Source organism: Anaerosalibacter massiliensis, from assembly GCF_024623155.1.
Taxonomy (GTDB): Bacteria; Bacillota; Clostridia; order Tissierellales; family Sporanaerobacteraceae; genus Anaerosalibacter; species Anaerosalibacter massiliensis.
Genome location: NZ_JANJZL010000002.1, coordinates 170,893 through 401,578, shown reverse-complemented (window position 1 = coordinate 401,578; position 230,686 = coordinate 170,893). Strand labels below are relative to the sequence as shown.

The 230,686-nt window shown below is 29.4% G+C and carries 235 protein-coding genes, 2 tRNA genes, 2 pseudogenes, 3 riboswitches and 1 other annotated feature (2 of these 243 running past the window's edge); of the genes and pseudogenes, 208 read left to right on the top strand and 31 right to left on the bottom strand.

Annotation, left to right across the window (positions count from 1 at the left end; genetic code table 11):
• The 5 genes from iolD to NSA23_RS04985 form a co-directional block, all read left to right on the top strand.
• Nucleotides 1–382 carry the 3' end of a 3D-(3,5/4)-trihydroxycyclohexane-1,2-dione acylhydrolase (decyclizing) gene (iolD, locus tag NSA23_RS05005; protein WP_042679453.1) on the top strand. It extends 1,553 nt beyond the left edge of the window, so the window shows 382 of its 1,935 coding nt (coding positions 1,554–1,935); the start codon falls outside the window, past its left edge; its stop codon occupies nucleotides 380–382.
• A 61-nt stretch (nucleotides 383–443) separates the two neighbouring features.
• Nucleotides 444–1,457 (top strand): inositol 2-dehydrogenase, encoded by a 1,014-nt coding sequence (iolG, locus tag NSA23_RS05000; protein ID WP_042679451.1) that lies wholly within the window; start codon nucleotides 444–446, stop codon nucleotides 1,455–1,457.
• A gap of 35 nt (nucleotides 1,458–1,492) precedes the next feature.
• Nucleotides 1,493–2,389 (top strand): myo-inosose-2 dehydratase, encoded by an 897-nt coding sequence (iolE, locus tag NSA23_RS04995; protein WP_042679449.1) that lies wholly within the window; start codon nucleotides 1,493–1,495, stop codon nucleotides 2,387–2,389.
• Nucleotides 2,390–2,415: 26 nt separating this feature from the next.
• Entirely contained in the window at nucleotides 2,416–3,438 is a 1,023-nt protein-coding gene (locus NSA23_RS04990) for a Gfo/Idh/MocA family oxidoreductase (protein ID WP_042679447.1), read from the top strand.
• 190 nt (nucleotides 3,439–3,628) lie between these two features.
• Entirely contained in the window at nucleotides 3,629–5,209 is a 1,581-nt protein-coding gene (locus NSA23_RS04985) for a solute:sodium symporter family transporter (RefSeq protein ID WP_042679578.1), read from the top strand.
• A gap of 117 nt (nucleotides 5,210–5,326) precedes the next feature.
• Here NSA23_RS04985 and NSA23_RS04980 read toward each other — a convergent pair whose 3' ends face one another.
• The 6 genes from NSA23_RS04980 to yedE form a co-directional block, all read right to left on the bottom strand.
• Entirely contained in the window at nucleotides 5,327–7,144 is a 1,818-nt protein-coding gene (locus tag NSA23_RS04980) for an ABC transporter ATP-binding protein (RefSeq protein WP_042679445.1), read from the bottom strand.
• Between the two features lie 16 nt (nucleotides 7,145–7,160).
• On the bottom strand, nucleotides 7,161–8,960 hold the full coding sequence (locus tag NSA23_RS04975; protein WP_042679443.1) for an ABC transporter ATP-binding protein: 1,800 nt from the start codon (nucleotides 8,958–8,960) through the stop codon (nucleotides 7,161–7,163).
• Between the two features lie 523 nt (nucleotides 8,961–9,483).
• Nucleotides 9,484–10,863 (bottom strand): NAD(P)/FAD-dependent oxidoreductase, encoded by a 1,380-nt coding sequence (locus tag NSA23_RS04970; protein WP_187116633.1) that lies wholly within the window; start codon nucleotides 10,861–10,863, stop codon nucleotides 9,484–9,486.
• Between the two features lie 68 nt (nucleotides 10,864–10,931).
• Complete coding sequence (locus NSA23_RS04965; RefSeq protein WP_222704719.1) at nucleotides 10,932–11,222, bottom strand: putative Se/S carrier protein; 291 nt, start codon at nucleotides 11,220–11,222, stop codon at nucleotides 10,932–10,934.
• 5 nt (nucleotides 11,223–11,227) lie between these two features.
• On the bottom strand, nucleotides 11,228–11,440 hold the full coding sequence (locus tag NSA23_RS04960; RefSeq protein WP_042679436.1) for a sulfurtransferase TusA family protein: 213 nt from the start codon (nucleotides 11,438–11,440) through the stop codon (nucleotides 11,228–11,230).
• Nucleotides 11,441–12,526, bottom strand: coding sequence for a YedE family putative selenium transporter (gene yedE / locus NSA23_RS04955; protein WP_042679434.1), 1,086 nt, complete (start codon nucleotides 12,524–12,526; stop codon nucleotides 11,441–11,443).
• 175 nt (nucleotides 12,527–12,701) lie between these two features.
• Between yedE and NSA23_RS04950 the strand changes: the two genes are divergently transcribed.
• The gene (locus tag NSA23_RS04950; RefSeq protein WP_042679431.1) at nucleotides 12,702–14,045 is read left to right on the top strand and encodes a [Fe-Fe] hydrogenase large subunit C-terminal domain-containing protein; all 1,344 of its coding nucleotides are present in this window, start codon (nucleotides 12,702–12,704) and stop codon (nucleotides 14,043–14,045) included.
• 16 nt (nucleotides 14,046–14,061) lie between these two features.
• Nucleotides 14,062–14,718, top strand: a complete 657-nt coding sequence (locus NSA23_RS04945) for a DUF421 domain-containing protein (RefSeq protein ID WP_042679430.1) — start codon at nucleotides 14,062–14,064, stop codon at nucleotides 14,716–14,718.
• Here NSA23_RS04945 and NSA23_RS04940 read toward each other — a convergent pair.
• Complete coding sequence (locus NSA23_RS04940) at nucleotides 14,715–15,395, bottom strand: Crp/Fnr family transcriptional regulator (protein ID WP_042679427.1); 681 nt, start codon at nucleotides 15,393–15,395, stop codon at nucleotides 14,715–14,717. The genes NSA23_RS04945 and NSA23_RS04940 overlap by 4 nt on opposite strands.
• 230 nt (nucleotides 15,396–15,625) lie before the next feature.
• On the opposite strand from NSA23_RS04940, the gene NSA23_RS04935 reads away from it, so the two are divergent.
• The 7 genes from NSA23_RS04935 (at nucleotide 15,626) to NSA23_RS04905 (ending at nucleotide 19,906) form a co-directional block, all read left to right on the top strand.
• Nucleotides 15,626–16,219 carry a DUF4230 domain-containing protein gene (locus tag NSA23_RS04935; RefSeq protein ID WP_042679425.1) on the top strand — a complete coding sequence of 198 codons (594 nt, stop codon included), beginning with the start codon at nucleotides 15,626–15,628 and terminating at the stop codon, nucleotides 16,217–16,219.
• Nucleotides 16,220–16,280: 61 nt separating this feature from the next.
• On the top strand, nucleotides 16,281–16,706 hold the full coding sequence (locus tag NSA23_RS04930; RefSeq protein WP_042679423.1) for an NUDIX hydrolase: 426 nt from the start codon (nucleotides 16,281–16,283) through the stop codon (nucleotides 16,704–16,706).
• A 59-nt stretch (nucleotides 16,707–16,765) separates the two neighbouring features.
• Nucleotides 16,766–17,254 carry a methylated-DNA--[protein]-cysteine S-methyltransferase gene (locus NSA23_RS04925; RefSeq protein ID WP_042679421.1) on the top strand — a complete coding sequence of 163 codons (489 nt, stop codon included), beginning with the start codon at nucleotides 16,766–16,768 and terminating at the stop codon, nucleotides 17,252–17,254.
• 112 nt (nucleotides 17,255–17,366) lie between these two features.
• Entirely contained in the window at nucleotides 17,367–18,062 is a 696-nt protein-coding gene (locus NSA23_RS04920) for a DNA alkylation repair protein (RefSeq protein WP_042679420.1), read from the top strand.
• A gap of 518 nt (nucleotides 18,063–18,580) precedes the next feature.
• Nucleotides 18,581–19,117 carry a GNAT family N-acetyltransferase gene (locus tag NSA23_RS04915; RefSeq protein ID WP_042679576.1) on the top strand — a complete coding sequence of 179 codons (537 nt, stop codon included), beginning with the start codon at nucleotides 18,581–18,583 and terminating at the stop codon, nucleotides 19,115–19,117.
• 104 nt (nucleotides 19,118–19,221) lie between these two features.
• Complete coding sequence (locus NSA23_RS04910; protein ID WP_042679418.1) at nucleotides 19,222–19,731, top strand: DUF1648 domain-containing protein; 510 nt, start codon at nucleotides 19,222–19,224, stop codon at nucleotides 19,729–19,731.
• Between the two features lie 25 nt (nucleotides 19,732–19,756).
• Nucleotides 19,757–19,906 (top strand): hypothetical protein, encoded by a 150-nt coding sequence (locus NSA23_RS04905; protein ID WP_187116632.1) that lies wholly within the window; start codon nucleotides 19,757–19,759, stop codon nucleotides 19,904–19,906.
• 85 nt (nucleotides 19,907–19,991) lie between these two features.
• Here the strand turns inward: NSA23_RS04905 and NSA23_RS04900 are convergent, their stop codons facing one another.
• Nucleotides 19,992–20,498 (bottom strand): flavin reductase family protein, encoded by a 507-nt coding sequence (locus NSA23_RS04900; RefSeq protein ID WP_042679417.1) that lies wholly within the window; start codon nucleotides 20,496–20,498, stop codon nucleotides 19,992–19,994.
• 205 nt (nucleotides 20,499–20,703) lie between these two features.
• Here NSA23_RS04900 and NSA23_RS04895 point away from each other — a divergent pair, with 205 nt between their 5' ends.
• The 8 genes from NSA23_RS04895 to NSA23_RS04860 all read left to right on the top strand — a co-directional run bounded on the left by NSA23_RS04895 (nucleotide 20,704) and on the right by NSA23_RS04860 (nucleotide 30,401).
• Nucleotides 20,704–20,814, top strand: a complete 111-nt coding sequence (locus NSA23_RS04895; RefSeq protein WP_075052101.1) for a putative holin-like toxin — start codon at nucleotides 20,704–20,706, stop codon at nucleotides 20,812–20,814.
• Between the two features lie 398 nt (nucleotides 20,815–21,212).
• Nucleotides 21,213–21,271, top strand: a riboswitch (Fluoride riboswitch).
• A 57-nt stretch (nucleotides 21,272–21,328) separates the two neighbouring features.
• Nucleotides 21,329–22,513, top strand: a complete 1,185-nt coding sequence (locus tag NSA23_RS04890) for a cation:proton antiporter (protein WP_042679415.1) — start codon at nucleotides 21,329–21,331, stop codon at nucleotides 22,511–22,513.
• Between the two features lie 937 nt (nucleotides 22,514–23,450).
• Complete coding sequence (locus tag NSA23_RS04885; RefSeq protein WP_042679413.1) at nucleotides 23,451–25,793, top strand: ATP-dependent DNA helicase; 2,343 nt, start codon at nucleotides 23,451–23,453, stop codon at nucleotides 25,791–25,793.
• A 410-nt stretch (nucleotides 25,794–26,203) separates the two neighbouring features.
• Complete coding sequence (locus tag NSA23_RS04880) at nucleotides 26,204–26,911, top strand: response regulator transcription factor (protein WP_042679411.1); 708 nt, start codon at nucleotides 26,204–26,206, stop codon at nucleotides 26,909–26,911.
• Entirely contained in the window at nucleotides 26,908–27,816 is a 909-nt protein-coding gene (locus NSA23_RS04875; RefSeq protein WP_050069722.1) for a sensor histidine kinase, read from the top strand. Before NSA23_RS04880 ends, NSA23_RS04875 begins: the two co-directional genes overlap by 4 nt.
• A gap of 108 nt (nucleotides 27,817–27,924) precedes the next feature.
• Nucleotides 27,925–28,848 (top strand): ABC transporter ATP-binding protein, encoded by a 924-nt coding sequence (locus NSA23_RS04870; RefSeq protein ID WP_042679409.1) that lies wholly within the window; start codon nucleotides 27,925–27,927, stop codon nucleotides 28,846–28,848.
• Nucleotides 28,841–29,578, top strand: a complete 738-nt coding sequence (locus NSA23_RS04865; RefSeq protein WP_042679407.1) for an ABC transporter permease — start codon at nucleotides 28,841–28,843, stop codon at nucleotides 29,576–29,578. The genes NSA23_RS04870 and NSA23_RS04865 overlap by 8 nt, the downstream gene beginning before the upstream one ends.
• Before the next feature lie 10 nt (nucleotides 29,579–29,588).
• Entirely contained in the window at nucleotides 29,589–30,401 is an 813-nt protein-coding gene (locus NSA23_RS04860) for an undecaprenyl-diphosphate phosphatase (protein ID WP_042679404.1), read from the top strand.
• Nucleotides 30,402–30,770: 369 nt separating this feature from the next.
• Here the strand turns inward: NSA23_RS04860 and splB are convergent, their stop codons facing one another.
• Complete coding sequence (gene splB, locus NSA23_RS04855) at nucleotides 30,771–31,811, bottom strand: spore photoproduct lyase (RefSeq protein WP_246119173.1); 1,041 nt, start codon at nucleotides 31,809–31,811, stop codon at nucleotides 30,771–30,773.
• 329 nt (nucleotides 31,812–32,140) lie between these two features.
• Here splB and NSA23_RS04850 point away from each other — a divergent pair, with 329 nt between their 5' ends.
• The 50 genes and pseudogenes from NSA23_RS04850 (at nucleotide 32,141) to NSA23_RS04605 (ending at nucleotide 81,683) form a co-directional block, all read left to right on the top strand.
• On the top strand, nucleotides 32,141–32,269 hold the full coding sequence (locus tag NSA23_RS04850; RefSeq protein WP_257490290.1) for a hypothetical protein: 129 nt from the start codon (nucleotides 32,141–32,143) through the stop codon (nucleotides 32,267–32,269).
• 979 nt (nucleotides 32,270–33,248) lie between these two features.
• A complete protein-coding gene (erm, locus tag NSA23_RS04845) occupies nucleotides 33,249–34,148 on the top strand; it encodes a 23S ribosomal RNA methyltransferase Erm (RefSeq protein ID WP_042679402.1) in 900 nt (299 codons plus the stop codon).
• A gap of 93 nt (nucleotides 34,149–34,241) precedes the next feature.
• Nucleotides 34,242–34,568: a PadR family transcriptional regulator gene (locus NSA23_RS04840; protein ID WP_042679401.1), complete on the top strand. Its 327-nt coding sequence runs from the start codon at nucleotides 34,242–34,244 to the stop codon at nucleotides 34,566–34,568.
• A gap of 17 nt (nucleotides 34,569–34,585) precedes the next feature.
• The gene (locus NSA23_RS04835) at nucleotides 34,586–35,149 is read left to right on the top strand and encodes a permease prefix domain 1-containing protein (RefSeq protein ID WP_257490289.1); all 564 of its coding nucleotides are present in this window, start codon (nucleotides 34,586–34,588) and stop codon (nucleotides 35,147–35,149) included.
• Between the two features lie 92 nt (nucleotides 35,150–35,241).
• Nucleotides 35,242–36,798 carry an IS21 family transposase gene (gene istA, locus NSA23_RS04830; RefSeq protein ID WP_222704824.1) on the top strand — a complete coding sequence of 519 codons (1,557 nt, stop codon included), beginning with the start codon at nucleotides 35,242–35,244 and terminating at the stop codon, nucleotides 36,796–36,798.
• A 1-nt stretch (nucleotide 36,799) separates the two neighbouring features.
• Nucleotides 36,800–37,552 (top strand): IS21-like element helper ATPase IstB, encoded by a 753-nt coding sequence (istB, locus tag NSA23_RS04825; RefSeq protein ID WP_042683166.1) that lies wholly within the window; start codon nucleotides 36,800–36,802, stop codon nucleotides 37,550–37,552.
• A 51-nt stretch (nucleotides 37,553–37,603) separates the two neighbouring features.
• Entirely contained in the window at nucleotides 37,604–37,933 is a 330-nt protein-coding gene (locus NSA23_RS04820; RefSeq protein ID WP_257490288.1) for a hypothetical protein, read from the top strand.
• A 14-nt stretch (nucleotides 37,934–37,947) separates the two neighbouring features.
• Nucleotides 37,948–38,178, top strand: coding sequence for an ATP-binding cassette domain-containing protein (locus NSA23_RS04815; RefSeq protein ID WP_042679397.1), 231 nt, complete (start codon nucleotides 37,948–37,950; stop codon nucleotides 38,176–38,178).
• 81 nt (nucleotides 38,179–38,259) lie between these two features.
• The gene (locus NSA23_RS04810) at nucleotides 38,260–39,084 is read left to right on the top strand and encodes a nucleotidyltransferase domain-containing protein (protein ID WP_042679395.1); all 825 of its coding nucleotides are present in this window, start codon (nucleotides 38,260–38,262) and stop codon (nucleotides 39,082–39,084) included.
• Between the two features lie 51 nt (nucleotides 39,085–39,135).
• Complete coding sequence (locus tag NSA23_RS04805; protein WP_042679393.1) at nucleotides 39,136–39,654, top strand: GNAT family N-acetyltransferase; 519 nt, start codon at nucleotides 39,136–39,138, stop codon at nucleotides 39,652–39,654.
• Nucleotides 39,655–39,948: 294 nt separating this feature from the next.
• Nucleotides 39,949–40,392 (top strand): GNAT family N-acetyltransferase, encoded by a 444-nt coding sequence (locus NSA23_RS04800; protein ID WP_042679391.1) that lies wholly within the window; start codon nucleotides 39,949–39,951, stop codon nucleotides 40,390–40,392.
• A gap of 102 nt (nucleotides 40,393–40,494) precedes the next feature.
• A complete protein-coding gene (locus tag NSA23_RS04795) occupies nucleotides 40,495–40,887 on the top strand; it encodes an aminoglycoside 6-adenylyltransferase (protein ID WP_050069721.1) in 393 nt (130 codons plus the stop codon).
• A 37-nt stretch (nucleotides 40,888–40,924) separates the two neighbouring features.
• Entirely contained in the window at nucleotides 40,925–41,431 is a 507-nt protein-coding gene (locus NSA23_RS04790) for a ClbS/DfsB family four-helix bundle protein (RefSeq protein ID WP_042679388.1), read from the top strand.
• Between the two features lie 43 nt (nucleotides 41,432–41,474).
• Nucleotides 41,475–42,056, top strand: coding sequence for a DNA-3-methyladenine glycosylase I (locus NSA23_RS04785; RefSeq protein WP_276537024.1), 582 nt, complete (start codon nucleotides 41,475–41,477; stop codon nucleotides 42,054–42,056).
• 813 nt (nucleotides 42,057–42,869) lie between these two features.
• Complete coding sequence (locus tag NSA23_RS04780; RefSeq protein ID WP_042679387.1) at nucleotides 42,870–44,036, top strand: bis-aminopropyl spermidine synthase family protein; 1,167 nt, start codon at nucleotides 42,870–42,872, stop codon at nucleotides 44,034–44,036.
• A 59-nt stretch (nucleotides 44,037–44,095) separates the two neighbouring features.
• Nucleotides 44,096–44,491 (top strand): adenosylmethionine decarboxylase, encoded by a 396-nt coding sequence (speD, locus tag NSA23_RS04775; RefSeq protein WP_081915165.1) that lies wholly within the window; start codon nucleotides 44,096–44,098, stop codon nucleotides 44,489–44,491.
• Between the two features lie 1,089 nt (nucleotides 44,492–45,580).
• Nucleotides 45,581–46,645 (top strand): helix-turn-helix domain-containing protein, encoded by a 1,065-nt coding sequence (locus NSA23_RS04770; protein ID WP_042679384.1) that lies wholly within the window; start codon nucleotides 45,581–45,583, stop codon nucleotides 46,643–46,645.
• Entirely contained in the window at nucleotides 46,638–47,891 is a 1,254-nt protein-coding gene (locus tag NSA23_RS04765) for an FAD-dependent oxidoreductase (RefSeq protein ID WP_042679382.1), read from the top strand. Before NSA23_RS04770 ends, NSA23_RS04765 begins: the two co-directional genes overlap by 8 nt.
• 430 nt (nucleotides 47,892–48,321) lie before the next feature.
• Nucleotides 48,322–48,855: an FmdE family protein gene (locus tag NSA23_RS04760; protein WP_042679380.1), complete on the top strand. Its 534-nt coding sequence runs from the start codon at nucleotides 48,322–48,324 to the stop codon at nucleotides 48,853–48,855.
• A 118-nt stretch (nucleotides 48,856–48,973) separates the two neighbouring features.
• Complete coding sequence (locus NSA23_RS04755) at nucleotides 48,974–50,050, top strand: FecCD family ABC transporter permease (RefSeq protein WP_222704718.1); 1,077 nt, start codon at nucleotides 48,974–48,976, stop codon at nucleotides 50,048–50,050.
• A 4-nt stretch (nucleotides 50,051–50,054) separates the two neighbouring features.
• The gene (locus tag NSA23_RS04750) at nucleotides 50,055–50,807 is read left to right on the top strand and encodes an ABC transporter ATP-binding protein (protein WP_042679377.1); all 753 of its coding nucleotides are present in this window, start codon (nucleotides 50,055–50,057) and stop codon (nucleotides 50,805–50,807) included.
• A 62-nt stretch (nucleotides 50,808–50,869) separates the two neighbouring features.
• A complete protein-coding gene (locus tag NSA23_RS04745; protein ID WP_042679376.1) occupies nucleotides 50,870–51,994 on the top strand; it encodes an iron ABC transporter substrate-binding protein in 1,125 nt (374 codons plus the stop codon).
• Between the two features lie 500 nt (nucleotides 51,995–52,494).
• Nucleotides 52,495–53,166, top strand: coding sequence for a hydrogenase nickel incorporation protein HypB (gene hypB / locus NSA23_RS04740; protein ID WP_042679374.1), 672 nt, complete (start codon nucleotides 52,495–52,497; stop codon nucleotides 53,164–53,166).
• 34 nt (nucleotides 53,167–53,200) lie between these two features.
• Nucleotides 53,201–55,879, top strand: a complete 2,679-nt coding sequence (locus NSA23_RS04735; protein WP_042679372.1) for an FAD-dependent oxidoreductase — start codon at nucleotides 53,201–53,203, stop codon at nucleotides 55,877–55,879.
• A 99-nt stretch (nucleotides 55,880–55,978) separates the two neighbouring features.
• A complete protein-coding gene (locus NSA23_RS04730) occupies nucleotides 55,979–56,320 on the top strand; it encodes a hydrogenase maturation nickel metallochaperone HypA/HybF (protein WP_042679370.1) in 342 nt (113 codons plus the stop codon).
• Between the two features lie 13 nt (nucleotides 56,321–56,333).
• Complete coding sequence (locus NSA23_RS04725; protein WP_042679368.1) at nucleotides 56,334–56,873, top strand: ECF transporter S component; 540 nt, start codon at nucleotides 56,334–56,336, stop codon at nucleotides 56,871–56,873.
• Nucleotides 56,874–56,883: 10 nt separating this feature from the next.
• Nucleotides 56,884–57,480, top strand: coding sequence for a class I SAM-dependent methyltransferase (locus NSA23_RS04720; protein ID WP_257490287.1), 597 nt, complete (start codon nucleotides 56,884–56,886; stop codon nucleotides 57,478–57,480).
• A gap of 822 nt (nucleotides 57,481–58,302) precedes the next feature.
• The gene (locus NSA23_RS04715) at nucleotides 58,303–59,700 is read left to right on the top strand and encodes a sigma-54-dependent transcriptional regulator (protein WP_222704717.1); all 1,398 of its coding nucleotides are present in this window, start codon (nucleotides 58,303–58,305) and stop codon (nucleotides 59,698–59,700) included.
• A 50-nt stretch (nucleotides 59,701–59,750) separates the two neighbouring features.
• Nucleotides 59,751–59,867, top strand: a pseudogene (locus tag NSA23_RS04710) (PRD domain-containing protein); the annotation flags it as partial.
• Nucleotides 59,844–61,019, top strand: a complete 1,176-nt coding sequence (locus NSA23_RS04705; protein ID WP_306419568.1) for a PRD domain-containing protein — start codon at nucleotides 59,844–59,846, stop codon at nucleotides 61,017–61,019. The pseudogene NSA23_RS04710 and the gene NSA23_RS04705, both read left to right, overlap by 24 nt.
• 220 nt (nucleotides 61,020–61,239) lie before the next feature.
• Complete coding sequence (locus NSA23_RS04700) at nucleotides 61,240–61,551, top strand: PTS sugar transporter subunit IIB (RefSeq protein ID WP_042679364.1); 312 nt, start codon at nucleotides 61,240–61,242, stop codon at nucleotides 61,549–61,551.
• Between the two features lie 23 nt (nucleotides 61,552–61,574).
• Nucleotides 61,575–62,843, top strand: a complete 1,269-nt coding sequence (locus NSA23_RS04695; RefSeq protein WP_042679362.1) for a PTS sugar transporter subunit IIC — start codon at nucleotides 61,575–61,577, stop codon at nucleotides 62,841–62,843.
• A gap of 292 nt (nucleotides 62,844–63,135) precedes the next feature.
• Nucleotides 63,136–65,151 carry a glycosyltransferase gene (locus NSA23_RS04690; RefSeq protein WP_050069720.1) on the top strand — a complete coding sequence of 672 codons (2,016 nt, stop codon included), beginning with the start codon at nucleotides 63,136–63,138 and terminating at the stop codon, nucleotides 65,149–65,151.
• Nucleotides 65,152–65,300: 149 nt separating this feature from the next.
• Nucleotides 65,301–65,630 carry a PTS sugar transporter subunit IIA gene (locus NSA23_RS04685; RefSeq protein ID WP_042679357.1) on the top strand — a complete coding sequence of 110 codons (330 nt, stop codon included), beginning with the start codon at nucleotides 65,301–65,303 and terminating at the stop codon, nucleotides 65,628–65,630.
• A complete protein-coding gene (locus tag NSA23_RS04680; protein ID WP_042679355.1) occupies nucleotides 65,623–66,705 on the top strand; it encodes a DUF871 domain-containing protein in 1,083 nt (360 codons plus the stop codon). Before NSA23_RS04685 ends, NSA23_RS04680 begins: the two co-directional genes overlap by 8 nt.
• Before the next feature lie 592 nt (nucleotides 66,706–67,297).
• A complete protein-coding gene (locus tag NSA23_RS04675; protein WP_042679353.1) occupies nucleotides 67,298–67,747 on the top strand; it encodes a MarR family transcriptional regulator in 450 nt (149 codons plus the stop codon).
• Between the two features lie 637 nt (nucleotides 67,748–68,384).
• Nucleotides 68,385–69,809, top strand: coding sequence for a sigma-54 interaction domain-containing protein (locus NSA23_RS04670; protein ID WP_042679351.1), 1,425 nt, complete (start codon nucleotides 68,385–68,387; stop codon nucleotides 69,807–69,809).
• 290 nt (nucleotides 69,810–70,099) lie between these two features.
• Nucleotides 70,100–71,563 (top strand): 4-hydroxyphenylacetate 3-hydroxylase family protein, encoded by a 1,464-nt coding sequence (locus NSA23_RS04665; protein WP_187116630.1) that lies wholly within the window; start codon nucleotides 70,100–70,102, stop codon nucleotides 71,561–71,563.
• Between the two features lie 46 nt (nucleotides 71,564–71,609).
• On the top strand, nucleotides 71,610–71,894 hold the full coding sequence (locus NSA23_RS04660) for a NifU family protein (RefSeq protein WP_042679348.1): 285 nt from the start codon (nucleotides 71,610–71,612) through the stop codon (nucleotides 71,892–71,894).
• A gap of 24 nt (nucleotides 71,895–71,918) precedes the next feature.
• Entirely contained in the window at nucleotides 71,919–73,217 is a 1,299-nt protein-coding gene (locus tag NSA23_RS04655) for an acetyl-CoA hydrolase/transferase family protein (protein WP_257490286.1), read from the top strand.
• A gap of 11 nt (nucleotides 73,218–73,228) precedes the next feature.
• On the top strand, nucleotides 73,229–74,182 hold the full coding sequence (locus NSA23_RS04650) for a thiamine pyrophosphate-dependent dehydrogenase E1 component subunit alpha (RefSeq protein ID WP_257490285.1): 954 nt from the start codon (nucleotides 73,229–73,231) through the stop codon (nucleotides 74,180–74,182).
• A 43-nt stretch (nucleotides 74,183–74,225) separates the two neighbouring features.
• Entirely contained in the window at nucleotides 74,226–75,200 is a 975-nt protein-coding gene (locus NSA23_RS04645; RefSeq protein WP_257490284.1) for an alpha-ketoacid dehydrogenase subunit beta, read from the top strand.
• Nucleotides 75,201–75,221: 21 nt separating this feature from the next.
• On the top strand, nucleotides 75,222–76,538 hold the full coding sequence (locus tag NSA23_RS04640) for a dihydrolipoamide acetyltransferase family protein (protein WP_257490283.1): 1,317 nt from the start codon (nucleotides 75,222–75,224) through the stop codon (nucleotides 76,536–76,538).
• Nucleotides 76,539–76,552: 14 nt separating this feature from the next.
• Nucleotides 76,553–77,923, top strand: coding sequence for a dihydrolipoyl dehydrogenase (gene lpdA / locus NSA23_RS04635; RefSeq protein ID WP_257490282.1), 1,371 nt, complete (start codon nucleotides 76,553–76,555; stop codon nucleotides 77,921–77,923).
• A gap of 14 nt (nucleotides 77,924–77,937) precedes the next feature.
• Nucleotides 77,938–79,053 carry a 4-hydroxybutyrate dehydrogenase gene (locus NSA23_RS04630; RefSeq protein WP_257490280.1) on the top strand — a complete coding sequence of 372 codons (1,116 nt, stop codon included), beginning with the start codon at nucleotides 77,938–77,940 and terminating at the stop codon, nucleotides 79,051–79,053.
• Nucleotides 79,054–79,081: 28 nt separating this feature from the next.
• Nucleotides 79,082–79,468 (top strand): cupin domain-containing protein, encoded by a 387-nt coding sequence (locus NSA23_RS04625; RefSeq protein WP_042678390.1) that lies wholly within the window; start codon nucleotides 79,082–79,084, stop codon nucleotides 79,466–79,468.
• A 21-nt stretch (nucleotides 79,469–79,489) separates the two neighbouring features.
• Nucleotides 79,490–79,843, top strand: a complete 354-nt coding sequence (locus tag NSA23_RS04620; RefSeq protein ID WP_257490279.1) for a dimethylsulfonioproprionate lyase family protein — start codon at nucleotides 79,490–79,492, stop codon at nucleotides 79,841–79,843.
• Nucleotides 79,844–79,870: 27 nt separating this feature from the next.
• Nucleotides 79,871–80,560, top strand: a complete 690-nt coding sequence (locus tag NSA23_RS04615) for a DUF5058 family protein (protein ID WP_257490278.1) — start codon at nucleotides 79,871–79,873, stop codon at nucleotides 80,558–80,560.
• A gap of 30 nt (nucleotides 80,561–80,590) precedes the next feature.
• The gene (locus tag NSA23_RS04610) at nucleotides 80,591–81,271 is read left to right on the top strand and encodes a hypothetical protein (RefSeq protein ID WP_257490277.1); all 681 of its coding nucleotides are present in this window, start codon (nucleotides 80,591–80,593) and stop codon (nucleotides 81,269–81,271) included.
• Between the two features lie 265 nt (nucleotides 81,272–81,536).
• Entirely contained in the window at nucleotides 81,537–81,683 is a 147-nt protein-coding gene (locus tag NSA23_RS04605) for an NUDIX hydrolase (RefSeq protein ID WP_147524957.1), read from the top strand.
• Between the two features lie 128 nt (nucleotides 81,684–81,811).
• On the opposite strand, the gene NSA23_RS04600 is transcribed toward NSA23_RS04605, so the two are convergent.
• Both NSA23_RS04600 and NSA23_RS04595 read right to left on the bottom strand, forming a co-directional pair.
• A complete protein-coding gene (locus tag NSA23_RS04600; RefSeq protein WP_257490276.1) occupies nucleotides 81,812–83,203 on the bottom strand; it encodes a sensor histidine kinase in 1,392 nt (463 codons plus the stop codon).
• Nucleotide 83,204: 1 nt separating this feature from the next.
• Nucleotides 83,205–83,936, bottom strand: coding sequence for a response regulator transcription factor (locus NSA23_RS04595; RefSeq protein WP_257490275.1), 732 nt, complete (start codon nucleotides 83,934–83,936; stop codon nucleotides 83,205–83,207).
• Nucleotides 83,937–84,076: 140 nt separating this feature from the next.
• Between NSA23_RS04595 and NSA23_RS04590 the strand changes: the two genes are divergently transcribed.
• From NSA23_RS04590 to NSA23_RS04405, 39 genes and pseudogenes are all read left to right on the top strand, one after another.
• Nucleotides 84,077–84,832, top strand: a complete 756-nt coding sequence (locus NSA23_RS04590; RefSeq protein WP_042678394.1) for an ABC transporter ATP-binding protein — start codon at nucleotides 84,077–84,079, stop codon at nucleotides 84,830–84,832.
• A complete protein-coding gene (locus NSA23_RS04585; protein WP_042678395.1) occupies nucleotides 84,829–85,551 on the top strand; it encodes an ABC transporter permease in 723 nt (240 codons plus the stop codon). The genes NSA23_RS04590 and NSA23_RS04585 overlap by 4 nt, the downstream gene beginning before the upstream one ends.
• Complete coding sequence (locus NSA23_RS04580; RefSeq protein WP_257490274.1) at nucleotides 85,548–86,318, top strand: ABC transporter permease; 771 nt, start codon at nucleotides 85,548–85,550, stop codon at nucleotides 86,316–86,318. Before NSA23_RS04585 ends, NSA23_RS04580 begins: the two co-directional genes overlap by 4 nt.
• Nucleotides 86,319–86,322: 4 nt before the next feature.
• A complete protein-coding gene (locus tag NSA23_RS04575) occupies nucleotides 86,323–86,607 on the top strand; it encodes a hypothetical protein (protein ID WP_042678398.1) in 285 nt (94 codons plus the stop codon).
• 110 nt (nucleotides 86,608–86,717) lie between these two features.
• Nucleotides 86,718–88,079 carry an MATE family efflux transporter gene (locus tag NSA23_RS04570; RefSeq protein WP_042678399.1) on the top strand — a complete coding sequence of 454 codons (1,362 nt, stop codon included), beginning with the start codon at nucleotides 86,718–86,720 and terminating at the stop codon, nucleotides 88,077–88,079.
• A 153-nt stretch (nucleotides 88,080–88,232) separates the two neighbouring features.
• Nucleotides 88,233–88,880: a TetR/AcrR family transcriptional regulator gene (locus NSA23_RS04565; protein ID WP_257490273.1), complete on the top strand. Its 648-nt coding sequence runs from the start codon at nucleotides 88,233–88,235 to the stop codon at nucleotides 88,878–88,880.
• Nucleotides 88,881–88,994: 114 nt separating this feature from the next.
• A pseudogene (locus NSA23_RS04560) lies at nucleotides 88,995–90,164 on the top strand (MFS transporter).
• A 329-nt stretch (nucleotides 90,165–90,493) separates the two neighbouring features.
• On the top strand, nucleotides 90,494–93,259 hold the full coding sequence (locus NSA23_RS04555; RefSeq protein WP_257490272.1) for a type I restriction endonuclease subunit R: 2,766 nt from the start codon (nucleotides 90,494–90,496) through the stop codon (nucleotides 93,257–93,259).
• 10 nt (nucleotides 93,260–93,269) lie between these two features.
• Nucleotides 93,270–93,827: a restriction endonuclease subunit S domain-containing protein gene (locus NSA23_RS04550; protein ID WP_042678403.1), complete on the top strand. Its 558-nt coding sequence runs from the start codon at nucleotides 93,270–93,272 to the stop codon at nucleotides 93,825–93,827.
• Complete coding sequence (locus tag NSA23_RS04545; protein ID WP_257490271.1) at nucleotides 93,820–95,364, top strand: type I restriction-modification system subunit M; 1,545 nt, start codon at nucleotides 93,820–93,822, stop codon at nucleotides 95,362–95,364. The genes NSA23_RS04550 and NSA23_RS04545 overlap by 8 nt, the downstream gene beginning before the upstream one ends.
• A 15-nt stretch (nucleotides 95,365–95,379) precedes the next feature.
• Nucleotides 95,380–96,600: a restriction endonuclease subunit S gene (locus tag NSA23_RS04540; RefSeq protein WP_257490270.1), complete on the top strand. Its 1,221-nt coding sequence runs from the start codon at nucleotides 95,380–95,382 to the stop codon at nucleotides 96,598–96,600.
• Between the two features lie 83 nt (nucleotides 96,601–96,683).
• Entirely contained in the window at nucleotides 96,684–96,809 is a 126-nt protein-coding gene (locus tag NSA23_RS04535) for a hypothetical protein (RefSeq protein ID WP_257490267.1), read from the top strand.
• A 146-nt stretch (nucleotides 96,810–96,955) separates the two neighbouring features.
• The gene (locus NSA23_RS04530) at nucleotides 96,956–97,816 is read left to right on the top strand and encodes an AraC family transcriptional regulator (RefSeq protein WP_257490266.1); all 861 of its coding nucleotides are present in this window, start codon (nucleotides 96,956–96,958) and stop codon (nucleotides 97,814–97,816) included.
• A gap of 211 nt (nucleotides 97,817–98,027) precedes the next feature.
• Nucleotides 98,028–98,702 (top strand): class I SAM-dependent methyltransferase, encoded by a 675-nt coding sequence (locus NSA23_RS04525; protein ID WP_257490265.1) that lies wholly within the window; start codon nucleotides 98,028–98,030, stop codon nucleotides 98,700–98,702.
• The gene (locus NSA23_RS04520; protein WP_257490264.1) at nucleotides 98,681–98,941 is read left to right on the top strand and encodes a YkoF family thiamine/hydroxymethylpyrimidine-binding protein; all 261 of its coding nucleotides are present in this window, start codon (nucleotides 98,681–98,683) and stop codon (nucleotides 98,939–98,941) included. Before NSA23_RS04525 ends, NSA23_RS04520 begins: the two co-directional genes overlap by 22 nt.
• A gap of 160 nt (nucleotides 98,942–99,101) precedes the next feature.
• On the top strand, nucleotides 99,102–99,968 hold the full coding sequence (locus tag NSA23_RS04515) for a MerR family transcriptional regulator (RefSeq protein ID WP_257490263.1): 867 nt from the start codon (nucleotides 99,102–99,104) through the stop codon (nucleotides 99,966–99,968).
• Nucleotides 99,969–100,071: 103 nt separating this feature from the next.
• The gene (locus NSA23_RS04510; protein ID WP_075052086.1) at nucleotides 100,072–100,311 is read left to right on the top strand and encodes a YjdF family protein; all 240 of its coding nucleotides are present in this window, start codon (nucleotides 100,072–100,074) and stop codon (nucleotides 100,309–100,311) included.
• Nucleotides 100,312–100,724: 413 nt separating this feature from the next.
• Nucleotides 100,725–100,910, top strand: a complete 186-nt coding sequence (gene tnpA, locus NSA23_RS04505) for an IS66 family insertion sequence element accessory protein TnpA (RefSeq protein ID WP_042678410.1) — start codon at nucleotides 100,725–100,727, stop codon at nucleotides 100,908–100,910.
• Between the two features lie 291 nt (nucleotides 100,911–101,201).
• Nucleotides 101,202–102,203 carry a phosphotransferase enzyme family protein gene (locus NSA23_RS04500; RefSeq protein ID WP_042678411.1) on the top strand — a complete coding sequence of 334 codons (1,002 nt, stop codon included), beginning with the start codon at nucleotides 101,202–101,204 and terminating at the stop codon, nucleotides 102,201–102,203.
• 692 nt (nucleotides 102,204–102,895) lie between these two features.
• Nucleotides 102,896–103,015, top strand: coding sequence for a replication initiator protein A (locus NSA23_RS16710; RefSeq protein ID WP_246119150.1), 120 nt, complete (start codon nucleotides 102,896–102,898; stop codon nucleotides 103,013–103,015).
• A gap of 197 nt (nucleotides 103,016–103,212) precedes the next feature.
• The gene (locus NSA23_RS04495; protein WP_050069655.1) at nucleotides 103,213–103,752 is read left to right on the top strand and encodes a nucleoside/nucleotide kinase family protein; all 540 of its coding nucleotides are present in this window, start codon (nucleotides 103,213–103,215) and stop codon (nucleotides 103,750–103,752) included.
• 579 nt (nucleotides 103,753–104,331) lie between these two features.
• On the top strand, nucleotides 104,332–106,377 hold the full coding sequence (locus tag NSA23_RS04490; RefSeq protein WP_257490262.1) for a DUF1430 domain-containing protein: 2,046 nt from the start codon (nucleotides 104,332–104,334) through the stop codon (nucleotides 106,375–106,377).
• Between the two features lies 1 nt (nucleotide 106,378).
• Entirely contained in the window at nucleotides 106,379–107,008 is a 630-nt protein-coding gene (locus NSA23_RS04485) for an ATP-binding cassette domain-containing protein (RefSeq protein WP_246119151.1), read from the top strand.
• 17 nt (nucleotides 107,009–107,025) lie between these two features.
• Nucleotides 107,026–107,700: a response regulator transcription factor gene (locus NSA23_RS04480; protein WP_042678414.1), complete on the top strand. Its 675-nt coding sequence runs from the start codon at nucleotides 107,026–107,028 to the stop codon at nucleotides 107,698–107,700.
• Nucleotides 107,688–108,860, top strand: coding sequence for a sensor histidine kinase (locus NSA23_RS04475; RefSeq protein ID WP_042678415.1), 1,173 nt, complete (start codon nucleotides 107,688–107,690; stop codon nucleotides 108,858–108,860). Before NSA23_RS04480 ends, NSA23_RS04475 begins: the two co-directional genes overlap by 13 nt.
• Nucleotides 108,861–109,377: 517 nt before the next feature.
• Nucleotides 109,378–109,803 carry an N-acetyltransferase gene (locus tag NSA23_RS04470; RefSeq protein WP_042678416.1) on the top strand — a complete coding sequence of 142 codons (426 nt, stop codon included), beginning with the start codon at nucleotides 109,378–109,380 and terminating at the stop codon, nucleotides 109,801–109,803.
• A 590-nt stretch (nucleotides 109,804–110,393) separates the two neighbouring features.
• Nucleotides 110,394–111,794: a VanZ family protein gene (locus tag NSA23_RS04465; RefSeq protein WP_257490261.1), complete on the top strand. Its 1,401-nt coding sequence runs from the start codon at nucleotides 110,394–110,396 to the stop codon at nucleotides 111,792–111,794.
• 761 nt (nucleotides 111,795–112,555) lie between these two features.
• Nucleotides 112,556–112,810: a binding site (T-box leader), on the top strand.
• Between the two features lie 58 nt (nucleotides 112,811–112,868).
• Complete coding sequence (gene metG, locus NSA23_RS04460) at nucleotides 112,869–114,497, top strand: methionine--tRNA ligase (protein ID WP_257490260.1); 1,629 nt, start codon at nucleotides 112,869–112,871, stop codon at nucleotides 114,495–114,497.
• A gap of 683 nt (nucleotides 114,498–115,180) precedes the next feature.
• Nucleotides 115,181–115,468 (top strand): hypothetical protein, encoded by a 288-nt coding sequence (locus NSA23_RS04455; protein WP_257490259.1) that lies wholly within the window; start codon nucleotides 115,181–115,183, stop codon nucleotides 115,466–115,468.
• A 54-nt stretch (nucleotides 115,469–115,522) separates the two neighbouring features.
• Nucleotides 115,523–115,852 carry a hypothetical protein gene (locus tag NSA23_RS04450; RefSeq protein ID WP_257490258.1) on the top strand — a complete coding sequence of 110 codons (330 nt, stop codon included), beginning with the start codon at nucleotides 115,523–115,525 and terminating at the stop codon, nucleotides 115,850–115,852.
• 126 nt (nucleotides 115,853–115,978) lie between these two features.
• Nucleotides 115,979–116,794, top strand: coding sequence for a GNAT family N-acetyltransferase (locus NSA23_RS04445; protein ID WP_187116600.1), 816 nt, complete (start codon nucleotides 115,979–115,981; stop codon nucleotides 116,792–116,794).
• Between the two features lie 220 nt (nucleotides 116,795–117,014).
• The gene (locus tag NSA23_RS04440) at nucleotides 117,015–117,500 is read left to right on the top strand and encodes a replication initiator protein A (protein WP_338080871.1); all 486 of its coding nucleotides are present in this window, start codon (nucleotides 117,015–117,017) and stop codon (nucleotides 117,498–117,500) included.
• On the top strand, nucleotides 117,434–117,892 hold the full coding sequence (locus NSA23_RS04435; protein WP_222704687.1) for a DUF6017 domain-containing protein: 459 nt from the start codon (nucleotides 117,434–117,436) through the stop codon (nucleotides 117,890–117,892). The genes NSA23_RS04440 and NSA23_RS04435 overlap by 67 nt, the downstream gene beginning before the upstream one ends.
• A 61-nt stretch (nucleotides 117,893–117,953) precedes the next feature.
• Nucleotides 117,954–118,436: a PcfB family protein gene (locus NSA23_RS04430; protein WP_042678422.1), complete on the top strand. Its 483-nt coding sequence runs from the start codon at nucleotides 117,954–117,956 to the stop codon at nucleotides 118,434–118,436.
• Complete coding sequence (locus tag NSA23_RS04425; protein ID WP_222704684.1) at nucleotides 118,433–118,594, top strand: hypothetical protein; 162 nt, start codon at nucleotides 118,433–118,435, stop codon at nucleotides 118,592–118,594. Before NSA23_RS04430 ends, NSA23_RS04425 begins: the two co-directional genes overlap by 4 nt.
• Nucleotides 118,594–118,896, top strand: a complete 303-nt coding sequence (locus NSA23_RS04420; protein WP_042678423.1) for a hypothetical protein — start codon at nucleotides 118,594–118,596, stop codon at nucleotides 118,894–118,896. The genes NSA23_RS04425 and NSA23_RS04420 overlap by 1 nt, the downstream gene beginning before the upstream one ends.
• Nucleotides 118,897–119,216: 320 nt before the next feature.
• Complete coding sequence (locus NSA23_RS04415; protein ID WP_257490257.1) at nucleotides 119,217–119,342, top strand: hypothetical protein; 126 nt, start codon at nucleotides 119,217–119,219, stop codon at nucleotides 119,340–119,342.
• Between the two features lie 63 nt (nucleotides 119,343–119,405).
• A complete protein-coding gene (locus NSA23_RS04410) occupies nucleotides 119,406–120,131 on the top strand; it encodes a L,D-transpeptidase family protein (RefSeq protein WP_050069657.1) in 726 nt (241 codons plus the stop codon).
• Nucleotides 120,132–120,562: 431 nt separating this feature from the next.
• Nucleotides 120,563–121,078 carry a ferritin gene (locus NSA23_RS04405; protein ID WP_042678424.1) on the top strand — a complete coding sequence of 172 codons (516 nt, stop codon included), beginning with the start codon at nucleotides 120,563–120,565 and terminating at the stop codon, nucleotides 121,076–121,078.
• A 47-nt stretch (nucleotides 121,079–121,125) separates the two neighbouring features.
• Here NSA23_RS04405 and NSA23_RS04400 read toward each other — a convergent pair whose 3' ends face one another.
• Complete coding sequence (locus NSA23_RS04400; protein WP_042678425.1) at nucleotides 121,126–121,359, bottom strand: alpha/beta-type small acid-soluble spore protein; 234 nt, start codon at nucleotides 121,357–121,359, stop codon at nucleotides 121,126–121,128.
• 370 nt (nucleotides 121,360–121,729) lie between these two features.
• On the opposite strand from NSA23_RS04400, the gene lysA reads away from it, so the two are divergent.
• From lysA to NSA23_RS04385, 3 genes are read left to right on the top strand one after another with little or no spacing between them, the layout of a single operon-like run.
• Entirely contained in the window at nucleotides 121,730–122,992 is a 1,263-nt protein-coding gene (gene lysA, locus NSA23_RS04395; RefSeq protein ID WP_042678426.1) for a diaminopimelate decarboxylase, read from the top strand.
• Nucleotides 122,989–123,852, top strand: coding sequence for a diaminopimelate epimerase (gene dapF, locus NSA23_RS04390; protein ID WP_257490256.1), 864 nt, complete (start codon nucleotides 122,989–122,991; stop codon nucleotides 123,850–123,852). The genes lysA and dapF overlap by 4 nt, the downstream gene beginning before the upstream one ends.
• Nucleotides 123,853–123,884: 32 nt before the next feature.
• The gene (locus tag NSA23_RS04385) at nucleotides 123,885–125,138 is read left to right on the top strand and encodes a dicarboxylate/amino acid:cation symporter (protein WP_042678429.1); all 1,254 of its coding nucleotides are present in this window, start codon (nucleotides 123,885–123,887) and stop codon (nucleotides 125,136–125,138) included.
• A 31-nt stretch (nucleotides 125,139–125,169) separates the two neighbouring features.
• Here the strand turns inward: NSA23_RS04385 and feoB are convergent, their stop codons facing one another.
• Together feoB and NSA23_RS04375 are read right to left on the bottom strand one after the other, a co-directional pair.
• Nucleotides 125,170–127,287, bottom strand: a complete 2,118-nt coding sequence (gene feoB, locus NSA23_RS04380) for a ferrous iron transport protein B (protein WP_042678430.1) — start codon at nucleotides 127,285–127,287, stop codon at nucleotides 125,170–125,172.
• Nucleotides 127,288–127,303: 16 nt separating this feature from the next.
• The gene (locus tag NSA23_RS04375; RefSeq protein WP_042678431.1) at nucleotides 127,304–127,549 is read right to left on the bottom strand and encodes a FeoA family protein; all 246 of its coding nucleotides are present in this window, start codon (nucleotides 127,547–127,549) and stop codon (nucleotides 127,304–127,306) included.
• 160 nt (nucleotides 127,550–127,709) lie between these two features.
• Here NSA23_RS04375 and NSA23_RS04370 point away from each other — a divergent pair, with 160 nt between their 5' ends.
• Genes NSA23_RS04370 through NSA23_RS04360 form a run of 3 tightly spaced genes read left to right on the top strand, consistent with a single transcriptional unit; the run spans nucleotide 127,710 to nucleotide 128,729 of the window.
• A complete protein-coding gene (locus NSA23_RS04370; RefSeq protein WP_075052087.1) occupies nucleotides 127,710–127,868 on the top strand; it encodes a spore coat associated protein CotJA in 159 nt (52 codons plus the stop codon).
• 13 nt (nucleotides 127,869–127,881) lie between these two features.
• Complete coding sequence (locus NSA23_RS04365; protein ID WP_042678432.1) at nucleotides 127,882–128,142, top strand: spore coat protein CotJB; 261 nt, start codon at nucleotides 127,882–127,884, stop codon at nucleotides 128,140–128,142.
• A gap of 14 nt (nucleotides 128,143–128,156) precedes the next feature.
• Nucleotides 128,157–128,729 carry a manganese catalase family protein gene (locus tag NSA23_RS04360; RefSeq protein WP_042678434.1) on the top strand — a complete coding sequence of 191 codons (573 nt, stop codon included), beginning with the start codon at nucleotides 128,157–128,159 and terminating at the stop codon, nucleotides 128,727–128,729.
• Nucleotides 128,730–129,254: 525 nt separating this feature from the next.
• Here the strand turns inward: NSA23_RS04360 and NSA23_RS04355 are convergent.
• Nucleotides 129,255–129,452 (bottom strand): alpha/beta-type small acid-soluble spore protein, encoded by a 198-nt coding sequence (locus tag NSA23_RS04355; protein ID WP_042678435.1) that lies wholly within the window; start codon nucleotides 129,450–129,452, stop codon nucleotides 129,255–129,257.
• 161 nt (nucleotides 129,453–129,613) lie between these two features.
• On the opposite strand from NSA23_RS04355, the gene NSA23_RS04350 reads away from it, so the two are divergent.
• From NSA23_RS04350 to NSA23_RS04340, 3 genes are all read left to right on the top strand, one after another.
• On the top strand, nucleotides 129,614–129,889 hold the full coding sequence (locus tag NSA23_RS04350; protein WP_042678436.1) for an ArsR/SmtB family transcription factor: 276 nt from the start codon (nucleotides 129,614–129,616) through the stop codon (nucleotides 129,887–129,889).
• A gap of 137 nt (nucleotides 129,890–130,026) precedes the next feature.
• Nucleotides 130,027–132,012: an FAD-dependent oxidoreductase gene (locus tag NSA23_RS04345; RefSeq protein WP_050069658.1), complete on the top strand. Its 1,986-nt coding sequence runs from the start codon at nucleotides 130,027–130,029 to the stop codon at nucleotides 132,010–132,012.
• A gap of 118 nt (nucleotides 132,013–132,130) precedes the next feature.
• Nucleotides 132,131–132,679, top strand: coding sequence for a rubrerythrin family protein (locus NSA23_RS04340; RefSeq protein WP_042678437.1), 549 nt, complete (start codon nucleotides 132,131–132,133; stop codon nucleotides 132,677–132,679).
• Between the two features lie 67 nt (nucleotides 132,680–132,746).
• Here NSA23_RS04340 and NSA23_RS04335 read toward each other — a convergent pair whose 3' ends face one another.
• A complete protein-coding gene (locus NSA23_RS04335) occupies nucleotides 132,747–133,433 on the bottom strand; it encodes a hypothetical protein (protein WP_257490255.1) in 687 nt (228 codons plus the stop codon).
• A 252-nt stretch (nucleotides 133,434–133,685) separates the two neighbouring features.
• Here NSA23_RS04335 and NSA23_RS04330 point away from each other — a divergent pair, with 252 nt between their 5' ends.
• From NSA23_RS04330 to fabF (NSA23_RS04190), 29 genes are all read left to right on the top strand, one after another.
• Nucleotides 133,686–134,291: a DUF5317 domain-containing protein gene (locus NSA23_RS04330; protein WP_042678439.1), complete on the top strand. Its 606-nt coding sequence runs from the start codon at nucleotides 133,686–133,688 to the stop codon at nucleotides 134,289–134,291.
• 210 nt (nucleotides 134,292–134,501) lie between these two features.
• Entirely contained in the window at nucleotides 134,502–136,466 is a 1,965-nt protein-coding gene (locus tag NSA23_RS04325) for a BglG family transcription antiterminator (protein ID WP_042678440.1), read from the top strand.
• A gap of 1 nt (nucleotide 136,467) precedes the next feature.
• Nucleotides 136,468–136,782 (top strand): PTS fructose transporter subunit IIB, encoded by a 315-nt coding sequence (locus tag NSA23_RS04320; RefSeq protein WP_042678442.1) that lies wholly within the window; start codon nucleotides 136,468–136,470, stop codon nucleotides 136,780–136,782.
• A gap of 17 nt (nucleotides 136,783–136,799) precedes the next feature.
• On the top strand, nucleotides 136,800–137,063 hold the full coding sequence (locus NSA23_RS04315; protein WP_042678443.1) for an HPr family phosphocarrier protein: 264 nt from the start codon (nucleotides 136,800–136,802) through the stop codon (nucleotides 137,061–137,063).
• A 12-nt stretch (nucleotides 137,064–137,075) separates the two neighbouring features.
• Entirely contained in the window at nucleotides 137,076–138,788 is a 1,713-nt protein-coding gene (gene ptsP / locus NSA23_RS04310; RefSeq protein ID WP_042678444.1) for a phosphoenolpyruvate--protein phosphotransferase, read from the top strand.
• Nucleotides 138,789–138,894: 106 nt separating this feature from the next.
• Nucleotides 138,895–139,602, top strand: coding sequence for a PrsW family intramembrane metalloprotease (locus tag NSA23_RS04305; RefSeq protein ID WP_042678481.1), 708 nt, complete (start codon nucleotides 138,895–138,897; stop codon nucleotides 139,600–139,602).
• A gap of 134 nt (nucleotides 139,603–139,736) precedes the next feature.
• The gene (locus NSA23_RS04300; RefSeq protein ID WP_042678445.1) at nucleotides 139,737–140,918 is read left to right on the top strand and encodes a CapA family protein; all 1,182 of its coding nucleotides are present in this window, start codon (nucleotides 139,737–139,739) and stop codon (nucleotides 140,916–140,918) included.
• Between the two features lie 161 nt (nucleotides 140,919–141,079).
• Nucleotides 141,080–141,916, top strand: a complete 837-nt coding sequence (gene cdaA / locus NSA23_RS04295) for a diadenylate cyclase CdaA (protein ID WP_042678446.1) — start codon at nucleotides 141,080–141,082, stop codon at nucleotides 141,914–141,916.
• Between the two features lie 55 nt (nucleotides 141,917–141,971).
• Nucleotides 141,972–143,204 (top strand): CdaR family protein, encoded by a 1,233-nt coding sequence (locus tag NSA23_RS04290; RefSeq protein WP_187116602.1) that lies wholly within the window; start codon nucleotides 141,972–141,974, stop codon nucleotides 143,202–143,204.
• 4 nt (nucleotides 143,205–143,208) lie between these two features.
• A complete protein-coding gene (gene buk, locus NSA23_RS04285; RefSeq protein WP_042678448.1) occupies nucleotides 143,209–144,300 on the top strand; it encodes a butyrate kinase in 1,092 nt (363 codons plus the stop codon).
• Nucleotides 144,294–145,199, top strand: a complete 906-nt coding sequence (locus NSA23_RS04280; protein WP_257490254.1) for a phosphate butyryltransferase — start codon at nucleotides 144,294–144,296, stop codon at nucleotides 145,197–145,199. The genes buk (NSA23_RS04285) and NSA23_RS04280 overlap by 7 nt, the downstream gene beginning before the upstream one ends.
• A gap of 27 nt (nucleotides 145,200–145,226) precedes the next feature.
• Complete coding sequence (gene buk / locus NSA23_RS04275) at nucleotides 145,227–146,300, top strand: butyrate kinase (RefSeq protein WP_042678450.1); 1,074 nt, start codon at nucleotides 145,227–145,229, stop codon at nucleotides 146,298–146,300.
• Between the two features lie 14 nt (nucleotides 146,301–146,314).
• A complete protein-coding gene (locus NSA23_RS04270) occupies nucleotides 146,315–146,989 on the top strand; it encodes a nucleotide-binding protein (RefSeq protein WP_042678451.1) in 675 nt (224 codons plus the stop codon).
• A 27-nt stretch (nucleotides 146,990–147,016) separates the two neighbouring features.
• On the top strand, nucleotides 147,017–147,244 hold the full coding sequence (locus tag NSA23_RS04265; protein WP_042678452.1) for a 4Fe-4S binding protein: 228 nt from the start codon (nucleotides 147,017–147,019) through the stop codon (nucleotides 147,242–147,244).
• A gap of 20 nt (nucleotides 147,245–147,264) precedes the next feature.
• A complete protein-coding gene (locus NSA23_RS04260; RefSeq protein WP_042678453.1) occupies nucleotides 147,265–148,326 on the top strand; it encodes a 3-methyl-2-oxobutanoate dehydrogenase subunit VorB in 1,062 nt (353 codons plus the stop codon).
• Nucleotides 148,326–149,072 carry a thiamine pyrophosphate-dependent enzyme gene (locus NSA23_RS04255; protein WP_042678454.1) on the top strand — a complete coding sequence of 249 codons (747 nt, stop codon included), beginning with the start codon at nucleotides 148,326–148,328 and terminating at the stop codon, nucleotides 149,070–149,072. Before NSA23_RS04260 ends, NSA23_RS04255 begins: the two co-directional genes overlap by 1 nt.
• A gap of 1 nt (nucleotide 149,073) precedes the next feature.
• Entirely contained in the window at nucleotides 149,074–149,631 is a 558-nt protein-coding gene (locus NSA23_RS04250) for a 2-oxoacid:acceptor oxidoreductase family protein (RefSeq protein ID WP_257490253.1), read from the top strand.
• 163 nt (nucleotides 149,632–149,794) lie between these two features.
• Complete coding sequence (locus tag NSA23_RS04245) at nucleotides 149,795–150,142, top strand: GAF domain-containing protein (protein ID WP_042678456.1); 348 nt, start codon at nucleotides 149,795–149,797, stop codon at nucleotides 150,140–150,142.
• 435 nt (nucleotides 150,143–150,577) lie between these two features.
• Nucleotides 150,578–151,579: a D-alanine--D-alanine ligase family protein gene (locus NSA23_RS04240; protein WP_042678458.1), complete on the top strand. Its 1,002-nt coding sequence runs from the start codon at nucleotides 150,578–150,580 to the stop codon at nucleotides 151,577–151,579.
• A 29-nt stretch (nucleotides 151,580–151,608) separates the two neighbouring features.
• Nucleotides 151,609–151,744, top strand: a riboswitch (cyclic di-AMP (ydaO/yuaA leader).
• Between the two features lie 74 nt (nucleotides 151,745–151,818).
• Nucleotides 151,819–152,934 carry an NAD/NADP octopine/nopaline dehydrogenase family protein gene (locus tag NSA23_RS04235; RefSeq protein WP_257490252.1) on the top strand — a complete coding sequence of 372 codons (1,116 nt, stop codon included), beginning with the start codon at nucleotides 151,819–151,821 and terminating at the stop codon, nucleotides 152,932–152,934.
• On the top strand, nucleotides 152,934–154,586 hold the full coding sequence (locus NSA23_RS04230; protein ID WP_042678460.1) for a cobalamin B12-binding domain-containing protein: 1,653 nt from the start codon (nucleotides 152,934–152,936) through the stop codon (nucleotides 154,584–154,586). The genes NSA23_RS04235 and NSA23_RS04230 overlap by 1 nt, the downstream gene beginning before the upstream one ends.
• Nucleotides 154,587–154,712: 126 nt before the next feature.
• Nucleotides 154,713–155,402, top strand: coding sequence for a copper homeostasis protein CutC (locus tag NSA23_RS04225; RefSeq protein WP_042678461.1), 690 nt, complete (start codon nucleotides 154,713–154,715; stop codon nucleotides 155,400–155,402).
• A gap of 11 nt (nucleotides 155,403–155,413) precedes the next feature.
• Nucleotides 155,414–155,830 (top strand): secondary thiamine-phosphate synthase enzyme YjbQ, encoded by a 417-nt coding sequence (locus NSA23_RS04220; RefSeq protein ID WP_042678462.1) that lies wholly within the window; start codon nucleotides 155,414–155,416, stop codon nucleotides 155,828–155,830.
• Between the two features lie 107 nt (nucleotides 155,831–155,937).
• Entirely contained in the window at nucleotides 155,938–156,942 is a 1,005-nt protein-coding gene (locus NSA23_RS04215; RefSeq protein WP_276505146.1) for a beta-ketoacyl-ACP synthase III, read from the top strand.
• A 12-nt stretch (nucleotides 156,943–156,954) separates the two neighbouring features.
• Nucleotides 156,955–157,905 carry an enoyl-[acyl-carrier-protein] reductase FabK gene (gene fabK, locus NSA23_RS04210; protein WP_042678464.1) on the top strand — a complete coding sequence of 317 codons (951 nt, stop codon included), beginning with the start codon at nucleotides 156,955–156,957 and terminating at the stop codon, nucleotides 157,903–157,905.
• A 1-nt stretch (nucleotide 157,906) separates the two neighbouring features.
• Nucleotides 157,907–158,860, top strand: a complete 954-nt coding sequence (fabD, locus tag NSA23_RS04205; protein WP_042678465.1) for an ACP S-malonyltransferase — start codon at nucleotides 157,907–157,909, stop codon at nucleotides 158,858–158,860.
• A gap of 2 nt (nucleotides 158,861–158,862) precedes the next feature.
• Complete coding sequence (gene fabG, locus NSA23_RS04200; protein ID WP_042678466.1) at nucleotides 158,863–159,606, top strand: 3-oxoacyl-[acyl-carrier-protein] reductase; 744 nt, start codon at nucleotides 158,863–158,865, stop codon at nucleotides 159,604–159,606.
• A 23-nt stretch (nucleotides 159,607–159,629) separates the two neighbouring features.
• The gene (gene acpP / locus NSA23_RS04195) at nucleotides 159,630–159,866 is read left to right on the top strand and encodes an acyl carrier protein (RefSeq protein ID WP_222704685.1); all 237 of its coding nucleotides are present in this window, start codon (nucleotides 159,630–159,632) and stop codon (nucleotides 159,864–159,866) included.
• Between the two features lie 18 nt (nucleotides 159,867–159,884).
• Nucleotides 159,885–161,123 carry a beta-ketoacyl-ACP synthase II gene (gene fabF / locus NSA23_RS04190; RefSeq protein WP_257490251.1) on the top strand — a complete coding sequence of 413 codons (1,239 nt, stop codon included), beginning with the start codon at nucleotides 159,885–159,887 and terminating at the stop codon, nucleotides 161,121–161,123.
• 32 nt (nucleotides 161,124–161,155) lie between these two features.
• Here fabF (NSA23_RS04190) and fabZ read toward each other — a convergent pair whose 3' ends face one another.
• The gene (gene fabZ, locus NSA23_RS04185) at nucleotides 161,156–161,587 is read right to left on the bottom strand and encodes a 3-hydroxyacyl-ACP dehydratase FabZ (protein ID WP_042678468.1); all 432 of its coding nucleotides are present in this window, start codon (nucleotides 161,585–161,587) and stop codon (nucleotides 161,156–161,158) included.
• A 205-nt stretch (nucleotides 161,588–161,792) separates the two neighbouring features.
• Between fabZ and fabF (NSA23_RS04180) the strand changes: the two genes are divergently transcribed.
• The 12 genes from fabF (NSA23_RS04180) (at nucleotide 161,793) to NSA23_RS04125 (ending at nucleotide 171,993) form a co-directional block, all read left to right on the top strand.
• On the top strand, nucleotides 161,793–163,034 hold the full coding sequence (gene fabF, locus NSA23_RS04180; RefSeq protein WP_257490250.1) for a beta-ketoacyl-ACP synthase II: 1,242 nt from the start codon (nucleotides 161,793–161,795) through the stop codon (nucleotides 163,032–163,034).
• 119 nt (nucleotides 163,035–163,153) lie between these two features.
• A complete protein-coding gene (locus tag NSA23_RS04175) occupies nucleotides 163,154–164,503 on the top strand; it encodes a CCA tRNA nucleotidyltransferase (RefSeq protein WP_257490249.1) in 1,350 nt (449 codons plus the stop codon).
• 78 nt (nucleotides 164,504–164,581) lie between these two features.
• A complete protein-coding gene (glmM, locus tag NSA23_RS04170; RefSeq protein WP_257490248.1) occupies nucleotides 164,582–165,946 on the top strand; it encodes a phosphoglucosamine mutase in 1,365 nt (454 codons plus the stop codon).
• 179 nt (nucleotides 165,947–166,125) lie between these two features.
• On the top strand, nucleotides 166,126–166,335 hold the full coding sequence (locus NSA23_RS04165) for a DUF5320 domain-containing protein (protein ID WP_257490247.1): 210 nt from the start codon (nucleotides 166,126–166,128) through the stop codon (nucleotides 166,333–166,335).
• 70 nt (nucleotides 166,336–166,405) lie between these two features.
• A complete protein-coding gene (locus tag NSA23_RS04160) occupies nucleotides 166,406–166,882 on the top strand; it encodes a Fur family transcriptional regulator (protein ID WP_257490246.1) in 477 nt (158 codons plus the stop codon).
• A 4-nt stretch (nucleotides 166,883–166,886) separates the two neighbouring features.
• Nucleotides 166,887–167,249, top strand: coding sequence for a DUF134 domain-containing protein (locus tag NSA23_RS04155; protein WP_257490245.1), 363 nt, complete (start codon nucleotides 166,887–166,889; stop codon nucleotides 167,247–167,249).
• 68 nt (nucleotides 167,250–167,317) lie between these two features.
• Nucleotides 167,318–168,448: a YibE/F family protein gene (locus tag NSA23_RS04150; protein WP_042678474.1), complete on the top strand. Its 1,131-nt coding sequence runs from the start codon at nucleotides 167,318–167,320 to the stop codon at nucleotides 168,446–168,448.
• A gap of 147 nt (nucleotides 168,449–168,595) precedes the next feature.
• Nucleotides 168,596–168,955, top strand: a complete 360-nt coding sequence (locus tag NSA23_RS04145) for a NifB/NifX family molybdenum-iron cluster-binding protein (protein ID WP_042679940.1) — start codon at nucleotides 168,596–168,598, stop codon at nucleotides 168,953–168,955.
• Nucleotides 168,956–168,975: 20 nt separating this feature from the next.
• Nucleotides 168,976–169,806: an ATP-binding protein gene (locus tag NSA23_RS04140; protein ID WP_257490244.1), complete on the top strand. Its 831-nt coding sequence runs from the start codon at nucleotides 168,976–168,978 to the stop codon at nucleotides 169,804–169,806.
• Nucleotides 169,797–170,654: an ATP-binding protein gene (locus tag NSA23_RS04135; RefSeq protein ID WP_257490243.1), complete on the top strand. Its 858-nt coding sequence runs from the start codon at nucleotides 169,797–169,799 to the stop codon at nucleotides 170,652–170,654. The genes NSA23_RS04140 and NSA23_RS04135 overlap by 10 nt, the downstream gene beginning before the upstream one ends.
• A gap of 12 nt (nucleotides 170,655–170,666) precedes the next feature.
• Complete coding sequence (locus NSA23_RS04130) at nucleotides 170,667–171,023, top strand: NifB/NifX family molybdenum-iron cluster-binding protein (protein WP_042679946.1); 357 nt, start codon at nucleotides 170,667–170,669, stop codon at nucleotides 171,021–171,023.
• Nucleotides 171,024–171,183: 160 nt separating this feature from the next.
• Nucleotides 171,184–171,993 (top strand): L,D-transpeptidase family protein, encoded by an 810-nt coding sequence (locus NSA23_RS04125; protein WP_257490242.1) that lies wholly within the window; start codon nucleotides 171,184–171,186, stop codon nucleotides 171,991–171,993.
• A 43-nt stretch (nucleotides 171,994–172,036) separates the two neighbouring features.
• Here the strand turns inward: NSA23_RS04125 and NSA23_RS04120 are convergent, their stop codons facing one another.
• Entirely contained in the window at nucleotides 172,037–172,582 is a 546-nt protein-coding gene (locus tag NSA23_RS04120; RefSeq protein WP_042679948.1) for a glutathione peroxidase, read from the bottom strand.
• Nucleotides 172,583–172,656: 74 nt separating this feature from the next.
• Nucleotides 172,657–173,325 carry an RluA family pseudouridine synthase gene (locus NSA23_RS04115; RefSeq protein ID WP_042679950.1) on the bottom strand — a complete coding sequence of 223 codons (669 nt, stop codon included), beginning with the start codon at nucleotides 173,323–173,325 and terminating at the stop codon, nucleotides 172,657–172,659.
• 403 nt (nucleotides 173,326–173,728) lie between these two features.
• Between NSA23_RS04115 and NSA23_RS04110 the strand changes: the two genes are divergently transcribed.
• The 10 genes from NSA23_RS04110 to NSA23_RS04065 all read left to right on the top strand — a co-directional run bounded on the left by NSA23_RS04110 (nucleotide 173,729) and on the right by NSA23_RS04065 (nucleotide 181,690).
• On the top strand, nucleotides 173,729–174,511 hold the full coding sequence (locus NSA23_RS04110) for an EFR1 family ferrodoxin (RefSeq protein ID WP_257490241.1): 783 nt from the start codon (nucleotides 173,729–173,731) through the stop codon (nucleotides 174,509–174,511).
• 137 nt (nucleotides 174,512–174,648) lie between these two features.
• Nucleotides 174,649–175,575, top strand: coding sequence for a DMT family transporter (locus tag NSA23_RS04105; RefSeq protein ID WP_257490240.1), 927 nt, complete (start codon nucleotides 174,649–174,651; stop codon nucleotides 175,573–175,575).
• Between the two features lie 137 nt (nucleotides 175,576–175,712).
• A complete protein-coding gene (locus tag NSA23_RS04100) occupies nucleotides 175,713–176,564 on the top strand; it encodes an HDOD domain-containing protein (RefSeq protein ID WP_257490239.1) in 852 nt (283 codons plus the stop codon).
• 72 nt (nucleotides 176,565–176,636) lie between these two features.
• A complete protein-coding gene (locus tag NSA23_RS04095; RefSeq protein ID WP_257490238.1) occupies nucleotides 176,637–177,326 on the top strand; it encodes a Crp/Fnr family transcriptional regulator in 690 nt (229 codons plus the stop codon).
• A gap of 103 nt (nucleotides 177,327–177,429) precedes the next feature.
• A complete protein-coding gene (locus tag NSA23_RS04090) occupies nucleotides 177,430–178,239 on the top strand; it encodes a formate/nitrite transporter family protein (protein ID WP_257490237.1) in 810 nt (269 codons plus the stop codon).
• Nucleotides 178,220–179,221 carry an anaerobic sulfite reductase subunit AsrA gene (asrA, locus tag NSA23_RS04085; RefSeq protein ID WP_257490236.1) on the top strand — a complete coding sequence of 334 codons (1,002 nt, stop codon included), beginning with the start codon at nucleotides 178,220–178,222 and terminating at the stop codon, nucleotides 179,219–179,221. The genes NSA23_RS04090 and asrA overlap by 20 nt, the downstream gene beginning before the upstream one ends.
• Nucleotides 179,222–180,016, top strand: coding sequence for an anaerobic sulfite reductase subunit AsrB (asrB, locus tag NSA23_RS04080; protein ID WP_257490235.1), 795 nt, complete (start codon nucleotides 179,222–179,224; stop codon nucleotides 180,014–180,016).
• A 13-nt stretch (nucleotides 180,017–180,029) separates the two neighbouring features.
• Nucleotides 180,030–180,980, top strand: a complete 951-nt coding sequence (gene asrC, locus NSA23_RS04075) for a sulfite reductase subunit C (RefSeq protein WP_257490234.1) — start codon at nucleotides 180,030–180,032, stop codon at nucleotides 180,978–180,980.
• Nucleotides 180,981–181,049: 69 nt separating this feature from the next.
• A complete protein-coding gene (locus tag NSA23_RS04070; protein WP_187116641.1) occupies nucleotides 181,050–181,187 on the top strand; it encodes a hypothetical protein in 138 nt (45 codons plus the stop codon).
• A 161-nt stretch (nucleotides 181,188–181,348) separates the two neighbouring features.
• Nucleotides 181,349–181,690 (top strand): cupin domain-containing protein, encoded by a 342-nt coding sequence (locus NSA23_RS04065; protein ID WP_042679966.1) that lies wholly within the window; start codon nucleotides 181,349–181,351, stop codon nucleotides 181,688–181,690.
• A 121-nt stretch (nucleotides 181,691–181,811) separates the two neighbouring features.
• Here the strand turns inward: NSA23_RS04065 and NSA23_RS04060 are convergent, their stop codons facing one another.
• The 3 genes from NSA23_RS04060 to NSA23_RS04050 all read right to left on the bottom strand — a co-directional run bounded on the left by NSA23_RS04060 (nucleotide 181,812) and on the right by NSA23_RS04050 (nucleotide 185,074).
• Nucleotides 181,812–183,443 (bottom strand): ABC transporter ATP-binding protein, encoded by a 1,632-nt coding sequence (locus NSA23_RS04060; protein WP_257490295.1) that lies wholly within the window; start codon nucleotides 183,441–183,443, stop codon nucleotides 181,812–181,814.
• 102 nt (nucleotides 183,444–183,545) lie between these two features.
• Nucleotides 183,546–184,799, bottom strand: coding sequence for a radical SAM protein (locus tag NSA23_RS04055; protein ID WP_257490233.1), 1,254 nt, complete (start codon nucleotides 184,797–184,799; stop codon nucleotides 183,546–183,548).
• Nucleotides 184,800–184,948: 149 nt separating this feature from the next.
• Nucleotides 184,949–185,074 carry a hypothetical protein gene (locus NSA23_RS04050; RefSeq protein ID WP_257490232.1) on the bottom strand — a complete coding sequence of 42 codons (126 nt, stop codon included), beginning with the start codon at nucleotides 185,072–185,074 and terminating at the stop codon, nucleotides 184,949–184,951.
• A gap of 448 nt (nucleotides 185,075–185,522) precedes the next feature.
• Here NSA23_RS04050 and mnmA point away from each other — a divergent pair, with 448 nt between their 5' ends.
• Entirely contained in the window at nucleotides 185,523–186,602 is a 1,080-nt protein-coding gene (mnmA, locus tag NSA23_RS04045) for a tRNA 2-thiouridine(34) synthase MnmA (RefSeq protein ID WP_042679971.1), read from the top strand.
• Nucleotides 186,603–186,619: 17 nt separating this feature from the next.
• On the opposite strand, the gene NSA23_RS04040 is transcribed toward mnmA, so the two are convergent.
• Nucleotides 186,620–186,778 carry a hypothetical protein gene (locus tag NSA23_RS04040; RefSeq protein WP_187116642.1) on the bottom strand — a complete coding sequence of 53 codons (159 nt, stop codon included), beginning with the start codon at nucleotides 186,776–186,778 and terminating at the stop codon, nucleotides 186,620–186,622.
• A 705-nt stretch (nucleotides 186,779–187,483) separates the two neighbouring features.
• Between NSA23_RS04040 and NSA23_RS04035 the strand changes: the two genes are divergently transcribed.
• The 13 genes from NSA23_RS04035 (at nucleotide 187,484) to yihA (ending at nucleotide 201,482) form a co-directional block, all read left to right on the top strand.
• Nucleotides 187,484–189,187 carry a peptide-binding protein gene (locus NSA23_RS04035; protein ID WP_257490231.1) on the top strand — a complete coding sequence of 568 codons (1,704 nt, stop codon included), beginning with the start codon at nucleotides 187,484–187,486 and terminating at the stop codon, nucleotides 189,185–189,187.
• A 126-nt stretch (nucleotides 189,188–189,313) separates the two neighbouring features.
• On the top strand, nucleotides 189,314–190,276 hold the full coding sequence (locus NSA23_RS04030; RefSeq protein ID WP_257490230.1) for an ABC transporter permease: 963 nt from the start codon (nucleotides 189,314–189,316) through the stop codon (nucleotides 190,274–190,276).
• Nucleotides 190,277–190,293: 17 nt separating this feature from the next.
• On the top strand, nucleotides 190,294–191,226 hold the full coding sequence (opp4C, locus tag NSA23_RS04025; RefSeq protein WP_222704738.1) for an oligopeptide ABC transporter permease: 933 nt from the start codon (nucleotides 190,294–190,296) through the stop codon (nucleotides 191,224–191,226).
• A gap of 15 nt (nucleotides 191,227–191,241) precedes the next feature.
• Nucleotides 191,242–192,219: an ABC transporter ATP-binding protein gene (locus tag NSA23_RS04020; RefSeq protein WP_042679978.1), complete on the top strand. Its 978-nt coding sequence runs from the start codon at nucleotides 191,242–191,244 to the stop codon at nucleotides 192,217–192,219.
• On the top strand, nucleotides 192,219–193,190 hold the full coding sequence (locus tag NSA23_RS04015) for an ABC transporter ATP-binding protein (protein ID WP_042679980.1): 972 nt from the start codon (nucleotides 192,219–192,221) through the stop codon (nucleotides 193,188–193,190). The genes NSA23_RS04020 and NSA23_RS04015 overlap by 1 nt, the downstream gene beginning before the upstream one ends.
• Nucleotides 193,165–193,389 (top strand): hypothetical protein, encoded by a 225-nt coding sequence (locus NSA23_RS04010; RefSeq protein WP_257490229.1) that lies wholly within the window; start codon nucleotides 193,165–193,167, stop codon nucleotides 193,387–193,389. The genes NSA23_RS04015 and NSA23_RS04010 overlap by 26 nt, the downstream gene beginning before the upstream one ends.
• Nucleotides 193,390–193,500: 111 nt before the next feature.
• Nucleotides 193,501–194,847: an MATE family efflux transporter gene (locus NSA23_RS04005; RefSeq protein ID WP_257490228.1), complete on the top strand. Its 1,347-nt coding sequence runs from the start codon at nucleotides 193,501–193,503 to the stop codon at nucleotides 194,845–194,847.
• Nucleotides 194,848–194,922: 75 nt separating this feature from the next.
• A tRNA-Leu gene (locus NSA23_RS04000) sits at nucleotides 194,923–195,006 on the top strand.
• A 180-nt stretch (nucleotides 195,007–195,186) separates the two neighbouring features.
• Nucleotides 195,187–196,476, top strand: a complete 1,290-nt coding sequence (tig, locus tag NSA23_RS03995; RefSeq protein WP_257490227.1) for a trigger factor — start codon at nucleotides 195,187–195,189, stop codon at nucleotides 196,474–196,476.
• Nucleotides 196,477–196,498: 22 nt separating this feature from the next.
• Nucleotides 196,499–197,071, top strand: coding sequence for an ATP-dependent Clp endopeptidase proteolytic subunit ClpP (gene clpP, locus NSA23_RS03990; protein ID WP_042679988.1), 573 nt, complete (start codon nucleotides 196,499–196,501; stop codon nucleotides 197,069–197,071).
• A gap of 31 nt (nucleotides 197,072–197,102) precedes the next feature.
• Nucleotides 197,103–198,383 (top strand): ATP-dependent Clp protease ATP-binding subunit ClpX, encoded by a 1,281-nt coding sequence (gene clpX, locus NSA23_RS03985; RefSeq protein WP_042679990.1) that lies wholly within the window; start codon nucleotides 197,103–197,105, stop codon nucleotides 198,381–198,383.
• A gap of 146 nt (nucleotides 198,384–198,529) precedes the next feature.
• Nucleotides 198,530–200,890: an endopeptidase La gene (lon, locus tag NSA23_RS03980; RefSeq protein ID WP_042679992.1), complete on the top strand. Its 2,361-nt coding sequence runs from the start codon at nucleotides 198,530–198,532 to the stop codon at nucleotides 200,888–200,890.
• On the top strand, nucleotides 200,877–201,482 hold the full coding sequence (gene yihA, locus NSA23_RS03975) for a ribosome biogenesis GTP-binding protein YihA/YsxC (RefSeq protein ID WP_042679994.1): 606 nt from the start codon (nucleotides 200,877–200,879) through the stop codon (nucleotides 201,480–201,482). The genes lon and yihA overlap by 14 nt, the downstream gene beginning before the upstream one ends.
• Nucleotides 201,483–201,503: 21 nt before the next feature.
• On the opposite strand, the gene rd is transcribed toward yihA, so the two are convergent.
• Nucleotides 201,504–201,665, bottom strand: coding sequence for a rubredoxin (gene rd, locus NSA23_RS03970; protein ID WP_257490226.1), 162 nt, complete (start codon nucleotides 201,663–201,665; stop codon nucleotides 201,504–201,506).
• Between the two features lie 193 nt (nucleotides 201,666–201,858).
• Here rd and NSA23_RS03965 point away from each other — a divergent pair, with 193 nt between their 5' ends.
• From NSA23_RS03965 to NSA23_RS03935, 7 genes are all read left to right on the top strand, one after another.
• Nucleotides 201,859–202,245, top strand: a complete 387-nt coding sequence (locus NSA23_RS03965; RefSeq protein WP_042679997.1) for an ATP-binding protein — start codon at nucleotides 201,859–201,861, stop codon at nucleotides 202,243–202,245.
• 282 nt (nucleotides 202,246–202,527) lie between these two features.
• On the top strand, nucleotides 202,528–204,354 hold the full coding sequence (typA, locus tag NSA23_RS03960; protein WP_257490225.1) for a translational GTPase TypA: 1,827 nt from the start codon (nucleotides 202,528–202,530) through the stop codon (nucleotides 204,352–204,354).
• 75 nt (nucleotides 204,355–204,429) lie between these two features.
• Nucleotides 204,430–205,887, top strand: coding sequence for a cardiolipin synthase (gene cls / locus NSA23_RS03955; RefSeq protein ID WP_042680001.1), 1,458 nt, complete (start codon nucleotides 204,430–204,432; stop codon nucleotides 205,885–205,887).
• Between the two features lie 45 nt (nucleotides 205,888–205,932).
• Nucleotides 205,933–206,748 (top strand): hypothetical protein, encoded by an 816-nt coding sequence (locus NSA23_RS03950; RefSeq protein WP_042680003.1) that lies wholly within the window; start codon nucleotides 205,933–205,935, stop codon nucleotides 206,746–206,748.
• 193 nt (nucleotides 206,749–206,941) lie between these two features.
• Nucleotides 206,942–207,964 carry a lysylphosphatidylglycerol synthase transmembrane domain-containing protein gene (locus NSA23_RS03945; protein WP_257490224.1) on the top strand — a complete coding sequence of 341 codons (1,023 nt, stop codon included), beginning with the start codon at nucleotides 206,942–206,944 and terminating at the stop codon, nucleotides 207,962–207,964.
• A 301-nt stretch (nucleotides 207,965–208,265) separates the two neighbouring features.
• The gene (locus tag NSA23_RS03940) at nucleotides 208,266–208,451 is read left to right on the top strand and encodes an aspartyl-phosphate phosphatase Spo0E family protein (RefSeq protein WP_042680009.1); all 186 of its coding nucleotides are present in this window, start codon (nucleotides 208,266–208,268) and stop codon (nucleotides 208,449–208,451) included.
• Between the two features lie 526 nt (nucleotides 208,452–208,977).
• Nucleotides 208,978–209,853, top strand: coding sequence for a DegV family protein (locus NSA23_RS03935; RefSeq protein WP_257490223.1), 876 nt, complete (start codon nucleotides 208,978–208,980; stop codon nucleotides 209,851–209,853).
• Nucleotides 209,854–210,048: 195 nt separating this feature from the next.
• On the opposite strand, the gene NSA23_RS03930 is transcribed toward NSA23_RS03935, so the two are convergent.
• Nucleotides 210,049–210,124: transfer RNA gene (locus NSA23_RS03930), tRNA-Lys, on the bottom strand.
• A gap of 92 nt (nucleotides 210,125–210,216) precedes the next feature.
• On the opposite strand from NSA23_RS03930, the gene NSA23_RS03925 reads away from it, so the two are divergent.
• Nucleotides 210,217–210,399, top strand: coding sequence for a hypothetical protein (locus NSA23_RS03925; RefSeq protein ID WP_257490222.1), 183 nt, complete (start codon nucleotides 210,217–210,219; stop codon nucleotides 210,397–210,399).
• Between the two features lie 190 nt (nucleotides 210,400–210,589).
• Here the strand turns inward: NSA23_RS03925 and NSA23_RS03920 are convergent, their stop codons facing one another.
• From NSA23_RS03920 to NSA23_RS03905, 4 genes are all read right to left on the bottom strand, one after another.
• A complete protein-coding gene (locus tag NSA23_RS03920; RefSeq protein ID WP_257490221.1) occupies nucleotides 210,590–210,712 on the bottom strand; it encodes a hypothetical protein in 123 nt (40 codons plus the stop codon).
• A gap of 146 nt (nucleotides 210,713–210,858) precedes the next feature.
• The gene (locus tag NSA23_RS03915) at nucleotides 210,859–210,990 is read right to left on the bottom strand and encodes a hypothetical protein (protein ID WP_257490220.1); all 132 of its coding nucleotides are present in this window, start codon (nucleotides 210,988–210,990) and stop codon (nucleotides 210,859–210,861) included.
• Between the two features lie 130 nt (nucleotides 210,991–211,120).
• On the bottom strand, nucleotides 211,121–211,243 hold the full coding sequence (locus NSA23_RS03910; RefSeq protein WP_257490219.1) for a hypothetical protein: 123 nt from the start codon (nucleotides 211,241–211,243) through the stop codon (nucleotides 211,121–211,123).
• Nucleotides 211,244–211,373: 130 nt separating this feature from the next.
• Nucleotides 211,374–211,724, bottom strand: a complete 351-nt coding sequence (locus tag NSA23_RS03905; RefSeq protein ID WP_257490218.1) for a YmaF family protein — start codon at nucleotides 211,722–211,724, stop codon at nucleotides 211,374–211,376.
• Nucleotides 211,725–212,185: 461 nt separating this feature from the next.
• Between NSA23_RS03905 and NSA23_RS03900 the strand changes: the two genes are divergently transcribed.
• The 4 genes from NSA23_RS03900 to NSA23_RS03885 all read left to right on the top strand — a co-directional run bounded on the left by NSA23_RS03900 (nucleotide 212,186) and on the right by NSA23_RS03885 (nucleotide 215,766).
• Complete coding sequence (locus NSA23_RS03900) at nucleotides 212,186–212,938, top strand: GntR family transcriptional regulator (RefSeq protein WP_257490217.1); 753 nt, start codon at nucleotides 212,186–212,188, stop codon at nucleotides 212,936–212,938.
• 182 nt (nucleotides 212,939–213,120) lie between these two features.
• Nucleotides 213,121–213,897 carry an SDR family NAD(P)-dependent oxidoreductase gene (locus NSA23_RS03895; protein WP_257490216.1) on the top strand — a complete coding sequence of 259 codons (777 nt, stop codon included), beginning with the start codon at nucleotides 213,121–213,123 and terminating at the stop codon, nucleotides 213,895–213,897.
• A 52-nt stretch (nucleotides 213,898–213,949) separates the two neighbouring features.
• Nucleotides 213,950–215,347 (top strand): PTS mannitol transporter subunit IIBC, encoded by a 1,398-nt coding sequence (locus NSA23_RS03890; protein WP_257490215.1) that lies wholly within the window; start codon nucleotides 213,950–213,952, stop codon nucleotides 215,345–215,347.
• Entirely contained in the window at nucleotides 215,347–215,766 is a 420-nt protein-coding gene (locus NSA23_RS03885; protein WP_042680020.1) for a PTS mannitol transporter subunit IIA, read from the top strand. Before NSA23_RS03890 ends, NSA23_RS03885 begins: the two co-directional genes overlap by 1 nt.
• Before the next feature lie 88 nt (nucleotides 215,767–215,854).
• Here the strand turns inward: NSA23_RS03885 and NSA23_RS03880 are convergent, their stop codons facing one another.
• Entirely contained in the window at nucleotides 215,855–215,986 is a 132-nt protein-coding gene (locus NSA23_RS03880) for a hypothetical protein (RefSeq protein WP_257490214.1), read from the bottom strand.
• Nucleotides 215,987–216,115: 129 nt separating this feature from the next.
• Between NSA23_RS03880 and NSA23_RS03875 the strand changes: the two genes are divergently transcribed.
• Nucleotides 216,116–217,069: an alpha/beta hydrolase gene (locus tag NSA23_RS03875; RefSeq protein WP_257490213.1), complete on the top strand. Its 954-nt coding sequence runs from the start codon at nucleotides 216,116–216,118 to the stop codon at nucleotides 217,067–217,069.
• A 54-nt stretch (nucleotides 217,070–217,123) separates the two neighbouring features.
• On the opposite strand, the gene NSA23_RS03870 is transcribed toward NSA23_RS03875, so the two are convergent.
• Nucleotides 217,124–218,998 (bottom strand): ATP-dependent helicase, encoded by a 1,875-nt coding sequence (locus NSA23_RS03870; protein ID WP_257490212.1) that lies wholly within the window; start codon nucleotides 218,996–218,998, stop codon nucleotides 217,124–217,126.
• A gap of 158 nt (nucleotides 218,999–219,156) precedes the next feature.
• Here NSA23_RS03870 and NSA23_RS03865 point away from each other — a divergent pair, with 158 nt between their 5' ends.
• The 10 genes from NSA23_RS03865 to ribD form a co-directional block, all read left to right on the top strand.
• The gene (locus NSA23_RS03865) at nucleotides 219,157–220,077 is read left to right on the top strand and encodes an ABC transporter permease subunit (protein WP_257490211.1); all 921 of its coding nucleotides are present in this window, start codon (nucleotides 219,157–219,159) and stop codon (nucleotides 220,075–220,077) included.
• Nucleotides 220,074–222,416 carry a M28 family peptidase gene (locus NSA23_RS03860; RefSeq protein WP_257490210.1) on the top strand — a complete coding sequence of 781 codons (2,343 nt, stop codon included), beginning with the start codon at nucleotides 220,074–220,076 and terminating at the stop codon, nucleotides 222,414–222,416. Before NSA23_RS03865 ends, NSA23_RS03860 begins: the two co-directional genes overlap by 4 nt.
• Nucleotides 222,417–222,420: 4 nt before the next feature.
• A complete protein-coding gene (locus NSA23_RS03855; protein ID WP_257490209.1) occupies nucleotides 222,421–223,422 on the top strand; it encodes an ABC transporter ATP-binding protein in 1,002 nt (333 codons plus the stop codon).
• Nucleotides 223,403–224,368 (top strand): ABC transporter ATP-binding protein, encoded by a 966-nt coding sequence (locus NSA23_RS03850; protein WP_257490208.1) that lies wholly within the window; start codon nucleotides 223,403–223,405, stop codon nucleotides 224,366–224,368. The genes NSA23_RS03855 and NSA23_RS03850 overlap by 20 nt, the downstream gene beginning before the upstream one ends.
• 43 nt (nucleotides 224,369–224,411) lie before the next feature.
• Complete coding sequence (locus NSA23_RS03845) at nucleotides 224,412–224,870, top strand: DUF134 domain-containing protein (RefSeq protein ID WP_042680040.1); 459 nt, start codon at nucleotides 224,412–224,414, stop codon at nucleotides 224,868–224,870.
• Nucleotides 224,871–224,954: 84 nt separating this feature from the next.
• On the top strand, nucleotides 224,955–225,782 hold the full coding sequence (locus tag NSA23_RS03840) for a methyl-accepting chemotaxis protein (protein WP_257490207.1): 828 nt from the start codon (nucleotides 224,955–224,957) through the stop codon (nucleotides 225,780–225,782).
• Nucleotides 225,783–225,841: 59 nt separating this feature from the next.
• Nucleotides 225,842–226,405: a phosphatase PAP2 family protein gene (locus tag NSA23_RS03835; protein WP_042680043.1), complete on the top strand. Its 564-nt coding sequence runs from the start codon at nucleotides 225,842–225,844 to the stop codon at nucleotides 226,403–226,405.
• Between the two features lie 64 nt (nucleotides 226,406–226,469).
• The gene (locus NSA23_RS03830) at nucleotides 226,470–227,282 is read left to right on the top strand and encodes a nitroreductase family protein (protein ID WP_042680045.1); all 813 of its coding nucleotides are present in this window, start codon (nucleotides 226,470–226,472) and stop codon (nucleotides 227,280–227,282) included.
• 143 nt (nucleotides 227,283–227,425) lie between these two features.
• Nucleotides 227,426–229,537 (top strand): heavy metal translocating P-type ATPase, encoded by a 2,112-nt coding sequence (locus NSA23_RS03825; RefSeq protein WP_476726957.1) that lies wholly within the window; start codon nucleotides 227,426–227,428, stop codon nucleotides 229,535–229,537.
• 129 nt (nucleotides 229,538–229,666) lie between these two features.
• Nucleotides 229,667–229,780, top strand: a riboswitch (FMN riboswitch).
• 79 nt (nucleotides 229,781–229,859) lie between these two features.
• Nucleotides 229,860–230,686: the 5' portion of a bifunctional diaminohydroxyphosphoribosylaminopyrimidine deaminase/5-amino-6-(5-phosphoribosylamino)uracil reductase RibD gene (ribD, locus tag NSA23_RS03820; RefSeq protein ID WP_042680049.1), read on the top strand. The gene runs 271 nt beyond the window's last position; 827 of the gene's 1,098 nt are visible here — the first part of the coding sequence; it begins with the start codon at nucleotides 229,860–229,862; its stop codon lies off the right edge, out of view.

Here is a 230,686-nt window from a genome sequence, read left to right as displayed (position 1 = left end):
TGATAATGCAGGTTTTGGCTGTATTAATAATCTTCAAATGTCTAATGGTATGGGAAGCTTTGGTACTGAATTTAGATATAGAGACAATAATACGGGAAAACTTGATGGTAGATTGTTGAAAATTGATTTTGCTAAATCTGCTGAAGGTTATGGAATTAAAAGCTATACAGTAAAAACTATAGAGGACCTTAGAAATGCAATAGAAGATTCTAAAAAACAAAAGGTATCTACACTTATAGATATAAAAGTACTTCCAAAGACTATGACGGATGTATATGAATCTTGGTGGCATGTAGGAGTGGCAGAAGTATCAAAGAGTTCTAAGATAAAAGATGCTTATAAAGATAGATTAGAATATTTAAGGAAAGCTAGAGAATATTGAAAATAACTTAGACGAAAATAATTGAGAAATAAAAAATAAATTTATATGGAGCGTGAAGGCGATGGTCAATTTAGGGATTATTGGATTCGGAAGAATAGGCAAAGTCCATGCAGAAAGCTTAACAAAATATATTTCAAATGCTTCATTGAAATCTGTTTCAGATCCATTTATAGGTGAAGAAGATATAAAATATGCAAAATCTATGGGAGTTAAAAATATATATAAAGATTATACAAAAATACTAGATGATCCAGAAATAGAAGCAGTATTAATATGTTCCTCTACAGATACTCATTCAAAAATATCTATAGAAGCACTAAGAGCTGGTAAACATGTTTTTTGTGAGAAACCAATTGATCTTAATATAGACAAGATAAAGGAAGTTTTAGAAGAAGTAGAAAAATCTAAACTTAAGTTCCAAGTGGGTTTTAATAGAAGATTCGATCATAATTTCAGAGCTATAAAAGATGTAGTACAATCAGGGAAAATTGGAGATCCACATATAATAAAAGTAACTTCGAGAGATCCAGAAGTACCTCCAATAGAATATGTAAAAGTTTCAGGTGGAATTTTTTTAGATATGACTATACATGATTTTGATATAGTTAGATATTTATCTGGAAGTGAAATAGAAGAAGTGTATGCTATAGGAAATACACTAATAGATCCAGCCGTAGGAAAAGCAGGGGATATAGATACAGCAATAATAACTTTAAAATTAGAAAATGGGACATTGGCTGTTATAGATAATAGTAGGGAAGCAGTTTATGGATATGATCAAAGAGCAGAAGTATTTGGTTCAGAGGGAGCAATTAGTATAGGAAATGATTTCAATTCTACAGCTGTAGTAAGTACAAGTGATGGAATAGTTTCAGAAAAACCACTATATTTTTTCCTGGAAAGATATATGCAGGCTTATGTTGACGAAATGAAAGAATTTGTACAAGCAGTAGAAGAGGGTATAGAAGTTCCTGTAGGTGCTATGGATGGCTTAAAAGCTGTGTTAATAGGAATTGCTGCTAAGAAATCATTAAAAGAAAGAAGACCTATTAAATTATCTGAGATTAATCTATAGGAATTAAAATATTTAACAAAAATGAGGTGGAGGAAATGTTTAATAAAGAAAAAGTTAAGCTTGGAATAGCTCCCATAGCTTGGACTAATGATGATATGCCAGAACTTGGAGCAGAAAATACATTTGAACAATGTATAAGTGAGATGGCATTAGCAGGTTTTAAAGGAACAGAGGTAGGAAATAAATATCCAAAAGATGTTAAAGTACTTAAAAAAGCTTTAGAACTTAGAGGGATGGAAATTGCTAGTGCATGGTTTAGTGCATATTTAACTACAAAACCCTATGAAGAAACAGAAAAGGCTTTTATAACCCATAGAGATTTTCTTCATGAGATGGGAGCTAAAGTAATAGTTGTATCAGAACAAGGACATAGTATTCAAGGTAAAATGGAAGTACCTATATTTAACAATAAGCCTTTATTTACAGAAGAAGAATGGGAAAAATTATCTACTGGATTAGATAAACTTGGTAAGCTTGCAAAAGAAAGGGACATGAAGCTTGTTTATCACCATCATATGGGTACAGGGGTTCAAACTACAGAAGAAATAGATAGACTAATGGAAATAACAGATCCTGAACTTGTATATTTATTGTATGATGTTGGACATCTCGTATATTCAGGAGAGGAGCCTATAGAGGTTTTAAATAAATATATAGACAGGATAAAACATGTTCATTTAAAAGATGTAAGAAAAAATGTAATAAATTTAGTAAAGGAAAAAGATATGAGCTTTCTACAATCTGTAAAATCTGGTGCATTTACTGTTCCGGGGGATGGAGATATAGATTTTGAACATATATTTAAAATTTTAGCAGAAAACAATTATGAAGGCTGGCTTTTAGTAGAAGCAGAACAAGATCCAGCAAAAGCAAACCCATGTGAATATGCAATGAAAGCTAGAAAATACATAAAAGAGAAAGCTAATATTTAGTGAACTGTATGAAAGGATGGCAGAAAATGAACAAAGTAAAAGTGGGAATAGTTGGACTAGGAAGGCTGGGAAAACAACATGCAGAAAATATAGCTTTTAGAATACCTAATGCTGAACTTACTGCAGTTTGTAGTATTGTTGAAAAAGAAATTGCTGAAGTTCAAAAAAATTGGGGAATTAAGTATGGATATACAGATTATGATGAAATGCTTGAAAATAAGGAACTAGATGCTATATTTATATCTTCCCCTTCAAGTTTTCACTGTGAACAAATAGAGAAAGCATTAAAAGCAGAATTTCATGTATTTAGTGAAAAACCCTTAGGATTATATTTAAATGAAGCTGAAAAGGTAGCTAAAGTAGTTAATGAATGTAGAGATAAGCAAGTATTTATGCTTGGGTTTATGAGAAGATATGATAAGTCCTATGTTTATGCAAAGGAAAAGATAGAAGAGGGAGCTATTGGAAAACCTATTCTTATAAGATGTTATGGTTTAGACCCAACATCTGCTATAGGAAGTTTTCTAAAATTTGCTAAAAATAACTATAGTGGAGGGTTATTTCTAGATATGGCTATACATGATTTAGATCTTGCTAGATGGTATCTAGGTTCAGAAGCAGAGAGGGTATGGGCCATAGGTGATTCATATGAATATCCCGAATTTAAAGAAATTAATGATGCAGAAACAGGTGTAGCATTAGTTAAATTTAAAAATGGAGCTATGGGAATATTTGTAGCAGATAGAAATTGTGCTCATGGATATCATATAGAAACAGAAATAATAGGAACCAGAGGTACTTTAAGAATAGGAACTATTCCAGAAAAAAATTTAGTTACTGTATTTGATCATACTGGAGCAATAAGAGAGTGTTCAGAAGGTTTTTTGGAAAGATTTGAACAAGCTTATTTAAGTGAGGTAGAAGAATTTATAAATTGCATAATTGAAAAAAGCCAACCAAAAGTCACTGTGGAAGATGGTGTAAATTCAACTGCTTTAGCTTATGCATGTAAAGAGTCTTTTGAAACTGGTAAGCTAATTACCTTATAAAAGTTGTATACAAAAAAATGGCATACTGCTTATCATAAGATTATATGAAATCAGTATGCCCTAAAAAATATAATTTGTAAAATAAACCTTATGATTTAATTATAATTTAAAATATTAAATCTGTAAAATGAAAACGTTAAATATATAAAAAATGCCTAGAAAATTTAAGGGGGAAATAAAATTGAATATAATGGTGTTTCTGTCGTTTATACTTTTTACAGCACTAGTTGGATTGTTATCATGGCTAAAAACTCGTAATGATGATTTATCTAGTCAAGATGGATATTTCCTTGCAGGAAGAAGTTTAACTGGGGTTTTCATAGCTGGTTCTCTCATGTTAACAAACTTATCTACGGAACAGATGGTAGGGTTAAATGGACAAGGATATAAATTTACAATGGCTGTAATGGCTTGGGAGGTAACATCAGCATTTGCTTTAGTACTTATGGCTCAAATATTTTTGCCTAGATATTTAAAAAGTGGTATAACAACTATACCAAATTTTTTAGAGGAAAGATATGATAAATCTACTCGCATTTTAGTATCTATATTGTTTTTAATTGGATATATTGTCGCGTATCTTCCTACAGTATTGTATTCAGGAGCTTTGGTTTTAAATGGTATATTTGATGTTCCTAATATTTTTGGTATTTCTGAAATAAAGGCTTTAATAGTAACTGTATGGGCTATTGGAATAGTTGGTTCTATATATGTTATCTTTGGGGGACTTAAGGCTGCAGTATCAGCAGATACATTTAATGGAGTAGGACTTTTAATTGGTGGTTTTATGATTACTGTATTTGCATTAATAAAATTAGGAGGAGGAAGTTTTTCAGGAGGAATCAATACACTAATTACAAATCATCCTGAAAAATTAAATGCTATAGGAGATGCTAATTCACCTGTACCATGGTCTACATTATTTACTGGTATGTTTTTCAACAATTTATTTTATTGGTGTACAAACCAATCTATAGTACAAAGAACCTTAGGAGCAAAAAGTTTGAAAGAAGGGCAAAAAGGTGTTTTTTTAGCTGGATTTTTTAAATTACTCGGACCATTGTATTTGGTTTTACCAGGAATTATAGCTTTTCATTTATATGGAGATTCTTTGTCCAATCCTGATATGGCTTATCCTATGTTAGTAGTAGATGTTTTACCTAAACCTTTAGCAGGATTCTTTGCAGCCGTGTTGTTTGGAGCAATATTAAGCTCTTTTAATGGTGCCTTAAATAGTTCAGTAACTTTATTTACCTTAGATATATACAGACCAATATTTAATTCAAATGCTACAGATAAGGATTTAGTGAAAGTTGGTAAAATATTTGGAGCTATTTTAGCTATGACATCAATGGTTATAGCACCTTTTATAATGTATGCATCATCAGGATTGTATAATTATTTGCAAGAATTTAATGGATTTTTCAATGTGCCTATTTTAGCAGCTATTTTAGTAGGATTCTTCACAAAGAAGGTACCAGCAATAGCACCTAAAATAGCTTTAGTGTTCCATATTGTATTCTATAGCTTATCGAAAATATTCTTTACACATATAAATTTTTTACATATATTAGGTATTTTATTTCCAACATGTGTAATTATAATGCTTATAGTAGGAAAAGTTAAACCTCGTGAAACTGAATATGTTCAGGAATATACGGAGCAAGTTAGTATAGTACCTTGGAATAAATCTAAAATAGTTTCAATAATAATAACTATTTTGATGTTCTGTATATATTTATTATTCTCAAAAATAGGAATAGCAGCTTAAAATCAATAAAGAGAATATTCCAAATGTTGCAAAATAGCAGAGAATATGAAAAAAGCTCAAATAGAATTAATTCTATTTGAGCTTTTCAAAAGTTGAATGGGTATGCAGGTCTTATATTTATCCATCTATCACTATATTACTCTTCTCCTCAATAAATTGATTTGTATACAGTCTATAGTAATATCCTTTTTTGCTTAACAATTCACTATGATTTCCTGATTCTATTATTTTACCTTTTTTAATGACTAATATCTTATCTGCATTGCTAATAGTTGAAAGTCTGTGGGCTATGATAAAACTGGTTCTTCCTTTTAAAACTTTTTGAATAGTGTCTTGAATAATTTTTTCTGTTTCAGTGTCAATAGAAGATGTAGCTTCATCTAAGACAAATATTTTAGGATCTCTAAGAACTGCCCTTGCAAAGGAGATAAGTTGTTTTTGCCCAGTTGAAAGAAGGCTTCCACCTTCTCCTACTTCAGTATCATATCCATTTTCAAGTTTTATGATGAAATCATGAGCATTTACTAATTTACTGGCCCGGATGATGTCTAATTCACTAGCTTCAAGATTTCCATACCTTATATTGTCCATGATAGTACCACTAAAGAGATGTGGAGATTGGAGAACATATCCTAAATTTTCATGAAGCCAAACCTGTGGTCTTTTTCTATAGTCAACACTATCTATAAGTATTTTTCCACTATTAGGTTCGTAAAATCTACATAAAAGGTTTACAATAGTACTCTTACCTGAGCCAGTTTCTCCTACTAAAGCAATAGTTTCTCCTGGACTAACATGAAGATTGAAATCTTCTAATATTTTTTCATCATCTTTATAACTAAAAGATATATTTTTAAATTCAACTTCACCTTTTATTTCAGGCCAGTTTTCTATTTTTGGATTAAAGAAATCACCATATTGATTTATAACTTCAATAGTATCTTCAATTTCAAGGTCTTCATTTATAAGGGAAAAAACTCTTTCAGCAGAAGCTTGAGCAGATTGCAATTCTGCAAATATAGCAGCTAATTCTCTTACAGGTTCAAAAAACTGTATAGTATAATTAATAAATGCAACTAAAGTTCCATAGCTTATAGCTTTTAATATTACAGCTTTCCCACCAAAATTTAATGCAAGTGCTGTACCTATACTTCCTAAAAGAAGTACTATAGGTAGATACAATGAAGAAATACAAACAGCTCTAATAGAACTATCTTTCATTTCACTCGTTAATTCTGTAAATTCACTTAAATTTTTTTCTTCTCTTACAAGAGTTTTAGTAGTTTTTGCTCCAGAAATATCTTCATTAAAAGCTCCAGTGATTCTAGAATTAATCTTTCTTACCTTTCTATATGCCATAAGTATTTTTTCCTGAAAATACACACTAATTATGGCTAATGGAGGAATTACTGAAAGAGTTATGAGAGCTAGTTTCATATTTAATGAAAACATGACAACTGTTATGGATAACATCATAGTAATACCCCAAACAAAATCTACTAATCCCCAAGAAATAGTTTCACTAAGTCTATTTATATCAGAAGTCATCCTTGCCATAAGCCATCCTACAGCTTTATTATCATAATAGGATAGAGGAAGAACTTGCAATTTTTCAAATCCTATTTTACGTATACTGTAAGCCATTTTTACTTCTATCTTTCCAGCGATAGCAATGAAAAACCAAACATTTATGGCTTGAATTAGCACTAATATTCCATATTTTATTGCAAAACTATTTAGTCCTACAGTAGTTTTATTTACTATAAAACTATCTATAGCTTTCTTATTCATAAGAGGAAATATAGCATCAATAATTGCCACTCCTATCATAACCAAGGCTAAAAATAGAAAGTATTTTTTATAAGGTTTTGCATAGATTAAAAAGTTTTTCCAAAAAGAAAAATTAATTTTTTCATTATGATCCATTTCTTCCATATGTATCACCTCAATTTTAAATATTTACTTCTTCAATATTGTCTTCAAAGGAACTCTGTATATTATACACTCTTTTATATACTCCATCTTCTTTGATTAAAGTTTCGTGAGTTCCTTCTTGCACTATTTTCCCATTGTCTAGAACAAGTATTAAATCAGCATCTTGTACTGTAGAAATTCTATGGGAAATTATAAAAGTAGTTGATTTACTTCTTCTCTCATTTAACGCCTCTCTTATAGCAATATCTGTTTCTGTATCTACTGCACTTAGGGAATCATCAAATACTACAATGGGAGATTCAACTATTATAGTTCTTGCAATAGCCATTCTTTGTTTTTGTCCTCCTGATAGGGATACTCCTCTTTCTCCCACAAGAGTGTCATATCCTTTGTCAAAGGAAGAGATATCATTGTGAATACTAGCAGCTTCAGCAGCTTCAAATACTTTTTTATCATTTAATCTTGGATTGGATATCTTAATGTTATCTCTTATAGTTTTGGCAAATAGGAAAGGTTCTTGAAGTACTAATCCAACATTTTTCCTAATCCATTTTTTATCAATACTTTTAAGCTCTATTCCATCTATTTTTATAGAACCACTATCATAGTCATATAACCTAGGAAGAAGATGGACCAAAGAACTTTTTCCAGAACCAGTAGGTCCTAATATTGCAATAGTTTCACCAGCTTTTACATCAAATGATATTCCCTTCAACACAGATTCTTTGTCTTCATAGCCAAAATATACATTTCTAAAAGATATATTTCCAATTATTTGTGGTTTTTCATGATTTTCTTCAAGAATTTCTATAGGCTCTTCAAGTACTTCTTCTATACGTCCTATGGAAACAATGGCTTTTCCCATATCTGTAAGTATTCTTCCCATTTGCCTTACAGGCCATAAAAGCATACTTTCATAAGTGATAAATGCAACTAAAGTACCTAGTGATAATTGTCCTTTAGCTGCCCATAAACTTCCCATTGCCAGTACAGCTCCTATTTGCATCATACATATAAAGTCAGAAATAGACCAGTACCAAGCTAAAAGTTTTATAAGTTTAAAAGTCAAGTCTCTATATTGACTATTTTTCTTGTCAAATTTTTCAATTTCATAGCTTTGCCTAGCAAAAGCTTTCACAACTCTTATACCTGTTAAGTTTTCTTGTAATACTGTAGAAAGTCTTCCTTCAGCCTCATCTACTTCTAAAAATATTTTTTGAACTTTAGAAAAAAATATAAAAGCAAATACAAATATAATAGGTACAACAGCCATAGAAACTAATGCCATCTTTACATGAAGATTAAACATTATATAAGCTACAAATATTAAATTAAATAAAGAACCACCAACTTCTACAAATTGAACTGCTAAAAAACGTCTAATAGTTTCTACATCTGAGCTACATCTTTGAATTAATTCTCCTGTATCAGCCTTAACATGATATTCATAAGGGAGTTTTTGGATATGATCATATAACTCTTCTCTTATGCTTTTAGCAGTGTTTTCCGCCGATTTACTAGATAAAGTGTTTTTAAGGTATAGGAACATACCTCTAAGAATAGTTAAGATGATTAAGACTATTCCTATTATCCAAATATTGTTTTTTAGAAATACTTTACCTCCCAAAAAATTAATCAATTTTGCTAATTGTTCTGAATCGATTGGTTTATTTCCAATAATAGAGTCTATAGTAGTTTTTATTAAAAGAGGTCCTACTACAGTGAAAAAAGTAGCAAGTATAATACTTAAAATACTTAAAAAATAAATAAATTTACTGCCTTTCATAAAATTAAAAATAGACTTTAGCTCCCTCAAAAATATCCCTCCTGTTTTAAGCATAAAAAAACCATAGGTTTGAATCTTATATAATATTCAATATCCTATGGTTTTAATTCATACATTAAATTAGGTGTTTTGGGAATGGATAACGTATAGCTTAGGTTAATGCATAAATATTTTTATAAATATAAAAACCATAGGATATGGCACCTATGGCTATTTATCAAATATATTGCAAAGAATTACCAATCAAAAAATAGTCACAGGTCGTCTGTTAGTTATTGAATTTTTGACTATTAAATTTTTATTGATTATCTGAAATCTAATAAGCATTTTCATCATCACGACCTCCTAATTTTGATTGTTCTTTCTATATATTATAGTATTTATTTTTAGAAAATTCAACTAAAAATTGATTTATAACAAAAATGTAACAAATATTTGTGAAATAAAAATAAAATGGAATTTAAATAGATGAAATAGTTTTGGTGAACCCTATAAAGTTACTGTAGCAGATTATGATGTTATTAAAGATTTAATGAATAATAAGCCTATTTTATTAACTAAATTGTCTCCCTAATAGCACTCCATTAACACTTGCTTGCATTAATCCTCTAGTTATTCCTGCTCCATCTCCACCGACGTAGAGATTTTTAACATTAGTTTCAAATTTACTATTAGTAATTACTTTATTTGAATAAAATTTGACTTCAACTCCATATAGTAGTGTTTCATCGCTGGCAAGTCCTGGGGCTATATTGTCTAGAGCTATGATCATTTCATCTATATCTTTTAAAAGTCTATGAGGAAGTACTAGACTTAAATCTCCAGGGACTGCATCTTTCAATGTTGGAATAATATTATTCCTATACAGTCGTTTTTCATTAGTTCTCCTACCCTTTTTGAAATCCCCATATCTTTGAACCAATATTTTATTCCCTGAAAGCATATTTCCAAGCTTAGCTATATGAGTACCATATTCTATTGGTGAATTAAAAGGTTTTGTGAAATGCTTTGTTACAAGTAATGCAAAATTAGTATTTTTAGTTTTCAAACTATCTGATTTATAGCTATGACCATTTACAACAGCTAAATTGTCATCATAATATTCTGTAGATACTTCTCCACCTGGATTGGTGCAAAATGTTCTAACTTTATCATCGAAAGTAGGAGTATAGTATATAAGCTTGCTTTCATACATAGCCTCGTTTAACTCTTCCATTATTTCATTTCTAGTTTCAACCCTAACGCCAATATCTACATCTCCAGTCTCTGTGTCAATATCGTGTTTATGGCATAAATTTTTTAGCCAATCAGAGCCTTCTCTACCAATACAAATAATTACTTTGTCTGCTAAATATTCTTTATCAGCTATTACGCCTTTTATTTTTCTATTGTTATCAAGTATTATATCCTTCACAGGATTTCTAAACTTAAGTTCTACTCCAATTTTTTTTAAATAGTTTTCGATTTTTGAATATATATTGTACCCTTCCTCTGTTCCCATATGTCTTATAGGACATTCTACAAGTTTTAAATTACTTTTTATAGCTTTTTTTCTAATTTCATTAATTTGCTTTTTTTTATCAATACCATAAATTTTTTCATCAGCACCAAATTTTAAATAAATTTCATCTACATAATCTATTAATTCTTGAGTTTTTTCATATCCTATATATTCAGGTAAGTTTCCTCCTACATCTGGTGAAAGAGATAATTTTCCATCCGAATAAGCACCAGCTCCTGCAAACCCAGTAGTTATATTGCAAGGTGAACAATTTATACAATTACCAGTTTTTCTTTTAGGACAAATTCTTTTTGAAATGGAATTTCCCTTTTCTAAAATCAATATGTTTTTGTCAGGATTGTTTTTTTTAAGTTCCAATGCTGTAAAAATACCACAAGGACCTGCTCCAACAATTATTAAATCATATTTCATAATATAACCTCCTTAAAATTATCTCAATCCATATCCTATTTAATCATATACTTTTTTCACAAAAAAAACTACTCATTATCTTGAGTAGTTTTTTTAATATGATTCAAAAACCAAGATTTTTCTTTCTTTTTAACTATTTTATGAAAATCATCAATCTCCAATTCATTATCTTTACATATTTTAAGTATATTTTCTTTTTCCTTACAAGATACTCTAGCGGATAGACCACAGCTAGAGCTAATTTGTCTAGGTACAGGCATTAGCTTTATAGAAAAACTAGTTTCTTTAAACACATTTTCAAAAGCTAATGCACCTTGTGTTGTATGAAAAGTAACGACACAATAAAAATCATCCATCATATCACCTATTTTCTAATTTGGAGTATGAAATAGCCTTTATCTTCTTCAACATTGACTTTATACCCTTTATTTGTTGCAAATCGTGTGACATTTTCAACAGCTACTTCTGCATCTACTAGTATATCAAAATTTTCACTTAGATTTTTATCTAAAGCATTTTTTGTCATTATGACTGGTTCAGGACAAGATCTTCCTCTTGCATCTACAATTGTAGCCATTTAAAAAACCTCCTCTTTTTCTTTTCTATCTTTTTGAGCATTTTTAACTACGCTATTTCCAATTAAAATTACTAGTATAAGACCAATGATAACTGCTATTTTTCCATTTAGAGTAGCTCCTTCAGGACTTGAAGCTATTTGAAAATTATGTGCAAAGGCAGCACCAACTATTAAACCTAGAACAGTTATTCCAGCATCTGAATCTCCTTCACTAGCAAGTATTGTTTGTCTTAGTGGACATCCACCTAGAAGAATAGAGCATATACCAGTTAGAACCATACCTAAGAAATTCCAAAGTTGATTTGTATGGGCAACTGGTTGATTTTCAAAACTTATATGGAAAGTATCAAAGTTAAAAATTAAATTACCTATTAAATTGAATATAAAAATCCCCAATAATCCCCATAGAAAATGATAATCTTTAATAAGCATGGCATCCCTAAAACCTCCAGCAGTACAAATTCTTGATCTTTGTAGTATAAAACCTGCAACTATTCCTAAAATCAATGCAATAAATATTGGAGCTGTCATAGAACCAGGACCTTCTGTACTAAAAAATATAAATTCTGGTTTTAATATTAAGAATAAAAGCAATATAATGGAAAAGATAGGAATTATATAAGCAGATGTCTTGGTTTGTTCTGTGCTTCTTCCCAAGGAATATCCTTTCTTCAAGAATTGAATTCCAATATAAATACCTAGTATATATCCAAGTAGTCCGAATATAGCATTTAAATCTCCATTAGCAAGTCTTAAAATCATTCTAAGAGGACAACCTAAAAACACTAATGCACCGAACATTAGAAATACTGCTAGTACAAATCTTATTATTGGAGAGGAACCTCCTCTAGATTTAAATTCGCCTCCAATAATTGCTGCTAATAATCCTCCGAAAATAAATCCAATAATTTCAGGACGTATATATTGAACAACTTCTGCTCTATGAAGGCCTAATGCCCCAGCAATATCTCTGTAAAAACAAGCAACGCATATTCCCATATTTCCTGGGTTTCCTAGTTTCATTAAAATAGCACCTATTAAGCCAATGATTCCACCGTAAATAAATATTTTCTTATTCTCCTTCATTCTTATCCCCCTTTTTATATATTTATTCCATAATTTAATTATATAAAATTATTCTTTTTTAATGAAATAGTAAATATCTATAGTGGTTAAATTTTTATCAAACATATCTATAATGTTTAAAATATATATTTTAGTTTTAGGGAATATTATACTTAAGATTATTGGAGGGATTGGAATGGAGAATTATAGGGAATTATTTAAAGAAATACTGAAAGCTTATTATGAAGATGTATTTGAAGAAAAAATAGAAGAAATAATGAATAGGGAAGATATAGACAAAAAGAGTTTGGCAAAAGTAATATCTGCTCTATGTGGTGTAGAAGTTAAATATTCAGATAGTTTTTCAGAAGATCTAAAAATTGCAATAGAGAACTATCAAAAAACGAAAACAGTAGTTGTAAGTACATCCTCTTGTACAATGAACTGTGTAGAAATTGATGGAAAGATTATTTGTAAAAATGCTTGCCCTTTTGATGCCATCATAATTGATAAAGAGACGAGGATTCCGAATATTAGTATGGATGAATGTGTAAATTGTGGTATATGTATAGATTCTTGTGATAATAAAAATTTTATAGATAAAGTAGAGTTTCTTCCTGTTTTAGAAATGTTAAAAGAAAATGAAAAAGTAATTGCTGCAGTAGCTCCTTCTATAGCAGGACAATTTGGTGAAAATGTATCTATGGGACAGATAAGGGCAGCTTTAAAATATATAGGATTTAAAGATATGGTAGAAGTAGCTTTCTTTGCTGATATGTTGACTATAAGGGAAGCAGTAGAATTTGATAGACATATTGAGAAGGAAGAAGATTTTTTACTTTCATCTTGTTGTTGTCCTATATGGGTTGGCATGATTAGAGGAAGATTTAAAGAATTAGTTAGATATACATCTCCCTCAGTATCTCCTATGATTGCAGCTGGAAAAGTTATAAAAGAAATAAATCCAGAAATTAAAGTTGTATTCATAGGGCCTTGTGTAGCAAAAAAAGGAGAAGCAAAAATGGATGATATAAAGGATGCAATAGATTATGTAGTCACTTTTACAGAACTTAAAGATATATTTGAAGTATTTAATATAGATCCAAGTAAGTTTCATGAAGAATTATCTACTCAATATTCATCTAAAGGTGGAAGAATATATGGCAGAATTGGAGGAGTGTCTATAGCTGTTGAAGATGCAGTAAAGGAAATGTATCCAGATAAGATAGAATTATTTACATCAAAACAAGCTAGTGGAATAAAAGAATGTAAGGCTATGCTTCAATCTGCATTAGATGGAAAAACTAAAGCTAGATTCTTAGAAGGAATGGGGTGTGACGGTGGATGTGTAGGTGGACCGAAGACTATTATTTCAAAAGAGAAAGGCAAGGAATTTATAGAAAAATATGGCAAAGAATCTAAAGTAAATATTTCAGTAAATAATAAAATAATGAAAAAATTCCTAAAATCTATAGACATAGATAGTATTGAGGATTTTAAAGATGATAAAAAAGTAGAAATATTTGAGAGAGAGCTTTAAGATTTGGAGGATTAAAATGAGACTTATAGAATTTTTAAAAATTATATCAAAGACTACGGGGACCTTTATCACTCTTTTAATACTCACTAGATTACTTGGGAAAAAACAATTAAGTGAATTGACTTTTTTCAATTATATAACAGGTGTAACTATAGGCTCTCTTGCAGCTAATACTATTATAAATACAGGTTCTAGATATTTAAATGAGATGATTAATCTAATTTGGTGGATACTACTTACTATGTTGGTAACTTTAATATCATTAAAGTCATCTAAGATTCGGACATTACTTGATGGGGAGCCAACTATAATTATAAAGAATGGAAAAATAATAGAAGAAGCTCTTAGATCTACTAGGATAAATTTAGATGATTTGAGTATGCTTCTTAGAAGTAAAGATATTTTTTCTATAATGGAAGTTGACTATGCTATATTAGAACCTGATGGTAAATTAAGTATACTAAAAAAACAAAATAGGCAACAAACTCGCCTTTATCTACCTACTGAAATAATAACTGATGGAAATTTAGTCAAAAGAAATTTAAAAGAATTAAATTTGGATGAAAAATGGATTTACAAAGAATTAAAAAATCAAGGAATAGACTCCTTAAATAAAGTATTATATGCAGAAATACAAGAAGATGGTTCTCTATATATAGATAGAAGAGATTAGTTAATTAGACACTTTTCTAATAAATTTACATCAATTATCTTAATTACATTTCTATCAAAGTCTATAATTCCTTCATCTCTCATTTTAATCAATTCCCTAGACAATGATGGCCTTGGTACATTTAAAACTTCTGCCATCTTTTTTCTTCCATAAGAAAACTCTAAAAATTTATTATCTTGTTTACTATATTCATCTAATAGGAAATTTGCTATTTTTTTCCTTATGGTTTCATGTGACAAAATTTTTATTTTAGAATTTAACATAAGAATTCTGTTAGAAAGTACTGTCATAAAATTTCCTAGAAACTTGTCGCTAATACTGCAAAGTCGTATTATATCATTTTTATGGACAAACATTACTTTACTGTTATCTACAGCCACAATAGTTGCTGGATATACATGTTTCTTTGAAAAAACTATGGCTTCACCAAAAATATTTCCCGATTTAAATCTATTTAAGGTAACTATATTGCCAGAAGGAAATGTTTTTTGAATTTCTACTATTCCATCTAATATAATACCTATACTTATACATTCTTCCTCTTCTATAGCAATTATTTCATCTTTTTTGAAATTGGATACTTCATAGTTAATACCTTTTAATGCCTCTGTTATCTCATTATTATTAATACTTTTAAACAGTACACATTTATTTAATACTTCTACAATTTTATCCATCGAATACCTCCAGTGAATATATATTGCTTCTTTTTTCATATTCTATTATATATTAATTAATAAATCAATTATAGCCCGGGAAATATATATGGTGTTTTTTAGAGAAATATGCTAGCCGCAAAGAGAATAATTTGACGTATTATTAGATATTATCTCTATATAGGTAGTTGAAAATATATATGATTTCTAATAAAATGAGGCTATGAATATATAATTTAAGGAGCGATTTCATGAAAATTAAAACAAAAAAGAAAAATTATCTGGCTATTTTTTTAATAATATTAGCTATTGTTATAGCCTCATTTTTCTATATTAGATTTTCAATTAAAAGAGAGACAAAAATGTTATCAGACACTATAAAGGAAGAGATATCTAAATTGTTAGAGCTTTCTACAGTAAAATATAACTATGTTAATGTAGTAGCTTATAAGGACAATAAGAAGTTTAGTGGAATAAATATGCCTTTTACTAATAAAAGTTTTCTTATTAAATATAGTGGATATATAAAGGCAGGAGTAGATTTAAAAAGTGCTGAAATAAATGTAAATGATACAAAGAGTGTTGAAATAAAATTGGACAAACCCAAAGTATTAGATAATGTAATAAATGAAGAGGATTCATATATATATGATGAAAAAGAGTCAGTATTTAATCAACTTAAATTAGAAGATTTACATAATGTATTGGTGAAGGAAAAGAAAAATATGGAGAAAGAAGTCATAAAAAAAGGACTATTAACAGAAGCAGAAAAAAATACAAAAGAAATTTTGACATCTTTTCTTAAAAATTTAGGATTTGAAAATGTAAAAATTGTATTTAAATAGGGAAAACAAGCTATTTTATATGATATGTTATGTTTAATAACAAATGAATAGGGGGAATTTTATGATTTGTGAGGTTTATGATTTAAACCATTTAAAAACTTATAAATATGTAGTGATTATAGCAAAGTATCATGGCAAATGGATTTTGTGCAAACATAAAGAAAGAGATACATGGGAAACCGCTGGTGGACATATTGAATTAGGGGAAACTCCATTGGATGCTGCTAAAAGAGAATTATTTGAAGAGACAGGAGCTGTTTCATTTGACATAAAACCTATATTTGATTATTGGGCTGCAGATAAAACTTCTGAAGCTAATGGAATGGTTTTCTATGCAGACATAAAAAAAATAGGTAGTTTGCCAGAAAGCGAAATGGAAAAAGTAAGATGTTTTGAAACGTTGCCATCTAATTTAACATACAAAGACATTACACCAAAACTATTTCAGTATTTAGATAAAAATTTCAAGCATTTATTATTAGTATAATCTGTAGTACTCTATAATCTTGTTTATTTTTATGTAATATAAGGAAGGGGTGGTTTAGTATGAAAATTGTTTATGATACTTATGATTCTCCATTAGGGACAATCTATGTAGTAGTAGATGAAATAGGGGTTAGAAGAATAATACTTTTTGAAGATCAATGGTTAGAATATATGAATAAATACAATGGCATAAAACAAGATAAGAGATTGTGTAATAATATAATAAGAGAATTAGATGAGTATTTTAACAAAGAGAGAAAAGAATTTCAAGTGCCACTGTCTATAGAAGGTACTGAGTTTAGAAAAAAGGTATGGGAAGCTTTAAGGAATATTCCTTATGGTGAAGTTAGAAGTTATTCACAAATAGCAGAAGCTATTGGAAACCCTAAAGCTGTAAGGGCAGTAGGACAAGCGAATAGGGCTAATTTACTTCCAATAATAATACCTTGTCACAGAGTCGTAGGGAAAAGTGGAGAATTAACGGGATATGCAGGAAATAAAACATCTGTAAAGAAATTTTTGCTCGAACTAGAGGGAGTGGAGATTTAATAGTGATGAATTTTTTAACTTTTTAAAAAGTTTAGAATGATAATGGTTTTATCAGAGAGAAATGAAGGTGAATGTAAAATATACGTATAATCAGATATGTAGGGGAGAGATTATGGAAAAATATAGTGGAATAAATCAATATATAGATGAAATAATAGGGATATTTAAAGAAAATTCCAATAAAGATAATATAAAACAAATGGAAAAGTATATGAAAAACAACTTTCAGTTTTTAGGCATTAAAGCTCCTCAAAGAAGAAAAATAAGTAGAGTATTTCTGAGGAAAGACAATAGACCAAGATATGACCAGATAGAAATAGTAGTTAAAAAATTATGGGAATTGCCAGAAAGAGAATACCAATATTTTGCATGTGATCTTTTGGAGAAATACAATAAAGATTTCTCAAGAGAGATTATTAATCTATTTGAATACATGATAATATATAAATCTTGGTGGGATACAGTAGATATAATTTCCAAGAAATTAGTAGGAGAATATTTCAAACAATTTCCTAAAGAGAGAGATGAATATATTAAAAAATGGATAAAATCAAATAATATTTGGCTACAAAGAACTACTATATTATTTCAATTAGGATATAAAGACAGAACGGATATAGAGTTATTATTTAATATAATAGAAATTTTAAAAGATAAAGATGAATTTTTTATACAAAAAGCTATTGGTTGGGCACTAAGAGAATATTCAAAAACTAATCCTAAAATAGTTAAAGAATTTATTGAAAATACAAAATTATCACCATTAAGTGAACGTGAAGGTATGAAAATTGTTAATAAAATAGTTTAGGAAGGTGGCTTATGACAAATAATATTTGGTCTAAAAATATACAGGGTATTTTAAATCTTGATTTAAGTAGAGAAGTGGAGTTATAAAATGTGGGTGATTATAGGTATATTAATTATTTACTTTCTAATTCCTTTAATTATAGTAATGAATATTGACTTAATTATGAGGATTAATGCTCGAAAAGATATTAAATCGTATCCAAGTGATTTTGGGTTGAGTTATGATGAGAATTTTATCGAGGTAGAAGAGGGTATTAAAGAATTTATCGGGAAATCAAAATGCAGTGTATCTTTGGTCTAATTTTGCTGGCTATTCAGGTTGTCCAGATGATCCAAACTATTTTAAAATGATTAGAAAAACATTTAATTTTGAAGGTAATTTATAATCGTTTAATTATTAATATAAAATTCAATCTTATGTTTGTTCAGATATTGTTTATAAATAAGTTTTCTAAATGTTTTAGAAATAAGTAATTATTATAACTACTATCTTTTGAAGAGAGGGCGATTACTTTGGTTATGTTAGAAACGGAAAGGTTAATTTTAAGAGCGTGGAAGTTAGAAGACCTTGATGATTTTTTTGAATATGCAAAAGATCCAGATGTAGGACCAAATGCAGGTTGGAAACCTCATAAGACTAAAGAGGAGAGTTTAAGGATATTAGAGAATTTTATAGAAAAAGATGAAGTTTGGGCAATAGTCAATAAAGAAAATGGAAAAGCAATTGGTTCAATTGGTATGCATGAGGATGAAAAACGCAAAGATGCTAATGCAAAAATGATAGGTTATGTGTTGTCAAAAGACTATTGGGGGCATGGCTTAATGACAGAAGCAGCAAATAAAGTACTTGAATATTTATTTAACGGGAAAAATATAGAATTGGTTTCTTGTTATCATTATCCTTTCAATATTCGTTCAAAACGAGTCATAGAAAAATGTGGTTTTAAATTTGAGGGGATTTTAAGGCATGCAAGTAAAATTTTTAATGGAGAAGTTTATGATGATTATTGTTATTCCATTACAAGGGATGAGTATATGGAAATGAAGGATATTTAAAGGAAATATATTATTAACTTAGGGAAGAATAACTAGCTGTGTAGATACGCCTATTTGTAGCAAGATAAATATGTGAAAGGTAATAAAAGGGGGCAGGTACTAATATGTATGGGAAAAGGCCTGTTAAAAAATTAAGTTATTCAACATTTGAAAAAATTCTGCAAATAATATCTGGAGTAATAGTTATCCTTAGTTTTTTACTAATTTCAATATATTGGTCAAAACTTCCCAATAAAATTCCAACACATTATGATGCATTAGGAAGCCCTGATGCTTGGGGGCAAAAAGATAGTATTTTTATATTACCTGTAATCAGCCTTATTTTATACATTGTGCTTTCATTATTGATTAGAATTCCTCATGTATACAATTATATTGTTGAAATCACTAAAGAAAATGTAGAATATCAATATAGAAATTCACGTAGATTATTAATTTGCCTAAAAACAGAACTTGTTTGTATATTTATGTATATATTATGGAAAACCATACTTATATCTTTGGGGAGAAGTCAAGGGTTAGGAGCTATTTTCACTCCAGTATCTTTAATTATAATTTTTGGAACTTTATTATATTTTATTATAAAGTCAATAAGATTTAGGCATAAAAGCTAAAAACTTAATCCAAGGTGGAGCTAGTTTGCTTTTAATTTCACCTTATATAAAAGATAAAGTTGATATAAATAATATAAGTAAAAATAATTATTATATATTAAGTGATAAAGAGTTTAATGATGAATATGTAGAAAATATTATTAGATATTTAGAAGAATTAGATAATAAAAGGTAGAACAGTTAAAGAAAGAGTTGCTTTAAAGTAATTTAGCACACTTTAAAGCAGCTCTTTATGAAATAAAAAGAATCATCCCTATATTTTATTCTTTTATATAGCAATTAACTATTTTTCCATAGTATAATACATGATAGTCATTGTTTTTATAGTATTTTTCCTTAATATTATCATTTAAAGTTCCAGGTTCCATAGCTTGCTTATAAACTATTTTACATTCATAATGGAGTTCGCAATCTTTAATTATGGGTGTATTTACATTTACACCATCTTTTAAATTTAGATTACATTCTTTAAACTTGTCTACATCTCTTCCTGATTTAGTTCCACAAAATGCTAATTCTTTTTTCATATTTGCTTTAATAGGAATACTTACTGTAAATTCATCAGTGTTTTCTATTAGATTATAAGTATGTCTAGAATATCTAACAGCTACAGTAAATATAGGCATACTCCATATAACTCCAATATTTCCCCAACCTATAGTCATAGTATTAACCTCATTGTTACTCTTTACAGTAAGAAAAGCTCCATTACTTATTTGTCTGAGAGCTTCTTTAGAATAATCATTAAAGTTAACTTCTTTAAACATAGAAAAACCCCCTTTAATCTATAATATCAATCTAAATTATAGTATATTATATATTTCTATATTTATGATGAAAATCCTTTTTTAAACATTTTAAATTATAATTATTGGAATACTACTAGCTAATATGATACAATAGGGACAAGGTAATCGAAAAAGCAGGGTGTGATTGCCACCTCACTTTATATAAGAAGGGAGGTGGTGTGATATGAGTACATTTCAGGCAATTTCCTTAATGATTGCTTTTGGTATGTTTACAATATCACTAATCTCCTTAATAGTTATGTTGACAAAGGATAACATTAAGGGAAAAAAATAATCACCCTGCACCACCATGCAAGGTGATTAAAATCATTTAAAAATCTTTAATGGCAACCACACCTTTGTGGGTTCGATTACCTTATTTATATTATACCACAACATATATATTTGTAAACATTAAGAAGTTTATTACAGTTTTAAAGAGTAAATTTTTTACAACATAACTCCAATATTTTTTCAATATACAATTATTGAGATTAACTTCTTTAAACATAGAAAACTTTCCTTTAAATATATAATATTAATCTTGACTATAAGTTATTATATATTTCTAATACTTATAATGAAAATCTTTTTTATAAAATTATTCAAAAATAATTATTTTTAATAATATATTATTAAAAAAGATTTGATTTTCGTGGAGAATAATGATAAATTAATATTAATATACAATTTAATATTAAAGGTGATGGAGTTCACCATAACTGCGTAATGCTAATGACTCCTGTAAACAATATTATAATATTGCTTACAGGAGTTTTTGTTTTTAATTAAAGATAAGGAGTGATTTTATGGCTGGAAGTTTAGCTATTATATTATTACTAGGGATACCTGCAAATAGATTTTTTGAAAAAATAAGGATACCAGGTTTGTTAGGAATGTTAATTTTAGGCATAATAATAGGACCTTATGGTCTCAATTGGATCAGACCAGAAATGATTAATGTATCATCAGATTTAAGAAAAATTGCTTTGATTATTATTTTATTAAGAGCAGGATTTGGAATTAATAAAAATGATCTGAAAAAAGTTGGAACTACTGCTATAAAAATGAGTTTTATTCCAGGATTAATAGAAGGACTTTTTATTGCTTTTGCTTCAATAAAGGTTCTTAAATTTTCTTTTATAGAAGGTGGGATATTGGGATTTGTTCTTGCAGCAGTTTCTCCTGCAGTTGTTGTTCCTTCAATGTTAAATTTAAATAAGAATAATATAGGAACAAATAAAGGAATTCCAACTTTAATAATGGCAGGAGCTTCTATTGATGATGTTTTTGCTATTACTATATTTAGTGCTTTTTTAGGCTTATATAGTGGTACTCATATAAATATTGGTATGCAATTATTAGGTATTCCAGTATCTATATTATTAGGTATTGCAGGTGGTATAACTATTGGCTATATCTTAATAAGAATTTTTAATAAATATCATATACGTGATACTAAAAAAGTTTTATTAGTACTTGGTTTATCAATCTTATTTACTGAATTAGAAAATTTGTTGAAAAGTAAAATTGAAATAGCTTCCTTATTAGGAGTTATGACAATAGGATTTATTATATTTGAAAAAATACCTAAGGTAGGAAAGAGATTAGCTATGAAGTTTGATAAAATATGGGTTTTTGCAGAAATATTTCTTTTTGTTTTAGTTGGTGCACAAGTTAATATTTTAGTAGCATTTAATTCTGGAATAAAAGGAGTTATTCTTATATTAATTGGACTTATAGGTAGGAGTATTGGAGTTATGATATCTTTATTAGGAACTGATTTAAATTGGAAAGAAAGACTGTTTTGTATAATATCTTATATACCTAAGGCAACTGTTCAGGCGGCTATAGGAGGAGTACCATTATCTTTAGGTGTAGAATCTGGAGATGTAATTTTAGCGATAGCGGTTTTATCTATTTTAATAACAGCACCTTTAGGAGCTATAGGAATAAGAAGTTTTTCAAAGAGATTTCTAACAGTAGGAAATTAAATTCTTAATAAAAATATTTTTGGAATGAAATTTTAGATGAAGCAATGGGGCAATTTGAGGAAGAAATGGATTTCTAAAGTCGAAGACAAAAGATAACAAAGTATGGAGAAGTCTGAAAAATTTCTAGAGGATTATTCCAAAATGATTGAATAATATAAAGTTTTTAAAAAAATCGGCGTAATATCAATCTTCGCCGTATGGCCAGCTAATGGAAACGATTAAATCATTTGGGGAAACCATTGGCTATAATGGGATTTTTATTCCTGCAATGAAAAAATTATTTCCTCCTATGAAGGTAACGTAGTCTGAAAATAATTTATGTTTTTTAAGAAAGTCTATTGACTTTAGACGTCCATAGATATATCTAACATTCTATAAAAATGGTATTTGAAACTAAAAGGTTCGCATGTGAATTTGGATTAATGGTCAAAAGAAAGTATTAGATTAGAAATAAAAAATCATATATATTTGCCATGTAGAGTAAATATTATATAATATAATTACGGAAAAAACCAAAGAAGAGTAGTGAAAATAGTAAGATTATATATGAATAATTGTGGAAAATAAATTAATCATACAATCAAACTGGAGAAACTTATTTAGTGGTGGCACTAGTTCTCCAGTTTTGGATTTTAAATCCTTTATTTATTATTAAGTGATAAGTATAGAATTGTAGTAGTAGAAAGGGAGTTTCCAAATATTTCAGTATTAATCTTTTCATGTAATGGGTAAGGAACTAGTTGAAATTAATATGAGTGGAGAAGGTTTCAGTAAAATGTTATAGAGAATATTAAAATTAGGAAAATAATCTAATTAGATTGTTCTCATCATGTCCATGATATTGAGTATGAAAAGATGCAGAGGAAACCCAACGATTTTTCGATTTGGAGATATTTAAATAAAGGAATATTCTTTTATCAGGTAAAGGATGAATAGTATGTCTAAACAAATTAAGGTGTCTGTGAGAAATTTAGTTGAGTTTATATTTCGTTCAGGAGATATAGATAATACTTTTGTAGGAAGTACTAGAGCATTGGAAGGCACAAGGGCTCATCAAAAAGTTCAAAGCTCTTATGGGGAGGAATATACTCCAGAAGTTGTATTAAGGCATATTTTTAATTATGGGAATTTTACCATAGAAATAGAAGGCAGAGCAGATGGGATTTTAAAAGAAAATCAAAGGATAATAGTGGATGAGATTAAAAGTACTATTAGACCATTAGATGAAATTGATGAGGATTATAATTTACTCCACTGGGCTCAAGGAAAATGTTACGGATACATGTATGCAATAGAAAATGAAATAGAGGAATTAGAAATTCAGCTTACCTATTTTAATATTGAATCTGAAGAAACAAAGAAGTTTATTAAATACTATACTCTTAGTGAATTAGAGGAGTTTTTTTTAGGACTAATTGGAAAATATATAGAGTGGGCTAATATGACTTTTTATTGGGGAGAGGTTAGAAATGTCTCTATAAAGGAGCTTTCTTTTCCTTTCAAAAGCTATAGAAAAGGTCAAAGAAAATTAGCTGTTGCTGTTTATAAGACAATACTTAATGAAAAAAACCTTTTTACTCAAGCTCCAACAGGTATAGGCAAGACTATTTCCACTATATTTCCTTCAATAAAAGCTATTGGAGAAGGTGTTGCTTCTAAGATTTTTTATTTGACTGCAAAGACCATTACTAAAGAAGTAGCTTTAAATTCTATAAAGCAGATGGTGTGGAAAGGACTTAGGATTAAATCTATTGTAATTACTGCTAAGGAAAAAATATGTCTTAATGAAGAAGTAAAATGTAATCCAAGAGAATGTCCATATGCCAAAGGTCATTTCGATAGAGTAAATGACGCTATAATGGATGTATTAGATAAGGAAGATATAATAACAAGAGATGTTATATTAGAATATGCGAAGCTTCATCAGGTATGTCCCTTTGAGCTTTCTTTAGATTTAAGTTTGTGGAGTGATGTGATTATATGTGATTACAACTATGTATTTGATCCAAATGTATATTTAAAAAGATTTTTTAATGAAAGTGGGAATGATTATATATTTTTAATAGATGAAGCTCATAATTTAGTAGAGCGTTCACGAGATATGTTTTCTGCACAAGTTGTAAAAGAGCCATTTTTAAGATATAAAAGATTATTTAAAGAAGATTTTCCTAATCTTTCAAGAAATTTTAACAGTTGTAATAATATTATGAACAAAGTAAAAAGAGAGCATATTTCCAATAGTGATTTTTACTACCAAAAAGAGGAAATAACGGATATCTATCCTCCAATAAGAAAGCTTATTAAAGAATTGGAGCAATGGCTTATAAAGGAGAAAGAACACCAACTTCACAAGGAAATACTAGAACTCTATTTTGAACTATTAAGGTTCATTAAGATATCGGATTTTTATGATAAGAGGTACGTAACCTATATTGAACAAAGGGGCAAAGATGTACTTTTAAAGTTATTTTGTATAGATACTTCTTATCTATTGAGTGAAACATTAAAAAAGGGGAAGGCAGCCATATGCTTTTCTGCTACATTGACACCCCTTGATTATTATAGAAACATACTAGGAGGAGACGAAGAAGATTATATTACTAGATTTTCTTCCCCTTTTCCAAAGAGTAATTTATGCTTATTAGTTGGGGATACTATTTCCACTAAGTATAAGAATAGGGAGAAGACATACTTAGACATAGTGGAATATATTGAAGAGTTTGTCTCACAGAAAAAGGGGAATTATTTTGTTTTTTTCCCTTCATATAAATATATGGAAGAAATATATATTTGTTTTACCAATAGAAATCCAGGTATAATAACCATTGTTCAAGAAAATTCTATGAAGGAAAAAGATAGAGAAAACTTTTTAAATAGATTTCATCTTAAACAAGAGAATACAATGGTTGCTTTTGCAGTATTGGGAGGTATATTTTCAGAGGGGATAGATTTAATTGGAGAGAAACTTATTGGTGCTACTATTGTAGGAGTAGGGTTACCACAGATATGTTTCGAAAGGAATATTATTAGAGAATATTTTCAAATTGAAAATGGCCTCGGGTATGAGTATGCCTATATGTATCCTGGAATGAACAAGGTTTTTCAAGCTGCTGGTAGAGTTATAAGAAGCGAAAATGACAGGGGAGCTTTGCTACTTATAGATGAGAGATTTAGTACCACAAAATATAGAAGATTGTATCCAAGAGAGTGGTTTCACTACAGAAGAGTAAAAGATTCAAAATCTATTAAAACAAATCTAATAGATTTTTGGGATACATAAGGAATTAACTCTGTGTCTTTCCTTATAATAAATATATAAAGTGCATTTAAAATTTTTAAAATTTATTAATTTTATCAGTATTATAAATATATTTACATATCCAAACTGTCCACATTTAAACTTCTATTCTTTTCATTCATAGGAAGTTTGATTTTAGGAAAATATTAAGTATATTAGATTTAACTTTGAGAGTATAGTGGTGGAATATAAATTTAAAAGTTAAGTCTTTAGGAGATCAATTTAGTGGCATATTTTTATACAAAAAATATAATATTACTTTATATAATCCTTGAAGCAATTGGAATTTTGTGGTATTGTTTTAAACAAGTTAAATTCATATTAAGGAAATTAGATTATATAGAATGGAAAAACATTGATTTACATAATATATGTAAAAAGAAGGTGAACTCTTGAAGCAAAAAATTTTAGTCATAGATGATGATATAGATCTTTGCGTTCTTATTAAAAAATATCTTCAAACAGAGGGTTATGCTGTTACTATTAAACATAATGGTGCAGACGGTCTTACAGAAAGTTTGGCTACTTCATATCAGCTTGTTGTACTTGATGTTATGCTTCCCCAGAAAAACGGTTTTGATGTACTTACGGATTTGCGTAAAACAAGCAGCGTACCAGTGCTTATGCTTACTGCAAAGGACAGTGAAATTGATAAGGTTTTAGGACTCCGCCTTGGTGCTGACGATTATCTTACAAAACCATTTAGTATGAATGAGTTTGTTGCAAGGGTTCAGTCACTTATTCGTCGCTATACTTCTTTTGGTGGTGAGAATGTAGCGGAAGCTGTATCTATGCTAACATTTGATAATCTTTCAATTACACCTGATACAAGAGAGGTTTTAGTCTACGGAGTACCTGTTGAGCTTACAGCAAAAGAGTTTGATTTACTTTATTTCCTTGCAAAGAACAACGGCAAAGTCTTTACTAAAAAACAGATATATCATGCTGTATGGAAAGATGAATATGCATTTGATGATAACAATATTATGGTACATATTCGTAGACTTCGCAAAAAAATAGAGCCTAATCCTGAACAGCCCCAATTTATTCAGACTGTATGGGGAGTTGGCTACAAATTTGATGGAAGGAATAGTATATGAGTATATTTATTATAGTTATCCTTGGACTGATTTGTGCTCTGCTTGTATTTTTATTTGTTAGGCAGAGAAAGCAGTTAGAACAAATGCTTGAGATTCTTATGGAGAATAAGAATGGAGACAATAGAAAAGTATTTGTAAAAGGCAATGGGGTTGTTTCTGAAATAGGATTTGAAATTAATGATCTAATATCCACTTATAATAAGGAATTATCACAACAAAAAAAGTTGGAACAAGTCAATAAAGAACTGCTCACAAGTCTTTCACATGATGTGAGAACACCTCTTACATCTCTACTTGGTTATTTGGATGCACTTGAAAGTGGTATTGTTGATGGTGCTGAAAAAGAGGAATACATAAAAATTGCAAGAAAAAAAGCCTATGACTTAAAGAGACTTGTAGATACACTATTTGATTGGTTTAAGATAGATTCTAAGGAAATGAAACTGTCTATGCAAGACACTGATATTTGTGAGTTGACTAAAGAAATAGTTATTGATTGGTTACCTACATTAGAGCAAAAAGAAATAATTCCTAAAATAGAAATTCCAGATGAGGAGTGGATGGTGGAACTTGATATTGATGCATATAAGAGAATAGTATCAAACCTTATTCAAAATGCAGTAGAGCATAGTGGTTGCAGTCATTTAAAAATTGCTGTAAAGCAAGATAATGATATGATCAGCATAATAATAAAAGATAATGGGATTGGTATAGCTAAAGATAAATTACCCCATATTTTTGAAAGATTGTATAAAGGAGATAGAGCAAGGAGCAAGTACAGTAGTGGCCTTGGTCTTTGTATTGTCAAAGAGCTTATGGAGATGCAGGGCGGAAGAGTAGCTGTACAGAGCAATGTGGGTGAATATACGGAATTTATTATTGAACTGCCAATATTTAAGAGATGAATTCATTTATCATCTCTTTTTTTTATGCAAGTAAGAAAAAAGTAAGATTTGCGTAAGAGTAGTGTTAGCATTGCTTGGTATAATGAGTTTTATAAGGAGGAAATGTGGATGAGTGAATATGTAATAAAAACAACTAATTTGACAAAGCAGTTTGGAGAACAGACAGGTGTAGACTGTGTGAATATACACGTTCCAAAGGGCAAAATTTATGGATTGCTTGGTAGAAATGGCGCAGGAAAAACCACAACCATGCGGATGCTATTAAACCTTGCCACTTCCACAAGTGGAGAAATTTTATTATTTGGGGAAAATTATCAGAAAAATCCAAAGGAAACTTATCGTCGTATTGGTTCTATGATTGAAACACCTGGTTTTTATGAAAATTTAACAGGTAGTGAGAACTTACAGATTTTTGCTCGCCTGAGAGGACAACACAAAAAAGATAGTGTACAAAATGCACTTGAAATTGTTGGCCTTGATAAGGAAACAAAAAAGACCTTTAGCAACTATTCCCTTGGTATGAAGCAACGTCTTGGCATAGCAGCGGCAATTATGCATGAGCCAGAGTTACTCATTTTGGATGAGCCCATTAATGGACTTGATCCTGTTGGTATACAAGAAGTTCGGAAATATCTTGAAATGCTCTGCATTGAAAAAGGTGTAACAATACTCATTTCAAGCCATATTTTAAACGAGATTGAACAGCTTGCAGATATTATCGGGGTTATGCATAAAGGTAGACTTATTGAAGAAGTAGCCATGCAGGATCTTCACCAGCGTAATAGGCAGTATGTTGAATTTGTAGTATCGGATGAAAATAAAGCTTGTCTTTTGCTTGAGCAAAAGTTTGGACTTACTGATTATAGCGTACATGAAAATGGTAGTATTCGCCTTTATACTAATTTGGAGATGAGATCAAAGCTTAATCAGTGCTTTGTAGAAAAGGGTATTTCAGTATCGAAAATCAATATTAGTGAAGAAAAGCTAGAAGATTATTTCTCAAACTTGATTGGGGGTGGAGAAATTGGTTAATTTACTTTATTGTGAATTTCTAAAGCTAAAACGCTCAAAGATGTTTTTTATTAGTATTTTAGGTGCAATGGTAGCTCCAGTCATGGTTTTTGCTGGGCTGATAAAAGCTAAAATTACTGAGCCTGATAAGATTATTACTTATTCGGATATGTTGGAACAGACAAATTTATATGTGCTTCTTTTGTTTGGTGTTATTGTTTATGGAGTGATAGCCGCATATCTTTTCAGTCGTGAATATACTGAAAATACATTGAAATCAGTGCTAACTATTCCTATTTCAAAGGAGGCTTTTTTAACAGCAAAATTCCTTATGCTTTTTGTGTGGATGATGATCTTGACAGCAGTAGCATGGGTATCTACCTTCCTTCTAAGTATTGTGGGCAATGCCGCTCAGTTTAGTGTTGCCGTTATTATGCAGTCAATTAAGGAGTATTTTCTAGGCGCTTTTTTATTGTATTTTACAATGTCGCCTTTTGTGTTTATAACACTCTGGCTTAAGAACTTAGTTACCCCTATTATTGCTACTGCTACAGTAGTTCTTGGCAATGTTGCCCTTGCCAATGAAGATTTAGGGGTATTATTTCCATGGACGTCTTCATATTTGATTGCAAGTGGAGATATTGAAAAATATAAATATTCAACTGAAATAGCTATTATTATTATATTCGTTGTTTTCTTTATTGGGATTTTCACAAGTTTTGTTTATTTTAAAAAACAGGATATTAAATAGGAGGACTACTATGAATATTTTAGAATTAATAAAAGTTATTATTATAGGAATTGTTGAAGGCATTACCGAGTGGCTGCCTATTAGTAGTACAGGGCATATGTTACTTGTTGATGAGTTTTTGCAGCTTAATATGAGTGAAGCGTTTAAGGAAATGTTCTTCGTAGTGATACAACTTGGTGCAATTTTAGCTGTTGTAGTTATGTTTTGGGGCAAGATGTTTCCATTTGGTTTTAGAGAAAAGCCAATAATAAAAAAAGACATCTTTTCCATTTGGTTTAAGGTGCTGGTAGCCTGTATTCCATCGGGGATTATGGGGGTTCTGTTTGATGACTTTTTAGAAGCACATTTTGGTACTCCTGTTGTGATTGCTGCAATGCTTATATTTTATGGAGTATTGTTTATTGTTATTGAGGCTTGGAATAAAAAGCGTAAATCGAGAGTAAATACATTAGCAGAAATTAACTACAAAACAGCTTTTACCATTGGAATGTTTCAAGTGCTGTCTCTTATCCCTGGAACATCACGTTCAGGTGCAACCATTATCGGTGCACTTATTATCGGTGTGTCCAGAGTAGCAGCGGCAGAGTTTAGTTTTTTTCTTGCCATACCGACAATGTTTGGTGCAAGTGCATTTAAACTGTTAAAGTTTGGCTTCGATTTTACAGGTACTGAGCTTCTTACTCTTGTATTTGGTATGGTAGTTGCCTTTTTAGTATCGATACTTGCTATAAAATTTCTAATGGGATATATTAAAAAACATGATTTCAGGGCGTTTGGTTGGTATAGAATTGTACTTGGAGTTATTGTATTGCTATATTGTTGAAAATAAAAAAACAATAAGTATTGAGAATTTTAAGGAATTCCTATATATAATCACTAAACTAAATCTTTAGAATTAATATTAGAATTATCCTTTTATAAAAAAAGAGAAGAAGCATAGTACTATAAACTATCAAAAACTAGAGTATTTTATATAGTTATTAAAAAGTAATATTGATAAATACCCTAATTTTAAATCATTTTTGTGGAGTTTAGAACCTAAGTATATTTATGGTAAAGATTATGGACTAATGTCTCATGAGGAATTTACTGAACTAGATAAAATTGTAAATATGTTCTTAAAATTATCTTATTGGAGTTAAAGGGCTAAAAGTATTTTAGCCCTTTGGCAATGAATCAAACTCTGATTAAATTATATAAAATATTCAACCTTTGCTCCTGGGAAGAATTTTTCTGTCTTATTTAAGAAAAATTCTTTTAATTCATTTATTTCATCAGGATTATAAATATATTTACCATATCCAAACTGTCCATATTTAAACTTCCGTTCTTTTTCCTCCATGGGAAGTTTGCTTTTAGGGAAAACATTAAGTATGTTGGATTTAGCCCTAAGAGTATAACGATGAGATATAAATTCAAAAGTTAAATCTTTAGGAGACCAATTTGGAGGCATATTTTCATATAAATATTTTTCTAGTAAAACAAATAGTTCAGTATATTCATCTTGCCAATTTTCAAATCTAAATATTGGTGCAATAATAAAGCCTATAGGATACTTTGCTTTTAGCATTTTTGATGCTGCAATGACCCTGTCTAAAAGCTGAGGTGTTTTATGTTCAAAATGTTTAATTACATATTGGCAGTTCAAGCTAAATCTAAACCGTGTATGGTTATTATGTTCTGCATCTAAAAGACTATCTATATCAGTAAATTTAGTAACAAATCGGAAACGACCTAAAGGTTCTCGACCAAAGAACTCTATGGTTCTTCTAAGGTTTCCAGTATATTTTTCTACAGGTACAGGATCCGATGTGGCAGCACCTTCAAAAATAGTTATTTCTGGTGCTCTAGATTCAATTATGTTTTTAGTCATATCTAATATTTCTTCAATGTTAACATATATCCTTACATAAGGTTTTGGTCCTAATGTAGTAGATAGGTAGCAATATTCACACATACCAGGGCAAGAAGTAGCTAATGGAAGCTGGTAGTGGGCAGATGGTTTACATGTTTGGAAGGTTTTGCTTCTCCTAACTCCGATAACTAAAGTATGTTTTGCTTCCTTATAGGCTTCTTGTGGAGTATCTCCAACTATGCCAACAACTCTATTATGAGAAGTAGTAGGTTTCATTGGTATGTTTATACTTTGGAAGTAATCTATCAGCTTTTTTCCAAGGGGATAGTTTAAAGCATCAGGTTCATAAAATACTTGTTTAGGTATAAAATCTATCAAAACTTCCACCTCCAAAGTTTAGAATTCCCTAAAAATCTAATATTACTCTATATAATTGTTGAGATAATTGAAATTTCATGGTATTGCTTTTTAAGGAAATAAAGTTAAAATTAAATATATGTGGATTATATGCGTGATGAAAAAGGGATGAATCGAATATTTATGCTAGGAGGATAGTCGGCACTAGCGTATAAGGTTACAGATGGGGTAAACGACTATTTTCTATATGTATAATAAAAGGAGTGAAATAAGTGATTATAGGTCAAAAAATAGAAGGTACCCATATAAATATAAAATAGAAATATATAATTTGTATGGGAGGCTATAAAATGAAACAAAATAAATATGATGATGAAATATTCTTTGAGAAATATAGTAAAATGGATCGTTCTATAAAAGGGCTTGATGATGATGGTATCCTCAAAATTTATATTCTGCATAATATAAATAATTTATGACATTTTATATTATTTTATAGCTGTAATAGCTGGATTAACATTTAATGGAGCTTCTTATTTGTATTTAATTTCTTTATTTAGGGTACCTTTTGCCAATGGATAAAGCCATTACTTAGTTAAAATGTACTCCCTCCACTAGTTAAAAGGACCTTTCTATTAGTTCTCATAGCGTCCACTCCTTCCATAATATATTTAACTACTGCTTTTACAATGGTATTATTTTATCTGTAACAATATTCTATAAATAAATTAAAAACCCTTTCTTATTACTAATGAAATTTTAATCAATTTTTTCTATGATAATCTGTTTTATTTTCTATATTTTTTTGTTTTAGGTTAGTAGTTGGTAATATTTAGACTTTCACTGAATTTAATTGTTTTAAGATACTTTCTAAATGAATCAGTAGCTAACATTCTTCTTTTCGCAATCATATTACGCTGTATCTGATTTTCAGTTATTTCACTAATGTAGCCTTCATTTAACGCAGCTACTAATATATATCTAGTATTGACATAATGACATAAGTCCAGTTGATAAATAGATATGACTATGCTACAATATTTTTAAATAAATAGAAAGGGGAGTTGCAAAATGGGTATCGCTTCTATAAGACTTCGCAATTTAGTTGTTAAATAAAAACAACTAAATAAATATAATATAAGGTAATTTGCCTAAAACTTAGGCTTTATTTGTTGTACCTTATATTAGTGGATTCTTGTAATGAAAACCCATGCAGCTAACCATATTTTTATGTTTAATTTTATACACTATATTCTTATAAAAGAGTATCTTGTGCTCTTTTATAATGCATAAATAATTATAATTCATTAAGGTGTAAATGTTTTGAAAACAAAAGAATATTAAATATTTTAGGAAAGCTATAAATGGATAGTTTATTCATTTATAGCTTTTTTATTGCAATGGATTGTTCAATATACAGGAATCCATATCAAAAAATAATGAATGGTGGTGGATTCCATGTTTATAAATAATAAGACTAAATTAGAGCATTCACAAAACTTTCTTCATAGTAAGAAATTGGTGTCTGAGTTAATAAGAGAAAGTAACATAGGCAATAAAGATATTGTTATTGAAATTGGAGGAGGTAAAGGCATTATTACTGAACAATTAGCAAAAAAATGTAATAAAGTATATGTTATAGAATATGATTTAGATCTGTATGAAAATCTTAAAGTTAAGTTTTCTAATAGAAAAAACATTGAAATAATCTATGGGGATTTTTTAGAATTTGAATTGCCGAAGGAACATAGATATAAAGTTTTTTCTAGTATCCCATATAATATTACAGCAGCTATTTTATCGAAACTAACATCCTCTTGTAATCCTCCTGAAGAGATATATATTATAATTCAAGAAGAAGCAGCAAGAAAATATGCAGGGAATCCATATAATAGGGAAAGTATGCGTTCCTTACTTCTTAAGCCATATTTTGATTTTAAAATTATAAGGAAACTTAAAAAAACTGATTTTATGCCAGTTCCCAAAGTTAACAGTGTATTTTTTCGTATACAAAAGAGAAAAAACAGTTTAATAAAACAGGATAAAATTGGGCTATATTATGATTTTATTTCATATATTTTCAGCAAAAGCGGTAAAGATATGAAAAGTAGATGTAAGGATATTTTTTCCTACAAACAGATCAAACGTCTTTCTAGGGATATAGGGTTTAAAATTACTGATAGTCCGACTTATTTAAATTATGAACAATGGTTAAAAGTATTTCAATATTTTATTATTGGTGTATCAGGTGAGAAAAAGAAACTAGTTTATAATTCGTATTCTAAACTTTTAGAAGAACAAAAGAAAATAGATAAGATTCATCGAAGTAGAAAAAAAGTAGCTTTCCTTATTTTATAGTGGGTTCTTTTTCACTGTCATATAACTATATTAAAAATAGTACTTTGACAGTCATAGTACTTTCATATATACTATAATCCAGGAGGTGATAATTTGGGCGGACGAATTTCATCAGATTTGCTTAGGGGGCATACGGACACCATTGTATTAGGAATATTGATGGAAGGTGATAATTATGGTTATGGCATTTATAAAAGAATAATAGAAAAGAGTAATAATCTATATGAGATAAAGGAAGCTACTCTTTATTCTAGTTTTAGACGATTAGAAAAGGTTGGTAGCATTAGCTCATATTGGGGGGATGAGACCCAAGGCGGTAGAAGGAAATATTATAAGATAACTGCCTTAGGTGAGAATGAATATAAGCTTAATAAGCAAGATTGGGAATTTACAAAAAAAATAATTGACAAATTAATATAAATAGGGAGGTTAAGTAATTGAAAGAGAAAGTTGAGAAATATATAGATGATTTATTTATAGACATATATGAAACAAGACAATTGCTTGAGCTAAAAGAAGAAATAGGCTCTAATTTATTGGAAAAGATAAAAGATTTTATTAATGATGGATATAGTGAAAACGAAGCGTTTAATAAGGCTACTTCAGATTTAGGTGATATGAGTGAACTAGTTGAAGGGTTAAAAAAAGCATCTGAACAAAAAATGTATGAGAATATGTATAAAAGACAACCTCTTGATAAGAAGCATATAATAGGATATATAGTGGCTTCTGCTATTCTATTATCTGGAATCATGGTTTCGGGTATTACCTATTTTGAAGTAAAAGATTTATTAAGCACAGTAGGAGCTCTTATGCCTTTTCTAATTATATCAGTTGGATTATTTGTTTATTTTGGACTAACACAAGAAACAAAACAGAATTATGGAATGAAAAGGAAAAGGGCAATGGGGTATAGCTTAGCGACTACGGTTTTGCTTTTAGGAATATTTCTAACTAGTTTGTCATACTTTGCAGGTGTAAGTGGTAAAATAAAACCATGAGATTTCGGAAAACAAAAACCCTGAAAATTTTCCAGTTATATATAAAATAAATTCATTTTCCTGTAAAATATTTTACAGGAGGTGGAGTGAAGATGGGATTGAAGGTATGGAAAATGTTTAATGAAATAAAAAACATGAAAGAGTTAGGATTAAAGAAATCTCAGATTTCAAGATATTTAGATTTAGACTATGGAACAGTTTCTAAGTACTGGAATATGTCAGCAGAGGAGTTTGGAAAAATGATGGAAGGAAGAAAACATAAAAAGAAGAAGTTAGATAAATATGAGAGTGAAATAGTAGGATGGCTAAGGGATTTCCCTGATATGAGTTCATCACAAATACTTGATTGGTTAAAAGAAAGGTATGGCAATATTCAATGCACTGACAGGAGTGTAAGAAATTATGTAAAATATATAAGAGAGAAATATTATATACCAAAAATTAAGTATACAAGACAGTATGAGGCAGTACCTGAACTTCCAATGGGATATCAAGCACAAGTTGACTTTGGTGAGATATGGTTAAAAGATATTGAAGGAAAGAGAGTTAAAGTTTACGCTTTTGCAATGGTACTTACTCATTCAAGAATGAAATATGCCTACTGGCAAGACAAACCATTTACAACTAGTGATTTTATCAAAGCACATACTAAAGCATTTGAATACTTTAGAGGTAAGACCCAAGAGATAGTATATGACCAAGATAGATTGTTAGCTGTTGATGAAAATTATGGAGATATAATCTTTACAGAAGAGTTTCAAAATTTTAAAGATCTTATGAAGATTAGAGTAAGGATGTGCAGAGGATATGACCCAGAAAGTAAAGGAAAGATTGAGGCTGTTGTTAAATATTTAAAATATAATTTTGCTAATCATAGAACCTTCACAAACATAGATGATTTCAACAGAAGTTGTCTTTTATGGCTTGAAAGAACAGGAAATGCTAATGTACATGGAACAACAAAAAAGATACCGAAAGAGGTATATACCACTGAAAAGGAATACCTTCTTCCGGTTACAGAAACATTTGTTAATTCATCGCCTAATACAATTTTAACTTATACTGTAAGAAAAGACAATACTGTTTCATATAAGCAGAATAGATATCAGGTTCCAAAGAGTACATATGAACCTGGTAAAAAAGTTGGAATTACTAATTTAGATGGTGTAATAAAAATAGTTGATAACGACTCAGGTGAAATAATAGTAGAACATAAAGAATGTATATTAAAGGGAAGGTTGATAAAGCTTGATCATCCCGAAAGGGATAAAACATCAAAGATTGATAAATTATATAATGATACTTTAAATGAACTTAATAATAGTGATAAGGCTAGATATTTTCTCTATAGTATTAGTACTGAAAAGCCAAGATATATAAGGGATCAATATAGCTTAATATGTAAGGTTTGTAAAGCTACAGAAGATGAACTTATTGAAAAATCTCTTGAATATTGTATAGAAAGAGAGCTATTTAGTGCTGTAAGCTTTAAAGATACAATTGAATTCTTAAGTGAAAAATATAAATTACAAGAATCCCAGAAATCAGAAAATAGAAGTACTGAAAACATTCCTTCTATCCCTCAAAAATATAATATTAAAACTCAGGTGAGAGATACATCTGAATATGTGAAAGCATTGGAGGGATAAAATGTTAACTAAAAATGATACTATAAAAGAATATGCAAAGGAATTAAAATTATCTAATCTTTGTAGAAAAGCAGAGGATTTTATTGAGGATGGAGAGAAAAAAGACTTATCCTATCAAGATTTTTTACTCAATATTTTAAACGAAGAGATAGTTGCTAAAGAAGAAAAAAGAAGACAAGGTCGTTTAAAAAATTCTGGTCTTCCAATTATAAAAACAATAGAAGAATTTGATTTTGAATTTCAAAAATCAATTACTAAAAAGCAAATAAATAGACTTTTAGAAATGGATTGGATAGATAAAATATATAACCTTGTCTTCTTAGGCCCTCCGGGCGTAGGGAAAACACATATATCAATAGCTTTAGGTTATAAGGCTATTGATATGGGATACAAGGTAAGTTTTATATCAATGGATAATCTAATGTATGCACTAAAAACACAGGATATCTATAGAAAGAGTAAAATAAGGATAGGTAAAATCCATTCTTCAGATCTTGTAATTATTGACGAAATAGGTTATTTGCCAATAAATCGTGAAGAGGCAAATATGTTCTTTCAATTAATATCATCATTACATGAACAAGCTTCTGTAATAATTACATCCAACAAAGGATTTGGAGATTGGAATGAGCTTTTAGGAGATCCAGCATTAACTACAGCTATACTTGATAGACTTACCTTTAAATGTGAATTATTTAATATGACTGGTCAAAGTTATCGACTCACTCATAGAAAATCTTTTTTGGAGGATTAAAAACTGGAAATTATTCATGAAAAATATTTTCCGAAATTTATTGAAAAGTACTTGCCGTTTACAGCAGGAGTTGAACTTTCAGGGGTATTAGGAACTTTGATGGTTTTTGTTATTCCTTCAGCAATAGTTTTTATATATCTAGGATTAACTGAGAAAAGAAGGAGCAAAGTTGATTGGGAGAAACAATGGATAGAATATTACTCAGACTCAAAAACAATGATGATACACGGAAATATATCAGGAGCATTATGGGTATTTGCCTTTGGAGCAATTCCTTTAGTTGGATTTAAATTAGGTTGGAAATATGCTTGGATACCTTTTGTTGTAGCTATTGGTGGGCAACTTATTATTGAAGCTATATTTGCTTCAATAAAGAAATAAGGGAGTAAATTTAGATGATAGCAGTTTTTAAAGATATGGTTAAATTGTATGAGACTCATTTGACCTTAGACCATGTAAATTTTGAAATAGAGAAAAGTGAAATAATTGGTTTATTAGAGGCTAACGGTGCAGGGAAAACAATGATTATGAAAGTTTTTATGGGGTTAGTTCTTATAGATAGTGGGGAGATTATTTTATTTAATGAAGATAAAAAGAGAAATGAGAACTATATAAAGATAGATTAAGATATCTATTTCAAAAACAAAGTGAAAATGAAAACATACTAATTTAAAATGAAGATAAGGGAGTTGGAAGTTTTATGACTATTGAAAACATTCTTAAAAAAAATAAGTAGGGAATTAGAACCTATACAGGGAATTGTTGGGGTAGTACTAGGTGGGTCAAGGGCAAGAGGTACAAATAGACCTAACTCTGATATTGATATTGGAATATACTATGATGAAAGTTTAGGATTTGATACCAATGAAGTTAGCAAGGTAGCTACCAAATTAGATGATGAACATAGAGAGAATTTAGTTACTAATTTAGGGGAGTGGGGAGAATGGATAAATGGAGGCGGGTGGATAATAGTAGATGGTTATCATGTAGATTTAATTTTTAGAGATATAAAAAGGGTATCTCAAGTTATAGAGGAATGTACATCTGGAATTGTATCTACTCATTATCACACAGGGCATCCCCATGCTTATATAAATGCTATGTATATGGGAGAAATTTCAATTTGTCGTATATTAGTAGATAAAACTAATCAAATTGCAAAGTTAAAGTCTAAAACTATACCATATCCTAAAGCTTTAAAAGAAGCTATAGTTTCATATTTTATGTTTGAGGCAAATTTTTCTTTAATGTTTGCTAAGGACAATATAGACAAGGATGATATTTATTATGTTGTAGGTCATTGCTTTAGAGCTATTTCTTGTCTAAATCAAGTATTATTTGCTAAGAATGAAGAATACTGTATTAATGAAAAAAAGGCAGTAGCAATGATTGATAATTTTAAAAAAAAGCCAAAAGATTATAAAAAAAGGGTGGATGAGATATTTAGTTTATTATCTTCTAGCCAGGATAGTATGAGAAAGGGAATAGAAATATTAGAAGAACTTATTCATGAAATAGAGGAAGTAAAGTAAGAAATGTTCTTTATTTATTACAATATATTTTTTGGAGGTATTTATAGATAAATGTCAAATAAAACTATAACAAGCATATATGGTGAATATAAAATTATATTTCTTGACGAGGCACATGCTCGAGAAATAGCTAAATGGCAATATCCAAGCCCTTATGATTTTTATAACTTTCATGATAATGATGAAACAGTCAAAGAGCTTTTAGAAGAAAGCTACTATTCTGTTTTTGATGAACAGGAAGAATTAATTGGTTATCTCTGTTTTGGAAGTAGTGCACGTATTATCACTTGTGAAGGTTTCATATTTTCAGATACTGCACTGGACATAGGATTGGGTATGAAATCAGAACTTTGTGGAAAAGGTTTAGGTCTTGATTTTTTATATGCAGGACTTGCATTTGCCAAATCAAATTTGTTGGGACATAAGACAAATTTTCGACTATCTGTTGCTCAGTTTAATGAAAGAGCAATAAAACTATATAGCAAGGCTGGGTTTACTCTTCATCAAACTGTTACTCATAAATCACTGAATATGCCATTCTATATAATGCTCCGTGATACTAATATATAAATTTTAAATTATTTTGATTAACTAGATTGAGAGAAAATTAAGTATTATATTTTATTGGATGAATTGTTTTAAGAATTTATTTATTATATGTAAGCGTTAATTCTAACTTACATTATTAATAATTCTACGAAAGCTTTTCGTAGAATATAAAGCAAAATCAGGTTTTCTTTGAAACATCTCTTTTTTTAAAAAAAGTAGTGTTTCTAGATAGCTCTAATGATATAATGTTAAAAATAATATATTAATGGAAAAGATTTCTAAATAAAGTTGATTTATATTTGGTGAGGTGTAGCAATGAAAATTAAAAGAATTTTAGGTAACAAGAAACAATTTCTTGATTTGCTGCTACTAGCAGATGAACAAGAAGATATGATTGATAAATATTTGGAGCGTGGAGATGTTTTTGCTCTATATGATGGAGATTTGAAAAGCATTTGCGTGGTGACAAAAGAAGATGAAGGAATATATGAGTTGAAGAATATTGCAACCTATAAAAAATATCAAGGGCAAGGTTATGGAAAAGCCCTTATGAATTACATTTTTGATTATTATAGTGGTAAATGTAAAACTATGTTTGTGGGTACAGGAGATAGTCCTCTTACTATTCCTTTTTATAATCATTGTGGATTTAAAATTTCACATAGAGTTAAAAACTTTTTTACTGATAACTACGATCACCCTATTTTCGAAAATGGAATTCAACTTATTGATATGGTCTATTTGAGGAGAGATTTCTAAAGATTATAAGCACAATCTTTACCAGTAATTAAATAGAAAACGACCAACGTTAAGTAAAAACTTGCTTCAGAATTTTTTGATGATTGTTGTAATGAATTTTGAATGGTTTCAACTTATGTTTCTAAAGGTTTGTGTCACAAAGAGATCCTTTTTGCAGCAGAGCATCTTAATTTTCATGTCCATCCAAATTTGTTGCAGATGATGGCTTGGAAGACAGGCATAGAAACAGATTTTTCTCTAAGTATAGGGAAATCCTATAAATATATGGATAAGTATGTTTCAAAAGATGTTTGGGAACGATTAATGGTTACTTATAAAAATAGTTCCTATGAAGAAATGTGGAAAGCATTGTTTGAGTGTCATTCTCTCTTTAGAGAAGCATCTAAATTTGTTGCTCAAAAATTAGAATATGATTATCCTGATTATGATGAAAATGTAATAGCATATATTGAATCACTAAATGTATTTTCTAATATAAATGATGAAAAAAGATAGATTTTAGAAATGATAAAGAAAGGGAGGCTATTGCATTATGGAATATAAGAATAAAGAAGAATTATTAGATGAGCTTAATAAAAGAGCAAAACTATTCATAAATGAATTTCAAGAAGTACAAGAGGAAGAAAAGGATATTTTTGTAGAAGGTGTAGATCGGACACCAGTACAAATTATTTCTTATCAGTTGGGATGGCTTCATCTTGTAAAGTCTTGGGATGAAGATGAACTTTCAGGTAAAGAAGTATTTATGCCAACGAAGGAATATAAGTGGAACAATCTTGGTGGACTTTATCGAGATTTTTATAAACAATATGAAGATTATTCATTAGAAGAATTCATCGAAGAATTTGATTTTCTCATTGATATGTATAATAAATGGATAGGGGAACTTTCAGAGAAAGAACTATTTCAGCAGGGATACAGAAAATGGACAGGTGATAAACCAAACTGGCCTATGGCTAGGTGGATTCATATTAACAGTGTAGCTCCTTTTAAGACATTTCGAAGCAGGATTAGAAAATGGAAAAGATTAAAAGGATAGAAGTTATTAGAAAATAATTTATATACATTGAGGTGAAGAAAAAATGGCAGAAATACAGTATTGTGATTGGGCTTTAAAAAGTGAAATGGAAAAGAAATATCATGATGAAGAATGGGGTATACCTGTGCATGATGATAGAGTATTATTTGAATTTCTTGTATTAGAATATATGCAGGCTGGACTCAGTTGGGAAACGATCTTAAGTAAGCGTGAAACTATGCGTAAAGCTTTTGACCAATTTAATCCATCTATTATAGCTAATTATTCAGAAACGAAGATTGAAGAATTGATGCAAGATAAGGGTATAATTCGAAATAAATTAAAATTAAAAGCACTTCCTGTAAACGCAAGAGTATTTCTAGAAATACAAAAAGAGTTTGGAAGTTTTTCAAAATATCTTTGGATGTATGTAGATGGTGAACCTATTATTAATCAATGGGAAAGGATTGAAGATGTGCCATCTAGTACGAAACTCTCTGATATTATCAGTAAGGATTTTAAAAAAAAGGGATTTAAATTTGTAGGTACAACCACCATATATGCATTTTTACAGGCAGTTGGTGTGGTTCATGATCATTTAATCTATTGTCATAAACATAAGAATAATGAAATATGCAAATTTTAATAACTGAAAAATAAACTTATAGTATTAGTATGCCTAACAAAGAGGAATGAAAAAAAGGCCTTGAAATAACAGGAATTGTAGAATCGCAGTTATCGAAATATTTATTTCATACTGTTGAAGAGATGCAAGATGAGCTTCAAAGTAGATGATATAAATTATTTCTGCAAAGAAAAAATAATTTATATTACAAAAAATCTTGGTGCCTTTAGTGTTATAGTTTATCTTTGCGAAAAGATTTAATCTTTAAAGCTGAAATATGTACTTATATTTGTAATAAATGAATTTATATGTTATACTCAAGGTACTAAATAGTAAATATTAGAAGAATTTAAGGGAGAGAACTTGATGTCCGCATTTGTTTTTAACTAAATCAACTAAATTAAATAGTTGTGTCTTAGAAAGCGTTCAAACCTAGTACCATTTAGGTTTATTTGTTGACGGCTTTTTAAGGGGAAGTTAGAAACATGGATATCATTAAACCTTGCAATATATATAAATAATCATTATTTATTAAGGTTATTTTATATCAAATATGAATTTTTATATACTCTATATTATAGTTATAGGCTCATTTTCAGTCTTGATATTTTGATATAGCTTTTTAGCATATTATTATTGAAACTTAGTATTAGGGTGTTATTTAGCATATATTTTAAGTTATAAAAGGTTATAGTGACTTTATGTTACTATAACCTTTTTTGTTTTATTCATGTTTTTTTACTTCCAAAGACTAGTATAGGTATAATTAGTTGTTTTAGTTTCAATAAACCATGCAATGAAACTAAAAATTATAATTACGGAGGGTAATAAATAATGCTTAATTATATAGAGGAAGTAAATACGAACATAAAATTAGAAGAAGGAAAGAAGACTATAGAGGATATATTAGTAAAAGTATATTTTGAAGAAGGTATTTCCACCAAAGAGTTAGCAAGAAACAGTATCCTACCTATTCCTATAGTTGCTGCCATAAAAAAAGAATTTATTAAAAAGGGGTTAATTATTCAAGATCGGGGAACAAGACTTACAGCCAAGGGTATACGTTTTGTAGAAGAACAGTTAGGGTTCAAGGAAATAAATAGAGCTCTATATATGAAATTATTAATGGAGCCTTGGAAGGAACATAAAGAAATTATTGAAATAAAAGAAGAGTTAAAGGTGATTTTTAATAATCGTCCTCAAGTAGATGTCACTATAGATCAGTCAAAATCCAGTGTAGATACATCTTTAAAAAGAGCAATATTGTCTCTTAAAAACCATACTTTGATAGGAAAAAGGATTTTGTGCATAGGGGATGATGATTTAGTAAGCGTGGCTTTGGGTTTTTTATTAAAAAGACTTTTTAATAATACTATTTGCCATAATACTAAGATTACTGTAATGGATATTGATAAAAGAGTTACTGATTATATAAGTAATATAGCTATAAAAGAATCTCTTCCAATTGAGTGTAAGTGCGTAGATTTAAGAATACCATTAACAGATGATTTTAAAAATCAATTTGATTGTTTTTTCACAGATCCACCTTACACCCTTAAAGGAATGAATTTATTTCTTTCGAGAGGGATAGAAGCCTTAAAAGATGATAGTGGGCTTACTATTTATTTTTCTTATGCTCATAAGTCTCCAGATTTTCAATTAGCTATGCAAAAGTATTTTTTAAGTATGGGACTTATGATTTCAGAAGTAATAGCTAGATTTAATGCTTATGAGGGAGCTGGAGTAATTGGAAATACAGGACAAATGATTATTCTTAAGACTACTAATGTCACTAAATCATTGATACAAACTTCTTATAAGGGGCCTTTATATACTGGAGAGCTTAAGACCACAATACGCTTTTATAGATGTACAAAATGTGGTGAGGTAATAAAGGTAGGAGTTACAGAAAAGTTTAATACTATAGAGAAATTGAAATCAAAAGGATGTTACAAATGTAATAATCAAGCATTTAAGTTAATGAAGAGGATAAATATCTAAAATATCTCTTAAAAATATGAACTAGTTAAATATAGAATAAGTATAGAAAAGGAGAAGCTATGATTAAATTAAAACAATTAGGAAGACATATTTTAATTGAATATTATGATTGCGATAGAAAAGTATTAGAGAATAGTTCGCTAATAGAAAAATATATGTTAAGCGCTGCTAAATTGGCTAAAGCTACAATAGTAGAAAGTGTATTTCATACGTTTAATCCTTGGGGAATTAGTGGAGTTGTTGTTATTGAAGAATCACATCTAACGATTCATACCTGGCCAGAATATAAATATGCAGCTGTAGATCTATTTACTTGTGGAAATACAATAAAGCCTTGGACTGCATTTGAATTTTTAGAAGAAAAATTAAGTGCAAAAAGAACTGATATAACAGAAATACCTAGAGGAGTGATGGACTGCATTTTTAAAAATCAAGAGACTTTTGAAAATAGTTAAGTGTTAACTTTTATCAGTGTATAAAGACTTAAAAATCTCTAGAAAGGGGCTATTAAGCCCCTAATTTCAATAAAGAAAGAATTAATGAGTTTCTATCCAAAATTAAGGGGTAGTCTAATATAAGTTACTACACAAACCTGTAATAATTTATTCCTCCGTTGTCTTCAATGTACCACCTATTTTCTTTCTTTTCCAATATTTTATTATATTTTCCTATACAACTAAACAGAAAATAGAAAATTTTCCATTAATTAAAAATATTGATATTGTATCTAAGGCTATACTTAATATTTATTGGAAACAATCTTATTTTTAGAAATTATATTTCTTCAATATCTAAATTTTAAATAGAAGTAAATATGGTAAGGTATGTAGGATTATCTCAAGATTCAGAAAAACTCTCTGAATTTTTTGAGGAATATGAAACTATAGTAGAAAGATGAACACTATTACAGTAGAGAAATTTACTATAATAATGTCACGGGCAAAAATTATTTATAAAATAAGGTTTTTTTAGGCTCTATTCTAGAAAGATTTAATGATTTTAGAAAATTATATCAAGCAAGTAAAATTTATATAATTAATGAGTTGCATAGAAAGATTATGTAGGTTATAGTTTTTATATGGAGTTTATTAAAAAATTATCAAACTATAAAAGTTATACAAATTATGATTAAACCACAACTTGGTTTTAATATAAATAGATTTGAAAAGTGATTCTTTATGAAAAAGAATATAACAATAATATTAAAAGTCAATGGAGGCATTACTTAAAACTAACTTCCAATAAATTAAATAGAGGTCAATATGACAGATAATATTAGAATTAAAAGTATTAAATCAGAAGAGAAATTAGCTAAGTTTTGGAAAATGAGAAACTAATGTATGATTCAAGATATAATTCCAAATTATGAATTAGGAGAACCTATACCAAAAGAAGCCAAGGAATGGTTTTTCTCAGAAGAATATCGTATTTATATTTAATAATATTATGTATATATAACTAAGGAAAGGAATCATGAGCATAGTTATACTCATTTACCATACTTTCATTATTAACATGCTCATTAAAGGGGAGGAGGAGCTGTTATGAAATCTAAAGGGTTTAATGCATATACCAAGTATGTAATATTGCAACATGCTCTGAAAGAGGATAACGTTTCTCGAACATGTGAGCTGTTTGGAATTTCAAGAACAACTTTTTATAATTGGCAAAGGGCTTATCAACAGCATGGTATAATTGGATTGGAGGGTAAGAAACGCCAAAAGCCTCAAATGCCAAATAGAGTGAGTAAGACTATTGAACAGGAGATATTGGCGTATGTTGCTAAATATCCAGCCGATGGGCCTAAAAGGATTTACTATGAGTTAAAAGCTGAAGGTATTAATATTGGGGAAACGGGAATTTACAATGTTCTAAAGCGACATGAATTAACAAAGAAGGCCCAGCGAATAGAATATTCTACTAAGAAACCCCACCATATTAAAGTCAATCGAAAAGATAATAAAAAAATGCTTGGGATTCTTAATTCTAAGGAAGGCTATCCAGGCTATCTAGTAATTCAAAGAATTGATTTTATAGGTACTTTTGAAGATATCGGTAGAATATATCAATATAGTTTCTATGATACGTTTTCAAAATGGGGAGAGGTAAAAATATATAATAAAAAGCAAGATATTAATATTTGGCATTATTTTGAGCGTAAATTAATTTATCTATTAGAGACTTTTAATTTAAATATTGAAAATTTAATTACTGAAAAAGAAAGAGAATTTCTACCTTATTTTGTAAAGGGTGATAAATATAAAGAAATTCTAGAGGACTTTCATATTAATCATATATTTGTTTCTCCTGAAGATACTGATATATTAGATGATATAATGAGATTTAATGAATTTTTAGTAATGGAGTTTTACAATAAAGTTCCTTTAAATGACAATTTAGATTCTTTTATAAAAGTTGAAAATGCAATTAATAATTTTATAAGGGAATACAATTTTTGTAGTATAATTCCTAATGGGTCTAATGCAGGAAAATCACCTGCTGAAGTTGTTTTAGAAAGGGCAACAGAAAATGGTGCAGATTTGGACACATTGCCACTTTGGCTTCTAGCGTTGATAAATTCTCCAAAGCGAGGTGGTAGAGTTGAGTAAGAGAGACTATAGGATTGCAGTTATAGGTGGAGGGCTTTCCGGTCTAGTTATAGCTGAAGGTCTCCAAAGAAAGGGATATAAGAATACTACTCTTTTTGAAAAGGAAGAACGTCTTGGAGGTAAATTGCATACTATTTGGTATAAGGAAAAATCTTATGAATTGGGGGCAATTTTTGGGTTACCTTCTTATTCAAATCTTAAATCATTGATGAAAAGATTGAATATTAAAGCAGATGGTCCTAAATTATCTCGTACTAATTATAATGCAGATGGTCAAAGAATTATGCCGATACCTAAAGAAGATCTAGGAGGCTTTATGGAAGAGTTGGAAAGACTGCCTCAAGTGTTGGGTATATATAAATCACTAGAAGATGTTAGTATTAAGAACATAGAACCGTCATTGATGTTACCCTTTTCAAAATGGTGTGATATGCATCAATTTGAAGTTTTAAAAACCATTTATGTACACTATTTCACTATTTTTGGCTTAGGAAATATTGATGAAGTTCCAGCTCTTTATGTACTTAGGATTATGAATTATAATCATTTAATGTCCTTTATGAAGATTCCAGAGTTTTACACATGGAAGGGTGGAGTTTTCACATTGGCAGAACACTTGGGTAAGGGAGTTAAGGATATTAGATTCGGCCAAAGGGTAATGGATATTTCTTTATCTTCAAGTGGAACTCTATGGTTACAAACTCAATTTGAAAGACTTGAATTTGATAAAGTTATTATTACTGCTCCACTAGATGAATTTTCACATCTACATTTTTGGGATGAAGATATGAAGAAATGTTTACATAGCATAAAATATCAATTCTTTAATGTTTATGCTTTCATTGTGGACAAGGTTCCCGAGGGCTGTGGTTGTATATTGGAAAACTTATCATCTAGTAGACGTGGACATATCACTATATGGGATTCTAGATGGGACGTATCTCATGATGAAGGAATGGTGGTACTTTATGCATATAATCCTCCCTATAGTTCTAAGATATCTTCTTTAGATTATATTAAAGATGATTTGTCAAGATTAGGAGTGGAAAATCCAAGACTTTATCAAGCTAAACGTTGGAAACATTGTCCCTATGTGGATACTCATACTTTAGAGAGTGGATTTTATGATAAAATGGAAGCTATGCAGGGTAAAAATAATGTATTTTTGGCAGGAGAAATTATGAGTATGCTCTCAATTGAAAACTGTATTCGATATTCAGAGAATTTATTAGATAGATTTTTTTGAAAAAATCGATTTATACATTAAAAATCTTCTTAAGCATTGCTAGCTTAAGGAGATTTTATTGTATTATTCAAATTCAAATTGTGAGTTTATTTTTAAGTTGTTCCAGATAGTCTAACGTCAATTCAATCAATAATTTATAGTATTTTAGCTTATTTGAAGGACTTTTTTACATTCAAGTTAAATTTACATATAGTACTATAAAAAGTTTTATAATAAATGTTAAATATGCTATCTATTTTCATTGTAAATGTAAACTAAACTTGAAATATAAAGTTAAAGAACGTTGAAATTTCATTATTCCTCTTTTTTGACAGGTATTCTCATTTTATATACAATTTTAATCGAAATGTTCCGTAACATTTGAATACAATGAAAATTTATAGAGTGATTATGACATTAGTATAATTTTGATATTTAAGGGGGAATAAAAATGAACAGAGAACTATGGAATAAATGTGTTGAATTTCATGGACACGAGTGTCCAGGATTAGCTATTGGATTCAGGGCATCTCAAATAGCAAGGGAAAAAATGTCATTAAATTTTTCCAAAGATGAAGAAATTGTATGTATAACAGAAAATGATGCTTGTGGAGTAGATGCAGTTCAAGTTATAACTGGTTGCACAATGGGAAAGGGAAACCTAATTCTAAAAGATACTGGAAAGATGGCATTTACATTTATTAATAGGGAAAATGAAGATAGTATTAGATTAATGCTAAAATATGATGAAAAGGAAATGGAGAGAGAAAAAAGACAACAGTATATTCTAGAAGCACCAGCAGAAGATGTATTTAAGATTGAACGAGTTAATGTTAAATTGCCAGAAAAAGCAAGGATATTTACTACAGTAATTTGTGAAAAATGCAACGAAAGAGCACCAGAACATAAAATACGACTTCAAGGGGGAAAGAAGGTTTGCCTAGATTGTGTTAATGAATATTCAAGAGGGTGGGGTAATCTATAGATATTGGATATTTAGATTTACGGTTTTTCAACTAAAAATTGAAGAATTGCTATATAAATTATTTAATGCATTAATATTATATAATTCTAAGAATAAGTAAATTAGAATTAAGGATGTGGTGAATATTAAGAAAAATAGAGGAGTATTATTTCAGGATAATGTATACGAACACCATATAATTAGGAAAAAGTTTATTATTATTGTTTTACTTGCTGTTACAATTGTTGCATTTTTTTGGGCTATAAATGCAGGTGCAATGCCTATTAAGCCTAAAAAGGTGATTTTAGCTATTCTTGGATTAGGAGATAATAAATCAATTTCTATCATAAGGAATATCCGTATGCCAAGGGTAGTTTCAGGGATATTAGCAGGTGCGGGATTATCAATAGCAGGATGCATTATGCAGAACAACTTAAAAAATCCTCTAGCATCTCCTTCTACACTTGGTATATCAAATGCTGCTGCTTTTGGAGCCAATGTTGCTATTATTTTATTAGGTGCAGGCACCATAGTAAGCACCGGTTTAGGTGAGATACAAATTTTCAATCCTTATATTGTTACAATTTGTGCAATGTCTTTTTCAATAGGGTCTACCTTATTAATTATTAGCTTATCTAAAATAGGTCGTTTTTCTACACAGAGTATTATTTTAGCAGGAGTAGCACTAAGTTCTCTTTTTTCAGCAGGTACCATGATTATCCAGTATTTTTCTGGAGATACAACTAAAGTAGCCGCCGTTATTTTCTGGACATTTGGAGATTTAGGTCGAGCATCTTGGAATGAAATCATAATAATGGGTATTTTAATTGCTATATCTATAATTTATTTTATATATCACAGATGGGATTATAATGCATTAGATAGTGGAGATGATACTGCAAAGAGTCTTGGAGTAAATGTTGAGAGAATAAGACTTTGTGGAATGTTTATGGCATCAGTTATCACTGCTGTTACTGTATCGTTTTTAGGGATAATAGGTTTTATAGGTTTAATCTGCCCTCAAATAACAAAAAGATTAATTGGTAGTGATAATAGATATCTTATACCTGCATCAGCAATCATGGGTTCTTTTATATTACTCATATCTGATACGCTAGCACGAGTATTATTATCACCACAAACTTTACCAGTGGGGGCTGTAACATCTTTTCTTGGAGCACCATTATTTCTTTATTTTCTTATAAAGGGGATGTAGGTAAATGACTTTATTAGCTGATGATATAAGTTTTTCATATCCAAAAAATGATGTTATTAAAGAAATAACATTTTCATTAGAAGAAGGAGATTATCTGGCAGTTTTAGGAACCAATGGGGCAGGGAAATCAACTCTTTTAAAGTGTTTAAGTAAAATATTGAACCCTCAATTAGGAAAGGTATATATAAACGGTATTGATAGCTCTACATTAAAAGGAACAGAACTTGCAAAAAACATTGCATATGTACCACAAAGTCACGACTATTCAAAAAAAACAGTCTTTGATTCTGTTTTACTTGGAAGAAAACCATATATAAAATGGGATGTAAGTCAAAATGATATTGAGATTGTAGAAGATATTTTACGTTTATTAGACTTAGAGAATTATTCTATGCGATATACTAATGAACTCAGTGGTGGTGAACTTCAAAAAGTTATTATAGCTCGGGCACTTGCTCAACAGCCAAAAGTTCTATTGATGGATGAGCCTACTAGCAATCTTGATCTGAAAAACCAAATAGAGGTGCTCAGTATAATTAAGGAAATTATTAATATACAAAAAATTTCAGCGGTGGTTACTATGCATGATTTAAATTTAGCACTACGGTTTGCTAACAAATTTATTTTGATAAAAGAAGGTGAACTTTTTGCCTTTGGTGATGCAACAGTTTTAAACTCAGAATCAATTAAGAGTGTATATGGTGTAGATGTTGTAATAGAAGAGTATTTAGGTATTCCAGTAGTTATTCCTATATAAAGTATTTTTAAACATTAGGATCAAGATTTTTTGCTGAAAAAGAAAAAAGGGAGAGATGAAAGGTGAAGAAAAAGTTAAGTACATTATTAGCAGTAATCATATTTGTTATAACAATATTGACTGGATGTACTCAGACAAAAGAGTTAGTAAATGTAAAGGAAGATGTAGCCGATAGCTCTAACTCTATTAAAATTACAGATATGGTAGGTCGTAATGTGGTTTTAGAGGGTCCAATTGAAAGAGTAGTGGCAATAGGATCTGCACTTAGACTGTATACTTATGTTAATGGCACAGAAAAACTTGTAGGAGTTGAGAAGGGTCAACAATCTTCAAAAACTGGACGTCCTTATATACTTGCAAACCCTGAATTAGAAGAACTTCCTTTAGTAGGAGAAGGATTTCCAGCTGATCCAGATCCAGAACTACTTATAGATGTAAATGCTGATGTTATTATTGCTGGAGATATTCTAGACGTGGATCAAATTGAAGAACTTCAAAAAAAGATAGGAGTACCAATTGTAGTTATAAGCTGTGGTTCTTCAGCAGTCTTTGATCAAGATATGTATAAGGCTTTGACCATTATTGGGAAAGTAGTTGGAAAGGAAGATAGATCAAAAGAATTGATTGAATATATGGAAGGATGTAAAACTGAGCTTACTAATCTTACAAAAGACATTCCAGAAGATGAAAAACCAAGTGTATATATAGGTGCATTAAGTTACAAGGGAGTTCATGGAATTGAAAGTACATCAGGCAATTCTCCTGCATTAAATGTTATTGGTGCAAAAAATGTTGCAGATGAGGTGGGAAAACCTGGTTCTGTAATGATTGATAGAGAACAGCTTATAAAATGGGATCCTGACATAATTGTAATTGATGAAAATGGGATGAATATTGTAAAAGAAGATTACCAAAAGAATCCAGACTATTATAATGCTTTATCTGCTGTAAAAAATGGTGAAGTTTATGGACAACTACCATATGTTTCATATTATAATAATATTGAGACTGCTATGGCTGATATATATTTTTTAGGAAAGACATTATATCCTGATGAATTTAAAGATATTGATGTTATAGAAAAAGCAGATGAAATATATACTTTTATGTTAGGAAAACCATTGTATAATATAATGGCTGAAAAATATGGTGGATATCTTAACATAAATTTAGAAAAGGGATTTTAGACCAAGATTATCTAAAGCTATAAAGTAGGCTGGACTATATAATGAGGTACACTTCATATAAGAATTCTTCTAGATAAAAAATATTTTTTATATTTTTAAAACTTATTTTATTTTTAAGAGAATATATTAAAAAATAACATATTAACCTAGGAAATAAAAGATAAGAGTTTTAATAGTATCCTTCATAATGTAACATTAATTAATTGATAATCTATAACATTCTGACTTATTTGAGTATTTTTTTACATTCAAGTTAAATTTACATATAGTTCTGTAAAAACTTCCAATGTGAGTGGTAAATATGTTATTTATTTTTATTATAAGTGTAAACTAAACTTAAAACATAAAGTCAAGAAACGTTGAAATTTCAACACTTCTATTCTTTGACAGTTATTTTCATTTTATGTACAATGAAAATGACAAAATAATAACAACTTTCATCGAGATGTCCTATGAAATTTGGAACTTAATAAAAATTTATGGGAAGGTGGATGTAAGATATGAAAACTTTTAAAGTCTTAGAAATCAAGGAAAGTGTCTTCGAAGATAATAATAGGCAAGCAGATTTACTTAGAGATGAATTAAAAAAGAGGAAGACTTTTTTATTGAATCTCATGTCATCACCAGGTTCAGGTAAAACAACTACGGTTTTAAGGACTATTGAAGCATTGAAGTCAGATATGACTATTGGTGTCATGGAAGCAGATATTGATTCTGATGTGGATGCCCATGCAGTTTCTGAAACTGGTACGAAAGTTATCCAGTTGCACACTGGTGGCATGTGCCATCTGGATGCTGATATGACTAAGCAGGGACTGTTAGGGCTTGGTACAGAAAATATTGATTTTGTTATTCTAGAGAATGTAGGCAATTTAGTATGTCCAGCAGAGTTTGATACTGGTGCATCTAAAAACGCTATGATTTTAAGTGTGCCAGAGGGGGATGATAAACCTCTAAAATACCCTTTAATGTTTTCAATGGTGGATGTTCTACTGATTAATAAGATTGATGTAATAGATTATTTTGATTTTGATTTAGAAGCAGTTAAAGCACGTGCTCAAAAGCTAAATCCGAATATTAAAATCATCCCTATTTCTGCAAGAACAGGTGAAGGAATTGATGAATGGGCAGATTGGATTCGTACTGAAGTAAAAAATTGGAAGGGACAGTAGGAATATAATAAATTCAAATTTGGAGGGGAAATATATGATCAAACAAAAAGTATTGGATTTTGCTAATCATATTGGTGGGAAAAAGTCTGGCTCAAAATCAGCGTATACAGCGACAGATCCTGAATATATGATTTTAGAACCTGTTGTTACAGAAGAAATGGCAGAAGTAGGACTTTGTTTAGAGTTTCGTAAACCCAAGAGTGCGGAAGAGGTAGCTCCTTTATGTGGAAAATCTTTAGAAGAAACAGAAAAACTTTTATGGGAATTAGCCGTTGCTGGTGCCTGTTTTGTTGGTAAGAAGGATGGCGTTGATAAATATTGGCTTGAGATATGGGTTCCGGGTATTATGGAAATGATGGTTAACAACAAAGAAAATGTTAAAAAATATCCACAAATTGCAGAAGCTTTTGAAGCATATGGAAGAGTAAGAGGTCCTCAAACAGCAGGTGTTTTTCCCATAGGAACAGGGCTTATGCGTGTTATTCCTATTGAAATGGCTATTGAGGGTGAAACTAGAAGGGCATCTTATGAAGAAGTTTCAAAATATCTTAATGAAAATGAAATTTTTTCAGTTTCAGATTGCTCATGTCGTACAGCTAGAGAAGTTATGGGAGAAGGTTGTGGACATTTAAAAGAAGATATGTGTATTCAAATGGGTCATGCTGCAGAATTCTATATTCGTACAGGTAGAGGTAGAGAGATTACTCGAGAAGAAGCCTTTGAAATCATAAAAAGAGCCGAAGAAAATGGCTTGATGCATCAAATTCCAAATACAGATGGCCCAGGAAAAACTCACGCAATTTGTAACTGTTGTGGATGTAGTTGCCTATCTTTAAGAACTGCTGGAATGTTTTTGAACAATGATATGGTCCGTTCAAATTATGTTTCCCATGTTGATGAAGATAAATGCGTTGCTTGTGGAGAATGTGTTCAAGTTTGTCCTGTTAATGCATTAAAATTAGGTCAAAAATTATGTGCTGAGGCACAAGTTGTTGAGAAGAGAGAGGATTTTCCATCTAATACAAAATGGGGTCCAGATAAATGGAATCCAGATTATCGTATTAATAGAGAAAATGTTGTTGATACTGGAACAAGTCCTTGTAAAACTCAGTGTCCAGCTCATATTTCAGTTCAGGGCTATATTAAGCTAGCTTCTCAAGGAAGGTATACGGAAGCACTTGAACTTATTAAAAAGGAAAATCCATTCCCTGCAGTATGTGGGCGTATTTGTCCAAGAACATGTGAATCTGTATGTACTAGAGGAGATATTGATGAGCCGCTTGCTATTGATGATATAAAAAAATTTATTGCAGAACAAGATTTAAACATGGATAACCGTTATATACCAAAAATAAGACATGAATATGGCAATAAAATTGCTATTATTGGTGCTGGTCCTTCAGGTCTATCTTGTGCCTACTATTTAGCCATTGACGGTTATAATGTAACAGTGTTTGAAAAACAAAAAGCCCTTGGTGGTATGTTAACCCTTGGAATCCCTTCCTATAGATTGGGAAAAGAAGTAGTAAATGCAGAAATCGATATTTTAAGAGAATTAGGTGTAGAGTTTAAGATGGGCGTTGAAGTAGGTAAAGATATAAGCCTTGAAGATTTAAGAAATCAAGGATATGAAGCATTTTATCTTGCAATTGGGGCTCAGGCAGGTAGAAAACTTGGCATTGAAGGTGAAGATGCAGAAGGTGTTATTACAGGTGTTGATTTCTTACTAGATGTCAACTTAGGCAATGACATAGAGCTAGAAGGAGATGTTATTGTAATTGGTGGTGGTAACGTTGCTATTGACGTTGCAAGAACAGCTACAAGAGCTGGAGCTTCAAAAGTTGAGATGTTCTGCCTTGAAAGTCGAGAGGAAATGCCAGCCCTTGATGAAGAAATTGAAGAAGCGTTGTCAGAAGATATTGGAGTTAACAATTCTTGGGGTCCAAAGCGTGTTGTCACAGAAAATGGTCACGTTGTTGGTGTAGAATTTAAGAAATGTATTTCAGTTTTCGATGAAAATAAAAGGTTTAGCCCTAAGTTTGATGAAAATGAAACAAAGATTGTTAAGGCAGATAACGTATTGCTTTCAATAGGGCAAGCAATGGATTGGGGTGGGTTGCTAGAAAACTCAAAAATGGAACTAAATCCAAACAATACAATAAAAGTAGATTCTTTTACTCTTCAGACAGGAGAACCAGATGTATTTGCTGGCGGAGATGCAGTAACAGGTCCTAAATTTGCTATTGATGCCATTGCTCTAGGTAAAGAAGGTGCAATTTCAATCCACCGTTATGTTCACCCAGGACAAGATTTGGTTATTGGCCGTGACAGGAGAGAATTCCGTGCATTTGACAAAGAAAATTTAGACCTTGCAGGATATGATCATCTTCCAAGACAAAGAACAAGTCACGTTGATGGAAATAAAGCTAAAACATCCTTTAAGGATTTGCGTGCTACATTTACAGAGGAACAAGTTAGAAAGGAAACAGAACGTTGTCTTAGCTGTGGTGCTACAGTTGTAGATGAATATATGTGCATAGGATGCGGTTCATGTACAACTAAATGTAAGTTTGACGCTATATCACTTGTGAAAAAATATGATGCCCAAAATGTACCTTTTGAAAAACTTAAACCAGTAATTGTTAAAAACATGGTTAAACGTAAAGGTAGAATGGTTACTCATAGTATTAAAAAATCTTTACATGGTAAATAAAGATAATAAGACAAATTGATAGTACGATAAATAAAATGTGGGTGGGTATGCAAACCCACCCTATACTCTTTATATTTAAAGAAATAGGGGTGAATTCATTTGCATGAATTAGGAGTTATAATTCAAGTTGTAAAAACAATTGAAGACTTTGCTGAAAAAAATGAAATTACAAAAATAGATACATTAGTTCTCCAGATTGGTGAGTTATCTTCTATAATACCAAAATATGTTGAGGCTTGTTATCCTGCCGCAGTGGACGGTACACTATTACAGGACACAAAATTGAAAATTGAGCTGTTGCCGGGCAATTGCAGATGTTACAACTGTCATAAGGTATTTAATCTGATTCAGTGCAATAAGCAATGTCCAGATTGTGGGAGTCATGATTGGGAGTTACTTAGTGGTAGAGAGTTTTTAATCAAAGAGATTGTTGCTTGTTGAAAGGGAGGTCATTATGAAAAATCAAATGACGAAAAAATTAGTACTATCAGGAATATTTATAGCTATGGGCATTATGTTGCCCATGGCATTTCATATCATAGAAGGAGGAGGGCCAGTATTTTTGCCTATGCATATTCCAGTGTTAATAGCTGGATTTTTTCTAGGTTGGCCATTTGCATTAGCAGTAGGTGCATTGACTCCCCTTTTAAGCTCATTGTTAACGGGAATGCCGCCACTTTTTCCAGTATTGCCCTATATGATGCTTGAACTTGCTACTTATAGTGTTGTAGTAAGCTTACTTTACAGAGAATTAAAAATGAATGTCTATGAGTCCCTTATTATCAGTATGGTATGTGGTAGAATAATGGCCGGTGCTACTGTATGGGTATTGGCAACGTTTTTTACGGTGAAATTGCCCGGACCAGTTATGTTTGTACAAGGCGCAATTATTAAGGGACTCCCAGGTATCATTATACAACTGATCCTCATACCCACAATTGTGTTAACGGTGAAAAAACTTAATCTTACTAGCGAAATTTATAAGGGAGTGTAGGTGTTTTTAAATGAAATCACAGAAATACTTTTTCAATAGTGTAGCAGGCACATGGGATGAAACTTGTAACCATGATATGATAAAAGTGGAGTATATACTGGATTTGATTGAGATAAAGGCAGGAAGCTATATTTTAGATGTGGGCACAGGTACTGATATATTAATTCCAAGTTTGTATCAAAGAGTAACTCAGTCAGGCAGTATCAAGGCAATTGACTTGGCTGAAAAGATGATTGAGATGGCTCAACAAAAAAATAAATATGAGAATGTTATTTTTGAATGTGGGAATGTTCTTGATATCAAGGACGATGAAGATGCCTATGACCATGTTATTTGCTATTCTATGTTTCCTCATTTTCAATCCAGAAAAGCAGAAGCAGTTGACAGGCTTGCACAAAAACTAAAAGTTGGAGGTAAACTTACAATTTGCCATTCTCAGAGTAGAGAGGATATCAACAATCTTCATAAACGAGTAGATGAAACTGTAAAAGAAGATAATTTACCTACAATGTCTACTATGAAGCAGTATTTTTTAGATGCTGGCTTGGAAGTTATAAAGGAAGTAGACAATACAGATATGTTTGTAATCATCGGGTGTAAAAGTTAACTATAGATTAAAGAAAAGTAATCTAATTTACGCTTGCTTTAAAGAAACTATAAAAAAGATAAAGTATAGTATAAAAGCTAGTTAGGATAATATTAATAATCTTAACTAGTTTTTATTATGTAAAACTATTGGTAGACACTAAAAACTACACTATAGAGCTTCTACCCTTATTACCTATTATGCTTGAAGTAAATTAATTTGGCACTCAATGATAAATATATACATGCAAAAACTGAAAAAAGAGCTACTCTTTTAGCATCGACAATTCGCAATCTTATAAACTTAAATAATGAATATTATGATATGGAATCTGATATCAAAAATATGCTAGAGAGAATAATATAAGTTATGTAGATATTCGATTAACGAATGTAGATTATTCAGAAGTGCTGGAATGGTAATTGATGTCAGGAAATTAATTATTATTTGTGGAGGGACATGTAAAAGTCTAAGTTGTCACATCATAATCAATATCTTACAGAATATGGAGGAGTAAATATATTCCCGAAATAAAGGATGGGGATATAATTTTTATAGAGATTCATTACATTGATTCAATATGTAAGCTATGATATTCTATAAATGAAATTTGTTAAAACAATCCACATTAAATAAATATTTTTGAGTCTATTATAAGTAGAAAAAGGAAGCAAAGAATATATGTAAAGGCTATGAATGCTGCAAGATAGAAAATTGATAAAACTTTAATGGTGCAATAATGGTAGGAGAGTAGAGAAGATATTGAATTTTTAGGCTAATATCTTGAGTAAAAAATTGAGATGCTAAGTTTTTAATAAAAAGCTATGGAAGGAGGGAAGTTAAATGAGTAGAATTAAGGAAGTATTAGATATATTGAAAAGATTAGGAGAAGAAAAGTCTGAGGGAATTTCTGCCATGGATATTGCTCAGATACTAGATATAGATAGGTCCAATATAAGTAGATATCTAAATATTCTACATAGAGATGGGAAAGTGGAAAAACTAGAAGGGAGACCTGTATTATACAGAACCATAGATATAGAAAAAGATACTTTTAAAGAGGAAAATACTCCCATTAGTAATAATAAAAATAGCTTAGATAAAATGGTTGGTGCAAATCAAAGTTTAGCTATTCCCATTGATAAGGCTAAAGCGGCCATAATGTATCCACCAAAAGGACTTCATACATTGATATTAGGAGAAACAGGAGTAGGAAAATCTATGTTTGCTGAACTAATGTATCAATTCTCCATAGAAACTAATATTCTTAGGGAAGATGCCCCTTTTATAAGGTTTAATTGTGCCGATTATGCTAGTAACCAAAATCTTTTGACAGCTCAGATATTTGGAGTAAAAAAAGGTGCTTATACTGGTGCTACAAAAGATAGGGAAGGTTTGCTTAAAAAGGCAGATGGAGGATTTATATTTTTAGATGAAATCCATAGATTATCTCCTCAGGGACAGGAAATGTTGTTTACATACATAGATAATGGATTTTTCAGACCATTAGGAGAAACGGAAAAATTGTCTTATGTAGATGTGAGGATTATTGCTGCAACTACAGAAGAGCCAAAATCTAATTTATTAAAAACCTTCACTCGCCGGATACCTATGGTAATTACACTACCTCCAATTAGAGAGAGGAATTTATCTGAAAGATATGATCTTATAGAGACTTTTATTAAAGAGGAATCTCATCGTCTAGGAAAAAGTATTTATATAAATAAAAATGCTATTATTTCTTATTTATTATATGATTGTCCCAATAATATAGGACAGCTTAAATCTGACATTCAATTAGCTTGTGCTAAAGCTTTTTTAAATTACAAATCCCAAAACAGCAATTATATACTAATTGCCCAATGTGATTTGCCTAATCATGTGAGAAAGGGAATTATGAATATTAACCAACATAGAAATGAAGTAGAACAGCTATTGAATTTTAGCTATGATGTACTAAAATTCAATCAAAGTGAGAAACCACCCTTATTGATGGAAATAGATAAATATACTACAGAGGATTTTTATAATAGTATTGAAGAAAAATTGGAGTCCTTAAAGAGTATGGGAATAGCTGAACAAGATATAAATGAAATAATAAGTATAGATATAGAGACTCATTTTAAGGAGTATATAGGCAATATATCTAGACATTTTCATAGGGGAGAAATATCTAATATAGTAGATAATAAAATTTTAGAAGTAGTGGAAGAAATACTTCTGTTAGGAGAAAAAAATTAAATAAACATTTTAATGAAAAGGTTTACTTTGCATTATCTTTTCATTTAGAAAGAAGTATAATGAGAATAAAAAATGGAGAAAAAATTTACAATCCCAAATTAAATTTTATTAGAATAAACTATGAAGAAGAATTTTTATTTGCAATGAAAATAACAAGAATCATAGATGAAAGTTTTGGAATTGAAACTCCAGTGGACGAAATAGGTTATTTAGCTATGTTTTTTGCAACTGATTCTTATAAATTTGACAAGGTAGAAGTGCCTAAGGTTGGGGTTGTTGTTATTATGCACGGTAGAACTACAGCCAGTTCCATGGTGGAGGTGGCCAATAGCCTAATAGGAACTGACCATGCTATAGCCCTAGACATGCCTCTAAATATGAAACCAGAGACTATGTATGTCATAGCTAAAAGAAAGGTGGAGGAAATAAATAAGGGAGAAGGTGTGATTATTTTAGTGGATATGGGTTCTTTGACTACTTTTGGAGATATGATTTGGGAAGAAACTGGCATAGAAGTAAGAACTATTGAAATGGTCAGTACGCCTATGGTTTTGGAGGTTTTAAGAAAATCAATAGTAGGATATAGTATAGATGAAATAATGGAGGCCTTTAAAAATAAACATGTATATAAATATAGGGGTAATATATTGGAAGAAGACAACAATATAAATGATATTATTGTTACTGCTTGTTTTACAGGAGATGGTGCTTCAAAAAAGATTGCAAATATTATTGGAAAAGAAATATCTAATAAAAACATAGATATATTTACCATAAATATAATAGATGAAAATAACTTAGAAAATAGATTGCACAAATTGAAAGATAAATATAATATATTGGCAATAATATCTACTATATCATTAGATATATCTTGGACGCCAGTATTTCTTGCTGTAGATATATTTACAAATGAAGGAATAGATAAATTAAATAATATTTTTGAAGAAAATGACATGTGCCTAAAAATTTCACAATCTTTAACAGAACATTTATCAAATGTAAAGGGTGAGAAAATCGTAAAAGAAATTAGATATATTTTATATGAAATAGAATATAAATTAGGACTAAAAGTATCCATAGATGTAAGAATGGGCATAGTACTCCATATATGTTTTTTAATAGATAATTTGATAAAAGGAGTAATACCACGGAAATTTGATGATTTAGAAGAATACAAGAAAATATATAAGAAGGATATGAAGATTTTGAAAGAAATATTTTCTCCTATAGAAAATAAATATGAAATTGTTATAGGAGAAGATGAGATAGGATATATATTAAAATCATTCTTATCCAATCAAATCAGTGTGCATTAGTGTGTAGTCATCTACACACTAATTTATTTTTTTACACACTAAATTCGAAATACAATTTAGTCCTCAAATCCATGAACTATCATAACATAATTTAATTTATTTTATTTTTGAACATAGAAACATTTGGCAAGGTAATTGCAATTGTAATATAGCGCGAGGGGGATACAGGAGGTGATGGAGTAGAGAAATATAATAGATTATATGGAAAGGACTGATAATTATGTTAAACATTATGTTGGTCTGTTCAGCAGGAATGTCTACTAGCCTATTGGTGAATAAAATGAATAAAGTAGCAAAAGAAAAAAGGCTAGATGTAAATGTAGTAGCTGTAGCAGAAGCAGATGTAAAAAGTAATATGGATAAGGTAGATGTTATGTTGTTAGGTCCACAAGTCAGGTATCTGTTACCAAACATGAAGGAGATAATGAAACCAAAAGGAGTACCAGTAGAAGTGGTAAATACTGTAGATTATGGAACTATGAATGGGGAGAAGGTTCTGGAATATGCTTTAAGTTTGGCTAAAGAAGTATAAAAATACTAGTAAGGGGGATTAGTATGGAAAAGTTTATGGATTTTATGGAGAGAAAGTTTGTTCCGGTAGCAGCAAAGATTGGAGGACAGAGACATTTAGTTGCAATCCGTGATGGATTTGCAAGTATTATGCCCTTAATACTTGCAGGCTCTATGTCAGTTTTATTAAAAAATACTATATTTGAATGGATTACTCCATTACAAGGATTAATTCCTATATGTGATCAGGTATGGTGGGGATCATTGGCAATAATGACTTTATTAGTTGTATTTTCTGTAGGCTATAATTTGGCGAAATCTTATGAGGTAGATCCATTAGCAGCGGGACTTATTGCTGTTGGAGCTTATTTTGCTACATTACCTCAATCTCATGGAGAGGCTGGCTGGGGATATATTCACTGGGGTTATTTACAGGCTACAGGGTTGTTTACAGGATTAATAGTAGCATTAATTGCTACAGAAATATTCGTGAAATTAATAAAGAGAGATTTAACAATTAAAATGCCAGAAGAAGTTCCTCCAGCAGTGGGAAGGGCTTTTGCAGCAGTTATACCAGGTACACTTACTATGCTTACTTTTGGTATCGTATTTTTTATAATAGATAAATTGGGAGGAGTAAGTTTATATGATGTAATACAAGAATCTATACAAAAACCATTAGAGGGTTTAAGCCAGGGAGTTGGATCTGCAATGTTAGCTGCTATGCTGATTAACTTATTTTGGTTCTTTGGATTACATGGTGCTAATATATTAGACCCTGTAATGAATGCATTATATCTACCTGCTCTTACTGCTAATGAACAAGCAATTGCAGCAGGATTAGAGGCACCAAATGTAATAACTAGAGTTTTCTTCGATACCTATGTCCATCTAGGTGGTTCGGGAGCCACATTAGCTTTAATAATTGCTATATTTATTGCTTCTAAAAACAGAAAAGAATATAGAGAAGTGGCTAAATTATCTGCACCATCAGGGTTATTCCAAATTAATGAACCTATGATGTTTGGAATTCCTATAGTTCTTAATCCAATATTATTTATTCCATTTATAATTACGCCTGGAATACTGACTTTAATAGCGTATATAGGAACAGCAACTGGTTTTGCACCTCCTACTTATTTGGTTATACCTTGGACTACACCTCCTATTATAGGAGCATTTCTAGCAACGGGAGCTACATCAGCAAGTTGGAGAGCAGCTGTATTAGCAGCTATAAATTTAATAGTAGCAGTATTAATATATTTACCATTTGTTAAATTAGCTGATAGGCGGAGAGAAAAACAAACTGAATAGTGAATAATCCTTTCTAACGCTAAAGGGATTTAGAAACATCTATGTAAGAAGTAGAGAAAAAAATAGGAAAAGTATAGGTTAATTAGGGTTATCTCTACTTCTTACCAATGTTTTATATAAAACTATTTATTAATTATTTTCTCGTTTCTATAAATGAATCTATACATTTTTAAAGTAAGCAAAATACTTTATAAGATAACTCATATGGAAGAATTAAAAGGTCTATTGTCTTGATTGACTTTTATAATATATTTGATTATTTATATTTGTTATATCAAAAGGGGATGATAAAGTGGCTTATTACATTGGTCTTACATTTGTTATTCTTCTTATTTTAATAAGTTTAGATGATCTTATATGGGATATATATTATCTTTTCAGTCCAAAGAGGAAAAAGAATAATACTAATATCATATCTTATAAAGAACTAACAGATACGGTCCCTGGTCTACTTGCCATTGTAGTAGCAGCATATCGTGAAGAGGATGTATTAGAAGATGTTATAGAAAATTTAATAGATACAAACCATTATCCAAATGCAATGTATCATATTTTTCTGGGTGTATATCCAAACGACCCTGATACTTTAGAGATAGCAGATACTCTATCTAAAAAGCATAAAAATGTTCATAGAGTTATTCATGTGCTAGATGGACCTAGCTCTAAAGCTGATAATATAAATAATGTAATAAAAAATATTTTAGAATATGAAAATAAAAAAGATATTAGATTTAAGGGTATTGTAGTACATGATTCAGAAGATGTAGTTCATCCTTATGAATTATTGGTTGAGAATTATCTTTTGAATTTTCATAAGGCTATCCAAATGCCTGTATTTCCACTACAAAAAATGCCTAAGTTAGGAAATATTTTCAAAAACATGATATCTGGAACATATGCAGACGAATTTGCAGAAAATCATTATAGTATGCTTGTGGCCAGAAATGCTACTGAATCTTTTGTACCTTCAGCAGGTACAGGTTTTGTGCTTTCTAGGGAAATAATAGATTGTTTCTGTGACTTCAATATATTTCCAGTAGGGAGTTTAACAGAAGATTATAAGCTTTCACTATTGCTTAAACAGAAGGGATTTCATCTTTATTACGCATTAGAAGAAGTAGAAAGACTTAAAGGAGATGGAAAAATGGCAAGGGAATTTATAGCTACTAGAAGTATATTTCCATCAACTTATAGTGCTGTTGTAAGGCAAAAGTCTAGGTGGATATATGGGATAACGATGCAGTCTTTTAAACTTAGAGATATATTTAAAAATAAAAATTTATCATTTGGTTCTAAATATAGTTTGTATAAAGACTGGAAAGCGAAGTTTGGAAATATATTGATTATACCAGGTTATTCAATTTTTATATATTTTATACTTTCTTTGTTTTTAGATATTCCAATAATTTATCCTAAATTTAGTTTGTCATGGTATCTCATGTTATTTGTAACTATTATGATGATAGAAAGACAAATTTTAAGGGGAAGAGCTGTAAAAAACGTATATGGATATAAAAGTACCCTTATAAGTATATTGTTCCCACCTATATTGCCCTTTAGGATGGTTATTGGGAATATCATAAACTTTCATGCTACTTTAAGAGCTTGGAAGATGCATCTTTTTAAACCTAGCACTAAAAAAAGAAAGAAAAAGCCTAGTTGGAATAAAACCAGTCATGAATTTTTAGAAAAAAAAGTCTTAAAGACCTTTAGAAGAAATTTAGGAGATGTCCTTTTATATAAAAACCTAATATCACCAGATGAATTAAAAAAATCTCTTAAAAAATCAGAAACTAATGGAATGCGGCTTGGAGAAACTTTAATAACAGAAGGTTTAGTATCGGAAGAGGATGTAATTATATCTTTATGTAAAGTAAATAAAGATATTTATTTTAAAATTAAACCTAATATGGTTTCAAAAGAGGGCATAGAGTTCTTTGGAAAAGATTTTCTATTACAAAACCTTATAGCACCTATTATGAAAACAAGAAATACAGCAGTATTTGCTATTTCAAATCCTGATGATAAAGAAAGAATAATAAATTTATTAAAGGATAAAAAATTTGAAAAAGAGGTTATCAAGTTTATATATTCTACAAAAGAGCATATAACAAATTCTTTAGAAAAAATGGATGAGGAATATTCAGATCAAATAAAATTTATAGAAAAATTAATAGAAGAAGATATTTTGCTCCTAGATGAAGGAATTATAGCTTTAAGGTATCAGAATACAAAAAAGAATATTAATGAAACACTATATGATATGGGATTTAAAGAACAAGGGGATAGAGGTCTAGTATTTAATTGATAGGAAAATATATTTGATATGCTTTAGAATGAGGGAGCCAACAATTCAATCTTTATAATAAAGATAATAATATTAATTTAATTTGGTAAAAAAAGTACAGAATATAATAATAGGATGGAAACATCTAATTTATTGAAGGAGAGAGTGATATGGATTTAGAGATGATAATAATCAATATTATAAATTATAGTGGTGAGGCTAGGAGCTTAAGTATGGAAGCTATGCAATATGGGAAAAAAGGAGATTTTGAGAAAGCAAGACATAACTTAAATGAGGCAAATAAAAATATTTCTAAATCCCATAAAAGTCAAACGGAATTGATTCAATCAGAGGCTAGAGGAGATAAACAAGAAGTATCTTTATTACTTATTCATGCTCAAGATCATTTAATGAATGCTATAACTATTAGGGATATGGCTAAAGAATTTATTGACTTATATGAAATTATCTCAGAGGAAAAAGGTGATATAAATGCGTAAATTAGGAGTATCAATTTATCCAGATAGATCATCTTTAGAAGAGAACAAAAAATACTTGGATTTGGCATCAAAGTATAACTTTACTAGAGTTTTTACAAATTTATTATCTGTTGATATGAATGAAAGTCATTCTTTTAATGATTTTAAGGAGATTGTAAAACATGCATCTAATTTAGGTATGGAAGTAATAGCTGATGTTTCCCCTGCAGTATTTAAAACTTTAGATATTCACTATACTGAATTAAAGTTTTTTAAAGATATAGGTCTCTCTGGTATTAGGTTGGATTTGGGATTTAGTGGAAAAGAAGAAAGCATTATGAGCTTTAATCCTTATAATTTGAAAATAGAGGTAAATATGAGCAGTGGAACTAAATATATAGAAAATATAATGAGTCATATTCCAAATAAGGATAATATCATAGGATGTCATAATTTTTATCCCCATAAATATACTGGATTGTCCAGAAAACACTTCATGGAGACTTCTAGTATCTTTAAAAAATATGGTCTAAGAACTGCTGCTTTTGTTTCATCTTCTAATGGAAATTTTGGACCTTGGCCTGTAAACGAAGGTTTACCAACATTAGAAGAACATAGAATGCTCCCTATTGAAGTTCAAGCTAAGGATTTGTTCAATACTGAGCTTATAGATGATGTAATTGTGTCTAATTGTTATGCCTCTGATGAGGAATTAAAATCCCTTGAAGAAATAGATAAGGATATTTTAACTTTTAAAGTGAAACTAATAGATGGATTACCAAAAATAGAAAGAAAGATTATATTAGAAGAACCACATTTCAACAGAGGTGATGTTTCAGAATATATGATAAGGTCAACTGAAAGTAGGGTGAAATATAAAGACTATGATTTTCAACTAATAAATCCTAAGGACATAGAAAAGGGAGATATACTAATTGATAGTAGCTTATATACTCATTATTCTGGAGAATTGCAAATAGCATTAAAGCCTATGAAAAATAGTGGTAGAACTAGTGTAGTGGGTAAGATTGTAGATAAAGAAATGTATCTGTTAGATTATATTAAACCTTGGCAAAAATTTAAATTTTCTTTGTGATGTATAGGATAAAATATATTAAAAATGCATAGTCCTTCAAAGGACATGCATTTTTAAGTTTTAATGGTAGTAAGCTATTAGCTATATAAGCAATAAGTATTGTAGGACTATATTTTAAATATGTCCAATGAAGCTTTTTGGATTTTTAATAACTCTAGTTATGCAAAATTCAAATTTAAATTTCCATGGTAGGATAACTAATATTTAGTTACATGATGATTCCCGTAAAGAAGTATATAAGTATCATATTGTATTTTTTAAGATTTTTAAATCTAAGCTAATAATTTCAGCGAATCATATATACTTTTTAAAGCACAGTAAAAAGTATCTTTCAATGGATAAATGACTCCTAACATGATACTGATCAAATCTAAGGTTTTCTTTAAAATATTGGTAACTAGTTTTAGTTCAATTAGCAGAATAATAATCTGATATTTAAAAACTTATAATTTGATGCAAAAGTCTTATACCAAATTCTTTTAGATAGAAAGGTGTCTGGTTAATTTTTTATTTTAGTTGATTTTTGAACTAAAAATAATATATACTAATAGATGTAGTTTAAAAGTAAACTATATTGAAAGAGGGAGATAAAATGTCATTTTACAAAGAAGAATCTAATATTTTTTATATTTATTTTCAAATAATAAAAAAATATAAAGATTATATGGAAAAGTCATTAGTAGAATTTGAATTAACACCAGCAGAAATAGATGTATTAACATTTTTAGTTAATAATATGGATAAAGATATTACAGCAAGTGAGATTAGTTTGTATAGAGGAATATCAAAAGGATTGGTATCACGTGCTGTTAATTTGCTTAAAGATAAGAAAATAATTGAGCCAAAAGAGAATTGCGAAGATGGTAGATCAGTATATCTTAAAGTCATAGATGAAGAAGATAATGTAGTTAAAAAAGTAAAAAAGATAAATGAAAAATTTAAAACACAATTGATTAAAGATATGGATATTAAGGATTTGGATTTATTTTTAAAAGTAAATAATAAAATGTTAAACAATATAAAGGATATAGAAATAGAATAAGGAGATATTTTAGAAATGGCAGAGAAAAAGATTAGAAACAGAGAATGTAAAAAGTTTATTATTTTCATTAGCAATACTAACTATTATAGGTCAGTTAATAAGTTTACTCTATAATATATACAACTTATAGCATTTATCTATGATAGGAACTATTTTATAAATTCAAAAGAATGTTTTAAATATTTATTTATAAAAAAGGAGATAAGATCAAATCTTATATTGTGATATGGTTTTTTAAAATAATAACTATTATTAGTTATAGTATCGAAGATAAATTAGTAATACAATTCTATTTAGTACTAAAATGGTAGGAATAAACAAAAGTTCTACAACTTTCATAAACGAAGGTTTTAGGACTTTTTTTAGTTTTTTTATCATGTCTATATTTTTGAGTATTTTAAAATATACCTCCTATTTTATTTAGGATCTAATTACTTTTCTAATTTTCTTTATTTATATTTAATTTAAATTCAAAGTTATCTTTAATTAAACTTTTATTTTTACCTATAATTATACTATTTTACAAAAAATTATATGATAAGTTTCATAGAAAGAATTTTCTATAAATGGTATTATAAAAAATACATCTACTAAATTATTTAATTTATTTTCTAAAGCAAAAAAGAGGAGGATATGGATGAAAAATAACTTAAGTACTTACGAAAATTTATCCCGTGAAGATATTTTAAAAATACTTAAAAGTAGAGATAGAGAACTTTATAAATTTAAAACATTATTTGATCATTTGGCAGAAGGTGTATATATGACAGACTGCAATACTAAAACTTTATATGTAAATACTGCATATGAAAAATTAAGTGATAATTCAAGAGAACATTTTATAGGTAAAACTATATATCAAGTGTTAGATGAAAAATTAATAGATGAATCTGGTACATTGTTGGCTATTAAAAATAGAAAATCTATAAGCATTCAACAAAAATTAGCTAATAATAAAATAGCGTTAATAACTAGTACTCCAATAATAAATGATAAAGATGAACTTGAATATGTAGTAACTATAGTAAGAGATATAACAGAAATTATGAATTTACGAGAAAAAATAATAGAAAGAGAAAGGGAGATTCAAAAACTAAAATCTCAGAAGGAGAGAGCTATGAATTTCATGTACAAGTCACATGAGACAGAAATAATATTAGAACAATCAAAGAAGGTGGCAAAATATGATAGTACAATTTTAATAACGGGAGAAACGGGAACTGGGAAAGGTGCTATGGCAGAGTATATTCATAAAAATAGCAATAGAAGTGACAAGAAATTCATACAACTTAATTGTGCATCTATTCCTGCTAGTTTAATTGAATCGGAACTTTTTGGTTATGAAAAGGGAGCATTTACAGGAGCTAGAGATTCTGGAAAAATAGGCATATTTGAACAAGCACACGGTGGAACTTTATTTTTAGATGAAATAGGAGAATTACCTCTTAGTATGCAGTCTAAACTTTTAACTGTTCTACAGGATAAGAAAATAAGAAAAATAGGATCTGATTCTGAAATAGATATAGATGTTAGAATTATCACTGCAACTAATAGAGATTTGAATTCTATGATTGAAGCTGGAAAATTTAGAGAGGATTTATATTATAGAATAAATGTAGTTCCAATACATATTCCACCGTTAAGAGATAGAAGAGAAGATATAACAGCTCTTACTAAAGAATTTTTAAGGGAAATAAATGAAAAATATAATATAGATGTAGATATAGATAGTGAGGCGTTTCATACAATGTATTATTATGATTGGCCGGGAAATGTTAGAGAACTAAAAAATTTAATAGAGAGACTTTTTGTATTTGCAAAAAATAATACTATTACTAAAGAGGATTTACCACAAAGTATGTTAATTAACATTTCAAATAAACATAGATCAAAGGATATAATACCATTAAATGAAGCTATATCAAAATTAGAATCAGAGCTTATAGTTAAAGCTTTTGAAAAAAAAGGAAATGTCAGAGATGCTGCTAAACTATTGGAGATACATCCATCAACTTTTGTTAGAAAAAGACAAAAATACATTGAAGATGGTTTCATAAAATAACTTTAAATAAAAGCATTTTAAAGCATATGCATTACTGCAACAATGTTGCAGTAATGCATATTTTCTTTTAAATTAGCTTAAAACCTAAATAAATGACCAAATGCAATTAATATTATGCAAAAATGCAACAAAAAACACAATTATTTTAAAATAATAATTATTGTTTTTTAAAAATAATGCGAATTTTTGTTTAAAATTACACCTCTAAAAATGTTTTTGAAAAATAAATAGTATTTGGCACGTTATCTGCAATTATAAAAGGTGTAATAAAAAAAAGGAGTGTTATTAATATGTCAATTAAAACTAGAGAAGAGTATATTGAAAGTTTAAGAAAATTAGACTTAAAGGTTTATATGTTTGGAGAGTTAATAGAAAATCCAGTTGACCATCCAATAATAAGACCTTCTATGAATTCAGTTGCAATGACTTATGAACTTGCAAACCAAGATGAGTATAAAGATTTAATGACAGCTATATCTCATTTAACAGGAGAACCAATAAACAGATTTTGTCATATTCATCAAAGTACAGAAGATCTAGTTAAAAAAGTAAAGATGCAAAGATTGATGGGACAAAAAACTGCGTCATGTTTTCAGAGATGTGTAGGATTAGATGCTTTTAATGCTATCTATTCTACTACATATGAAATAGATAAAAAATATGGAACAGATTATTTTGAAAGATTTAAGGAATATTTAAAATATGTACAAAAAAATGATTTGACAGTAGATGGAGCAATGACTGATCCAAAAGGAGATAGAGGACTTTCACCATCTGAACAAGAAGACCCAGACCTATACTTAAGAGTTGTCGAAGTTAGAGAAGATGGAATAATAGTAAAAGGTGCAAAAGCACATCAAACAGGAGCAGTTAATTCTCACGAACAATTAATAATGCCAACTATGGCTTTAAAAGAAAAAGATAAAGATTATGCAGTATCTTTTGCAGTACCATCTGATGCAGAAGGTGTATTTATGATTTATGGTCGCCAATCTTGTGATACTAGAAAATTAGAAGATGGAGCAGATATGGACCTAGGAAATGCAGAATTTGGTGGACATGAAGCATTAGTAGTATTTGACAATGTATTTGTGCCAAATGAAAGAGTATTTATGTGCAAAGAATATGATTTTGCAGGAATGATGGTGGAAAGATTTGCAGGATATCACAGACAATCATATGCCTGTAAAACAGGTGTAGGAGATGTGTTAATAGGAGCTACTGCTTTAGCTGCAGACTATAATGGGGTTCCAAAAGCTAGTCATATAAAAGATAAATTAATAGAAATGATACACTTAAATGAAACTCTGTGGGCTGGAGCGTTAGCCTGTTCCTATGAAGGAATTGAAACGGAATCAGGAAACTATTTAATAGATCTTTTACTTGCAAACGTCTCAAAACAAAATGTCACAAGATTCCCATATGAAATAGCAAGACTTGCTGAAGATATAGCAGGTGGATTAATGGTTACAATGCCATCAGAACAAGATTTTAAAGATCCTAAAATAGGAGAATATGTAGAAAAATATTTTGCGGGGAAAACAGGAACATCTACAGAAAATAGACTTAGAATTTTAAGACTTATTGAAAACATTACCTTAGGAACTGCAGCTGTAGGATATAGAACTGAATCTTTACACGGTGCAGGCTCACCGCAAGCCCAAAGAATAATGATATCAAGACAAGGAAAACTAGAAGATAAGAAAGAAATGGCAAGAATAATTGCTAAAGTAGATTACAGTAAAGATAAATAAACTAAGAATATAACCCAAATTAAATTTAAAATAGCAGGAGGACATCATGGAACTTAGATATAAAATAGAAAAAATAATAGAAAAAGATATTAGACCAAAGTTAAGGCTACATGGAGGTGATATAGAAATAAAATCTCTTGTAGATAAAGAATTAGTTATAAGACTTACAGGGAACTGTAAGAATTGTCCTTCTGCCCAAATGACTACGGAAGATATAGTGGAAAGGATTTTAAGAGAAAATTTAGGTAGTGAAATTGGAAATATAAAGTTAGATAGTTCAGTAGATGAAGATTTAATTAGTTTTGCTAAGAAAATATTAAAGATAAATTAGACGAAATATATGGAGTTGAAATATATGGAATGGAGAAAAATTTATGATAGTAAATTGGTAACTCCAGAGGAAGCAGTAAACCAAATAAAATCTGGAGATAGAGTAGTTGTAGGACATGCTGTAGGAGAACCCCAAACCCTTATTGATGCTATGGTAGAAAATAAGGATTGTTATGAAGATGTTGAAATTGTTCATATGGTAGCAATGGGAAAATCTAAATATGTAGAAAAAGGAATGGAGAAACATTTTAGACATAATTCTCTATTTGTAGGAAGTACAACAAGAGAAGCGGTAAAAGAAGGTAGAGCAGATTACATACCTGTATTCTTCTCAGAAATACCAAGTCTTTTTAGAGAGTTACTTCCTGTAGATGTAGCCCTTATACAAGCAAGTTCACCAGATGAACATGGATATTGTAGTTTTGGTGTATCTGTAGATTATACTAAAGAAGCATGTAAAAGGGCTAAATTAGTAATAGTACAAGTAAATAAACATATGCCTAGGACTTTAGGTGACTGTTTTATACATGTATCAGAAATGGATTTTATCGTTGAAAAAGATGAGCCGATTATAGAACTTATTCCTCCAAAAATCGGAAAGATAGAAAAAGAAATTGGAAGACATTGTGCGAGTCTAATAAATGATGGTGATACACTTCAACTTGGAATAGGAGGAATTCCAGATGCAGTATTGTCTTGTTTATATGATAAAAAAGATTTAGGAATTCATTCAGAAATGTTTTCCGATGGAGTAGTAGATCTTGTAAATGCTGGCGTTATAAACAATAGTAAGAAAACATATTTTAAAAATAAAATGGTAGCTACATTTTTAATGGGAACTAAAAAATTATACGATTTTGTTAATAATAACCCAATGGTAGAAATGAGAAGTGCAGATTTTGTAAACAATCCAGTGGAAATAATGAAAAACGATAATATTGTTTGTATTAACTCTTGTGTACAAGTTGATTTAATGGGACAAGTAGTTTCAGATAGTATAGGAAGTATGCAAATAAGTGGAGTAGGCGGACAAGTAGATTTTGTAAGAGGTGCTAGCATGAGCAAAAATGGGAAATCAATTATAGCAATGTCATCTACAGTTAAAGGGAAAGTCTCAAAAATAGTGCCTGTTATAGATAAAGGAGCAGCGGTAACAACATCTAGAAATGATGTAGATTATATAGTTTCAGAATATGGAATAGCAAGATTGAAAGGTAAGAATTTAAGACAAAGAGCAGAAGCATTAATAGAAATTGCTCATCCTGATTTTAGGCAAGAGCTTAGAGAAGCTTATTTAAATAAATATAATATAAAAAATAGCTAGGAGGAGAAGTAATGGAAGACAATAAAAAGGTATTAGCAAAAAAGTTTTATGAAGTTATGTATAGAATGAGAAGATTTGAAGAAGAAGTATTTGAATTTTATAAAAAAGGTATGATGCCAGGTTTAGCACACTTATATTTAGGGGAAGAAGCTATTGCAACAGGTGCATGTGCAGCTCTTGATAAAAATGATTATATAGCAAGTACTCACAGAGGTCATGGCCACCTAGTTGGAAGAGGTGCCGATCTTAATAAAATGATGGCTGAAATTCTAGGTAAAAAAGATGGATATTCTAAAGGAAAAGGTGGCTCCATGCATATAATGGCTTTAGATAAAGGCATTTTAGGAGCAAATGGTATTGTTGGCGGAGGAATCCCAATTGCCACAGGTGCTGCATACAAATCTAAATATAAAGAATCAGGAGAAGTTACAATAGCATTCTTTGGAGATTCTGCATCAAATCAAGGAACTTTCCATGAAAGTATTAATATGGCATCAGCTTGGGATTTGCCAATAATATATATTATTGAAAATAACTGTTTTGGCATATCTGTAGACATCAGAAAAGTTACAAAGGAACACCAATTATCAAAAAGATCAGTAGGATACGGAATAGAAGGAGTTACAATAAATGGAAATGATGTTTTTGAGGTTTATGAAACCGTATCTAAAGCTGTTGAAAAAGCTAGAAAAGGCGGAGGACCTACTTTAATAGAATGTAAGACATATAGATGGCAAGGACATCACGTTGGAGACCCAGCAACTTATAGAGATAAAAAAGAATTAGAGGCTTGGAAAGCTAAAGACCCTATCAAAAACTTATTGAAGTTAGAATTAATAGATGAAAGAGAAATAAATGAAATAGAAGAAAAAGTGGAAAATGAAATAAAAGAAGCAGTTAAATTTGCTGAAGATAGTCCATATCCAGAAATAGAAGAAGCATATACAGATGTTTTTGTAGATTAATTAAAATTTGTATTTAGTTTAAAAATAACTAGGAGGGAATTTCATGAGAAACATAATGTATAGAGATGCAATTTTAGAAGCATTAGATGAAGAAATGGCAAGAGATGAAAATGTTTTTGTAATGGGAGAAGACGTAGGTACAATAGGTGGTAACTTTAAATGTACTGCTGGATTATTAGAAAAATATGGAGATCTAAGAGTTAAAGATACACCAATATCTGAATCAGGATTTGTAGGACTAGGTATAGGAGCAGCTATAACAGGGTTGAGACCCGTTGTAGAATTAATGTTTGGTGATTTTATGATGGTAGCAATAGATCAAATTTGTAACCAAGCTGCAAAAATAACATATATGTCTGGTGGACAAGTCAGAGTACCGATGGTAATAAGAATGCCAATAGGTGGAGGTAGATCATCAGCAGCTCAACACTCTCAATCATTTTATGCTTGGGCGGCACATTGTCCAGGACTTAAAGTGGTAGTTCCATCTACTGCAGCAGAAGCAAAAGGACTTTTAAAAACTGCAATAAGAGATAATAACCCAGTATTATTCTTTGAACATAAAATGCTTTATACAGAAAAATTTGATTTAACTTCAGATGAAGACTATACAATTCCATTTGGACAGGCAAGAATTGTTAATGAAGGTGATGATATAACAATTGTAGCTACTTCTATGATGTTAGTTAAAACAGAAAAAGTTGTTAAAAAATTAAAACAAGAAGGAATAAATGTAGAATTAATAGATCCAAGAACTTTAGTACCTTTTGACAAAGAAACAATAATAAAATCAGTAGAAAAAACAGGAAAATTACTGATAATAGATGAAGGGCACAAAAGTTATGGAATAAGTGGAGAAATAACAATGAAAATTATGGACGACATATTCTATTCTTTAGATGCACCAGTTAAGAGATTAGGTACAGCAGATGTTCCGTTACCATTTAGTCCAGCTTTAGAATTCCCACTAATACCAGATGAAAAAGATATAGAAAAAGCAATAAGAGAAATGATATAAGTTTATTGAGGAGGAATAATCATGTCAGAAGTAGTTATAATGCCTAAACTAGGCTTTAATATGGATGAAGGTAAGTTAGTAAAATGGCATAAAAGTGAAGGCGATAGTGTATCTTCAGGGGAAGTACTATTTGAGATACATACAGATAAAACAACGATGGAAGTTGAAGCAGTAACAGATGGGATAGTACTTAGACTTCTAGTAGAAGAAGGAGAAGAAATGCCAGTATTTACTCCTATTGCAATAATAGGAGAAAGTGGAGAAAATCCAGATGAAATACTTAGAAAGTATAATGAAGAAAATGGAATAGAAACTGATGAAGAAAGTGGAGAAGAAGAAATTGTTGAAGAAACTGAAAATATAGAAGAAGTTGTAATAGACACAGATTTAAAACTGACTCCAAGAGCTAGAAGATATGTTAAAGAAAATAGTTTAGATATAAATAGTATAAAAAATATAGAAGGAACAGGATTTAGAGGTGGAATAACTGAAAAAGATATTAAAGCATCACCTATTGCTAAAAAATTAGCACATAAATTAGGATTAGATATATCTACAGTAGAAGGAACTGGAGTAGGAGGAAAAATCGTTAAAGATGATGTTCAAAGAAAATCCAATATATTACAAGAAGACCATACTAAGAGAGTTAAAGATACTATCCCATATTCAGGTGTTAGAAAAATAATAGGAGATAGGTTATCTGAAAGTAAATTTACAGCTCCACATTTGTACTTTAGTAATGATGTAGATACTACAAATTTAACTAAATTTAGAAAAGAATTGAATGAAAACTCTGATTTAAAAATTTCTTCAACAGATTTACTAGCCTATGCTTTAGGTAAAGCTCTTAAGAAATATCCAGAAATAAATGCATCATTAGTAGGAGATGTAATTGAACAGTATGAAAGTATAAATATAGGTATAGCAGTTGCAGGTAATAATGGATTAGTTGTTCCAGTAGTTAAAAATATACAAGAAAAAACTATTCAAGATGTAGCAAAAGAAACAAAAGATTTAATTTCTAGAGCTAGAGTAGGAAAACTATTAAGTGAAGAATATAACGGTGGGACTTTTACTATATCTAATTTAGGAATGTTCGGAATAGATAGTTTTACAGCGATAATAAATCCACCAGAATTAGCAATTTTAGCGGTAAGTTCAATTAATAAAAAACCTGTTGTAAAAACTAATAAAGATGGAGAAGATATCATTTTAATAAGACCAATGATGAATATGCAGCTTTCAGTAGATCACAGAATTATAGATGGATTATTAGCAGCAGAGTTCTTAGGATATGTTAGAGAAATTTTAGAAAATCCTATTAAAATTTTAATGTAATAGGGGGTAAAAAAATGGATTTTGAAGTAACTGTAATAGGTGGCGGTCCAGGAGGATACGCTACCGCTATTAAATCAGCACAAAGAGAGAAGAAAACCTGTGTTATAGAAAAAGAAAATTTTGGTGGAGTTTGTTTAAATGAAGGATGTATTCCAACAAAAACTTTAATAAAAACTATAAATGTTTTAGAAGAAATAAAAAGATCTAGTGAATTTGCAATTGAAGGCTTAGATACTAAAAATGTAAAGGTATCTATGGAAAAACTTCAAAAGAGAAAAGAGATGGTTAGAAAACAATTAGTTGGAGGAACAGAAAGTCTATTAGAATCCAATGGAGTAGAAATATTTAATGGAGAAGCAAGTTTTAAAGATAAAAATACAGTAATAGTTAATGGTAAAGAAATAACTTCTGAAAATATAATAATTGCTACAGGATCTAAAACAGCTGAAGCAAGATTTATAGAGAGAATTGGAGAAACCAATATTATAACAAGTAAAGAAGCTTTAGAATTTGAAAAAATACCAAAAAGTATATCTATAATAGGTGGAGGAGTTATAGGTATAGAATTTGCATATATATTCTCTAAATTAGGAACAAAAGTAACAGTTTTGGAATTGATGGATAGAATATTACCTATGGTTGATGAAGAAATCTCTAATATATTAAAGAGAAATTTAGAAAAGTCTGGAGTTAAAATCATAAATAACGCAAGAGTAAAATCTGTAAATGAAAATACAGTTCATTATGAATTTAAAGGAAAAGAGGAGTTTGTTATTAGTGAATATACACTTTTATCTATAGGAAGAACTCCAAATACTGAAAACTTAAATTTAGAGGCCGTAGGAATAGAATTAGATGGGAAAGCTATAAAAGTAGATGAATATTTAAGAACTAATATACAAAATATTTATGCCATAGGAGATGTAAATGGTAAATCTATGTTAGCTCATACAGCAAGTCATGAGGGTATGGTAGCACTAGATAGTATATTTGGAAAATTTAGAGAAATGGAATATGATAAGATACCATCTTGTATATATGTAAATCCTGAAATTGCTTCAATAGGTCTTACCGAAGAGCAAGCTAAAGAAAAATATGGAAAAATTAAAGTGGGTAAATTTCCAATCATAGGGAATGGAAAAGCAGTAGTTGAAGGAAATACAGAGGGATTGATAAAAGTTATATTAGATGTAGAATTAGATGAAATACTAGGAGTTCATATAATGAGTATTCATGCTACAGATATGATAGCTGAAATAGCAGCAGCAATGAACTTAGAATCTACTTCGGAAGAAATAATGAATTCTATTCATCCACATCCTACAGTATCAGAAATAATACCAGAAGCGTTTATGGCTGCTAATGGTAGAGCTATTCATTTTTAGAAAGGTGGAATAAAATGAAAAAGTTTGCAGTAAAACCAGAAATATATATGTACAATAAAGTAAAAGAATTTATTGAGGACATAAACATAAAAAAAACAGATTTAATAATAACAAATGAATCAAGATATAACCAATATTTTGGAGATCTAAATTTAGAATGTCATGTGTTATTTAGAGAAAAGTATGGCAAAGAAGAACCATCAGATGAAATGGTAGAAGCTATTTATAACGATATAAAAGATCTAAATTATAAAAGAATAATAGCAGTAGGAGGAGGTACTACAATAGATGTTGCTAAATTCTTTGCTTTAAAAGAATTATACCCAGTATTAGATTTATACGATGGGAAAATAGATATTCAAAAAGCTAAAGAATTAATAGTAGTTCCAACTACTTGTGGTACAGGTAGTGAAGTTACTAATGTATCAATACTTGAACTTAGAAGCAGAAAAACTAAAAAAGGTATGGCAGTAGAAGAAATGTATCCAGACAAAGCAGTACTTATACCTGAATTATTAGAAAAATTACCATTTAAATTTTTCGCAACAAGTTCATTAGATGCTTTAGTTCATGCTGTTGAATCTTTATTATCACCGAAAACATCTCCCTTTACAGAAATGTATTCATATAAAGCTATAGAAACTATACTTAAAAGTTATAAAATAATAGCAGAAAATGGAGAAGAAGCAAGAAAACCACTTCTAAATGATCTATTATTAGCAAGTACATTTGCAGGAATATCTTTTGGAAATGCAGGATGTGCTGCAGTTCATGCTATGAGCTATCCTTTAGGAGGAATATATCATGTACCACATGGAGAGGCTAATTATGCAATGTTTACAGGAGTGTTAGAAAAATATGGTGAAAAAACAGAAGGTGGTAAATTAGAAAAATTAAATAAATTTATCTGCGATGTAATTGGATGTAGTGAAGAGAATGTATATGAAGAACTTGAAAACCTTTTAAATAAAATATTAATGAAAAAACCTTTAAGAGAATATGGAGTAAAAGAAGAAGAAATATATGAATTTGCAGATAGTGTAATAGAAAATCAAGGAAGATTAATGTCAAATAATTATGTAGAACTTAATAGAGATGATCTAATAAATATATATAAAAAATTATGGTAAATATATAAACAATTCAGGAGAATGATTTATGAAGTTAATTAATTTATATGAACAAAAAGGTATAAAAATAGGAGAAGGAATGAATGAAAGAGAAGTAAAACTATTTGCTTCGCCTAAATCGGAAATTAGGAGAGAAGATTTTGCATTAGGATTAACTATAATAAAACCTGGACAAGTCCATGAGATGCATAACCATACAGATAATCAAGAAATCATTTATGTAAATAAAGGAGATGGAATAGCAGTAGTAGAGAACTATAAAGGCACTCATGAATTTAGGATAAGAGAAAATGATATTCTAAGTTTAGATTATAATGAATCACATTCGTTTATAAATGATGGAAAAATGGATCTAGAATTACTTTGGATATATTCTCCGTCAGGATTAGCTGAGGATAAATTTTTAATAAAATAATAAGTTTAAGGAGGAATTAAAATGAAAAAGGATATTAAATATTCAGTAGAAGTTAAAGATGGTTATGCATTTAAAGGTGTCGGTGGATTAGTTATTAGAACTATTCATCCAGAAGTAAATGGTTCAGATCAATTAGGAATGGGAGTAGTTTATATGTATCCAGGTGAAGAACTACCACCACATAGTCATTTTAATGAAGAGGCCTATTTTATCTTATCAGGAGAAGGCTATATGACAGTTGATGATGAAGAAATAGAATTAAAGAAAAATTTATCGGTTTATATGCCAGCAGAAAGTGTTCATTATACAAAAAATACAGGAAATGAACCGTTGATATTTATATGTGCTTTATCACCAGCTCCAATTGCAAAATAATTGATAAATTGAGATAGGAGGTAAGATATGGATTACTTAGAATTTGCTAATTTACCTATGATGTGGGTTGTATCAGCGCCTATAGTTTTAATAGCTTTAATACAAGCATTGGTATACTTAAAGCGTGCTTATTCAGCAGCACTTGAAATTGGTTTTGATAGAGATATGCTTAACAGATGTATAAGATCCAGTATAATAACTTCCATAGGACCATCATGTGCTATAGGAGTTGGTATAGTTGGATTAATGAAGCTTATAGGTGGACCAATGGCATGGCAAAGATTATCAGTAATAGGTGCTTTAATATTTGAAGGACCTAACGTAGCATTTGCAGCAGAAGGTTTAGGACTTACATTACATGAAATAACACCAATGGCTTTTGCAGCTATCTGTTGGGCAATGGGGTTATCAGGAATTTTTTGGCAGTTAAACGTTATATTTTTCGCTCCTAGTTATGACAAAATACTTCATAAGGTAACGAAGGGAGATGAAAAAATATTATCATTCATAGTATTATCCACTATGATGGCAATATTTAGTAGAAATATAATTCCAAATTTTCTTGTTATATCAAGATCAACATTTGCAACAATAATTGGAGCAGGTGTTATGGTTATTATGACATTGTTATGTAAGAAGTTAAAACAAGATTGGATAGCTGAATGGACATTACCAGTATCAATGTTAGTGGGTATGTTTGGTGCACTGGCATTTTAATTCAATTAATTAGAGTAAGGAGATGAAATAGTGGAGAATAAAAATAATTTCGATTATGAGAATTATAGCAAAGGAGTAATTAGGTGGGGAAGAATTACCCTGTTAATATCCATATTTCTAGCATTTTTACCTGCAATTTACTTGGCTGTAGGTCATGGACTTTGGCCAGGATTAGATATGATTAAGAAAGCATTTATTCCAATAGTTGCGGCTTGGGGTATCCTTTGGTTAATAGAGCCTATTAGTTATTATCCAATTTTAGGATTGACAGGAACATATGTATCTTGGCTTGCAGGAAACATATTAAATCTTAGACTTCCTTGTTCAATACTTGCACAACAAATAGCTGGAGTCAAGGAAGGAACTAAAGAAGGAGATATAATATCCACAATAGGATTAAGTACATCGGTGGTAGTAAATTTAATAATACTTGTCATTTTTGGTATAGCAGGTGTTCAAATATTAGAATTTTTACCAAACTCACTAAATGAAGCATTTGATTACGTTTTACCAGCAATATTTGGTGCTATGATGGCTTCTTATGCATTTAGAAACTATAAGTTGGCTATATTAGCCTTTGTAATAGCCCTTATAGTGAAGCTGGCAAAAGTTTCATCAGGATTAGAACTAATGTTAATTGTATTCCCAACTGTAATAATTGCACTTTTATTAAATAAAAATGCAAATAGAATAAAAAACACATGTAAATAATAATTGATATAATATTGATTATTCGTTTATATATTACAAGCTACTGCTAAAAAACATAAATTTGAATATCCAAAGCCATTGAAAAAACATCATAAAGATCAAGCTAAAAGTATAAAAGCCCTAACCTTATTAAATAGAGGAAGGGCTTTTTATTATTTAAAACATATTTATGATATAATAATGAGAATAAATAAGAGATAATTAGAGGAAATTGTTTTACAAGTTTCAAAAACATCATATTACTTGGAGAACAAGTCCTTTTATATTGGATAATGGAGAAGCAGAAATGGATATTGTGTTTATATGCAAATATCAATCAGGTGATCCAAAGCCAATATCAGATGATGAGGTTAGTGAAGTATATTGGCTGTCCAGTAATAAGATATTAGAGAATAAAATTGCACCTATATGATTAAAAGAGAGTATTAGAAAGGCAGAACGTGTGAGGTTACAAATAGAAAACTCTATGCCTTAATAAATTAAAAGTGAGCATATTTAAATGTATAAATATGCTCACTTTTAATTTTTTTACTACGACTTCTATAAATACATAGGTAAGGTTAATGTGACAGAAAATCCACCATAAGAACTATGTCCTACTGTAACACTTCCGTGATGTGCAGACATAATTTGTTTTACAATGAGTAGTCCCAAACCATGACGCTGTTCCGTGGTGTTTTCATCACAAACCATATAATGCGGAGTATTACTCAGATTTTCAATTTGTTCGTCAGTTGCACCGATACCATTATCATCAATTTGTATTTCGTATTTATCATCTTTTCCAATCATGGTTATATATATATTGCAACCATTTTCGTTGTGATTGATGCTGTTTTGAATAATATTGGTAACAGCTCGTTTTAATAATGCCTTATCCCCATTGACAAAGCATGTGGTAATGTCATCACTTGTTATCCATTCAATGGGATATTGTTCGCCTATATCCATGTTCATAAAATCAACAACTACTTGTCTAATGATTGATACAATGTTTATGTTTTCGAGATTAACAGGTTGCATATTATATTCCAGTTTGGATGTCAGATTGAGATCATTGATTAAATTTTTTATTCGTTCACTTTGACGACGGATAACAGCTGCTTTCTGTCGTTCTTCATCGGCGAGATGAGCGTGGGACTCTAACTGTCCAGCATATCCCATTATCATAGAAAGTGGTGTCCGTATGTCGTGAGACACCCCTGCAATCCAATTTGCACGGGCTGTTTCTTTCCGTTTCAATTGGTAATCCTTTGTTTCTAGTATCTCGGATGTTTTGTTAATGCTTGCAGCAATTTCAGATAATACACCTTTTTCTTTCACATGAATCTGTTTTTCAAGTGGTAAATTTCTGATTCCGTTCAAAATTGGATTAACGGACTTCAGTAATCTTGTGTTTGCAATCATGTAGATAACAAAGATAACAAAAATATTTCCTCCCAACACCAATAAAAGGATTTTGAAAAAATTAGCAATGAACCAATAGTCCCAACTGTTGTACATGTGCTTCCAATAGCTTGTTTTTGGAAAACCCAGTACAACTAAACCATCTTGGTGTTCACCAGTAAAAGTAGGATATCCTTTGATATATCCACGGGTAAGCATTGATATATCTGACAGGCTGTATTCTGTGGGTATCTCGTTTGGTAGATTCTCTGTATGCCAAATTACATTCTTTGTATTATTGTCAACTAAAATTGCCCAAGTATTATTGCTGTTCAGTTCTTTTGAAAGGCTCTCAGACAATATATAGCTGTTTTTACTTTTCGAAAGAGCCTTTGCCATGTCCGTTGCAGTTTTCCACGGAGAACCACTGGCAGTCTGATTGTAGCCGATAACAGCTATAGCAATAAAATTAAAAACAATTAAGAGAAAGCTGCTTAAAAGTAATATACCTATAAAACGTCTGATTAGTTTTGGTATACTTTTCATCTTATTTTCCCTCCACATTCAGCTTATATCCAAGCCCCCTTATGGTTATCAGAGAAGTGGGCTTGGACGGATTTTCCTCGATTTTTTCACGAATACGGCGGATATGTGCCATTAAGGAATTTTCATATCCAAAGGGATTATCACCCCAGGCAGCTTCACACAATGCGTCGATGGTTACAATCTTACCAGTATTGAGATATAGAGCCAAAAGTAAATCATACTCTTTTGCTGTGAGGGCAATGTGTTCTCCGTTTTTTATGACTTCGGCTCTATCAAAATCAATTTCACTTGCATGAAGTTTCACAAGAGGATTCTCGTTCTTATAGCTCCTACGAAGAATCGCACCGATCCTAAGTGTTAATTCTTTTGGTAAAAACGGCTTTACGATGTAATCGTCAGCGCCAAGTCCAAAACCTTTGAATTTGTCTTCATCCTCACCTCGTGCAGTCAAGAAAAGAATGGGATAATCTTTTGTTTGTTTCAATTGTTCCATAAGAGAGAAGCCGTCACTATCTGGCAGCATGATGTCAAGTATAGCTAGTTCAGGATTTGTTTCAGAAGCAACCTTAAGTGCTTCTTTTACACTCTTGGCTGTAGCTATATTTTCATATCCATCTTCTTTTAATATGGAAACAACCATATTTAATAGTTCTTGTTCATCATCAACTAATAATATACGTTTTTTTTTCAAGAAATTATAATCCATATTATTCACCTTCTTTATTTTTGCCATTATAACACATAAATAATACCACATAAATATATATTTTTATCATTCTTCTAAAAATGTAAGGTAGATGTAAGGAAGAGAGAAGGTTGGCATAAGGTTAATCATGTAAACTAAGTATAGTAACCAGAAAGGAGTAGATTGAAATGAATATTATTGAAACAAATAAATTGACTAAATCATATAGTGATTTTATGGCAGTTTCCAATGTGGATCTTCATATTCGCAAAGGTTCCATATATGGTTTACTTGGACCTAATGGAGCAGGTAAGTCTACTATTATGAAAATGTTTCTTGGATTGATGCAGCCAACAAGTGGGTCTTTTACCATTGATGGTAAATCCTATCCTACTGATAGACTGAAAATTCTTAGTGAAATAGGCTCTTTTATTGAAGGCCCAGCGTTCTACGGAAATCTTAGTGGAGAAGAAAATTTGGAGATTATTCGAAAGATTTTAGGATTGCCCAAATCTTCTGTTTCTGAAGTTCTTGATTTAATGGGATTAACAGAGCATCGCAAACGACTTGCTAAAAAATATTCTCTTGGAATGAAACAGCGTTTAGGACTTGCAGGTGCTTTAATTGGTAAACCGCCAATTCTTATTTTAGACGAGCCTACCAACGGCCTTGATCCAGTAGGAATTCATGAGGTTCGAAATCTGATTCGTTACTTGCCAAAGAAATTTGAATGTACTGTTTTAATATCTTCACACTTGCTGTCGGAAATAGAATTGATGGTAGATGATATTGGTATTCTTAATCATGGACAACTTCTGTTTGAAGGTACCTTGGATGAATTCAGATATAGTGCTGGTGAGAAAGGATATTCTACAGACAAATTGGAAGATACGTTCCTTACAATGATTGAGGAGGATAACCGGAAGCGAGGTGCTATTAGATGAGCATTTGTTTAGAGTATAAAAAGCTAAAGCGTACTGGATTTTTGCCAGCATTTTTTGGAGGTGGATTGTTGAGTGCCTTTGTTCCTATAGGAAATATGATGTTTCGCTCAGAAATCTTTGTAAATAGTCCAGAGCCGGCTTTGAAAATCTTGTTCAATGCAAATTGGCAGATGATGGCAATGCTCAATCTTTTTTTGATTGTTATTGGAGCATGCATCATGTACCATACGGAATATGCCGATAACGCTATGCAAAAAATGGATGCACTACCTATAAGACAAAGTAGCAACTTTTTTAGTAAATTTTTTATCTTAACAGTATCAATCATTGCTGTCTTGGCTATAGAGGCGGCATCCCTTGCTTTCTGTATACATCACTGGTTTTCGCTTTATGATGAGTTTGCAATTGAATTATTAAAGAGCATAGGATATGCAGCCATACTTGCTGTACCTACGTTGATATTGATGACAGGAATTGCATCGATTTGTAAAAATATGTGGATTTCTCTTGGTGTAGGGATTATATGTATGTTTGTAGCTACTATGATTCCTAAAACAAACTTTATACTTTCACTGTTTCCCTTCGCTCTTCCTTTTCAAACGCTTTGGGATACAGAGTCTACTAGAATATTCCAATTTATATGTGGTGTAGGTATTGAAACTGGAGTATTTGGAATGGCTGAACTAATTTACTTAAAGGTTAGGAGGAAATTTCAATGAGTTTTTTATCTTTGATAGGGGTTGAATTGAAAAAGATACAACATTCTAAAATTCTTTGGATTTTACTGATACCTATTGTATTGTTGTGGATACCAGCAGTTATAAATGCTGATTTGAATTTTGATACGCAGTTGGAGGGTATCTCCCCCGAAAACAACTTTCTTGTTCAAAGTTTTATGGGATTTGCATGGTTTATGTATCCAGCAAGCTTGGTAATTTGCACTGTATTACTAAATCAGACGGAGAGAAGTAATAGGGGTATTTTAAAAATGTTTTCGCTGCCCATAAGTAGATTCAAATTATGTTTGGCAAAATTTGTGGTTTTGTTAATTCTTGCTGTTGTTCAAATGGTAATAATGTTAACAATGTATTTCCTTTGTGCAGCTATTGCATCCAGTATACAGGACTATCAGTTTATACTATCTCCACTTATTGTGCTAAAAGAAGCTGGAATGATTTATTTGTCCTCTATTCCTATGGCAACTGTTTATTGGATGTTAGCCACTTGCATTCAGACACCGATTTTTTCAATTGGAATCGGTTTAGCAACCATCGTTCCATCTGTTTTGGCAATTAATACAAAGATGTGGTTTTTATATCCAATGTGCTATCCTTTCATGATAATTACATCTGAAATGCATAAGATGGCAACTAACTTAGGAACATTTTCATATAAACTATTCCCATGGATTCCTGTTGCTATGGCATTTACCGTTATATGTTTAGTTATTTCCTGTATCCGATTCGGACAGGTTGAAGGGAGATAATATTATGAAAAACAAAATTTTAACTGTTATCAACATAATTATGCTTTTTATCCCGTGGACAATTCTTCCACTTAGAACTAATGCGTGGGCATTGAAATCGCCCACAGCAGAAATTATGATTTCTGCTTATGCTGTTTTTATGATTTTCAGCGGCATCTTTACTATTTATGTATATATGAAAGGTAAGGTTAAAAACAATCTTATGAAAGTATGTACTGTTATCAATGGTTTATATGCTGTTGTAGGAGCAATAATATTTTTTATGATGATTTCCCAAAAGTTTATGTAAGAAAGAATAAAAAATGGCAAGAGTAAAATCTTGTCGTTTTTTAGTGGATTAAATTTTGTTAATTTGATACTATGAGATATTGAAAGATTTCTATATTGAGGAGGTATTAAATGAAACAAAATTTTGAAAATAGAAATCCTATGGGATATGAAAACATTCTTCCGTTACTTATAAAAATGTCTTTACCTGTTATGTTATCTATGCTGATACAATCATTATATAACATAGTAGATTCATATTTTGTAGCAAAACTAAGTGAAAAAGCTTTAAGAGCAACTTCATTGTCTTATCCAATTCAAATAATAATAATAGCTTTAGGAGTAGGTACAGGGACTGGACTAAATTCTCTAATTTCAAGATCACTTGGTTCAAAAAAACAAGAGAAAGCTGATCAAGCGGCATTGCACGGACTTATTATTGCTACTTTATCTTCATTAATATTTGTTATTTTTAGATATACTTTAATAAATGATTTTTTTAACTATTTTACAAAAGATCCTGAAGTTAAACATCTGGGTATAGAATATTTAAGTTTAGTAAGTAATTTTGCTTTTTTGTCAATTATACAGATTACGATAGAGAAGACAATTCAAGGAACAGGAAAAATGATTTGGACGATGATTATACAACTAATAGGTGCAGTATTAAACATAATCTTAGATCCAATAATGATTTTTGGTTTATTTGGATTTCCTGCTATGGGTATAAAAGGTGCAGCGTTGGCAACTTTGATAGGACAAGGTGCTGGAGCAATACTTGGAATAATTGTATTATTTTCAAATAAAATAGATTTAAATATGGATTTTTCCAAGTTTAAATTTTCAAAGAGTATTATAAAACAAATATATAATGTAGGTTTTCCAAGTATTATAATGCAGTCAATAGCAGCTTTAGTAACTACAATAATGAATTTGATTTTAATAAGGCATTCTGAAATGGCAGTGTCAATTTTAGGGATATACTTAAAATTGCAATCCTTTATATTCTTACCAGTATTCGGGTTAAGTCAAGGAGTATTACCATTAATGGGTTATAATTATGGTGCTGAAAATAAAGAAAGAGTAAAAGAGACTTTTAAATGGGGAATGAGATTAACTATTATTATAATGTTAATAGGAACTATTTTATTTCAGTTATTTCCTAAGCAGCTTATGAGCATATTTTCAAATAGTCAAGAAATGATAAATATGGGTGCATATACTTTGAGAATTATATCAATATCTTTTGTATTTGCAGCAATAGGAATAACTAATTCAACATTTTTTCAAGCTCTTGGTTTAGGAAGATATAGTTTAATAGTGACTTTTTTAAGGCAATTAATTATAATAATACCAGTAGCATATTTATTGTCATTTATAGGATTGAATTGGGTATGGGCAGCTTATCCAATAGCTGAGTTTGTTTCAACAATAGTATCAGTTATATTAAAGAATAAGGTAATGGAGAGATATGTAGATATATTACCAGAATAATCTTATATAGACTAATAATATAAAAAAGAATGTTTAGCTCTGAAGAATTTATTTCAGGGCTTTTTCTATGCCTAAATATTAGTAAATGGCAAGGGAAAAAAATCATGTTACAGTATACATACTATTGGTATGTATGGAAAGAGGAGTGATCTTGTGGCTAGGAATAAATATCCTGAAGAAACTATAGAACGCATTTTAGACGTATCCTTGGAACTATTTATTCAAAAAGGATATGAAAATACCTCTATTCAAGACATAGTAAATAATCTTGGAGGTTTAAGTAAAGATGCTATATATCATCACTTTAAATCTAAGGAAGAAATTTTAGAAGCTGTATCTAAACGTATTTATTCTTCTACAAAAACTTCTATGTTAAGTATAATAAATAGTAGGGAATTAACAGGATTAAAAAAGTTAAGAAAAATATTTAAGTACTCTATAGAAAATTCAAATCAAGATTTAATGTTTCCGGACTCACCAAAATTATGGGATAATCCTAACTTGCTTGTTATGCAAATGAAAGAACTTATGGAGGATATTGTTCCTAATTATATGCAACCAATTATAGAACAGGGTTTGCAAGATGGCTCAATTAAAACAGATTATCCTAAAGAATTAGCAGAAGTAATAATATTACTTTTTAACATTTGGATAAATCCATTAGTCTATGATGTGCCTGTTGAGGAACTAATAAACAAAATAAAGTTTTGTGATATCTTGTTTAAAGGGATGGGAATCGATATTTTAAATGAAAATATGTGTGAGAAAATTATTAAATTGAAAACTTTATCAACAAGATAGTATAAAATTTTAATAGCTGTCTTTAAGTAGACAGCTATTAAAAAAACATATACATACCAACGGTTGGTATTCAAGATAGAAGGAGATGTTTCATATGGAAAATAAATTATTTCTTTGTTTGGAAATGCAATTTTACAGTTTGTTCTATCCCTCTATTTACTAAGAAAAACTGGTTCTGTAGCTTTATTTGGGATCGTTTCAGCACTATCATTTATTCCTATGATAATTATGTCTTTAATTGGTGGGATTATTGCTGACAGAAAAAATAAACGAAATATAATGGTTATTTTAGATTTTTTGACAGCAATTATTGTATTAGTTTATGTTTTATTTTATAAAAACATATCCTTTGTTCCGTTTTTAATTTTTATTCTAATGACTTTATATGGAATACAAGGAACTTATCAGCCAGCAGTTCAGTCTAGTATTCCTTTGCTTTTAAATAAAGATAAAATAATATAGGGAAACTCGATTATAAACTTGGTTAACTCTTTGGTTAATTTAATAGGACCTGCGATTGGAGGAATCCTTTTTGGTGTTTATGGAATTATGCCTATTCTAATAGTTAGTATAATATGTTTTGTTTTCTCTGCAATTATAGAGATATTTATTGACATTCCTTTTGATGAAAATGTGTCTTCTGAGAGTATATTTTCTATTATTAAGGCTGATATGTCATTAAGTATTAAATTTATATTGAAAGAGAAATCAATTTTAGGAAAATCTATATTGATAATTTCTGCATTTAATCCATTTTTAACATCAATGCTTATTGTTGGTATGCCATCTATTATAATAAAAACACTAAATTTTAGTGATGAATTATATGGTATAACACAAGGGGTAATAGCAATGGACTCAATTATAGGAGGAATTATTACGGGGATTTTAAGTGAAAAATTAAACATTAAAAACTTGCACTATCTATTGATAGCTTGCACATTTTCAATTATTCCTATGATATTAGCATTATCATATACAACAGCATCTTTGTTTACCTATATTATAATATCTACAATGGGGTTTTTTATTATGATATTTGCAATTATGTTTAGTATTCAAATAATGACATTTGTACAGATACAAACTCCACCTCGAATAGTAGGAAAAGTAATTTCCTGTCTATTAGGACTATCTTTATGTGCTATGCCTATTGGTCAAGCATTATATGGAGTATTGTTTCAAAACTGGCTCAACTCTCCCCAAATTGTGCTTATAGGAGCTATTATTTGTTCTTTTATTATGTCAATTTTTTCTAAATATACATTTAATAAATTGAATTAGTTATAATTTTTGTAATAAAAAAATTAGTTAAAAGGTCTTAAAAATGAATATAGCTTATCTAAATCTACAATACTAGCATGGGTAAAGAAAGTTAAGCCTGTAGTACACAAGGATAAAGTAATTATTTAAGCTGACTATCAAACCTCATTAAAAAATAGGATAAGCATTGCTTATCCTATTTTTTAGTTCTTATTTGCTTTCGTCATTTGTTATTATTTATAATAACTATTGACAAAATTGTTTTAAATGATACCATGTTATTATGAAAAATAACAACTATATTCAAATAATAGTTATATTTTTAGACATTTAGAGAAAGGGTGGTCCTATTGGCATATCAATCTGAAGCAGTACTAGAACAAAATCTATTGAAATCATTAATTAGAAATGGTTATGAATCAGTAAATATAAATAGTGAAGAAGATTTAAAGAATAATTTTAGAAAACAGATCAGTGAGTTTAATAAAGATAAATTAAAAGGGGAACCTCTTACAGACAAAGAATTTCAAATAATAATGAATAGGATTGAAGGTAAGGGAGTGTTTGAATCAGCCAAAATTTTAAGAGATAAACTTGAAATCGAAAGAGAAAATGGTGAAAGACTTTTCCTTACAATAATGGATACACAAAAATGGTGTAAAAATCTATTTCAAGTTACAAATCAGATAACAGTAAGAGGAAAGTATGAAAATAGATATGATGTAACCATACTTATAAATGGTCTTCCATTAGTTCAAATAGAGCTTAAAAGAAGAGGATTAGATATGAAAGAAGCATTTAAGCAGATTTGTAGATATAAATCCCATTCATATACATACACAAGCCTATTTAGATATATTCAAATATTTGTAGTATCCAATGGTGTAGATACTAAATATTTTGCCAACTCTGATGGAAGCTTAAATTACAAATATACTTTCTTTTGGACAGATAAAGAAAATAATAGGATTACGAATTTAAAGGACTTTAGTAGAACATTCTTAGAAAAATGCCATATATCTAAGATGATAGCAAGATACATGGTACTGAAAGAAACAGATAAACAATTGTTAGTATTAAGACCATATCAAGTATACGCAGTAGAAGAAATAGTAAAAAGAGCTTTAGAAACTAATAATAACGGATATATTTGGCATACAACAGGATCAGGCAAAACACTTACATCATTTAAGGCAAGCCAAATACTTTCTAGCGAAGAAGGTATAGATAAAGTCTTTTTCTTAGTAGACAGACAGGATTTAGACCATCAAACAGAAAAAGAGTTCAATGATTTTCAACCAGGTTCAGTAGATAGAACGGATAGTACAGATAATTTAGTGGAACAAATAAAGGATATTATGAATCCAATCATAGTTACTACTATCCAAAAAATGAGCAATGCCATTAAAAATCCTAAATATAAGGATATTATGGAACCTTATAAAAATAAAAAAGTTATATTTATAATAGATGAATGTCATAGATCCCAATTTGGAAAAATGCATACAATTATAAAAAAGCATTTTGAAAACAGCCAGTATTTTGGATTTACGGGTACTCCAAGACTTCCAGAAAATAAATCAGAAGATGATAGAACTACAGCAGATTTATTTGATAAATGTTTACATCACTATTTAATAAAAGATGCAATTCATGATGGAAATGTTCTAGGGTTTTTAGTAACATATATAAAAACACTTGATTCTAAATTAGATGAAATAGCTCCAGAAAAAGTTCAAGCTATAAATACTGAGGAAGTATGGAAGGCAGATGATAGGATAGACTTAGTGGCAAGACACATAATAGATTATCACGATCAAAGGGCAAGAAGTAAAGGCTATAACGCAATATTTGCAACGGATGGTACAAAATCCTTAGTAAAATATTATGATAAATTTAAAGAATTGGATCATGACTTTAAAATTGCTAGTATATTTACCTATGAGCCAAACCCAGATTTAAGTGAAGGCAAAGTTCATCCAAGAGATAGTTTAGAAAGAATGATTAAAGATTATAACGAAATGTTTAATACTAACTATTCTACAGATAATTATGATGCATATAGAGCAGATGTAGACAAGAAAGTAAGGGAAACAAAGATAGATATACTTCTAGTTGTAGATATGTTTTTAACAGGATTTGATTCTAAAAAATTAAACACTTTGTATGTTGATAAAAATTTAAGATATCATAATTTACTTCAAGCGTATTCAAGAACTAATAGATTAGATTCTGATAAAAAACCTTATGGAAATATAGTATGCTTTAGAAACCTAAAAGAGGCTACAGATGAAGCTTTAAAAATATTTTCAGAAACTGATGATATAGATTCAGTTCTGGCTAAGTCTTTTGATGAATATTTAGAACAGTTTAAAAAACTAGTAGATAAACTTTTAAGTATTGCTCCAAGGCCTGAAACTATAGACAGTATTAAAAGTGAAGAAGAACAAAAGGAATTTGTAATAACATTTAGAGATTTAACCAAAACATTGGTTAAAATGGAAAACTTTGATGAATTTGAATTTACAGAAGAAAAAATAGGAATGGATATTCAAGATTATCAAGACTATAAGAGTAAATATCTACTTATTAAAGAAAATCATGATAAAAATAGAATAGAAAAAGTCTCTATTCTTGATGATATAGATTTTGCCCTTGAAATAATGCATAGAGATAAGATAAATGTCGATTATATTATGAATTTAATTAGAAAGATAGATTTAGAAAATGAAGAAAAACGAAAAGAAGATATAAACTATATTATAAAAGAATTAGATAGAGCTGATAGTATAGAACTTAGGAATAAAGTAGAACTTATTAAAGAGTTTTTAGATAAAGTAGTTCCAAAATTAAGTAGTGAAGATTCTATAGATAAAGCATTTACAGAGTTTGAAATAGAGAGAAAAGAAAAAATGATAAAAGAATTTGCAATAGAGAATAGACTTTCAGAAGAACAAGTAGAAAGGCTAATACAAGAGTATGAATTTAGTGGAATAATAAATAGGGAAGAATTAAGTGATATTTTGACAGAAGCAAAATACTCTATTTTAGAAAATGTTAACAAATCGCAAGAATTAGAAACATTTATAAGAGAGGTATCAGAAGAATATAAATAGGAGGGTTGGAATGAGGCTTAAAGAAATAGTAGAAGTAACCCAAGGAATACCTTTAAGTAGAATTAAAGTAGATGATACAATGGAAACAGAAAAAAGAATAGTTTATTCTTTTGAAAATGAATCTAGTATAATAGTACCAAAGCTTATAGAAGAAACTAATCAAAATATACCAGTAGTTAGAGAAGATATGATATTACTTAATCTTACATCTTATAATGCTAAAAAAGCAGAAAAGGGAGATTTAGGAAAGGTTATACCTTCAAATTATATAATAATAGAGGTTAAAGATAAAAATATTGTAGACCCAGATTATTTAGAATGGTATATAGATAAAAGTGAAAGCTTTGAAAGAGAACTCTACAAGATAAAACAAGGTTCAATAATTATGAGTATTCCTATAAATGAATTTAGAAAGATGAAGATAAAATTGCCAAATATAGAATTTCAAAGAAAGCTAGGAAAAGTAAATAGTTTAAATAGGAGACGGAAGCAACTATTTGCAGAAAGAGAAGAACTACTAGAAAAATCATTAATAACAATAAATGAGGAGGAAATGATGAATGGTTAAAGAAAAATTACATCAGCAGGAACTATATAAGAAATTGTGGAATATGGCAAATGAACTAAGAGGAAATATGAATGCAAATGAGTTTAAGGATTATATATTAGGGGTAATATTCTATAGATATTTATCTGAAAAGGTAGAACAAAGGGCAAATTATATTTTGAAAAATGATAATATGACATATAGAGAAGCTTGGGAGATTGAAGGAATAAGAAAAACATTAATGCAAGCTTTAATAAAACAAAGAGGCTATATGATAGAACCAAAGTATCTTTTTTCAACTATGATAGAAGAAATAGAAAAAGGGGATAGTGGAAAATTCGATGTAGAATATCTTATAAAGGCAATAAACAATATAACAGAATCTACACTAGGACAAGATTCACAAGAGACATTTGAAAACCTATTTGATGATATGGACCTTTCATCTACAAAATTAGGAAAAACAGTAAAAGCAAGATCCAATTTAATGGCTAAGATATTAGTGCTTGTAAATGAAATTTCCTTTACACAAAACGATACAGAAATAGATATATTAGGAGATACTTATGAATATTTAATAGGAAAATTTGCTGCAAACGCAGGACAGAAAGCTGGAGAATTTTATACACCACAAGGAGTAAGTAAAGTATTAGCTAAGATTGTAACATTAGAAAAAGAAGAATTAAAAGATGTATATGACCCAACTTGTGGTTCAGGTTCACTCCTTTTAAGAGTAAATAGAGAAGCTAAGGTAGGTAAGTTTTATGGACAAGAATTAAATTCTACAACCTTTAATTTAGCAAGAATGAATATGTTACTTCATGAAGTGCATCATTCAAGATTTGATATACAAAATGCAGATACAATAGAAGAACCACAACATATGGGAATGGAGTTTGAAGCAGTAGTGGCAAATCCACCATATAGTTCAAAGTGGAGTAGTGATAAAAAGTTTGAACAAGATGAAAGATTTTCAGGATATGGAAAACTTGCACCAAAATCTCGTGCAGACTATGTATTTGTTCAACATATGATTCATCATTTAGCAGACAATGGAACAATGGCAGTAGTACTACCTCATGGAGTATTATTCAGAGGAGGAGCAGAAGAAAATATTAGAAAATATCTAATCAAGGACAAAAACTACTTAGATGTAGTAATAGGACTGCCAGAAAATTTATTCTATGGTACAGGAATACCTACAGTCATATTAGTATATAAGAAATGTAGAAGAGAAGATGATACCATTCTTTTCATAGATGCATCAAAAGGTTTTCAAAAAGTAGGAAATAAGAATATGCTAAGACAAGAAGACATAGAAAAGATAGTTAATACCTATGCAAACAGGGAGGAAATAGACAAGTATTCTCACAATGCTACATTAGAAGAAATAGAAGAAAACGACTATAACTTAAACATCCCAAGATACGTAGACACCTTCGAACCAGAACCAAGAGTAGATATAGACAAAGTAAAGACAAGATTGAATGAAATAGATAAAGAAATAAGTGAAATAGATGAAGAAATAGATAAATATTTAAAAGAACTAGGACTGTAGGAAGGAGGCAGCAATTTGAGAGAACAATTAGTACCAGAACTGAGATTTCCAGAATTTGAAGGAGAATGGGAAGAGAAGAAAGGAAAATTTATATTTAAAACTATTTCTATAAAAAATAAAGGATATTTAGATGTTTTATCTGCTACTCAAGATAGAGGGGTAGTTTATAGAAAAGATTTGGATATGGAAATTCAATATGATAAAGCGAACTTGAATAATTATAAAAAAGTAAGTAAAACAGACTTTGTAATTAGTTTAAGATCTTTTCAAGGTGGTATAGAGTGTTCTGATATAGAGGGAATTATGAGTCCAGCATATACAATATTCAATTTTAAAGATAAAGAATTATATAGTACTGATTTTTTTAGAGTGATGTTTAAATCAGGAGACTTTATTAGAAAATTAGATACTTTAACTTATGGTGTAAGAGATGGAAAATCTATAAGTTATAGAGATTTCTCTAGTATAAATTTTAAAATCCCATCACCCCAAGAACAACAAAAAATAGGAGATTTTTTCTATAAAATAGATAAAAAACTAGAACTGCAACAAGAAAAAATAGATAATCTAAAAAAATATAAAAAAGGTATCATGCAAAGAATATTTAGCCAAGAGATAAGATTTAAAGATGACAATGGAAATGACTATCCTGATTGGGAAGAGAAGAAGTTGGAGGAGATAGTTAGGTTTATAAAAAATTATTCATATTCAAGGAATGATGAAGGAGAAGGAAAATATTCTCATATTCATTATGGGGATATACATTCGAGATACAATGGACTAATTACTAAAAATACAGTAGTACCTAAAATTAAATCTAATAAAGAGCATATAGAGTTAAAAGATGGAGACATTATAGTAGCTGATGCATCTGAAGACTATAAAGATTTAGGAAAAACAGTTATTTTGTTGGAAAAAGGTTCTAGAAATATAATAGCAAGTTTACATACATTTGCATTAAGACCAAATGAAAAATTAAATAGTATATATTTTTTAAATTACAGTTATTCGGATTCATATAAACAATATATGTATAAAAAAGGAACAGGTATATCAGTTTTTGGTATAAATAAAAAGAATTTAGAAAATATGAGCATATTATTGCCTTCACTACAAGAACAAATAAAAATAGCCAACTTCCTATCATCAATAGATAAAAAAATAGAATTAGAAGAAGAAAAATTAGAAGAATACAAAAAGTTTAAAAAAGGGTTAATGCAGAGAATGTTTATATAGATATAGTATTCAATAAACCAATACAAAACAACGCGGACGATATAATAAAATGAATAAAAAAATTTTAATTGGAGGACATTTATATGAAAGATGAAAAAGATAGAAATAAAGATAAAGATAATAAGCTATCTATAGGAATGGGTTTAGGTATAACTTTTGGTATTTTAATAGACAATTTAGTTGTTGGAATAAGTATTGGACTAGCTTAGGGAATAGTTTAAATAAGAAGAGATAGCATTGAAGATTACATGGTTTACATTTTGTATAGTAGTATACAATCTCTCTTATTTGTGCATTAAATGAGAGGGAAAAATAATTCATCTATATTATAGTTTACTATAAATGAGTGAATATTATGGAATGGATAGAACGATTAAATAGTGCAATAAATTATATTGAGGAACATTTAGAAGATGAGATTAATTATGAACAGCTTGCAAAGATTGCTTGCTGTTCAACATATCATTTTCAGCGAATGTTTTCTTATATGGCAAATGTACCTCTTGCAGAATATATCCGTCGAAGACGAATGACAATAGCAGCTGTTGATTTGCAAAATAGTAATGAGAAAGTTATTGATATTGCTTTTAAATATGGGTACAATTCTCCTACTGCATTTAATCGTGCTTTTAAAAATATACATGGAATTACACCATCAGAGGCAAAAACAAAAGGTACATTAATCAAAGCATTCCCTCCGATTAGTTTCAAAATAACAATTAAGGGAGATGTAGAGATGAATTATAAAATTGAAAAAAAAGATAGTTTTAGAATCATTGGAGTATCACAACCTTTATACAAAGAAATTGAGAAAAATTTTAAGATTGTTCCTCAAATGTGGCAAAAGGTAGCAACAAATGGCACTGTAGAAAAATTGGTTTCTATGATGAATACGGAGCTAAAGGGTATATTGGGAGTAAGTGCATGTAATGAAGAAGATGAATGGAGATATTATATTGGTGTTGCAAGTGATAAACCTATAGATGAAGGGTTTGAGGAATATATTGTTCCTGAGTTAACTTGGGCAATTTTTTATGGAGAGGGATCTATGCCACATTCTATACAAGAACTTGAAAAAAGAATTGTAACGGAATGGCTTCCTACATCAGGATATGAATATGCCAATGGACCTGATATTGAATTATATTTATCACCAGATCCACAAAATGCAAAGTTTGAAGTATGGATTCCTGTTGTAAAAAAACCTAACAACTAGATATAAGAACGCAAAAAAGTAAGACGGTAAGAGTAAAATTTTGCCGTTTTTTTAATATTTATAGGGAAGTTTATTATCAAGAATCTTTAGTGTTACAGATATCATTTTTATTACTTTTAAATTAGTATTTAAAAAAGTTAGGCAAAGACTATATATTTGATATAATGAACTTGTTTAAGGTTATAAAGATAAATAGAAAGTAGGGAATGAAATGTCTTTTTTTGATAATGAAGCCATGCTTTATGATGAATGGTATAAGACAAAGATGGGAAACTTTGTAGATGAAGTAGAAACCAAATGTGTTTTTGATTTATTAAAAATAAAACCAGGAACTAAGGTATTAGATGTAGGTTGTGGTACAGGTAATTTTAGCATAAAATTAGCAAGGATGGGTTGTAAAGTAACAGCTATAGATATATCAGAAGAAATGTTAAAAGTAGCAAAGACTAAAGCTAAAAAAGAGAATTTAGATATTCAATTTTATAATATGAATGTATATGATTTACAATTTGAAGCTAACTATTTTGATGCAGTGATTTCAGTTACAGCATTTGAATTTATAAAGGATACTAGAAGAGCTATAGAAGAAATGTTTAGAGTATTAAATGATAATGGACAGATGGTAATTGGTACTATAAACAAGGATAGCCAATGGGGAGATATGTATTTATCAAAAGAATTTCAAGAAAATACAGTGTTTAAATATGCAGTTTTTAAAACTGAAGAAGATTTAAAACAACTTAAACCAGATAAATTGAAGGATATAAGAAAGTGTTTATTTATTTCTCCAAGTGCAAAAGAAGAAGAGATTTCTTTGAGTAAAGAAAAGGAATTATCTAAACACAATAAAAGAGGTGGTTTTGTATGTGCACTATGGGAAAAATAGCTTCCTGTGAGATAGCTTTTATTCCAATTGTTAGTGATGATTATGTATTGCAGGTAGATAAGGTTTTAAATATAATTAAGTCTTATGATATAGAGTATAATGTCGGAATATTGTCTACTACAATAAGAGGAGATATAGGTAAGATACATGATTTAACATTTGAAGTTTATAATAGTATGGACAAAGAATGTAAATTTACAATGGATATAAAATTATCTAATATTTGTGGCTGTGATTAAATTTAAAATAAATATTTTTAGCACTAAATAAGGCTGATAAAAATCATATTAGCCTTATTATAAAATAAACTAACAAGTTGTAAAAATTTTATGCTATTAGCTATTTTTCTTGACTAGTCCCTAAGGGGTTAGCTTATAGTTAATTTAGGAGGTGTTCATTGTGAAAATAAATGAAGTATGTAATGCCACTGGATTAACAAAAAAAGCTATCGATTATTATCAACAAAAGAAAATTATTAATCCTAAAATTGATGAAAGTGGATATAGACAGTTTAATGAATTTGAAATTGAGAGATTAAAACAGGTAAGTGTACTTAGATCATTAGGATTATCAATACCTGAAATTAAAAGAATTTTAGATTCTAAATTTTCTAAAGAAGAGTTAAGAAAATCTGTTGTTAGAAAGCAATTAGAAAATGAACTCTCTGAAAAACAAACGCAATTATTAGAACAGCTTTCAGATGGCAAAAACATTGAAGAAATTAATAAGAAAATTATAGAATTAAATAAAAAGAAGTCAATAAAAGAAAAACTTTTAGAAGTTTTTCCAGGATTCTATGGCAGATTTTTTGTAAGTCATTTCAGTCGATTTTTAGAAGAACCTATAAAAACAGAAGAGCAAAGGAAAGCTTATAAGGTAATTGTAAGCTTTTTAGACCAAGTAGATCCACCTGAAATTTCAGATGAGATTATGAGCCAATTTGAAGAAGAAATGGACTTTTGGACAGATGAAAAACTTATGGAAGTTGAAGAAAAAAGACAGCAAAATATTGAGAATCATGAAGAATTTCTAGATGAATATTCTGAAATGATTAAGCAGTATCAAGCTTTTAAAGAATCATCAGAATACCAATCATCTCCATATGGTCAATTAATGGAGGCTATGAAATCATTTGGACAAACAAGTGGTTATAATGATATCTTCATTCCTGCAATGAGAAAATTATCCCCTTCATATGAAGAATATTATCAAAACCTATTAAAAGCAAATGAAGTGTTTAAAGAAAGGCATCCAGATTTTAAATAGGAGCATAAAAAATGGTAAGGGCAAAATCTTACCATTTTTTATATGTACAAAATTAATTGGAATCTAAGTAAATATTTTTATATATGCTACAATTATTTATAATATGCTGAAGGAAAATCTTAAGGCTAATACAAAAATAAATCCTAAAAGGATGCAAAAAGAAATTAATAAACAGTTAAAAAGTAAAGGTATAGGAACAAAATTTCAACAGGCATTAAAATTGCAACAGGAACAAAACAAACTAGAGAGAAAGTCTTTAAGTAAAAGAAGAAAGGAAGAGGAAAAGAAAATTCAATTTCAATTGAGGCAGCAAAAGAAAAGGGCAAAACACCGAGGTAAATAAATTTTGTAAGATAACTAAGTTTAATAGGTATAGGATGTAAAACAATGGAAAAGTATAGTCTCCTTTAAATAATTTAAGACGGAACAATATGAAGGTTTATTTTCTTAATAAAAAAGACTGGCAACTAAACAGCACCCTGTCAAGTAGACAGTCCCTACCATTTCTTTCTATAACTTAAATCAAATTGATCTTCAATCCACTGAGGAAGGCTTTTAGAAACTTTTTCAGTGGATTTTTGCTTTTCCCTTTTTCCTCTTGTCTCTTTTGATAAATCCTAGTTTCAATACATACACTATTTTCAAATACAAATTCCTCTAAGTATTAATAAGGTAAGCGTCAAAGTTAGGCCACATTTTCAACCCATGGTTTCTATGAGATAATACCTTTAAATAATAATAAGGAGGCTGTCTTAAATGAAACTTGAAGATAGAAAGTTTTGGATTGAACGAATTCAAGGTTATAGAAATAGGGGTTTAACAGCCGTTAAATGGTCAGAAGAAAAAGGCATTTCTGTTCGTAAACTCAGAAACTACATTAATAAATTCAATAAAGAGAAGAAACAAAATGGGTATCTGTTGTTCCTAAGGAAATATCAGTAAGTAAAGAAACCTCTTCGCTTGTAAGGAACGTGCTATAATAATGACACGAGCATGAAGTATAGATGATTCAAGAGCTTTGAAGTTCTATCCTAAAAATATTTTAAATTATTTTGGAAAAAATTATATTAAGAGAGTAAATTTTATATAGTTAGTGAGTTGCATGGGGAAACTATGTAGACTATAGTTTTCGTATGGGGATTATTGTTAAAAATAAGGAAATTTGTATTTTGTTGCATAGTTGTAGAAGCACGTGAACTAAAAGTATTTCAAAAAAATGAGGTGAAAGGTTGAATGGAAATGATGGATAAATATGTTAGCAAAATATTACAGAAAGCAGAAAGTGTATACAATGCCAAAACTGTAAATAAGAATCCATTAGGAAACTCGGCTAATATGATATTTGAACTTTCAACGAAAGATAATCCGATTATTCTAAGGATTTCTGAATACTCAGAGTATAAGGAAAAACATATTAATTTTGAATTAAAGTGGTTAAAGTATCTTTCGGAACAAATTAGAGAGGTTATAGATCCCATTTTAAGTGGAAACGGTAAGCTATACGAAATAGTCAGTATAGACGGAGAGTCGTACATATTATGTGCTTTCTCAAAAGCACCAGGACGACTTGTAGATCAGAATAATCTTGATGAATGGAATGAAACTCTGTTTTACAAATTAGGTTCAATTATGGGTAATATTCATAAAGGTTCAAAGCAGTATATACTTGATAAAAAAGTAAAATTATGTTTTGAATGGAATGAGGATTTTGCATTTTCAACTGAATTTAATTTACTTGATGATGATGTACTTAAAATATGGGATAAGATAATTTTTGAACTTGAAAAGTTGCCCAAAACAGTAGATTCATATGGTATAATACACAATGATTTACACCAATTGAATTTCTTTATTGATGGTGATAAAGTAAAGGTATTTGATTTTGATGATTGTGTTTGCAGTTGGTATTCGTTTGATATAGCTTTAACATTATTTCAATTTGTTTCCACAATTTCATATAGAGAAACTCAAGCTCGGAATATTTTTGCTGAAAAATTTATTTATTCTTTTTTAAAAGGATACAAAACTCAGAATAGTATAGAAAGTTTTTGGATTGATAAATTTGATTTGTTCTTAAGGTATCGCAGAATATGCACATATAAATTTATTAAAACGATATTTTCAAAGAAAGCTGTCAATCCTCATGTTGAATATTTAGCTTGGCTAAGAGAGGAAATTATTAATGATAAGCCATTTGTTAAAATTAATTATCAAAAATTATCTGAAATTTTATAGTATTTGCCAATATTATTAGAATAATATTAAATATTATTTTATCCGCAAATGTTATAGAATGTACATCAGTAAATTTATGTGTATTAAATATAATTTGAAGAAAGTGCAAAGCATGAGCACTTATATAGTTTTGGTTTTAGTGGCTACCGTTTTTATTAAACAACTAATATATATTAAAAGCCTAATAATTTCCACAAAAAAGCAATATAGAATTTGTGCTATAGAGGAATCATTCAGCAATTTCGTGGAAAAGAATTGTATTTATGGGGTGGAATCAGCAGAGCAGATATTGAGATTGCCGATAGTATTAAATTAAAATACTTTAATATGTCAAATACTCAAACTGGAAGCTTGAATTTTGAACGAAAGGAACATAAATTGTTTATGATATTTTAATTAAAAATGTAAGAGCTGTTAATCAGATGCATTCTGCTGAATAAAGACTATGAGCATAGTCTTTAGTTTTATTTAAGACATATAAATTATATAATGCCAATTAATATTTTTTATAAAGTAGGTGATTAAATTTAATAGTAAGAAAGTAAGCATTAGCTAAATCAAAAAATAAATATTAGCATTCAAACCAATGGTAAGAGTGAAATCTTGTCGCTTTTTTATGCAGAGAATCAATTAGTAGGAGATGGCTATTATAGCAAAGAATCAGGGCAATTTTCATTCTTTGGAATACCAAGGTGCTTTACACAGAGCAAATACTTAAAAATCTTTCATCTGATGCCAAAGTACTCTATGGAATTCTTTTGGATCGAATGGAATTATCTATAGGAAGTGGGGAGTGGATGAAAACATTATGAAGGTTATAGAGTGGGGAAATAAGAAGTCAGTAAAAGTACTTTCAGAACTTGATAGAGAAATATAAAGTTATAAAATCTATATCAAATAAATGTTATTTGATTAATAAGTTGTTTAGAGAGACTAAGAATAGTATAATTTTGTATGAAGGTCGATAAGAATAATCAGAAAAATTATAACTTGTGAGGTGAAGAATAAAATGGAAAGGCCATTTGTAATTGGGATAGTAGCAGTATCGGGTGGTGGAAAGACTACTATTATAGATGAATTGAAGGGTAGGTTGAACTCTTCAAAAACTCTATATTTTGATGATTATAGTTTTGAAGGAGAAGTAGATGATTTTTATGAATGGACAAAGGATGGTGCAGATTATAATGTATGGAATCTGGAACCTCTGAAGGTTGATATAGAGAAGTTACTAAAAGAAACCGATTTAGAGTATATTTTATTGGATTATCCTTTTGCGTATAAAAATGAACAAATAAGGCCTTATATAGACTTTTTAATATTCATTGACACCTCATTGGATATTGCAATGGCGAGAAGATTTTTAAGGGATTATAGAGATGCTTCTACAAAAATCATTTGTGCTGATTTAGAACAATACTTAAATGGATCAAGAATAGCATACATTGAAATGTTAAGAACAATAAGGCCAAACTCTGATTTTATTGTCAATGGCACTTTACCTATAACTAAAGTAGTAGATCAAATAATTGAAAAATTAATGAATTTGTAGGATTTTGAATATAATCATTACCAAAAATTAAATAGAAAATTGGCTATCGGTAAGAAAAAATCTTACCTTTTTTTATTACTCAAAACCTGTTAAAGAAAGAAAACATATCTTAAAAAAACATTTCAAATCAGAGAATTTTTATCAATATTGCAATAATCCATAATTGACTATAAAAGATATATAGAATAAATATACTGAAGTAAGAAATAGAATAGTTTAGGGGAAATCAAATGTTAACAGGAGATATTAGAAATAAAGTTGATAGAATATGGAAGGTATTTTAGACTGGAGGAGCTACCAATTCTCTTTCGGTTATTGAGCAGATTACATATCTATTATTTATAATTGATGGGCTACATAGGGGGACTATATAGGCTATGGTTTTTGTATGGAGTTTATTAATTTAAAGTTTAAAAAGTCTATATTACTTTATTCTTGAATCAAGGTAAAAGAAAAAATACATTTCTATTTTGAGATAGTTATGCATTTTTTCTTTTGCCTTGATATTTTCTTGATATTCTTTTAGTTAAATATAATCAAAGGAACAAAATAAAAGGACAAATTTGGGAGGAGGATTATATGGCTAAAGCCAAAACTATTGTATCATTTTTTATATTTTTATTTGGTTTTCTTATAATAGGTGAAAGTAATACATTTTATCTAGAAAATTTTCAAGATAGCTATCAACAAGTAGGTTATTATTTAGAAGTTGGAGATTCTGAAGAGAAAATGAGAGATTCTATTATTGAGAAATCTAAAGAATTTGATGTACCAATATTTACAATGGTAAAAGAAGACGGAGGTATTTATAATAGAAAGATTATCCTCTATGGAGATAAGACTATTTGGAGCAAATTAAAGAAAGATTGGGGTATAGTTGAAGGAAATCATCATTCCTTTTTTACTGGGAATACAAATTTTGAATTTAAAGATTTTTCTGATGCACCAGTTGCTAAAATCTATGATTACTGGTACTTTGCATCTAAAGAAGAACTAGAACCTATGCTGAGACCAGGAATGGTACGATATTCAGGTAATTTTAGGAATATGCCTATAGGAGATATTTCTCAAAGAACAACAGCTGGAATATGGCTGATTATGATTGTATTGCTATTATTGCTAACGTCTTATGATGTGCTATATAGCAAAAAAGAAAGAGCAATTGAAATAATTTTAGGAAGTGATCCTAAATATTTGTTTATAAAAAAATTAAGGAAAGATATCTATAGTTATACTATAGCTTTAATAGCTTCAATTTTAATTTTATTACCCTTTACTAAACCATTGTTTCGTTGGAATATTAGTTTAATAATGTATATATTATTCTCAATTTTAAATGGTATTTTTTTATTCTTTGGGATGAAAATAAAAAGAGTTAAAATTTCTAAGATGGAAAAATCTACAAATGCTGCTCTTAAAATGAGTTTAATAATAAAAAGGGTTACTACTGCCCTTACAGTAATATTTTTATCTACGACCATAGGTCTTGCTATTGAAGGATATAATCTATATAAACAAAGGGATTATTATAATATTCAAGGTAGTTATGCTCATGTAAAAATAGAGTATCCATTTGATTATTCAAAAGTAGAACAATTAGATGGATTTTATGAAATCAGTCCATTGACTACAGATGAACAACTCATAGACAATTTCATGAGATACAGCTATAGAGAATTAAATTGCAAAATATTATATTATGACGATATGAGTAATATTTATCCATCTTGGGGAGATAGAAAAATTATGGCAAACAAAAATGTACTACCTGAATTAAAAGAAAAAATACAAGAAATTAAAAATCTATCTTTTGAGGAAGGTCATTATTTATTTATTCCTAAAGGCTTAAATAAAGACAAAATAGTAGAGGATTTAACAGATAAAAGCATATTTAGTATACCTGAAGAAACCATTAAAGGTATTGTGACTTATAAAGGGGATGCTTTTGTAACTGTGGAAGGTAGAAAAGATTTTGAGTATGACTATACCTATGAAATTAAAAATCCTGTAATTATATTAGATAATTATGATTATGGAAGGTTTCCATTATATACTGTATCATATGGTCATAAAGAACCAGACATATTTAATGGAATAATAGGTAAAAAAGCTCTTTATTATATGCAATTTGCAAAGTTAATAGATAATAAGGACAAGATCTATGAATTCGGGGAGAAGATGTCTTCTGAAATAATTAATCCAAATTTAGTGGAATATACCATTACAAATGTTAGAACATGGTATGAAGGCTTGTGGGCTTTACAGAATAGAGGACTTTTTATTAGCCTTATTCTTACTATTTTGATTTTACTACTTGAAATTAGTATATCTACTATTACTTTAGTTATGGACTATGAAGTAAATGCTAATGAATTGATAATTAGAAAAGTACTGGGATATTCTAAATTTGAACGTCATAGAAAGATGCTTATTATAACCAGTTCTATCTGTTTATTTTCTTTAATACTTGCTTTTGTTATTCATTTTAAATTTAACATAGGTATTATATCTTATATGGTTTATGGTAGCATTATAGTTTATGTATTGGATATATTCATTTTAAGTATCCTGATCCATAAAATTGACAAGGAACAAATTCAAAAAATATTGAAAGGAGGAATTTAGTGTGAAAAAAGAAATAAATAAAGGAATATTTATTGAAGGCTTATGTAAATCATTTGGTGATTATGTTCTCTTTGATAATTTTAACTTAAATATAGAATCCAGAGAATTTGTTGTTATTGCAGGAGAAAGCGGATGCGGTAAAACTACTCTTTTAAATATGATTGGAGGATTAGAAACCATTGATAATGGAAAGGTCTATGTAAATGGGTATGATATTGTTAATATGAAAGATTTTAAAAATTATTTTCGTCATGAAGTAGGATTTATTTTTCAAAACTTTGCTCTTGTGGAACAAAAGACTGTAAAAGAAAATCTTGAAATGGTTCATCCAAATGGAAAATCAGGACTTTCTGTTAAAGAGGCCTTAAAAATCATAGGAATGGAAAAAGCTATCCATCAAAAAGTTTATACTTTATCAGGTGGAGAGCAACAGAGGATATCTTTAGCTAGATTGCTAATGAAAGATTGCAATTTAATCCTAGCTGATGAACCAACAGCTTCCTTAGATAGAAGGAATGGAGAAATAATTATAGATTTTTTGAAGCAAATAAATAAAAATGGTAAAACTGTAATAATGGTCACCCACGACGAAAATCTTATGGAAGAAGGGAATAGGACAATATATCTGTAATGGAAAGGAGTAGGAATATGGCTTATAAAATATTAGTAGTTGATGATGAGATGGAAATAATAAATCTTTTAGTGAGATATCTTGAAAAAATAGGATATGAGGTAATATCAGCTATGAACGGTAGTCAGGCAATTAAGCAAATTTCTAAAGCTCCAGATTTAATTTTGTTAGATGTCAATTTACCTGATATTGATGGTTTCTCCATATGTGAGAGCATTAGAAACATAGTGAATTGTCCAATTTTATTTTTAACTGCTCGAATCGAAGATGAGGATAAGATAAAAGGATTTGGAGTTGGCGGGGATGATTATATTTTAAAACCTTTTAGTTTAAAAGAGTTAGGAGCAAGAGTTGCAGCCCATATTCGTAGAGCTCATAGAGCACCAGTAAATCCTTCAATTGTATATGATGATGGACTTAGTATAGATTATGGTGGAAAAAAAATATCTTTTAGAGGTAAAGATTTATGTTTTACAGAATATGAGTATAAAATTACTGAGCTTTTAAGTTTACATTCTGGACAGATTTTTGATAAAGAAAGAATATACGAACTTATTTGGGGGTATGAATCCGAAGGGAATTCTAAGGTAGTTGTAGAGCATATCCGAAAAATAAGGTTTAAAATAGAAAATGTAGGAGGAAAAGAGCATATTGAAACTATATGGGGGATGGGATATCGATGGAAAAGCTAAAGAATATTAAAGATAAATCTGTTTTTATTCCCTTTGTTGTATTAGTAATTTTTCTTGTAGTTTTTGGGATTATTTTAATTATGTGGATCTACGAGGTATTTGATAACTGGAGGACTGATTTACGGCTGGAGTATACTTTCGAGATTCCTGGAATAGAGCTTCCAGATGGCACAATAGTACGGGATACTAGCAATATATTACAATTATATTCTAATAAGGATATGGTTAAGAATTGTATTTTCTTCGTAACTCCTTATATAGCAGGAGCTTTATATTTATTGTTTGTTTTTAAATGTCTTCAATTGCTTTATAACAAATATATCACAGAACCAATAAATCAAATGTTAGATGCAGCAGAGAAAATTAAGCAAAATGACTTAGATTTTTACTTGAAGAGCACAGCAAAAAATGAATTTGGTATATTATTGGAAGCCTTCGAAAGGATTCGTCTAGCATTGGTAGAAAACAATAGGAGTACATGGGCAAAAGATGAACAGAGAAAACTAGTCAATAGGGCTTTTATTCATGATGTAAGAACACCCTTGGCAATTCTCAAAGGAAATGTGGAATACTTTAGTATGGACGAAATAGATCCGAAGAAATTAGAAATATTGAGTATAATGGAAAAACAAATAGAACGTTTAACAAATTATGTGGAAGAAATGAGTACTTTAAATAAATTAGAAGAAAGACAAGCCAAAATAGCTAAAGTCAATGTATTGGAGTGGGAACAGGAAGTAAAGAATTTGGCTATGTCAATGATTATAGATAAAAATATTCAATTTAATTCAAAATCTACAGTAGACAATGTATATCTTGATAAATATATGATTCAAGAGATTCTAGAAAACATATTATCTAATGCCATACGCTATGCTGAAAATAATATTAATATAGCTTTAGAGATTAATGATACTTGTTGGTCTATAAGAATTAGTAATGACGGTAAACCTTTTACTGAAGATGAACTTAGATTTGCTAAATTTCTTTTTTATAAAGAAAAGGCTAATTTTGTGGAAAATGTGGCTTCCTATGACGAGCATACTGGTATTGGCTTATATTTGTCTGAACTATATGTCAAAAAACATGGTGGAAGTCTAGATTTAGTTAATGCTCCAGATGCTACTGTAATTGTTAAAGGCAAAACTCGAAATATGTAAGGCAAAAGGGTAGATTATTAACTAATTTCCGTACTATAAAACAGTTAAAAGAAACCCCTCGTGTCAGATTAATGATACAAATATTATATATACTAATAAAATGGAATAAGAAATAGCCTAAGATATCTAAAACAATGGATTTATAGTGAATCAAATTGTAGTTTAATCTACTATAAACCATATATGAAAACCCGAAAATAATATAAAAAATGTAAGAAAAAGCCTGATTTTTTTCCGACCCAGCTTACAGGGAACGTGTTATAATAATGACACGGGCAGAAAACATAGATAAATTAAGAGCTCTAAAGCTCTATCCTAAAAATGTTTTAATGATTTTAAAAAGTCATATTAGGTAAGTTAAATTTATGTAATTAATTGATTGTATGTAGAGGGCATATAGGTTATAGTTTTTGTATGGAGCTTATTAAGTAAAAATAAAAAGATTTATATTTATTGCACAGTTGTAGATAAATGTGAATTAAGGATTAAAATATTTGATAAATAAGGAGTATATATAATGATAAAAGAATTAGATGTATCTAAAATAGATAGTGTAATGAAAATTTGGATTGAAGCAAATATTATTGCTCATGATTTTATTTCTGAAGATTATTGGAAGTCAAACTATGATTTTGTAAAGAAAGTTTTGCCAGAGTCTACTGTCTTTGTTTATGAAGATGATGGTGAAATAAGAGGATTCATAGGGATTATGGAAAAGTCATATATTGCAGGATTATTTGTTGCTAACCAATATCAGTGTAATGGAATAGGGAGTAGATTAATTGAAAAATGTAAGGAATATTATCCTGTTTTAAAGTTAGATGTTTATGCCAAGAATTTAAAAGCGGTAAACTTCTATAAGAAACATGGATTTAAAATAGAACAAGAAAAAGAAAATGATGAAACTAAGGAAATTGAGTATTCAATGATATGGAAGTTATAATACAATAAAATTTCATTGTAAAGACACATCATTTATAAACTGAGTCCTGGCTTTAGAAATTATTTGAAGAGTATTTTTACTGATTTATATGATTATCACTATAACTAATAGTGTAAAGTTTCATGCAACTAATAATCTTTCTGATTTTAATAAAAGTCTCTTGTGTCAAGTTAATGATAAGAATACCTTTAAATAGTGAAAGAAAATTTAAAATACAATAAAACATTAGAAACAACGATTTTAGAGAGGATTATTTAATAATTTAATTCTCTCTAAAATATATCTAAAAATATGAACATAATCCAAAAAATGCGAATAAAAAGTTGATTCTTCTCCGACCCTGCTTGTGGAAAACGTGCTATTATAATGACACGTGCATGAAATATAGATAAATAGGGATTCTGAAGCTCTATCCAGAAATATTTTGATGGTTTTAGAAAAAGTTATAAAAGTGATATAATGAAAGTAAATTTTATATAGTTGATAAGTTGAATGAAGAGACATATAGGCTATAGGTTTTGTATGGAGTTTATTGATTTAAAATAAGTATATTTTATAACAGAAAAATTGCATAAAATGGGGGTATGTAATTGAGGACACATGAAATACTAGGGATAATAAAAAGAAATTTCCATATAGGTTTAATAGGAGTAATAATATTAGGAATATTATGGTCTATAGGTTATTTTTTTATTTATAAAAGAGTTTTAGGTGGAAAGAAAAGTCCTACTAAAAAACAGATAATCTTAGGGTGTGCATTTACTGGATATATAATCATGGTACTAGGGGTTACATTTTTGAATAGAAATTCTAACTTTAAGGGCAATGTAAATTTTCATTTTTTAAGTTCCTATAGGGAAGCGTGGAATACATTTACCCTTAGAAGTTGGCAGTTTCTCATTTTAAATATATTAATGTTTATGCCTTTAGGGATATTACTTCCCCTTTTACATAATAGATTTCATGAGATTAAATGGACAATGGGTACGGCTTTAGGCTTTACTTTATTTATTGAATGTTTACAGTTAATAACAGGTTTTGGTATTTTTGAATTAGATGATATTTTTAACAATGTATTGGGAGCATTAATAGGATATGGAATCATAATGACGATATTTACAATATTAGAAGCACCAAAACACAGGTTTTTAAAAATAGTGGGATACTTATCTCCTCTAATACTAACACTAGTTATATTTATGGGGATCTTTAGTTATTATAATTCACAGGAATTTGGGAATCTTCCAGTAGCATATAGCTATAAAATGAATATAAAAAATACTAAAATATCTTTAGATGTAGAGTTAAATAAAGAAAGAAATCTAGCTACTGTTTATCAGGCTCCTAATTATAATAAAAATTCTGCTGAAGAATTTGTTACTAGCTTTCTTGAAAATCGACACATAGACACTAAGAATATAGAAATAAATCCTTATAGTAATAGTGCAATCTATTGGATAAGGAGTGAGCCGAGTTATAATATATGGATTGAATATCTTGATGGTAGTTATAGATATACAGATTTTTCAAGCTTTGATGAAGGAATAGAACCAATGGATATAGATCAAGATACTTTATTTGAGGAATTATCTGATTTTGGAATCCAGATACCAACAAAGGCTGTATTTAATAATAAAGATTTGGGCAGCTATGAATGGGTTGTAGAAAAGGAGATTATAGGAGATTCCATTATGGAAGGTGTATTAACTTGTAGATACTATAGTGATAATACAATTAAGGAAATTAATAATAATTTAATTACCTATAACAGGGTAAAAGAAGTTCCCATTAAAAGTGAAACTGAAGCTTTTGAAGAATTAGTAGATGGAAAATTCAAGTTTTTTGATTCAGTTGATAAGATAGAATCTATTAATATAAAGGACGTGGAATTGAATTATCATTTAGATTCTAAAGGATACTATCAGCCAGCATATTCTTTTGATTCGGTAATAGATGGCAAAGAATTTAAAATCATTATTCCAGCTCTATAATGTTGGATATTGAAAAACTAAACTAAAGATATTACACATAATTTGAAAGTATATTTAAATAAACTATTTTACCCCAAATTAAGGGTGGGGAATTTTTTAAGATTCCTATATTCCTCCTGAGGTTAAGAAGAAGCCCACGTGTCAGACTAATGATACAATTATTTTCTACACAAATAAATTATAGTAAGGAACATCACAAGGCATTCAAAACAACAGATTTAGAGTGGACTAAGCAATAGCTTAATCCACTCTAAAATATATCTAAAAACATAAAATAACACAAAAAACGTAGGAAAATACCTACTTTCCCTCCGACCTTGCTTGCGGGGAACGTGCTATAATAATGACACGTGCAGAAGGTCTTGATAATTTGATGGGTTTGAAGCTCTATCCTAAAAATATATGTAATAATTTAAGGAAAATTATATAATGAAAGTAGACTTATATAGATTATAGGTTGCATAGAGAAATTATATAACTAATAGTTTTTGCATCGAGCTTATTAATTTAAAATTATGAGGCAAAAAAAGTCTATATGATATTAATATGGTGGAGAATATATGCTAATGATAAGTTATATGATTTGTGGGTAATTTATAATAATGAAAATGTTTAATTATTAATTTAAGATAAAATTACTAAGGAAGGATTAGACTGTAGGATATCACTAAGCTATGATATAGAATGTCTGGTATATCTAAAAATAAACGAATAATAATATTTACTTTAGTTACAATATAGAATATAATACTTATAATAATATAAATGCAAAGAAAAGGAAAGTAACTTTAAGAATACTTTTACAGAGAGTTCCAGTTGGTGAGAAGGAGCAAAGGATATTAAAGTGAAAATGGCCTTGGAGCAGTGCACCGAGATCCTTGGATTTAGGCTGCAATGGGTTCGCCCATTATAGTGATAAAGTATAATTGCAATTTTGCAACGTACTTGATAAGGCTTATATCGCGAGGTATAAGTAAATTAGGATGGTAACGCGAAGGCTAACTCTCGTTCTTAAGAATTGTTCTTAGGTCGAGAGTTTTTTTATTTAAATTTTAAAATATTAGGAGGGATAGCATGAAGATTTTTATTGGAGGAGCATGGCCCTATGCTAACGGATCCTTACATATAGGGCATATAGCAGCATTGTTGCCAGGAGATGTTATAGCAAGATATTTTAGAGCAAAAGGCGAAGAAGTCTTGTATGTATCAGGGAGCGATTGCCATGGTACACCTATATCTATAAGAGCTAGAAAGGAGAATATAAGTCCTAAGGAAATCACTGATAGGTATCATAATGAGTTTAAATATTGCTTTGATAAGTTGGGATTTTCCTATGATATATACTCTAGGACAGATGATGAATATCATAAAAAAGAAGTTCAAGACATTATTACAATACTATATAATAATGGACTAATATATGAAAAAGAAGTGGAACAACTTTTTTGTGAAAAATGTAATCAATTTTTAGCAGATAGATTTGTTGAAGGTATTTGTCCTGTGTGTAAAAATATTGCCAGAGGGGATCAATGTGATATTTGTTCTACTATTTTGGATCCACTTGAACTTGTGGGTAGAAAATGTAAAATCTGTGGTAGTGAACCAGTAGTTAAAAAAATAAAACAGTTATTTTTTAGATTATCCAAATTTGAAAAAGAACTAGAAATTCATCTTGAACAAAGCAGAAAAAATTGGAGGATAAATGCGATTAATAATTCGGAAAGATATTTAAATGAGGGGCTAAGAGATAAAGCAATATCAAGAGATCTTCTCTGGGGTATTGACATACCTATTAAAGGGTATGAAGATAAAAAAGTATATGTATGGATAGATGCAGTATTAGGTTATTTAACATTATCTAAGAAATGGGCATTAGATAACAATGAGAGTTGGGGAGAATTTTGGAATAATAAAGCTATATCCTACTATGTTCATGGAAAAGATAATATTCCATTCCATTCAATAATCTTACCTGCATTATTGAGTGGTTCTGGAGTTAATAAACTTCCAGATAGAATTATTTCTAGTGAATATGTGACCTTAGAGGGGAAGAAAATATCTACCAGTAATAATTGGGCAGTGTGGATTCCTGATGTAATTGAAAAATACAATATTGATTCATTAAGATATTTTTTTATAGCAAATGGCCCGGAAAAAAGAGATACAGATTTTTCATGGAGAGAATTTGTCAATAGAAATAATGGTGAATTATTAGGTGTATATGGCAATTTAGTAAATAGAACCTTGGTATTTGTGAAAAAATACTATGAGAATACAATACCGGAAGGTGAAATAGATCCACATATAAAAGTAAAAATTGAACTTTTATATGAAAAAGTTGGTGAACATATTGAAAAGGGGGATTTAAAGATAGCTATAGATGAAATTTTTGATTTTATAAGGAGTATAAATAAATATTTTGACGAGAAAACTCCTTGGATTACCATAAATACAGATAAAAACAAATGTACAAATACCATTTATACTTGTCTAATATCTATAATTAATATAGCTAATTTATTGCACCCGTTTTTGCCTTTTTCATCATCTAAAGTTAAAAGTTGGTTAAGTTGTGATATAGAACCTTGGGAATATAAAGATTTAGAAATAGGAACTAAAATAGGGGATTTTGATGTTCTATTTGAAAGATTAGATAAGGAAATAATAGCGAAAGAATTAAGTAAGTTGGGAGATAATTATTAAGGTTGTTAGCTTTATTTTATCGACAATTAAAATATATTTTGAAAGTCATGTCTTAATGATATATATACAGTTCTGTAGAGGAACGTAGGGGGTGATGCCTGTGCTTGCTTAAGGGCATGAAATATTGATAAGACAAGGATATTGGAAACTTATCCAAAGAATAATTTAATCATTTAAAATAAATCATACTAAACATATAAATTTATATAATTGCTAGGTTGCATAGAGAAACTATATAGGCTATAGTTTTTATATGGAGTATATTAATTATAATTAAGTTGAGTATATAGGAGAAATGTGTTTGATTTTAAAACTTTATCAAATATTTCTACTAAGTTTTAAAAAAGATTGATATATTTTTCATATAATAAATATTTTTAGAAGGAATGGTTGTATATTGATGTTTTGCAAAAAGTTAGTATTTTATTCTGATATTAAATAAAGAATATATAACTGATAGATTTAAAGAAAAGTAATTTATATTGAGATATCTTGTTTAGATTATTTAGATAGATATTACTTTGAAACAGAGGAGATAAAATATGAATATTGAATAATATATAAAGTTTAGAAAAGCCCAAGATAATTTAGATGAATTTGATCCAAAAAAGAAAATAGAGAATCTACATTCAATTATAGATTATGTTTTTGAATATTTTATAACTTATGTTGATATTAATGCTTTGGAAAAAAGAAAGGTAGAAAAAAATGAAAAAGTAGTTAAATATCAAAAACAGTTGAGAGAATATAGTGATGAAACACAAAGATGGCTACTAAAAATATTTGCAGAATATGATGTAAGATTAAATATAAGAATCAGGAATGCATTGAATGATAATGATATGTTTTTATTATATGGAGATGAAGCTCATTTTAGAAAAGCGACTTTTCAATGTTACGCAAAGCTTTCAAAAAAGCATAACTTCTTAGAGAATTATACAGAAGAACTTTTTGATTTCGTGGTAGATTAGCATAAGATTTGGAGTATGGATTACACTGAGAATTCTGAGAGAAACAAAATCTTAATGAAATTTCTCGATAGTGTTACAAAATATATAGAAAATACTTGGAAAAAATATCATGTAAACTTGTTGGCTTGGGGTTCCAAATATGCTATTTCATTTTCTGATGAGGTATGTATTTATAGTTATGATTCAAAAGATAAGGAGTATGATGTTAAAAAAGAAAAGAATAAATTTAATTTAAATATCAAATATTCACAAGTATCAGATATCCCGTATATAAAAGGTAAGAAAAGTTATCTAGAGATGATTATAATGTATTTTTGGTGTACTAGAATTGTTGATGAAGAGGAGTATTTAGAAGAATATCTAAAAAAATTTGTTGGAAAATAGAATGGTTAGATATATAGGTTATGGTTATATATAGTTTATAATTAAAAACAAGAATATTTAATTTTGTATAGTTGTGAGAAAGTGTGAACTAAAGGGTATTTATATATAATGAGAGGGTTGATATTATTGTTTAAAGTAAATAAACTTAGCTCAAGAGCTATTGATAATATTACATATGACGATAGTCCAAGTTTTTCAGGAATTGTTGCTGGTGAATGTAAGGGTGATATATGGGTTGATGATGTAGAGAAACCTAATATTGCATTGGTTGCTTCATTTGCAGTAGGTGGATTTTCAATATTAGGAGAACCTATTAATATTGAGGTTTATAGCAAATTTAAAACTTTTATGATAGAAGATATGTTTTGTAAATTAAAAAGTAAAGGTGTTAATTTTTTTGAGTTTTCTATTGAGTCAGAGAAAGCAAAACCATATATTCTCGACATATTTAACAATAAAGTTATTCAAACCGAAGATGAATATACATTCCGTAAAAATGATAGATATAATGAAAGTATCATAGTTCCAGATGGATATAAGATATATAAAGTTGATTCTAAGTTTTTAGAAAAATTGGAAAGTGGCGTATTTGATAATCCAGAATTTCTGGTAGAACGATTGTTGGAATCTTGGGGTACTTATAACGATTTTCTAAAAAAAAGTGTGGCGTTTGTGGCAGTTAATCAAAATAGAATAGTTGCTGTTATTGCTGGAACAGCAAGATTTAAAAGTATAATTCCAATTGATATTGAAACAGAAAATAGTCATAGAAAGAAAGGCTTAGCACTTGCTTTAACACATCACTTTGTAAATGAATGCATAGATAATGGATTTATAGCGCAATGGGACTGTGTTGATTCTAATATAGCTTCAAAGAGAACAGTGGAGAGGGCTGGATTTCAATTCTTGAAGAAAAATACGGTTTATTGGTTTGAAATTTGAATGCGATATGATGAATTGTTTAGCTTAATTTGAAGTTAAGTTGCATCACATCTTTTATACAATGCGAATAAATCTTCTTTATAAAGCAAGCGATTAAATTTTATAATAAGAAACTTAGCAAGGGTTAAATTAAAAACTAAATATTAAAACCAAACTAACGGTAAGACGAAAATCTTGCCGTTTTTTCATGCCTAAAATCAACGAGAGGAGGTGATTATCGATAGTCTTTAATTATTATCATGGCAAAGAATCAGAGCAGTTTTCATTCTTTAGAATACCAAAGGTACTTTATACAGATCCAATATTTAAAAATCTATCATCTGATGCTAAAGTACTCTATGGAATTCTTTTAGATAGAATGGAATTATCTATAAAAAATAGCTGGGTTGATGAAAATAACAGAGTATTTATTTACTTTACCATTGAAAATATTATGGAAATCATGGGGGGAAATAAGAAGTCTGTAAAGGTGCTTTCTGAACTTGATACGGAAAAGGGAATTGGACTTATAGAAAAGCAAAGACAGGGGCAGGGAAAACCTACTAAAATTTATGTAAAAAACTTCATTGTGGACAATCTTTCTGAAATGTCAAAAGGAAATTTTAAGAAGTGTCGAAAGGATAAGGTAATAATACTAATATTAATAATACTGAAACTAGTGATACTAATCAAATCTTATCTTCAGGAGAAAAAGATAATAGATTAAGATTAGATAGAAATTTCATAAATAAAGCAGAAGCATATAGAAATCTTATTTATAAAAATATTGAGTATAAGCATTTTAAGCAATTTGAATCTGCTCAGATAGGAAATATAGATAATATTGTAGATTTAATGGTAGATATCTGTGTTCAAGAAGAAGGTACAATACCTATTAATGACAATCAAATGCCTGTAGAAGTGGTAAAGAGTAAGTTTTTAAAACTCACCTCATCTCATATTGAATACATTATGGATAGTCTTGATAGAAATCCTAGTGAGGTTAGAAATATTAGAAATTACTTGATTACAGCAATATATAATGTACCAAATACTATGAGTCAGTACTATAGAAGCCTAGTTAATCATGATATGAATGAAGGAGATTATAATTGGTAGGTTATATTAGTGGAGTTCCACCATAGACGATATTTAAGAAAAAATGAAAGGAGGCATAAGATTGCAAGAAGAAGTTACTGAAAAATCAATTGCATTTGTAGCTAAAAACAATAAGATGACACTATCCGTTTTAAAAATATTAATTAGTGCCTATCTTAAAGAAAAAGAAAGACAGAAAATATCTAAGGGACAAAATATTAAGAGAAAGAAAGTATCTTTAAAAGAGCTATCCAAGAAATATGATGGTTTAAAGAGTATTGAAATTAATGAAAATAATATAAAAGGTTTTGAGAAAAGTGCTAAAAAGTATGCGATAGAATATGCTTTAATAAAGGACAAGACAACAGACCCACCAACATATATAGTATTTTTCAAGGGGAAGGATACAGATATTTTAGATACAACCTTTAGGGAGTTTGTTGGAAATGAAATAGATAGGGATAAAAGACCATCTCTAAAACAAGCCCTAAAGAAGATGAAGGAAATATCCAAATCTATAAATAAAGACAAGGTTAAAAATAAACATCAGGAGCAAAGCCTATGAGTAGGATTATCGAAAATATAAGATATGAAATTTCTTTAATAGATAAAAAGAAACTATTTATAAAACTAGTATCATATATTTTTATCTACTATATTTTCAATAAGGTTGAAGAGATGTATAAAGGATTACCATTAAATAACTTCTTTATTACTCTATAATGGAAGCAGATGGCTATTCCTTAGATGATAAAAGGAGTAAAATAGAAGAAAATGATATACCAGATATAATAGAAAGATTCAATAATTTAGAAGGAGAAAAAGACAGAAAAAGAACAAAAAAGTCCTTCTTTGTACCAAAAGCTGAAATAGCAGAAAACCACTACGATTTAAGTATAAATAGGTATAAAGAAATAAAGTATGAAGAAATAGAATATGAAAAACCAGAGGTAATATTAGACGAGATAAAAGATTTGGAAGAAGAGATAGATAAAGCATTAGAAAAGTTAGAGAGGATGATATAGGAAATGAGAAAAAAATTAATAGATATTTTTGAAAAGCCTATATCAGGGGAATGAGGAAAAGAAGCAAATAGTGATAGTTCAGTAAAAGTGATTAGGACAACAAATTTTACTAATGTGAGAAAATTAAATTTAGATGATGTTGTTTTTAGAAGTATTGATGAGAAAAAGATAGAAAGAAAAAAATTACAATATGGAGATATAATAATTGAAAAGTCAGGAGGAGGACCTAAATAACCTGTTGGTAGAGTTGTTTACTTCGATATTGATGATGATATTTATTTGTGTAATAATTTTACTTCTATCTTACGAGCAAAAAAGAATTGCAAGAGGAGCCTTTTAAGAATATAGGTAGTATTATAGATATATTTGATACGGAGAATGCACTTAAGATAGTAAGTATAATAGATAATATAAATAAAAATGCGGAAGATATTATAGGAGCTTAATTATTTTTTAGTCTAAACAAATTCCCTCCTTGCATATAATGACAATATAAGGAGGGAATTTTGGTGTTTAGGCGAATTAAGCTAGTAGTATTAAATTTTATCTTGATGACTATAGTAATTATTGTTGGCAATAAGATACATTTATTTTTATTTGAAAAAAATATAGACAATAATTCTAGTGATGTATATTTGACTGAAAAAGAGCCTAATTTATCTATACTTATTGAGGTGGATAGGAAAGCTTTGTATTTAATAGATATGGATGAAAATAAAGTTATAAAAAAATATCCAGTGGCTACAGGGAAGCCTGATTCTCCTACACCTTTAGGTACCTTTAAAATAGTTGAAAAAGCTGCATGGGGAGGAGGATTTGGTTCTAGATGGATGGGACTTAATGTTCCATGGGGTAAATATGGTATTCATGGTACTAACAAACCAGGCTCTATAGGGTACAACGCTTCACAAGGCTGTATAAGAATGAGAAATGAAGATGTAAAAGAGCTTTATTCTATGGTGAAGCATGAAACATTAGTGACTTTGACTTCTGGGGAATATGATCCTTTTGGCTATGGACTTAGAACATTGAGGCCAGGTGATAGAGGAGCAGATGTGGCAGAAGTTCAAAAGAGACTCAAATCAAAAGGATATTATGAAGGTTCTATAGATGGGGTTTATGGAGATGGAATGAAAGTAGCATTGATAAATTTTTTAAAGGATAATAATATGTCTATAACTGATAATATAGGGTATAATGTTTATGAAAAACTTGGGATAATAATTATGGATTAAATATTTAAAAAACTACTTTACAAAGGTATCTTTTTTTCCTATAATATTGTCGTCGGTAGTTTATTATTATTTGCAGGAGATGACCTATTATGATACGCAAAAGATATGAAATTAAACGGGGTTATCTTTTTTATAAAGATGAACTAGAATTCAAATCTTCTTTACAGGAGTTTTTTTGGAAAACCCGTATGAAAATGAAAGGATGCAATATTAAAGAAATTAGGCGTAATAAACAGTCTTTTAAATATTAAAAAGTATTTAATTAAAAACTTCTGTTTAGATTTTAAAACAGAAGTTTTTTAGTTTTATCTAATACTTACTTAATTTTACTATAAATGTTATAATAATGACAAAATCTATATAATAGGTTTAAATGCTTATTGTTGGGTATATTAAATATGGTAATGATTTTTTTAATAGGAGGGATTATTATGTTATCGGAAAAGTTACTTAAAGAATTAAACAAACAAATTAATTATGAGTTATATTCAGCTCACTATTATCTAGCTATGGCTGGATACTGTCTTAGTGAAGATTTACCTGGATTTGCAAATTTTTTCATAGCACAAGCTGAAGAGGAAAAATTTCATGCTATGAAATTTTTCAATTTTGTAGATGAGATGGATGGAAAAATTAAAATATCAGGATTAGAAGAACCAGAAGAAGATTATAAATCTGCATTAGAAGTTTTTAAAGCAGCTCTTGAGCATGAAAAATTTGTTACAAAGAGAATATATCATCTTATGGATATTGCAATGGAAGAAAAAGAACATGCTACTATTAGTTTCTTAAAATGGTTTGTTGATGAACAAATAGAAGAAGAAAATAGCATGAAAGATATAATAGTACAACTTGAAAAAATCAGTGGAGATAGCCATGCAATGTATATGTTAGATAAAGAACTAGGTCAAAGAGTATTTACACCACCAGCAGATTCTGATCAATAATTCATGAAAAAAGATAGGCCCTATATAGAGCCTATCTTTCTTTATATCTATCTAGTAGTTGTTCCACCACTCATGTTTTGTTGAGCCATTTGTACTAATCTTTTAGTCATATAGCCACCAACATAACCATTTTGTCTTGATGGTAGATTACCTTTATCCATTGTTTCATAATTTGACATTCCAAGTTCAGAAGCTATTTCTGTCTTCATTTGATTCAATGCTTGACGTGCTTCAGGAACTAAAATTTGATTACTTCCAGTATTATTTGTGTTATTAGCCAATTTGTTCAACTCCTTTCTTGATTTATAATTTATATATTAAATTGGTGTATTAGTATTATGTGTAGAAAAATATCTAATAAACATGTACTTTTTTCATAGTTTATATTATTTTTCAATGAAATCCAAAAAAAAACATTTCAAATACATATATTTAGTACGAAAATACGGAATAAATCCGAAAAAATGAAAAACTTTAAATGGCTATCTTTCAAATAATCTTTAGAATTAGTCCGATAAAGTGGAAAAATTTTTAAAAGATTACTTCTACTAGTTTAAATAGTATAGCATAAGAGATGGTATGAATATTGCATATAATAGTATTAATATAACCAATATAACCAAATTTCAAAATTAAGAAGGGAGAATAAATATGGCTAATTTTTTGTTTTCTAATGTAGATACCGTAGAACTTGCTAAAAAATATAAAACACCACTTTATGTGGTTTCAGAAGATATAATACTAGAAAGATTTAATGAAATTAAAAAAGATTTTATAGAGAAACATGAAAATACAATGGCAGTTTATGCGAGTAAAGCTTTCCTTACCAAAGAAATGGCACGAATTGTAAAAAGAGAAGGTTTGGGAATGGATGTAGTTTCAGGTGGAGAACTTTATACTGCTATAAAAGTAGATTTTCCTATGGAAAAAATAGTTTTCCATGGAAATAATAAAACTTTAGATGAGATAGAAATGGCAGTAAAATACAATGTAGGAAGAATAGTAGTCGACAATTTTTATGAATTAGAACTACTAGACAAAATGGCTAGTAAGTATAAGAAAAAAGTGAATATACTATTTAGAATAACACCTGGAGTTAATAGTCATACTCACAAATATATAAGGACTGGTCAGGTAGATTCTAAATTTGGAGTTCCATTGAATGAAAATATAATTTATGAAGCTATATTAAAAGCTATAAATTCGAATTATATAGAACTTAAAGGTTTTCATTTTCATATAGGTTCTCAACTTCAGGAAAGTGAAACTCATGTGAAATCTATTAAAGTTCTTACTTCTTTAATGAAAGAAATAAAGGATGAACTAGGTTTTATAACTAAAGAATTAAATACTGGTGGAGGTTATGGTATTCATTACAATGGAAATGAATCAAGGAAACCTTTATCATATTTTACAGATGCTATGATGGAAGAGTTGGAAAAAGAATGTAGAAAATATAATTTAGAAAGGCCAAGAGTAGTTATTGAGCCAGGGAGATGGGTTGTAGGTGAGGCTGGAATCACACTTTATACAATAGGTTCAATAAAGAATATACCAAATGTTAGAACTTATGTAGGGATAGATGGAGGTATGCCAGACAATCCAAGGCCAAGTCTATATGATGCTCAATATGAGGCTTTAATTGCAAATAAAGTAGATGAAGAAATTACAGATATAGTTACAATTGCAGGTAAATGTTGTGAATCTGGAGATATACTTATTTGGGATTTAAAGACTCCTCATATAGAGGCAGGAGATATATTAGCAGTACTTTCTACAGGTGCTTATAACTATTCTATGGCAAGCAATTATAATAGAATACCAAGACCAGCTGTGGTAATGATTTCTAAGGGAAATGATAGATTGATAGTGAAAAGAGAGACCTATGATGATATACTAAGAAATGAGATATGAAATTAACGTGGATAGGTGATAATATGAAATTTACTAAAATGGTAGCTGCTGGTAATGATTTTGTATTATATAATGGATTTGAGTATAATATAAATAATTATAGCAATTTAGCTATAAAAAGCTGCGATAGGCATTTTGGAATTGGTGCAGATGGTATAATGATATGTGAAGAGTCTGATATAGCAGATATAAAAATGATTTATTATAACTCTGATGGCTCTAGAGGAGAAATGTGCGGGAATGGTATAAGATGTTTTTCAAAATATGTATATGAAAATGATATAATAGATAAAAAGATTTTTACTATCGAAACATTAGCAGGTATAAAAACTATATGTTTAGAGATTAATGAAAAAGATATTGTTGAGATTATAAAGGTTGATATGGGAAAACCCATATTTGCAAGTAATAAAATACCTGTTAATATAGATAGTAATGAAGTGTTATTAGAAAATATAGTTATAGATGGAGTAGGTATAACATTTTCTGCAGTGTTAGTAGGTGTCCCACATATAGTTATATTTGTAGATGATGTAAGACATATAGATATAAATGGCTTAGGGAAAAAACTAGAAGTTCATTCTATTTTCCCTAAAAAAACTAATGTAAACTTTGTAGAAATAGTAGATAGAAATAATATAAATATATATACTTGGGAACGAGGTGCAGGAAGAACTTTAGGATGTGGTACTGGTTCTTGTGCTGGAGTAGCATTAGGAAATAAATTAGGAAAATTAGATAAATTAGTAAATGTAAAGACAGAAGGTGGAGAGCTTCAAGTTGAGTTAAAAGACAATTATGAAATATACATGAAAGGAGAAGCTACTACTATTTATACTGGAGCAATGCTTGACCTATAAAAAAACAATAAAATATAAGAGGTGAAGTATTGATGGAAAATAGCAGAAAAAAAGGTTTTTGGTATTACTATAAGTTCCCAATCATATTATTATCATCTATAATATTAGGCTGTATAATAGGACTAATAATGGGAGAGAAGGCTTCTGTACTTAAGCCCTTTGGAGATATATTCTTAAATGCCATGTTCACTATAGTAGTACCACTTGTTTTTGTAACTATCACTAGTGCTGTATCTAGTATGGCAGATATGAGAAGACTAGGGAAGATTTTAGGGAGTATGCTATTAGTTTTTGTAATTACAGGACTTATTGCTTCTATAATAATGATAACAGTTGTAAATATTTTTCCTCCTGCTAAGGGAGTTCATATTGAAATGCCAAAGGCGGAGGAAATTGAACCACTAAAAACTTCTGAGCAAATAGTTGCAGCAATAACTGTAACTGATTTTACAGAACTTATTTCAAGAAAGAATATGCTTCCACTAATTATCTTTTCTATATTTTTTGGATTATGTGTAGGATTAATAGGAGAAAAAGGACAGAAAATAGCAGAAGGATTAAACATATTATCAGAAGTTTTTCTCAAAATGGTTTCAATTATTATGTACTATGCTCCAATTGGACTGGGAGCATATTTTGCAGCATTAATTGGAACATTTGGTCCAGAGCTTCTAGGTTCTTATGCTAGAGCTATGGTTATCTACTATCCAATCTGTATAGTATATTTCTTTGTAGCTTTTTCTTTGTATTCATATTTTGCAGGAGGTATAAATGGAGTTAAATTGTATTTTAAAACTATATTCCCAGTAGCTATAACTTCTTTGGCAACTCAAAGTAGTGTTGCATCACTACCTGTAAACTTAGATGCTGCGAGAAAAATGGGTGTACCTAAAGATGTTAGAGATATAGTCATTCCTATAGGGGCTACAGCTCATATGGATGGCTCTTGTTTAAGTGCTATACTCAAAATTTCCTTTATGTTTGGAATATTTGATATGCCTTTTAAAGGAATAGGAACTTATCTCACAGCTATAATAATTTCAATACTAAGTGGAGTAGTTATGTCTGGAGTCCCAGGTGGTGGACTTATTGGAGAAATGCTTATTGTTAATCTCTATGGTTTTCCAGCAGAGGCCTTTCCTATTATAGCTACTATAGGTTATTTGGTGGATCCACCTGCAACTATGATAAATGTAACAGGAGATTCACTAGCATCTATGATGGTTACAAGAATTATTGAAGGAAAGGATTGGATGAAGAAAAGTCTTACAGCAAATGAAGACTAAGACCCTGATATATTAAATACCAGGGTTTTGATTAAATAAAACTATAAATAAATTTTCCGACTATATTTATTATAAATGTAGCTAGTACTGCCACTACAGTAGTTAAAAGAAAGGTAAAGGCAGGCCATTTTCTTCCTCCTGTTTCTTTTTTAATAGTTAAGAGAGTAGTTCCACAGGGGAAATGTAGTAGAGAAAAAATCATGAAATTAAGGCCAGTTATAAAAGTCCAACCATTATTTAATAATAAGTTTTTTAATGTTTCTATATTTTCAAATTCAAGCATTGCTCCTTCTGACATATAGCTCATTATAAGTACAGGAAGTACTATTTCATTAGCAGGAAGTCCTAAAATAAATGCCATTAAAATATGCCCATCTAATCCTAGTAGTGTTCCAAAAGGGTTTAGAAGGTTTGCAGTTCTATTTAAAATACTTATTCCACCTATAGTTATATTTGCAAATATCCAAGTTATAGCTCCAGCTGGTATAGCTACGATTATAGCCCTGCTTAGTACAAAGAGTGTTCTATCTATAAGGCTTCTTATAAGTATAGGACCTATTTGTGGTCTTCTATATGGAGGTAGTTCCAAAGTAAATGAAGAAGGTACTCCTTTTAAGAAAGTTTTAGATAAAAATTTAGATATAAATAATGTAAATAATATACCTATTATTACAACAGATACTACAGATATAGCTGCTAAAATTGAACTATATTTTTTATTTACTAATCTTCCAATGAATATAGTTGACATGGCTATTATTATTGGGAAACGTCCATTACAAGGGACAAAATTATTAGTTATTATAGCAATAAGTCGTTCCCTTGGAGAATCTATGATACGACAAGCAATAACTCCTGCAGCATTGCATCCAAATCCCATGCTCATAGTCAAAGCTTGTTTTCCATGGGTTCCAGACTTTCTAAAAGAGTTGTCAAGATTGAAAGCCACTCTAGGTAAATAGCCTAAGTCCTCAAGTAAAGTAAATAATGGAAAGAATATTGCCATTGGTGGTAGCATAACAGATATAACCCAAGCAAGGGTCCTATATACCCCTAAAACTAGTATTCCATATAGCCAATCAGCTACATCCCATTTAGTGAAAAGATAAGTCAGTTTGTCTTCAAAGCTAAAAAAAGCTTTTGCTAACAATTCAGATGGATAATTTGCACCTACTATAGTTATCCAAAATATAAGCCCTAGCAAAATAATCATAATAGGATAACCAGTTATTTTACTTGTAAGTATATCATCTAGTTTTTTATCCCAATTAACTTTTCTATTGTCTTCTATTGTAACTACTTCATTTGATATTTTCTCTGCATTTTCGTATATAGTAGTTACAATGCTATCATCTATATTCTCATGTTTTTTAATAATGTTTTCAATTTTATTTAATGGTTCATCAGTAAATCCATGTTCTATTAAAAAAGTTTTTAATTCTTTTTTTATATTTTCATCTCCATCTATTAACCTAAGAGATATCCATCTTATATTTTGACTTTTGTTTAGATATGTAGAGAGGATATTTTCTATTTCATATATTGTATTTTCAACTTCGCTGCTATATTTTACTTTATTAGGACTGTAGCTATGTTTAGCATTATGAATAGTATTTAAAAGTTTTTCAACTCCTATACCATCTCTTGCTACTGTAGGTATGACAGGTATTCCTAATTCTTTTTCTAACTTTTCTACATCAATTTTTATGCCTTTTCTTTTAGCTTCATCTATTAAATTTAATGAAACTACTACATTATCAGTTATTTCCATTATTTGAAGTACTAAATTTAGATTTCTTTCAAGGGAAGTGGAGTCTACCACTACTATTGTTATTTCTGGTTTTCCAAAACAAATAAAATCTCTCGCAATTTCTTCTTCTTGGGAATTTGCAAATATTGAATAAGTTCCTGGTAAATCTACTAATAAAAAATCTTCATCTCCATAGTGAAAGGTACCCCTGGCATTGGCTACAGTCTTTCCAGGCCAATTTCCTGTGTGTTGTTTTAAACCTGTAAGATAATTAAATAATGTACTCTTTCCAGTATTAGGATTTCCAGCTAATGCTATGACAGTATGATTTACTTCTTTTTCCACTATATATTCATCTTTAATTAAAGCTAATCCACTAGACTCATGAGAAAGTCCCATAAAAAAACCTCCAGTCTTATAATATAGTTATTAAAATCTCTTCAGCTTCTTCCTTTCTAAGGGCAATAACAGTTCCCCTTATATTAAAGGCAATCGGATTGCCTGAAGGACTTACTCTTTCATTTCTTATAATAGTATTTGGTGTAATTCCTAAATCTAAAAGTCTCCTCCTTTTAGATTTTTTACATATTAGATTTATAACTTTACCAGATTTTCCTACTGGCAAATTTTTAAGAGAAATAATATTATCTGAATTTTCCATAAAAAACCTCCTTAAAAAATCCCACTTTTCCAAACTACTCTAGAATTAGTATATGTACCATATGAAAAAAAGTTCTTTAATATTTAAGAAGCAGATATGAACCTTTTTATATTTGAAGCGTAATATATTATTGTAAATAAAAAAATAGGAGGCTTGAAAAATGAGAAGTGGATCAAGAAGACAAGAATATTGTTTAGCAAGAGCCTATGTACCTTTTCAAATTATGGATCAAGTATATAATCCTAGAGAAGCATTGAAAAAGGGTACACTTTTCCCAGATCTGTATATGGCATGTGGATATGAGAATAGACGTTATTAATGGAGGTGTTTTTGTGAATAGAGAACAAGTTTGTTTATTAAAGGAAATTATGGAGATAAGTTTTGTACTAGATGAGACGGCACTTTATTTAGATACTCATCCAAATGATGAGAAGGCATTAAGACTTCACAATAGTTATGCTCAAAGATATAGTGAGATGGTATCACTATATGAAGCTAAATATGGACCTATGAAAAATCATAGTATGAGTCAATATCCATGGGCATATATAAATGATCCTTGGCCTTGGGAATTTGACTATAGTTTATGTTAAAGGAGGTATAGTATATGTGGATTTATGAAAAGAAATTGCAGTATCCAGTAGTAGTAGATACATGTAACCCAACTTTGGCAGCCATGCTTTTGGAACAATTTGGAGGAGCTGATGGTGAACTATCAGCAGGAATTAGGTATTTAACTCAAAGATGGACTATGCCTACTAATAAAGCCAAAGGATTATTAACAGATATCGGTACTGAAGAAATGGCTCATTGGGAGATTGTAGGAACTTTAGCTTGGAAATTGGTAAAAGATGCTTCAGTGGAACAAATTAAAGGTACACCTTTTGAAGCTCATTATGTAAATCATGGAAAGAGTCCATTTCCACACGATGCAGCTGGTGCTCCTTGGACTGCTAGCTATATACAATCTAAAGGAGATCCAATAGCAGATTTACATGAAGATATGGCAGCGGAACAAAAAGCAAGAGCTACTTATGAATGGTTGATTAGTATAAGTGATGATCCTGGTGTTACAGATACATTAAGATTTTTAAGGCAGAGGGAAATAGTACATTTTCAAAGATTCGGAGAAGCTCTAAGAATAGTACAAGAAGAACTAGATAGTAAGAAATTTTATTAGCCTCAAACTTTGAGGCTAATTTCTATTTATATTATGAATATTACTAGCTAAGCGGGTATTTCAAAAAAGTTTCCGATGTTGGGCACAAAACTCCAGTGACATAATAAGTTTAGGTCTAGCCAATCAAACTTAAATCAAAAGAGGTATTCATATAGATAGCAATAGCTTATTATATACAAAATAAAATTGTAAGTATAATATAGTATTTTTACTAGAGTCATGATAAATTATCTGTTTTATATATTATTAAAATATTAAATAATTTAAATGTGTTATAATTTATATATAAATGTACTATAGGTTCTACGGAAATTAAGACGCCTGTTAAAAAGCAGAGAACCAAAAGCTATGCTTTTGTGTCAATCATTTTGTTTCTCTGCACAGATAGTAGGTTACGAGGTTAATGAAGCAGGAACTTTTAGTAGTGATGCTAGAAGCACGTGACTTTAATCATATTAGATTCATAATAAAAAATATTAGATTTTTAAGGATTTTTAAAAAAATTATTAGCCCCAAACTTTGGGGCTAATCTTTATCTATTAAATTCTCTTCTCCCATTTCCACTAGTTTTCTAGTCATAATTCCACCAACTTTACCTGCATAAAATATGTTTTTAGTATTGTCAATGGATTTATCTAAAGTAGTATCAAGGCCTAGTTCTTGACTTATTTCAGCTTTAAATTGTTCAAGGCCAACTCTTGCGTTAGGATCAATTTTATCCATTAAAATCCCTCCTTGTTTTATCTGCCTGTATTATATTCTTAACCTTATAATTTAATTAAATACAAGGAATATAATAGTAAAATTTTAAAAAAAGGTATTATTGACTTCTATATTTATATATTGTAATATATAAATATAAAGATATAAAGAAGGTGTAAATATTGGATATTGACAAGAATGTATTAGAAGAAAAGGCAGAAATTTTAAAAGCTATAGCTCATCCAGGTAGACTTTGTATTGTAAGAAGATTATTAAAAGAAGGGGAAAAAAATGTAACAGAGATGCAAAGTTGTCTTGATGCACCTCAATCTACAGTTTCTCAACATTTATCTAGATTAAAAGCAGCAGGAATAATTGAAGGAAAAAGAGAAGGCACAGAAATATATTATAGTTTGATAAATGAAGATGTGAAAAAAATTATTGAATCAATTTTTTAAGCTTAAAGTCGTCATATAATTAATAACTTCCATATATTTATATATTATATTATTTGAATATATAAATATATAAATATACAATAAGGAAGTTTTATTATCTAATATGCAAGTATTGTAATATAAAGGAGGAACCTTAAATGTCTAAGAAAGTTTTAGTTGTTGGAGGAGTAGCAGGTGGAGCAACAACAGTTGCAAGACTAAGAAGATTAGATGAAGATTTAGATATAGTATTATTTGAAAGGGGAGAGTATATCTCTTTTGCCAATTGTGGTTTACCCTATTATATAGGAGGGGTTATAGAGGAAAGAGATGCACTATTAGTTCAAACTCCAGAAGCTATGAAAAACAGGTTTAATATTGATGTAAGGGTTCAAAATGAAGTAACAAAAATACTTAGAGATGAAAAGAAAATAGAAGTTAAAGATTTAAATACAGGAAAAACATATGAAGAATCCTATGATTACTTAGTATTATCACCTGGTTCTACACCACTTAAACCACCAATACCAGGAATTGATGCTCCAAATATATTTAGCCTTTGGAATATTCCAGATACAGATGCCATAGACGCATATATAAAAGAAAATTGTCCTAAATCTGCAGTAGTTGTAGGCGGAGGATTTATTGGACTTGAAATGGCAGAAAATTTACATGGACTAGGTATTGAAGTATCAATAGTTGAAATGCTTGATCAAGTAATGGCACCTTTGGATTTTGAAATGGCTGAAATAGTCCATGAGCATATAAAACTTAAAGGTGGAAATCTTTATCTAGGAGATGGAGTGAAGAGTTTTCATACTAAGGATGGAAAGACTACAGTTACTTTGCAAAGTGGAAAAACTATAGAAACAGATTTAGTTATTCTTTCAATAGGTGTACGTCCCAATAGTGAATTAGCAAAGGATGCAGGACTTGAACTCAATGAAAGGGGCGGAATAGTAGTTGATGATAATTTAAGAACTTCAGATAAAGATATATTTGCTATTGGAGATGCTATAGAAGTAGTAGATTTTGTAAATAAAAACAAAGCTATGGTTCCATTGGCTGGACCTGCAAATAAACAGGGAAGAATAGTAGCCAACAATATAGTTGGAAGGGAAGAAAAATATAAAGGAACTCAAGGAACTAGTGTAGCTAAGATATTTGATTTAACTATTGCTAATACTGGAAATAATGAAAAAACTTTAAATAGATTAGGCAAGAAATACCATGAAGATTATCTAATATCTTTTATCCAGGCAAAATCTCATGCTGGATATTATCCAGAATCACTGCCTATAACTATCAAACTAATATTTGATTTAGATGGAAAGGTTTTAGGTGCTCAAGCAGTAGGATACAAAGGTGTAGAAAAGAGAATAGATGTTATAGCTACAGCTATTAGATTTGAAGGAACAATATATGATTTAAAAGAATTAGAACTTGCATATGCACCACCTTATTCTTCTGCTAAAGATCCAGTTAATATGGCTGGCTTTGTAGCAGAAAACATTTTAAATGGGGATGTAGACACTATATTTTGGAATGAATTAGAAGAATTAGATAAGGAAAATACAATTATACTTGATGTAACTAATTCAGAGGAAAGAGAGATGGGATATGTTGAAGGTTCTATAAATATACCAGTAAATGAATTAAGAGATAGACTTGATGAACTAGATAAAGATAAGCTAATTGTGTCATATTGTGGATTAGGTATTAGGGGGTATATAGCTTCAAGAATACTAACACAGAATGGATTTAAGGCGAAAAACTTTGCAGGAGGATTTATGTTATATAGAAGTTTATTCTGCAAAGATAAGGAGGATTGCGGCGGAAAGTCCTTATCTGAAGATATACAATATACAGATCATGGAGAAATAAAATCTGTTGGAACTGAATCAGGAAAAGAAAATATTCTTAGAATAAATGTTAGTGAATTAACTTGTCCAGCACCATCTAAAGAAATTAATATTGCTATGGAAAAATTAGATGATGGAGATATATTAGAAATATTGTCGAGTAATCCAAATTTTAGTGAAAGTATGAAAGTTTGGACTAAAAATACAAATAATACATTTATAAAGGGCAAAAAAGTGGATAAAGGCTTTTTAGTTACTATTAAGAAAGGCTTAAATAAATAACTATAGTATAAATCCAGAGAAATTATAATTTTTCTGGATTTTATTGTTAAAATGTTTACATCCCACTGTTAAGGGTAATATATATTATAAGCTAAATTTAAAAATAGGGGTGATTTTTGTGAATCCAATGACAGCAGAAAATTTACGTTCAGCATTTGGAGGAGAAAGTCAGGCACATATGAGATATTTAATATGGGGGGACAAGGCAAAAAGAGATGGTTTTCCAAATGTAGCAAATTTGTTTAAGGCTATTTCTTATGCAGAACAAGTTCATGCTACAGGTCATTTCAACGCATTAAAGAATGAAGATGGAGATTTTTCAGTAACATCTATGGCAGGATTTGGACTAGGGACTACTTCTGAAAATTTACAAGGTGCTATAAATGGAGAATTGTTTGAAATTAAACAAATGTATCCATCTTATATTGCAGTTGCAGAAATGCAAGAAGAAAAAAGTGCTTTAAGACCAATGAACTTTGCTTTAGCGGCAGAAAAAATTCATGCTAAACTTTTTCAAGAGGCAAAAGATTCAGTAGATAAAAATAAAGATATAGATATTGAAAAAGTTTATATCTGTCCTGTCTGTGGATATACTGCTGCTGATGAAGCAGAAGATATTTGTCCAATTTGTGGAGTTAGTAAAGACAAGTTCAAAGTATTTGACTAAAAAGTAAAGCTACTTAAATTATTTAAAAATATAAATGCCTAGGAAATTTCCTAGGCATTTATATTTTTTATATTTCTTCTAATAATTCTTTAATTTCAGTTGTATGAGTGTAGATAGTTCTTAGCATGTCTATTTGCTGACCTTGAAGTCCTAAAATAGTTTCAAAGCTTTCTATAGCCTTGTTAAACTGCTTATTTCCCACATAGTTTATATAAATTCTACTTTCCTTAGCAATATTTCCAACAGCATATTCAACTTCTTGCATTTCTTTAATCAAACTTACAACTACTTGTCTTATATTTTCATATTCTTTCAATGTTATATTACCTTCTTTAGCTACTCTTTTTAGTTCCTTGACTATTATTTTAAAATCGTCCTCTATTGCAATAGTTAAATCATATACTTCTTTAGAATTGTTTAAGTATAGAGTTTTCATTTCAACTTGCTTATTAACAATTTCAGAAATTTTAAGAGATTTTTCAAAACCTTTTTCAATTATATCTCTAATTTCATCTTCTGTATTTTTCTTATTTTTCTGAAGATTTATCATTTCATTCATAGTCTTGTTAAATTTTTTGTCTTGTAATATTTCTATTCTATTTTTTTGGACCTCTTCTATTTCTTCAATGGCTTCTTCTAACTCTTTAACTACTTCTTCATAAACTTTTGGTTCTTCAATAGTATCAGCAAATACTGTTACAGAACTAAATAAGGTAAGAATAGATAATGTTAAAGCAATTAATTTTTTATTCATATAGATCTCTCCTTTTTATATTATTTAAAAATGCTTATAGATTATATCGGCAGTATAAAAAATAACTTTACTTCTTTTTACAAAATATCTATATTTAACAAAAGTTAATACTTATATGATAAAATGATTTAAAATGTATTGTTTTCTTTTTAATTTAATAATTAACCAGAAATAACAAAAAAATAGGAGGAAAATGAAAATAAAAATAGAATAGTAAATAATTAGCCAATAAAATTTAAAGGAGTGCTGGATATGTTTGTCGAATCTTTAATTCTATCAACAATCGTAGGAAAAATTAGAGGTGGAAAAATAAAAAATATAGGTAGTCTAAAAATAAAAGGTTGGTATTTATTTCTCTTAGGATTTTTATTAGAGTATTCTAGTATATATATTGAGAAGCTAACTGATAATAAATTATCTTTTTTTATAAGAGAATATTTTTCCTATATACAATTTTTAGTTATTATTTTATTTATCTTAGGATTTATATTAAATTTAAGAAATAAGGGCATACTAATTATGTTTATTGGAAGTTTATTTAATTTTATTGCTATTTTATTAAATGATGGGAAAATGCCAGTTTCCATGGAGGCACTTAAATATTCTTCTTTAATAAAGGATATAGATATGCTTAAAACTGGAATAACATTGACTCATCAAATAGCAACAAATTCTACTAGGTTTTATTTTTTTACAGATATTTTACCTATACCTGCACCTTATCCACTACCTAAGGTGATTAGTGTCGGTGACATTATAATTGCTTTAGGAGTATTTATATTGATACAGAAGATCATGTTATCAGGTAAAAGAAAAGATAGTATATTAGATTTTACATATGGTATTTGTAAACTATAGAAAAAATCGTTTCTAGGAAAGAGCTCCTTCTGACTAGAAACGATTTTTTATTTCTATAACTAGAATATATAAAAAAGTGCCACATTAATCTGTAAGTAAATAGTACCTTTTAATAGTAGTAAATTAGCACATCTTGTGATATTATACTATTAAAGATAGTGAATATGTATACTAATTGCCAGATTTCGTATATATTTGAGGTGTTATGTAATGAATGATATTTTAAATGAAAGATGGATTGAGATTTTAAAAATACTTTTAAGTAACACCCAGCCTATAATAATAAGTGATATGGAAGAAAGATTAAAGGTTTCTAATAGGACAATTAGGAATGACTTAGATAAAATAGATGAAATTATTCAAAAAAAGGGTTATGGTAGGGTTGTAAGGAAACCTAGAGTAGGTATATGGATAGAAGTAAATGAAGAAAAAGAGAAAGAATTTAGAGATAGTATAAAAATGACTAATTCTTATACTCAACCTTTTTCACCAGAAGAAAGACAGGAATATATACTAAATAAACTTCTTAAAGTACAAGCTCCTATTACAATGGAGGAGCTTTCAAAAGAGCTTTATGTAAGCAGAATAACAGTATTTAAAGATTTAGATGAGGTTGAAAAGTATGTAAAAAACTACAACCTATCCATTTTAAGAAAGCAGAACTATGGAGTAGAATTAGTAGGAAATGAAAAAGATTTCAGAAGATTAGCAGGAGATTTTTTCCAAGGTTCTAGTATTCATGATTTAAATAGAGATTGTGCCAAATATATGAATATGTTTACAAAAGAAAATTTATATACTATAGGACAAATTGTAAAAGAGTCTGAAATTGAAATGGAATTTAAATTAGCTGATGAATCTATTTCTAATTTAATATTTCATTCAGCTATGCTAGTAGAAAGAGTTAAACAAAATAAAACAGTAAGGCTTAAAGAGGAAAATTTTTCTGATATTAAATTACAAAAAGAATATAGTGTTGCAAAATCCATAGTTTCTAAATTAGAGAAAGAATTTAATATTTCTATACCTGAAGATGAAATTTCTTATATAGCAATTCATATATTAGGTTCAAAATTACAACAAAGCTATAATTTTTGCGAAAATTTAAATGTATTAGAGAATGTTGATTTAAACATAGTTAATTTATCTAAGGAGATAATAGAATTGATAGGAAATATATTATCTACTGATTTGACTAAGGATAAAAAATTATTAATAGGATTGGCATTGCATTTAAAACCAACTATCAATAGATTGAAATATGATCTTACTATTAAGAATCCACTTATTGACGAAATAAAGGAAAATTATCCTAGTATTTTTGGAGCGAGCTGGGCAAGTAGTGTTTTGTTTGAAAAGTATTATGGATTTAAAGTAAATGAAGATGAGATAGGATATATTGCTATTCATATTGGAGCAGCAATAGAAAGACAAAAGACTAATACTAAAGCTATAGTAGTATGTAGTAGTGGCGTTGGCACTTCTCAACTTGTATCTATAAGGTTGGAGAAAGCCTTACCAAATTTAGAAATTTTAGATATAATTTCTAAGCATGAGATTGAAAATATAAATATAAAAAAATTTGATATAGTTATTTCTACGATTCCTATTGACTATCATTTAAAGCCAGTAGTTCAAATAAGTCCTTTTGTAGGGGAAAAAGATATACTAGAAATTAGGAAATGGATTGTAAATATTGAAAACACAAAGAAATTGGACTTAGATTTAGTAGAGGATAATTCAAAATTATTATTTAAACAAGATTTAATTTTTTCAAATCTAGAACTAAAGACAAAAGAATCAGTCATAGAATTTTTAAGCTATCATATGGAAAAACAAGACTATGTAGAAAAAAAATTTATGAATGAAGTATTTGAAAGGGAGAAGATAACTTCTACAGCAATAGGAAATGGAGTAGCGATCCCTCATGCAAATCAAAGTTATGTGAAAAAACCTATTATAGCCTTTGCTACATTAGAAGAACCAATTAATTGGTCAGGAAATAAAGTGGATATTATTTTCTTATTAGCACTAAAAATTGATTCAAATGATGCTACTAGGAAAACTTTTTCTGAGTTTTATAGATTATTAGACAATGAAGAAGTTTTAAACAAAATTAGAGAAAGTAATAAGGATGAAGAAATATATACTTTATTGACAGAGGGGAGAGAATAGTATGAAGATATTAGCTATTACCTCTTGTCCACTAGGTATTGTATGTACAAACTTAGCTAGAGAAGCATTGGAGCAAGCAGCAAAAAAGACTAATGTAGATATAAAGGTGGAAACTCAAGGGGAGTTTAAAGAAAATGAAATAACTAAATATGATATTGAAGAAGCTAGTGCGATTATATTGACCAGTGATGGACCTATTGAAGGAAAGGAAAGATTTAAAGACTTGCCAATTGTTTACGCAAGCTGCAAAGATATAATGCAAAATTCTTTAAATATAATAAAAAATATAAAAATAAAATATAAAAATAAAATATAACTTTGGGAGGAATGAAAATGTATAGTGAAGAAGTTGTTTTAAAAAATGAAACAGGATTACATGCTAGACCAGCAAGTTTATTTGTAAAGGAAGCATCAAAATATAGTTCAGATGTGAAAGTAATAAAAGAAGGCAAAGAATATAATGCAAAGAGTATAATGGGAATACTTAGCATGGGTGCTGCTATGGGAGAGAAAATAAAAATTGAGGCAATTGGTGAAGATGCAGAAGAAGTAGTAAAAAGTCTAGTTGAGCTTGTGAATAATAAATTTGGAGAATAGGAGGCAATTTTTATGAAAGGCATAGGAGTTTCTCCAGGAGTATCTATTGGAAAGGTTTTTTTAAAAGAAGAAATAGAAATAGATATTGAAAAGAAAAGCATTCACAATATAAAAGAAGAAGTTGATAGGCTAAATACTTGTGTTCATAAAAGCATAGAAGAGATAGAATCTTTATACAAATATACTTTGAAAGAAGTTGGAGAAAAAGAGGCAGAAATTTTCAATGCTCATAAATTAATGCTAGAGGATCCAGAATTTATAGGAATGATTAATCAAAAAATAGAAGATGAAAAAGTTAATGTAGAATGGGCAGTACAAGAAGCAAGAAATGAATATGTTCAAATGTTGGAAAGTCTTGATAATGAGTATCTAAGAGAAAGGGCAGCAGATGTAAAAGATATTTCAAGCAGACTTTTAAAAAACCTAATAGGCATAAAGGGAGTAGATTTATCAAGCCTAGAAGAGGAATGTATTGTAGTAGCCGATGATTTGACTCCATCAGATACAGCTCAAATGAGAAAAGATAAAGTCTTAGGTTTTGTTACCGAACTAGGTGGAAGAACTTCTCATACATCTATTATGGCTAGAACATTAGAATTGCCAGCAGTTGTAGGAGTAAAGGACATAACAAAAAATGTAAAAGATGAAGATTTTATAATTATAGATGGAAATGAAGGATTAATAATTATAAATCCTTCAGAGGAAGAAATTGCGACTTATGAAAAAAAGAAAGAATCCTATGAAAACTTTAAAGAAGAATTAAATAAATTAAAAGGTGAAGAAAGTATATCCAAAGATGGAGTTAAAGTTGAGATAGCTGCTAATATAGGTACTCCTAAGGATATAGATAAAGTTCTAGAAAATGATGGAGAAGGTGTTGGACTTTATAGAAGTGAATTTTTATATATGGATAGGGAAAAGTTGCCAACAGAAGAAGAACAATTTGAAGCCTATAAAGTTGTAGCAGAAAAATTAGATGGAAGACCTCTAGTTATAAGAACTTTAGATGTAGGAGGAGATAAGGATTTACCTTATTTAGACCTTCCAAAAGAAATGAATCCATTTTTAGGTTATAGAGCTATTAGACTTTGTTTGGATAGAACAGATATATTTAAAATTCAATTAAGAGCTATTTTAAGAGCTAGTGCATATGGAAATGTAAAAATAATGTTTCCTATGATTTCTAATATAGCTGAATTAAGGGAAGCTAAAGCTATATTAGAAGAAGTTAAATCTGAATTGAGAGCTGAAAATATTGAATTTGATGAAGAATTAGAAGTTGGAATAATGGTGGAAATACCTTCAGTAGCAGTTCAATCAGATATTTTTGCAAAAGAAGTGGATTTTTTCAGCATAGGAACTAATGATTTAATTCAGTATAGTCTTGCAGTAGATAGAGGAAACCAAGATATATCCTATTTATATAGCCAATACCATCCAGCAGTACTAAGACTTATAAATATGACTATAGAAAATGGTCACAAGGAAGGTATATGGGTAGGAATGTGTGGTGAAGCTGCAGGAGATGAAAAATTAATTCCAATTCTTTTAGGGATGGGATTAGATGAATTTAGTATGAGTGCATCATCAATGCTAACTGCAAGATGGATTATAAAGAATATATCTAAAGCAGAAATGGAAAACAAAGTTAAAGAAGTTCTAAACTTGGACTCCCCCCAAGATGTTGAAAAATATATAGAAGAAGAAATAACCTCTAAGATTTAAATCTTAGAGGTTATTTTTATGTCCATTGCTAGATATAAAATTAGAAAATCTAGGCAATAATAAAGAATATAGTAAGAAGATTAAAAAGAGATTTGGAGGGGATTTTTTGTCAACAAGATTATTCATAATTGCAATAACACCAGCATTAATTATAATAGTAGGACTTTATTTAAGTGATAGATACGATAGAGAACCATTGAAAATTTTGTTAATAACATATTTATTAGGTGCATTGTCAGTAATACCTACCATATTGGTAGAGGAGTTATTAAGTTTTTTCAATATATTTCCAGGCATATTAGGAGCTTTTTATACAGCTTTTATAGTAGCAGGATTTACAGAAGAATATTTTAAAAGATTAGTAGTATTGAAAACTGCTTATAATTCAAAATATTTTAATGAAAAATTAGATGGCATAGTCTATGCAGTATTTGCATCTATGGGATTTGCTACTGTAGAAAATGTTATATATGTAGTATATAGATATAGCAACAATCCTTATATTGGACTTTATAGAGGTATATTATCGGTTCCAGCCCATGGAGTATTTGCAGTTACTATGGGATATTATCTATCATTAGCTAAATTTGGTAGTAATGAATTAAGAAGAAAAAGGAGCTATAGGCGTTCACTATATATGCCTATAATATTTCATGGAATATTTGATTTTATACTAATGGCTAATATACCACAGTTAACGATTATATTTGTCCCATATGTAATTTATCTGTGGTGGTTAAATGAAAGAAGATTGAGTAGATATATATATGATTCAAAATCAAAATTTATAGGAATTAGAGAGAAAAGAGAATAAAAAAACTAAAACTATTGAAAACTACTCAAATTAAATATAAAATACTAGTATAGCATTTAAAATGCTAAGGCTAATTTATCCAATAACTTAAATCACGGATGTTTTTAGCAATATTATAAAAAAGGGGAAAAGACATGAAGAGAAAAAAGCAAGTTATTATGTTTTCTATAGTTTTAATTTGTATTTCTGTTTTTTTGACATCATGTGTTAACTTAGGTATTAAAGCAGATGAATCTAAAGAACTTACTGTAAAGAACCAATCTAATGAATCTAAAAAAGAAGAAGTAAAACCAAATACTACTGCTACAATATTGGCAGCAGGAGATGTAATGTTTCATAAGCCACAAATTACAGGTGCTTATAATGAATCAAAAGGTGTATACGATTTTAAAGATAATTTTAAATATGTAAAAAAATATGTAGAATCTGCAGATTTAGCTTTAGCAAATTTTGAGACCCCTGCAGCAGGAAAAGAGAAAGGATTTAAAGGTTATCCTAATTTTAATGCCCCTATAGAATCTATAGAAGCATTAAAGGATGCAGGTTTTGATATATTGTCTACTGCAAATAATCACACATTGGATCAAGGAAAAGATGGACTTATAAAAACAATAGATTCAATAGAAGAGCACGGTCTTAAAACTGTTGGTACTTATAAAGAACCAGAAAAGTCTATACTTATAGAAAAAGTAAACGACATAGATATTGGAATATTGTCCTATACTTATGGTTGCAATGGAATGGAGCATACATTGACAGATGAAGAACTAAAATATATGGTAAATATAATAGATGAGGATAATATAAAAAATGATATATCCAAGATAAAAGACAAAGGAGCAGATTTAATTATTATGTTTATTCACTGGGGAAATGAATATGAAATGGAACCAAGTGAAGAGCAAATAGAATTAGGAAAGAAACTGATAGATTGGGGAGTAGATATAGTATTTGGAAGTCATCCTCATGTAATTCAAAAATCTGAAATTGTACAATCAGATGGAAAAGATAAATTTATAATTTATTCCCTGGGAAATTTTCTGTCGAATCAAAGAAGAGAAACTTTAAACAATAAATACACTGAAGATGGTGTTATGGTAAATATTGAAGTTGAAAAAGATTTCTCCAAAGGTGAAACTGTTATAAAAAATGTAAGGTATATCCCCACTTGGGTTAATAAATATATGAAATCTGGTAAGGCAAAATATGAAATACTTCCTGCTGAAGACTTCATGGATAAAGATGTATTTAGTCAAGAAACATTATCTAAAATAAAAGGATCTTACAAGGACACTATGGATAAAATGGGCCAGTAATAATAATTTCTGGCTTATTTTTATTAATAAAACTTAATTCGTTTATTAACATTTGTTATTAATAAATATTTTCTTGTATATGGATTTAAATTAATAACAATTTGTTATATAATAGAAATGTAGAGTATTATCTGAATATAGTAAATAAGGGTGTGTGAACCTTGCAATATTTTGACGAACTTTTTTTAAATATAAGAGCTAGAGATATTATAGACATTTTGATAGTAGCTTTTGCCTTTTATAAGCTTTTTATGCTTATAAGAGAAACAAGAGCAGAACAATTAACTAAAGGAATTATAGTTTTATTTGTTGCAACTAAGATAAGTGAATGGTTGGAACTATTTACTGTATATTGGATATTAGAAAAAACTATGACTGTAGGGGTTCTGGCTATCCTCATTGTTTTTCAACCTGAATTGAGAAGAGGGTTAGAATATATTGGTAGAAGCAGATTTTTTACTAAATCTTTTGCAGAAATAAAAGATGAAAATTTAAATGAGGTTGTGGACGAAATTGTAGATGCAGTGGCTTCTCTATCTAGGCAAAAAATTGGAGCTTTAATAGTTATTGAAAGACAAACTGGATTAAGTGAAGTAGTGGAAACAGGTACTAAGGTAGACGGCAGAGTTTCAAGTGGTCTGCTTATAAATATATTTATACCAAATACTCCTCTTCACGATGGAGCAGTAGTGATAAAAGAAGATGTTGTTAAAGCAGCAGGTTGTTTCTTACCTTTAACGGACAATGCATCTTTAAGTAAAGAATTAGGCACAAGACATAGAGCAGCATTGGGCATATCAGAAAAATCCGACTCGTTAGCTATTGTAGTATCAGAGGAAACAGGTGCCATATCCATTGCAGAAAATGGAAGTTTGGCAAGATATTTAGACATAAAGACATTGAAAAAAATACTTATCGATATGTATAAACCGAAAATTCAGCGACAAAGTTTTTTTATAAAGTGGAGGCGTAAGGATGAGCAAGGAGAGGAAAAATAATCACACTATAAAAATATTTTCTCTGGTAATTGCTATTATATTGTGGAGCTATGTCATGAGCGAAGTAAATCCTAAAATAACCAAAGAGTTTAGAAATGTTGATGTGAAGTTTTCTAAAATGGAGGATTTAGAGAGTTCAGGCTTGGAACTTATTTCTCCAAAGGAAGTTAAAATAAATGTGAAATTATCAGGTAGAAGAAGTGAAATTTTAAAACTTAGAGATACTGATATAATAGCAGAAGTAGATTTAAGTGGATATTCAGAAGGAACTAAAAAAGTTCCCATATATGTAAAAGTTCCTAGTCAAGTGGATATTGTGGATTATAGTCCAAGGGAAGTTGCTTTTAGATTTGAGAAAGTTATATCAAAAGAAAAGCAAGTTGAGTTGAAAACCATAGGAAAACTTGAACCGGGATATAGTTTAGGAGAAGGAGAGGTAAAACCACAGTCAATTATACTAAAAGGGCCTAAAAGCTGGGTAAACTCAGTTTCAGATGTTGTGGCTGTAGTGGATATAACAGGGAAAACTGAAGATATAAATGCTACAGTACCTATTAAACTTTTAGATGATGATGGGAACACTGTTGGAATGGTGGAAAAGGATCCAAATGTTGTAGATGTATTTATCCCAATGTCTAAAAGTAAGAAAGTTCCTATAGATGCTCAAATAAGTGGTGAAATTCCAATTGAATATAGAAACTCAAAATTAGTTGTTACTCCTAAATCAGTAGATGTAAAAGGCAATGACAATATATTAAATAGTTTATCATCTATAAAGACAGAGCCAATTGATGCATATAGCCTTGTAGAAAGAGGTTCAATAGAAGCTAAGCTGATAGTACCTGAAGGTATAGATCTAGTAAACCCAAAACAAAAAATAATTGTAACATTGAAATTAAATGACACTGATACTGAAACAGATAATGATATAAATACTGATTCTAATACTAGTGATAATGCTGATGATAGAGAAAATTCAGATATAGATAATAATACAAACAGAAGATTTGAATATAATTTTTCTGAAATACAAATTAGAAATTTAGGAAATGGATTGATTGTTGATCAAGGTGAAAGCACCAATAATATATCAATTCTTCTAAGTGGACCTGATAATGTTTTAAATTCTGTTAGAAAGGATAGTCTATCTCCAGAAATTGATTTAGGAGGTTTAGATGAAGGAACTCATGAAGTTAAATTAATTGTAAAAGATATAAATAAAGTAAAAGTATTAGATATCATTCCCAATAGGATAAAAATTTCATTAAAAAAGGAAGAAAGGGAGTGAAGGTATGGCTAGAAAGTATGTATTAGTCATTAACCCAGGCTCCACATCTACCAAGGTAGCCATATATGAAGGTAAAAATGAAATAAAATCCAATAAAATTGTACACAACTCAAAGGAATTAGAAAAATACAAAAAAGTATCTGAACAATATGATTATAGATTGAAATTGATCTATGATTGGCTTAAAAAGGAAGAAGTTTTAACTTCTTCCTTAATTGCAGTAGTAGGTAGAGGTGGTCTTTTAAAACCTATTCCAGGAGGTACTTATATAGTAACAGAAAAAATGATAGAGGATTTGGAAAATAGCATTCAATGGGAACATGCATCAAATTTAGGTGGTATTTTAGCAAAAGGTATTGGAGATAAGGAAGGAATTAAATCCTATATATTGGATCCGGTAGCTGTAGATGAATTTGAAGATATAGCTAGAATATCAGGTCTAAAAGATATTGAAAGAAAATCATTGATTCATGCATTAAATATTAAAGCGGTTTCCTATAGAAGGGCAAATGAGTTAAATGAGAATATAGAAGAATTAAATTTTATAGTTGCTCATTTAGGTGGCGGAATATCAATAGCACCTGTAAAGGGTGGGAAGATGATAGATGTAAATAATGCTATTGAAATGGGACCCTTTTCACCAGATAGAACTGGAGGACTTCCAGTTGGAGATGTAGTGAGACTTTGTTATTCAGGAAAATATACTTATGATGAAATGTTGTTAAAGATAAAAGGAAAAGGTGGACTAGCTGGTTATTTAGGTACTATGGATGGTAGGGAAATAGAAAAGATGATAGAAAAAGGAGATAAAAAGGCAGAACTTATTTATAAGGCAATGGCATACCAAATAGGTAAAGAAATAGGTGCAATGTCAACAGTTTTGTGTGGGGATATAGACAGTATAATTTTAACAGGAGGGCTAGCTTATTCTGAATATTTAGTAGATATTATAGAGGAAATGATAGGATTTATTTCAAATGTAATAGTCTATCCAGGGGAAGATGAAATGAAAGCTTTGAATGATGGGGTACTTAGAGTGTTAAATGGAGAAGAAAAAGAAAAAATATATGAAGATGAGGTGATTTTAAGATGTTAAAGGATTTTCAAGATTTATTAGATTTGGCTAAAAGTAAAGGTCCTAAAAAAGTTGCTGTAGCAGTTGCTGCAGACAAGGATGTACTAGTAGCTATAAAAAATGCTAAAGACTTAGAAATTGCAGATGCTATTCTTGTGGGAGACAAGGAAAAAATTGAAGAAATAGGAGATGAAATTCAATTAGATCTTTCTAAGTTTGAAATAGTAGATGAGAAGGATCCTGTTGAAGCTTCTAGAAAGGCTGTAAGTCTTGTTAGTTCCGGGAAAGCTCATGTAGTAATGAAGGGGTTAGTAGATACAGCAGTAATAATGAAACAAGTATTAGATAAGGAAATAGGTCTTAGAAGTGGAAATTTAATCAGCCATTTAGCAGTATTTAGTGTTCCTACATATGAAAAACTTCTTATTGTAACAGATGCGGCTATGAATATAAGTCCAGACCTAAATCAGAAAAAACAAATAATAGAGAATGCAGTGTCTTTTGCACATAGTCTAGAAATAGAAGATCCAAAAGTAGCTGTAGTATGTGCTAGAGAAAAGGTCAACCCAAAAATGGAAGCTACAGTTCATGCAAAAGAACTAGAAGATATGAACAAAAATGGTATAATCTCAGGTTGTACTGTGAGAGGTCCTCTAGCTTTAGATAATGCTATATCTAAAGAAGCTTCTAAACACAAGGGGATAGAAGGACCAGTTGCAGGAGAGGCAGATATATTGATTGTACCTACCATAGAAGCAGGAAATGTTCTTTATAAATCATTAACTTTTCTTGCAAAAGCTGAAAGTGCAGGATTGATAGTTGGTACATCTGCTCCAATAGTGCTAACTTCCAGAGCAGATACATCAGAAGCTAAATTACATTCTATTGCATTAGGAATACTTATGGCATCAAAAAAATAGATATGATTAGAAAGGGGAATTTAAATAATGAAAGATTATAGATTGTTAGCAATAAATCCAGGTAGTACATCTACTAAGATAGCTGTATTTGATAATGAAGAAGCTATATTTGAGGAAACACTTAGACATTCTACAGAGGAATTGTCTAAATATGATAAGGTATATGACCAATATAAATTTAGAAAAGACATAATACTTAATGTTTTAAATAAGAATAATATAGAGATAGAATCTTTAGATGCTATAGTGGGAAGAGGTGGATTGTTAAATCCTATAGAAGGTGGAACCTATGTAGTTGATGATAAAATGCTAAAAGATTTAGAAATAGGTGTTTTAGGAGAACATGCTTCAAACTTAGGTGGAATAATAGCTAATGAGATAGCTATTATGATAAACAAGCCTTCTTATATAGTAGATCCAGTAGTTGTGGACGAAATGGAAGATATTGCAAGAATATCAGGTATGCCAGAAATAGAGAGAAAAAGTATAGTTCATGCTTTAAATCAAAAAGCTGTTGCAAGAAGACATGCTAAACTTCAAAATAAAAATTATGAGGATATGAATTTAATAGTTGCTCATTTAGGAGGAGGAATATCTGTAGCACCTCATAGAAAAGGAAGAATTATAGATGTAAATAATGCTCTTGATGGAGAAGGACCATTTTCACCAGAAAGATCTGGAGGACTTCCAGTGGGAGATTTAATTAAGCTTTGTTATTCAGGAAAATATACAGAAGATGAAATGAAAAAGAAAATAAAAGGAAATGGCGGTTTAGTATCTTATTTAAATACAAATGACGCTAGAGAAGTAGGAAAGATGATAGAAGAAGGTAATAAGAAAGCAGAACTTATTTACAATGCTATGGCTTATCAAATATCTAAAGAAATAGGTAGCTGTGCTGCTGTATTAAAAGGTGAAGTAGATGGTATAATCCTCACTGGTGGAATAGCTTATGACAAAATTTTTACTAAATGGATAGAAGAAAGAGTTGATTTTATATCCAAGATATATATATATCCAGGAGAAGATGAACTTATGGCATTAGCAGAAGGTGGTTTAAGAGTACTAAGAGGTGAAGAAAAAGCAAAAGAATACAAATAGAATAAGGTGGAAATATGTATAATGATAAAAGAATAAGGATTATTGTGGGACATTATGGAAGTGGCAAGACTGAATTTAGTGTTAATTATGCAATAAAATTAGTAGAAAAAGGTAAAAAAGTTGCGCTTGTAGACTTAGATGTGGTAAACTTGTATTTTAGAAGCAGAGAAAAAGAAAAAAACTTATCAGAATCTGGTGTAAGAGTAATCTCCAGTTCTATAAAGGCTTCTGCTGTAGATATACCAGCTATATCTGCTGAAGCTTATGCTCCACTACAAGATAAAACCTATGAAACTATATTGGATTTAGGGGGAGATCCTGTTGGAGCTAGGGTATTAGGAAGATATCATGATATTTTGAAAGAAGAAGATTATGATATGTTCTATGTTCTAAATGCCAATAGACCGGAAACCAGTACTTTAGATAAAACAATAGGATATTTAAATGCTATAGAAGGCACTGGTAGAGTAAAGATTACAGGAATTATAAATAATACCCATATGCTTAAGAGTACTACTATAGATGATGTATTGAAAGGTCAAAAATTGGCAGAAGAACTTTCCAAAAAGCTAGAAATACCTATTAAATATATAGTTGCACTAGAGGATATTGCAAAAAAACTTCCAAAAAATTTAGAAGGAGAAATTTTCCCAATTAAATTATACATGAGGGAAGATTGGATGCTTTAACCAAAAATAAAGTAAGGAGGGGTCAACTTGCCTAAAGTAAAAGGGAAAGTGACATTCAAGGAAAACCTTTGCAAAGGTTGTGGACTATGTGTATCAGTATGCCCAACTAAAATCATATCGTTAGACAAAGAAAAAATCAATGAAAAAGGATATCACCCAGCTACAATAAAAGAAATGGATAAATGTATAGGATGTGCAAACTGTGCTACTATGTGTCCAGATGTTGTTATTACTGTTGAAAGAATGACAGAATAAAAATAAGGAGGGTTTATGATATGACAAAAGTTCTCATGAAGGGAAATGAGGCTATTGGAGCTGCTGCAATTGAAGCAGGATGTAAATATTTCTTTGGATATCCAATAACTCCTCAAAGTGAACTCCCTGAATATATGTCAAAGGAAATGCCCAAAGTTGGTGGAGTATTTTTGCAAGCAGAAAGTGAAATTGCTGCTATAAATATGGTTTATGGTGCATCAGGTTCAGGTGCAAGGGTAATGACATCTTCATCAAGCCCTGGTATCTCATTGAAGCAAGAAGGTATTTCTTATATAGCAGGTGCTGAACTGCCATGTGTTATAGTAAATATAATGAGGGGTGGTCCAGGACTTGGAAGTATTCAACCTTCTCAAACAGATTATTTCCAAGCAACAAGAGGGGGAGGAAATGGAGATTATAGATTAGTAGTTCTTGCTCCAGCAAATGTGCAAGAATTAGTAGATTTAATTATAGAAGGATTTGATATAGCAGATCAATATAGAAATCCAGTAATGATTCTTGGAGATGGAATGATTGGACAAATGATGGAACCTGTTGAATTTAAGCAGCCTAAGAAAAGAGATTTGCCAGAAAAAGATTGGGCTACAACAGGAACAAAAGGTAAGAGAAAACCAAATATTATCAATTCACTATATTTAGCTGCAGAAGAATTAGAAGAACATAATAAAAAATTACAAGAAAAATATAAAACTATTAAGGAAAATGAAGTAAAAGTAGAATCCTATAATATAGAAGATGCAGATATAGTAATTGCTGCTTATGGAACAACCTCTAGAATTGCTAAAACAGCTATTACACAATTAGAAAACGAAGGATATAAAGTGGGTCTTATAAGACCTATTACTTTATGGCCTTTCCCATATAATGAATTTAATAAAATAGGAGACAATTGTAAGGGAATATTAACAATAGAAATGAATACAGGTCAAATGGTAGATGATGTAAAAATTGCAACAAAAGGCAGATTCCCAGTTGAGTTTTATGGCAGAACTGGCGGAATGGTTCCAACACCTAATGAAATAGTTAAAAAGGTAAAGGAAATCTATGGAGGTGAGAAGTAATGGCTGTAGTATTTGAAAAGACTAAAGGTTTAACAGATGCACAAACCCATTATTGCCCAGGTTGTACCCATGGAATAGTTCATAGATTAGTTGCTGAGTCTTTAGAAGAACTAGGAGTACTAGATGAAGCTATAGGAGTTGCACCTGTAGGATGTTCTGTTCTTGCATATAAATATTTTAATTGTGATATGCATGAAGCAGCTCATGGTAGGGCACCTGCAGTAGCTACAGGTATTAAGAGAGTTCATCCAGAGAACTTTGTATTTACTTATCAAGGTGATGGAGATTTAGCATCTATAGGTACTGCTGAAATAGTTCATGCTGCTCATCGTGGTGAAAAAATTTCAACTATATTTATAAACAACGCTATATATGGAATGACAGGAGGACAAATGGCTCCTACAACTCTTATAGGACAAAAAGCTACAACAGCACCTTATGGTAGGGATAAAGAGCACTGTGGTATGCCATTGAAGATGGCAGAAATGTTGGCTACTATTGATGGTGCACAGTTTGTAGAAAGAGTTGCAGTAAATACTCCTGGCAATGCAAGAAAAGCAAAAAAAGCCATAAAGAAATGTTTCCAAACTCAAATAGAAGGGAAAGGTTTTGGAATAGTAGAAGTACTTTCTACTTGTCCAACTAATTGGGGATACACTCCAGTAGAAGCTCTAAAATGGCTAGAAGAGAATATGATACCTTATTATCCTCTAGGAAACCTTAGAACCCCAGAGGAGGTGGAGTAAAATGGAAGAGAGAATAGTTGTGGCAGGATTTGGTGGACAGGGAGTAATGGCTATAGGTCAGCTCTTAACATATGCTGGAATGATTGAGGACAAACACGTATCATGGCTTCCATCTTATGGTCCAGAAATGCGTGGTGGAACTGCCAACTGTAATGTTATAGTATCTGATGATGCCATCGGTGCACCGGTAATAGAAGAAGCAAGTGCAGCAATAGTAATGAATAAGCCATCTCTCGACAAATTTGAAAACAATATAGTTAAAGATGGAAAATTATTTATAAATTCATCACTAATAGAACAAAAAGCTGAAAGAGAAGATATAGATGTATATTATATACCAGCTAATGAAATAGCAAATGAATTAGGAAATGATAAAGTTGCAAATATGGTTATATTAGGAGCATATTTAGAAGCAACTAAATTAGTAAAACAAGAATCTGTACTAGAAGCCTTTACAAAGGTATTTGGCGAAAATAAAGCTCATTTATTACCTCTAAATAAAGAAGCTATAGAAAAAGGTGCAGAAGCTGCTAAAAGTCAAGAGAAGGTAACGATGTAAACTAAAAAAGCTAGCTGAATTAATTCAGCTAGCTTTTTTAGTTTACATTAATATGGAATTATAGTATTTAAATAAACTAAATTGTTTGATATATTTTGATTAATATTATAAACTTTAATTAAACGACAAGAAAATACAAAATACATATTATGGAGTGATTGATATGGAAGATGGAAATTATAAGATATATGATCTAAATAATTTGCTAAGAACAATAAAATCCATTTCTAAAGCCAAAAACTTCAAAAGTATTAGTGAAATTATATTTAACTTTATTGAAAGTTTAATTAAATATGATATGGCAGTAATATATAATATCGATTGGAAAAGAAAAGAATTAGAAGTTGTATCTTGCAGGGGTTCAGACATTGATAAATTAAAAAGAAGAGTTCATATAAGATTTGGAGAAGGTGCTGTTGGATGGGTAGCAGAAAAGAAAAAGGTACTATTAATAGATGATGTTTTTAAAACAGAAAAAATTCAAGTCAGGCAATTTTTAAATTATATTTGAAATTTTTAAAGTAATAAACTTAGATTCTTTATATATAGGTTTATTTTGCAGTATAATTTTTACAATTATATTTTCTGATTTTTTTATTGGGGAAGAAGAGCTAACTAAAAACTGAAATATATCTTTATAGCTAAAATTATTTAGAATTTAAATTCTAAATAATTTTAGCTTTTTTATATTTTCCAATAAAAACATATTGAATTTTATTTATATATCTGGTATAATATCAGTCGGGCGTATTATACATTTCTGCTCGATTTTCTTTCGTATGTATCAATTCATTTTTGTTAACTATTCTTTTTAAATTATACATTAAAATTTGGAATAAGATTTTAAATAATTATTTTAACGCGGCTAATTTTAGCTTTATTTTTCCATGCTCTAAAATAGGAGCTAAAGCTCGTTATTTTATAAAAAAAACAGGAGGTTTTATACATGAAAATAGGTGTATTTTGGAGAAAGTTCAGAAATGTGGAATTTCAGAAAAAGCTTACACCAGATAAGGTTTATGATGATGCTTATGAAGAAGCATATCAACATTGTATGGCGCTTAAAGAGGCAGGTTATGATGCAGTACTACTTGAGTGGAAAAAGGATCCTAGAGAGACATTAAAAAATATAATAAAAGAAAATGTTAATTTAATATTTAATGCTTCCAGTCTAAAGGAAATTTCTTTCCTTGAAGCATTTGGAATACCTTATGTAGGTTCAGGTATAGATTTAGTAGCTACTAATAAAGCTGTTAGAAAAGAGATAGTAGCTTTCAATAAATTGCCAACAGCTAAGTTTGTAATAGCAAAAAGCTCAAAAGAGATACCTGAAATTAATTTGAAGTATCCATTATTTGTAAAGCCATTAAGAGGTAGAGGAAGTGCTGGTATTAGCGAAGAAAACATAATTTATAAATATGAACAACTTCCTAAAGTAGTTGAAAAAATTACTGATAAAATTGGTCAGCCAGCATTAATTGAGGAATTTATAGATGGTAAAGAACTAACAGTTGGAATTATTGGATATGAAAATCCGGAGGTATTGCCTCTTTTAGAAATTGGATATAATTCCGCTAAAACCAATACTTATGAACATAAGATGTTTGATAACGAGATAATAAATTGTCCAGCAAATTTTTCTGAAAAAATCGAAAAAACAATTAAAGAAACGGCACTAGAAATTTATAAAGCTTTAAATGTCAAGGATTTTGGTAGGATAGATATGATTTTAGGAAAAGATAATATTCCATACTTTTTGGAGATAAATACTTTTGCAGGACTTACTATGGCGGCAAGGGAAGGTGAAAAAGCAGTACATCATGGATATATGGGATATATGGCAAGTGAATTAGGATATGATAGAGGAGAATTTATCAATAAGATAACAGAAAGTGCTATTAGTAGATATGGCTTAAAAGGAGAAAAAAAGACATCACTTATTTCATAAAAAAGATATACAGAAATATATGAATATTCACAATTTTAACGCTTAATCCTTTTATTGTGAAAGGAACGGAGGAAATCAAAGTAACTGGGGTGAATCCTTTTTAAAGGTAGGGCTACCCTGGCCCGAATCCGTCAGCTAACTTCGTAGGCGTGGAAGGGGAAAATGGTATATTAAATTAGACTATAATTCCCTTATAGTCTAATTTTTATTATAAAGCCGTGTTTAAGGAGGTTATTTTTATGAAAGATTGTCTTAGTTATGGAATCATAGGAGCAGGAAATGGTGGTCTTGCAATGGCAGGTTACCTAGCTATGAAAGGTTTTGTAGTGAATTTATACAATAGAACCTTGCAAAAGATTCTGCCATTAAAAGAAAGGCCAATTATTACTTTGACAGGGGAAAAGGAAGGAATCGGCAAGCTTAATATTATTAGTGACAAAATAGAAGAAGTTATTAGAGATGTAGGTATAATCATGGTGACTATTCCGGCTATAGGTCATTATGATCTAGGGAAACTAATGGCTCCATATTTAGAAGACGGACAAATAATAGTTCTAAATCCAGGAAGAACAGGAGGAGCCTTAGAACTATATACCACTCTTAGAAAAAACGGTTGTGATAAAGATGTAGTTGTAGCAGAGGCACAGACTTTTGTATATGCTTGTAGGAAAATTAGTGCTAGGAGTGCCCATATATATAAAGAGAAAAGTGAGGTGTCTTTAGCATGTATTCCATCTACAAAAACGGAAGAAGTCGTTAAGATGCTTTCACCTGCATACCCACAGTTTATAGCTGCAAAGGATGTTATTGAAACAAGCTTAAATAATTATGGTGCTATATTTCATCCAGCTCCTACTTTATTAAATAGTGGTCATATTGAAAGAGGTGCACCTTTTGACTATTATATAGAAGGTATAACACCTTCAATAAGTAGATTTTTAGAAAAAATGGATGAAGAAAGAATGAAAATAGCTAAAGCATTAGATGTTAAGACTTGTTCTGCTAAAGATTGGCTTTATGAATCCTATAATGCAGTAGGAAAGAATCTTTATGAGGCAATTCAAAACAATCTAGGATATAAAGGGCTTGAGGCTCCTAAAGGCCTCAATATTAGATATATTTATGAAGATGTTCCTTATAGTCTAGTACCTATGTCTTCATTAGGAAAACAATTAAATATAGAAACTTCTGCAATAGATTCTGTAATCAAACTTGCAGAACTTATGACAGGAAAAAATTTCTGGAAAGAAGGCAGAACTGTAGAACGTCTAGGATTAGATGGATTAAATTCATATGAAATCCACAAATTTGCCCAAACTGGCAAGATAAGTAAAAGTGAAGGGGTGGTAGCATAATGAAAAAAATAATCGCTGGAACTATAGGAAATTGTGTGCATGTAGCAGGAACTATGAATTTTTTAACTTTAGCTGAAAAAGAAGGTTATGAGACAGAATTTTTAGGAATTGCTCTTCCTATTGACACAATTATAGAAAAAATTTCAGAACTTAACCCAGATATTGTAGCTTTAAGCTATAGGCTTACTCCAGAACCGTTAGAAAAAGTGTTAGATGAATTAAAAGAGAAAATAAAAAAAGAAAATATAAAAAATATAAAATGGATGTTTGGAGGAACTGAACCTACTGCAAAGGTAGCCGAGGAAAGTAGAATATTCCAAAAAATATTTAATGGAACAGAAGATATAGATGAAGTAATAGCATATTTAAAGGGAAAAGACTATAAGAGGCAAGAATTCTATCCAAAAGATTTAATTTCTAGAATTAATTCTAAATATCCTTATCCAATACTTAGACATCATTTAGGATTATCTTCAATAGAAGAAACTATTGAGGCTATAGAAAAGGTATCTGAAGCAGAAGTATTAGACATTATATCAGTAGCACCAGATCAAAATGCACAGGAACATTTCTTTGAGCAGGATAAAATGGACCATAGACTAGATGGAGCAGGAGGAGCACCATTAAGAAGTAAAGAAGATTTTAGAAAACTTTATAAGGCAGCTCAAAGAGGTAATCAACCACTTTTGAGATGCTATAGTGGAACTAAAAATTTATTGGCTTTTGCTGAAGTATTAAAAGAGACAATTGACAATGCGTGGTGTGCTGTACCTTTGTTTTGGTATAGTGATTTAGATAAAAGAGGACCAAGAACAGTAAGAGATGCTATATATGAAAATCAACAAGTAATGAAATGGCATGGAGATAGGGATATTCCTGTAGAAGTTAATGATCCTCATCATTGGAGTTTAAGAGATGCTCATGATGCTATAGGAGTTGCAGACGCATATTTAGCAGCTTATAATGCAAAAAAAATGGGTGTAAAGAATTATGTAGCTCAATATATGTTCAATGTACCAGCATTTATGGCTCCTCAAATGGATCTAGCCAAGATGCTTGCAAAGATAGAATTAGTAGAAAGCTTAGAAGATGAAAACTTTAAGGTATATCGACAGGCAAGAGCAGGTTTAGCAAGTTTCCCTGCAGATTTAAATCAAGCCAAAGGTCAACTTGCTTCATCAGCTTATTTAGCTATGGCTATCAAACCTCATATATATCATGTAGTTGGATATTGTGAAGCACATCATGCTGCTAGGGCAGAAGATATAATAGAGTCTTGTAAGATTGTAAGAGGAGTTATAAGGAATGAATTCTTAGGTACAGTAGATATGACTGAAAACCTAATAGTACAAGAAAGAAAAAATCAACTTATTGAAGAGGCGCTATTGATATTAGAAGCTATTAAATCTTTAAATCCTATGGCTAAAGATCCATTATCAGATGTAGAAACTTTAGCAATGGCAGTTGAAATAGGATTGTTAGATGCTCCACAGTTTAAAGGGAATTCAGCTGCGAAAGGAGAACTTACTACTCGTTTAGTTGATGGAGCATTATACCCTTATGATAATGAGGAACGAAGGATTATATCAGAAAAAGAAAGAATTGAAAGAGTACTTGAAAAGAATATAGGAAAAGAAAAATTAGTAGTTTAGAATAAATTTATACAAAAAGGTTGTCAATGACAACCTTTTTTATATTCCTAATTTACTAACAATTTCTATATATGTTATAATAATTAATATAATCTAAACTATAAATTGAGATGAAGGTGAATTAGAATGTTAGAAATTATTGCTACTTGTATAGAAGATGCTATGAAAATAGAAGAAAATGGAGGAGGTAGAATAGAACTTATATCTTCATTGACTGAAGGTGGACTAACTCCTAGCTATGGGCTTATAGAAGAAGTAATAAAGAATGTAGATATTCCTGTAAATGTAATGATAAGACCCCATGCAAAGTCTTTTGTATATTCAGATAGGGATATAGAAATAATGATTAAAGATATAGAAGTTGTAAAGAAAACAGGTGCTAATGGTGTAGTTTTAGGAGTATTAAATAAAGATGGAAGCATTGATGAGAAAAATTTAGAAAAACTACTTAAACATACTGGCCACTTGGAAGTAACTTTCCATAAGGCTATAGATGAATCGAAAAACATAATAGAAAGTTTTAAAGTGCTTAAGAAATATCCTCAAATAAAAAGAGTCCTTACATCAGGAGGAATAGGTAAAACTATTATAGACAATACAGATGTACTGAAAGAAATGATAAAGATTAGTGAAAATCAGATAATTGTTCTATTAGGTGGAGGGCTTACTTTAGAAAATGTAGAGGAAGTAATTAAAATAACAGGTGCAAGAGAAGTACATTTTGGAACTGCTATCAGAGAGGATAAAGAATATTTAAAAGATATTGATGCTGAGGAATTGAAAGTATTATCTAAAAAAGTTAAGAGTTTAATATAGGAGTGTATATTATGTTAGAAGAAATAGGCATCAACACTAATAGGAGAGTTGAATTTATAGAGATAACTAATAGCATACAAAAAATAGTAACAAAGTCTGATATTAAAGAAGGAATATGTTATTTATTTGTTCCTCATACAACAGCAGGATTAACTATCAATGAAAATGCAGATCCTACAGTATTAGAAGATATGATTATGGAGTTAAATAAAATAATACCTTTTGATGATAATTATGAACATCTTGAAGGAAATTCTGCTGCACATATAAAATCAAGTCTAATAGGAGTTAATCAAATGATAATAATTGAAAAAGGGAAATTAAAGTTGGGAACTTGGCAAGGAGTGTATTTTACCGAGTTTGATGGGCCAAGGAATAGGAAACTTTATGTAAAAATAGTAGAAGATAAGGATAGTTTTTACAAATAAACTATTCCATATAATGTAAAAAAGATTGAAAATTCCCCACATTTAATATATACTATCACTTATAAGTTTTACAATATATACTATATATACTATTTATGGGATTGGAGGTGTACACATTGAATATTCCATATTCTGTAGGAATTTCTGGAGTAGGTAGTTGTGTTCCTGAGAAATCTTTAACCAACGATGATTTAAGCAAGATAGTAGATACTTCAGATGAGTGGATAAGAACTAGAACTGGAATTCGTGAAAGAAGAATTGCAGATGAAAACATGGCAACTTCAGACTTGTGTACAGAAGCTGTAAAAAAAGCTATCAAGGATGCTAATGTATCTCCAAAAGATGTAGATTTAATTGTTGTAGCAACAGTTACACCAGATATGGCATTTCCTTCTACAGCTTGTATTGTCCAGAAAAATATAGGGGCAGACAATGCTAGTGCTTTTGATATATCAGTAGGGTGCTCAGGCTTTTTATATGGATTAGCTGTTGGTGCAAACTTTATAGCAGCAGGTGCTTATGATACAGTTGTAGTAGTTGGTGCAGAGATATTGTCAAGAATACTAGATTGGGAAGATAGGAATACTTGTGTACTATTTGGAGATGGAGCAGGAGCTTGTGTTTTGCAAAGATGTGAAGAAAATAAAGGTATACTTTCCTATGAACTTGGGGCTGATGGTTCGAATGGACATTTCCTTACTCAGCCAGCAGGAGGTTCACGAATGCCAGCCTCTTTAGAAACAGTTAACAAAAGGCTTCACTATGTTCATATGGATGGAAGAGAAGTTTTTAAATTTGCAGTAAGATCTATGGAAGATGCTTCTTTAAAGGCTTTAGAAAAAGCAAATCTTGATTTAGAAGATGTTGATTATCTTATTCCACATCAAGCAAATATAAGAATTATTAAATCTGCTTCAAAGAGGTTGAAAATAGAAGAAAATAAGGTATACGTAAATTTAGATAAGTATGGAAATGTATCATCAGCTTCAATACCTATTGCTTTAGATGAGGCACTTCACAAAGGACTTATAAAGAAAGATGATATAGTATTGCTAGTAGCCTTTGGTGCAGGTCTTACATGGGCTTCAGTAGTATTGAAGTGGATTAAGTAAAGGATGGTGAACATGTACAATACAAGAGTATGTAATATTTTAAATATAGAATATCCAATATTGCAAGGAGGAATGGCTTGGGTAGCAACTCATGAACTAGCTCAAGCAGTATCTAATGCAGGAGGATTAGGAGTTATTGCAGCAGGGGCAGCACCTGCAGAGATAATAAGAGATGAAATAAGAAATATAAAAAAATATACAGATAAACCTTTTGGTGTAAATATAATGCTTATGTCTCCTTTTGCAGAAGATATAATAGAATTGGTTTGTGAGGAGAAAGTGCCTGTAGTTACTACAGGAGCAGGAAATCCTGGAAAATATATGGAGAAATTTAAGAATAGTGGAATAAAAGTCGTTCCTATAGTACCTTCAGTTGCCCTAGCTAAAAGATTAGAAAGACAAGGAGCAGATGCACTTATAGTTGAAGGGACAGAAGCAGGTGGACATATTGGAGAATTAACTACCATGTCCTTAGTTCCACAAGTAGCGGATTCAGTAGATATTCCAGTTATTGCAGCAGGAGGAATTGCTGATGGTAGAGGATTCTTGGCAGCATTATCTTTAGGAGCAGAAGGTATTCAAATGGGGACTAGATTTGTTTGTTCTACTGAATGTATAGCTCATGACAATTATAAAGAGAAAATTATAAAATCCAAAGATAGAGATGCAATAGTAACTGGAAGGAGTACTGGGTATCCAGTAAGAGTTATAAAAAATAAATTTGCTAAAGAATATATTAGTTTAGAAAAAGAAGAAGTTCCTTTTGAAAAGTTAGAAGAACTAGGGGCAGGTAGACTAAGGTTAGCTGTGAAAGAAGGAGATATGGACAATGGTTCTTTAATGGCTGGACAGATTTCAGGTATGATTAAGGATGTAAAATCTTGCAAAGAAATTATAGATAATATTTTAAAAGAGGCAGATGAAGAGTTTGACAGATTAAACAGTTATAAAAGAGGTGAGTAGTATGGGGAAGGTAGCATTTGTTTTCCCTGGTCAAGGTGCCCAATTTGTAGGAATGGGTAAAGATTTTTATGAGGAATTTTCTATTTGTAGAGAAGTATTTGAAGATGCTAATGAAAGTTTAGGAATAGATATAAAAAGTGTTTGTTTTGAAGGACCAGAGGAAGAACTAATTAGAACAGAAAATACTCAGCCAGCAATACTTGCTACTAGTATTGCAATACTTAGAGCTTTAGAAGAAAGAGGAATAAACTGTGATTATGCAGCAGGCTTAAGTTTAGGAGAATATACAGCATTAGTAGAAGCTGAAGCTTTTGAATTTTGTGATGCTGTACATTTAGTTAAAAACAGAGGTAGATATATGCAAGAAGCTGTGCCAGAAGGTAAAGGTGGAATGGCAGCTATATTAGGTCTAGAAAAGTCTAAACTAATGAAAGCAGTTGAAAAAGCAAAGGATTATGGAGTTGTTGAAATAGCAAACTATAATAGCCCTGAACAAATTGTCATATCAGGAGAAGTAGAACCACTAGAAATAGCAGTTAATGAATCAAAAGAACTAGGAGCTAAAAAAGCTGTGAAACTTCCAGTTAGTGCGCCTTTTCATTCAAGTTTACTTAAACCAGCAGGAGATAAATTGGAAAAAGATTTAGATAAAGTTAAAATAAATGATTTAAAAAAGGTAGTTATTAGCAATGTAGCGGCAAAACCTGTAAAGACAAGGGAAGAGGTTAGATCAAATCTTATAAGGCAGGTTAGCAATTCAGTTTTATGGTGTGACTCTATTATATATATGATGGATAATGAAGTAGATACGTTTATTGAAATTGGACCAGGGAAAAGTTTAAAGGGATTTATAAAGAGAATAGCAAAGTCTTTAAATAAAAAAGTAAATACATTTAGTGTTAATAGTATTTCAGAATTTGAAAAAGTATGCGATTTTTTTAATAGGGAGGTTTAGACTTGACTTTAAGCAAAAAAAATGCTTTAATTACTGGAGGCTCTAGAGGTATAGGAAGAGCTATTGCCATGGAATTATCTAGGCAAGGAATTAATATTATTATTACTTATAATAGTAGTGAAGAAAAGGCTTTGGAGGTGATAAAAGAAGTAGAAAATAATGGAGTTAAAGGTTTAGCTATTAAGGCCGATGTTTCAACGGAGGAAGATGTAAAAAATATGATGAAAACTATAAAAAATCAATTTGACTCTGTTGATATTTTAGTAAACAATGCAGGAGTTACAAAAGATAATCTTCTTTTAAGAATGAAAACAGAAGAATGGGATAAAGTAATGGATACAAATCTAAAGGGAGTTTATCTTTGTACCAAAGCAGTTGCTAGAGGAATGATGAAAAAAAGATATGGAAAGATTATAAATATTGCTTCAGTTGTTGGAATATCTGGAAATGCAGGTCAAGGAAACTATAGTGCCTCAAAGGCAGGAGTCATTGGATTTACAAAGTCTATTGCTAAAGAATTAGGTAGTAGAGGTATAACCGTCAATGGAGTTGCTCCAGGATTTGTAGAAACAGATATGACAGAAGTACTGAGTGAGGATATTAAGAAACATTCTCTCAATATGATACCACTGAAAAGATTTGGAAAACCTGAAGATATAGCTAATGTTGTAGGATTTTTATGTAGTGAAAAAGCAGACTATATTACAGGACAAATAATAAATGTTGATGGTGGAATGCTAATGTAAAAAACTATTGGAGGAGGAATAATATGGAAATTTTTGAAGCTGTTAGAGAAATTATTTGTGATCAATTAGAAATTGAGGATATGGACACTATAACTATGAAAACTTCTATAATGAATGATTTAGAGGCAGATTCATTAGATGCAGTAGAGGTTATGATGGATATTGAAGACGAATTCGATATTGAAATTCCAGATGAAGATGCAGAGAATTTCACAAATATTGAAGATATAGTTAAATATATTGAAGAAAAAATAGCATAAAAAGGTAGGAGATATAAATTGAAAAGAGTAGTTATAACAGGATTAGGACCTATAACACCTATAGGAATTGGAAAAGAAGACTACTGGAAATCCTTAATGGAAGGTAAATCAGGTATATCTCGAATTACAAATTTTGACCCGGAAAACCATGCAAGTAAAATAGCAGGAGAAGTTAAAGATTTTCGTCCAGAAGATTATATAGAAAAAAGAGAAGCTAAAAGGATGGATAAGTTTAGCCAACTTGCAATTGCAGGTACAATTTTAGCTATGAAAGATAGCAAATTGGATATAGATAAGATAGATAAAGAAAGAGCAGGAGTTATATTAGGATCAGGAGTAGGAGGAATAGAGACTTTAGAAAAAGAACATACAAAACTTTTAGAAAAAGGGCCTAAAAGGGTAAGTCCATTTTTTATACCTATGATGATTGCTAATATGGGACCAGGACATATAACTATGCTATATGACTTTAGAGGACCTAGCTTCACTATAACTACAGCATGTGCTTCAGGAACTCATGCAATTGGAGAATCTTTTAGACTTATACAAAATGGAGCTTGTGACATAGTAGTTACAGGAGGAAGTGAAGCAGCAGTAAGCCCTATAGCAGTTGCAGGATTTAGTTCAATGAGAGCATTGTCAACGAGAAATGATGAACCTGAAAAAGCTTGTAGACCTTTTGATAAGGACAGAGATGGTTTTGTCATAGGAGAAGGAGCAGGAATACTAATTCTTGAAGAATTAGAACATGCAGTTAAAAGAGGAGCCCATATATATGGAGAAGTCGTAGGCTATGGTGCTACATCAGATGCATATCATATAACAGCACCAGATCCAGAGGCTAAAGGGGCAGCGAATGCTATGAAAATCGCATTAGAAGATGGACAAGTAGATTATAGAGAAGTTGATCATATAAATGCCCATGGAACTAGCACTTATTATAATGATAAATTAGAAACTTTAGCTATTAAGACAGTATTTAAAGAACATGCAAATAAAATTTCAATTAGTTCAACTAAATCTATGACAGGCCATTTATTAGGGGCAGCTGGAGGTATTGAAGCTATAGCCTCAGTTCTTGCTATAGAAAAAGACAAAGTTCCTCCAACTATAAATTATGAAGCTTCTGATCCAGAATGTGATTTAGATTATACTCCAAATAAACCAATAGATAGAGAAATAAACTATGCCTTATCTAATTCATTAGGATTTGGAGGGCATAATGCAACTATTTTATTTAAAAAATATGAAGGATAATAGAAAGCTCTGAACTAGTTCAGAGCTTTCTATTATCCTATTGCAAACATCAATTCACCCTCTACAGCTAACTTATCATCAATATAAACTTTTCCTTTCCCTACCCCCATAGAACTTCTCATTCTTATCGTTTCCACTTCCATTTTTAAAATATCTCCAGGTACAACTTTTTTTCTAAATTTAACTTTGTTTAAACCAACAAAATAAGGGGTTTTGCCTTTGAATTTTTCTTCACTTAAAACTAGAATAGCCCCAGTTTGTGCCATAGCTTCCACTATTAAAACTCCTGGCATAACAGGTTCTTCTGGAAAGTGACCCTGGAAAAAAGGTTCATTTATAGTTACATTTTTATATCCTATAACTTTTTTTCCAGGAGAAATTATTTCAACTTTGTCCACCAATAGAAAAGGATATCTATGGGGAAGAATTTCTTTAATATCATTTATATTTAAAATATTAGACATAAAACCACCTCTCTTATGTATATTTAGGAAGAAATTTGAGTTTTTCAAAAAATTAATATATACTATTTCTTGAAGTTAGGCTATATAGTACTTTAGTTTTTAATTATATTATAAAACTATATAATATACAAATTAATTCTATATTTATTATGTAGGAATTAGTACTTAAAATTAAATGAACAAGCTAGGATAGGAGGCGTGCAAATTGAAAAGAGTAGTTGTAACGGGATTAGGACCTGTAACTCCCATAGGAGTTGGGAAAGAAAATTATTGGGAATCTCTTGTAGAAGGAAAATCAGGTATATCCTATATAACAAATTTTGATATAGAAAACTATGAGAGTAAAATAGGTGGGGAAGTAAAAGATTTTCATCCAGAAGATTATATGAAGAAAAAAGATGCAAAGAGAATGGACAAGTTTAGTCAGTTTGCAGTAGCAGGTACACAACTGGCTATAGAAGACAGTAGACTAAATTTAAATACAATAGATAAAGAGAGAGTTGGTGTGATATTAGGTTCAAGTGTAGGAGGTATATCTACAGCAGAATTAGAACATACAAAATACTTGAAGAAAAAATCCAAAAGAGTAAGGCCTCTTTTTATTCCTATGATAATTTCAAATATGGGACCAGGACAAATTTCTATGATTTTTGGATTCAAAGGACCTAGCTTCACCATGACTACAGCATGTGCTTCAGGAACTCATGCAATTGGAGAGTCCTTTAGACTTATACAAAATGGAGCTTGTGATATAGTAGTTACAGGAGGAAGTGAAGCAGCATTGAGTCCTATATCCGTAGCGGGTCTTTCTTCAATGGGAGTATTATCTAAGAGAAATGAAGAACCAACAAAAGCAAGTAGACCTTTTGATAAGGATAGAGATGGATTTGTTGTTGGAGAAGGTGCTGGAATATTGGTTCTTGAAGAATTAGATCATGCTTTAAAAAGAGATGCAGATATATATGGAGAAGTAGTAGGATATGGAATTACATCAGATGCTAATAATATCACCAAAAATCCAGAATTAGGTATCAAATCAGCAGTAAATGCTATAGAAATTGCACTAAAAGGTGGAAAAGTAGATTATAGAGAAGTAGATTATATAAATGCTCATGGGACTAGTACATATATTAATGATAAACTAGAGACTTTAACTATAAAAGAGGTATTTAAAGAATGTGCAAATAAACTTTCTATAAGTTCAATAAAATCTATGACAGGCCATTTACTAGGAGCATCAGGAGGAATTGAAGCTATATCAACGCTTCTTTCAATAGTGAAAAATATAATTCCTCCAACTATAAATTATGAAAAATCTGATCCAGAATGTGATTTAAACTATACTCCAAATAAATTTGCAGTAAAAAACATAAAGTATGCACTATCAAATTCTTTTGGATTTGGAGGACACAATGCAACAGTATTATTTAAACAATTTGCGGGATAACGAAAAAGGCTTTGAATATTTACAAAGCCTTTTTAGTATATAATTTTATTCTATTAACATACTACTATATACTACTTATGATATAATAAAAAATATTGGAAAGGATGTTGAAAAGTCATATGAAAATAAATATGCCGCCTTATGTTACATTCATATTAGATAGATTAGAGAAAGGTGGATTTCAAGCATATATAGTAGGTGGATCTATTAGAGATATTCTTTTGGATAAAGAGCCAAATGATTTTGATATAACTACTAATGCAATGCCAGATTATATAGAAAAAATTTTTGAAGATAAAAAAACTATTAATGTTGGAAGAGAATTTGGAACAATAAAAGTTATTGTAGATGACAAAGAAGTGGAAGTAACTACATTTAGAAAAGAAGGAAATTATTCAGATGGTAGAAGACCAGAGTGGATTGAGTTTGTTTCAGATATTGAAGATGACCTTGCTAGGAGAGATTTTACTATAAATGCTATGGCATATAATAAAAAGACTGGCATAGTTGATCCATTCAATGGGAAGAAAGATTTAGAAAATAAGATTATTCGTTCTGTTGGAAATCCTATAGAAAGATTTAAGGAAGACTATCTAAGAATACTTAGAGCAGTAAGATTTTCTACATCATTAGATTTCGAAATAGAAGATGAAACTTTTAAGGCTGGAAAAAAATATAGTTCTAATATTTCAAAAGTAAGTGTAGAAAGGATTACAGAAGAGTTTTTTAAAATAATTCTAAGTCCTAAGCCTTCTAAAGGGATAAATTATATGAAGGAATTAGATTTATTAGATATAGTTTTACCAGAGATTGTTCCAGCTATAGGATTTAATCAGCAAAATCCTCATCATGATAAAGATGTTTATAACCATATTCTTTGTGTTGTCGATAGTGCACCACCTATATTAAAAATAAGGCTTGCAGCTCTTTTTCATGATATGGGCAAACCTCATACTTTATCAGTGGACGAAAAAGGTATTGGACATTTTTATGGACATGATAAAATTGGTTCTGAGATAGCAAAAAAAGCTTTAAAGAGAATGAAAGCTCCAGGGAAACTTACTGAGCAAGTAGCTATATTGATTAGAGAACATATGACACATCATGCTAAATTTAAAGAAAAGGGATTAAAAAGACTTATAAGAAGAGTAGGAATAGAGAATATCTATGATTTATTTGAATTACAAAAAGCAGACAGAAAATGTTCCAATAAAAATGCATCTATAGAACATATTTTAGATATGGAAAAGAAAGTAGATAATATTTTAGAAAAAAAGGAAGTCTATGAGATAAATCAATTAAATATAGATGGGGAAGATTTAATTGAAATAGGGTTTAAAGAAGGAAAAATAATAGGGGATATATTAGAATATCTTTTAGAAAAAGTTATGGAAAACCCATCTATAAATAAAAGAGAAGAACTAGAGAAATTAGCATTGAAAAAATATGCTACAAAACCATATATTTAGAAAGAAAAAAATATTTGTGTGTAGAAAAATCTTGTGCTATTATAATAGTTGTTACATTTTTTATTAGGAGGTCAAAAAATGGGAAAATTATTTGGTACTGATGGAGTTAGAGGTATAGCAAATAAGGATCTGACACCAGAATTAGCTTTTAAAATTGGAAGGGCTGGTGCTTTTGTTCTTTCAAAAGGCAGGAAAGGTTCAATAGTTGTAGGTAGAGATACAAGGAAATCTGGTGATATGTTAGAGGCTGCATTAGTTGCAGGTATTTGTTCTGTAGGATTGGATGTAATAAGTGTTGGAATAGTGCCTACTCCAGCAGTAGCTTACTTAACCAGAAAACACAATGCATTAAGTGGGGTAGTAATATCTGCATCTCATAATCCAGTAGAATACAATGGTATCAAGTTTTTCAATGAAAAAGGATATAAATTAAACGATGATATAGAAGAAGAGATAGAAGAAATTATATTAGAAAATAAAGAAATAGATTATAGAGCTTTAGGAGAAAAAGTAGGAACAAAAATAGTAGTTGAAGATGGGGTAGATGAATACATAGACCATTTGAGACAAACTATAAATGTAGATTTTAATGGATTAAAAATTGCTATAGATTGTGGAAATGGTGCTGTATCAGAAGCTGCACCTAAACTTTTAAAAAGGCTAAATGCAGAAGTAGTAGTTATAAATGATGAACCTAATGGAATAAATATCAATGTTAATTGTGGTTCAACTAATCCTAAAATGGCTCAAGATTTAGTAGTAGAAACAAATGCAGATATAGGTCTTTCCTTTGATGGAGATGCAGATAGACTTATAGCTGTAGATGAAAAAGGAAATATAATTGATGGAGACCATATATTAGCTATATGTGGAAGTCAATTGAACAAAAAGGGAAAATTGGAACATAATACAGTAGTAGGAACTGTCATGACTAATATGGGATTAGATGCATATCTTAATGAAAATAATATGAATATCGTAAAGACTAAAGTTGGAGATAGATATGTAATAGAAGAAATGCTTAACAATGGATATGTTTTAGGTGGAGAACAATCAGGACATATTATATTCTTAGAACATAATACTACTGGTGATGGACTTTTAACAGCATTACAATTGATTTCTGTAATAGTAGAAACAGATAAAAAAGCATCAGAGCTTAATAGTATAATGACAACTTTTCCTCAAGTTCTTATAAATGCAAAAGTAAAAAATGAACTTAAAAATTCATATAAGGAAGATAATATTATAAAATCAGAAATAGAAAAAATAGAAAAAATGTTTCATGGAGAAGGTAGAGTAGTTATAAGACCATCAGGAACAGAACCATTAGTTCGAGTTATGATAGAGGGAAAAGATGAAGAAAAAATATATAAAGTAGCAAAAGAACTTGCAGAGTTAATAGAAGAAAGATTAGGAAATAAAATTGCTGTTACAAATTAAATTATCAATACAACCTTGTAAATAAAAAATATTTCCAGGGAAAAGTTAAGCTGTAATTAAGAATAATATTATTCTTAATTACAGCTTTTTTATTTTCTAAAAAGAGTTATTGACATATGCCTAAAACAATGATACATTAAAGATAATAAACATATACCCAAAACAAAGGAGGTTTTAAAATGACTGGAAAAAATGGAACTGGACCATTGGGAGAAGGGTCAATGACAGGAAGAGGAATGGGAGTTTGTGGATGTGGATATGGTAGAAGAGGAAAAGGATTTGGATATGGAATGAACTTAGGAGATGAAAAATCATTTTTACAAGAAATGAAGGGCAGATTGGAACTAAGATTGAAAGAAGTAAACAAAAGATTAGAAGAGATAGAATAAATATAAAAGGATGAGACTTACTCATCTTTTTATATTTGATATTATTATAAAATATAAAGGTGTTGAATATATGGAGAAAGTAAGAAAGTATGACTATAAAGATATTGAATCAATAAAAAAATTAATAGAAAAAAATGGTTGTACATTTACTTATCAAAGAAACGAGATATTGAAAGAATTTGTAGAAAACAATGATAAACACTTAAATGCTAAGGAAATTTATGATAAATTAAAGTATAAAAAAATAGGAGTTTCAACTATATATCGTACTCTAAAGCTTTTTACCGATTTAAATATATTGAAAGAAATTAAAATTAATGATATAAATTATTATGAGTTAAAAATATTTATAAGAGAACCTATACATATGCATTTTCAATGTAAAAACTGTAGAGTTATTGAAGATATCTTTGATGAGAAAATACTTTTAAGATATTTAGAAATAAAGAAAATACTTGAAAAAAAATATAGATATAAAATTAAAGATGTGGACATTATATTTTATGGGTTATGTAATAATTGTATTGAAAAGTTTAGAAAGAGGTGAAGTTATGGCTAGACCTAGAAAAAGAAGAAGAGTATGTAGTATGCCTAATTTCAAAATGTTTGGGCCGTTAAATAATAGTTTGGATGAAAAAGAATCAATTATATTGACAATAGATGAATATGAAACTATCAGATTAATAGATTGGGAAGGATTAGAACAAGAACAATGTGCTGAAAGAATGGATGTAGCTCGATCAACTATTCAAAGAGTTTATAGTGAAGCAAAGAAGAAAGTTGCAGATAGTATTGTAAATGGTAAGATTCTAAGAATAGAAGGTGGAGACTATATACTGTGTAATATGGAAAATAAGAAATGTCCATCCTGTGGTAAAGGATATCATAGACATGGAAGAAACAAGCAGTTTTAATATGGTTTTGTTAAAAAATCCATTAGATGTTATAATATAGGAATAACATATTTATTAGGAGGAAAATTATGAAAAAAACATTATATTTAACGGTACTATTAATATTTATTCTTTCTTTCAATATTGTTTATAGTGAATCATATGAGGAACCTGAAATTCATATGGAAACAGGTGTAGTAATAGAAGCTGGTAAAGTACAAGATGAAGGAGAGGTGGAAGGATATAGTCTACAATATCAAGATGTGAAATTGAAAATAACTAGTGGTAAGTATAAAAACAAAGTTGTTGATATTGAAAACCATCTATCTGATAATACTTTCTATAATATAATTGTAAAGAAAGGAGACAAGGTTGTTGTTTCTATTGAAGAATCTGGAGATGAACATTTAAATGTAAGTATAGCTGATTATTCTCGCCAAAATCATATTTTTTACTTAGCAATTATATTTATAGCACTAATTATTATAATAGGTAGAAAGAAGGGACTTAAAGCTGTACTTAGTCTTGGTATTACTATGTTTGCTATTTTAAAAATATTATTGCCTATGATGCTAAAAGGTAAAAATCCAATTCCTATTACTATTATAATTTCTATTGGTATAACTCTTATTACTATGTTTATTATAAGTGGAATTAATAATAAGAGTATTGCAGCTATTTTAGGAACAAGCGGAGGGGTTCTTATTGCAGGACTTATTGCATATTATGTAGGTAATAAAGCAAAACTAACAGGTCTTAGTAGTGAAGAAGCTATGATGCTTACATATATTCCTCAAAAAGTAAATTTTAATTTTAATAGTTTATTGTTTTCAGGAATTATTTTAGGTTCTCTTGGGGCTGTAATGGATGTAGGTATTTCTATTTCTTCATCAATGGAAGAAGTTTATAATGCAAATAAAGATTTAACTAGAAAAGAACTATTTTCAGCAGGAATGAATGTTGGTAAAGACGTAATGGGAACAATGACTAATACATTAATTCTTGCTTATACAGGAAGCTCAATCCCCTTACTATTATTATTTATGGCTCATGAGACTTCAATAATAAAGATATTAAATTTAGATATTATAGCTACAGAAGTAATTCGTTCTATAGCAGGAAGTATTGGATTAGTGCTTACAATTCCTTTAACTGCTTTTATTTCAAGTTTATTAATCAGTAGATATAAAGATAAAGAAAAAACAAATAATACTATATAAATTAAAAAAAGACTATCTTAAATGTTTTTAAAAACATTTAAGATAGTCTTTTTTAAAAATAAATTTGACAATAAATATACATTGTACTAAGATGTAATTGGCATATGCTAATTATATTTTGATATTACCAAAAGGAGAATGATAAGTATGAAAATTGGATTATCATCTAAAGGGAAAGATTTAGGAAGTATCCTTGATCTAAGATTTGGTAGATGTAGTTATTTTTTAATATATGATATGGAAAGGGATAGCTTTAAAGTAATAGAAAATAAAGGATTAAAATCTGAAGGTGGAGCTGGTATAGCAGCAGTTCAACAGCTAATTGATGAAGGAGTAGATATAATTATCACTGGAAAACTTGGACCTAATGCTTTTAATATAGTAGAGAAATCTAATATTGAAGCCCTAAAAGGTGAGAATATACCTATAAAATCTATAATAGAAAAATATAAAAAAGGAGAACTTTCTAAATTAAAAGAAGCAGGACCTGCTCATCATGGAATGTAAAGAAAGAGGAGGTAAAACTATTGAATATTGCAGTACTTAGTGGAAAAGGAGGAACTGGAAAAACTACAGTATCTACAAATCTTTCATTGGCTTTAAAGGGTAACTATATAGATTGTGATGTAGAAGAGCCTAATGGTTTCTTATTTTTAAAACCTAATATAAATGAGGTTCAGAAGGTTTTGGTAGATTGTCCGGATATAGATGAAGATAAATGCATGTCTTGTGGAGATTGTGTGAATATATGTCAATTTAATGCATTAGCTAAAGTTAAAGACAATATTATTTTATTTGAAAAATTATGCCATAGTTGTGGTGCTTGTAAAATTGCATGTGATTATGAAGCCTTAAATTATAAAAAGCGAGAAATAGGTGCAATTGAAAAAGGCCAATCAAAAGAAATTAATTGTATGAGAGGCTTGTTAAATGTAGGAGAACCAACGGCTGTACCTATTATAAAAACATTGCTAAATAATTTACCTAAAGGTTTAAATATTGTTGATTGCCCACCAGGTACATCTTGCAATGTGGTGAATTCCTTAAGATATGCAGATAGTGCCATATTAGTTACAGAGCCTACAGAATTTGGACTGCATGATTTAAAAATGGCAATTGGGGTTGTAAGAATGTTTAATATTCCTTTTGGAATAGTTATAAATAAAGATAATAATAGAGACAATAGAATAAGAAAATATTGCAAAGAAGAAAATATAAAAATAATAGGTGCCATTCCTTATAGTAAAGATATAGCAAGAATTTATTCCAATGGAGAAAACATATATTATAATTTAGAACAAAAACATATTTTTGACAAATTAGCAGAAGAAGTAAAGAGGATGATAGTATGGAGTTAGTAGTTTTAAGTGGAAAAGGTGGAACAGGAAAAACTACTATTGCTACAACACTCTCAGAATTTGCAAAAGATGTAGTGAGAGTAGATTGTGATGTAGAAGCTTCAAATTTTTATTTGTTTTATGATGGCAAAGATATAAAAAAAGAAGATTTCTATGGAGGAAAGGTAGCATATATTGATGAAGATAAATGCATTAAATGTGCTAGATGTGAAGAAGCATGTAATTTTGATGCTATTACTAATTTAATAGTAGATCCTTTTGTGTGTGAAGGTTGTAATGCTTGTACTTTAGTATGTCCAGTAGATGCAATAGAGTTAAGAGATGAAAAGTCTGCTGAAGTATTTATGACTGAGATAGATAGTAGTACTATATCTAGAGCAGAAATGGAAATAGGGAGTGATGCTTCTGGAAAACTTATAACGTATCTTAGAAAAAATAGTAATAAGTTTTCCAGAAATGAAAAATTGACTATAATAGATGGTTCACCAGGTATAGGTTGCCCTGTTATTGCTTCAGTTACCGATAGTGATATAGCTTTGATAGTGACAGAGCCTACTATATCAGGTCTTGAGGATTTAAAAAGAGTAGTAGGATTGTGTGAGCATTTTGGAGTTATAGTGCTAGTATGTATAAATAAATATAATATAAATGAAGAGATGAGCAAAAAAATTGAAGATTACATAGAAGAAAAAAGTTTGGAACTTGTAGGCAAAATTCCCTATGATGAAATGGTGATGAAATCTATAAATGAATTGAAGCCTATAAATTATTATGATGAAAGTATAGCTAAAAAAGCTATTGAAAAAATGTGGCTAAATATAAAAGAGTTAATATTTGAGGAGGTTTGAGGAGGAATGAAAATGAAAATAGCAGTTGCAACTGAAGGAAATGCAGTGAGTGGTCATTTTGGATTTTGTGAGGGATTTACAATTTATGAGGTTAATGATAAAAAAATAGTGGATAAAAGTCTTATAACAAATCCAGGACATAAACCAGGATTTTTACCTAAATTTTTAAGGGAACAGGATGTTAATGTAGTAGTATCTGGAGGTATGGGAGCTCGTGCTCAAGAACTTTTCAATGAAAACAATATTGAAGTAGTAGTAGGAGCAGAAGGGCCTTGTAATGATGTAGTAGATAAATATATAAAGGGAGAACTTAAATCAACAGGAAGTGTTTGTACTGAACATGAACACGAGGGACATTGTAACGAATAAATATTAAATAGAAATAACCTGCTGAAAAGTAATTGGCAGGTTATTTCTATTTAATATTTAAAAATAAGCATAAAAATATCTCACTACTCATAAATAAGAAGAATAAGATGAAAATAGTATAGATTTAATTGGAATTATTTTATGAACTAGGGGGATATCTATGAGGAAAAATAGTATTTTAGTGAAAAGTACAATAATATCAATATTTATATTATTATTATTTTTTACAAATGTATCCTATGCAAAAGAAAAGGTAAAGACCAATGAAGATATTTTAAAGGAATATATTGATAAAGGATTTAAAGGAGGTAACATAGAGCAAAGGAATACACTGTTAAGATTTCAAGCTGAAAACAATTTAACAGTTGATGGTGTTTTAGGAGAAGATGTTAAGAAAGCTTTAGATGAAAAAAATAAGGAAAATATAGATAAGATACCTGAAGAGATTAAAAGTAGAACTTGGTTTATTGTTATTAATAAATCAAAAAAAATATTAACAGTATATAGGAAGGGGGAAGTTTATAAAAAGTACCCTGTAGCATTAGGAAGGGCTTCAACACCTACTCCTGATTATCAATGTAAGATTATAAATAAATTTAAAAATCCATACTGGGGTGGAATGGGGAAGTATACACCTATACCAGGAGGAGCACCTAATAATCCATTAGGAAAAAGATGGCTAGGGCTTTCTACAGAAAAACATAGTGGCTATGGAATTCATGGAAATATATCCCCTTATTCTATTGGAGGTTATGTTTCTAATGGATGTATAAGAATGATAAATGAAGATGTAGAAGAATTATATAAATATCTACCTTTAAAAACACAGGTTTGGATAGGAGATGAAGAACTACTAAAAAAATGGGGTATAGAACAATATATAGAATATAATGATGAGAAAAATGAGGAAAATATTAGTATAGATAATAATATAATAATTAGAGGAATAAGAATGATAATGATAGAATAAAGTATAAAGCCATGATCTTATAAATCATGGCTTTAGAATATTTTTATAATAATTTTTCAATATCATTAGAAATATCTAATGGTTCTATAGGAGATTCATATCTCTTTATAATATTTCCGTTTTTATCAATTAAAAATTTAGTGAAATTCCATTTAATTGAGTCTCCTTCTAAAAATTCAGGAAAATTTTCTGTTAGGAAATTATGTAGAAATTTTCCACTTTCACTATTTAAGTCATAGCCTTTAAATGGTGCTTCTTTAGTTAAGTATTTATATAAAGGATGAGCTTCGTTACCTCTTACATTAATTTTTTCAAACATTGGGAAAGTTACTCCATAGTTAAAATTGCAAAAGCTTTTAATATCTTCGCTATTTCCTGGTTCTTGTTCAGCAAATTGGTTACAAGGGAACCCAAGAATTTCAAAATCTTTATCATTATATTTCTCGTATAATTCTTGAAGTTTTTCGTATTGTGGTGTAAATCCACATTTACTTGCAGTATTGACAATTAGAACTACTTTTCCTTTATATTTATCTAAAGATACTTCTTCTCCATTAATATCTTTCATTTTAAAATCATAGATTTTCATTTTCAAAGCCTCCATTTTAGTAATTACATACTTAAATCATCTTATATATAATATTTACCACAAATATATAATTATCAAACAACTATATTAAAGATATTCCAAGGGTACTCATCATAAGGTAGAGATGTAAAAGTTAAAAATTGATTCTTAGTAGGATGAGTAAAACCTATTTTATAAGACCAAAGAGCAATCTGGGTCCATTTTTTCTTTTTCATAAATACTTTATTATATTTTCTATCTCCCCATATAGGTAAATTAGCATTTGAAAGTTGAACTCTTATTTGATGATGACGACCTGTTTTTAAAGTTATTTTAAGTAAACTAAGAGTTCCATCTTCTAGTGTTTCCACAGTTTCTAATAGTTCATACTTAAGAACAGCTTCTTTAGCTCCTTTTATATCCTTTTCAACGACTTTGCTCATATTTACAGTTTTAAGTTTCTTAAGATAATCTCTTAATTCTTCTTTAGTATTTTTAGGTTTTCCACAGGCTACTACAAGATATTCTTTACATAGTTTATGTTCTGACACTTGTTTAGAAAGATTAGAATTAGCTTTTTTATTTTTTGCATATACCATTATTCCACCTACAGGACGGTCTAGTCTATGAACAAGTCTAAGTTTTGGCTGTCCCAATATGTTTATAAGATCAATATCATTTGTTTTGTCACTTTGACAAGGAATTTTTGGTGGTTTTTCTACTACTAATATATTTTTGTCTTGAAAGATAATATTTAAGTCCATTTTATGCCTCCTATATTTTTGTTAATTTAAAACAAAACAAAAATATTATACTACAAATAGTTACATTTTTCACAGCTGATTTTTATTTTTAATATATTATTTTTAGTATACTTATTTAAAGAAATAATATTTATTATAATTTTTAATTATTCTATACTTTTTTATTTTTGCTTTTTTGAATAAAATGGTTTAAAGTTAAAGAAGAACATTAAGTAAAAATTGGAATCTTAATGTATTAAGATATAGCATTATATAGAGGGTTAGCTAGATTAATCCATATATCATGTTAAACTTTAAGCTTAATGTATACTTTACATAGGGGAAGGAAGTACAGAGGAAGTCATAAGAAAGGCTATGAAAAATATAGTCTAAATATAATAGAGTAAAAATGGAGGTATTTAAGGTGAAAACTTGTATCTATTATTTTACAGGGACAGGAAATTCTTATTTTGTAGCAAAAAAGTTAGCTAGAAATATAGGTGGAGCAGAACTTATACCTATTACAAAACTTGCAGAAAAAGAAGAAGTTAATTGTTCTTATGACAATGTGGGGGTTGCATTTCCTCTTTACTATGGAGGACTTCCCGAGATAGTACTCAAATTTATAAAAAAAGTTAATATTAAAAGGGATTCTTATACTTTTGCTATCTGTACAAGAGGAGCATCTAGCGGACAGGCGATGGCACAGATAGACAAGATATTTAAGAAGAAAGGCAATAGATTAAATGGAAGTTTTTACATAACTATGCCTGATAATTATGTTAAGGTGTTTCAAATGAAGTCAGGTGAAGAGACTAAAGAAATAATCAGAGATGCAAATAGAGATATTTTAGAAATGTCAAAGGCAGTTTCTAAAAGAAAAGATGTAAGAAGAAGTTTTAGTTTTTATGGATTTATAATGAAACCTTTTTATAGAAATTTTATAAAAAAAGTTGGTCATAGTGATAAAAACTTTGAGGTAAATGAAAATTGTATTAGCTGTAAAATATGTGAAAGAATATGTCCTGTAGGTAATATTAATTTAATTGATGGAAAGCCTAGTTGGAGTGGTAATTGTCAACAATGTATGGCTTGTATCCAACTTTGTCCAAATGAGGCAATTCAAATAGGAGAAAAAACTAAGAATAAAGGAAGATATAAAAATCCTTATGTAACTATTGAAGAATTAGAAGAGATGGGAGAATAGAGTAAAATATTATATGTGATTAATATTAAAATGGGATTTTCAAATGTTTGAAGATCTCATTTTAGCTTTAAAACATGATAAAATGGGTATCATCCATATAGTGACAAGAAAGAGTAGACATAGGAAAGGAGATATTTATGGAAAGATTTTTTACTAAGAAGATAAATATACTTATAATTTCTCTTATAGCTATGACACTTTGGGGAAGTGCTTTCCCAGTTTTAAAGGTTAGCTATGAAAAACTTGCAATCGAAGGACCAGATATATACTCAAAAATATACTTTGCAGGATTAAGATTTTTTATAGCTTCTATATTAGTATTTTTAGCAGCTAAATTGATATTTAGGATGGATATAAATATTGAGAAGGGGTATATTAAACCTTTTATTATTTTAGGAGTATTACAGACAACTTTACAATACTTCTTTTTTTATATAGGGGTAGCAAATACTACTGGTATAAAAAGTGCTATAATTCAAGCAAGTAGCACATTTTTTACTGTTATATTTGCCCACTTTATTTATAGTGATGATAAATTAAATATGCAAAAAATTTTAAGTCTTATCTTAGGATTTGGAGGAATACTAATAGTAAATATAGGAAAAGATTTTGATTTAAGTTTTAAGTTAATAGGGGAAGGATTTTTGTTATTTTCTGCATTAGTAAGTACTATTGCTACTATATATGTAAAAGATATTTCTCAGGGAATAGAGCCAACGTTTTTAACAGGAGGACAAATGTTTTTTGGTTCTTTACCACTACTAATTGTAGGAAAACTTGGAATGAAAGGTGCTAAACTTACCTTTGATAGAATCAGTTTCTCATTATTACTTTATTCAGCTTTCCTTTCAGCTACAGCCTTTTTTCTATGGTATATGATTTTAAAATATAATAAACCAGGAGAAGTTAGTATATATAGATTGTTTATTCCGATATTTGGAGCTTCTTTCTCAGCAATTTTTATTGAAAGTGAACATTTTACTGTTAATTTAATTATTGGACTAATCTTAGTAGTTTTAGGAATTGCAGTATTGAATTTAGAAAAGAAAAAAAGATACGAATAAATCATATATAATTCAACTATTCTTCAGTTTTGACGATAACATTAGATAGAAGAGATAATGAGACCTTGTCTCTATTTCAAAGTCAAGAAAATAATAGTACAATTTTAGTATACTATAAAATTAATGGAGAGTTGTATATGTCTAAATTAACTTTAAATAGAATTGTGGAAAAAGTTGATGAAATGCCAGTTTTGCCAAATAGAATAAATAGAATAATAGAGATAGTTGAAGATCCAGATTCTACTGTTCAAGATTTAGAAAATGAAATATTAAAAGATCAAAGCTTAACTTCAAAAGTGCTCAAACTAGCTAACACCACTCACTATGGCTACCCAAGAAAGATAAGCACTGTATCAAGGGCTACTATACTATTAGGATTTCAGTCTATTAAAAGTATAGCTCTGGCTTCTACAGTAAGTAAATATCTTATAGGAGAGTTGGAAGGATATGCTCTTGGAAAAAACGATTTGTGGAAGCAATCTCAAACTTGTGGTATTATTTCAAGATATATTGGTAAGAAGAAAGGCATTGGAAATCCTGAAAAAGCTTATATTGCAGGTTTATTAAGGGATATTGGAAAAACTATATTAAATCATTATGTAAAAGATGAATATTCTAAGATAGTGGAAATGGTAGAGGGGAAAAATCCTTCATTTTTAGATGCAGAAAGAACAATTCTTGGATTTGACCATGCTGAAGTTGGGGGGAAAGTAGCACAGAAATGGAACTTTCCTGAGGACTTAGTAGAGGCCATAAAATATCATCATACTCCAGAGAGAGCTACAGAGAATCCAGAACTAGTATCTATAGTTCATATAGCAGATGCTATTACTATGATGATGGGTATTGGAATAGGTGCAGATGGTATGAGTTATAATTTTTCTCAATTTGCAATAGATATTTTAGATTTAGGTGAGAATGAAATAGAATCTATTATTTCAGAAACGTCAGATTTAATAATAGATGAAGATAATTTTAATGTTGTGTAAAATTATAAGGATTTACTAGAGCTTATTTTTAGCTCTTTTCATTTTATTTTCTTCTAAAAAAGAGGTGTTCTAGTGGGTGAGTCCATAAAAGAAAGTATTTTTAAATTAGATATATTTAATGACTTAGATAATGAATATATTGAATATTTAGTTCAATCTTCTTTTAGGTTGAAATTGGAAAAAGGAGAGTCTCTATTTTTAGAAAGAGATGAACTAAAAAATATGTATATAATATTAGAAGGAAAAATGACTCTTTTTAGGCTTTCAGAAATAGGGCAAAAACGAGTTATTTATATATTAGATTCAGGTGAAATAATAAATGAAATTACTTTTGATAATGTACCAGCATCAATAAATTGTGAGGCTTTTGAAGATAGCGTTGTTATAGGATTTGAAAAGGAAATATTGCTGTATGTAATGGAAAATAATTTTGATTTGACACAAAAGATAATTAATTCTATGGGTAAAAAAGTTAGGAGACATTATAGACAGCTTAAAAACACAGTACCTATAAGATTAGATAAAAAATTAGCAGCAAAGTTGTGGAAATTAAGCAAAGATTATGGCATTAAAATAAATGATGGAATTTTAATAGATTTAGATTTAAGTATTACTTATTTAGCAGATATGTTAGGAAGTACAAGAGAGACAGTTTCAAGATGTATGAGTGATTTGAAAAAAGTAGGTCTTGTTAAATATAAAGATGGAAAAATTGTGGTAAAGAGTAGAAAGGAACTATCTATTTACTTCAGAGGTATATAAAAAGAATAAAAAATAATTATTTCACAATGACTGTGATTTTTATCACAGTCATTTTTCTTTTATCATGTTATTTTATATACAAAGAGTAAAGGAGGAGCAGTGAATGTTTAGTGAAGATATTAATAACTTAGTTTCAGTAGCAGAGAAGAAGAAAACGCTATTACATGAAAGTAAATTTAGTTATTTATTAGCTTCTATGTTAGCGGGCATTTATGTAGGTTTTGGAATACTTCTTATTTTTACTATTGGAGGATTATTGCAGTCAACTGGTACTCCTGGAGGGAAAATTATAATGGGAGTATCTTTTGGAATAGCCCTTAGTCTTGTATTAGTTGTAGGCTCGGAACTTTTTACAGGAAACAATTTAATAATGATGATAGGCTCATTAAATAAAAAAGTTTCTTGGAAAGACAGTGTAGGAGTTTGGATATATAGTTATATAGGAAATTTTTTAGGAAGTATACTCCTTTCAATACTGTATGTTCAATCAGGACTTGGAACAGGGGATGTAGCAGATTTTATAATAAGTGGCTCCGAAGGTAAGATAGGTGCAGGATTTGGACCATTATTCATTAGAGGAATACTTTGTAATATGCTTGTATGTTTAGCAGTTTGGTGTTTTTTCAAATTAAAAGATGAAACAGCAAAGCTTATAATGATATTTTGGTGTTTATTTGCATTCATAACTATAGGATTTGAACATAGTATAGCAAATATGACTTTAATAACTACCGCAATGATGTTGCCACACAATGGAAAAATTTCTATAGCAGGACTTTTTCAAAATCTTATACCTGTAACATTAGGAAACTTTATTGGAGGTACAATTTTTATAGGATGGACCTATTGGCGAATAGCTAATAGTAAAAACAAGATGAAGGAGGCAAAGGATTATGGGAATATCTTTAAGTAATAAAGAATTTAACAATATATTAGATGAACTTAAAAAAGAGTATAAAATATATGCTCCTAAATTATTTAAAGGCAAAGGCAGATTTTCAGATACAGATTTAGTTAGGTATGATGAAATATCTAGTATAGAAGAAATAGAGTTTGGCAAAAAGTCTTATTATTCTCCTAAAGAAGTACTACTTCCTATCACTCAAACATTATTTTATTTTACAGAAGACAAGGTTATAGAGCCAGAAATTGACCATAAGAAAACTTTAGTATTTTTAAGAAGTTGTGATATACATGCAGTAAAAAGATTAGATGAAATATATTTAGAAAATGGAGTAGAAGATCCTTATTACAAAAGACGAAGAGAGAAAATAAAATTTATACTTATGGAATGTGAAAAAAGCTTTGAGAACTGTTTCTGTGTAAGTATGGGAACTAATGAGACTGATGATTATTCACTATTTGTAAAAAGTGAAGGAGATAGAGTGTTTGTTGATATAAAAGATAAAGAATTCTCATCTTATTTTGATACTGGAGTAGAAACCAAAGTGTTTCCAAACTTTGTAAAAGAAAATAAGGTAGAAGTAAATATACCAGAAAGTTTAGATATAGATATATTTAAATCGCTTATGTGGAAAGAATATACTTCTAGATGTATAGGCTGTGGTAGATGCAATACAGTATGTGGAACTTGTTCTTGTTTCTCTATGCAAGATATTTTTTATAAAGATAATGAAAGAACTGGAGAGAGAAGAAGAGTGTGGGCGTCTTGTCAAATAGATGGTTATTCAGAAGTAGCTGGAGGATTTGATTTCAGAAGTGATCAAGGGGATAGAATGAGATTTAAAGTAATGCATAAGATATATGATTTTAATAAAAGATTTGGCTATCAAATGTGTGTAGGATGTGGTAGATGTGATGATGCATGTCCAGAATATATATCATTTTCCAATTGTGTAAATAAGTTAAATGAAGAAGTAAAGGAGGGAAAGTAAATGAATAATAATGTTTACCTACCTTTTAGGTCAAAGATTTTAGATATAAAACCTCATACAGATATTGATTATACTTTTAGGATGCAATTTGAAGGTGATGTAAAACCAGGACAATTTTTTGAAGTATCAATTCCCAAATATGGAGAAGCTCCTATATCTGTAAGTGAAATAGGAGAAAATTATGTAGATTTAACTATTAGAAAAGTAGGTAAGGTTACAGATGTAATTCATACATTTTTCCCTGGGCAAAATCTTTTTATGAGAGGGCCTTATGGAAATGGATTTGATGTAGATTTATTCAAGGAAAAGGAACTAATAGTAGCTGCTGGTGGTACTGGTCTTGCACCTGTGAAAGCAGTAGTGGATTATTTTGTAGACAATAAAGATGAAGTAAAGGATATTACAGTAGTTTGCGGATTTAAATCTCCAAGTGATATCCTATTTAGAGATGATTTTAAGAAATGGAAAGATGAAATAAAAACTATTTTAACTGTAGATAATGGTGAGGAAGGCTATACTGGAAATGTAGGACTTATAACAGAATATATAAAGAATATAAAGATAGAAAATATAGAAGAGGCAAATGTAATAGTAGTTGGTCCTCCAATGATGTTGAAGTTTACATTGCAGGAGTTATTAAATAGAGGTATAAAAGAAGAAAATATTTGGGTTTCATATGAAAGAAAAATGTGTTGTGGAATAGGTAAATGCGGACATTGTAAAATAAATGATACTTATGTTTGTTTAGATGGTCCAGTTTTTAATTATACAAAAGCAATGAAACTTATAGACTAGGAGGTGGGTTATAGTGGATATAAATACAAAAAAACTTAAAAAGAATGCTTTTAGAGTTACAAAAGAAAGAGGTAAAACTGCTATTAGAGTTAGAGTACCTGGAGGGCACATAGAAGCAAAACATTTATTGATTTTAAAGAATATTGCTGAAAAATATGGAAATGGCACTCTCCATATAACTACTAGACAAGGGTTTGAAATACCTGGCATATCAATGGAATATATAGATGATGTAAATAAAGAGATTCAACCAGTTATAGAGGGATTAAATATAAACCAAGTAGATCCTAACACAGGATATCCAGCTTCTGGGACAAGAAATGTAGCTGCTTGTGTGGGAAATAATGTATGCCCCTTTGGAAATTATAATACTACAGATTTTGCAAAGAGAATTGAAGATGCAATATTCCCAAATGATTATCATGTAAAGATAGCTCTTACAGGTTGTCCAAATGATTGTATTAAGTCTAGAATGCATGATTTTGGCATCATAGGTATGACAGAACCTCAATATGATCCTTATAGATGCATAGCCTGTGAAGCTTGTGTAGATAATTGTAGAGATAGGATAGTTGGAGCATTGTCTATTGAAAACAATAAGGTAGTAAGAAATGAAGATAAATGTATAGGTTGTGGAGAATGTGTATTGAAATGTCCTATGTCTGCTTGGACAAGAAGTGAAGAAAAATATTATAAACTTGTTATAATGGGAAGAACAGGAAAGAAAAATCCAAGACTTGCAAGAGAATTTATTACTTGGGTAGATGAAGAAAGTATTATAAAAATTATATTAAATACTTATAGATATGTGGATAAGTATATAGATAAAGATGCACCAGGTGGAAAAGAACATGTAGGATATATAGTAGATAGAACAGGATTTCAAGAATTTAAAAAATGGGTGCTAAAAGATGTAGAACTAGGACCTAAAGCAATAGTGGAAGAAAATATATACTGGTATTAGGAATAATTTTTATAAATTATAGAAAAATAAAATAAGGCTAAATATAATTTAAAACTAGGAGGAATCTCTATGGATAATAGAACATTAAATGGAGTGAAAAAAGATACACCACTAGCAAATGTAAGTAATGAAGAATTAAATGAAATTAAGAAATTTGAGGAAGACTTAGGAAATAAATATTATATCTTAGCCTTTGAAAGAAAATAATGTACAACTATAAAAGGATAGCTAAATTTAGCTGTCCTTTTATAGAATAGAAAAATACCCATATATATTATTTTATCGTAACATTTGTTACGTATTTATATTGGAATTGATGGTAAAATAAAACATACAAGTACTTATTGAAAAGAATGGAGGTTTTAAATATGAGTGAAAATCTTATAAAAAATATAGAGTTTAAGACTGTACACAATATGAAATCATTAGTAGATTATCAAGAAGGAACTGTAGTTAGTAGAACACTTGCACAGGGCGATCCATTAAGTATGACACTATTTGCTTTTGATAGTGGGGAAGAAATTAGCTCTCACACAGCTCCAGGAGATGCATTAGTTTATATTTTAGATGGAAACGCAGAGATAACTATAGGAGGAGAAAAGTTTGAGTTAGAAGAAGGAGAAACAATTGTCATGCCAAAAGATATTCCCCATGCACTATATGCAAAAGAAAAGTTTAAAATGCTTTTAGTTGTAGTATTTAGTTTATAATTGAAAGAGGATAATTTAGCTAGTTATAAAATACTTTATAATTTAACTTATATTACTATGATTGAATCAAAAGTAATAACTGAAAAATATACATCCTAATATAATAAAATATTTTATTATATTAGGATGTATTAATATTAGCAGGTTTTTTGGATTCAGTTAATGAATATAATTCATAAAAATAGTTTTTATTATTCATTAATTTATTAAAAGGTCCTATTTCTACTATGTTACTATCTTTAAGAACAATAATTAGATCATATTTTTCAAGTAATTGTTTTGAAAACTTATGTGTTATTGATATTAATGTTAGATCTGATATGTTTAACAAAGAGTTTTCAATAAGATAAGAAGTTTTGTTATCCAATGAATTAGTAGCTTCATCTAGAATTAGTATGGGAGACTTTCTAATAAGAGCTCTAGCTATAGAAATTCTTTGTTTTTCACCTCCGGAAATAGCGTAACCATTTTCACCTATATTAGAATTGATACCATTTTGTAAATTATTAACTAAACCATATAATTTACATATATTTATAACTTTATTAATATCCTGTTCACTATAATTTTTAAAAAGAGTTAAATTATTTTTAAAGCTTGTATCAAACATAAATACATCTTGATGTATTACTGAGATTAAATTGTGAATGCTTTCTGAATTAATGTTTTTAATATTTATATTATCAATAAAAATATCTCCCGTATAGTTATCGTAATATTTTAATAGTAAATTAATTAAAGTAGATTTTCCACAACCACTTTTTCCAACAATAGCGACTTTTTGACCTTTAACTATTTTGAAAGATATGTTTTTTAAAGCGAGATTTTGTTGATTATAGGAAAATGAAATATTTTTAAATTCGATTGAATTAACAAAGGAATTCTTTTTTAAACCTAGATCCTCTAAAGTATTTTCATCCACTACTTTAATAATTTTATTGCCTATTAGGAGCATTGATTTGAAGTCAGCAATTATATAAGAGATATTTGTTATAGGTCCACTTATAAATTCCATTAGTTGAATTGTTGCCACAAATGTGCCAACAGTTGTTTTATCTTTAATTACTAGATATGTACCTATGCCTAAAACTATAAAGTAAGATAAATATGAAAATAAATTAATTATTAAATTTACCATTGCATTTAAAGAAAAGAAATTATATCTTGATTGCTCCATATTACTGTTATGTTTGTTATATTTGCATAAAATTGTATTTTGTAAATTAAAGCTTTTTATAGTTTCAAAACCTAATAAAAAATCTTTTGTGATTTTCATGAGGGAGCTCAACGAATCAGAAAAACTTTTCTTTAGTGTTGACAATTTATTGTTGAAAATATAAGGAACTATAATTGGAATTGTACTTATTATTAAAATAAATACAGCTATAATGGTATTTAATTTTAATAACCCCAAAGTTGCTATAAAAAATGAAAGAATAGCCTGTATTATATTTAGAAAGTTTAGAAAATAGCCTCTTTGAATAAGTTCAAGGTCATTGTTGATTAGTGATATATAATGAGATGTATTTTTACCATGAAAATTTTCCTTATTCCTATTTATGATTTTTGAAAAAATATCATATCTGAGAACTGTCATATTATATTGTATATACTTAGCAAAAAAAATTTCTCTTAAGTAGCTTGATATGAGCAATATTATAATGAAAAAGATTGATATTAATGCTATATTAGTAAATCTTTCCGTATTTTTATTAATACTTGTATCAATTAAATCTTTTATAAGAAAGGCAATGAAAGTATATAAAGATGAATCAATTATTACAAAAAGTACATTAATTATGAATAGTTTTTTTGATTTTATAAGATATTTTTTCATATGTTCACAACCTAAACATTAACTATTAGAACAATACTGTAAATAATATTGTTTTATTTCTTTACAAATATTTTTAACACTAGTATTTTCTTTATTTAATTTTTTTTCAAACTTAATTAAATTTTTAGGCATTTTCTTGAAATCATATTCCCATACTAAATTTTTAACTTCTGTTTCTTTAATATTCCCTATAGGATATACATTATCATCTAAAAATTCACATGGCTTAATAATACCCATTTCACTTATACACCAACTTAGAAGTCCACCACCGCATCCTAAAGCTTTATATTTAGAGTTGATTTTTAGGTTAGTATTATATTCATGCCAAGTTTGTACATTTATTTTATTCTTATATTTTTTATATAGCTCTTCAAGTTGTAATTCAACATTCTTGATTTCTTCTTCAGATAATATCCATGAAGATAAAGAAGTTCCCCTTCCATATGGAATTAAAGTTCCAAATCTTATTGAATTAGCACCAGATTTATATGCAGTATTAATTATATCTTCTATATGATTAATATTTGATTTTGTAACTATAGTTGCTATTGTTGAAGGTATTTCCATATTGGAAAGTTCTTTTATAGTTAATATTGTTTTTTTGAAGGAACCTGGAGTTCTAGTAATGGAATCATGAATGTTTTTATCATGTGAGTATAGTGAAAGTTGAACGTTATCTATATATTTGAAGTTTTTAACATTATTAGAATTTATTAAAGTTCCAGTAGTAGTAATTGTAGTTCTAAAGTTATCAATGCAATAGCTTAAAATATTAAAAAAATTGTCATGTAGCATAGGTTCACCGCCAGTGAGTTGAATTGATATAGATTTATCTTTTAAAAATTTCAGAGCATCAATGAGTGTTTCATATGGAATAGAATTTTTGTTTTTGTTTGAGCAATTTTTAAAGCAGTGAATACATTTCAAATTACATTTATTTGTAAGGCTAATGATAATATTTATAGGTATTTTTGCATTTTTCATTCCAGACGTTTTTAAATTTTTGTAATCAGAGTTTTTATTTAAAAATAAGAAATCATTTTTATTATTTATAAAATCCATAACTATAGCTTTTATTTTTGAATAATTACGAGTATCTAAATCTTTACTAATTTCTCTTACAATTTCATCAATAGACTTATTTCCATTAAATTTTTCTATTATATAAGTTTCAACATCATTTAGTATGTAATTATCTTCATTAGTAAGTAAAATTGAGTAGTCATCAAAATAATGTAAGATACTGTTTTCTATAACAGCAGGATACATATTATTTCCTCCGTCCTATATTTAATTTATGAATAAATAAAAAGATAAATTAGGTAAAGCAAAGATTAATCTCTGCTTTACCATTTTTTAAGAAAGAGACAATTGATATTGTATAAATGAAAATTTATGTTTTACTATAAAATCTCATCCTATTTTTTTGGACGTGCTGCAGATAGTACAAGATCAGGACATATAGTTATAACTGTAGGACCACAATATTTAGCTTTAGGTGTTATTTTTGAGGCTTTATAATTGAAAAAGTTAGTCTTATTCATGTTTACACCTCCTTTGCAATTTATCTTTATAATGATTCAATAAGTTAAGATAAAATAAGTTAGATTTATTTAATATTATCTGGGTAAATTTTATCAAAAGATAAAAATAATCTCAATATTCATTTTTTTTCAAATATTTTTAATAAGTATATTAATTTTACATAATTGCATTGTTTAATACATAATTTAATTTATTATTATGAAAAAATTTTAATATGTATGACATAATATGAAAAACGAAAAAATTGGAATTATTAAATATTTTTATAAAGGTGAATTGAATATTTATTTTAAATAGATATATTTTATAAGTTTTTATTTAGAATTATAGTTTGATTTTATGAATAGTAAAATTAGACTATAATATATGTTATAATGTTAGAACATTGAAGATAGTTGTAAATTAAATAGAAGATAAATATATATAGTAGTAAGGTTGGTGAAATTTTTGAATAGAAAAGTAGTTCTAGGAATGAGTGGAGGAGTAGATAGCTCTGTAGCAGCTTATATTTTAAAGGAAGCAGGATATGATGTAATAGGTGTAACTATGACCATGATTTCAAGAGATGAAGAGTTTAATGAGAAAGAAGGTGACTGCTGTTCTATTTCATCAGTAAATGATGCTAGAAAGGTAGCGAAAAAGTTAGATATTCCTTTCTATGTCATGAATTTTAAAGATATATTTGAAAGGAAAGTTATAAATTATTTTGTCGATGAATATTTACAAGGAAGAACTCCAAATCCATGTATAGCATGTAACAAATATATAAAGTTTGATGAATTCTTAAGGAAAGCTAAAGGTCTAGGAGCAAATTATGTAGCTACGGGTCATTATGCTAATATAGAGAAAGATAAAAGTATAGATAGATATCTATTAAAAAGAGCGGCAGATATAAGAAAAGATCAAACTTATTTTTTATATAATATGACTCAATATCAATTAGAACATACTCTTATGCCTCTTTATAATATTACAAAAGACAAAGTGAGAGAAATAGCAGAAAAGATAGAATTGGATATACATAATAAACCTGATAGTGAAGAAATATGTTTTATTCCAGATGATGATCATGGAAGATTTATAAAGAAAAGGGAACCAAACAAAGTAAGGCCCGGATATTTTATAGATGAAAGTGGAAATATATTAGGCAAACATAAAGGAATAGTTTACTACACTGTAGGACAAAGAAAAGGATTAGGAGTTGCTCTAGGTAAAAAAGTATTTGTTCAAAGAATAATTCCAGAAAAAAATTTAATAGTACTTGGAGATGAAGAAAAAATATTTAAATCTAAGCTCTATGCAGAGGATATAAACATAATTACCTATGACCATATTCCTAAAAACTTAGAGGTAACAGCTAAAGTAAGGTATAGCATGAAGGAGACAAATGCAATTATAAATCCATATAAGGATGGGGTAATAGTAGAGTTTGAGATACCACAGAGGGCTATTACAAAGGGCCAATCAGTAGTATTTTATAATGGAGAAATAGTAGTAGGTGGAGGTATTATAAAGGAAATATATTAGAAAGACAGACAAACTCTCTAGCTAGAGAGTTTGTCTATTTCTTCTAGAAATGCAACTTTAGATTTTGAATATTTATCATATTCTTCTTTTGTAATTTTATTAGACTTTTCTAATATTTGAAGGATATTAAGTAGGTCTAAGCACAAATTTTTTAAATCATTTTCTATTTTTTCCATTGTATCACCTCAACATCATTTCAAACTTATGTAATTTAAGAGTATAAATAGTTTAAATAAATTGATTAATAAGTAAATTAAATGTCAAATCGTTATTAAATTTCAATTAATAAAACCTTACAAAAAATTAATATTTCAGATATATCAATATATTTGTACATAAATATACAAGACTTTTTTTACATAAACAGAAATAAATTATATTTAAATTATATACAGTTTAAATATAAAGTATTCATATATATAAATAGTTTTAAAATTAAGAATAGATTGAATCCACTCTAATATTTTGTTCTAGTATTTTCATCAATCAAAAAATTTTCATCAATCAAAAATCTTAGAACAAAATTTTTATACTATTTATAATTTATAGAGAATAGTTTATACTAGATAGATACTAAAAAAGTTAAATAATTCGACATAACTAGATAATTATAGATAGAGGTTTATTTTAGTTTATATAGAATACTACTTATATATGAATTTTGTAGCATATGTTTGTGGATATAATGCTTTAGGCATCAACGACATTGTATAACTATAAAAATAAATGCATAATTAAATTTTTTGCAATTTTGCTTAACTTCGTTTATAATGTGTTATACCTTAGTTATCCATTGACATCAATTAATAGTAGATGGTATAATGCATTAAATTAATAAGTTATAATAAAGTATAATAACAAAAAAAAGGGGGATTATTTTAATGAAAAGAAAGTTAAGTTTAATTCTTTCTCTAGTTCTTGTTCTTACATTAGTAATGACAGGCTGTGGTAAGAGCGAAGAACCAAAACCAGCAAGTGGTGGAGATAAGAAGGCAGAAGAAAAGGCTGGAGATGCAAATAATCCAGCAAAAGGAAGAGAAAACGCTGATAACACATTAGTTATTGGTACTCATGAAACTAAAGGAGAATTTTTGCCAGGTTATAGTGCAGAAACATATGATGGTTATGTAGTAGATTTAGTTTTTGATGGTCTTATAAGCAATGATAAAGAGGGAAACCCAGTTCCACATGCAGCAAAGGATTGGGAAATATCAGATGATCATCTTACTTATACATTTAATTTAAGAGATGATATTAAATTCTCAGATGGAAAGCCACTAACTGCTGAAGACGTAGAGTTTACTTATACATTTATATGTGATCCAAAATATGATGGACCTAGAGCTTCTTATGTAGCAGACCTTGAAGGATATAAAGAATACAATGAAGGAGATGCTAAAAAAGTATCAGGTATTGAGGTTAAAGACGACCATACTATATCTTTTAAATTTACAAAACCATTATCAACTAATATTTGGAATTTTAGTTTTGGAATTATGCCAAAGCATGTTTATGAATTTGAAAAGGGAGATATAGAAGCAATAAAGGCTAAGATGAATAAACCAGTAGGTTCAGGACCATTTATTTTAGAAAAATATGAACCTAAACAATATGTAGAGTTTAATACTAACAAAGATTATTTTCTAGGAGCAGCAAAATTTGAAAAATTAATACTTAAATTTACTAATCCAGAGACTCAATTTTCTGAACTTGAAAAAGGAACAACTGATATACAACTTGCAGTTGCATCAAAAGGTGAAAATAAAGAAATAATAGATGGTATGGATTTTATTGATATAGTTGAATATGATGATAATGGTTATGGATATATGGGCTTTAATTTAAGAGATCCAAGACTTGCAGATAAAAAAGTTCGACAAGCATTAACTTATGGATTTAACCGTGATAAATTTGTAGAAGTATATTATCAGGGATATGCACAAACATCTAATGTACCTTTAGCTAAAGTGTCTTGGGCATATACAGATGATATAAATGAATATAAATATGATCCAGACAAGGCTAGCAAACTTCTAGATGAAGCTGGTTGGAAAGTTGGAAAAGATGGAATAAGAGAAAAAGATGGAAAAAAATTAGATTTTGTATGGTCAACTCATACAGATAGTAAATATGTAGAGACTATGATTCCAATGTTAAAAGAAGATTGGAAAAAAATAGGAGTAAAAGTAGAAGCAGATATAATGGAATTCCCTGCATTGACTGAAAAAGTAAATAAAGAGAGAGATTTTGATTTATTTAATATGGCATGGAGTTTGTCTGTGAACCCAGATTCATATGAGATTTTCCATAGCAGTCAAGATCAACCAGGTGGATATAATTCTGTAGGGTTTAAAAATGACAAGAATGATGAGTTATTAGAAAAAGGAAGACAAGAATTTGATCAAGATAAACGTGCTGAAATATATAAAGAATGGGGTCAACTTATGAATGAGGAACTTCCATATATGTTCTTAACTCAATCATATCGTTGGGATGTAGTTAATAAACGTGTTAAGAATTTCGAAACTTCTCCATTCCAAGATTTTGTATATAGAGATATAATATTGAATGTAGAATTACAATAATTTATAGGGTGAAATTTTAAAAAATCTAAATAAATAATCCAATTTAAAACAATATAAACCCGGTTAAGGAGTTACCGGGTTTATATTGTATAAAGAATAGCTTTAAAACATTAAAGGAGGGAAATCATGTTTAAGTATATAATAAGAAGAATACTAAACTTGATACCGGTGTTACTAATTATATCTATACTAATATTTGGAATTATCAAAATGGCACCTGGGGATCCATTAAGTACTAGGCTTGATCCAAAATCTACAGTAGAACAAAGAAATGCTGAACGAGAAAAATTAGGACTTAATGACCCAGTCCCAGTACAATACTGGAGATGGCTTAGTAAATCAATAAGAGGAGATTTTGGAGAATCTATTACTTATAGACAACCTGTTAAGGATGTTGTACCAGGATTTATATGGAATACTTTTCTTTTAAATGTAGTAGTTTATATAATAGCTTTTTTGATTTCAATTCCTATAGGGGTTATCTGTGCTGTAAAGCAATATTCTAAAACAGATAATTTTTGGACTATTTTTTCTATTATAGGAATATCTATGCCTAGTTTCTTTTTTGGACTGTTATTAATATACTTTTTTGCGGTTAAATTAAATTGGTTTCCTATAAATGGTATGATAACTCCAGGGAAAAATGCAGTAGGTTTTGCTAGGGCTAAAGATATTTTACATCATATGTTTTTGCCAGCTATAGTGTTGACTATCGGTAGTATGGCTAGTTTAGTAAGATACACAAGAACTAGTATGCTTGAAGTTATAAATCAAGATTATATTAGAACAGCAAGATCTAAAGGATTAAGAGAAAAGGTAGTTATATATAGACATGCTTTTAGAAATGCATTGATTCCAATAGTTACTATTATAGGTTTTACTATTCCATCCCTTTTCTCAGGAGCAGTTATATTAGAAACTGTATTTGTATGGCCTGGCATTGGAAATGTAATGATGGAATCTATTACTGCAAGAGATTATAATATGATGATGGCACTCAATATGTTCTTTGCATTGCTTACCCTACTTGGAAATTTACTTGCTGATATAGGATATGCATTAGTAGATCCAAGGATTAAAGTAGATTAATGGAAGGAGGAGAACAAGTGACTGAGAAGAATTTAGAAATTGAAAAAAAGCCAGTTAATATGAATAATAATGAAGCTGAACAGGAAATATTATCACCTTGGAAGATGTTTGTTAGAAAGTTTAAGAAAAATAAAGTTTCAATAGTAGGGCTTATTATATTAATAATTATGATTTTATCTGCATTACTTGCTCCAATTTTAACACCTTATGATCCATATGAAATGGATTATTCTAAAATTAATGAACCACCTTCAAAAGAGCATTGGCTAGGAACTGATGAAGTTGGAAGAGATTATTTAACTAGAATATTATATGGTGGAAGAGTTTCTATGAAGGTAGGACTTTTTGCCGTTATTATAGAGATTATTATAGGTGCTTTAATAGGCGGATTGGCAGGATACTACGGTGGTTGGGTAGATAATATTCTTATGAGATTTTCAGAAATAGTCATGTCTTTTCCATTTCTGCCATTAGCTATTACTATTTCTGCCGTTATAGGTACTAAGGTAGAGCCTCAACGGAGAATGTACATTGTAATGATGATTATTGGATTTTTAAGTTGGCCAGGTTTGGCTAGAATGGTAAGAGGACAAATTCTTTCACTAAGGGAACAGGAATTTGTGCAAGCAGCTAGAGCATTAGGTATAAGAGATAGTAAGATTATATTAAGACATTTAATTCCTAATACAGTAGGATATATTATAGTAAGTGCTACATTAGGAATGGCAGGAGCTATAATGAGTGAATCAGGACTATCTTTCCTTGGTCTTGGTGTTACTCCACCAACTCCGACTTGGGGTAATTTAATACAAAATGCTAGAGAGGTTTATATACTTAGAAATCGTATGTGGCTATGGTTGCCACCAGGAGTATGTATATTTTTAGCGGTAATGAGTATAAATTTACTTGGTGATGGATTGCGTGATGCTATAGACCCTAAGTCTAAATGATAGGAGGATAGAAATATGGATAAGCTGTTAGAAGTAAAAGATTTAAAGACGTATTTTTATACTGATGATGGAATTGTTAAAGCTGTAGATGGTGTTAACTTTTCGGTAGAGTCTGGAAAGACTATAGGTATTGTGGGAGAATCCGGTTGTGGCAAGAGTATAACAGCTATGTCTATACTACGCCTTATACCTGACCCTCCTGGAAAAATTGTAAATGGCGAAATATTTTTCAATGGAAAAGATTTGACTAAAGTTTCAGATGAAGAGATAAGGCATATTCGCGGAAATGACATTTCTATGATTTTCCAAGAACCTATGACTTCATTAAACCCTGTATTTACTGTAGGAGATCAAATAATGGAGGCATTGATTCTTCATCAAAAATTAAGTGAAGAAGAAGCTAGGAAAAAGGCTATTCAAATGATAAAGCTTGTTGGTATACCTAGGGCAGATAAAATAGTAGATGAATATCCACATCAATTATCTGGAGGTATGAGACAGAGAGTTATGATAGCTATGGCGCTATCTTGTCAGCCTAAACTTTTAATAGCTGACGAACCTACAACAGCTTTAGATGTTACTATTCAAGCCCAAATATTAGAGCTTATGAATGAATTGAAAAATAAATTGAATACATCTATTATGCTTATAACTCACGATCTTGGAGTTGTTGCAGAAATGTCTGATCATGTAATAGTTATGTATTCAGGAAAAGTGGTAGAAGATGCACCAGTAGAAGAATTGTTTAAAAACCCAAGACATCCTTATACAATAGGACTTATGAATTCTATACCTTCATTAATTGGAGAAGGAAAGAGATTGGAAAGTATTAAAGGAGCAGTTCCAAATCCTCTATACCTTCCAAAAGGCTGTTATTTCCATCCAAGGTGTAAATTTGCTACAGATGAATGTAGGAATGGACAACCTGAACTAAGGGAGATAGCATCAGGACATAAGGTTAGCTGTTTTAGAGCAGAGGAGGTGGGTAGATAATGAGTGAAGCAATATTAGAGGTCAAAAACTTAAAAAAGCACTTTCCTATATATAAGGGAGCTTTTAGAAGAAAGGTTGGAGATGTAAAGGCGGTAGATGGAATATCTTTCAAGCTAAAGGCAGGAGAGACATTGGGTCTTGTTGGCGAATCTGGCTGTGGAAAGTCTACAACTGGTAGAACTATATTAAAACTTTTAGATCCTACAGAGGGTAGTGTAAAATATAAAGATAAGGATGTATTAAATGCTCCAAAGGATGAAATGCTAAAGCTAAGAAGAGAAATGCAAATAGTTTTCCAAGATCCATATAGCTCTTTGAACCCAAGAATGACAGTATCCCAGATAGTAGGTGAAGCTTTAATAGAACATAAACTTTACAAGAAAGGAAAAGAGTTAGACGAATATATAACAGAAGTTATAACTAGATGTGGTTTAGCAAAATACCATATGAATAGATATCCTCATGAGTTTTCAGGAGGACAACGTCAACGTATAGGTATTGCTAGAGCTCTTGCTTTAAATCCATCTTTTATAGTTGCTGACGAGCCCGTATCTGCTCTAGATGTGTCTATACAATCACAGGTTATAAATTTATTGACAGATTTGCAAAAAGAACGGGGAATATCTTATTTATTTATTTCCCACGATTTAGGAGTAGTTAAATATATAAGCCATAGAATAGGTGTTATGTATCTAGGGAATTTAGTAGAATTGTCTGAAAAAAACGCACTATTTGATAATCCTAAACATCCCTATACACAAGCACTTCTTTCAGCTATTCCTATACCAGATCCAACTAAAAAGATAAATAGGATTTTATTAAAAGGAGATATTCCAAGTCCTGCAAATCCACCATCTGGTTGCAAGTTCCATACTCGTTGTAGATATGCTAAAGATATATGTAAGGAACAAGTGCCAGAATTTAGAGACTTAGGAGGAGAGCATTTTGTGGCGTGCCACTTTGCGAAATAAGAAGTCTGTTGAAGAAAGAGAAAAAAGGCTAAAAAAGTCTATAGAAAAAAAGAACAAAGAAGATCCTTTAAAATTTACTAATAAGGATATTTTAGCTATGATTATTGCGGCATTTCAAATATTACTTCCTATATTGTTTGTAGGAATAGGACTATTTGCATTAGTCACATTTTTATTTACAAGATTCTTTTTGAGATAAATTTAGTATTGAACAAATATACTTTCACAATAAAGAGTTGCAAAGGCTATTGCAGCTCTTTTTTTAATTTGATATAATACTCTAGATTAGTTTAGTAAGTGAGGTGGGTTAATGGCTGTTTTCCAGGACAAAAAAATGAATAAAGAAATATTTTCACTAGCATTGCCGGCAATATTTGAAATGTTACTTCATACATTAGTATGGACTTTTGATACAGGTATGGTTGGAAGGCTTACTCCCGAAGCAATATCTTCAGTTACCTTAGGGGCACAAATAATGTTTACTGTCAGCAATATATTAGGAGCATTGGGTGTAGGAACAACAGCTATGGTTTCTAGAAATATTGGAGCTATGAATAGTGAAAGAGCAGAAAATATAGCAGTTCAAGCACTTAGTCTAGGTATTATAATCAGTCTGGTAGTTGGAAGTATAGGTATTATTCTTTCAGATAACATATTTCATGGTTTAGTTGATGACCCAAAGGTAATGAAACTAGGAACAGAATATTTAAGAATAGTATTTATTGGTGCATTTTTTCTTATACCAACAATGATAGGAAATTCTATTTTAAGAGGTGCAGGAAATACTTATGTCCCTATGATTTCAGCGGGCATGGCAAATATTTTCAATATAGTAGGAGACTATGTGCTTATATTTGGAAAATTTGGTTTTCCAAGGATGGAAACAAAGGGAGCTGCAATAGCTACAGCCTTTGGGCAGATAGTAGGAGCAATTATTACATTTTATTATCTATTTAAAACTAATAATTATATTCGAGTAAAGGTTAAAGGATTATTTAAGTTCAATAGAGAAATACTTAATAGTCTAGTTAATTTAAGTTTTCCAGCTATACTAGAGGTTTTTATGAATGAAGGAAGTAGATTAGTATCTTCTTTTTGGATTGCTCAACTTGGTACGCTATCTTATGCTAGCAATTCTATTACTGTAGCTGCTGAGTCTATATCTTTTATGCCAGGATATGGATTTGCTATAGCTGCTACTACACTAGTGGGACAAAACTTAGGTTCTAAAGATGTAGAAAAGGCAGAAAAAAGTGTAAATGCTTCTATATATTATGCTATATTGCTTATGGGAATAGTAGGTATATTGTTTTTTGCAATTCCTTATCCTATAATGAGGTTGTTCAGTTCTGATAAAGAAACAGTATTTTTAGCTTCAAAATGTCTAAGAATTGGAGCTTTTGAACAAATTCCAACTGCAATAGGCATGACATTGTCTGGAGCATTAAAAGGTGCTGGAGATACAAAAGGACCTTTTAGAATATCTTTAGTAACTAATTTTTTAGTCAGATTGCCTTTAATTTTTCTAATAGTATTTGTATTTAAATTACCCATTATTTATATTTGGGTAGCTACTAATATTCAATATTTAGTAGAGGCTACTTTAATGACTATTAAGTATAAGAAGGGGGCTTGGAAGAATATTTTAATTGATTAAAAAAATAATAAAAAAATATTGACAATAGGCTATAACATGGTATAATAATATGGTGAGTTTAAAAAACACTTATACGCGGGAATGGCGGAATTGGCAGACGCGCTAGACTTAGGATCTAGTGTCATTGACGTGGGGGTTCAAGTCCTCTTTCCCGCACCAATTAAACCAGTGGTTATGCCATTGGTTTTTTTAATATTTTATCAATAAATATATGTTTACAAGAGACAATAGAAATGTTGGATATACATATTTTTTATGGTATAATTTTGATGATATACCCCAGTAATTTAAGAATTATGAAAATAAATAAAAAAAGAAATTTAAGGAGGCAAAAAAACGATGAACTCTGTTTTAGAAAAAAAAGAAAACAATAAAGTTACCTTTACAGTAGAGATAGGTGAAGATAAATTTGAAGAGGCAATTCAAAAAACTTACTTAAGAAACAGAAGTAGATTTAACATTCCAGGATTTAGAAAGGGAAAAGCTCCAAGAAAAATAATAGAAATGAATTATGGAGAAGGCATTTTTTATGAAGAAGCATTAAATGGCATTTTACCAGAAGCTTATGAAAATGCTATTGAAGAATTGGAGTTAGAACCTGTTGAACAACCAGTAGTGGATATTGAAGAACTTGAAAAAGGAAAACCAGTAGTATTTAAAATTGAAGTAACTATCAAGCCTGAAGTGAAATTAGGAGAATATAAGAGTATAGAAGTTGAAAAAGTAGAGTATAATGTTACAGATGAAGATGTAGAAAAGGAATTAAACAACATTCAAGAAAAGAATGCAAGACTTATAGATGTTTCTGATAGAGAAGTAAAAGATGGAGATATCTTAAATATTAATTTTGAAGGATATGTAGATGGAGAGCAGTTTGAAGGTGGTACTGCAGAAGATCAACAATTAGAAATTGGTTCAGAAAAATTTATACCTGGATTTGAAGAACAACTTATAGGAAAGAAAAAAGAGGAAGAAGTAGAAGTAAAAGTTAATTTTCCTGAAGACTACTTTGAAGAAAGTTTAAAAGGAAAAGAAGCAATATTTAAAGTAACTATTAATGATATAAAAGAAAAAGAGTTGCCAGAACTAGATGATGAATTTGCGAAAGATGTTAGTGAATTTGACACACTAGATGAATTTAAAAATAGTATAAAAGAAAAGCTTGAAAAAGAAATGAAAAATAAGGAAAAAGTTGAACAAGAAGTAAAATTAATTGATAAGATATTAGAAGAAGCAGAAATAGATCTTCCAGAAGTAATGATAGAAAATCAAATTGAAAATGAAATGGGTCAATTTGACTATAGTTTAAGAATGCAGGGTCTTTCAATGGAACAATATTTTGAATTAACAAATACTGATTTAGAAGGTTTTAAGGAACAAATGAAACCAGAAGCAGAAAAGAGAGTTAGAACTGAATTAGTATTAGAAGAAATATCAAAGATTGAAAAAATAGAAGCATCTGATGAAGATGTAGATAAAGAACTAGAAAAAATGGCTGAACAATATCAAAGTGAAGATGTAGAAAAATTCAAAGAAGACATGAAAAAGGGAGATTTAGAATACATTAAGACGGGTATAATTAGAGATAAGACTATTGAATTTTTAATGGCAAATGCCAAGTTTAGTTAAAGAGATTTAGGAGGGATATGGAATGGCTTTAGTACCAGTAGTAGTAGAGCAAACCAATAGAGGAGAGAGATCTTACGATATCTACTCAAGATTATTAAAAGAAAGAATTATATTTCTTGGTGAAGAAGTTAATAGTGTGACAGCAAATTTAATAGTTGCACAACTTTTATTTTTAGAAGGAGAAGATCCAGATAAAGATATTCAACTTTATATAAATAGTCCTGGAGGCTCAATAACCTCAGGATTTGCTATATATGATACAATGCAGTATATAAAACCTGATGTTTCAACAATATGTGTAGGAATGGCTGCTAGCATGGGGGCATTTTTACTTGCTGCAGGTAAAAAAGGTAAAAGATTTGCATTACCAAATGCTGAGATAATGATACATCAACCATTAGGCGGTACACAAGGTCAAGCAGAAGATATTAGAATTCATGCAGAAAGAATAATAAAAACTAGGAAACAAATAAATACTATATTAAGTGAAAGAACAGGTCAACCATATGAAAAAATTGCTAGGGATACAGATAGGGATTTCTTTATGTCTGCTGAAGAAGCTAAAAAGTATGGTATAATAGATGAGGTATTTTAATTTAGAAAATAACTTTAAGTGAGGTGTCACAATGGCAAGATTTGATGAAAAGCAGCTTAGATGTTCTTTTTGCGGAAAACCTCAAGATCAAGTAAGAAGGCTTATAGCAGGTCCCAATGTCTATATATGTGATGAGTGTATAGAATTGTGCCGAGAAATAATAGAAGAAGAATTTGAAGATAGTTTTGAATATGAAGTGGAGGAATTGCCAAAACCTGCTAATATAAATGATACACTTGATGACTACGTTATAAAGCAAAATAGAGCAAAAAAGGCTTTAGCTGTGGCAGTATATAATCATTACAAAAGAATAAATAAGAGAAGCTCTAAAAATAATGATATAGAGTTGCAAAAAAGTAATATAGTTATGATTGGACCTACAGGTTCAGGAAAGACATTACTTGCTCAAACTTTAGCTAAAATATTAAATGTTCCATTTGCTATTGCTGATGCTACATCTTTAACTGAAGCAGGATATGTAGGTGAAGACGTAGAAAATATTATATTGAAATTAATCCAAGCAGCTGATTATGATATTGAAAGAGCTGAAAAAGGTATAGTATATATAGATGAGATAGATAAAATAGCAAGAAAAACAGAAAATCCATCAATTACTAGAGATGTGAGTGGAGAAGGAGTGCAACAAGCACTACTAAAAATATTAGAAGGTACTATTGCTAATGTTCCGCCACAGGGTGGTAGAAAACATCCACATCAAGAATTTATTCAAGTGGATACTACCAATATACTATTTATTGTAGGAGGAGCATTTGATGGTTTAGATAAGATTATAGAGAATAGAACTGGAAAAAGTTCTATGGGCTTTGGGGCAGATATCCAAAGTAAAGAAAAATTACAAATTGGAGATCTTCTAAAGGAAATCCAACCAGAAGATTTGTTAAAATATGGTTTAATACCTGAATTTGTAGGAAGACTGCCAGTTATAGTTACTTTAGAAGAACTTGACAAAGAAGCTTTTGTAAGAATCTTAACAGAACCTAAAAATGCATTGGTAAAGCAATATAAAGAGTTATTTGCAATAGATGGAGTAGAACTTGAATTTGAAGATGATGCATTAGAAGCAATTGCACAGAAAGCCATTGATAGAAAAACAGGAGCTAGAGGACTTAGAAGTATAATAGAAGAATCTATGTTAGATATTATGTATGATATTCCATCTAGAGATGATATAGAGAAATGTATTATTACAAAGGGTACTATAACAAATAAAGCTGAACCTAATATAATATATTCAGAGATTAATAAAAAAAATAAAACTAAGAAATCTAACAAAAGAGAAACAGCATCATAGAAAAAGGCTCACAAAAAAAGTGAGTCTTTTTTTTTACTTCACTATTTTTCAGTTTTCTGATAATATAAGTAAATGGTATACTATTTAATTAAAGGAGTTAAATTTGAAAATACTTTAAGATGATTATAGACTAAAGGAGTGACAGTATGAATATAGAGCAATATAAAGTAGTTAGGAAAGATATTCCTCTCATCCCTCTTAGAGGTATGTCAGTTTTCCCCTATATGGTAATACATTTTGACGTAGGGAGAGAGAAATCTATAAATGCATTAGAAGAATCTATGGTAGGAGACTCTTTAATATTTTTATGCTCACAAAAGGATGCTATGGTAGATGAGCCAGAATTAGAAGATTTTTATCATATTGGTACTGTAGCAAAAATAAAACAAATGCTAAAGCTTCCAGGAGGTAGTATTAGAGTACTAGTAGAAGGATTAAATAGAGGGAAAATAGTAGAAGTAAATAAGGAAGAACCTTATTTAGAAGTAGAGATTGAAGAATTAATATACGAATCTGAAGAAGTAGAAAGGGATAAAAAAATAGAAGCATCAATGAGGTTGGTTCTAAGAGATTTTGAAGAATATATAGCTCTTAGCAATAGAGTATCTCCAGATCTAATTTTAACAGTATCAGAAATAGAAGATCCTGGTAGAATGGCAGATGTTATAGCCTCTTATATATATCTTAAAGAAGAAGAAAATCAAAAGATATTGGAAGCTTTTAATTTCTATGAAAGATTAGAAATACTTCATGGTATATTGCAAAAAGAGGTTGAGATACTTAAAATAGAAGAGCAAATCAATGAAAGAGTAAAAAAGCAAATTACAAAAGTTCAAAAGGAATATTATTTGAGAGAACAAATGAAGGCTATACAAAGTGAATTGGGAGAAGAAGACGAAGTAATGGAAGAAATAGAAGAATATAAAAGAAAAATAAAAAAGATAAAAATGCCTAAAGAGGTAAAAGAAAAGGCATTGAAGGAAGTAGAAAGACTTAATAAATTATCTCCTCATTCAGCAGAAATAGGTGTTATAAGAACATATTTAGATTGGATAGTAGAATTACCTTGGGATAAAGAAACTAAGGATAAAGTGAATTTAAAAAAGTCAAGAGAAATATTAAATAATGATCATTATGGATTATATGACGTAAAGGAAAGAATACTAGAATATATAGCTATTAGAAAGCTTACAAAAAATATGAAAGGACCTATTCTATGCCTAGTAGGACCACCAGGAGTTGGAAAAACTTCAATTGCAAAATCAATTGCAAAATCTCTAAATAGAAATTTTGTTAGAATGTCTTTAGGGGGCATGAGAGATGAAGCAGAAATAAGAGGTCATAGAAGGACTTATGTAGGGGCATTGCCAGGTAGAATAATAAGTTCTATAAAAAAAGCAGGTTCTAAAAATCCAGTATTCTTATTTGATGAAATAGATAAATTAAATAGTGATTTTAGAGGAGATCCAGCAAGTGCGTTATTAGAAGTATTGGATCCAGAACAAAATAGTACATTTACAGACCATTTTTTAGAAGCACCATTTGATTTATCCAAAGTGTTTTTTATAACTACAGCTAATACAACAGCTACAATTCCTAGGCCATTATTAGACAGAATGGAAGTAATAAGAATCTCAGGATATACAGAAGAGGAAAAACTTCAAATAGGATTAAATCATCTTTTACCAAAACAACTAGAAGAACATGGTCTAACTGAAGAAAATTTAAAACTTTCGGAAGAAGCTATAAAAGATACAATAAATCATTATACAAGAGAGGCAGGAGTAAGGGAGTTAGAAAGAAATATTGCCAATATTTGTAGAAAAGCTGCAAAAAGAATTGTAGAAGAAGATGTAGAAACAGTTAGGGTGAATGTAGGTAATTTAGATAAATACTTAGGGGGAGTAAAATATAGATATGAAACAGTTGGCAAAGATAATGAAATAGGAGTAGCTACAGGTCTTGCTTGGACTACTGTTGGAGGAGATACTCTATCTATAGAGGTTAATTCTATGAAAGGTACAGGTAAATTGCAGCTTACAGGCCAGCTTGGGGATGTAATGAAAGAATCTGCTATGGCAGGAATATCTTATATAAGATCTATTTCTGAAGATTTAAAAGTAGAAGAAAAATTCTATAAAGAAATGGATATTCATATTCATGTGCCTGAAGGAGCTATTCCTAAAGATGGACCTTCAGCAGGGATTACTATGGCTACAGCAGTTATTTCATCATTAACCAATAAACCTATAAATAAAGATGTGGCTATGACAGGAGAAATAACGTTGAGGGGAAGAGTTTTACCAGTAGGTGGAATTAAAGAGAAGGTATTGGCGGCACATAGAGCTGGAATTAAAAAGATAATTCTTCCTTGGGAAAATAAAAAAGATTTAGAGGAAATTCCATCTAAAGTAAGAAGAAAAATAGAATTTGTATTTGTAAAGAAAATGGATGAAGTTCTTGAACATGCATTAGTTAAAAAAGGTGATGAAAATGAAAATAACTAGTGCTGAATTACAAACTATTGCTGTAAATAAAGAAAAGTATCCTAAGGATAATTTGTTTGAAATTGCTTTTGCAGGGAAATCTAATGTAGGAAAATCATCATTAATAAATACATTAGTCAATAGGAAGGCTTTAGCAAGAACTAGTAGTAGGCCAGGTAAAACTCAAACTATAAATTTTTATAATATAAATAAAGAATTTAGATTTGTAGATTTGCCCGGATATGGATATGCAAGAGTTTCTAAAAAAGAACAAAAAAAATGGGCAGATATGATTGAAGAGTATTTACATTATAGGAAGAATTTAATTGAAGTAATTCATGTTATAGATATTCGTCATGAGCCAGGTGAACATGATAAATCAATGTATGAGTGGATAAAATATTATGGATTTAATGGCATAGTAGTAGCTACTAAAGCAGATAAAATTTCTAGAGGTCAATGGGAAAAACATAAAAATATCATTCAAAACAAATTAGGGGTAGAAAATAAAAAACTTATTGTTCCTTTTTCTGCACAGAAAAGGACAAATAAAGATGAAGTATGGAAAGTTATTGAAGAAATACTTGAAGTTAATAAAAAGCAGCAACCCTAAGGGTTGCTGCTTTTTAAACTATTATTCTTCATTTTCAAATAAATCCTTAGTTGCTCCACATACTGGACATACCCAATCTTCTGGTAGGTCTTCAAAAGCTGTTCCTGGTTCTATACCATTGTCTGGGTCGCCAACCTCTGGATCGTAAACATAACCACATGGTACACATACATATTTGTCCATAATGCATTCTCCTTTCATTATGTAGTCATAATCAATGTTACCCAAATAATTTTAAATTTAAACTATTATATCTATATTATAATAAAATAAATATAGTATTCAAGCTTTAGATTAAATTAGATATTAATGGGTATTATACTACTAGTTGAATAATATAATATCATAAAAATTTTAATAGATGGATGTGATTTAATTGTCCTTTAAGTTTGATGGTTCAGTTTGTAGCGATTTACATGTGATTAAAGATTTTGTAGAAGATGTTTTAGAAAAATTAAATAGGATTATTGATGATGAATCAACTATGTTTGAAGTTAAACTTATTCTCAATGAATTAGTAGCAAATGGGGCTATTCATGGTAATGCATATGATCGAGAAAAATCTGTCAACCTCTGTATAGAAGTTATTGAAGATTCAATTAGGATTGAAGTAACTGACGAAGGTGAGGGTTTTGAATATGATTTAAGGAATTATGATCCTCTGGATTTAAAATGCAGTGGTAGAGGTCTTGTTATTGTAGATGGCTTAAGTGATGAACTTTATGTTAGAGAAAACAAAATAGTTTCAGTTAAATATATATAATTATATAATGATGTAACTTTTTTCAAAATCAGGGAGTGGTTTTTAAAGTTTTTTAATGGGGAAATATGTAAAATAAACTTTTAAATTTATCCAATTGCTAAGTAAAAGATAATATGTTAAATAAAAGTATTAAATTGTGTTATAATATTTAAGGTGGTGGATTCTTATAGTAGCGGAGAGAATATCTCCGTTATTTAATTGATTTTTGTCATTTTTGTGATACAATTATTTTGTCAAATAATGACTAAATATTATCTTTGAAAATAGGAAGTGGGATTAAAAATGAAAAGAAGAATAGATCATATAAGAAATGTTGCTATTGTTGCTCATGTAGACCATGGAAAGACTACATTAGTAGATGCACTTTTAAGACAAAGTGGTATATTTAGAGAAAATGAACTAATAAAAGATAGAATAATGGACTCTAAAGATATTGAAAGAGAAAGAGGTATAACCATACTTTCTAAGAACACAGCTATACATTATAATGATACAAAGATAAATATAGTAGATACTCCAGGACATGCGGATTTTGGAGGAGAGGTAGAGAGAGTTTTAAAGATGGTAAATGGAGTAGTACTACTTGTAGACGCTTTTGAAGGACCGATGCCACAAACAAAATTTGTTTTAAAAAAAGCTTTTGAATTAGAGCTACCAGTTATAGTATGTATCAATAAAATTGATAGGCCAGGAGCTAGACCAAAAGAAGTAATAGATGAAGTATTAGAGCTATTCATAGACTTAGGTGCTAATGATGAACAGTTAGAATGTCCCTTCATATTTGCCTCAGCTAAACAAGGTATTGCAACTTCTGACCTTGATAAACCTAAGGAAGATATGAAAGATTTATTTGAAATGATTGTTAATTATATACCAGCTCCAGAAGGCGATGAAGAAGGCCCTCTACAAGTTCTAATATCCACTATTGACTATAGCGAATATGTAGGAAGAATAGGTATTGGAAAAATAGAAAGAGGAACTATTAAATTAAATCAAGATGCAGTAATAGTAAATAGCGAAAGACAAGGAGAAGCAAAAAAAATAAGAATAACTAAAATATACGAATTTGAAGGATTAGATAGAGTAAATGTAGAAGAAGCAAAGGTAGGAAGTATTATTGCTGTAACAGGAGTGGAAGGTATTCATATAGGAGATACTATATGTGATGTAGATCATCCAGAGTCTTTACCTTTTGTAAAAATTTCAGAACCTACTATAGCTATGACTTTTTCTGTAAATGATAGTCCATTTGCAGGACAAGAAGGTAAATATCTTACTTCAAGGCATTTAAGAAATAGACTATATAAAGAAATACAAACAGATGTTAGTTTGAGAGTAGAAGAAACAGATTCAACAGATGCTTTTAAAGTTTCTGGTAGAGGCGAACTCCACCTTTCTGTTTTAATTGAAACTATGAGAAGAGAAGGATATGAATTTCAAGTGTCAAAACCTGAAGTTTTGTATAAATATATTAATGGGAAGAAATATGAACCTATGGAGATAGTAACGATAGATGTACCAGAAGAATTTACAGGAGTAGTTATTGAAAAGCTTGGGAAGAGAAAAGGTGAGCTAACCCATATGACTGCAGCTAATGGAGGATATTCTAGACTAGTATTTTCCATTCCGGCTAGAGGACTTATAGGATATAGATCTGAATTTATGACAGATACAAAGGGAAATGGTATTTTAAATACAGAATTTAGTGACTATGAACCTTATAAAGGAAGTATACCTACTAGATCTCAAGGTTCTTTAATATCCTTTGAAAAGGGAGAAGCAGTATCCTATGGACTCCATTCAGCTCAAGAGAGAGGAATACTTTTTATAACACCAGGTACAAAGGTATATGAAGGAATGGTAGTAGGGTCAAATCCAAAAGGAAATGATATTGAAGTTAATGTTTGTAAGAAAAAACAACAAAGTAATGTAAGAGCTTCAGGTTCAGATGAAGCTTTAAGGCTATCTCCTCCAAAGATAATGTCTTTAGAAGAAGCTTTAGAATTTATTGAGGATGATGAGCTTATAGAAATTACACCAGAAAATCTTAGAATTAGGAAAAGCATATTAGATACTACAAAGAGATACAAGTCAAAGAAAAGGAAGTAAAAAGGAGCATTAAATTGCTCCTTTTTAGCAATGTAAGATATTTATATAATGAAATTTTATTTTGTAGGTGATTGTATGACTTATATATTAAGAATTTTCAAGTGGATTTTACAAAATATACTTTTACTTAATATTTTATTTGCTATACTCTTAGTATTTTTTGAAAGAAGAAATCCTACTACAACTTGGCTTTGGCTTATGATTTTATTTTTCCTTCCTGGTATTGGGTTCTTATTGTATTTATTCATAGGTCAAGACTTAAGAAAGAAAAAGATATTTAAAATAAAAGAGGAAGAAGATAGATTCTTTAAAAATTTAGCAGCTATTCAAGAAGAAAATATTGAGAAAGAAAAACTGGACTTTAATGAACCTAGAATAAAGGAATATAAGGATATTATCCAATTTCATTTAATGAGTACTGATTCTGTTTTTACCCAAGACAATGAAGTAAAACTTTACTTTTCTGGTAAAGATAAATTTAATGCACTTTTAAATAGTATACATAGAAGTAAGAAGTATATACATATAGAATATTATATTATTAGAGATGATAATTTAGGAAATGAAATAATGGATGCCTTAATAGATAAAGCTAAAAATGGGGTAGAAGTAAAATTATTATATGATGGTATGGGAGGTAGGAGTCTGCCTAGAAATTTTTTTAGAGAATTAATTGAAGCTGGAGGAGAAGTAGCTTGCTTTTTTCCACCTTTTTCACCAATTTTAAGTATTAGAATCAATTATAGGAACCATAGAAAGATATGTATTATAGATGGAAAAGAGGCTTATGTTGGTGGATTTAATATTGGAGATGAATATATAGGAAAATCTGAAAGATTTGGATACTGGCGTGATACTCATTGTAAGATTAAAGGCAGTGCCATATATGGACTTGAGTGGAGATTTTTATTAGACTGGAGATTTGCAGCTAATGAAGAAATAGAGAATATGGAAAACTATTTTATTCCAAAGTGCACAAGTGGAAAAACTGGAGTACAAATAGTATCATCGGGACCTGATTCAAAATGGACTAGTATAAAAGATGGCTATTTTAAAATGATAATAAATGCTAGGAAGAAAGTATATATTCAAACTCCTTATTTTATACCTGATGATAGTATACTGGAGGCTTTAAGAGTGGCAGGACTTTCTGGAGTTGATGTAAGAGTCATAATACCTTCTAAACCAGATCATCCATTTGTATACTGGGCAAGCCTGTCCTATATAGGTGAATTATTGCAATCAGGAGTTAGATTTTATACTTATGAAAATGGCTTTATTCATAGTAAGGTAGTCCTAATGGATGACATACTATCTTCAGTAGGAACAGCAAATTTAGATATTAGAAGTTTTAAGCTCAATTTTGAAGTCAATGCATTCATATATGATGAGAAAGTAAATAACGAAATATCAGAACAATTTATTAAAGACTTAGAAAGTTGTAAAGAAATAACAATAGATGAATACAAAAAGCGTTCTTTTGCTATAAAAGTTAAAGAATCCATTTCAAGATTACTTTCACCAATACTATAACATAATATTGCTACCTCTGGACATAATAAAATTGAGGTGGTGAAATTGAAAAAGAAAACTAATATACTATTATTTTTATTATTATTATCTTTATTGTTTTCATCTTGCGGGAAAAAACCAGAGAAGAAATCTACATCCTATGAGAAAAAGGAAAGAGCACCACAAAACTTAAATAGAGTATATGAAAATGTGAATCTCATTTTAGGAGATATAGAAAAAATAGAGAAAGTTCCTACTGAAGATGAGGAAGAAGAGAAAAATGCTGATGAAAAAGATAAAAGTGAAAAAGAATCTAAATCAAAAAATACAAGCAATAAGAAAAAGGAATCTAAGGAAGAAAAATTGAAGAAACTATGGGAAGGCATAGATAAAAACATTGAAAAAACACATAATGATTGGAATGCCTATGAAATAGAAGGAATGAAAAAAATAGGTAATACCAAGAGTATTGAGAAGTTTGAAGAAAGTTTGAATAATTTCACACTGTCTATTGAAAATAGAGATAATTTTAATATTATAGCAAAAGGAAGTGAAGTATTCCTTCATATATCTCCATTTTTTGATATATATAAAGATGAAGTAAAAGGGGATATAAGTCGAATAAAACACTATGTTTATAAAGCTTATATATTAGGGAATAATGGGGAAAAAGAAAAATCTATAGAATCTATTACTCAAGGAGAAGCATATCTAAATGGTATTAAACAAAAATTAAATAATGATGAAAAAAAATTAAAAAATTTAGAAAAATTAACTCTATCCCTTCAAGATATGAGAGAATCTATTGAAAAAGAAAGTACCAATCTTTTTAAAATTAAAAGAGATATAGTTTTGAAGAACCTTAAAAAGCTAGAAGAATAAGCATATTATAAAGGTATTCAAAATATTTATCTAATACTATGATTATTAATATGAAGTTAGTTATTTCAAGGAAGTAAAAGAATATATTGACGGAGATAAAAAACTTTGGATATGAAAAAAACTTTACTCTTCTAAAAAAAGTATTATACTAGTATAGTAACTATTATTCCGTTTTTAGAAGGTCGTGAAATATATGGAAAATAAAAAAATAAATTATATATCTGTAGCGTTAATTACAATGATAACATTAATAGTTATATTAACTAGTGAAGGCTTAAAGGATTTACCTGAATTATTGGTAAATACTAATACAAAATACTTGATTATAGCTTTAAGTATGATGTTAGGAGATTGGATTTTTGATGGAATGATTTTAAATATTATAACTAAAACAGTTCATGGTAGCATTAATTATTTTAAATCACTGAAAATAGCTATTATAGGTCAATATTATAGTGCTATAACTCCTTTTTCAACAGGGGGGCAGCCAGTCCAGGTATACTTAATGTCTAAAGATGATATATCGGTGCCTAAAGGATCATTAATACTATTTAATAAATTTATAATATATCAAATGACTGTTACACTTTATTCATTAATTATGTTTATATTGAAGTTGAATTTTATATTTAATGATGCAAAGGCTGCAGTTCCTTTTGTTATAATAGGTTTTATATTAAATCTCTTAGTACTAGCTGGAATTATTTTATTATTTTATAAGCCAGAATGGATAAAGCCTATGGTTTTATATTTTTACAAATTCTTAAATAAAATAGGTATTATGAAAGATATGCAAAAATATGTATGTAGGTTAGATAAATCTATGGAAGAATATATGCAAAGTGTGGAGAAAATTAGAGAAAATAAAAAAAGCACTATAGTATTGATTGCACTGACATCTATACAATTAACTTTTTATTTTAGTATAACCTATTTTGTATATTTAGCACTAGGTTTAACAGAGGCTAGTTTCATAGATATAATAGCCATACAATCTTTAGTTTATATGGCAGCTTCATATATTCCAACTCCAGGTACAGCAGGAGCTTCAGAAGGTGGTTATTATTTATTATTTAAGCCTTTATTTACTCCTAAATTAATAGCATATGCATTATTACTTTGGAGAGCTATATCCTACTATTTCAGAATTTTATTTACTGGTGTCATAACTTTATTAGATTATATTATTAGAAAAAGGAAAAAAATTGCAGTTTAAACTAAATAAAAATATTCTCTAATAAGTTTAAAAATGAATAAATTAAAGGAATCTTAAGTAATTATATTAGGAAAATAAGTTTATTGAGGATAAACGCTTTATTTCGGTCTGGATTTTTTATTTAATATTGTTATAATGTAAAAAAGATGGAACAAATATTATTTTAATCTCAAAAATATACAAAAAAGGCTTCCAATTTATGTAATGTATGATATAATAATACTTAAAAGTGCCGATTAAGTTTTTAGCAAAAAAGGATGCCGTATTTTTATAAATAAAAAAAAGTGAGGGAATGGGGATAATGAATGAGAGAATTTATTTAAATGATTTAAAAAGTGAAATTGAAGTGAAAAGACAGGAGTTAAATGAACTTGTAATAGGAAGCATTGATAGAAATAAAGTCCTTAGGTTTAGCATGGAATTGGACAAGTTAATATATCAATATTGTCATCTTGAAAGACAGAATAAAAAAAGGGCAGAATGCTAAATCTGCTCTTTTTTATACTTTATTTTAATCGATTATCCAGCAGAATGGATTATTAAGAATAAAATTATCGCAACAATAATGCCAATAATAGAATAAAAAAACTTTTTACTAACAAAGAAAAATTTCATAGGTTCACCCCTTAAAACTAACTATTCATAATATAATCTATTCTTAAGGAGAATAAGATATTACTAATATTTTCAATTATAAGATTTACAAAAAAGCGGAAAGCTTACTGCTAAAGTTGTGGGATGGATAGCCCAATTATAGCTAATATGATATAATATAAAGAGGTTTTGAAATGAGCCTTATGTTATCATTAAAATAATTTATTAGAATATACTTTGATAGTGAAAGTCTTAGGGAAAGTAGATAATTTTATATGTCGTATATATGTCTAATTATAGTGAGGGTATTAAATATAAGTCTATATAGTACCTAAGAATCCCATAGTCTTTAGTCGTGGGAGTTTCAGATAGAAGAGATTAATATATTATAATTGAATATGAGAAATGGGGGTTTTATAATGGCAGTAAAAATCATATCAGATAGTGCTTGTGATTTACCGAAAGAAATTTTAGATGGATATGATATTGATATTATACCAATAATAGTAAATAAACAGGAAAAAGAGTATTTAGATGGTGAAACTTTAGATCCAATGAAACTTTATGAGGATATGAGAAATGGAGAAGTTTATAAGACTGCTCAGATACCACCTACTATGTTTGAAAAAAAGTTTGAAGAAATAGCTAAGAGTGGAGAAAGCACCATATATGTTTGTTTTTCATCAGGATTATCTGGAACATATCAAAGTGCAGTAATAACTAGAAATGCAATGAAGGAAAAATATCCAAACTTAGATTTAGATGTTGTAGATTCAAAATCTGCTTCTGTTGGATTTGGGTTATTAGTATATAAAGCTGCTCAAATGGCTAAGGACGGAAAATCAAAAGAAGAAATACTTAAAACATTAGATTTTTATGTAAAACATATTGAACATATTTTTACAGTAGATAATTTGGAATACTTATTTAGAGGAGGAAGGGTTTCAAGAGCACAGGCTGTTGTTGGAGGGCTTTTAAATATAAAGCCTATATTAGATATTCCAGAGGACGGTACACTGCGTCCTGTTGAAAAGGTAAGAGGTAGAAATAGAGTACTTAAAAGAATGATTGAGATAATGGAAGAACGTGGTGGGCACGCAGATCTTAAAAATCAAACTATAGGTATAAACCATGGAGATGATATAGAGGGAGCAATGAAATTAAAAGAAATGATTGAAAAACAATATGGTTGTACAGACTTTGTCATAAATATTATAGGTTCTGCAATAGGTGCCCATTCCGGTCCAGGAACTTTATCTGTATTCTTTTTAAATGAAAAACCAAGTCAGGATTAATTAAAATCCTAATTATTTGTATGCTACTGGTACGTTTTGTTTAGCATATTATTAATGACTAATGTTTTTAATAATATATTGAAATAAAGAGAAAATGACTTGTAAAGTAGCACCAAATTATAAAAAATAGAATAATTAAATAAATAAAAAATAAATAAAAAAACTTGTAATCATCATGATTACAAGTTTTTTCTTTGGTGCACCTTCAGGGACTCGAACCCTGGGCCCACTGATTAAGAGTCAGTTGCTCTACCATCTGAGCTAAAGGTGCATGACCAAACAACAATACTTATTATACTACTATATTTATGTTTTGTCTAGTATATTTTAAAAAAATATTCTTCAGAAGCAGAAATTAAACTCTTGAAAGATAAAATTATATTGGGATTTGTTGTACAAAATCTACTCAATATGGGATATTTAGGAGTTAAAGTAGGCTATGATGTTATAAAAGGAAAGGATGTTAAAGAAAGAATAGATACTGGTACAACTTACATAGATTTAGATAATATAGAAGAAGATGTTCAAAAATTGTTATATCCTTAGGAAAATATCAATATTAAAATAGGAGTAGATATATTTACCCCTATTTTAATATTGGTTTGGTTTCATATAAAACATCATAAGTAAAAATCTATACTTCACAGTTTTAAACAAAAAGATCAATTGAAAATGGTGGGGCATTTTAAGAATAAAAAAAGCCGAGGATTGTTCCTCGGCTTAGTATTCTAATTTACTACCATTTATCACAATTACAGAATATTACTACAAGTAATAAAAAGAAGAAAAGTAAAGAATCGTCAAAATCACAATCTCTACGTCTTCTGCCTCTTCTATCATCACAAGCTATATCACCCATAGTTACACCTCCTTATTATATAAAAAAATTTTGGAGTTCAATATAATTTATGCTGTATGTTTAAAATTTGTTAATTTTAATTATATTAAAAGATTGTTTAATTTAAATTGGCATAATAAGAAAGTCAGGGATTAACCCTGACTAAGCTAACAATCACAATGGTGATCACAATTACAGAATAGAACTACTAATAGTAAAAAGAAGAATAATAATGAGTTATCGAAGCGATCTCTTTTCCTATCGTGATGCATTGGATATTCATAATTCATATCAGCCATGGTTACACCCCCTGTTAATGAAGTTGGAGTTTGGAATAATTCATGTTACATGTTTAAACTTTCTTAATATAATTTTAAAGAAAGTTAGTTTTAAATTAATTGTTTAAGTTAAATGAATATAGTAAAGAGTTTACCAACGATCACAACTACAGAATATGACTACTAAAAGCAAAAAGAAGAAAAGTATTGAATTATTGTCACAGTCATCACCTAAAATGCCACCTAATAATCCACAGCTTTTATTTTCAGACATAATTACACCTCCTAATAAGTAATTTAGATCTCTATACTAAGCTATGTTATATGTTGAAAAGTGTGAATATAAATTTTTTAGAAGTGATTAAGTAAAAGACAAAATGCCTTATAAATTGCCTGTATAAATTTTAGGATAAAGGGTATTCAGTTAAAGTAGCAAATATAGCTAAATGGAAGTGGCCATCATCAACTGTAGTCCTTGCTCTAACGAAGTGTATATGTCTTCCTTCTCCTACAGGAATGGCAAGACTAGTTTGGGTTGAAAGTTCATGGTGGTGATTTTCAAAGAAATCAGTATTTGTAAATAATCTATGTGTATTACTGTCACCTTTTATTGGAATAGCTTCACCTGTAACACCTGCAAATTGATGATTATGACGGTCTTTACCCTGTTCTGCCAGCTTTGTGCTACCTAGAAATTCGGGAACGTGTTCTTTATCAACATAGTAAGGACGGTGATAATTATCTGAATTGACCATGTTTTCACATCCTTATTTATAAATTATAAACTAGTATATATAGGGTTAATACTGATTATATTCTCATCCAGTTTACACTACATTATATTAATTTATATTCAATAGGTATTATTAAAAATAGATATGTATGAAAAAAGAAACAGTAACTTGGTGGTCTCGTAAATTTATAGGCTTGAAAAATTCCATTATTAATGCATTTCATATGCTATTTTTTTAATTCAATATGATTTAGTGTTGAATTTCATCGTATATGTTTTAAAGACAATAGTATTTATACCAATTTTTAAAAAACATTATGTGATATAATAATTGATAATGTATGCATTATAATATAAACAATTTGATTTTATTAATTTTTAACTTATTTGGACAATATCATGCTAATTTAGTAGAATAAAAATTAATGGATTAATTTACTAAATATAATGATGACATAATATCTTCCATATTGAGGTGATTTCATGAAAGTAAAAAGAAATAATGAGTTAGATAAAAATGGACCTATCCCACTTTATTCACAGCTAAAAGAAGAAATAATAAATAGGATCCAAAAAGGAGAATACAAGGTTAATGATAGACTCCCTTCTGAAAAAGAATTGATGGAAATATTCGGCATTAGCAGAACAACAGTTCGTCAAGCTGTGGATCTTCTTGTTCAAGAAGGATATCTTGAGATACGTAGGGGCATAGGAACTTTTGTTTCAAAACCAAAATACAGTGTATGGGAATTAGAAGAACTACGTAGTTTTGAAGATGAAGTTGGTAGAAAGGGGTTAAAAACTGAAACACAGGCTTTAGGTTTAGAAATAGTTAATATTAATAGCGAATTAAAAAAAATATATAGTGATAAATACAATAAATTTTATAAATTAACTAGGTTGAGATTTGTTGAGAGACAACCTTCCATTTTAGTTACAACATTTGTTCCTTATGATATAGCACCAGGTTTAGAGAAATACAATTTTTCAGCAGTTTCACTTTTTTCTATTTTAAAGGAAGATTATCATATAAGAATAGACTATGCTAAGAAAACTTTTAGAGCAATTAATGTTAATAAAGAAGATGCTAAACTTTTGAATATAAAAGAGGGCACTGCTATACAGTTAGTGAAAACAATTACTTATAATACTGATGGATATCCTTTTGAGTTTTCAATATCAAGGGATAGAGGAGATATAACTAGATTTAGTGCTGTTTTAAAGTATAAACAATAATCAGTCAAATTTATAGAAAAGCCTATATGCATAATTATTGTATATAAGGCTTTATTTAATTTTATAAGATGACATTATCATAAGATAAAAATAAAAAATTGCTACTTGACAATTATCATTAATATAATATAATTATATCAAGACATCACGACGTCACTATATCTAAAGGAGGAGAATTTATTATGAGACTAAAGAATAAAGTTGCAGTTGTTACTGGAGGAGGAAGTGGTATTGGTGAAGGAATTTCTATTGAATTAGCAAAAGAGGGTGCAAAAGTAGTTGTAACAGACATAGATGAAAAAAGTGCAGAAGAAGTAGCTATTAAGATAAAAAATAATGGTGGCGTAGCAGAATATTTTAAACTGGATGTTACAAATTCAGAAAATATACATTTAGTTACCGAGAAAGTAAAAGAAATTTTTGGTTTAATTGATATTTGGGTTAATAGTGCAGGTATTTCTATAATAACTCCTTTTTTTAATCATACTGAAGAATTATGGGATTTAACTATGGATATTAACTTAAAGGGTCAGTTTCTATGCTGCAAGGAGGCAATAAAACAAATGCTTGAAAATGGAGGGGGCAGTATAATAAATATGTCTTCCCAATCAGGAAAAGTAGGAACAAATAATTATCAAGCATATTGTGCAAGTAAATTTGGAGTTATTGGATTGACTCAATCATTATCTAAAGAGTTTGCTCAGAATGGAATTAGGGTGAATTCAATATGTCCAGGAGTTGTTAACACACCAATGTGGGAAAAACAAACTGCTGATTATGGTAAAAAGAGAAATATTGAACCAGATAAAGTAATGGATTATTTTAGAGAGAAAATACCAGCAAAAAGATTAGGGACAGTAGAAGATATTGCAAAGCTAGTTGTATATTTAGCAAGTGATGATTCAAGCTATATAACTGGGCAAGCATTAAATGTAAATGGTGGAGATTTTATGTCTTAATCTCCATATTATTATTAAAATAATGAAATCGTTTTATTGGAGGGATATAAATATGAATATGAAAGTAAAAATACAAAAATTTGGCGGATTTTTAGCTGGAATGGTAATACCTAATATTGGAGCTTTTATTGCTTGGGGATTAATTACTGCTTTCTTTATTCCCACTGGTTGGTTTCCAAATGAACAGTTAGGTAGTATGGTACAGCCAATGATAAGGTTTTTACTTCCAATATTAATTGCTTTTACTGGAGGTAAAATGGTATATGATCAAAGAGGTGGAGTTGCTGGAGCTGTAGCAACTATGGGTGCTATTGTTGGTTCAGACATTCCTATGTTTATGGCTGCTATGATTTTAGGGCCTTTGGGAGGATATGCAATTAAACAAGTTGACAAATTTCTTCAAGGAAAGATTAAATCTGGCTTTGAAATGTTGATAAGCAATTTTACAATTGGAATTTTAGGGATGATTTTAGCTATATTATCATTTTTAATAATAGGTCCTACTATTAGTGCAGCTACAAATTTTGCAACTTCTGGGATAAACTTAATAATAAAGGCTAAATTATTACCTTTATTAGCAGTCATTATTGAGCCTGCAAAGGTTATATTTTTAAACAATGCTATTGACCAAGGAATATTTGTGCCATTAGGTGTACAAGATATAGCTGAACATGGGAAAACGATATTCTTTATGTTGGTTTCTAGTCCAGCTCCTGGCTGTGGAATTTTGTTAGCTTATTCTTTATTTGGAAAAGGTAATAGTAAAAAATCAGCTCCATCTGCTTTGCTAATTGAGTTTATAGGAGGAATACATGAAGTATACTTCCCATATGTTCTGATGAAACCAGTTATGTTTTTAGCTGTAATAGCGGGAGGAGTTGCTCAAGCTCTTGTTTGGAATATAGTAAATGCTGGTTTGGCAGGATATCCTCATCCAGGGAGTATTATCTCTTTCTTAGTTATGCTTCCTAAAGGTGGATTTATACAGGTTATGCTTGGAATAATAGCAGGAATCTTAGGATCATTTTTCTTAGCATCTTTCTTCTTAAAGATTGATACTAAAGAAGAATTGCCAGATAATGAAGATACTTCATTAAATAATGATATTGAGTCAATGTTAGGTATTAGCTCAGATGAAAAGCAAGGGAAAATTTATACCAAAGACATAGATAAAATTGTATTTGCTTGTGATGCTGGTATAGGTTCAAGTGCTATGGGTGCTGGAATATTGAGAAACAAAATAAAGGAAGCAAATCTTGATATAATAGTAGAAAATTATGCAGTAGAGAGTGTGCCTGAAGATGTAGTTTTAATTGTCTGTCATAAGAATTTATATGAAAGGGCTAAAAAAACTCTTCCTAATGCAAAAATAAGGACAGTTGAATCCTTCTTAAACGATCCAGAATATGACAAGTTAGTAGAAGATCTCAAGAAAGGAGTAGTAGAATAATGTTAATAGAAAAGAATATAGTATCCTTCGATTTGCCTAGTATGAGTAAAGAAGAGGCTATACAATTATCTGGAGAAAAACTCGTAGAACTTGGTTTAGTAAGTGAACCCTATATTCAAGGAATGTTGGAAAAAGAAAAAACAGATATAACTTATATTGGGAATGGTGTAGCAATTCCCCATGGTACGAATGAATCAAAGAAATTTGTTAAGGAATCTGGAATTGTTATATTACATTTTAGAAAAGGAATAGAATATAATTCTGAAAAGGTTTTTTTAGTGATTGGAATAGCTGGAGCAGAGGGAGACCATTTATCAATATTATCAGATATTGCTATAAAGCTTTCAAATGAACAAACAGTAAAAAAATTGATTGAAGCTCCTGATGTAGAGTCTTTTGTTCAAATTTTTAATGAATAATTATTATATTTATTTTTGTTTATATAAAATATGTTTTTTAAAAACTACAGCTATACCCTTTGCAAAGGGTATAGCTGTAGTTTTTTGGCTATCCTTCTTCTCTCTTATTATCTTTTTTGTTTTTGTTATTATTATTGTTTTTGTTATTATTGTTGTTATTGTTGTTATTGCTATTGTTCTCTTTCTTAGATAAATTTTTTCTGTTTTTATTCTTTGCCATTATAAATCCCTCCTTAGAAATATTTTATCCAAATATAGTATTTCCCTATTACAAAAAAATAATGTAAAAATTGAGCTAAAAGTTTAAATATAGTAAAATGGTATTAGTAAATAAGAAGGAGGAAAGAAAATGAAAGTTGAAAATCTAAAATTCAAATCCTCAGATGATATGGAAATCTTTTATAAAAAATGGATTCCTAATGATAAAAGGGATATAAGGGCTTGTATTCAAATTTCCCATGGTATGGCAGAGCATATAAAAAGATATGATGAATTTGCTAAAGTTTTAGTGGAGCAAGGATTTGTAGTTTATGGAAATGATCATAGAGGGCATGGAAAAACTGCAGAAGAACTTGAAAACATAGGGTATTTTGCTGATGAAAATGGGTGGGATAAAGTAGTTGATGATATGTACACTCTTACAAGAATAATAAAAAATGATTATGAGGATATACCTATTTTTATATTTAGCCATAGTATGGGTTCTTTTTTAACAAGAAGGTATATCCAACTTTATGGAGATGAATTAAAAGGAGTTATATTAAGTGGTACTGGTGGAGATCCAGGTATTGCGGGAAGTATTGGAATTAGAATTGCAAAGGGAGAGATAAGAAAAAATGGAAGTAGAGCTAAAAGTTCAAAGCTTAATAAATTATCCTTTGGAAATTTCAATAAAAAATTTGAGCCTGTTAAGACTGAATTTGATTGGCTGACTAGAGACGAATCTGAAGTTGATAAATATATTGAAGATCCTTATTGTGGAGATATATTTACCTGCGGTTTCTTTTATGATATGTTATCAGGGCTTAAAAAGTTAAATAAAAAAGAGAATATAAATAATATACCTAAGGACTTGCCAATTTTATTTATATCTGGAGATATGGATCCAGTTGGCAACAATACAAAAGGAGTTTTACAGGCCTATAATAGCTATAAAAATGCAGGAATAGTAGATATAGATTATAAATTTTATCCAAATGCTAGACATGAACTCTTAAACGAATTAAATAAAGAGGATGTTCACAAAGATATTATTGCTTGGATTGAAGCAAAACTAAGTTTAAAAGAGCAACTAACTGAATAGATTCATTTTTTAACCCTTGAAAACAATTAGCTTTCAAGGGTTTTTGCATATAGTTTATTTATTATTAAATATACTTTCTAATTCCATTAAGAATCTAGAATCATCTACTTTTTTTTCGTTTTTATATTCTGTAGTGATTAAGTCTAAAACTTCTTTAGCTCTAGTCATACCAACGTAGAAAAGTCTTCTTTCCTCTTCTAATAAATTAACTTGTCCATTTTCAAAAGTTTCAATACTATTGGAAGTAGGGAAATCTCCATCTATAAGGTCTATCATATATACTTTTTTAAATTCAAGTCCCTTTGCTGAATGGATTGTGGATAAAGTAACTCCATTTTTCTTATTTTTCGATTTATAAGATATATAATCTAAATATTTAAGACGTTCTAAAAATTTTTCAATATTGGAAGTATTTTTGGCTATTAATTTTAGATCAAATAAAATAGTTTTTAAAGAGTCATAAGTATAGCCAAATTTTATAGAATTTTCTTTAAGATATTTTTCATATTTTAAATCTTTTTCAATAAAAGAAATAGCTTCATAAGGTTTTAATTTAGATAATCTTTTAAAGTCGATTTTTAACTCATTAATTCTTTCTTTGTAATCTTCTCTCAAACCTGGATATTGAAGTAGCCTATCAAATACAGAAATATTATAGCTAAGGGTTTTTATCCAATTAATATATTTTTTATATATGTATCCTTTAGTTTTATAGTATATTTTTTCAAATTCAAAAATATTTGTATCATCATAGGCTACATTGAGAAAAGCTAATATATCCTTTACTATCCAATGATTAAACAAACTTATTTTCATATCTCTAATATAAAAAGGAATACTATTTCTTTCTAAATATTCAATAAGGCCTAAAGATGAAATATTGTTTCTATACAATATAGCTGTATTAGATAAATCTCCATACTTTTTAAAAGTTCTTACTAAATATTCATATTCATCTATTATAGTTTCAGTTCTCACAATTTGAATAGGTCTTATATTCCTATTTTTAGTAAATAATTCTTTATTATACCTTAATGTGTTTTGTTTTATAAAATTATTGCAGACATTAACTATATTGTTAGAAGAACGGAAATTTTCTTCCATATAAAATATTTTGGCATTAGGATATATTTTTTGAAAATTTAGCATATCATCAGGACAAGCCCCCCTAAACCCATATATAGACTGATCATCATCGGCAACTATGAACAGGTTATTTTTAGGGAAAGCTAGAGTTTTAATTATTTCCATTTGTATTTTAGAAGTATCTTGTCCTTCATCAACTTGAATATAGTCATATTTATTCCTACACTTAGTAAGTAAATACTTATCTTTATTTAATATATTTAATGTATATGTAAGCATGTCATCAAAATCTATAAGAAAGTTTTTTGTTTTATACTTTTCATAGGCGTTATATATTTCTTTTAAATTTCTTATATCAACTTTATTATTTTGTACAAAATCATTTATATCAAACATCATATTTTTAACATATCCAATAATATTTATAAGACCTTCCAATTTCTCTTCAGTAATATATTCTCTATTTATATCTAGATATATTTCTTTTAATAATTTATTTTTATACTGTGGATGCTTAGGACTTTCTATTAAATTATATTTTATATTATTCTTGTAGGCATATTCTCTTAAAATAGTATATGAAAAACTATGTATAGTGGAAAATTTCACAGGTATATTGTGAAGCTCAGTAAATATATTATTAAATCTATTTTTCATATCCTTAGCAGAAGATTTACTGAAAGTTATTGAAAGTATTTTTAAAGAATTTATATTATATTTTTTTATTAAATTATAAGTTCTATGAATTAAAACTGTGGTCTTTCCAGCACCGGGTACAGCTAGTACTAGAGCAGGACCATTTTTATGCCTAATAGCTCTTAATTGTTGTTTATTAAAATTCATTTTATCACCTATATGTTTTTAATAATATCATATCATATGCTGATAAAAAAATTGTTATTTTAAAATCTGTACATAAATATATATTTAAAGAGGGTTTTTAAAAGAGAATATAGAAATAGTTAGAAGCTATATATAATAAAAAGAAAGGAGGTTCTTTATTGAAGGATATTATATTAAAAGTTATTTCTAAGATAATTTATATTTTTATTTTTCTGAATTTTTTAATATTAGTTATAATTATTCCTGAGGATTGGTTGTTTTATGATTATAATGGTGGAAAGCTTTATATGACTATGGATAAGAGGGATTTTTTACATATTATCAAACATTGTTACAAATCAATATTTGATGGAGGTTTAGGTACTACAGTAAGAGGTGAAACCATTTGGAATTATATGAAACCTATTATACCTAAGTCTTTAATTCTTATATTTTTATCTTTAGCTATTTCTTTGGTATTAGGTATCTTAAAAGGAATACTAGACAGTAGAAAAGATAGAGAGAGAAGATCTACTATAAAACTTATGACTACAGTTATTGGTCTTTCATTTCCAGAAATATTTATAGGAGTATTACTTCAATCTTTTATGGTTTGGTTATATAGGAAGGGAATAGAAGCTTTGCCAGTAGGAGGTTACAGGAGTTTTAAACATATAATACTTCCAACTATTACATTGTCTTTATTTCCTACTATGTATATTGCAAGGGTTACATCATTAACTATAGATGATATATACTCAAAGGAATATATAAGGACTGCCATCGGAAAAGGGGCTTCACGTAGGAGAGTATTGTATATTCATGTACTTAAACAGGCATTGCCAAAGATAATAGGTTCATTTTCTTACATACTTTCAACTTTAATTGCTAATTTAGTTGTAGTAGAATATCTTTTTTATTATCCAGGTTTGGCTTATGTTATGTTGTTTAAATATTCTATAGGGGAAAAATCAGTAGCTATAGGGGCAGCATTATTTCTTTCTATTACATATTTTGCTTTAAAATTAATTATAAAGTTTCTTGCCTTTTTTATAGATCCAATAAAGAGAAGCAAATTAAGAATGGGAGGAATTAGATGAAAAAAATTAACTTACCTCTAATACTAGGGTTTATTATTGTAATCTCTTTATTATTGATAGTAATATTTGAAGATGATTTAATGAGGTCTGATCCATATGCATTAGGAGAGGAAAACTTGCCTCCTGATAATGAAAATATTTTTGGAACGGATATTTTAGGTAGAGATATATATAGTCGTATAGTAGCTGGAACTAAAATTACCTTAACTGTTGCTTTGTTGACAACTCTATTAAGATTCTTAATTGCAATTCCGTTAGCTTTTTTTTCAGGATTTGGAGGAATATTAAGTACTAAATTAATAGATTTTTTTTCATCTACCTTTAGTGCTATTCCAGTAGTAGTAATGAGCTATATAGTATTAAATACAGAGGGATTGAAACAGTTAGAACTTAGGGAATCTATTATTGCTTTTTCAGTAGTATTAGCTATTGTTGGCTGGGGAAGGCTTTCAGAAAGTATAAAAATAAGGATAGAAAGTATTTTAAATGAAGATTTCATAGAAGGAGAAATAGCTATAGGAAAAAATAATATCTTAATTGCTTTTCAAAACGTGTTACCACATCTTATAACTATGCTTGTAGTTGCATTCTTTCTTGAAATTAGTAATGTATTAATCAATTTAGCTACCTTAGGGTTATTTGGAATATATGTGGGAGTAGATGAATATGACTTATTTCAGAAGTTGAGAGGACTTGCATATAAACCTAATTATCATCCAGAATGGGGAGGTATGCTTTCTTCTTCTAGATATGCAATATCTTCTGGAAGGCCTTGGATAGTCCTTTATCCAGCTTTGATGTTTTTTATAACTATTAGTGGATTCAACTTATTAGGTGAAGGTATTCAATATGAAGTGGATAAAAGAGGTTCTCTTGTACTACACAATATAAAAAGATTTTTATATAATTTATTGCCTACTACTTATATTTATGAGATCATAAATTTCAAAAAATACAGAAAAAAAGTATTTGCAAAAAGTATAGTAATCATGGTTATTATTTCTATTATAGTTGTACCTAAATTAGATCTTGGATATAAAGTTAAAGCAGTGGTATCTTTTAATCCTATTGAAGAGTTATCAAAAGACAAATACGAGGGAAGATTGGTTTCAACTAAGGGAAGAGATGAAGCTTGCAACTATATAGTTAAAGAGTTAAAAAAAATAGGTTTAGATCCTATTTATGATGATAAATATATAGAGAAATTTAAGACCAAAAGACCTATTCCTATACTAAAGAATTCCCAAATAATTATTTCCAAAGAAGCTAAGGAGTTGAAAAAATATAGTCTTAGAAAAGATTTCTTTATTAACCAGATTTTCTTTGAAAATAAAGAGGATGCTCATATTTCTCCTATAAAAAGAATGGAAGGAAAGATAATATTATTAGATGATTATAAAGAAGAAAACTTTGATGATGGGAAAAAATATTTTATTATTGTAGATACAAATGAATTTTATGAGGATTCTATAAACTTATGTCATCAAATTGGGAAAAACCCTTCTGTAGAAGGTATTATAATAAATATAGATGATGATGATAAAGCAGAGGATAAAGATTGGGTTCAATTATATAATATTGAGGGAAAACATAATAATCCATTTATAATTGAAGCTAAAAAGGAAATAGTTAAAGAACTATCAAATTATTCAGGTAATGAATTAAGTATAGAGAATGATGTGGAAATTGGAGAAGAGCTAATAGGAAAAAATATTGGGGCTATGATCAAGGGAAAAACAGATGAGAAACCATTAGTTATAGTAACAGATTATGATTATTTGGGATTTGAAAAAGAGATGAAGTATGAGGGGCTGTATAAAAATGGAACTAGTATAAGTACAATATTAAGTATAGCTAAAAGTTTATCAGAAATAGAGAAAACCCCAGATAGGAATATAATTTTTGCTTTTTTAGATTCTTCTGAATACTATAGCAGAGGAGCAGAAGTATTTGGATTTAGTGATTATATTAAGGATGATGGATTTTTCATATATGTGAATTTTTTAGGACTAGAGAAAGAAGATAATCTCTATATAGATACTACTATGATTACAACTCAGTACAAAGAACATATGGATAATATTTATTATATGAGGAAAAAGGCTAAAAAGCTAGATATTTCATTGGAGCAAGAGCAAGTGTCTAAAGCAATTTTAAGTTCCCTTAGACTAAATCATTTTGGTTCATCAGGTATAGTCCTTAGTGGTATAGATTCTGATACTTATTATGATGAATATTATGGAACTAAACAAGATAATTTAGATGAGATAGATAGAGATAAATTAGAAATTCAAACTCAATTTATATTAGATTCTATTTTACATATATTGGGATGGTGATATAATGGAGAAAATTCTTGATATAAAAGATTTAAAAACTTATTTCTACATTGATGATAAAGTTGTTCACGCGGTAGATGGAGTAAGTTTTAGTATAAATATGGGGGAAATAGTATCTATCATAGGAGAATCAGGGAGCGGAAAAAGTGTAACAGCCTATTCAATTATGGGAATTATACCTAAACCATATGGAAAGATTAAATCTGGAATGATTCTTTTTAAAGGAGAAGACTTACTTCAAAAGAGTGAGAAAGAACTTACTAAAATTAGAGGAAATAAAATTTCCATAGTATATCAAGAACCTATGAATAGTCTAAATCCAAGACTTAAAATTGGATACCAATTAATGGAATGTTTAATGATTCACAAAAAAATGAAAAGAAAGGAAGCAAGAAAAAATGCTATAGAGATGTTAAAAATTGTAAATATACCCGATCCAGAAAAGAGATACAATTCCTACCCATATGAGCTAAGTGGAGGGATGATACAAAAAGTTATGATTGCCATGGCATTGATATGTAAGCCAGATTTGTTAATACTTGATGAAGCAACAACAGCTTTAGATGTGACAACTCAAGCAGAAATATTGTCTCTTGTAGAGGAGCTAAAACAAAAATACAATATGTCTATACTCTTAATTACTCACGATTTAGGAATAGTAAATCAAATAGCAGATAGAGTAATAGTAATGTATGGAGGAAAAGTATTAGAAAGTTTACCTATAAATGAAATTACAAAAGAAGTTCTTCATCCTTATACAATTGGTCTTATGAAATGTATTCCTAAAATTGAAGAAAAAAAGGATGTGCTCTATAGTATTAAAGGATATATTCCAGATTTAAATAGTAGATTCGAACTATGTCCTTTTCATGAAAGATGTGAGAAGAAAGTTGAAATATGTGATAATTATATGCCTAAATTAGTGGAAATAAAGAAAGATCATTTAGTTAGATGTTTACTTTATTCAGAGGAGGTAGAAAAAAACTATGGAAATGCCTCTAATTAGTGTTAAGAATTTAAAAAAGTATTTTAATATGTCTCAAAGTAAAGAGATGATAAGGGCAGTTGATGGAATATCTTTTGATATATATGAAGGGGAAACATTTGGACTTGTGGGAGAAAGTGGTTGTGGCAAAAGTACTACTGGTAAGTTAATTTTAAGATTATTAAATCCTACAGATGGAGAGGTTTTATTAAATGGGGATAATATATTAAAATATAATAGGAAAAAGTTTAGGAAACTAAGAAAAGATTTACAGATAGTTTTTCAGAATTCTTCTTCAGTACTAGACCCTAAAATGTTTGCTTATGATATACTTGTTGAACCGTTAATCCTTCACAAAATAGTTCCTAGATATGAACTTAATGAAGAAGTTGATAGATTATTGGACATGGTAGGACTTCCTAAATCATCTAAGAGGAAACTTCCTAATGAATTTAGTGGAGGTCAAAAACAAAGGTTAATAATAGCAAGAGCTTTAGCTACTAGACCTAAATTTATAATTTGTGATGAACCTGTTTCCTCATTAGATGTATCTATTCAGTCTCAAATATTGAATCTTTTAGTAAAATTTCAAAACGAATATAGTCTTACATATTTATTTATAGCCCATAGTCTTAATGTAGTAAGACATATATCTAATAGGGTAGGAGTTATGTATCTAGGTAAAATAGTTGAAATTGGTTCTAATAAAGAAATATTTAAAAGTCCTACCCATCCATATACAAAAGCATTAATATCAGCCTTTCCGAATTTAGAGGAAAAAAAGTTTAATGAAGAAAAACTAATACTTAAAGGAGAAGTACCTAGCCCTATAAATATTCCTACAGGTTGTTCATTTCACACAAGATGTCCATATAGCTATGGAAAGTGTAAGAAAGAAGAACCAGAGCTTATGGAAATTACAAAAGGGCATTATGTTTCCTGTTTTCTAATTGAAAAAAATTTATAATTAAATATAATAGTCCTATAAGTATTTGTTAAGGAGTGGTATTATGGCTAGGCCTATAAAATGGAGACGAGTTGAAAAATTACCTGAATATAGATATTTTGTTCCTTCTAAAACAGAGAAGAATTTAAATGAAAATACTCTAAAAATAGAAGAATTAGAAGCTATAAGACTTAGAGATTTAGAGGGCCTTGAACAAGAAGAATGTGCAAATAGTATGGAAATATCTAGGCAAACCTTCCAAAGAATTTACAATGAAGCCAAAAAGAAAGTTGCAGATAGTTTAATAAATGGAAAAGCTATAAGAATAACTGGTGGCAATTATACTCAACATATTTGCAAGCTTGTATGTGAAAAATGTGGTAATAGTTGGCAAGAAAGAGTAGAAGATTTAGAACATGAAGATGATATATGTCCAAAATGTGGTTCACCTAAACATTATTGTAAAGAAAACAAGAGTAGAAAAGGCTGCAGAAAAAAATGTTGTAAAATATGTAATGAATAGTATAAAGATTTTTAAAAAAGGATTAGCTCTTTTTATGTCGAATTCTATACTTGGAAATATACAATCTAATTGAGGGGGAGAAATATGGCTAAAATTTTGGAAGCTTTTCAAATGGTAGCACCTTATATTAATGATCTAACTATAAATGATGTAGCAGTTACTATTACAGATAGAGAAAAGTACATTGACTTTATAAAAGGAGATGAAATACCTCAGCTGGCTGTAGAAGGAGAAGTTATTTATGAAGGCTCTGTAGTAGGAGAATGTATTAAGAATGGGAGAAGAGTTATAAGAAAGGTACCTAAAGAAGTAAGAGGATTTCCATACATAGCTTGTGGAGTACCTGTTAGGGAAAATGGGGAAATTGTAGGAGCTGTATCTTTTGTTTTAACTATTGATAAACAGGAGCAATTATTAAAATTGGCAGAAAATCTTTCTGAAGGATTAGAAGAATTAACTAATACATCCCAAACTATTGAAGATTCTGCTTATAATTTATTAGAGGTGACAAATAAGGTAAATGGTATAACGAATGAGCTTATGGGAAATATTGATGAAACTGATAATATAATTAATATAATACAAAAAATATCTAAGCAAACTAATTTGTTAGGATTAAATGCTTCAATAGAAGCAGCAAGAGTTGGCAAAGAAGGAAAAGGTTTTGAAGTTGTAGCAGAAGAAATAAGAAAATTAGCTATTAGCAGTTCAGATTCTATAAATAAGATAGAAAAAATATTGGAAGGAATAAAAGACACATCAAATACTCAAAATGAAGTTATGGAAGAAATGAGAAAAATCACAAACTTACAAGAAAAAACAATTAGAACAATAAATAGCAGTTTGCAGGAACTTTATTCAAATGTAACAATTTTAGTGGATTATGCTAAAGATTTAAGTGAGGAAAGATAAAAAATGGGTAACAATAGTCTGTAATAATATATTTAACTAAGACTGTATTAGGTGATAATATGAAAAGACATAGGAAAACTAATTCTTTTGATAGAAAAATATTAAATTGGTTCAATAGCACTATTAAATCTAGCTTCCTAGATAAATTCATGTATATGGCTACAGACCTAGGTAGTGGGATATTTAATACAATACTTTTAATTATTTTAATTTTATTTGGAAATGGTAAATTAAGATTTGTAGCGGTAGAGGCTGCTATATCTATATCCATAAGCCAGATAATTGTTCAGATATTGAAAAGATCCTTAGGCAGAGAAAGACCGTACAAAGTTCTTCAGAATATAAATACATTTGGTTTAAATCTTAAGGATTATTCTTTTCCATCTGGACACACGACTGCTGGATTTTCAATGGCTACTATTTTTGCTTTGAACTATTCATATTTAATTATTCCAGTAATAGTATTGGCATTTATAATTGGGATTTCTAGGATGTATTTAGGAGTACATTATCCTACAGATGTAGTAGGAGGAATAATAGTAGGTATTGTTCCGGCTTTATTTGTGCATTTTAAACTATTAATACATATTGAAAAAATCCTAGTTTTCTTAGAATTAATTTAATTATATTTAAAGGGTTTAAAAATTTTATATTTAAAATAGAAATTATAGGAAAGGGTGATTTGAAATGCTTATGAGCAATTTTCTAAGAGATAGAAAATCTACAAGAGAGTATAAAAATAAAGAGGTATCCAAGGATATATTGGAAAAGGTTATAGACTATGGAAAAGAAATAGAAAAGGAAATAGGAGATGAAAATTTTAGATTTCTATTACTTAAAAATGGAGACAAAGTATATAAAACTCTTGAAGGAAAAGGTGGTTATTCAGGAGTAATGATTAAAAGTCCACATTATATTGCATTAGAAACTTTAGATAGTTCTAGAGACAGTATAATAAAGGGTGCTTATGCTATGGAAAAACTTATAACTAAGGCAACAGAATATAGTCTAGGAACTTGTTGGATAAGTATAGAGAATGTAGATGGACAAATAAAAAAAGAATTGTGCAATAATTTAGATGGAGATGTAAATTATATTTTAGCTATTGGGTATCCAACACCTAAGAATCCTTTTATTCAAGAACCGGATAGCTGTAGATTATCTATAGAAGATATTGTATATAAGGATGAGATAGGAAAAAATATATCTGCAGAAGAGTTAGAAAATAGAGGATTAAGCGATTTATTTTTCTATGTAAGATTTGCTCCATCAAGTTTTAATAACCAACCATGGAGATTCATACTTAAGGACAGTAAAATAATTTTAATTTTAATGAAAGAAGAAGATAAAGTTAGTTTCATAGATGCAGGTATCATTATGTATTATTTTGAAAATATGGCTACTGCTATTGGAGTAACTGGTAAATGGAACCTAATAAATTGTGAAGATGTAGAAGTAAATGGGACAAGCTACAGCTATATAGGAGAATTTAATATATAAAAATAGTTTAATAAATCCTTAGTTAAAAGCTAGGGATTTATTTTTTAATTAGTATTGACAACTAAATATTTAGGGGATATAATATACTTAAACATATGAACAATTGCTCATATGTTTAATGATTGATAAAGGGGATGAATCTAGTGATTAAAAAGGAGTTTATATTAGAGGGATTAAACTGTGCAAATTGTGCAGATAAAATTGAAAAACAAACAAAGAATATAATTGGTGTAGACAATGCAGCAATGGATTTTGTATCTAAAAAGTTAAGGGTTCAGATAGATTCAAATAATGATTTAGATAAAATATCTAATGAAGTAAAATCTATTGTAAATGAAATTGAACCAGATGTAAAAGTTTATGAAAAAGATTCTTCTACTAATACTTCCGACCATGATCATGATCATGGGAATGTAGAAAATAGTCAAATAGCAAAACTAATAATATCTGCTATTTTATTTTTAATACCTATAATATTAAAATTCGAAGGAAGTTCTAGATTTATTTTCTTCTTTATAAGTTATATAGTTGTTGGAGGAGAAATACTACTAAAAGCGTTAAGGAATATATCTAAAGGTCAAGTATTTGATGAGAATTTTTTAATGGCAATAGCCACTATAGGCGCTTTTGCTATAGGAGAATATCCTGAAGGTGTAGCTGTAATGCTTTTTTATCAATTAGGTGAGTTATTTCAAGACATAGCAGTAGGACACTCTAGGAAATCTATAAAATCATTATTAGATATAAGACCTGATTATGCAAATATTAAAGAGGGAGAAAAAATAAAAAAAGTAGAACCTTCTGAGGTAAAAATAGGAGATTATATAGTTATAAAACCAGGAGAAAAAATTCCTCTAGATGGTATTGTTGTAGATGGAAAATCTAATGTAGATACTTCTAATATAACTGGTGAAACAGTTCCTAGAACTATAGAAGAAGGTGATACTGTATTAAGTGGTTTTGTAAATAATGAAGGATTATTAACTGTTGAAGTTTCAAAAGAATTTGGAGAATCAACAGTATCAAAGATATTGGATTTAGTTGAAAATGCTTCTAGCAAAAAAGCTTCAACTGAAAATTTCATAACAGTATTTGCTAGATATTATACTCCCGTAGTAGTAGTAGGTGCTTTATTGATAGCGTTCATTCCACCTCTTTTATTTAATTTAAATTTAAGTGAATGGATATATAGGGCTTTAGTATTTTTGGTAATATCTTGTCCTTGTGCATTGGTTATTTCAATACCCTTAGGTTTCTTTGGTGGAATTGGTGGGGCTTCAAAAACTGGAATACTTATAAAGGGTGGAAATTATCTAGAAGCATTAAATCAGGTAGATACTATAGTTATGGATAAAACAGGTACTTTAACAAAAGGAATTTTTCAAGTAACAGAAATAGAACCTTTAGAAGGTTTTACGTCTGATGAAATATTAGAATATGCAGCTTTTGGAGAAGTTTTTTCAAATCATCCAATAGGCAAATCTATACTTAAAGCCTATGGAAAAGAAATAGACAATAATAATATAAAAAATTATAAAGAAATATCAGGAAAAGGAGTAAAGGTAGAAGTAAATGGAGATGGAATAACAGTAGGTAATGAAAGGTTATTTAAAGATGAAGGCATTCCTATTAGAGAAAAGAAAAGCTTTGGAACTATTGTATATGTAGCTAAAAATAATGAGTATATAGGAAATATAATTATATCTGATGAAATAAAGGAGGATTCAAAAGATACTATATCTGAATTGAAAAAAATGGGGATTAAAGAGACCATTATGCTTTCAGGAGATAATAACATAGTTGCAGAAGGAGTAGGCAAGGAATTAGGAGTAGATAGAGTATATGGAGAACTTCTTCCTCAAGACAAGGTAAATATATTGGAAAAAATCATGAGAGAAAAAAAGAAAAAAGGAAAAGTTGCATTTGTTGGAGATGGAGTAAATGATGCTCCAGTACTAGCTAGAGCAGATGTAGGAATTGCTATGGGAGGATTAGGTTCAGATGCAGCTATAGAAGCTTCAGATATAGTTATAATGACTGATGAACCTAAGAGAATATCTACAGGAATTAAAATATCTAAAAAGACTAAAAAAATAGTTACACAAAATATAATATTTGCTTTAGGAGTTAAATGCATAGTATTAGTATTGGGAGCTTTTGGTGTAGCCAGTATGTGGGAAGCAGTATTTGCTGATGTAGGAGTTTCTGTTATAGCTATTTTAAACTCTATGAGAGCTTTAAAAGTAGATGAGTAATAAATGGCCAATTTTTAGGAAAAAACTAAAAATTGGCCATTTATTATTAAAGATTATAAAGTAAAGAAATAAAAAGTTTGCATTTTATTTAACATAATGTTATAATGATATAAAATTACATAAGATATCTTGAACCTTCAGGGCAGGGTGCAATTCCCTACCGGTGGTATAGCCCACGAGCCGAAAGGCAGATTCGGTTAGATTCCGAAGCCGACAGTACAGTCTGGATGAAAGAAGGTTGTATGCTTTTTTTGCATACATTTATTTAATTGTAAACTGTCCTGAATTTTTCAGGGCAGTTTATTTTTTTGGAGGTGATTATATGACTTGTGTTGATGAGTATTTTATGGATAAAGCATTGGAACTTTCAAAAAAAGGGATAGGATTTGTAAACCCTAACCCTATTGTAGGAGCATTGATTGTAAAGGATGGAGATATAATAGGATCTGGATACCATGAAGCATATGGAAAAGCACATGCTGAAATAAATGCATTTAATAGCGTAAAAGATAATGTTGAAGGAGCTACTATGTATATTACATTAGAGCCTTGTTCTCACTATGGAAAAAATGCTCCTTGTGTAAATGAAATCATTAGAAGAAAAATTAAAAGAGTAGTTATAGCTATGAAAGATCCTAATCCATTAGTATCAGGGAAAGGGATAGAACTGCTTTTGAAAAATAATATAGATGTAAAGGTTGGAGTTCTCGAAGAAGAAGCAGAAAAGAATAATGAAATATTTATAAAATATATAAAAACTAAAAAGCCATTTTGTATTCTAAAGGCTGGTATGAGTTTAGATGGAAAAATAGCCACCTATTCTGGAGAATCTAAATGGATAACTAGTGATGAATCAAGAAAATATTCTCATAAATTAAGGAATAAGGTATCTGGAATATTAGTAGGAATTAATACAGTCTTAAAGGATGACCCAATATTAAATATAAGGATTGAAGATGGAGTATATAAAAATCCTACAAGAATTGTTTTAGATAGTCATGGGAAAATTCCTCTTAAATCAAAATTGCTAACTACTTTAGATATAGCAAATACTATGGTAGTTGTGACAGAGAAGGCAGCAAAAGATAAAATAAAAAATATTGAAAATACTGGTGCAGAAGTGATAGTTTCTCCATTGAAGGAAGGAAA

Coding starts and splice junctions, on each gene's coding strand:
- iolG (WP_042679451.1), top strand. CDS start 444: ATGGTCAATTTAGGGATTATTGGATTCGGAAGAATAGGCAAAGTCCAT.
- iolE (WP_042679449.1), top strand. CDS start 1,493: ATGTTTAATAAAGAAAAAGTTAAGCTTGGAATAGCTCCCATAGCTTGG.
- NSA23_RS04990 (WP_042679447.1), top strand. CDS start 2,416: ATGAACAAAGTAAAAGTGGGAATAGTTGGACTAGGAAGGCTGGGAAAA.
- NSA23_RS04985 (WP_042679578.1), top strand. CDS start 3,629: ATGGTGTTTCTGTCGTTTATACTTTTTACAGCACTAGTTGGATTGTTA.
- NSA23_RS04980 (WP_042679445.1), bottom strand. CDS start 7,144: ATGGAAGAAATGGATCATAATGAAAAAATTAATTTTTCTTTTTGGAAA.
- NSA23_RS04970 (WP_187116633.1), bottom strand. CDS start 10,863: ATGAAATATGATTTAATAATTGTTGGAGCAGGTCCTTGTGGTATTTTT.
- NSA23_RS04965 (WP_222704719.1), bottom strand. CDS start 11,222: ATGATGGATGATTTTTATTGTGTCGTTACTTTTCATACAACACAAGGT.
- NSA23_RS04960 (WP_042679436.1), bottom strand. CDS start 11,440: ATGGCTACAATTGTAGATGCAAGAGGAAGATCTTGTCCTGAACCAGTC.
- yedE (WP_042679434.1), bottom strand. CDS start 12,526: ATGAAGGAGAATAAGAAAATATTTATTTACGGTGGAATCATTGGCTTA.
- NSA23_RS04950 (WP_042679431.1), top strand. CDS start 12,702: ATGGAGAATTATAGGGAATTATTTAAAGAAATACTGAAAGCTTATTAT.
- NSA23_RS04945 (WP_042679430.1), top strand. CDS start 14,062: ATGAGACTTATAGAATTTTTAAAAATTATATCAAAGACTACGGGGACC.
- NSA23_RS04940 (WP_042679427.1), bottom strand. CDS start 15,395: ATGGATAAAATTGTAGAAGTATTAAATAAATGTGTACTGTTTAAAAGT.
- NSA23_RS04935 (WP_042679425.1), top strand. CDS start 15,626: ATGAAAATTAAAACAAAAAAGAAAAATTATCTGGCTATTTTTTTAATA.
- NSA23_RS04930 (WP_042679423.1), top strand. CDS start 16,281: ATGATTTGTGAGGTTTATGATTTAAACCATTTAAAAACTTATAAATAT.
- NSA23_RS04925 (WP_042679421.1), top strand. CDS start 16,766: ATGAAAATTGTTTATGATACTTATGATTCTCCATTAGGGACAATCTAT.
- NSA23_RS04920 (WP_042679420.1), top strand. CDS start 17,367: ATGGAAAAATATAGTGGAATAAATCAATATATAGATGAAATAATAGGG.
- NSA23_RS04915 (WP_042679576.1), top strand. CDS start 18,581: ATGTTAGAAACGGAAAGGTTAATTTTAAGAGCGTGGAAGTTAGAAGAC.
- NSA23_RS04910 (WP_042679418.1), top strand. CDS start 19,222: ATGTATGGGAAAAGGCCTGTTAAAAAATTAAGTTATTCAACATTTGAA.
- NSA23_RS04900 (WP_042679417.1), bottom strand. CDS start 20,498: ATGTTTAAAGAAGTTAACTTTAATGATTATTCTAAAGAAGCTCTCAGA.
- NSA23_RS04895 (WP_075052101.1), top strand. CDS start 20,704: ATGAGTACATTTCAGGCAATTTCCTTAATGATTGCTTTTGGTATGTTT.
- NSA23_RS04890 (WP_042679415.1), top strand. CDS start 21,329: ATGGCTGGAAGTTTAGCTATTATATTATTACTAGGGATACCTGCAAAT.
- NSA23_RS04885 (WP_042679413.1), top strand. CDS start 23,451: ATGTCTAAACAAATTAAGGTGTCTGTGAGAAATTTAGTTGAGTTTATA.
- NSA23_RS04875 (WP_050069722.1), top strand. CDS start 26,908: ATGAGTATATTTATTATAGTTATCCTTGGACTGATTTGTGCTCTGCTT.
- NSA23_RS04870 (WP_042679409.1), top strand. CDS start 27,925: ATGAGTGAATATGTAATAAAAACAACTAATTTGACAAAGCAGTTTGGA.
- NSA23_RS04860 (WP_042679404.1), top strand. CDS start 29,589: ATGAATATTTTAGAATTAATAAAAGTTATTATTATAGGAATTGTTGAA.
- NSA23_RS04850 (WP_257490290.1), top strand. CDS start 32,141: ATGAAACAAAATAAATATGATGATGAAATATTCTTTGAGAAATATAGT.
- erm (WP_042679402.1), top strand. CDS start 33,249: ATGTTTATAAATAATAAGACTAAATTAGAGCATTCACAAAACTTTCTT.
- istA (WP_222704824.1), top strand. CDS start 35,242: ATGGGATTGAAGGTATGGAAAATGTTTAATGAAATAAAAAACATGAAA.
- istB (WP_042683166.1), top strand. CDS start 36,800: ATGTTAACTAAAAATGATACTATAAAAGAATATGCAAAGGAATTAAAA.
- NSA23_RS04815 (WP_042679397.1), top strand. CDS start 37,948: ATGATAGCAGTTTTTAAAGATATGGTTAAATTGTATGAGACTCATTTG.
- NSA23_RS04805 (WP_042679393.1), top strand. CDS start 39,136: ATGTCAAATAAAACTATAACAAGCATATATGGTGAATATAAAATTATA.
- NSA23_RS04800 (WP_042679391.1), top strand. CDS start 39,949: ATGAAAATTAAAAGAATTTTAGGTAACAAGAAACAATTTCTTGATTTG.
- NSA23_RS04795 (WP_050069721.1), top strand. CDS start 40,495: ATGGTTTCAACTTATGTTTCTAAAGGTTTGTGTCACAAAGAGATCCTT.
- NSA23_RS04790 (WP_042679388.1), top strand. CDS start 40,925: ATGGAATATAAGAATAAAGAAGAATTATTAGATGAGCTTAATAAAAGA.
- NSA23_RS04785 (WP_276537024.1), top strand. CDS start 41,475: ATGGCAGAAATACAGTATTGTGATTGGGCTTTAAAAAGTGAAATGGAA.
- NSA23_RS04780 (WP_042679387.1), top strand. CDS start 42,870: ATGCTTAATTATATAGAGGAAGTAAATACGAACATAAAATTAGAAGAA.
- speD (WP_081915165.1), top strand. CDS start 44,096: ATGATTAAATTAAAACAATTAGGAAGACATATTTTAATTGAATATTAT.
- NSA23_RS04770 (WP_042679384.1), top strand. CDS start 45,581: ATGAAATCTAAAGGGTTTAATGCATATACCAAGTATGTAATATTGCAA.
- NSA23_RS04760 (WP_042679380.1), top strand. CDS start 48,322: ATGAACAGAGAACTATGGAATAAATGTGTTGAATTTCATGGACACGAG.
- NSA23_RS04750 (WP_042679377.1), top strand. CDS start 50,055: ATGACTTTATTAGCTGATGATATAAGTTTTTCATATCCAAAAAATGAT.
- hypB (WP_042679374.1), top strand. CDS start 52,495: ATGAAAACTTTTAAAGTCTTAGAAATCAAGGAAAGTGTCTTCGAAGAT.
- NSA23_RS04735 (WP_042679372.1), top strand. CDS start 53,201: ATGATCAAACAAAAAGTATTGGATTTTGCTAATCATATTGGTGGGAAA.
- NSA23_RS04725 (WP_042679368.1), top strand. CDS start 56,334: ATGAAAAATCAAATGACGAAAAAATTAGTACTATCAGGAATATTTATA.
- NSA23_RS04720 (WP_257490287.1), top strand. CDS start 56,884: ATGAAATCACAGAAATACTTTTTCAATAGTGTAGCAGGCACATGGGAT.
- NSA23_RS04715 (WP_222704717.1), top strand. CDS start 58,303: ATGAGTAGAATTAAGGAAGTATTAGATATATTGAAAAGATTAGGAGAA.
- NSA23_RS04705 (WP_306419568.1), top strand. CDS start 59,844: ATGAAAATAACAAGAATCATAGATGAAAGTTTTGGAATTGAAACTCCA.
- NSA23_RS04700 (WP_042679364.1), top strand. CDS start 61,240: ATGTTAAACATTATGTTGGTCTGTTCAGCAGGAATGTCTACTAGCCTA.
- NSA23_RS04695 (WP_042679362.1), top strand. CDS start 61,575: ATGGAAAAGTTTATGGATTTTATGGAGAGAAAGTTTGTTCCGGTAGCA.
- NSA23_RS04685 (WP_042679357.1), top strand. CDS start 65,301: ATGGATTTAGAGATGATAATAATCAATATTATAAATTATAGTGGTGAG.
- NSA23_RS04680 (WP_042679355.1), top strand. CDS start 65,623: ATGCGTAAATTAGGAGTATCAATTTATCCAGATAGATCATCTTTAGAA.
- NSA23_RS04675 (WP_042679353.1), top strand. CDS start 67,298: ATGTCATTTTACAAAGAAGAATCTAATATTTTTTATATTTATTTTCAA.
- NSA23_RS04670 (WP_042679351.1), top strand. CDS start 68,385: ATGAAAAATAACTTAAGTACTTACGAAAATTTATCCCGTGAAGATATT.
- NSA23_RS04665 (WP_187116630.1), top strand. CDS start 70,100: ATGTCAATTAAAACTAGAGAAGAGTATATTGAAAGTTTAAGAAAATTA.
- NSA23_RS04660 (WP_042679348.1), top strand. CDS start 71,610: ATGGAACTTAGATATAAAATAGAAAAAATAATAGAAAAAGATATTAGA.
- NSA23_RS04655 (WP_257490286.1), top strand. CDS start 71,919: ATGGAATGGAGAAAAATTTATGATAGTAAATTGGTAACTCCAGAGGAA.
- NSA23_RS04650 (WP_257490285.1), top strand. CDS start 73,229: ATGGAAGACAATAAAAAGGTATTAGCAAAAAAGTTTTATGAAGTTATG.
- NSA23_RS04645 (WP_257490284.1), top strand. CDS start 74,226: ATGAGAAACATAATGTATAGAGATGCAATTTTAGAAGCATTAGATGAA.
- NSA23_RS04640 (WP_257490283.1), top strand. CDS start 75,222: ATGTCAGAAGTAGTTATAATGCCTAAACTAGGCTTTAATATGGATGAA.
- lpdA (WP_257490282.1), top strand. CDS start 76,553: ATGGATTTTGAAGTAACTGTAATAGGTGGCGGTCCAGGAGGATACGCT.
- NSA23_RS04630 (WP_257490280.1), top strand. CDS start 77,938: ATGAAAAAGTTTGCAGTAAAACCAGAAATATATATGTACAATAAAGTA.
- NSA23_RS04625 (WP_042678390.1), top strand. CDS start 79,082: ATGAAGTTAATTAATTTATATGAACAAAAAGGTATAAAAATAGGAGAA.
- NSA23_RS04620 (WP_257490279.1), top strand. CDS start 79,490: ATGAAAAAGGATATTAAATATTCAGTAGAAGTTAAAGATGGTTATGCA.
- NSA23_RS04615 (WP_257490278.1), top strand. CDS start 79,871: ATGGATTACTTAGAATTTGCTAATTTACCTATGATGTGGGTTGTATCA.
- NSA23_RS04600 (WP_257490276.1), bottom strand. CDS start 83,203: ATGAAAAGTATACCAAAACTAATCAGACGTTTTATAGGTATATTACTT.
- NSA23_RS04595 (WP_257490275.1), bottom strand. CDS start 83,936: ATGGCAAAAATAAAGAAGGTGAATAATATGGATTATAATTTCTTGAAA.
- NSA23_RS04590 (WP_042678394.1), top strand. CDS start 84,077: ATGAATATTATTGAAACAAATAAATTGACTAAATCATATAGTGATTTT.
- NSA23_RS04585 (WP_042678395.1), top strand. CDS start 84,829: ATGAGCATTTGTTTAGAGTATAAAAAGCTAAAGCGTACTGGATTTTTG.
- NSA23_RS04580 (WP_257490274.1), top strand. CDS start 85,548: ATGAGTTTTTTATCTTTGATAGGGGTTGAATTGAAAAAGATACAACAT.
- NSA23_RS04575 (WP_042678398.1), top strand. CDS start 86,323: ATGAAAAACAAAATTTTAACTGTTATCAACATAATTATGCTTTTTATC.
- NSA23_RS04570 (WP_042678399.1), top strand. CDS start 86,718: ATGAAACAAAATTTTGAAAATAGAAATCCTATGGGATATGAAAACATT.
- NSA23_RS04550 (WP_042678403.1), top strand. CDS start 93,270: ATGAGGCTTAAAGAAATAGTAGAAGTAACCCAAGGAATACCTTTAAGT.
- NSA23_RS04545 (WP_257490271.1), top strand. CDS start 93,820: ATGGTTAAAGAAAAATTACATCAGCAGGAACTATATAAGAAATTGTGG.
- NSA23_RS04535 (WP_257490267.1), top strand. CDS start 96,684: ATGAAAGATGAAAAAGATAGAAATAAAGATAAAGATAATAAGCTATCT.
- NSA23_RS04530 (WP_257490266.1), top strand. CDS start 96,956: ATGGAATGGATAGAACGATTAAATAGTGCAATAAATTATATTGAGGAA.
- NSA23_RS04525 (WP_257490265.1), top strand. CDS start 98,028: ATGTCTTTTTTTGATAATGAAGCCATGCTTTATGATGAATGGTATAAG.
- NSA23_RS04520 (WP_257490264.1), top strand. CDS start 98,681: ATGTGCACTATGGGAAAAATAGCTTCCTGTGAGATAGCTTTTATTCCA.
- NSA23_RS04510 (WP_075052086.1), top strand. CDS start 100,072: ATGCTGAAGGAAAATCTTAAGGCTAATACAAAAATAAATCCTAAAAGG.
- tnpA (WP_042678410.1), top strand. CDS start 100,725: ATGAAACTTGAAGATAGAAAGTTTTGGATTGAACGAATTCAAGGTTAT.
- NSA23_RS04500 (WP_042678411.1), top strand. CDS start 101,202: ATGGAAATGATGGATAAATATGTTAGCAAAATATTACAGAAAGCAGAA.
- NSA23_RS04495 (WP_050069655.1), top strand. CDS start 103,213: ATGGAAAGGCCATTTGTAATTGGGATAGTAGCAGTATCGGGTGGTGGA.
- NSA23_RS04490 (WP_257490262.1), top strand. CDS start 104,332: ATGGCTAAAGCCAAAACTATTGTATCATTTTTTATATTTTTATTTGGT.
- NSA23_RS04480 (WP_042678414.1), top strand. CDS start 107,026: ATGGCTTATAAAATATTAGTAGTTGATGATGAGATGGAAATAATAAAT.
- NSA23_RS04475 (WP_042678415.1), top strand. CDS start 107,688: ATGGAAAAGCTAAAGAATATTAAAGATAAATCTGTTTTTATTCCCTTT.
- NSA23_RS04470 (WP_042678416.1), top strand. CDS start 109,378: ATGATAAAAGAATTAGATGTATCTAAAATAGATAGTGTAATGAAAATT.
- metG (WP_257490260.1), top strand. CDS start 112,869: ATGAAGATTTTTATTGGAGGAGCATGGCCCTATGCTAACGGATCCTTA.
- NSA23_RS04450 (WP_257490258.1), top strand. CDS start 115,523: ATGAAATTTCTCGATAGTGTTACAAAATATATAGAAAATACTTGGAAA.
- NSA23_RS04425 (WP_222704684.1), top strand. CDS start 118,433: ATGAGTAGGATTATCGAAAATATAAGATATGAAATTTCTTTAATAGAT.
- NSA23_RS04420 (WP_042678423.1), top strand. CDS start 118,594: ATGGAAGCAGATGGCTATTCCTTAGATGATAAAAGGAGTAAAATAGAA.
- NSA23_RS04405 (WP_042678424.1), top strand. CDS start 120,563: ATGTTATCGGAAAAGTTACTTAAAGAATTAAACAAACAAATTAATTAT.
- lysA (WP_042678426.1), top strand. CDS start 121,730: ATGGCTAATTTTTTGTTTTCTAATGTAGATACCGTAGAACTTGCTAAA.
- dapF (WP_257490256.1), top strand. CDS start 122,989: ATGAAATTAACGTGGATAGGTGATAATATGAAATTTACTAAAATGGTA.
- NSA23_RS04385 (WP_042678429.1), top strand. CDS start 123,885: ATGGAAAATAGCAGAAAAAAAGGTTTTTGGTATTACTATAAGTTCCCA.
- feoB (WP_042678430.1), bottom strand. CDS start 127,287: ATGGGACTTTCTCATGAGTCTAGTGGATTAGCTTTAATTAAAGATGAA.
- NSA23_RS04375 (WP_042678431.1), bottom strand. CDS start 127,549: ATGGAAAATTCAGATAATATTATTTCTCTTAAAAATTTGCCAGTAGGA.
- NSA23_RS04370 (WP_075052087.1), top strand. CDS start 127,710: ATGAGAAGTGGATCAAGAAGACAAGAATATTGTTTAGCAAGAGCCTAT.
- NSA23_RS04360 (WP_042678434.1), top strand. CDS start 128,157: ATGTGGATTTATGAAAAGAAATTGCAGTATCCAGTAGTAGTAGATACA.
- NSA23_RS04355 (WP_042678435.1), bottom strand. CDS start 129,452: ATGGATAAAATTGATCCTAACGCAAGAGTTGGCCTTGAACAATTTAAA.
- NSA23_RS04345 (WP_050069658.1), top strand. CDS start 130,027: ATGTCTAAGAAAGTTTTAGTTGTTGGAGGAGTAGCAGGTGGAGCAACA.
- NSA23_RS04335 (WP_257490255.1), bottom strand. CDS start 133,433: ATGAATAAAAAATTAATTGCTTTAACATTATCTATTCTTACCTTATTT.
- NSA23_RS04330 (WP_042678439.1), top strand. CDS start 133,686: ATGTTTGTCGAATCTTTAATTCTATCAACAATCGTAGGAAAAATTAGA.
- NSA23_RS04325 (WP_042678440.1), top strand. CDS start 134,502: ATGAATGATATTTTAAATGAAAGATGGATTGAGATTTTAAAAATACTT.
- NSA23_RS04320 (WP_042678442.1), top strand. CDS start 136,468: ATGAAGATATTAGCTATTACCTCTTGTCCACTAGGTATTGTATGTACA.
- NSA23_RS04315 (WP_042678443.1), top strand. CDS start 136,800: ATGTATAGTGAAGAAGTTGTTTTAAAAAATGAAACAGGATTACATGCT.
- ptsP (WP_042678444.1), top strand. CDS start 137,076: ATGAAAGGCATAGGAGTTTCTCCAGGAGTATCTATTGGAAAGGTTTTT.
- NSA23_RS04300 (WP_042678445.1), top strand. CDS start 139,737: ATGAAGAGAAAAAAGCAAGTTATTATGTTTTCTATAGTTTTAATTTGT.
- NSA23_RS04290 (WP_187116602.1), top strand. CDS start 141,972: ATGAGCGAAGTAAATCCTAAAATAACCAAAGAGTTTAGAAATGTTGAT.
- buk (WP_042678448.1), top strand. CDS start 143,209: ATGGCTAGAAAGTATGTATTAGTCATTAACCCAGGCTCCACATCTACC.
- NSA23_RS04280 (WP_257490254.1), top strand. CDS start 144,294: ATGTTAAAGGATTTTCAAGATTTATTAGATTTGGCTAAAAGTAAAGGT.
- buk (WP_042678450.1), top strand. CDS start 145,227: ATGAAAGATTATAGATTGTTAGCAATAAATCCAGGTAGTACATCTACT.
- NSA23_RS04270 (WP_042678451.1), top strand. CDS start 146,315: ATGTATAATGATAAAAGAATAAGGATTATTGTGGGACATTATGGAAGT.
- NSA23_RS04260 (WP_042678453.1), top strand. CDS start 147,265: ATGACAAAAGTTCTCATGAAGGGAAATGAGGCTATTGGAGCTGCTGCA.
- NSA23_RS04255 (WP_042678454.1), top strand. CDS start 148,326: ATGGCTGTAGTATTTGAAAAGACTAAAGGTTTAACAGATGCACAAACC.
- NSA23_RS04250 (WP_257490253.1), top strand. CDS start 149,074: ATGGAAGAGAGAATAGTTGTGGCAGGATTTGGTGGACAGGGAGTAATG.
- NSA23_RS04245 (WP_042678456.1), top strand. CDS start 149,795: ATGGAAGATGGAAATTATAAGATATATGATCTAAATAATTTGCTAAGA.
- NSA23_RS04240 (WP_042678458.1), top strand. CDS start 150,578: ATGAAAATAGGTGTATTTTGGAGAAAGTTCAGAAATGTGGAATTTCAG.
- NSA23_RS04235 (WP_257490252.1), top strand. CDS start 151,819: ATGAAAGATTGTCTTAGTTATGGAATCATAGGAGCAGGAAATGGTGGT.
- NSA23_RS04230 (WP_042678460.1), top strand. CDS start 152,934: ATGAAAAAAATAATCGCTGGAACTATAGGAAATTGTGTGCATGTAGCA.
- NSA23_RS04225 (WP_042678461.1), top strand. CDS start 154,713: ATGTTAGAAATTATTGCTACTTGTATAGAAGATGCTATGAAAATAGAA.
- NSA23_RS04220 (WP_042678462.1), top strand. CDS start 155,414: ATGTTAGAAGAAATAGGCATCAACACTAATAGGAGAGTTGAATTTATA.
- fabK (WP_042678464.1), top strand. CDS start 156,955: ATGTACAATACAAGAGTATGTAATATTTTAAATATAGAATATCCAATA.
- fabD (WP_042678465.1), top strand. CDS start 157,907: ATGGGGAAGGTAGCATTTGTTTTCCCTGGTCAAGGTGCCCAATTTGTA.
- acpP (WP_222704685.1), top strand. CDS start 159,630: ATGGAAATTTTTGAAGCTGTTAGAGAAATTATTTGTGATCAATTAGAA.
- fabZ (WP_042678468.1), bottom strand. CDS start 161,587: ATGTCTAATATTTTAAATATAAATGATATTAAAGAAATTCTTCCCCAT.
- NSA23_RS04175 (WP_257490249.1), top strand. CDS start 163,154: ATGAAAATAAATATGCCGCCTTATGTTACATTCATATTAGATAGATTA.
- glmM (WP_257490248.1), top strand. CDS start 164,582: ATGGGAAAATTATTTGGTACTGATGGAGTTAGAGGTATAGCAAATAAG.
- NSA23_RS04165 (WP_257490247.1), top strand. CDS start 166,126: ATGACTGGAAAAAATGGAACTGGACCATTGGGAGAAGGGTCAATGACA.
- NSA23_RS04160 (WP_257490246.1), top strand. CDS start 166,406: ATGGAGAAAGTAAGAAAGTATGACTATAAAGATATTGAATCAATAAAA.
- NSA23_RS04155 (WP_257490245.1), top strand. CDS start 166,887: ATGGCTAGACCTAGAAAAAGAAGAAGAGTATGTAGTATGCCTAATTTC.
- NSA23_RS04150 (WP_042678474.1), top strand. CDS start 167,318: ATGAAAAAAACATTATATTTAACGGTACTATTAATATTTATTCTTTCT.
- NSA23_RS04145 (WP_042679940.1), top strand. CDS start 168,596: ATGAAAATTGGATTATCATCTAAAGGGAAAGATTTAGGAAGTATCCTT.
- NSA23_RS04135 (WP_257490243.1), top strand. CDS start 169,797: ATGGAGTTAGTAGTTTTAAGTGGAAAAGGTGGAACAGGAAAAACTACT.
- NSA23_RS04130 (WP_042679946.1), top strand. CDS start 170,667: ATGAAAATAGCAGTTGCAACTGAAGGAAATGCAGTGAGTGGTCATTTT.
- NSA23_RS04125 (WP_257490242.1), top strand. CDS start 171,184: ATGAGGAAAAATAGTATTTTAGTGAAAAGTACAATAATATCAATATTT.
- NSA23_RS04120 (WP_042679948.1), bottom strand. CDS start 172,582: ATGAAAATCTATGATTTTAAAATGAAAGATATTAATGGAGAAGAAGTA.
- NSA23_RS04115 (WP_042679950.1), bottom strand. CDS start 173,325: ATGGACTTAAATATTATCTTTCAAGACAAAAATATATTAGTAGTAGAA.
- NSA23_RS04105 (WP_257490240.1), top strand. CDS start 174,649: ATGGAAAGATTTTTTACTAAGAAGATAAATATACTTATAATTTCTCTT.
- NSA23_RS04100 (WP_257490239.1), top strand. CDS start 175,713: ATGTCTAAATTAACTTTAAATAGAATTGTGGAAAAAGTTGATGAAATG.
- NSA23_RS04090 (WP_257490237.1), top strand. CDS start 177,430: ATGTTTAGTGAAGATATTAATAACTTAGTTTCAGTAGCAGAGAAGAAG.
- asrA (WP_257490236.1), top strand. CDS start 178,220: ATGGGAATATCTTTAAGTAATAAAGAATTTAACAATATATTAGATGAA.
- asrB (WP_257490235.1), top strand. CDS start 179,222: ATGAATAATAATGTTTACCTACCTTTTAGGTCAAAGATTTTAGATATA.
- NSA23_RS04070 (WP_187116641.1), top strand. CDS start 181,050: ATGGATAATAGAACATTAAATGGAGTGAAAAAAGATACACCACTAGCA.
- NSA23_RS04065 (WP_042679966.1), top strand. CDS start 181,349: ATGAGTGAAAATCTTATAAAAAATATAGAGTTTAAGACTGTACACAAT.
- NSA23_RS04055 (WP_257490233.1), bottom strand. CDS start 184,799: ATGTATCCTGCTGTTATAGAAAACAGTATCTTACATTATTTTGATGAC.
- NSA23_RS04050 (WP_257490232.1), bottom strand. CDS start 185,074: ATGAATAAGACTAACTTTTTCAATTATAAAGCCTCAAAAATAACACCT.
- NSA23_RS04040 (WP_187116642.1), bottom strand. CDS start 186,778: ATGGAAAAAATAGAAAATGATTTAAAAAATTTGTGCTTAGACCTACTT.
- NSA23_RS04035 (WP_257490231.1), top strand. CDS start 187,484: ATGAAAAGAAAGTTAAGTTTAATTCTTTCTCTAGTTCTTGTTCTTACA.
- NSA23_RS04030 (WP_257490230.1), top strand. CDS start 189,314: ATGTTTAAGTATATAATAAGAAGAATACTAAACTTGATACCGGTGTTA.
- NSA23_RS04020 (WP_042679978.1), top strand. CDS start 191,242: ATGGATAAGCTGTTAGAAGTAAAAGATTTAAAGACGTATTTTTATACT.
- NSA23_RS04015 (WP_042679980.1), top strand. CDS start 192,219: ATGAGTGAAGCAATATTAGAGGTCAAAAACTTAAAAAAGCACTTTCCT.
- NSA23_RS04005 (WP_257490228.1), top strand. CDS start 193,501: ATGGCTGTTTTCCAGGACAAAAAAATGAATAAAGAAATATTTTCACTA.
- tig (WP_257490227.1), top strand. CDS start 195,187: ATGAACTCTGTTTTAGAAAAAAAAGAAAACAATAAAGTTACCTTTACA.
- clpP (WP_042679988.1), top strand. CDS start 196,499: ATGGCTTTAGTACCAGTAGTAGTAGAGCAAACCAATAGAGGAGAGAGA.
- clpX (WP_042679990.1), top strand. CDS start 197,103: ATGGCAAGATTTGATGAAAAGCAGCTTAGATGTTCTTTTTGCGGAAAA.
- lon (WP_042679992.1), top strand. CDS start 198,530: ATGAATATAGAGCAATATAAAGTAGTTAGGAAAGATATTCCTCTCATC.
- yihA (WP_042679994.1), top strand. CDS start 200,877: ATGAAAATAACTAGTGCTGAATTACAAACTATTGCTGTAAATAAAGAA.
- rd (WP_257490226.1), bottom strand. CDS start 201,665: ATGGACAAATATGTATGTGTACCATGTGGTTATGTTTACGATCCAGAG.
- typA (WP_257490225.1), top strand. CDS start 202,528: ATGAAAAGAAGAATAGATCATATAAGAAATGTTGCTATTGTTGCTCAT.
- cls (WP_042680001.1), top strand. CDS start 204,430: ATGACTTATATATTAAGAATTTTCAAGTGGATTTTACAAAATATACTT.
- NSA23_RS03945 (WP_257490224.1), top strand. CDS start 206,942: ATGGAAAATAAAAAAATAAATTATATATCTGTAGCGTTAATTACAATG.
- NSA23_RS03940 (WP_042680009.1), top strand. CDS start 208,266: ATGAATGAGAGAATTTATTTAAATGATTTAAAAAGTGAAATTGAAGTG.
- NSA23_RS03935 (WP_257490223.1), top strand. CDS start 208,978: ATGGCAGTAAAAATCATATCAGATAGTGCTTGTGATTTACCGAAAGAA.
- NSA23_RS03920 (WP_257490221.1), bottom strand. CDS start 210,712: ATGGGTGATATAGCTTGTGATGATAGAAGAGGCAGAAGACGTAGAGAT.
- NSA23_RS03915 (WP_257490220.1), bottom strand. CDS start 210,990: ATGGCTGATATGAATTATGAATATCCAATGCATCACGATAGGAAAAGA.
- NSA23_RS03910 (WP_257490219.1), bottom strand. CDS start 211,243: ATGTCTGAAAATAAAAGCTGTGGATTATTAGGTGGCATTTTAGGTGAT.
- NSA23_RS03905 (WP_257490218.1), bottom strand. CDS start 211,724: ATGGTCAATTCAGATAATTATCACCGTCCTTACTATGTTGATAAAGAA.
- NSA23_RS03900 (WP_257490217.1), top strand. CDS start 212,186: ATGAAAGTAAAAAGAAATAATGAGTTAGATAAAAATGGACCTATCCCA.
- NSA23_RS03895 (WP_257490216.1), top strand. CDS start 213,121: ATGAGACTAAAGAATAAAGTTGCAGTTGTTACTGGAGGAGGAAGTGGT.
- NSA23_RS03890 (WP_257490215.1), top strand. CDS start 213,950: ATGAATATGAAAGTAAAAATACAAAAATTTGGCGGATTTTTAGCTGGA.
- NSA23_RS03885 (WP_042680020.1), top strand. CDS start 215,347: ATGTTAATAGAAAAGAATATAGTATCCTTCGATTTGCCTAGTATGAGT.
- NSA23_RS03880 (WP_257490214.1), bottom strand. CDS start 215,986: ATGGCAAAGAATAAAAACAGAAAAAATTTATCTAAGAAAGAGAACAAT.
- NSA23_RS03875 (WP_257490213.1), top strand. CDS start 216,116: ATGAAAGTTGAAAATCTAAAATTCAAATCCTCAGATGATATGGAAATC.
- NSA23_RS03870 (WP_257490212.1), bottom strand. CDS start 218,998: ATGAATTTTAATAAACAACAATTAAGAGCTATTAGGCATAAAAATGGT.
- NSA23_RS03860 (WP_257490210.1), top strand. CDS start 220,074: ATGAAAAAAATTAACTTACCTCTAATACTAGGGTTTATTATTGTAATC.
- NSA23_RS03855 (WP_257490209.1), top strand. CDS start 222,421: ATGGAGAAAATTCTTGATATAAAAGATTTAAAAACTTATTTCTACATT.
- NSA23_RS03850 (WP_257490208.1), top strand. CDS start 223,403: ATGGAAATGCCTCTAATTAGTGTTAAGAATTTAAAAAAGTATTTTAAT.
- NSA23_RS03845 (WP_042680040.1), top strand. CDS start 224,412: ATGGCTAGGCCTATAAAATGGAGACGAGTTGAAAAATTACCTGAATAT.
- NSA23_RS03840 (WP_257490207.1), top strand. CDS start 224,955: ATGGCTAAAATTTTGGAAGCTTTTCAAATGGTAGCACCTTATATTAAT.
- NSA23_RS03835 (WP_042680043.1), top strand. CDS start 225,842: ATGAAAAGACATAGGAAAACTAATTCTTTTGATAGAAAAATATTAAAT.
- NSA23_RS03830 (WP_042680045.1), top strand. CDS start 226,470: ATGCTTATGAGCAATTTTCTAAGAGATAGAAAATCTACAAGAGAGTAT.